The organism is Trichocoleus sp. FACHB-46 (assembly GCF_014695385.1).
In the GTDB taxonomy this organism is placed as follows: domain Bacteria; phylum Cyanobacteriota; class Cyanobacteriia; order FACHB-46; family FACHB-46; genus Trichocoleus.
Genome location: NZ_JACJOD010000008.1, coordinates 1 through 230686, shown reverse-complemented (window position 1 = coordinate 230686; position 230686 = coordinate 1). Strand labels below are relative to the sequence as shown.

199 protein-coding genes, 2 tRNA genes, 1 rRNA gene and 1 riboswitch (1 of these 203 cut by a window edge) are annotated in these 230686 nt (G+C 49.9%); of the genes, 97 read left to right on the top strand and 105 right to left on the bottom strand.

The annotated features are described in order from the left end of the window. Window positions 1-106: the final stretch of a chloride channel protein gene (locus tag H6F72_RS05770; protein WP_370527452.1), read on the top strand. The gene continues 1196 nt to the left of window position 1, outside the view; 106 of the gene's 1302 nt are visible here — the last part of the coding sequence; its start codon lies off the left edge, out of view; its stop codon occupies window positions 104-106. 38 nt (window positions 107-144) lie between these two features. Here H6F72_RS05770 and H6F72_RS05765 read toward each other — a convergent pair whose 3' ends face one another. Together H6F72_RS05765 and H6F72_RS05760 are read right to left on the bottom strand one after the other, a co-directional pair. Further along, a complete protein-coding gene (locus tag H6F72_RS05765) occupies window positions 145-348 on the bottom strand; it encodes a chlorophyll a/b-binding protein (RefSeq protein WP_190432646.1) in 204 nt (67 codons plus the stop codon). Window positions 349-373: 25 nt separating this feature from the next. Further along, window positions 374-1411 (bottom strand): succinate dehydrogenase/fumarate reductase iron-sulfur subunit, encoded by a 1038-nt coding sequence (locus H6F72_RS05760; protein WP_190432644.1) that lies wholly within the window; start codon window positions 1409-1411, stop codon window positions 374-376. A 644-nt stretch (window positions 1412-2055) separates the two neighbouring features. Between H6F72_RS05760 and H6F72_RS05755 the strand changes: the two genes are divergently transcribed. Then, window positions 2056-2478 (top strand): AbrB family transcriptional regulator, encoded by a 423-nt coding sequence (locus H6F72_RS05755; protein ID WP_190432641.1) that lies wholly within the window; start codon window positions 2056-2058, stop codon window positions 2476-2478. Window positions 2479-2804: 326 nt separating this feature from the next. Then, on the top strand, window positions 2805-3707 hold the full coding sequence (locus H6F72_RS05750) for a CPBP family intramembrane glutamic endopeptidase (RefSeq protein WP_190432639.1): 903 nt from the start codon (window positions 2805-2807) through the stop codon (window positions 3705-3707). Here the strand turns inward: H6F72_RS05750 and cbiE are convergent. Genes cbiE through H6F72_RS05735 form a run of 3 tightly spaced genes read right to left on the bottom strand, consistent with a single transcriptional unit; the run spans window position 3704 to window position 6536 of the window. Beyond that, the gene (gene cbiE, locus H6F72_RS05745) at window positions 3704-4987 is read right to left on the bottom strand and encodes a precorrin-6y C5,15-methyltransferase (decarboxylating) subunit CbiE (protein ID WP_190432637.1); all 1284 of its coding nucleotides are present in this window, start codon (window positions 4985-4987) and stop codon (window positions 3704-3706) included. The genes H6F72_RS05750 and cbiE overlap by 4 nt on opposite strands. An 11-nt stretch (window positions 4988-4998) precedes the next feature. Continuing rightward, window positions 4999-5715 carry a cobalt-precorrin-8X methylmutase gene (locus tag H6F72_RS05740; RefSeq protein WP_190432635.1) on the bottom strand — a complete coding sequence of 239 codons (717 nt, stop codon included), beginning with the start codon at window positions 5713-5715 and terminating at the stop codon, window positions 4999-5001. Window positions 5716-5747: 32 nt separating this feature from the next. Further along, on the bottom strand, window positions 5748-6536 hold the full coding sequence (locus tag H6F72_RS05735) for a DUF1868 domain-containing protein (RefSeq protein WP_190432633.1): 789 nt from the start codon (window positions 6534-6536) through the stop codon (window positions 5748-5750). A 33-nt stretch (window positions 6537-6569) separates the two neighbouring features. Between H6F72_RS05735 and holA the strand changes: the two genes are divergently transcribed. The 6 genes from holA (at window position 6570) to H6F72_RS05705 (ending at window position 12925) form a co-directional block, all read left to right on the top strand. Continuing rightward, window positions 6570-7553 (top strand): DNA polymerase III subunit delta, encoded by a 984-nt coding sequence (holA, locus tag H6F72_RS05730; protein WP_190432631.1) that lies wholly within the window; start codon window positions 6570-6572, stop codon window positions 7551-7553. Between the two features lie 150 nt (window positions 7554-7703). Then, on the top strand, window positions 7704-8243 hold the full coding sequence (locus H6F72_RS05725; RefSeq protein WP_199298898.1) for a DUF4168 domain-containing protein: 540 nt from the start codon (window positions 7704-7706) through the stop codon (window positions 8241-8243). A gap of 401 nt (window positions 8244-8644) precedes the next feature. Continuing rightward, window positions 8645-9097, top strand: coding sequence for an urease accessory protein UreE (ureE, locus tag H6F72_RS05720; RefSeq protein WP_190432629.1), 453 nt, complete (start codon window positions 8645-8647; stop codon window positions 9095-9097). Further along, window positions 9066-9773, top strand: a complete 708-nt coding sequence (locus H6F72_RS05715) for an urease accessory protein UreF (RefSeq protein ID WP_242016799.1) — start codon at window positions 9066-9068, stop codon at window positions 9771-9773. Before ureE ends, H6F72_RS05715 begins: the two co-directional genes overlap by 32 nt. A 186-nt stretch (window positions 9774-9959) precedes the next feature. Continuing rightward, window positions 9960-12461, top strand: a complete 2502-nt coding sequence (locus H6F72_RS05710; RefSeq protein ID WP_190432627.1) for an ATP-binding protein — start codon at window positions 9960-9962, stop codon at window positions 12459-12461. Then, a complete protein-coding gene (locus tag H6F72_RS05705; RefSeq protein ID WP_199296007.1) occupies window positions 12458-12925 on the top strand; it encodes a response regulator in 468 nt (155 codons plus the stop codon). The genes H6F72_RS05710 and H6F72_RS05705 overlap by 4 nt, the downstream gene beginning before the upstream one ends. A 29-nt stretch (window positions 12926-12954) precedes the next feature. Here the strand turns inward: H6F72_RS05705 and H6F72_RS05700 are convergent, their stop codons facing one another. Further along, window positions 12955-15978 (bottom strand): EAL domain-containing protein, encoded by a 3024-nt coding sequence (locus H6F72_RS05700; protein WP_190432625.1) that lies wholly within the window; start codon window positions 15976-15978, stop codon window positions 12955-12957. Window positions 15979-16257: 279 nt separating this feature from the next. On the opposite strand from H6F72_RS05700, the gene ureG reads away from it, so the two are divergent. The 15 genes from ureG (at window position 16258) to H6F72_RS05625 (ending at window position 32859) form a co-directional block, all read left to right on the top strand. After that, window positions 16258-16851, top strand: a complete 594-nt coding sequence (gene ureG / locus H6F72_RS05695) for an urease accessory protein UreG (protein WP_190432623.1) — start codon at window positions 16258-16260, stop codon at window positions 16849-16851. A 219-nt stretch (window positions 16852-17070) separates the two neighbouring features. Further along, window positions 17071-18393, top strand: a complete 1323-nt coding sequence (urtA, locus tag H6F72_RS05690; RefSeq protein ID WP_190432620.1) for an urea ABC transporter substrate-binding protein — start codon at window positions 17071-17073, stop codon at window positions 18391-18393. Between the two features lie 59 nt (window positions 18394-18452). Continuing rightward, window positions 18453-19658, top strand: a complete 1206-nt coding sequence (locus tag H6F72_RS05685) for a branched-chain amino acid ABC transporter permease (RefSeq protein WP_370527451.1) — start codon at window positions 18453-18455, stop codon at window positions 19656-19658. 67 nt (window positions 19659-19725) lie between these two features. Next, window positions 19726-20901, top strand: a complete 1176-nt coding sequence (gene urtC / locus H6F72_RS05680; protein ID WP_370527450.1) for an urea ABC transporter permease subunit UrtC — start codon at window positions 19726-19728, stop codon at window positions 20899-20901. 59 nt (window positions 20902-20960) lie between these two features. After that, window positions 20961-21746 (top strand): urea ABC transporter ATP-binding protein UrtD, encoded by a 786-nt coding sequence (gene urtD / locus H6F72_RS05675; RefSeq protein ID WP_190432618.1) that lies wholly within the window; start codon window positions 20961-20963, stop codon window positions 21744-21746. Continuing rightward, window positions 21743-22504, top strand: a complete 762-nt coding sequence (gene urtE / locus H6F72_RS05670; protein WP_370527449.1) for an urea ABC transporter ATP-binding subunit UrtE — start codon at window positions 21743-21745, stop codon at window positions 22502-22504. Before urtD ends, urtE begins: the two co-directional genes overlap by 4 nt. Window positions 22505-22595: 91 nt before the next feature. Beyond that, window positions 22596-22853, top strand: coding sequence for a SemiSWEET transporter (locus tag H6F72_RS05665; protein WP_190432616.1), 258 nt, complete (start codon window positions 22596-22598; stop codon window positions 22851-22853). Window positions 22854-23136: 283 nt separating this feature from the next. Next, window positions 23137-25287 (top strand): ATP-binding protein, encoded by a 2151-nt coding sequence (locus H6F72_RS05660; RefSeq protein ID WP_199298897.1) that lies wholly within the window; start codon window positions 23137-23139, stop codon window positions 25285-25287. A gap of 31 nt (window positions 25288-25318) precedes the next feature. Beyond that, window positions 25319-26182 (top strand): urease accessory protein UreD, encoded by an 864-nt coding sequence (locus tag H6F72_RS05655; RefSeq protein ID WP_190432614.1) that lies wholly within the window; start codon window positions 25319-25321, stop codon window positions 26180-26182. A gap of 12 nt (window positions 26183-26194) precedes the next feature. Continuing rightward, window positions 26195-26497, top strand: a complete 303-nt coding sequence (ureA, locus tag H6F72_RS05650; protein ID WP_190432612.1) for an urease subunit gamma — start codon at window positions 26195-26197, stop codon at window positions 26495-26497. Window positions 26498-26528: 31 nt separating this feature from the next. Then, window positions 26529-26843, top strand: a complete 315-nt coding sequence (locus tag H6F72_RS05645) for an urease subunit beta (RefSeq protein WP_190432611.1) — start codon at window positions 26529-26531, stop codon at window positions 26841-26843. A gap of 126 nt (window positions 26844-26969) precedes the next feature. Further along, window positions 26970-28067 carry a glycosyltransferase family 4 protein gene (locus H6F72_RS05640; RefSeq protein WP_190432609.1) on the top strand — a complete coding sequence of 366 codons (1098 nt, stop codon included), beginning with the start codon at window positions 26970-26972 and terminating at the stop codon, window positions 28065-28067. Between the two features lie 90 nt (window positions 28068-28157). Further along, window positions 28158-29867, top strand: a complete 1710-nt coding sequence (ureC, locus tag H6F72_RS05635) for an urease subunit alpha (protein ID WP_190432606.1) — start codon at window positions 28158-28160, stop codon at window positions 29865-29867. Window positions 29868-30325: 458 nt separating this feature from the next. Then, window positions 30326-31471, top strand: a complete 1146-nt coding sequence (locus tag H6F72_RS05630) for a HAMP domain-containing sensor histidine kinase (protein ID WP_190432604.1) — start codon at window positions 30326-30328, stop codon at window positions 31469-31471. A 23-nt stretch (window positions 31472-31494) separates the two neighbouring features. Further along, window positions 31495-32859 carry an aldehyde dehydrogenase gene (locus tag H6F72_RS05625; protein WP_190432602.1) on the top strand — a complete coding sequence of 455 codons (1365 nt, stop codon included), beginning with the start codon at window positions 31495-31497 and terminating at the stop codon, window positions 32857-32859. 124 nt (window positions 32860-32983) lie between these two features. On the opposite strand, the gene H6F72_RS05620 is transcribed toward H6F72_RS05625, so the two are convergent. The 3 genes from H6F72_RS05620 to H6F72_RS05610 form a co-directional block, all read right to left on the bottom strand. Further along, entirely contained in the window at window positions 32984-33580 is a 597-nt protein-coding gene (locus tag H6F72_RS05620; protein WP_190432600.1) for a sulfite oxidase-like oxidoreductase, read from the bottom strand. A 175-nt stretch (window positions 33581-33755) separates the two neighbouring features. Then, window positions 33756-33935: a 50S ribosomal protein L32 gene (rpmF, locus tag H6F72_RS05615; protein ID WP_190432598.1), complete on the bottom strand. Its 180-nt coding sequence runs from the start codon at window positions 33933-33935 to the stop codon at window positions 33756-33758. A 121-nt stretch (window positions 33936-34056) separates the two neighbouring features. After that, window positions 34057-35616, bottom strand: coding sequence for a hypothetical protein (locus tag H6F72_RS05610; protein WP_190432596.1), 1560 nt, complete (start codon window positions 35614-35616; stop codon window positions 34057-34059). Between the two features lie 474 nt (window positions 35617-36090). Here H6F72_RS05610 and H6F72_RS05605 point away from each other — a divergent pair, with 474 nt between their 5' ends. Continuing rightward, window positions 36091-38181 (top strand): caspase family protein, encoded by a 2091-nt coding sequence (locus H6F72_RS05605; RefSeq protein ID WP_190432595.1) that lies wholly within the window; start codon window positions 36091-36093, stop codon window positions 38179-38181. 30 nt (window positions 38182-38211) lie between these two features. Here H6F72_RS05605 and H6F72_RS05600 read toward each other — a convergent pair whose 3' ends face one another. Next, window positions 38212-41520 carry a GAF domain-containing protein gene (locus H6F72_RS05600; protein ID WP_190432593.1) on the bottom strand — a complete coding sequence of 1103 codons (3309 nt, stop codon included), beginning with the start codon at window positions 41518-41520 and terminating at the stop codon, window positions 38212-38214. A 224-nt stretch (window positions 41521-41744) separates the two neighbouring features. Further along, window positions 41745-42200, bottom strand: a complete 456-nt coding sequence (locus tag H6F72_RS05595) for an NADAR family protein (RefSeq protein WP_190432591.1) — start codon at window positions 42198-42200, stop codon at window positions 41745-41747. Window positions 42201-42372: 172 nt separating this feature from the next. Between H6F72_RS05595 and H6F72_RS05590 the strand changes: the two genes are divergently transcribed. Genes H6F72_RS05590 through H6F72_RS05575 form a run of 5 tightly spaced genes read left to right on the top strand, consistent with a single transcriptional unit; the run spans window position 42373 to window position 46457 of the window. Continuing rightward, entirely contained in the window at window positions 42373-43032 is a 660-nt protein-coding gene (locus tag H6F72_RS05590; RefSeq protein WP_190432589.1) for a DUF4129 domain-containing protein, read from the top strand. Beyond that, complete coding sequence (locus H6F72_RS05585; protein ID WP_199298896.1) at window positions 43032-43931, top strand: DUF4350 domain-containing protein; 900 nt, start codon at window positions 43032-43034, stop codon at window positions 43929-43931. Before H6F72_RS05590 ends, H6F72_RS05585 begins: the two co-directional genes overlap by 1 nt. Window positions 43932-43943: 12 nt before the next feature. After that, window positions 43944-44183, top strand: coding sequence for a hypothetical protein (locus H6F72_RS29620; RefSeq protein ID WP_199298895.1), 240 nt, complete (start codon window positions 43944-43946; stop codon window positions 44181-44183). A gap of 7 nt (window positions 44184-44190) precedes the next feature. After that, on the top strand, window positions 44191-45141 hold the full coding sequence (locus H6F72_RS05580; protein WP_190432588.1) for a MoxR family ATPase: 951 nt from the start codon (window positions 44191-44193) through the stop codon (window positions 45139-45141). Beyond that, a complete protein-coding gene (locus H6F72_RS05575; RefSeq protein ID WP_190432586.1) occupies window positions 45138-46457 on the top strand; it encodes a DUF58 domain-containing protein in 1320 nt (439 codons plus the stop codon). Before H6F72_RS05580 ends, H6F72_RS05575 begins: the two co-directional genes overlap by 4 nt. Here the strand turns inward: H6F72_RS05575 and H6F72_RS05570 are convergent. Then, complete coding sequence (locus tag H6F72_RS05570; protein ID WP_190432585.1) at window positions 46454-47422, bottom strand: stage II sporulation protein M; 969 nt, start codon at window positions 47420-47422, stop codon at window positions 46454-46456. The two genes, H6F72_RS05575 and H6F72_RS05570, sit on opposite strands and share 4 nt — an antisense overlap. An 88-nt stretch (window positions 47423-47510) precedes the next feature. On the opposite strand from H6F72_RS05570, the gene H6F72_RS05565 reads away from it, so the two are divergent. After that, the gene (locus H6F72_RS05565) at window positions 47511-48356 is read left to right on the top strand and encodes a DUF975 domain-containing protein (RefSeq protein ID WP_199298894.1); all 846 of its coding nucleotides are present in this window, start codon (window positions 47511-47513) and stop codon (window positions 48354-48356) included. A gap of 109 nt (window positions 48357-48465) precedes the next feature. Further along, window positions 48466-49254: an RDD family protein gene (locus tag H6F72_RS05560; protein WP_190432583.1), complete on the top strand. Its 789-nt coding sequence runs from the start codon at window positions 48466-48468 to the stop codon at window positions 49252-49254. 48 nt (window positions 49255-49302) lie between these two features. Here the strand turns inward: H6F72_RS05560 and H6F72_RS05555 are convergent, their stop codons facing one another. After that, window positions 49303-50439, bottom strand: a complete 1137-nt coding sequence (locus tag H6F72_RS05555; protein WP_370527448.1) for a geranylgeranyl reductase family protein — start codon at window positions 50437-50439, stop codon at window positions 49303-49305. A 434-nt stretch (window positions 50440-50873) separates the two neighbouring features. On the opposite strand from H6F72_RS05555, the gene H6F72_RS05550 reads away from it, so the two are divergent. Further along, on the top strand, window positions 50874-51050 hold the full coding sequence (locus H6F72_RS05550; RefSeq protein WP_190432581.1) for a family 2 glycosyl transferase: 177 nt from the start codon (window positions 50874-50876) through the stop codon (window positions 51048-51050). A 109-nt stretch (window positions 51051-51159) separates the two neighbouring features. On the opposite strand, the gene frr is transcribed toward H6F72_RS05550, so the two are convergent. The 4 genes from frr to H6F72_RS05530 form a co-directional block, all read right to left on the bottom strand. After that, window positions 51160-51681: a ribosome recycling factor gene (frr, locus tag H6F72_RS05545; protein ID WP_199298916.1), complete on the bottom strand. Its 522-nt coding sequence runs from the start codon at window positions 51679-51681 to the stop codon at window positions 51160-51162. Between the two features lie 13 nt (window positions 51682-51694). Then, window positions 51695-52423, bottom strand: a complete 729-nt coding sequence (pyrH, locus tag H6F72_RS05540; protein ID WP_190432577.1) for a UMP kinase — start codon at window positions 52421-52423, stop codon at window positions 51695-51697. A gap of 87 nt (window positions 52424-52510) precedes the next feature. Then, window positions 52511-53056 carry a thioredoxin family protein gene (locus H6F72_RS05535; protein ID WP_190432575.1) on the bottom strand — a complete coding sequence of 182 codons (546 nt, stop codon included), beginning with the start codon at window positions 53054-53056 and terminating at the stop codon, window positions 52511-52513. Between the two features lie 94 nt (window positions 53057-53150). After that, window positions 53151-53567, bottom strand: a complete 417-nt coding sequence (locus tag H6F72_RS05530; protein ID WP_190432573.1) for a response regulator transcription factor — start codon at window positions 53565-53567, stop codon at window positions 53151-53153. 225 nt (window positions 53568-53792) lie between these two features. On the opposite strand from H6F72_RS05530, the gene H6F72_RS05525 reads away from it, so the two are divergent. Continuing rightward, window positions 53793-54512 (top strand): M15 family metallopeptidase, encoded by a 720-nt coding sequence (locus tag H6F72_RS05525; RefSeq protein ID WP_190432571.1) that lies wholly within the window; start codon window positions 53793-53795, stop codon window positions 54510-54512. A 26-nt stretch (window positions 54513-54538) separates the two neighbouring features. On the opposite strand, the gene H6F72_RS05520 is transcribed toward H6F72_RS05525, so the two are convergent. Beyond that, on the bottom strand, window positions 54539-56254 hold the full coding sequence (locus H6F72_RS05520; protein ID WP_190432569.1) for a hypothetical protein: 1716 nt from the start codon (window positions 56252-56254) through the stop codon (window positions 54539-54541). Window positions 56255-56367: 113 nt separating this feature from the next. Between H6F72_RS05520 and H6F72_RS05515 the strand changes: the two genes are divergently transcribed. From H6F72_RS05515 to H6F72_RS05490, 6 genes are all read left to right on the top strand, one after another. Then, window positions 56368-57990: a glycosyltransferase family 39 protein gene (locus H6F72_RS05515; protein WP_190432567.1), complete on the top strand. Its 1623-nt coding sequence runs from the start codon at window positions 56368-56370 to the stop codon at window positions 57988-57990. Between the two features lie 36 nt (window positions 57991-58026). After that, on the top strand, window positions 58027-58950 hold the full coding sequence (locus H6F72_RS05510; protein WP_190432565.1) for a glycosyltransferase family 2 protein: 924 nt from the start codon (window positions 58027-58029) through the stop codon (window positions 58948-58950). A 132-nt stretch (window positions 58951-59082) separates the two neighbouring features. Next, entirely contained in the window at window positions 59083-62352 is a 3270-nt protein-coding gene (locus H6F72_RS05505) for a CHAT domain-containing protein (protein ID WP_190432563.1), read from the top strand. A gap of 3 nt (window positions 62353-62355) precedes the next feature. Next, entirely contained in the window at window positions 62356-63426 is a 1071-nt protein-coding gene (locus tag H6F72_RS05500; RefSeq protein ID WP_190432561.1) for a WD40 repeat domain-containing protein, read from the top strand. 341 nt (window positions 63427-63767) lie between these two features. Further along, on the top strand, window positions 63768-67769 hold the full coding sequence (locus tag H6F72_RS05495) for a CHAT domain-containing protein (protein ID WP_190432559.1): 4002 nt from the start codon (window positions 63768-63770) through the stop codon (window positions 67767-67769). A 292-nt stretch (window positions 67770-68061) separates the two neighbouring features. After that, window positions 68062-70920, top strand: coding sequence for a CHAT domain-containing tetratricopeptide repeat protein (locus H6F72_RS05490; protein WP_190432557.1), 2859 nt, complete (start codon window positions 68062-68064; stop codon window positions 70918-70920). Window positions 70921-70929: 9 nt separating this feature from the next. Here H6F72_RS05490 and H6F72_RS05485 read toward each other — a convergent pair whose 3' ends face one another. The 4 genes from H6F72_RS05485 to H6F72_RS05470 form a co-directional block, all read right to left on the bottom strand. After that, on the bottom strand, window positions 70930-71832 hold the full coding sequence (locus H6F72_RS05485) for an inositol monophosphatase family protein (protein ID WP_348252171.1): 903 nt from the start codon (window positions 71830-71832) through the stop codon (window positions 70930-70932). Continuing rightward, window positions 71833-72312 (bottom strand): hypothetical protein, encoded by a 480-nt coding sequence (locus tag H6F72_RS05480; RefSeq protein ID WP_190432556.1) that lies wholly within the window; start codon window positions 72310-72312, stop codon window positions 71833-71835. It abuts the gene before it with no gap. A 256-nt stretch (window positions 72313-72568) separates the two neighbouring features. Further along, a complete protein-coding gene (locus H6F72_RS05475) occupies window positions 72569-73399 on the bottom strand; it encodes a hypothetical protein (RefSeq protein WP_190432553.1) in 831 nt (276 codons plus the stop codon). A 132-nt stretch (window positions 73400-73531) separates the two neighbouring features. Further along, window positions 73532-73783: a hypothetical protein gene (locus tag H6F72_RS05470; RefSeq protein ID WP_190432552.1), complete on the bottom strand. Its 252-nt coding sequence runs from the start codon at window positions 73781-73783 to the stop codon at window positions 73532-73534. Between H6F72_RS05470 and H6F72_RS05465 the strand changes: the two genes are divergently transcribed. From H6F72_RS05465 to H6F72_RS05440, 6 genes are all read left to right on the top strand, one after another. Beyond that, complete coding sequence (locus tag H6F72_RS05465; RefSeq protein ID WP_370527447.1) at window positions 73775-74548, top strand: glutathione S-transferase family protein; 774 nt, start codon at window positions 73775-73777, stop codon at window positions 74546-74548. The two genes, H6F72_RS05470 and H6F72_RS05465, sit on opposite strands and share 9 nt — an antisense overlap. Window positions 74549-74862: 314 nt before the next feature. Beyond that, entirely contained in the window at window positions 74863-75300 is a 438-nt protein-coding gene (locus tag H6F72_RS05460; RefSeq protein ID WP_190432548.1) for a hypothetical protein, read from the top strand. Between the two features lie 446 nt (window positions 75301-75746). Further along, window positions 75747-77522: an ATP-binding protein gene (locus tag H6F72_RS05455; RefSeq protein ID WP_190432546.1), complete on the top strand. Its 1776-nt coding sequence runs from the start codon at window positions 75747-75749 to the stop codon at window positions 77520-77522. 632 nt (window positions 77523-78154) lie between these two features. Continuing rightward, window positions 78155-79138 (top strand): RNA polymerase sigma factor, RpoD/SigA family, encoded by a 984-nt coding sequence (locus tag H6F72_RS05450; protein ID WP_190432542.1) that lies wholly within the window; start codon window positions 78155-78157, stop codon window positions 79136-79138. A 290-nt stretch (window positions 79139-79428) separates the two neighbouring features. After that, window positions 79429-80067 carry a hypothetical protein gene (locus tag H6F72_RS05445; protein WP_190432540.1) on the top strand — a complete coding sequence of 213 codons (639 nt, stop codon included), beginning with the start codon at window positions 79429-79431 and terminating at the stop codon, window positions 80065-80067. A 65-nt stretch (window positions 80068-80132) separates the two neighbouring features. After that, the gene (locus H6F72_RS05440; RefSeq protein ID WP_190432539.1) at window positions 80133-81410 is read left to right on the top strand and encodes a DNA repair exonuclease; all 1278 of its coding nucleotides are present in this window, start codon (window positions 80133-80135) and stop codon (window positions 81408-81410) included. Here the strand turns inward: H6F72_RS05440 and H6F72_RS05435 are convergent. The 3 genes from H6F72_RS05435 to H6F72_RS05425 all read right to left on the bottom strand — a co-directional run bounded on the left by H6F72_RS05435 (window position 81407) and on the right by H6F72_RS05425 (window position 85399). Beyond that, window positions 81407-84163 carry an AAA family ATPase gene (locus tag H6F72_RS05435; protein ID WP_190432537.1) on the bottom strand — a complete coding sequence of 919 codons (2757 nt, stop codon included), beginning with the start codon at window positions 84161-84163 and terminating at the stop codon, window positions 81407-81409. The genes H6F72_RS05440 and H6F72_RS05435 overlap by 4 nt on opposite strands. Window positions 84164-84346: 183 nt before the next feature. After that, window positions 84347-85009, bottom strand: coding sequence for a cob(I)yrinic acid a,c-diamide adenosyltransferase (cobO, locus tag H6F72_RS05430; RefSeq protein WP_190432536.1), 663 nt, complete (start codon window positions 85007-85009; stop codon window positions 84347-84349). An 81-nt stretch (window positions 85010-85090) separates the two neighbouring features. Continuing rightward, window positions 85091-85399: a hypothetical protein gene (locus tag H6F72_RS05425; RefSeq protein WP_190432534.1), complete on the bottom strand. Its 309-nt coding sequence runs from the start codon at window positions 85397-85399 to the stop codon at window positions 85091-85093. A 1009-nt stretch (window positions 85400-86408) separates the two neighbouring features. On the opposite strand from H6F72_RS05425, the gene speY reads away from it, so the two are divergent. The 3 genes from speY (at window position 86409) to acs (ending at window position 90470) form a co-directional block, all read left to right on the top strand. Further along, a complete protein-coding gene (gene speY / locus H6F72_RS05420; RefSeq protein WP_190432532.1) occupies window positions 86409-87614 on the top strand; it encodes a deoxyhypusine synthase in 1206 nt (401 codons plus the stop codon). Window positions 87615-87782: 168 nt separating this feature from the next. After that, complete coding sequence (locus H6F72_RS05415; protein ID WP_242016798.1) at window positions 87783-88385, top strand: GAF domain-containing protein; 603 nt, start codon at window positions 87783-87785, stop codon at window positions 88383-88385. A 111-nt stretch (window positions 88386-88496) separates the two neighbouring features. Then, window positions 88497-90470 (top strand): acetate--CoA ligase, encoded by a 1974-nt coding sequence (gene acs, locus H6F72_RS05410; protein WP_190432531.1) that lies wholly within the window; start codon window positions 88497-88499, stop codon window positions 90468-90470. Window positions 90471-90570: 100 nt separating this feature from the next. Here the strand turns inward: acs and H6F72_RS05405 are convergent, their stop codons facing one another. The 6 genes from H6F72_RS05405 to H6F72_RS05380 all read right to left on the bottom strand — a co-directional run bounded on the left by H6F72_RS05405 (window position 90571) and on the right by H6F72_RS05380 (window position 95950). Beyond that, window positions 90571-91215, bottom strand: coding sequence for a class I SAM-dependent methyltransferase (locus tag H6F72_RS05405; RefSeq protein WP_190432530.1), 645 nt, complete (start codon window positions 91213-91215; stop codon window positions 90571-90573). Window positions 91216-91262: 47 nt separating this feature from the next. Next, window positions 91263-91949, bottom strand: coding sequence for a tetratricopeptide repeat protein (locus H6F72_RS05400; RefSeq protein ID WP_348252168.1), 687 nt, complete (start codon window positions 91947-91949; stop codon window positions 91263-91265). A gap of 92 nt (window positions 91950-92041) precedes the next feature. Next, window positions 92042-93901: a TaqI-like C-terminal specificity domain-containing protein gene (locus tag H6F72_RS05395; RefSeq protein ID WP_190432528.1), complete on the bottom strand. Its 1860-nt coding sequence runs from the start codon at window positions 93899-93901 to the stop codon at window positions 92042-92044. Next, the gene (locus H6F72_RS05390) at window positions 93864-94637 is read right to left on the bottom strand and encodes an SRPBCC family protein (RefSeq protein ID WP_242016797.1); all 774 of its coding nucleotides are present in this window, start codon (window positions 94635-94637) and stop codon (window positions 93864-93866) included. The genes H6F72_RS05395 and H6F72_RS05390 overlap by 38 nt, the downstream gene beginning before the upstream one ends. A 42-nt stretch (window positions 94638-94679) precedes the next feature. After that, window positions 94680-95492: a PD-(D/E)XK nuclease family protein gene (locus H6F72_RS05385; RefSeq protein ID WP_190432527.1), complete on the bottom strand. Its 813-nt coding sequence runs from the start codon at window positions 95490-95492 to the stop codon at window positions 94680-94682. A 44-nt stretch (window positions 95493-95536) separates the two neighbouring features. Beyond that, entirely contained in the window at window positions 95537-95950 is a 414-nt protein-coding gene (locus H6F72_RS05380; protein WP_190432526.1) for an EVE domain-containing protein, read from the bottom strand. 140 nt (window positions 95951-96090) lie between these two features. Here H6F72_RS05380 and H6F72_RS05375 point away from each other — a divergent pair, with 140 nt between their 5' ends. Then, a complete protein-coding gene (locus tag H6F72_RS05375) occupies window positions 96091-96858 on the top strand; it encodes an SIMPL domain-containing protein (RefSeq protein WP_242016796.1) in 768 nt (255 codons plus the stop codon). Window positions 96859-96993: 135 nt separating this feature from the next. On the opposite strand, the gene H6F72_RS05370 is transcribed toward H6F72_RS05375, so the two are convergent. Beyond that, on the bottom strand, window positions 96994-97362 hold the full coding sequence (locus H6F72_RS05370) for a single-stranded DNA-binding protein (RefSeq protein ID WP_190432524.1): 369 nt from the start codon (window positions 97360-97362) through the stop codon (window positions 96994-96996). Between the two features lie 483 nt (window positions 97363-97845). Between H6F72_RS05370 and H6F72_RS05365 the strand changes: the two genes are divergently transcribed. The 3 genes from H6F72_RS05365 (at window position 97846) to mreD (ending at window position 100562) form a co-directional block, all read left to right on the top strand. Next, window positions 97846-98853 carry a rod shape-determining protein gene (locus H6F72_RS05365; protein WP_190432522.1) on the top strand — a complete coding sequence of 336 codons (1008 nt, stop codon included), beginning with the start codon at window positions 97846-97848 and terminating at the stop codon, window positions 98851-98853. A gap of 342 nt (window positions 98854-99195) precedes the next feature. Then, complete coding sequence (mreC, locus tag H6F72_RS05360) at window positions 99196-99981, top strand: rod shape-determining protein MreC (RefSeq protein WP_190432520.1); 786 nt, start codon at window positions 99196-99198, stop codon at window positions 99979-99981. After that, complete coding sequence (gene mreD, locus H6F72_RS05355) at window positions 99978-100562, top strand: rod shape-determining protein MreD (protein ID WP_190432518.1); 585 nt, start codon at window positions 99978-99980, stop codon at window positions 100560-100562. Before mreC ends, mreD begins: the two co-directional genes overlap by 4 nt. A 26-nt stretch (window positions 100563-100588) precedes the next feature. On the opposite strand, the gene H6F72_RS05350 is transcribed toward mreD, so the two are convergent. Continuing rightward, window positions 100589-101398 carry an HAD family hydrolase gene (locus tag H6F72_RS05350; protein ID WP_190432517.1) on the bottom strand — a complete coding sequence of 270 codons (810 nt, stop codon included), beginning with the start codon at window positions 101396-101398 and terminating at the stop codon, window positions 100589-100591. 431 nt (window positions 101399-101829) lie between these two features. Next, entirely contained in the window at window positions 101830-103011 is a 1182-nt protein-coding gene (locus H6F72_RS05345; RefSeq protein WP_190432515.1) for a carboxylesterase, read from the bottom strand. A gap of 413 nt (window positions 103012-103424) precedes the next feature. Between H6F72_RS05345 and H6F72_RS05340 the strand changes: the two genes are divergently transcribed. Continuing rightward, window positions 103425-104435 carry a hypothetical protein gene (locus H6F72_RS05340; RefSeq protein WP_190432514.1) on the top strand — a complete coding sequence of 337 codons (1011 nt, stop codon included), beginning with the start codon at window positions 103425-103427 and terminating at the stop codon, window positions 104433-104435. Window positions 104436-104504: 69 nt separating this feature from the next. Here H6F72_RS05340 and H6F72_RS05335 read toward each other — a convergent pair whose 3' ends face one another. From H6F72_RS05335 to H6F72_RS05325, 3 genes are all read right to left on the bottom strand, one after another. Next, window positions 104505-104843, bottom strand: coding sequence for an STAS domain-containing protein (locus H6F72_RS05335; protein WP_242016795.1), 339 nt, complete (start codon window positions 104841-104843; stop codon window positions 104505-104507). 234 nt (window positions 104844-105077) lie between these two features. Beyond that, window positions 105078-106181 (bottom strand): phospho-N-acetylmuramoyl-pentapeptide-transferase, encoded by a 1104-nt coding sequence (gene mraY / locus H6F72_RS05330; RefSeq protein WP_190432512.1) that lies wholly within the window; start codon window positions 106179-106181, stop codon window positions 105078-105080. A gap of 119 nt (window positions 106182-106300) precedes the next feature. After that, the gene (locus H6F72_RS05325) at window positions 106301-106537 is read right to left on the bottom strand and encodes a DUF3134 domain-containing protein (protein ID WP_190432510.1); all 237 of its coding nucleotides are present in this window, start codon (window positions 106535-106537) and stop codon (window positions 106301-106303) included. A gap of 212 nt (window positions 106538-106749) precedes the next feature. Here H6F72_RS05325 and H6F72_RS05320 point away from each other — a divergent pair, with 212 nt between their 5' ends. From H6F72_RS05320 to H6F72_RS05305, 4 genes are all read left to right on the top strand, one after another. Further along, the gene (locus tag H6F72_RS05320; RefSeq protein ID WP_190432508.1) at window positions 106750-107340 is read left to right on the top strand and encodes a PAP/fibrillin family protein; all 591 of its coding nucleotides are present in this window, start codon (window positions 106750-106752) and stop codon (window positions 107338-107340) included. Between the two features lie 2 nt (window positions 107341-107342). Continuing rightward, complete coding sequence (locus H6F72_RS05315; protein WP_190432506.1) at window positions 107343-108254, top strand: PD-(D/E)XK nuclease family protein; 912 nt, start codon at window positions 107343-107345, stop codon at window positions 108252-108254. A 147-nt stretch (window positions 108255-108401) separates the two neighbouring features. Beyond that, complete coding sequence (locus H6F72_RS05310; RefSeq protein ID WP_190432505.1) at window positions 108402-109634, top strand: HAMP domain-containing sensor histidine kinase; 1233 nt, start codon at window positions 108402-108404, stop codon at window positions 109632-109634. A 130-nt stretch (window positions 109635-109764) separates the two neighbouring features. After that, window positions 109765-111000: a HAMP domain-containing sensor histidine kinase gene (locus H6F72_RS05305; protein WP_190432504.1), complete on the top strand. Its 1236-nt coding sequence runs from the start codon at window positions 109765-109767 to the stop codon at window positions 110998-111000. On the opposite strand, the gene H6F72_RS05300 is transcribed toward H6F72_RS05305, so the two are convergent. The 4 genes from H6F72_RS05300 to ntrB form a co-directional block, all read right to left on the bottom strand. Beyond that, window positions 110948-111193, bottom strand: coding sequence for a hypothetical protein (locus H6F72_RS05300; protein ID WP_190432503.1), 246 nt, complete (start codon window positions 111191-111193; stop codon window positions 110948-110950). The genes H6F72_RS05305 and H6F72_RS05300 overlap by 53 nt on opposite strands. A 19-nt stretch (window positions 111194-111212) precedes the next feature. Next, a complete protein-coding gene (locus tag H6F72_RS05295; protein ID WP_190432502.1) occupies window positions 111213-112052 on the bottom strand; it encodes an ABC transporter ATP-binding protein in 840 nt (279 codons plus the stop codon). Window positions 112053-112091: 39 nt separating this feature from the next. Continuing rightward, on the bottom strand, window positions 112092-113516 hold the full coding sequence (locus tag H6F72_RS05290; RefSeq protein ID WP_190432501.1) for an ABC transporter substrate-binding protein: 1425 nt from the start codon (window positions 113514-113516) through the stop codon (window positions 112092-112094). A 104-nt stretch (window positions 113517-113620) separates the two neighbouring features. Then, complete coding sequence (gene ntrB, locus H6F72_RS05285; protein ID WP_190432500.1) at window positions 113621-114472, bottom strand: nitrate ABC transporter permease; 852 nt, start codon at window positions 114470-114472, stop codon at window positions 113621-113623. 90 nt (window positions 114473-114562) lie between these two features. Further along, a riboswitch (cyclic di-AMP (ydaO/yuaA leader) is annotated at window positions 114563-114721 on the bottom strand. A gap of 414 nt (window positions 114722-115135) precedes the next feature. Between ntrB and bchD the strand changes: the two genes are divergently transcribed. Next, window positions 115136-117196 (top strand): magnesium chelatase ATPase subunit D, encoded by a 2061-nt coding sequence (gene bchD / locus H6F72_RS05275; RefSeq protein ID WP_190432498.1) that lies wholly within the window; start codon window positions 115136-115138, stop codon window positions 117194-117196. A gap of 123 nt (window positions 117197-117319) precedes the next feature. Here the strand turns inward: bchD and H6F72_RS05270 are convergent, their stop codons facing one another. Continuing rightward, window positions 117320-118102, bottom strand: a complete 783-nt coding sequence (locus H6F72_RS05270) for an RNA polymerase sigma factor SigF (protein WP_190432496.1) — start codon at window positions 118100-118102, stop codon at window positions 117320-117322. 426 nt (window positions 118103-118528) lie between these two features. Here H6F72_RS05270 and H6F72_RS05265 point away from each other — a divergent pair, with 426 nt between their 5' ends. Then, the gene (locus H6F72_RS05265; protein WP_190432494.1) at window positions 118529-119035 is read left to right on the top strand and encodes a hypothetical protein; all 507 of its coding nucleotides are present in this window, start codon (window positions 118529-118531) and stop codon (window positions 119033-119035) included. A 70-nt stretch (window positions 119036-119105) separates the two neighbouring features. Here H6F72_RS05265 and H6F72_RS05260 read toward each other — a convergent pair whose 3' ends face one another. The 4 genes from H6F72_RS05260 to H6F72_RS05245 form a co-directional block, all read right to left on the bottom strand. After that, complete coding sequence (locus H6F72_RS05260; protein ID WP_190432492.1) at window positions 119106-121172, bottom strand: response regulator; 2067 nt, start codon at window positions 121170-121172, stop codon at window positions 119106-119108. Between the two features lie 4 nt (window positions 121173-121176). After that, window positions 121177-121800 (bottom strand): chemotaxis protein CheB, encoded by a 624-nt coding sequence (locus H6F72_RS05255; RefSeq protein WP_348252164.1) that lies wholly within the window; start codon window positions 121798-121800, stop codon window positions 121177-121179. Next, the gene (locus H6F72_RS05250) at window positions 121772-122590 is read right to left on the bottom strand and encodes a protein-glutamate O-methyltransferase CheR (protein ID WP_190432489.1); all 819 of its coding nucleotides are present in this window, start codon (window positions 122588-122590) and stop codon (window positions 121772-121774) included. The genes H6F72_RS05255 and H6F72_RS05250 overlap by 29 nt, the downstream gene beginning before the upstream one ends. Window positions 122591-122662: 72 nt before the next feature. Further along, the gene (locus H6F72_RS05245) at window positions 122663-129352 is read right to left on the bottom strand and encodes a HAMP domain-containing protein (protein ID WP_190432488.1); all 6690 of its coding nucleotides are present in this window, start codon (window positions 129350-129352) and stop codon (window positions 122663-122665) included. A 797-nt stretch (window positions 129353-130149) separates the two neighbouring features. On the opposite strand from H6F72_RS05245, the gene H6F72_RS05240 reads away from it, so the two are divergent. The 4 genes from H6F72_RS05240 (at window position 130150) to H6F72_RS05225 (ending at window position 135031) form a co-directional block, all read left to right on the top strand. After that, window positions 130150-130656, top strand: coding sequence for a hypothetical protein (locus H6F72_RS05240; protein WP_190432487.1), 507 nt, complete (start codon window positions 130150-130152; stop codon window positions 130654-130656). Window positions 130657-130681: 25 nt separating this feature from the next. After that, entirely contained in the window at window positions 130682-131737 is a 1056-nt protein-coding gene (locus tag H6F72_RS05235; RefSeq protein WP_190432486.1) for a folate-binding protein YgfZ, read from the top strand. A gap of 77 nt (window positions 131738-131814) precedes the next feature. Beyond that, the gene (locus tag H6F72_RS05230; protein ID WP_190432485.1) at window positions 131815-134133 is read left to right on the top strand and encodes a CHASE2 domain-containing protein; all 2319 of its coding nucleotides are present in this window, start codon (window positions 131815-131817) and stop codon (window positions 134131-134133) included. A gap of 106 nt (window positions 134134-134239) precedes the next feature. Continuing rightward, a complete protein-coding gene (locus tag H6F72_RS05225; protein WP_190432484.1) occupies window positions 134240-135031 on the top strand; it encodes an ion transporter in 792 nt (263 codons plus the stop codon). Between the two features lie 63 nt (window positions 135032-135094). Here the strand turns inward: H6F72_RS05225 and tkt are convergent, their stop codons facing one another. From tkt to acpP, 3 genes are all read right to left on the bottom strand, one after another. Next, window positions 135095-137104, bottom strand: a complete 2010-nt coding sequence (tkt, locus tag H6F72_RS05220) for a transketolase (protein WP_190432483.1) — start codon at window positions 137102-137104, stop codon at window positions 135095-135097. A gap of 213 nt (window positions 137105-137317) precedes the next feature. Continuing rightward, window positions 137318-138571, bottom strand: a complete 1254-nt coding sequence (gene fabF / locus H6F72_RS05215) for a beta-ketoacyl-ACP synthase II (protein WP_190432481.1) — start codon at window positions 138569-138571, stop codon at window positions 137318-137320. 110 nt (window positions 138572-138681) lie between these two features. Then, window positions 138682-138927: an acyl carrier protein gene (acpP, locus tag H6F72_RS05210; protein ID WP_190432479.1), complete on the bottom strand. Its 246-nt coding sequence runs from the start codon at window positions 138925-138927 to the stop codon at window positions 138682-138684. 393 nt (window positions 138928-139320) lie between these two features. On the opposite strand from acpP, the gene H6F72_RS05205 reads away from it, so the two are divergent. From H6F72_RS05205 to H6F72_RS05185, 5 genes are all read left to right on the top strand, one after another. Beyond that, window positions 139321-140226, top strand: coding sequence for a CoB--CoM heterodisulfide reductase iron-sulfur subunit B family protein (locus H6F72_RS05205; RefSeq protein WP_190432477.1), 906 nt, complete (start codon window positions 139321-139323; stop codon window positions 140224-140226). 305 nt (window positions 140227-140531) lie between these two features. Then, window positions 140532-140780, top strand: coding sequence for a photosystem I iron-sulfur center protein PsaC (psaC, locus tag H6F72_RS05200; RefSeq protein ID WP_190432475.1), 249 nt, complete (start codon window positions 140532-140534; stop codon window positions 140778-140780). A 320-nt stretch (window positions 140781-141100) separates the two neighbouring features. Then, on the top strand, window positions 141101-143011 hold the full coding sequence (gene glmS / locus H6F72_RS05195; protein ID WP_190432473.1) for a glutamine--fructose-6-phosphate transaminase (isomerizing): 1911 nt from the start codon (window positions 141101-141103) through the stop codon (window positions 143009-143011). Between the two features lie 74 nt (window positions 143012-143085). Then, window positions 143086-144345 (top strand): FtsX-like permease family protein, encoded by a 1260-nt coding sequence (locus H6F72_RS05190; protein WP_190432471.1) that lies wholly within the window; start codon window positions 143086-143088, stop codon window positions 144343-144345. A gap of 182 nt (window positions 144346-144527) precedes the next feature. Then, window positions 144528-145301 (top strand): ABC transporter ATP-binding protein, encoded by a 774-nt coding sequence (locus H6F72_RS05185; protein ID WP_190432470.1) that lies wholly within the window; start codon window positions 144528-144530, stop codon window positions 145299-145301. Between the two features lie 331 nt (window positions 145302-145632). On the opposite strand, the gene H6F72_RS05180 is transcribed toward H6F72_RS05185, so the two are convergent. From H6F72_RS05180 to radC, 9 genes are all read right to left on the bottom strand, one after another. Then, window positions 145633-146604 carry an NAD-dependent epimerase/dehydratase family protein gene (locus H6F72_RS05180; protein ID WP_190432468.1) on the bottom strand — a complete coding sequence of 324 codons (972 nt, stop codon included), beginning with the start codon at window positions 146602-146604 and terminating at the stop codon, window positions 145633-145635. Continuing rightward, entirely contained in the window at window positions 146601-147752 is a 1152-nt protein-coding gene (locus tag H6F72_RS05175) for a hypothetical protein (RefSeq protein ID WP_190432466.1), read from the bottom strand. Before H6F72_RS05175 ends, H6F72_RS05180 begins: the two co-directional genes overlap by 4 nt. A gap of 73 nt (window positions 147753-147825) precedes the next feature. Continuing rightward, entirely contained in the window at window positions 147826-149106 is a 1281-nt protein-coding gene (locus tag H6F72_RS05170; RefSeq protein WP_190432464.1) for an aminotransferase class I/II-fold pyridoxal phosphate-dependent enzyme, read from the bottom strand. A gap of 229 nt (window positions 149107-149335) precedes the next feature. After that, a complete protein-coding gene (locus tag H6F72_RS05165) occupies window positions 149336-150490 on the bottom strand; it encodes an aromatic ring-hydroxylating dioxygenase subunit alpha (RefSeq protein ID WP_190432461.1) in 1155 nt (384 codons plus the stop codon). 253 nt (window positions 150491-150743) lie between these two features. Further along, the gene (locus H6F72_RS05160) at window positions 150744-151688 is read right to left on the bottom strand and encodes a DUF1350 family protein (protein WP_190432459.1); all 945 of its coding nucleotides are present in this window, start codon (window positions 151686-151688) and stop codon (window positions 150744-150746) included. A 182-nt stretch (window positions 151689-151870) separates the two neighbouring features. Continuing rightward, entirely contained in the window at window positions 151871-152506 is a 636-nt protein-coding gene (locus H6F72_RS05155; RefSeq protein ID WP_190432458.1) for a hypothetical protein, read from the bottom strand. A gap of 546 nt (window positions 152507-153052) precedes the next feature. After that, window positions 153053-153217: a hypothetical protein gene (locus tag H6F72_RS30090; RefSeq protein WP_242016794.1), complete on the bottom strand. Its 165-nt coding sequence runs from the start codon at window positions 153215-153217 to the stop codon at window positions 153053-153055. Window positions 153218-153281: 64 nt separating this feature from the next. After that, a tRNA-Val gene (locus H6F72_RS05145) sits at window positions 153282-153353 on the bottom strand. A 54-nt stretch (window positions 153354-153407) separates the two neighbouring features. Beyond that, entirely contained in the window at window positions 153408-154139 is a 732-nt protein-coding gene (gene radC, locus H6F72_RS05140) for a DNA repair protein RadC (protein ID WP_190432456.1), read from the bottom strand. A 318-nt stretch (window positions 154140-154457) separates the two neighbouring features. On the opposite strand from radC, the gene H6F72_RS05135 reads away from it, so the two are divergent. Next, window positions 154458-154988, top strand: a complete 531-nt coding sequence (locus tag H6F72_RS05135) for a nucleoside deaminase (protein ID WP_199298893.1) — start codon at window positions 154458-154460, stop codon at window positions 154986-154988. Between the two features lie 130 nt (window positions 154989-155118). Beyond that, the gene (locus H6F72_RS05130) at window positions 155119-155271 is read left to right on the top strand and encodes a hypothetical protein (protein ID WP_190432454.1); all 153 of its coding nucleotides are present in this window, start codon (window positions 155119-155121) and stop codon (window positions 155269-155271) included. Window positions 155272-155288: 17 nt separating this feature from the next. Here the strand turns inward: H6F72_RS05130 and H6F72_RS05125 are convergent, their stop codons facing one another. Both H6F72_RS05125 and H6F72_RS05120 read right to left on the bottom strand, forming a co-directional pair. After that, window positions 155289-155507 (bottom strand): hypothetical protein, encoded by a 219-nt coding sequence (locus tag H6F72_RS05125; RefSeq protein WP_190432452.1) that lies wholly within the window; start codon window positions 155505-155507, stop codon window positions 155289-155291. Window positions 155508-155576: 69 nt separating this feature from the next. After that, a complete protein-coding gene (locus H6F72_RS05120) occupies window positions 155577-155738 on the bottom strand; it encodes a hypothetical protein (RefSeq protein ID WP_190432450.1) in 162 nt (53 codons plus the stop codon). A gap of 83 nt (window positions 155739-155821) precedes the next feature. Here H6F72_RS05120 and H6F72_RS05115 point away from each other — a divergent pair, with 83 nt between their 5' ends. Next, window positions 155822-156706, top strand: coding sequence for a M48 family metalloprotease (locus H6F72_RS05115; protein WP_190432449.1), 885 nt, complete (start codon window positions 155822-155824; stop codon window positions 156704-156706). A gap of 267 nt (window positions 156707-156973) precedes the next feature. Here H6F72_RS05115 and H6F72_RS29950 read toward each other — a convergent pair whose 3' ends face one another. After that, window positions 156974-157186 (bottom strand): hypothetical protein, encoded by a 213-nt coding sequence (locus H6F72_RS29950; protein WP_190557375.1) that lies wholly within the window; start codon window positions 157184-157186, stop codon window positions 156974-156976. 207 nt (window positions 157187-157393) lie between these two features. On the opposite strand from H6F72_RS29950, the gene rbsK reads away from it, so the two are divergent. Together rbsK and H6F72_RS05105 are read left to right on the top strand one after the other, a co-directional pair. Then, window positions 157394-158326 carry a ribokinase gene (gene rbsK, locus H6F72_RS05110; RefSeq protein WP_190432448.1) on the top strand — a complete coding sequence of 311 codons (933 nt, stop codon included), beginning with the start codon at window positions 157394-157396 and terminating at the stop codon, window positions 158324-158326. 146 nt (window positions 158327-158472) lie between these two features. Continuing rightward, the gene (locus H6F72_RS05105; protein ID WP_242016793.1) at window positions 158473-159117 is read left to right on the top strand and encodes a CAP domain-containing protein; all 645 of its coding nucleotides are present in this window, start codon (window positions 158473-158475) and stop codon (window positions 159115-159117) included. Window positions 159118-159125: 8 nt separating this feature from the next. On the opposite strand, the gene H6F72_RS05100 is transcribed toward H6F72_RS05105, so the two are convergent. From H6F72_RS05100 to H6F72_RS05090, 3 genes are all read right to left on the bottom strand, one after another. Then, a complete protein-coding gene (locus tag H6F72_RS05100) occupies window positions 159126-159413 on the bottom strand; it encodes a DUF1816 domain-containing protein (RefSeq protein ID WP_190432447.1) in 288 nt (95 codons plus the stop codon). A 532-nt stretch (window positions 159414-159945) separates the two neighbouring features. Further along, complete coding sequence (locus tag H6F72_RS05095) at window positions 159946-162678, bottom strand: EAL domain-containing protein (RefSeq protein WP_190432446.1); 2733 nt, start codon at window positions 162676-162678, stop codon at window positions 159946-159948. A 332-nt stretch (window positions 162679-163010) separates the two neighbouring features. Next, on the bottom strand, window positions 163011-165107 hold the full coding sequence (locus H6F72_RS05090; protein WP_190432445.1) for a M3 family metallopeptidase: 2097 nt from the start codon (window positions 165105-165107) through the stop codon (window positions 163011-163013). 303 nt (window positions 165108-165410) lie between these two features. On the opposite strand from H6F72_RS05090, the gene H6F72_RS05085 reads away from it, so the two are divergent. Next, window positions 165411-166160, top strand: a complete 750-nt coding sequence (locus tag H6F72_RS05085; RefSeq protein ID WP_190432443.1) for a hypothetical protein — start codon at window positions 165411-165413, stop codon at window positions 166158-166160. Here the strand turns inward: H6F72_RS05085 and H6F72_RS30700 are convergent. The 3 genes from H6F72_RS30700 to H6F72_RS05075 are packed head-to-tail and all read right to left on the bottom strand — an operon-like array spanning window position 166153 to window position 168262. After that, entirely contained in the window at window positions 166153-166275 is a 123-nt protein-coding gene (locus H6F72_RS30700) for a hypothetical protein (protein WP_255527297.1), read from the bottom strand. The genes H6F72_RS05085 and H6F72_RS30700 overlap by 8 nt on opposite strands. Next, entirely contained in the window at window positions 166244-167629 is a 1386-nt protein-coding gene (locus tag H6F72_RS05080; RefSeq protein ID WP_190432441.1) for an aminopeptidase P family protein, read from the bottom strand. Before H6F72_RS05080 ends, H6F72_RS30700 begins: the two co-directional genes overlap by 32 nt. A gap of 18 nt (window positions 167630-167647) precedes the next feature. After that, on the bottom strand, window positions 167648-168262 hold the full coding sequence (locus tag H6F72_RS05075) for a TetR/AcrR family transcriptional regulator (RefSeq protein ID WP_190432438.1): 615 nt from the start codon (window positions 168260-168262) through the stop codon (window positions 167648-167650). Window positions 168263-168728: 466 nt separating this feature from the next. Between H6F72_RS05075 and H6F72_RS05070 the strand changes: the two genes are divergently transcribed. The 3 genes from H6F72_RS05070 (at window position 168729) to H6F72_RS05060 (ending at window position 171231) form a co-directional block, all read left to right on the top strand. Continuing rightward, window positions 168729-169175 carry an Hsp20/alpha crystallin family protein gene (locus H6F72_RS05070; RefSeq protein ID WP_190432436.1) on the top strand — a complete coding sequence of 149 codons (447 nt, stop codon included), beginning with the start codon at window positions 168729-168731 and terminating at the stop codon, window positions 169173-169175. 408 nt (window positions 169176-169583) lie between these two features. Continuing rightward, entirely contained in the window at window positions 169584-170120 is a 537-nt protein-coding gene (locus H6F72_RS05065) for a phycobiliprotein lyase (RefSeq protein WP_190432434.1), read from the top strand. 370 nt (window positions 170121-170490) lie between these two features. Beyond that, window positions 170491-171231: a hypothetical protein gene (locus H6F72_RS05060; protein WP_190432433.1), complete on the top strand. Its 741-nt coding sequence runs from the start codon at window positions 170491-170493 to the stop codon at window positions 171229-171231. Window positions 171232-171356: 125 nt separating this feature from the next. Here H6F72_RS05060 and H6F72_RS05055 read toward each other — a convergent pair whose 3' ends face one another. The 4 genes from H6F72_RS05055 to H6F72_RS05040 form a co-directional block, all read right to left on the bottom strand. Beyond that, window positions 171357-173072 carry a diflavin flavoprotein gene (locus H6F72_RS05055; protein WP_190432431.1) on the bottom strand — a complete coding sequence of 572 codons (1716 nt, stop codon included), beginning with the start codon at window positions 173070-173072 and terminating at the stop codon, window positions 171357-171359. Further along, a complete protein-coding gene (locus H6F72_RS05050; protein WP_206755418.1) occupies window positions 173059-173736 on the bottom strand; it encodes a hypothetical protein in 678 nt (225 codons plus the stop codon). The genes H6F72_RS05055 and H6F72_RS05050 overlap by 14 nt, the downstream gene beginning before the upstream one ends. Before the next feature lie 8 nt (window positions 173737-173744). Beyond that, window positions 173745-174068, bottom strand: coding sequence for a hypothetical protein (locus tag H6F72_RS05045; protein WP_190432428.1), 324 nt, complete (start codon window positions 174066-174068; stop codon window positions 173745-173747). 195 nt (window positions 174069-174263) lie between these two features. Then, entirely contained in the window at window positions 174264-175991 is a 1728-nt protein-coding gene (locus tag H6F72_RS05040) for a diflavin flavoprotein (RefSeq protein ID WP_190432426.1), read from the bottom strand. Between the two features lie 131 nt (window positions 175992-176122). Here H6F72_RS05040 and H6F72_RS05035 point away from each other — a divergent pair, with 131 nt between their 5' ends. Continuing rightward, window positions 176123-176923: a pantothenate kinase gene (locus H6F72_RS05035; RefSeq protein ID WP_190432424.1), complete on the top strand. Its 801-nt coding sequence runs from the start codon at window positions 176123-176125 to the stop codon at window positions 176921-176923. On the opposite strand, the gene H6F72_RS05030 is transcribed toward H6F72_RS05035, so the two are convergent. The 11 genes from H6F72_RS05030 to H6F72_RS04980 all read right to left on the bottom strand — a co-directional run bounded on the left by H6F72_RS05030 (window position 176915) and on the right by H6F72_RS04980 (window position 188307). Beyond that, on the bottom strand, window positions 176915-177733 hold the full coding sequence (locus tag H6F72_RS05030) for an alpha/beta fold hydrolase (protein ID WP_190432422.1): 819 nt from the start codon (window positions 177731-177733) through the stop codon (window positions 176915-176917). The two genes, H6F72_RS05035 and H6F72_RS05030, sit on opposite strands and share 9 nt — an antisense overlap. A 198-nt stretch (window positions 177734-177931) precedes the next feature. Then, window positions 177932-178387, bottom strand: coding sequence for an NUDIX domain-containing protein (locus H6F72_RS05025; protein WP_190432419.1), 456 nt, complete (start codon window positions 178385-178387; stop codon window positions 177932-177934). 79 nt (window positions 178388-178466) lie between these two features. Beyond that, complete coding sequence (bcp, locus tag H6F72_RS05020; protein WP_190432418.1) at window positions 178467-178928, bottom strand: thioredoxin-dependent thiol peroxidase; 462 nt, start codon at window positions 178926-178928, stop codon at window positions 178467-178469. A 40-nt stretch (window positions 178929-178968) separates the two neighbouring features. Next, window positions 178969-180384: an argininosuccinate lyase gene (gene argH / locus H6F72_RS05015; RefSeq protein ID WP_370527446.1), complete on the bottom strand. Its 1416-nt coding sequence runs from the start codon at window positions 180382-180384 to the stop codon at window positions 178969-178971. Window positions 180385-180526: 142 nt separating this feature from the next. Further along, on the bottom strand, window positions 180527-180775 hold the full coding sequence (locus tag H6F72_RS05010; RefSeq protein WP_199295893.1) for a hypothetical protein: 249 nt from the start codon (window positions 180773-180775) through the stop codon (window positions 180527-180529). Between the two features lie 170 nt (window positions 180776-180945). Then, window positions 180946-182370, bottom strand: a complete 1425-nt coding sequence (locus H6F72_RS05005; RefSeq protein ID WP_190432416.1) for a GAF domain-containing SpoIIE family protein phosphatase — start codon at window positions 182368-182370, stop codon at window positions 180946-180948. 389 nt (window positions 182371-182759) lie between these two features. Next, window positions 182760-184532: a signal recognition particle-docking protein FtsY gene (gene ftsY / locus H6F72_RS05000; protein ID WP_190432415.1), complete on the bottom strand. Its 1773-nt coding sequence runs from the start codon at window positions 184530-184532 to the stop codon at window positions 182760-182762. A gap of 158 nt (window positions 184533-184690) precedes the next feature. Next, a complete protein-coding gene (nusB, locus tag H6F72_RS04995; protein ID WP_190432414.1) occupies window positions 184691-185314 on the bottom strand; it encodes a transcription antitermination factor NusB in 624 nt (207 codons plus the stop codon). A gap of 60 nt (window positions 185315-185374) precedes the next feature. Further along, window positions 185375-186103, bottom strand: a complete 729-nt coding sequence (locus H6F72_RS04990) for a DUF502 domain-containing protein (RefSeq protein ID WP_190432413.1) — start codon at window positions 186101-186103, stop codon at window positions 185375-185377. A 388-nt stretch (window positions 186104-186491) separates the two neighbouring features. Then, a complete protein-coding gene (locus tag H6F72_RS04985) occupies window positions 186492-187379 on the bottom strand; it encodes a glycosyltransferase family 2 protein (protein WP_190432412.1) in 888 nt (295 codons plus the stop codon). Window positions 187380-187518: 139 nt separating this feature from the next. Next, window positions 187519-188307, bottom strand: coding sequence for an HpsJ family protein (locus H6F72_RS04980; protein ID WP_190432411.1), 789 nt, complete (start codon window positions 188305-188307; stop codon window positions 187519-187521). A gap of 725 nt (window positions 188308-189032) precedes the next feature. Here H6F72_RS04980 and pgl point away from each other — a divergent pair. From pgl to H6F72_RS04960, 4 genes are all read left to right on the top strand, one after another. Next, on the top strand, window positions 189033-189749 hold the full coding sequence (pgl, locus tag H6F72_RS04975) for a 6-phosphogluconolactonase (protein WP_190432409.1): 717 nt from the start codon (window positions 189033-189035) through the stop codon (window positions 189747-189749). Between the two features lie 59 nt (window positions 189750-189808). Further along, window positions 189809-190573 carry an FHA domain-containing protein gene (locus H6F72_RS04970; RefSeq protein ID WP_190432407.1) on the top strand — a complete coding sequence of 255 codons (765 nt, stop codon included), beginning with the start codon at window positions 189809-189811 and terminating at the stop codon, window positions 190571-190573. A 253-nt stretch (window positions 190574-190826) separates the two neighbouring features. Further along, entirely contained in the window at window positions 190827-192248 is a 1422-nt protein-coding gene (locus H6F72_RS04965; protein ID WP_190432406.1) for an FHA domain-containing protein, read from the top strand. A 44-nt stretch (window positions 192249-192292) separates the two neighbouring features. Further along, complete coding sequence (locus H6F72_RS04960; protein WP_190432404.1) at window positions 192293-192991, top strand: lecithin retinol acyltransferase family protein; 699 nt, start codon at window positions 192293-192295, stop codon at window positions 192989-192991. A 22-nt stretch (window positions 192992-193013) separates the two neighbouring features. On the opposite strand, the gene H6F72_RS04955 is transcribed toward H6F72_RS04960, so the two are convergent. The 3 genes from H6F72_RS04955 to bchB all read right to left on the bottom strand — a co-directional run bounded on the left by H6F72_RS04955 (window position 193014) and on the right by bchB (window position 195196). Next, window positions 193014-193355: a type II toxin-antitoxin system PemK/MazF family toxin gene (locus H6F72_RS04955; protein ID WP_190432402.1), complete on the bottom strand. Its 342-nt coding sequence runs from the start codon at window positions 193353-193355 to the stop codon at window positions 193014-193016. After that, window positions 193352-193585, bottom strand: a complete 234-nt coding sequence (locus H6F72_RS04950; protein ID WP_190432400.1) for a hypothetical protein — start codon at window positions 193583-193585, stop codon at window positions 193352-193354. Before H6F72_RS04950 ends, H6F72_RS04955 begins: the two co-directional genes overlap by 4 nt. Window positions 193586-193669: 84 nt before the next feature. Continuing rightward, window positions 193670-195196 (bottom strand): ferredoxin:protochlorophyllide reductase (ATP-dependent) subunit B, encoded by a 1527-nt coding sequence (gene bchB, locus H6F72_RS04945; protein ID WP_190432398.1) that lies wholly within the window; start codon window positions 195194-195196, stop codon window positions 193670-193672. Window positions 195197-195837: 641 nt separating this feature from the next. Between bchB and H6F72_RS04940 the strand changes: the two genes are divergently transcribed. After that, the gene (locus H6F72_RS04940; protein WP_190432396.1) at window positions 195838-196053 is read left to right on the top strand and encodes a hypothetical protein; all 216 of its coding nucleotides are present in this window, start codon (window positions 195838-195840) and stop codon (window positions 196051-196053) included. A gap of 177 nt (window positions 196054-196230) precedes the next feature. Here H6F72_RS04940 and rph read toward each other — a convergent pair whose 3' ends face one another. Then, window positions 196231-196950, bottom strand: coding sequence for a ribonuclease PH (gene rph, locus H6F72_RS04935; RefSeq protein WP_190432395.1), 720 nt, complete (start codon window positions 196948-196950; stop codon window positions 196231-196233). A gap of 87 nt (window positions 196951-197037) precedes the next feature. Then, on the bottom strand, window positions 197038-197586 hold the full coding sequence (locus tag H6F72_RS04930) for an adenylate kinase (RefSeq protein WP_190432394.1): 549 nt from the start codon (window positions 197584-197586) through the stop codon (window positions 197038-197040). Window positions 197587-197899: 313 nt separating this feature from the next. Between H6F72_RS04930 and H6F72_RS04925 the strand changes: the two genes are divergently transcribed. Beyond that, complete coding sequence (locus H6F72_RS04925; protein WP_190432392.1) at window positions 197900-198481, top strand: P-loop NTPase family protein; 582 nt, start codon at window positions 197900-197902, stop codon at window positions 198479-198481. 128 nt (window positions 198482-198609) lie between these two features. After that, window positions 198610-199209 carry a dCTP deaminase gene (gene dcd / locus H6F72_RS04920; protein WP_190432390.1) on the top strand — a complete coding sequence of 200 codons (600 nt, stop codon included), beginning with the start codon at window positions 198610-198612 and terminating at the stop codon, window positions 199207-199209. Window positions 199210-199228: 19 nt separating this feature from the next. On the opposite strand, the gene H6F72_RS04915 is transcribed toward dcd, so the two are convergent. From H6F72_RS04915 to pilM, 8 genes are all read right to left on the bottom strand, one after another. Continuing rightward, window positions 199229-200695, bottom strand: a complete 1467-nt coding sequence (locus H6F72_RS04915) for an NAD(P)/FAD-dependent oxidoreductase (protein ID WP_190432388.1) — start codon at window positions 200693-200695, stop codon at window positions 199229-199231. A 66-nt stretch (window positions 200696-200761) separates the two neighbouring features. Then, window positions 200762-201841 carry a threonine-phosphate decarboxylase CobD gene (gene cobD / locus H6F72_RS04910; RefSeq protein ID WP_190432386.1) on the bottom strand — a complete coding sequence of 360 codons (1080 nt, stop codon included), beginning with the start codon at window positions 201839-201841 and terminating at the stop codon, window positions 200762-200764. A 26-nt stretch (window positions 201842-201867) separates the two neighbouring features. Then, on the bottom strand, window positions 201868-202152 hold the full coding sequence (locus tag H6F72_RS04905; protein ID WP_190432385.1) for an HU family DNA-binding protein: 285 nt from the start codon (window positions 202150-202152) through the stop codon (window positions 201868-201870). Between the two features lie 281 nt (window positions 202153-202433). After that, complete coding sequence (locus H6F72_RS04900) at window positions 202434-203198, bottom strand: pentapeptide repeat-containing protein (RefSeq protein ID WP_255527303.1); 765 nt, start codon at window positions 203196-203198, stop codon at window positions 202434-202436. Window positions 203199-203278: 80 nt separating this feature from the next. Continuing rightward, a complete protein-coding gene (locus H6F72_RS04895) occupies window positions 203279-205720 on the bottom strand; it encodes an AMIN domain-containing protein (RefSeq protein ID WP_370527445.1) in 2442 nt (813 codons plus the stop codon). Window positions 205721-205787: 67 nt separating this feature from the next. Then, window positions 205788-206528, bottom strand: coding sequence for a pilus assembly protein (locus H6F72_RS04890; protein ID WP_190432383.1), 741 nt, complete (start codon window positions 206526-206528; stop codon window positions 205788-205790). Further along, window positions 206525-207310, bottom strand: coding sequence for a PilN domain-containing protein (locus tag H6F72_RS04885; RefSeq protein WP_190432382.1), 786 nt, complete (start codon window positions 207308-207310; stop codon window positions 206525-206527). Before H6F72_RS04885 ends, H6F72_RS04890 begins: the two co-directional genes overlap by 4 nt. Window positions 207311-207314: 4 nt before the next feature. After that, window positions 207315-208424, bottom strand: coding sequence for a type IV pilus assembly protein PilM (gene pilM / locus H6F72_RS04880; protein WP_190432381.1), 1110 nt, complete (start codon window positions 208422-208424; stop codon window positions 207315-207317). 695 nt (window positions 208425-209119) lie between these two features. Between pilM and purT the strand changes: the two genes are divergently transcribed. Both purT and H6F72_RS04870 read left to right on the top strand, forming a co-directional pair. Next, on the top strand, window positions 209120-210343 hold the full coding sequence (gene purT, locus H6F72_RS04875) for a formate-dependent phosphoribosylglycinamide formyltransferase (protein ID WP_190432379.1): 1224 nt from the start codon (window positions 209120-209122) through the stop codon (window positions 210341-210343). A 58-nt stretch (window positions 210344-210401) separates the two neighbouring features. Continuing rightward, on the top strand, window positions 210402-211700 hold the full coding sequence (locus tag H6F72_RS04870; protein ID WP_242016790.1) for a sugar ABC transporter substrate-binding protein: 1299 nt from the start codon (window positions 210402-210404) through the stop codon (window positions 211698-211700). Here H6F72_RS04870 and H6F72_RS04865 read toward each other — a convergent pair. Continuing rightward, window positions 211697-213124, bottom strand: coding sequence for a folylpolyglutamate synthase/dihydrofolate synthase family protein (locus H6F72_RS04865; protein WP_190432377.1), 1428 nt, complete (start codon window positions 213122-213124; stop codon window positions 211697-211699). The genes H6F72_RS04870 and H6F72_RS04865 overlap by 4 nt on opposite strands. Before the next feature lie 209 nt (window positions 213125-213333). Here H6F72_RS04865 and H6F72_RS04860 point away from each other — a divergent pair, with 209 nt between their 5' ends. Together H6F72_RS04860 and H6F72_RS04855 are read left to right on the top strand one after the other, a co-directional pair. Beyond that, window positions 213334-213849, top strand: coding sequence for a hypothetical protein (locus H6F72_RS04860; RefSeq protein ID WP_190432375.1), 516 nt, complete (start codon window positions 213334-213336; stop codon window positions 213847-213849). 68 nt (window positions 213850-213917) lie between these two features. Further along, window positions 213918-214676, top strand: coding sequence for a queuosine precursor transporter (locus tag H6F72_RS04855; RefSeq protein WP_190432373.1), 759 nt, complete (start codon window positions 213918-213920; stop codon window positions 214674-214676). 155 nt (window positions 214677-214831) lie between these two features. Here the strand turns inward: H6F72_RS04855 and H6F72_RS04850 are convergent, their stop codons facing one another. Next, window positions 214832-214951, bottom strand: a complete 120-nt coding sequence (locus tag H6F72_RS04850) for a photosystem II protein Y (protein ID WP_190432371.1) — start codon at window positions 214949-214951, stop codon at window positions 214832-214834. A gap of 154 nt (window positions 214952-215105) precedes the next feature. Continuing rightward, window positions 215106-215663, bottom strand: a complete 558-nt coding sequence (locus H6F72_RS04845; protein ID WP_190432370.1) for a gamma carbonic anhydrase family protein — start codon at window positions 215661-215663, stop codon at window positions 215106-215108. Window positions 215664-215779: 116 nt separating this feature from the next. Here H6F72_RS04845 and H6F72_RS04840 point away from each other — a divergent pair, with 116 nt between their 5' ends. The 3 genes from H6F72_RS04840 (at window position 215780) to H6F72_RS04830 (ending at window position 218322) form a co-directional block, all read left to right on the top strand. Beyond that, window positions 215780-216289, top strand: coding sequence for a TIGR02652 family protein (locus H6F72_RS04840; protein ID WP_190432368.1), 510 nt, complete (start codon window positions 215780-215782; stop codon window positions 216287-216289). A gap of 61 nt (window positions 216290-216350) precedes the next feature. Continuing rightward, window positions 216351-216791: a VOC family protein gene (locus H6F72_RS04835; protein ID WP_190432366.1), complete on the top strand. Its 441-nt coding sequence runs from the start codon at window positions 216351-216353 to the stop codon at window positions 216789-216791. Beyond that, the gene (locus H6F72_RS04830; RefSeq protein WP_190432364.1) at window positions 216784-218322 is read left to right on the top strand and encodes an AAA family ATPase; all 1539 of its coding nucleotides are present in this window, start codon (window positions 216784-216786) and stop codon (window positions 218320-218322) included. Before H6F72_RS04835 ends, H6F72_RS04830 begins: the two co-directional genes overlap by 8 nt. Before the next feature lie 237 nt (window positions 218323-218559). Here H6F72_RS04830 and H6F72_RS04825 read toward each other — a convergent pair whose 3' ends face one another. Next, window positions 218560-218784, bottom strand: a complete 225-nt coding sequence (locus H6F72_RS04825) for a hypothetical protein (protein ID WP_190432362.1) — start codon at window positions 218782-218784, stop codon at window positions 218560-218562. 346 nt (window positions 218785-219130) lie between these two features. Here H6F72_RS04825 and H6F72_RS04820 point away from each other — a divergent pair, with 346 nt between their 5' ends. From H6F72_RS04820 to fba, 4 genes are all read left to right on the top strand, one after another. After that, window positions 219131-222016, top strand: a complete 2886-nt coding sequence (locus H6F72_RS04820) for a CapA family protein (RefSeq protein WP_190432360.1) — start codon at window positions 219131-219133, stop codon at window positions 222014-222016. A 49-nt stretch (window positions 222017-222065) separates the two neighbouring features. Then, window positions 222066-222935, top strand: coding sequence for an aldose epimerase (locus H6F72_RS04815; RefSeq protein WP_190432358.1), 870 nt, complete (start codon window positions 222066-222068; stop codon window positions 222933-222935). 138 nt (window positions 222936-223073) lie between these two features. Further along, window positions 223074-223145 (top strand) — tRNA-Lys (locus H6F72_RS04810). A 164-nt stretch (window positions 223146-223309) separates the two neighbouring features. After that, complete coding sequence (fba, locus tag H6F72_RS04805; RefSeq protein ID WP_190432357.1) at window positions 223310-224389, top strand: class II fructose-bisphosphate aldolase; 1080 nt, start codon at window positions 223310-223312, stop codon at window positions 224387-224389. A 99-nt stretch (window positions 224390-224488) separates the two neighbouring features. On the opposite strand, the gene H6F72_RS04800 is transcribed toward fba, so the two are convergent. The 6 genes from H6F72_RS04800 to rrf form a co-directional block, all read right to left on the bottom strand. Beyond that, window positions 224489-226348: a polysaccharide deacetylase family protein gene (locus H6F72_RS04800; RefSeq protein ID WP_190432356.1), complete on the bottom strand. Its 1860-nt coding sequence runs from the start codon at window positions 226346-226348 to the stop codon at window positions 224489-224491. 244 nt (window positions 226349-226592) lie between these two features. Further along, on the bottom strand, window positions 226593-226982 hold the full coding sequence (locus H6F72_RS04795) for a DUF2358 domain-containing protein (protein WP_190432355.1): 390 nt from the start codon (window positions 226980-226982) through the stop codon (window positions 226593-226595). Then, a complete protein-coding gene (locus H6F72_RS04790) occupies window positions 226982-227548 on the bottom strand; it encodes a hypothetical protein (RefSeq protein ID WP_190432354.1) in 567 nt (188 codons plus the stop codon). Before H6F72_RS04790 ends, H6F72_RS04795 begins: the two co-directional genes overlap by 1 nt. A gap of 98 nt (window positions 227549-227646) precedes the next feature. After that, window positions 227647-229512 (bottom strand): molybdate ABC transporter permease subunit, encoded by a 1866-nt coding sequence (modB, locus tag H6F72_RS04785; RefSeq protein WP_190432353.1) that lies wholly within the window; start codon window positions 229510-229512, stop codon window positions 227647-227649. A 33-nt stretch (window positions 229513-229545) separates the two neighbouring features. After that, complete coding sequence (gene modA / locus H6F72_RS04780) at window positions 229546-230361, bottom strand: molybdate ABC transporter substrate-binding protein (RefSeq protein WP_190432351.1); 816 nt, start codon at window positions 230359-230361, stop codon at window positions 229546-229548. A gap of 212 nt (window positions 230362-230573) precedes the next feature. Next, window positions 230574-230686: ribosomal RNA gene (gene rrf / locus H6F72_RS04775) — 5S ribosomal RNA — on the bottom strand; the annotation flags it as partial.

Below are 230686 nucleotides of genomic sequence, written 5' to 3'. Positions count from 1 at the left end.
GACCCCGGTGTTATTTGCTAGTCTGATCGGCTTTTTCTTAGCTCCTAAGGTTCCTTTGATTGCCTCACAACTCAAAACCAATCGTGAGGAGTTAGCCCATCCCTAAGCTATTCCTCAAAGCAGCCAGAGGTAAGCGAGCCCCGCTCATCGCAAGCCCAACCAAGTCCAAAAATCTTGATGCGTAAAGAATTCCAGAATTAGCAAGGCGACAAAGCCGATCATGGCAAATCGCCCGTTGATTTGCTCCGCATAGAAGGTCCAGCCGAAGGCAGGCTCAAAGCGGTTGTCAGCGCCTAGGGTGGCTTGGGGGGCCGTAGGCTGGGGGGGAGTAGAAGTTGTTTCGTTCATAGCAAGAATGTGATGAATCAGCAGATTAAGGCTGGGAATTAACCTGCTTTGACTCTACCGCTAAATTTTGCACTGACTCAATCAGCGATCGCACTTGGGGAGCCCCAGCAGAAGCGTGGAACGTAAAGGGGAACTTGCCTCGCTGCACCATCCGCAAACCCAGTTTCCCCATCGTGACTAAACCTCGGAGATCCCGGAAGGAGTTGGTTACGACCCGCAGACCAAATTGGCGCTCATCTACCCAGCCTCCTTGCTTCACCAAATCAACCAAGGTGCGACGGTGCCGAATTGGGCGGCTATCTTCTACAGAAGGGTTGGCTAGAATCTCTCGCTTGATGTTCCCAATCTGGTCCATTGGAGCCACGTCCATCGGGCAAACCGAGTTGCAGAAAAAGCAGCGAGTACAGCCCCACACGCCCTCTGTCCCCTGATTGTATTGTTCAAGGCGCTCAGCGGTCTTGACGTCGCGAGAGTCTGCCAGGGTGCGGTAAGCCTTGGCTAAGGCGTGGGGGCCGACAAAATCAGGATTGACGGTGCGGGCATTGCATTCGGAATAACAAGCGCCACAGAGAATGCAGTTGCCCGTTTGGTTGAGGCGCGATCGCTCAGCCGGGGTCTGCAAAAACTCCCGTTCTGGGACTTGCCGAGCCGCAGTACTGACGTAGGGATCGACAGCTTTCAAATTGCTCCAAAAGCTCTGCATATCGACCACTAAATCTTTCACCACAGGCATGTTGCCCATCGGCGCGATCGTAATTTCTGGCAAACTCTCAGCAGGCTGGGAGTTTAATGCTGCTGTACTGGCAATTTGTTGCAGTCGAGCTAATTCATGACCCACATTTTCTTTACAAGCCAATGCGGAACGGCCATTAATTCGCATTGAGCAACTGCCACAAATTGTATTGCGACAGTTTTTCCGAAAAGCTAAACTACCGTCTTGCTCCCATTTGATGCGATTTAAGCAATCAAGAATTGTCATGCCAGGATCAACATCAAGAGTGTAAGTCTGCACCCAAGCTGGAGCATTTTGGCTCTGTCGGTCTACTTTAAAGAGAACTTGCATGCTTAAAACCGAAGCCTTGAAATTTGCAGGGTAAAGTAAGAAATCACTGAAATTTAGAGTTTGGGCAAGAAGATTTCCGCCTGCTTCGTCACTTGCAGTTCACTACTTTGTTGATGAGTAGCTTTCCTGCCCTAACTCTAGTTTAATCCTGAACTTCTCTAACCTAGGCGACCCCAACAGTGCTTTACCGGCATCACGATCCGTAGAGCACCCTTACCTTTGCAATTTCTGCTCTAGGCGATGTGCATTCGACATTGCAAAGATGAAATTTTCCTGAGAAAACATAGTTTAGAAGTTTGTGACGAACTGTCCTTTCCTGCTAATTAGAGCGACTAGTGAGTTTTCCAGAGGAGAAGCAGGAGTCGGGATCATAACTTGTATAAACACTTCTCAGGTTGACAGCTCATTGAAATCGTGCATCCAATTATAAAATCTTCTAAAATACTCGTCATCGGAAATTTTGGCTGAGCAAAGGTTAAGCATTGACACAAAAATCTGTAAAGCGAACCTCCAAATATTAGTGATAAAACTAATTAGTAAAAGTCTTGTCAAAACATATAGATTAGAGGATATATTTTTTATAAAGCCACACACTGGCATTTCTTATTTACCCTCCTAGAGAGCAAAGGATATTTTGCAAAGTGATGACTGAAACTGAAACGCCAACAGCCCCATTGACGGGCAAAGCGCTACTGCAAAAAGTAAAAGAACTTTCTCACTTACCTCGGCGGGAAACGGCAAAGCGCTGCGGTTACTACACGGTCACAAAAAATGACCAGACTCGGGTTAATTTGACTGATTTCTATGATGCACTTCTGGCTGCTAGGGGTATTCCTTTAAGCCCTGAAGGTTCGAAGGATGGCCGTGGTAGAGAACCGACCTATCGCGTTAGTGTGCACAAAAATGGCCAAATTGTCATTGGTGCAACTTACACCCAGGCAATGGGATTAAAGCCAGGTGATGAGTTTGAAATCAAACTTGGTTACAAACACATTCATCTGATTCAGGTAGATGCCGATCGCAATGGTGGTAGGGCAGTCGATGATGATGAGCTAGACGAGGAATAAATACTTCTTCTAGTTTGCTTCAGGCATGAAGACAATTAATAGAGCGATCGCGGGAGTTAACAGGTAAATTTCTGCTTAACCCTGTCTGAGGTGTCAATTAATCAATGACATGAAGCCACTCAGGCTTGGGGTTGCGGATCGAGAAACGTCAGGATTGGTAGTGCACAAGTCATTAAATTTAAGATTTCTGCCAATCTGTTAGCTTCATGAGCTTAAAAAATACATCTTTTTAACGATGGATTGAGACATTTACCTGTCATGCCCTTGCTCCTCACTAACGCTGAACTCCCAAGTTCTATTGTTTCTCTTCGTCGTGCCCTCTAGTTATGTTAGATCAAGCAACTCACCTGATGATTTCGTCTTTTATAGAAGCATCAGCAATCATTAAGGCAGTTGTTTTTTTTATCGTTTGGGTCGTGGTTTGGTTGCCCTTGGGAATTCCGCTAGCGATCGCGCTCAAGTGGCAACCTCCTCAACCCATTACTCCCTCACAAAAATTACCTTTACTTGCTCCCCTTTATTTAATTGCCCCTCTAATTCTCTGGGGGTTTGCTCGAATTCAAGGGGTGCCTTTCTCAGGTTATGGCTTAACTAGAACGGCTGCTTTCTTCGGCTCTTCAGGATTAGGGCTGATTTTAGGTATTTTAGGCTTAGCAGTTTTGTTCGGGTTCCAAGTAGCTTTAGGTTGGATTCAGTGGCCGCTATCCTCTCAAATTTCACGACAAAATTCTGTTTCTGAAGCTGGCAAAACTAGCAGCTGGAGTTGGCGCATCTGGCTACCAACGCTGGTATTAGGGCTTTGGGTGAGTGTGACTGAAGAACTAATTTTTCGCGGGTTTCTTCTGAATCAATTGCAGCAAGACTACTCGCTTTGGCTGGCAGGCGCGATCGCTAGTGGAATTTTTGCGGTATTGCACTTGGTTTGGGAAGGGCCTGAGAATATTCCCCAATTACCCGGACTTTGGCTCATGGGCATGGTGCTGGTGCTGGCCCGCCAAGTGGATGGTGGTAGTTTGGGACTCGCTTGTGGCTTACATGCTGGGTGGATTTGGGGCATTGCCAGCTTAGATGCGGCTCAGGCAATCGCTTATACGGGTAAGGGGCCAACTTGGATGACTGGGTTAGGCCAGCAGCCACTGGCAGGAGTGATGGGTCTATTGTTTCTGGTTGGAACTGGGGTGGGGCTTTGGTGGTTGGGTGCTGGGGGCTTCATTGCCAACCGCTACTAAGCAATGCGACTGACAGTGATTAAGGTGACTGGGTTGAGAGGGGCGAAGCGGGTGAGAGGACCGACGGGGACTGACCGCGAGAGTTGAACTTGTAGTAGGTGATGCTGCCAAGCTGGCGGTTGAGCTGGGGCGTTTTGCTGCTCTAGCCAAGCCAGGGCTTGAGTCAAGTGCTCCAGGGTGGCTAAGGCTAGAACCAAGACACCTTGAGGCGCTAAATGGGCTGCACAGACATCCAGAATCTGGCTCAGGTTGCCGCCACTGCCACCGATAAAGATGCGATCGGGAGCCGGAAGTGAATGCAATGCTTCGGGCGCAGTGCCATGAACACCGACGATGTTTGCTACTTGAAAGCGATCGCGGTTTTGTTGCACTAGGCTAACTCCGATCGCAGTTTTTTCGATGGCGTAAATTTGGGCATCTGGGATGAGACGGGCGATCTCAATGGAGACAGAGCCTGTGCCTGCCCCAATATCCCAAATTACCTGTCCGGGTTGGAGTGCCAGTTCGGCGAGCACTAAAGTCCGCACCTCACGCTTGGTCATGAGGTTGGGGCGATCGCTAAAGCTGATAAATGCTGAATCTGGCAGGCCGAGCAGGGGTAAAGTTTTGAGGTCTAAAGGTTCTGTATGGCTTCCGGAGCGCAGTAGAATCACGACATTCAGGGGAGCAAAGGCTTCCAATCGCAACGCTTCTGGAGACCAGGCTTGCACTCGTTCTTCAGGGCTACCTAAGTTCTCACACACCCAAACTTGATAGCGCTGGGGCAGGTCGAGGCTTTGCAGCAGCTGGGCGATCGCGGCGGGTGAATGAGTGTTGTCTGTTAAGACAGCAATTTTGGCTACACCTTGTTGAATGGCTTGAGTTAGCTCCTCTAAGGAACGTCCGTGGGCGCTAATAATGCGAGCATCTTGCCAGGGAATTTTGACGCGATTAAAGGCAAGTTGGACAGAGCTGAGATGCGGATAAAACGTTAATTGTTCGGTTGGCAGTTCGGCTAGCAGCAACCGTCCCAAGCCAAAAAAGAGGGGATCACCTGAAGCCAAGACCACAATTCTAGGAAGAGGCGTTGCGGTTGCAGTTGCGGCTAAATGTTGGCGGATTGTCGCGATCGCTTGGGTGAAATCTCCCAGCTTCAGTTTTTCGCCTGAGTGTTCTGGAAAATAGCTTAAATGGCGATCGCTTCCGACCAGCAGCGTCGCTTCAGCCACTATTTTCTGAACGGCAGGACTAAGACCAGCGGCTCCATCTAAGCCGATTCCGACTACATGGATGGGAGTCATTGGCTCGTTAATTAATGAGATTGATTAGTCGAATGAGTCGGCAAGAGGGCGCGATCGCAGTTTGGTTCTAGTGCCTCCAGAACGTGGCTTGGTTCTAGCGGTTTAGGCTGTTGCTCCCAAGCCAACACTAGCAAGGCATTTAAGATCGCTGCTGCGACCGGGGAACCACCTTTGCGCCCCTCGACGCGAATCTGCGGGATGGAGGTAGCGGCTAGCGCTGCTTTCGACTCCACGACAGAAATAAACCCAACGGGGGCTCCAATCACTAAAGCAGGCACTAAATCAGCAGTACTTGGGTGTGCCTGTAGCTGCTGACAGAGGGCTAGCAAGGCGGTGGGGGCATTCCCAATCACCACGATCGCCTGGGGAAACCGCTGCAAACATTCAAGCAATCCAGTTTCGGTGCGAGTTTTCCCAGGGAGAGCTTCTGTCACTTGCTCCACCGCACTGATCAATGGATTGCCGAAGGTTTGCGCCACCATATTAGCGACACCCTGTTTCACCATGCCGACATCAGTAATGATCGGGCAGCCCTGTTGAAGAGCCGCGATCGCAGTGGCAATGGCTCCGGGGCTAAACCGGAGCAGTTGCTTGAAGTCGAAGTCAGCCGTACTATGAATCACCCGTCGCACGATCGCATATTCAGCCGCGCTAAAGCTGTGATCCCCGATTTCCTGGTCAATCACCGCAAAGCTCTGCTGCATGATGGGATGCATGGGCAAATTCATAGGTAGCTCAGTAAGAGGGCTAAATTACAAGGCTAAATTTCGAGGCTGGGCCAATCCGGTTCTCGATAATAGCGTGTCATGTTATCAAATTTTCGGAGTTCGGCGCGGTAGGCCCACATCTCCTGAGGCACACCTGTGATCCACTGCTGATTCAACTGGGTGAATTGCTCGCTGAGGCGATCGCGGTCTAGCTCAGGCGGAATGCTACCGAAGTAGCCTAGAGTCACATGGGCCGTGAAGTGATATTGCTGCTCGATTCCTAAAGCCATCAAGCCAGGATTTTGGTAGATCGCTCGGCGGAGTTGCAGTAGTTGCTCGTAGGCGACTTCTTCCTTGGGAACCAAGCCAACTCCAATCGCTCGTGGCATCACAATTAAGCCCACCGCTTGTAAGCGTACAGGGTGGGATTGCGGGTGCATCCGTTGGTACTGCTGAAAACTCTGAGCCATGCGATCGCAGAGTTGCTGCTCAAAGTCTGGGTTTTTGGCTGCATCACGATAGGCATGATCCCAAATCAGGTCTGCCACGGTGAGGTGGAAGCTGTCCGGCGGTAGAGGCACGAATAGATTAGGATCAAGCTGCTGCTGGAGTTGCGCTTGGAGCGCCTGCAAATTAGCGTAGAAAGCCTGATTTTCAGTTTCTTCGCCCTCTGGTGGGGTGACTATGGTGTAACCCGGAAACGCTACTGCCTGCCGCTCGCCTCCCACTTCTTGCAGTTGGAACTTGGGAGACTCTTGAATATTTTGCAATTGAGATTTATAAGTCTCTGGCAGAGGTAGCCGTAGCACTCGATTCACATAAGTTTGATAATTATCGTCCAACTCTCGATCGCCTCGCGCGTTCAGGTGCTCTGTATGCCAATTTACCTCTATTGGGGAGAAGATGACTTTGCGATCGCAAAAGCTGTTACAACCCTGCGCGATCGCACCCTCGATCCAGATTGGACCAGCTTTAACTTCGACAAGATTTCAGCAGAGCAGAGCAATGCCGTTCTTCAGGCGCTCACGCAAGCAATGACACCCCCGTTTGGGATGGGGAAACGATTAGTTTGGCTCGAAAACACTACCCTGGGACAGCAATGTCCAGAAACCGTTTTAGCAGAGCTAGAGCGCACTTTGCCTGCCATCCCGGATGCCTCAGTTTTGCTGCTGACAGCCCGCAACAAACCAGACGGACGGCTCAAGTCCACCAAATTGCTCCAGAAATATGCCGAGATCAAGGAATTCTCGCCAATTCCGCCTTGGAAAACAGATCAACTGCTCCAGCAGGTGCGCCAAGTGGCTCAAACAGTAGGGGTGGCGCTAACGCAGCCCAGCATGGAGCTCTTGGCAGAGTCGGTTGGCAACAACTCCCGACAACTCTATAGTGAATTAGAAAAATTACGGCTCTATGCGGGCGATCGCTCTCAACCCCTAGAGGCAGAAGTCGTAGCCAGATTGGTTGTGGTTAATACTCAAAACAGTCTGCAATTGGCCGCTGCGATCCGCCAAGGCCAAGTCGGTGAAGCGTTGGAACTCGTGGCAGGTCTCCTCAGTCACAATGAACCAGCGCTGCGGGTTGTAGCGACTTTGATCGGCCAGTTTCGCACTTGGTTGTGGGTCAAATTGATGCAGGAAGCTGGGGAACGCGATGAGCGGGCGATCGCTCAAGCCGCCGAAGTCAGCAATCCCAAACGGATTTATTTTCTCCAACAAGAAGTGCGCGGGCTGTCCTCTCAGCAACTCCAGCAAACATTGCCCCTGTTGTTGGAACTAGAACTGAGCCTTAAGCAAGGCGCAGAAGAGCTTGCCACTCTACAAACTAAAGTGGTTGAACTTTGTCAAATCTACCAGCGCTAAGCGATGCCATCCATTGGGTTTAATTGTCTGGTTTGTGAGGAGGCAACATTGCTCAAATGTCTATCCCACACCTGGAACTTAGTCTATATAAAATAGTTCAACAAGAATAGATTCGGGATTGTTCTAGTTTTTGTTCTGTCACATCGGATTATGATGAACTCTTGCCGTTCCCTCGTGCCATTTCACCCTCAAATGCTTCGTACCTTGACTGCTAAACTGCAACAGCCTCGGATGCAACTGGTTTCACAGTCCTTCGCGATTGGCTTCTTAGCCGCTGTTGGCCTTGCTTCTGGCTGGGTTCCTAGCTTATCAGAGCGCTCTCCAGAGCAAATGTTTAGTACGGCTGCTGTGGCTCAAGCGGCACCCAGTGCAGCAGAACTCAAAAGTTACGCTCGCGCTGTGTTGGCGGTAGAAGAAGTGCGCCAAGTCTCTTACAGAGACATTAAAAAACTTGTCGGCTCTAGCGGCATTCCGGCGATCGCTTGTCATAGACCCAAGAGCTTACAAGGATTGCCCCAAAACGTTCGCGGAATTGCAGTTGAGTACTGCAACAAATCTAAAAAAATTGTTGAGGGCAACGGCCTGACGATTGACAAATTCAACGCCATTACCGTGAATGTTCAGAGTGATCCAAATCTAGAGAAGCGAGTTCAAGCGGAGTTATTGGAGCTACAAAAGCCATCTAGATAAATTTTGAGCAGCAACAAAACTCACCTCTGCTGCATGACTTCAGAACGGCAAATGTTCACCCAGTTGATGGTTTAGATGTAGCGCCGAAGATGAACAATCTTTAGAGAGGGGATCGAGGCTGGCCTGAAGTCTTAATCCCTTCCCAGCCAAAATTTAGCCCTTCCACCTGCTTCAGAAATCCTTAAGATAAACCTGGTTGATAACTGCATCAATTTAAGACTTAAAATGCTGTTCTCTGTCATAGAGGCGGCATTTTCTGATCAGCCAGGATTCCAATTGGCAGGATTTCGGTTGACTTTGTACCACCCCGAAAAAATGAGGGCAACGGCTCAAAGCAATTAACGTAGAGGTTTATAGTAAGCAGGAGTGAGGTTGATCTCCTGGAAACACTGTTCTGAGTCATGCTGACGTTGACCCACCGTTTATCTGCTGATGTTGCGATCGCCGTTGATCTCACCCTAGCCCTCACCGCAGAGGAGCGTGCCCGCAGCCGCTATCAACTTGCTACAGAAGCGGGGCAGAGCGTGCGATTGCAGTTGCCGCGCGGCACAGTGCTACATCATGGAGATTTGCTGCAAGCCGAAACTGGGGATGTCTTGGTGCGGATTGCCGCTAAGCCTGAACCCGTCTTGACCGTGAAAGCGCAGACTTCTCTGGAGCTTCTGCGAGCAGCCTACCACCTAGGAAATCGTCATGTTGCTTTAGAAATCACGGCGGATTATCTGCGTCTCTCTCCCGATCCAGTCCTCCAATCGATGCTGGAGCATCTGGGACTACAGGTGAGCGCAGAAATCGCAGCCTTTCAACCAGAAGTTGGCGCTTATGGGCACAGTGGACCTAGCCATGCCCATTAGTCTGCAACCTCAAGCACTACTGAGTTTGCTCCAACTAGCTAGTTCTGCTTTACCTGTAGGAGCCTACAGTTACTCAGAAGGTCTGGAAGCACTCGTAGAGGCAGGCATCATTAAAGACAAACTGAGTCTAGAACACTGGCTACAACAGGAGTTGCAAGTGGGTGCCATTCGCCTCGAAGCAGCGCTCATGATCCGCGCCTATCAGGCCACCCAAGCTGGCGATCGCCCTGCCCTGCGTCATTGGAACGCTTGGCTCTCAGCCAGCAGAGAAACAGAAGAACTGCGCCAACAAAGCTGGCAGATGGGCTACTCTTTAGGCCGCTTACTTCAAGAACTCCAGCCAAACTTAGCACCTGTAATTCAGACCTGTGGGGAACCTTGTAATTTCGCGATCGCCTTTGGCATTGCCGCTGCCAGTTGGCAGATTGACCCCGAAGCAGCAGTTTTAGGCTATCTCCACAGTTGGGCCACCAACCTGATGAATGCAGGCGTCAAACTAATTCCCTTAGGACAAACGGCGGGTCAGCGACTTTTAGTGGAACTACAGAGTTGTTTGAGTGATGCCACAGGGGCAATTTTAGTCTTGAAGGATGAAGATTTATGCAGTTGTGGCTGGGGCCTAGCGATCGCCAGCATGGCGCATGAAGTGCAGTACAGCCGTCTCTTTCGCAGCTAGAAGTTCTTCCAAGTCACAACTTTGTGTAACCAGTAATTCATAGTGATCACTAGTAACGATTAGCTAAGACTAGGTACAAATTCAACAAGATTAGGAATTACTAAGTGGATATGAGCTGATGTAGCTGTCTGCTGGGGCTAACGCTGCCGACTCTCCTCAACTCTGTAGGACGACAAGGTAGGAGCTATGGATCTGCACAAACTTTCCTATTTGAAACAATGGGCGATCCGTTATCGAGGCATCCTGGGACTCCTCTTTTTGGTGATTGCTGGCTACCTCGGCAACTATTGGCGGTGGTCTTTTTTCTTCAATATCGACTTTTTGTTTGGCAGCATTGCCACTTGGATGGTGGTTTGTCTATATGGCACCATCTGGGGCACTGTTGCCGCTTTTGTGGCTAGTCTTTGCACCTATATCCTTTGGCACCATCCCTATTCCATCGTCACGTTTACTGCTGAAGCTTTATTTGTAGGCATCTTCTTTCATCGACGGCGGCAAAACATCGTCTTACTGGACGCTCTCTTCTGGATACTGATTGGCATGCCGTTGGTTTGGTTGTTTTACGGCAACCTCTTACAGTTGGATGCCATTCAAACCACCATCATTCTGCTGAAGCAGCCCGCCAATGGTATTTTCAATGCCTTAATTGCCAACTTGATACTGACTCACTTACCAATTCATCGCTGGGTCGGTCGCCCCCAAGCCATTAGCACCCTCTCTCTCCAGCAAACCCTCCTCAACTTATTAGTTGCCTTTGTTTTCTTCCCCACCCTGATGCTGATGGTTCTAGATGGCCGTCAAGTCATGGATAACATCAGAACCTCATCTGCTGCGGAATTAAGCGTTGCTTCTACTAATTTGGTGGTTGAGGTCCGAGCTTGGTACAACCAACGCCTCACAGCGGTGACACAGCTAGCCCAACTGGCTGCCCGCACTCCCCTTGAGACTACTCCAGCTTTGCGGCAAAGCTTGGAACTCACGCAAGATATTTTCCCTGACTTTGTTAATTTGTCGGTAGTAGATCGGGCAGGCATACCGATTCTGAGCACGCTCAGCGCTACGGCTCAAGTAGACACTACCCATTCTGCTCTGCCCTCCACGCTGCGGCTCAGCCAGCTTCAGGCTACATCTCAGCCTCAGCTTTTCACCCTTGGCGCTCAGCAGCAAACCCCTGGCAGCATTCATCTTTGGCTCTGTGCTCCCATTCAGCAGCGTGGGGTTCTCTCTGGGTTTGTTTTGGGTGAAATTGATGCTGACACTGGGGTGGGTGCCATGATTCGATCGCATGTGACCGAGCAAGGACTCCAGGTGACCTTAGTGGATGCGGCTCAGAGCGTGGTTGCTAGCACGGATGCCAGTCGAGTCGCCACACCACAGTTCAATCGGAAGCAGCAAGGAGAAGTGCAAGCGATTGGGCCTAGAACTTACCAGTGGTTTCCTGTCCTTGGCAGTCCTTTAGTCATGGTGCGGTGGAGCAATTCATTCTTTGTGCAAGAAACTCCGATCGCCCCCCAACTGCCTTGGACCTTGATTGTAGAACTACCTGCCAAACCTCAAGTTCACCGGATTGAGCAAGTCCATACCCAAAATTTGACCATCTTATTACTCATTTCCGGAACAGGCTTAATCTTTGCCACCTTGATCAGTCAGAGCTTAATCAATCCCCTCTCAAAACTTGCTGACGTTACAACCAATTTGCCTTACAGATTGCTGGAGAGTGAGTTGACTCGGTGGCCGCGTAGCTCTGTAACCGAGTTAGATTCGCTGGTGCAAAATTTTCAGTCGATGGCCGCGAGCCTCACTCAGAAGTTTTGGGAAATCAAAAGCGCCAATGAACTGCTAGAGCAGCGAGTGCAGGAGCGTACCCAGCAACTCGTCGCCATTAACACTGAACTGGCGGAAGAAATTAGTGAACGCCGCAAAGCTGAAAAGGAACTGGGAACACTGGTAGCTAAGTTGGAGCAAAGCAACCGAGAGCTGCAAGATTTTGCCTCTGTCGCTTCCCACGACCTCCAAGAGCCACTCCGCAAAATCCAGGCGTTTGGCGATCGCTTGAAGCTGAAATGTGCTGATTCTCTGCCTCCCGAAGGTAAAGACTATCTAGAGCGAATGCAAAATGCCGCTCAGCGGATGCAAACGCTGATCAACGACTTGTTAGCCTTCTCACGAGTGACGACTAAAGCCCAGCCCTTCATTCCTGTAGACCTCGGCACCATCGTCCAAGAAGTTTTATCGGATATCGAAGTGCAGATCCAGCGAGTTGGCGGATGTATCGAAGCTGACTATTTACCGACGATAGAAGCTGATCCCTTGCAGATGCGGCAACTATTCCAAAATCTGATTAGTAACGCCCTAAAGTTTCATCAAAGCGATCGCCGTCCGATTGTCAGCATTTCAGCTCAGCTCCTAGAGGCTGCCGACTCACCAACCCCGCTTCAGGCTCCTGATAGTCGGTTCTGTCAAATTTTCGTCACAGATAATGGCATTGGGTTTGATGAAAAGTACCTCGATCGCATCTTTACTGTGTTTCAGCGACTGCATAGCCGCAGCGACTATGAAGGTACCGGGGTAGGACTCGCCATTTGTCGCAAAATTGCTGAACGCCACCGAGGTAGTATCACAGCTAAAAGTAGCCTGGGCCAAGGCACCACCTTTATTGTCACGCTCCCGATTCAACAAACTCTATGAAGCAAGGCGCTAGCAACCTCCCTGGTAAACCCATCACCATTTTGATGGCCGACGATGATGAAGACGATCGCATGCTGGCGCGTGAAGCCCTAGAAGAATGTCGCCTCGCAAATAATCTCCATTTTGTTCAAGACGGAGAGGAACTGCTGGACTATCTTTACCATCGGGGTAAGTTTGACTCCCAAACTCAGTCGCCGCGTCCGGGTTTAATTTTGCTAGACCTCAATATGCCGCGCAAAGATGGTCGAGAAGCGTTGCAAGAGATTAAAGCTGATCCAGAACTGCGCCAAATCCCCGTTGTAGTTCTCACGACCTCTCAAGCCGAGGAGGATATTTATCGCACCTACGATTTAGGAGCCAACTCTTACATTACTAAGCCTGTTACTTTTGAGTCATTGGTAGAAGTGATGAAAATTTTGGGCCGATATTGGTTTGAAATTGTCGAGTTGCCCTCAGAAGACTAAGCTGCACCAGCTAGGATTGGCCAGCAGCGTTAGCTAGAGGGCTTTGGCACTGCTTCCGGGATGACTCGTAGCGCTTCTGGATTGATTCCAGGCAACGCTAAATTTACCGATCGGCACAAGGCTGGATCGCTGTGGGTGGTTTGTCCCAACTCAGAAGTTAGACATTCACAACTTTCAGACCACTGCTGCTCTGTCAAAATCAGTTTCTCGACGACTGCCTCTGTAAGGGGTTGGAAGAAGAAATAACCTTGGCCGTATTCACATTCCAAAGCCCGCAGTTGCGTCAGTTGTTCGGCGGTTTCCACTCCTTCTGCCGTCACATGGATACCCAGGTTATGCGCCAGGGTCACGATCGCCCGCACAATTTCGGCACTTTCATCATCGGCTCCCAGGCGCTTCACAAACGAGCGATCGATTTTGAGTTGATCAATGGGAAAGCGATGCAGATAGCTCAGCGATGAGTAGCCAGTGCCAAAGTCATCAATGTGTAGTTGCACACCCAAGGCTTTGAGCCTCAGCAGCATTTTAGTGGCAGATTCAGCGTTCTCCATCATCACGCTTTCCGTAATTTCCAGCTTCAAGCTCCGCGCATCCAAAGCGGTGGCTTGCAAAATCTGCTCAATTTGCCCAATCAAGTCGGGCTGCGAAAATTGCTTGCCAGACAAATTCACGCTCATGGTGAGAGGGAAACTGGTAGAGAACTGTTTTTGCCACTTTTGCGCTTGCTGACAAGCTTCGCGCAACACCCAAAGCCCCACGGGAACAATCAACCCTGTTTCTTCAGCTACCGGAATAAATTCGGCGGGCGACATTAAACCGCGCTCTGGATGCTGCCAGCGAATCAAGGCTTCAAAGCCATGAATTCTACCCGTGGTGAGCGACACAATGGGTTGGTAATGCAGCCGCAATTCTTGCCGCTCGATCGCCCGCCGCAAATCGGTTTCTAGATGGAGCAACTCTACAGCTCGCAAGTGCATGGTGCGATCGAACACTTTGTGGCAGGCGCGGCCCAGAGATTTGGCTCGATACATGGCAGTGTCGGCATCTCGCAGCAAATCTTCCGGCCAGTCATACCCAGTTTCACTTAAAGCAATGCCAATACTGACCGAGGTGAAAACTTCCTGGCCTTGCAGATTGAAGGGAGACTGGAGGGCGTGATGAATGCGGTTGGCAATCCGAGTCGCGTCATCGAGATCGCTAATATCGTCTAGCAGAATGGTGAACTCGTCTCCACCCAAGCGAGCCACGGTATCTCCTCCCCGCAAACAAGCCTCCAGACGACGAGCGATCGAAATCAACAGTTGGTCGCCAATCATGTGGCCCAAGCTGTCATTAATTACCTTAAAGCGGTCTAGATCTAGGAAGAGGACGGCAAACAAGTTATTGCCTGGTCGCTTCGAGCGCTCGATTGACAGCCCCAAGCGATCCATAAATAGGGCGCGGTTGGGAAGCCCTGTCAAAACATCATGGAAGGCGTCATGCAGAAGTTGTTTTTCAACTTGCTTGCGACTGGTGACATCGGTTTGAGACCCCGCCATGCGCGAAATCTTGCCATCGGCATCCCGCACAGCTAGTCCTCGGCTCAGCATCCAACGATAGGAACCATCTTGATGCTGCATCCGATGCTCGCTTTCAAAGTGGGGTGACAGCCCTTCTAGGTGCAGATCGATCTGAGCCTTCAAGCGCTCTACATCCTCGGGATGAACTCGATGCAGCCACTCTTCCGGGCAACTGCCAATTTCATCTTCTTGATGACCCAACATCGATTTCCACCGAGGGGAAAAGTAAATTTCATTGGTTTTCAGATTCCAATCCCACAAGCCATCGTTGGCCCCCTGAACTGCCAAGGCGTAGCGCTCTTGGCTTTCTCGCAAGGCTGCTTCGGCTTGCTTGCGGCCAGTGACATCATTTTGCAAGCCAATGAAGTTGATCAGTTTGCCATCAGCATCAAACACGGGGTTGATGGTGAGTTCGTTCCAGAAGGGGGTGCCATCTTTGCGATAGTTCAGCAACACCTGCGTAATGGAGCGATGGGTCGCGATCGCATGCCGCATCTCATCGACATGAACTGGATTGGTGTCAGCGCCTTGCAAGAACCGACAATTACGGCCCAAGACTTCCTCAGGGGTGTAGCCCGTCATCTTGGTAAATCCGGGATTGGCAAAAATAATTGGGTTTTCGGGCAGGTTGGGGTCTGTAATCACCACCCCAATCGTCATATTGGCGATCGCAGAAGCCAACTGGCTGTTTTCGCGGACAATTGCCTTGAGGGAAGCTTCAGCTTGCTTGGCCTCGGTAATGTCAATGGCCATGCCATCAATGCGATCGCCTTGGCTGCCTCCGTCGTAGACTACATGCGCCCGGTCATGAATCCAGCGCACTCCGCCTGTAGGCTGGAGAATTCGGTACTCTAAATTCTTGAAACCCACTTTGAGCAGATGCTCTGATGCGGCTTTGACCTGCTCCAAATCCTCTGGATGCACCACTTCCAGCCACAGCCGGGGATTTTGGTAAAACTCCGCTACAGGACGACCGTAGAGCGCGGCAGCCGCAGGACTAATATAGATGGTTTCAAAGGTTGTAGCCGAAACCGACCAAACTACATCTTCGAGGGAAGCTAAAATTCCTTCCAGACGCGACTCGCTGGCTCGGAGGGCTTCTAGGGTGCGCTTCCGTTCAATCGCGTAACGAATGGCTCGCTCTAATAAAGCAGCATCAATTCGACCTTTAACTAGATAGTCCGCCGCACCCGCTTGCATCGCCGCTAGATCAATTTCTTGATCACCTTGTCCGGTGAGCAGGATAATGGGAGCGCGGCAACCTTGAGCGATCGCCGCCTGCAACAGCTCTAGGCCATCATGAAGCCCTAAGCGGTAGTCAATTAAATAAATACTATGCCGATGCTGCCCCATCACAGTCAGCGCCGCTTCATAGGTCTGGACCCATTCCAGGGTAAACTTATCACCCTCAATTTCTGAGAGGAGCGATCGCGTGAGCACGTAGTCGTCCTCGTCATCTTCAACCAACAGCACTTTGATGGGGTACTGATACATATGGTTATCTAATATACAAATTAACCTTATCTTAAAGTTTTGGTCGGTTACCGACATTGGCCAAATTTTGCTCTCATACACATAAATGTGCCCTGATCTTAAATTTTTGATGCCGGAGGATTGAGATTAGAATTCGTGCTGCAAAATTTAATGCTCCTCAGAAGTTTTTCAGCCATTTCTGACTGGGTGCAGTCACAATTCGCAACGACAGAAAATACTTAGACCAAATATTTAATTTATCTAGAGAATATAATTTTAATCTGGCTAGGAGAATTCCAGATGAGTACACTACGGGTTGGGATCGCAGGTCCAGTAGGCTCTGGCAAAACTGCTTTGGTAGAGACGCTATGTAAAGCTCTACGTCAGCAATACAATATTGCGGTAGTCACCAATGACATTTACACCCAAGAAGATGCGCAGTTTTTGGTCAAGCATCAGGCATTGGAGCAAGAGCGCATCATTGGGGTAGAAACCGGAGGGTGCCCTCACACCGCAATTCGCGAAGATGCCTCGATCAACTTAGCCGCGATCGCTCAACTAGAGCAGCGCTTCCAGAGCTTAGATTTACTGTTCGTGGAGAGCGGGGGTGATAATCTCGCGTCTACCTTCAGCCCCGAATTAGTTGATCTCACCATTTACGTAATCGATGTGGCTGCAGGAGACAAGATTCCTCGCAAGGGAGGACCAGGAATCACCAAATCAGATTTATTGGTGATTAACAAAATTGATTTGGCTCCCTTCGTCGGGGCTGACCTAGGCGTCATGGAGCGAGACGCCACAAAAATGCGAGGTCAGAAGCCATTTGTTTTCACCAATCTAAAAACTCAGACGGGGTTAGAGCAGGTGATTAATTTTATTACAGAGAATATGTAGAAGTATGTAGAGTTTGGCGATCGCTTTGAACTTTCAATCATGGGGTTATTTTGACTTAACCCACGCAAAGCTCAGGGTTTGAGACTAAGAACATTTATTGCTATCGGAATTTTGTATAAGCTAATACAATTAGCCTCAGAAGCTCCGCCATAATATCTCACTTTAATCATGTAACTTCCGACACCGGTTAGCAGATTGAGTGAGGAGAATAATAACAACATGGCAAGGCAGTTTGGGCGGCGCAAGTTTCTGATTTACGGCTCAGCCACTTTTGGTACTAGCATTCTGCTAAAAGCTTGCGCCAACAATCCCACCCCTCAAGCAGGCGAGAGTGCTTCCCCTACGACAGCAGCATCCCCTGCCGCCGCTGGTAGCGGCAACACCATCAAGGTTGGGATTCTCCATTCGCTAAGCGGCACCATGGCCATTAGTGAAAAGAGCGTGGTAGATGCTGAACAATTAGCGATCACAGAAATTAATCAAGCAGGTGGTGTTTTAGGCAAACAAATTGAAGCGATCGTCGAAGATGGTGCTTCTGATTGGCCTACCTTCGCTGAGAAAGCAACTAAACTAATTGACCAAGATAAGGTCGCGACTATCTTTGGCTGCTGGACCTCTGCCAGCCGCAAAGCAGTTTTGCCTGTCTTTGAGCAGAAGAATCATATGCTCTGGTATCCAGTGCAGTATGAAGGGCAAGAATGTTCCAAAAACATTTTTTACACCGGAGCGGCTCCCAACCAACAGATTGAACCCTCGGTCGATTGGCTGCTGGAAAACAAAGGCAAAGAATTCTTCTTGGTGGGATCTGACTATGTTTTCCCTCGCACCGCCAACACAATTATCAAAGCGCAGCTAGAAGCCAAAGGTGCCAAGGTTGTCGGAGAAGACTACCTGCCTCTAGGCAGTACAGAAGTCACGCCGATCATTGCCAAAATCAAGCAAGCTTTACCTAACGGCGGCGTGATCTACAACACGCTGAACGGAGACAGCAACGTGGCCTTCTTCAAGCAGTTGCAGGGCGCTGGGATGGGGCCAGATAAATATCCCTCTATGTCCGTCAGTATTGCGGAAGAAGAAGTCAAGGCGATCGGACCGGAATATCTCAAGGGTCATTATGCCGCTTGGAACTATTTCCAAACCGTAGACACTCCTGCCAACAAGAAGTTTGTAGAGGCGTTCAAAGCCAAGTATGGCAGCGATCGCGTCACCAACGACCCGATGGAAGCAGCATACATCATGGTTTACATCTGGAAGCAAGCGGTTGAGAAGGCCGCTACAGCAGATGACATGGAGAAGGTACGGGTTGCTGCGGTTGGCCAAACCTTTGATGCTCCACAAGGACAGGTCAGCTTGGCTGCCAACCATCACTTGTCTAAAGTGGTGCGGATTGGTGAGGTGCGGGACGATGGTCTGTTTGAGATTGTCTCCTCTACCGACAAAGCCGTAGCTCCTGTGCCTTGGAACCAGTATGTAGCTGAAACCAAGGGCTTCGCTTGTGATTGGTCTGACCCAGCCAAGGGTGGCAAGTACAAGACCACTTAGAGATTTGGGATTTTAGATAGCACTACGTGCCGCTTTGCTAAAGGATTCTGGAAAAGAATTTGGTTAATTCTTTTCCAGAATCCCAGCTCGCAGGAGGGAGAGATTTGCTGACGGGATTGGTAGATGGGATTTTGGGTGGCATTGGCATCGGTTCGGTGTTGTTGCTAGCAGCACTGGGACTCGCCATTGTGTTCGGCCTCATGGGCGTGATCAACATGGCCCACGGGGAATTGATGATGTTGGGGGCTTACACCACCTTTGTGGTTCAGAATGTGTTCAAGAGCCTGGGGGGTGACTGGCTAGAAACTTACATTCTCTTTGCTCTCCCTTTAGCCTTTTTGGTCGCGGCTTTAATGGGGCTAATTTTGGAACGAGGGGTGGTGCGGTATTTATATGGCCGTCCTCTAGAAACTTTGCTAGCCACCTGGGGCGTGAGCCTGATCTTGCAGCAGTTTGTGCGGAGCGTGAATTGGGTGCTGGTGATTGGTCTAGCCCTCTTTTGCCTCTTCTTTTTCGGTGGAATGTGGCTGCTGTCTCGTCGTGCGGATTGGCACCGTCTACGGGGTTGGGCGATCGCGCTACTGTTGCCGATCTCGTTTGGTATTTCTGCGGTCACAGGCAATATCCTCAGCCAAACTTATAAGCTGGCTGTAACTAAACCTTGGTTTGGGGCACAAAACGTAGATGTCACCGCGCCTAAGTGGCTTCGCAGTGGTTTCTCGTTGGGGAGCTTTCAAGTGTCCTCGGTGCGCCTCTTTATTGTGGCCTTGACTATTTTCTGCGTCGTTGCCATTTATCTGTTCTTGCAGCGATCGCCTTGGGGGCTGCGAATTCGAGCTGTGACGCAGAACCGTAGCATGAGTGCTTGCTTGGGCATTCCCACTCAGAAGGTAGATGCGCTCACCTTTGCGCTGGGGTCTGGGCTGGCGGGTGTGGCGGGCTGTGCCCTGAGCTTACTTGGTTCCGTGGGCCCTAACACTGGACAGAATTACATTGTGGATACGTTCATGGTGGTCGTTGTGGGTGGTGTTGGTAAGTTGGTCGGCAGCATTGTGGCCGCAATGGCGATCGGCACCTTAACTTATCTGATCGGCTCCGATGCGTTTCGTCCTTTGTTGACGGCGGTGCCCCCATTGGCTGACTTTTTCACATTCTTCTCTAGCACCAGCATGGCCAAGGTAATGGTTTTTGCATTGATTGTGGTGTTTCTGCAAGTGCGCCCGGCAGGTCTGTTTCCGCCGAAGGGACGAACGGTGGACGCATAGCAGCTTTGGATTGCCGATTTTAGATTCTGGATTGAGTTTGGCTGGGTGACGTGAGAGGCTTGGGGTTGTGGAGACAGCAATTGGGAATCGAGGGATAGATTGGCGCAGGCATCGCAAACTGCTGATGGAAATTGGCATTGTGGGCGCGATCGCGCTGGGCCTCATTTTAGTGATGCCGCTTTTACTGACTGGTTTTCGGTTGAATTTGTTAGGGCGATTTTTAGCGCTGGCGATCGCAGCCTTAGGGATTGACTTAATCTGGGGCTACACAGGTTTACTGAGCTTGGGGCATGGTGTATTTTTTGCCTTAGGCGGTTATGCCTTAGCTATGCACTTGAAGTTGCAGATTCCACCGGATGCCAGCATCCAGTTACCAGAGTTCATGAGCTTGTATGGCGTCACCAAGCTTCCTGTGTTTTGGCAACCCTTTTATTCATTTCCCTTTACAGCATTCGCGATCGTGCTGATTCCGGGGTTGCTGGCAGCCGTACTGGGATATTTAGTTTTCCGCAATCGCATTCGCGGTGTGTATTTCTCGATCCTCACTCAAGCCGCCACAATCATCTTTTTCAATCTCTTCAACGGTCAACAGAAGTTCATCAACGGCACCAACGGCCTCACAGACTTCCGCACTTTGTTTGGAGCTACAGTCAGCGCTCCCCAAACCCAATTTATCTTCTATGTCGTCACTGTTTTACTGTTGGTCGCCGCTTACGCCCTTTGCCGTTGGCTGACCACGGGGCGCTTTGGTAACTTGTTGGTGGCGATTCGAGATGACGAGAGCCGGGTGCGCTTCTCTGGCTATGATCCCACCGGATTCAAGGTTTTGGTTTTTGCAGTTTCCGCAGGTCTGGCAGGCTTGGCGGGAGCTATGTTTACCCTGCAAACGGGCATCATCTCACCCAAAGCAATGGATATTGCCTTCTCGATTGAGATGGTGATTTGGGTTGCCGTAGGAGGACGCGCTTCTCTAGTCGGTGCTGTACTGGGTGCTCTCCTCGTTAACTATGGCAAAAGCTTATTGAGCGAACGCTTTCCGGATATTTGGCTCTTTTTTCAAGGAGCTTTGTTTCTCCTGGTAGTGATGGTGCTGCCCAACGGTTTGGTCGGTTGGTTGCGCCACCAAGGGATGCAACAACTGCGATCGCTCTTAGGCCGCCGCCCCGCTGTCATGACCTATCCCAGTCTCGAAACCGATCCCGACGTTGAGCAAGAACGTCAAAAGCTTAGCAAACATGATTAGGCGCTATCCATCTAGACCTACCCCCCAACCCCCTTCCCTATCTCCCACCCAACCCTTCCATGAACAGCAAAATTCTGGAAATTGAGAATCTTACCGTTAGCTTCGATGGCTTCAAAGCTCTGAAGCAGCTTAACTTCAGCATGGACACTGGCGAACTCCGAGTGGTGATTGGCCCCAACGGTGCAGGTAAAACCACCTTTCTGGATGTGATCACAGGTAAAGTCAAGCCTACTGAAGGGCGAGTACTATTTAAGGGCCGCAACTTGCGATCGCTCTCGGAGCATCAGATTGCCCGTTTCGGTGTGGGTCGCAAGTTCCAAACTCCCCGCATCTATCTCAACCTCTCGGTGCGAGATAACTTAGCGATCGCGGGCAGTCGGGCCAAATCTGTCTTCTCGACTTTGTGGGGGCGAGCCTCTACGGCAGAGCGGCGTAGAATTGGCGGATTGCTAGAAACCATTGGCTTAGCGACCAAGGCCGATGGCTTAGCGGGGTTGCTCTCCCACGGTGAAAAGCAGCGTCTAGAAATTGGCATGCTCGTGGCGCAATCGCCAGATTTGTTGTTAGTAGACGAGCCTGTGGCAGGTCTGACCGATGAAGAAACTGCCAATATTGGGGATCTACTGTTGGCATTGGCTGAAAGTCATTCGATTTTGGTGATCGAGCACGACATGGAATTTGTGCGCCAGATTGCTCGGCAGGTCACCGTTCTGCACGAGGGGTCGGTGCTCTGCGAAGGTACCATCGAAGAAGTACAAAGCGATCCGCGTGTGATTGAAGTGTATCTAGGTCAACAGTCAGAGATGCCTGCTGCAGCGGTTAAAGAGGAGATCAGCGCCACATGATGAATTCAGCTAACACCGCGATCGCCCCAGAAATCGCCACAACTCCGTCTCCCATGCTTCAGGTTGCGGGCCTTAACGTCTACTACGGCGAGAGCCACATTCTGCGCCAGGTTGATCTTAGTGTTCCAGTGGGCAAGATGGTTTGCTTGATTGGGCGCAATGGTGTGGGCAAAACCACCCTGCTCAAGACCGTAATGGGTTTGCTGCAACCCCGGAGCGGCAACATTTATTTAGCGGGAAATGTGATTAACTCCAAATCCCCCGACCAAAGAGCTAGGCTCGGTATTGGTTATGTGCCGCAAGGTCGAGAGATCATTCCTCGCTTGACCGTGAAAGAGAACTTGTTGTTAGGTCTGGAAGCTTGTAGCGATCGCAAAACTCGGCAGCAGGCAGAAATCCCTGCCGAAATCTTTGAGCTGTTTCCGGTACTGAAGACCATGCTCTCCCGACAAGGAGGAGACTTAAGTGGTGGTCAACAACAACAACTGGCGATCGCCCGTGCCTTGATGGGCAAACCCCGCTTACTCGTTTTAGATGAACCCACTGAAGGCATTCAACCCTCCATCATTTTGGAAATCGAAGCGGCAGTACGGCGGATCATTGCGGAAACGGGGATCTCGGTGCTGCTAGTTGAGCAACATCTCCACTTTGTCCGTCAAGCCGATTGGTACTACGCCATGCAAAAAGGTGGCATTGTCGCGTCTGGCTCCACCCAAGAACTCAGCAACGACGTAATTCAACAATTTTTGGCCGTGTAAGCCAAGCTGCTTAATCTGGAAGACGCAGATCCTCCTCAGGCTGGCATGATCAGGCATGGGAAGAATTCATGTGTTTGAGGGAAAAAGCTAGATGGATGCTGTGACATTGCTGGGTCTCGTAGCTGCCGCCTTAACGACTACCGCTTTTCTGCCACAACTGCTCAAAACTTGGCGCTCTAAATCCGCCAAAGATGTTTCGCTATGGATGCTGATTACGTTTTCCACCGGAGTTTTTCTTTGGTTGATCTATGGTCTCTACATTCAGTCTTTGCCTGTGATTATTGCTAACTCGGTTACTTTTGTTTTGTCATCAATTAATTTGATTTTGAAAATTCGCTACGAATCCTAAAAGCCATCAACTTACCGAATTGGCCTTGACTCATTCCAAGATTTGACTTTAGGCTTGGCTTAGCTTTCACCCTTTTTCGTGAGTTGCGGGCTGATCAGTAGGAGTACAGTGTGGACGGAAAGTTCTGAAACATCAAGGACTTACGTGGTCAGATGCTCCATAGGGTGAAGCGTAGGTACAGGGTGTGAGTCGTGGAATTTTATTAACAATTTGTCAGCCGTATTCTTCAACACATTTAAGTAAATTGCTATTTTCTCGACTCAAACAAGCTGAATCCAAATGGGTGGAGAGACTGCATCACCTCCAACCCAAAATTTTGGTGTTTACCTTTGGCGCCTCGCTAGTTCCCGTCATTTTTCTGGTGGGTGCTGCTTGGCAATTTGGGCATCAGCCACTCAAGGATTTAGAGAAAGTGCGGTTGAATGATCAAGTCCAAGCCTTTCGAGGTTATACGGCTGCTAGCGAAAAAGGATTACAAGATTTAGCCGCAGGTTATGCCTTCTGGACTGACTTGTACGATGCGGTACAACAGCGCAACCGAGCTTGGATCACTAAGGAAGTCAGCGATCAATTGGTTTTCTCCACGGACGTAGATGCGGTAAAAGTTACAAGTCAAGCTGGAGATGTTTTAGGCAGTCGGGGGGCAGAGTTACAGTTGCCTGCGGTGCAAGAGCGCATCAGTCGTTTGGTTAAAACTGGAAAAACTACCCAAGACTTAATTCAGACTGATGTAGCGCCTCAAGCTCAGAGCAATTCTGCTGCAAAGCTAGGCCCGCAACGTCAAGTGTTGATGCTGTCTGTCGCGCCTATTTATCAAAGTGATGGCAAGGGAGCTTCACCTGGCACGCTCATTGTGGGACAAGTTCTGGATGCAGTTTGGTTACAGAAATTTCTCACGTTTTCTCAACCAACCACCAAGCTGAAGATTTTCTCGCTGCAAGGTCAGCCTATCGTCGCGAGTCATAGCGATCTGAAGCTAGATGTTTGGGAAGCCAATCATTTCAGCACCGAAGTTTTGCCCAAAATTCGCCAAGGTCAATCTGTCTATCGCATCGAGCCTCAATCAGGACTCAACACAGTTTATGCACCACTGATGTCGAGCAATCGGCCTGTGGCGATCGCCAAAATTCAGATTGTTTCTGGTTACTTTAGCCAAGCCCTTACGGCCCTCAGCCAATTGCTTTGGGGTGGGTTAGGGTTGGCAACATTGCTCTCGATCGCGATCGCTCATTTTCTGGCCAAACAAATCAGCCAACCGATCAAGCAACTAGCAGAACGCAGCCAAACTTTAGCCGCTGGAGACTTAAGCAGTCCCATTCCAGGCATGACCGCAGGCGGTGAAATCGGCCAACTTGCCTGTTCTTATCAGGAGATGGCTGGCTCGCTCAAAACCTTGATTAATGACCTAGAGCACAGGGTAGCCGAACGCACCGAAGAATTGGAACTGGCGCGGCAAACTCTCGAAGAACGAGTACAAGAGCGCACCGAAGAAGTGCGACAACAACATCAACAGTTGCAGCAAGCCCATGATGAATTGCAGCGGTTGAACACCGAAGTCACCGCCAAAGCTGAGCAACTCAGCATCGCGTTACGCAATTTGCAAAAAGCCCAAGCCCAGTTAATTCAAACGGAGAAGATGTCTAGTTTGGGGCAGTTGGTGGCAGGAGTCGCCCACGAAATCAACAACCCGATCAATTTCATCTACGGCAACTTGCCTTACATCAGCCGTTACAGCCGCGATTTACTCGATCTGGTGCAACAATATACCCAGCGCTACGGCCACGATCCAGAAATTCAACAACGCAAAGACGCGATCGAGTTTAATTTCATCACCACGGATCTGCCCAAGATTCTCACTTCAATGGAAACGGGAGCCGATCGCATTCGCCAAATTATTCTGTCTTTACGCAACTTCTCGCGGCTGGACGAAGCGGAGATGAAACCAGCCAATCTTCACGAAGGCATTGATAGCACCTTGCTGATTTTGCAGCATCGCCTGAATGAGGAAGCGCATAACTTTAGCTCGATTCAAGTGATTAAGCAATACGGCCCGCTACCGCCAGTGGAGTGCTATCCCCGACAGCTTAACCAAGTTTTTATGAATCTCTTGAGCAATGCGATCGATGCCCTGGAAAGCTGCTCTCGCCCAGACAAGCAAATTCTGATTCAGACACAAATGTGTCCCGATAATCAGGTACAGGTGAGCATCCGCGACAATGGCCCTGGTATTCCGTCAGAAATCCAAGAGAAGCTATTTGACCCCTTTTTTACCACCAAACCTGTGGGCAAAGGTACAGGTCTGGGCTTGACGGTGGCTTATCAAATTTTGGAGCGGCACCAAGGCCAAATTCACGTCATCTCGACTCCTGGAGCAGGTACAGAAGTGACGATTGATCTACCCCAGGCAGCCACATCCTTGCCGATAGCGGTATGATTTTCGCTAAGCCGTTTCGATTTGGCCCCTCATGACTGCTGATGCTGCCACAGGACAATTGAATTTGAGTGCAGGATGGCAGGGCAGCCTGGAGCTAGAATTTGCCTTTCGCGATCGCGCTACCCATCTCAGCTATAGCCGCAGTCAAGCCCCCTTGAAGCTGCAACGCCCCTTCTATCCGGAAGGGCCAGAGGTTTGTCATTGCATCCTGTTGCACACAGCCGGAGGTGTCGTGGGGGACGATCGCCTCAGCTTAAATCTCCGCCTGCAACCCCAAGCCCATGCCTTAATCACCAGTGCCGCTGCCACCAAGGTTTATCGAAGTAATGGCTTAGTCGCGCAACAAACGGCTCAAGTCCAAATTGCCGAGGGCGCTTGCTGTGAATGGCTGCCGCAAGAAACGATCGTGTTTGATGGCGCAAACTACCAACAAAATCTCCGAGTGGAACTGGCACCCAACGCCACCTGGATTGGCTGGGAAATTACCCGCCTAGGCCGCAGCGCTAGGGGCGAACAATTTCTCAGCGGCAACTGGCGATCGCGCACCGAAGTTTGGCGGCAAGACCAGCCCTTATGGATTGACCCCCAATGGATTCCAGGCAGTCCAGTGATCGTGAACAGTCCGCATGGCCTAGCAGGACATCCGGTGATTGCCAGTTTTGCTTTAGTAGGAAAAGCGGTAGAACTAGAGCTAATTACCCAGGCGCGATCGCTGTGGCAAGCAGGTGCGTACCCTGGCGAAGCAGGAGTCACCAGCCTTACCGAAGGCTTACTCTGCCGTTATCGCGGGCCTTCTAGCCAAGCTGCCCGTAGCTGGTTTATGCAAGTCTGGCAACTTCTACGCCAACTTTACTTAGGCCGTTCCGCTTGTCCACCGCGAGTTTGGCAAATCTGAAAAGGAAAGCGCATGCAACTGTCACCACAGGAAAAAGATAAATTACTGATTTTTACTGCTGCTTTGCTCGCAGAACGCCGCAAAGCCAGAGGCTTAAAGCTAAACCACCCGGAAGCAGTTGCCTACATCTCAGCCGCCATCTTAGAAGGAGCGCGTGATGGTCGCAGCGTGGCTGATCTAATGAGCTACGGGGCCACCCTCCTGACTACAGAAGAGGTCATGGAAGGCGTACCCGAAATGATTCACGAAGTGCAAGTAGAAGCGACCTTCCCCGACGGCACCAAACTCGTCACGGTCCACAATCCCATTCGCTAAATCGGGTTCGCTGAAACAAAAGGAGAGCAAGATGATTCCAGGAGAACTGTTTGTAGAAGACGGAGACATCGAGCTGAACGCGGGTCGTCCTACCATTAAGCTTAAAGTCGCCAACACAGGCGATCGCCCCATCCAAGTGGGGTCTCACTTCCACTTTTATGAAGTCAATCCTGCCCTGAGTTGCGATCGCGAACAGGCCAGAGGGATGCGCTTAAATATTCCCGCCGGAACCGCTGTGCGCTTTGAACCCGGAGATGAGCGAGAAGTAGAGCTTGTCCCTTTCGTGGGCAGTCGCCAAGTCTACGGCTTTAACGCCAAAATTAACGGCCAGCTAGATAGAACCTGACTCCCAGCCCTTTTCTTTCACGGAGGGGAGAGATAGGCAAAAGCTTAACTTTTCCTCTTTAGACAGGATGTATATCAAACCAGCAACGATTCCCCTGCTTAATCATCACCATGTAAGAGCATTGCTATGAAATGGCCAGACAATTCGCTTGTAATTTATTCCAACTTGCCAATTCGCATTGAGAGTTGGGCTCCTCCCTCTGTGAAGACCGGGGTTGGCGGTAGTGAGGAAGCAGTCATTTATCTAGGGCAAGAACTTGCAAAATTAGGATATCAAGTAACTGTTTTCAACTCCTGCGGTGATATGGAGGGAGAGCATAATGGTGTGCTCTACCAAGCAGTTGAAAAATTTAATCCTCACGATCACTTTAACGTCTTAATTTTTCATCGAAATTGGCTCCAGCCCATGCTGATGAAAGCTCAGGCAAATAAAACCGCCGTTTGGATGCATGATAATCCTCACATTCTGCCTCAGGTGGATGAGATAAAGCATAGTGAGTTCTTAGCTAGCTTCGATAAATTATTTGTGTTGTCTCATTTTCATCAGTCTCTTCTACCAGATTGGATTCCTAAAGATAAGATTTTTATTACCAAGAATGGCATTAATCTACCTGATTTTAATGTTGATCAGCCCCCCAGAAACCCTAAGCGATTGATCTATATCAGTGATTATTTGCGCGGCATTGAGCATCTTTTAAATCAGTGGCCAGATATTCTAAAGGAAGTTCCTGACGCGGAACTACATCTCTTTTATGGCTGGCAAACCTATGATGCCTTAGTTCAATCACCACTAATCGAGAGATTCCCACAATTAAAAGGTAAAAAAGAGCAAATACTTCCACTGCTACAACAAGAAAATGTGTATGAGCATGGCAGGATAGGACATACTCAACTAATCTCGGAGCTGTACAAATCAGGAATTTATGTTTATCCCTGTCATTTTCCTGAAGTTTTCTGTATTTCAGGGTTGAAAGCACAAGCCTGTGGTTGTGTTCCGGTTGTTACCAATTATGCAGCTCTTGCTGAAACAATCCAGTCGGGAATTAAGATTGATGGCTGTGGCGGGGAGCCAGATGTTGACAAAGCCTTTGCAGCAGCAGTAATTGATTTACTCAAACATCCTGAGAAGCAAGAGTCAATGCGCCAAAATGTTATGGCATTAAAACCATTTTGGGGTTGGGATCAAGTCGCTCAACAGTGGCATGACGAGTTTTTGAAAAATTAGTTATGGCAAAGTATTTTGACTATCTTTGAAATTCTCAAAAGCTAGAATTAGCTTGCTTAAATTTCATGTTTAACTTCAAGGATTAGAATTATGAGCTATCGCATGAATCGTCGGGCTTATGCCGAAACCTTTGGGCCTACAGTGGGCGATCGCGTGCGATTGGCGGACACAGAGCTGATCATTGAAGTAGAGCGAGACTTTACCAACTACGGAGACGAAGTTAAGTTTGGAGGTGGCAAAGTCATTCGGGATGGCATGGGGCAATCTCCCATTACTAATGCTGATGGAGCCGTGGATTTAGTCATTACCAACGCACTAATTCTGGACTGGTGGGGCATTGTCAAAGCCGATGTGGGCATCAAAGATGGGCGTATCGCCAAAATTGGCAAAGCAGGCAACCCCTACATCCAAGACCACGTAGACATCATCATCGGCCCCGGAACCGAGGTGCTCGCGGGAGAAGGCATGATCCTAACCGCAGGCGGCATCGACAGCCACATTCATTTCATTTGTCCCCAACAAATTGAAACCGCGATCGCCTCTGGTATCACAACCATGATTGGCGGCGGCACTGGACCTGCGACAGGAACCAACGCCACCACCTGCACCCCTGGCCCTTGGAACATCTATCGCATGTTGCAAGCTGCTGATGCGTTCCCGATGAATTTGGGCTTTCTGGGCAAAGGTAACAGCAGCAAACCGGAAGGCTTGCGGGAACAGGTGGAAGCGGGGGTGATGGGACTAAAGCTGCACGAAGACTGGGGCACCACCCCTGCCACCATCGACACTTGCCTGAGCGTAGCGGATGAATATGATGTGCAAGTCGCCATCCATACAGACACGCTCAACGAAGCGGGCTGCGTTGAAGACACGATCGCTGCCTTTCAAAATCGGGTGATTCACACCTACCACACCGAGGGCGCAGGGGGTGGGCACGCTCCAGACATCATTAAAGTGTGTGGTGAAGCCAATGTGCTACCGTCTTCCACCAATCCCACTCGTCCCTACACGCTCAATACCTTAGACGAGCATTTGGATATGTTGATGGTCTGTCATCACCTCGACCCCAGCATTCCCGAAGACGTTGCTTTTGCTGAATCGCGGATTCGCCGAGAAACGATCGCGGCTGAAGATATTTTGCATGACTTGGGAGCCTTTAGCATGATTTCCTCCGACTCCCAGGCAATGGGTCGCGTGGGGGAAGTAATCATTCGCACTTGGCAAACGGCGCACAAGATGAAAGTGCAGCGGGGACCCCTGGATGGCGACAGCGATCGCAACGATAATTTGCGGGCGAAGCGTTACATTGCCAAGTACACGATCAATCCCGCTATTACTCACGGCGTTGCGGCTCATGTTGGGTCAATTGAGGCAGGCAAGCTAGCCGATCTTTGTCTCTGGCGGCCCGCTTTCTTCGGCGTCAAACCAGAAGTCGTGGTTAAAGGTGGCCTGATTGCCTGGGCTCAAATGGGCGATGCCAATGCCAGCATCCCGACTCCACAACCTGTCCACATGCGTCCGATGTTTGGCAGCTTTGGCGGGGCGATCGCAGCGACTTCACTCACCTTTGTCTCTCAAGCCGCTCTCGCGCAAGGCATTCCCGCTCAGCTCAAGCTGCAAAAACCCGCTGTAGCAGTTTCTAATACCCGTCAACTCAGCAAGCGTGACCTCAAGCTCAATGACCTGTTGCCGCACATGGAAGTTGATCCAGAAACCTACGAAGTCCGAGCCGATGGTGAGTTGCTAACTTGTGAACCTGCGACGGTCCTGCCAATGGCTCAGCGCTACTTTTTGTTCTAAGCCAGTTTGTTCTAAGCCAGCTTATTGACTCAGGGCAAGCGGCGATCGCGATAGCCTCAGTCGGCAGCATCAAACTTGTTTTGCGTTAGAATTGGCCCTCGATTGCTTAGGGATCGCTCAGAGCACTCGTTGCCGTAGGATAACAACAAGGAGCCTGCTGCTACTTCTGTCCATGACTCCTGTGCAACTGCGATCGCTGTCAGTAAAGCAGGATAGGGTGAGGCGTCAGGATCTAACTTAAGTTAGATCTTAATAGTTTGCTCCTGATGAGAAGACTTTGCGGTTGAATCGAATTGGTTCAAGCGTCAGAGTCAAGTTCTCTACTTGGATAGACGTTATTCTCTTGCATTTGTGGCTAAATTAAACAGAATCCCCCTCTCGAAAGAGGTGTTTCTCTAGCCAATTGAGAGAATTTAACTAATTTTTAATAACTCTCATTATTTGCATTTCTACACTTCATGAACAATTCGCCTTTTGCCCAGTCTCCAAGAGTTGATCGAATTCTTGTTGTAGATGATTCCGCTGACAACTCATTTCTAATCCAGGCAATTTTAGAGGAAGAGGATTACAAGGTTGACATTGCCGATAGCGGTATGGCAGCTTTAGCCAAAATTGATGAATTTCCTCCCGACTTGATTTTGCTGGATGTCATGATGCCCGGAATGGATGGCTATGAAGTGACACGGCGGGTTCGAGACAACCAGAAATTACCTTTTATTCCTATCTTGCTGATCACAGCCTACGATCAGCCCAGCGTGGCCAAAGGCTTGGACACAGGAGCTGATGATTTTATTCGCAAACCTGTAGAGTTTGACGAACTGCTGGCTCGGGTGCGATCGCTGCTCCGCCTAAAACACAGCGTAGACGAGCGCGATCACATTGCCCGCCAGCGCGAAGACTTTGTTTCCCGCTTAGCCCACGACCTCCGCACTCCTCTTGTCGCCGCCGATCGCATGATGGGCTTGTTTCGCCAAGGCGCTTTAGGAGAACTCTCTCCAGACATGAACGACGCGATCGTGACGATGGCTCGGAGCAATCAAAACCTACTGCAAATGGTCAACACACTCTTAGAGGTGTACCGATTAGAAGCAGGGCGGAAAAGCTTTTCGTTTAGCCCCGTAGATTTACGAGACCTAGTTACAGAAGTTGCTCAAGAACTGGCACCGCTAGCTGCTGACAAAAACATCGCGTTGAAAGTGGATGTAGGTGACCACCTAGGCTATCCTGTTGCCTCCCATGTTTCGGGCGATCGCTTGGAGATCCATCGGGTCTTGACCAACTTGGTAGGCAACGCCATTAAGTTCACAGACAGTGGATTTATCACTATCGGATTGTCTTCTACCCCAGCACCCGGAACGGCTACTGCCTCGGCTCCAACTTGGGCGGTGATTACAGTCAAGGACACAGGTACTGGGATTTCGCCAGAAGACCAAGCGATGCTGTTTGAGCGTTTTCGCCAAGGTCAGCATCGACGTTCTGGCAGCGGCTTGGGTCTTTACTTGTCACGCCGCATTATTGAGACTCATCAAGGTACTGTTGACCTAGAATCGGAGTTAGGCAAAGGTAGTACCTTTATCGTCCGTCTGCCAGCCAAACAACCTTAATCCTGTTATGCAGGCAATTCCTGATGCTAATTCCTGACGCTTTAGAAAAGCAGCGCACTTTTTTCAGGTCTGGCCAAACCCAGTCGGTTGATTTCCGGTTGGAGCAACTCAAGCGGCTGAAGCAAGCGATTCTGGAAGCGCAAACCAGCATTGTGGATGCATTAAACGCAGACTTACACAAACCCGTCTTTGAAGCCTATCTCACCGAAATCGGCATCCTAGATGAGCTGAACTACGCGATCAAAAATTTGCGCGCTTGGACGAAACCGCGCAAAGTGGCAACCCCCGTCACAGTTTTGCCCGCTACCGCTCAAATTTGCCCGCAACCTTTGGGCGTGGTTTTGATTATTGCCCCTTGGAACTACCCATTTCAGTTATGCATCGCTCCTTTAATCGGGGCGATCGCAGCGGGAAACTGCACCATCCTCAAGCCCTCGGAGCTAACTCCTCATACTTCTCAAGTCATCGCTAACTTAATTCGCCAACACTTTGATCCAGCTTTCATTACGGTGATTGAAGGTGGCGTAGAAACCAGTCAGCAACTGTTAGCCGAAAGATTTGACCACATCTTCTTTACGGGCGGCACTGCGATTGGCAAGCGGGTGATGGCAGCAGCAGCAGAACACCTCACCCCCGTTACCCTGGAATTAGGCGGCAAAAGTCCTTGCTTGGTAGATGCCGACGTGCCGATTGATGTGGCCGCTCGCAGAATTACCTGGGGCAAGTTCACAAACGCGGGCCAAACTTGTATTGCTCCCGACTATTTGTTAGTCCATCGCTCAATCAAGCCTCAGCTCTTGCAGGCGATCGCTCAAAATATCCAAGCGTTTTACGGCGACAACCCAGCTAGCAGCCCCGACTACGGCAGAATCGTCAATCAAAAGCACTTTGAGCGCCTAGCCCCACTCCTACAATCGGGGCAAGTTGTCGTTGGCGGAGACAGTAACCCCACCGAGCACTACATTGCCCCTACTGTGATTGATGGCGTCAGTTGGCAAGACCCTGTGATGCAGGAGGAAATTTTTGGTCCCATCCTGCCCGTTCTAGAATATGAAGACTTGAATGAGGCGATCGCGCAGATCAATCAGCGTCCCAAACCCTTAGCCCTATACTTTTTCTCCCAAAACCAACAACGCCAAGCTCAAGTTTTGCAAGCTACCAGTTCCGGAGGGGTTTGCATCAATGACACCATCTTGCAAGTTGGCATCCCAAATTTACCCTTTGGCGGAGTTGGCCCTAGCGGTATGGGCCGCTATCACGGTAAGGCTAGCTTCGACACCTTCTCCCATGAGCGCAGCATTTTGAAAAAGCCTTTCTTCCTAGACTTGAAGTTACGCTACGCCCCCTACAAAGATAAGCTGCGCTGGATCAAGCAGATCATTCGATAACTCACCGTATTCTTTCCAGCAAAACGTTGGATAGCAATTTGGTTGAGGGGCAGTGGGAAAACCTTGCCCCAGTTTACTTAGGCTAAAGGCAGTGCTCAAGTTCCTGTCGTTGCAAAAGCTACAACTAGCGATCGCTATAACGCTCCACTGCCCAAGGTTCGCCGCGCCTATGGTAGCCGTTGCGTTCCCAGAAGCCCAACTCCTCTTTGTCTAGGAACTCTAGACCATTAATCCATTTAGCACTCTTCCAGGCATAGAGGTGAGGCACGACCAAGCGTAATGGCCCCCCATGATCAGCAGGCAAGGGTTCACCAAACAAGGTGTGGGCAAAGAAGTTTTCTTCTCGCAGAAAGTCTTCTATTGCAATGTTCGTCGTGTAGCCGCCATAGCAATGCTCCATAATGTGAGCGGCTTTGGGGTCTACCTCTACCTGTTTCATGAAGTCCAACACCTTCACCCCTGTCCACTGCACATCCAACTTTGACCAAGTGGTGACACAGTGGAAGTCAGCCGTGAAGTTACTTTGGGGCATGGCCATAAAGTCTTCCCAAGTGAAAGTCACTTCTTGGGCACTGCCCCACACCCGAAACTGCCATGTCTCTCGATGTACTTCCGGTGTTTGGCCATAGGTCAATACTGGAAAGCCATTGGTGAGGTGCTGACCGGGAGGAACGCGATCGCTATACTCTGAGCCTGGTTTTTGAAAAAATTTTCCTAACATAAGGCGAAATCCTCAAGAACAGCATCAGAGGAGTTGGGTTGCTATGCCCTACCTCTTTATTACGGTGTAGCAGATTTCTAGCGATCTCCCCAGTCAGAAGCCATAAAAACAAGTCCAATAAAAAAGGGGCAACCGCTTGCCCCCATCACGAATCTGTCTGCAATCAAAATGCAGCTTAAGACTCTTCATCTTCCCCTTCTTCGTCATTGGGATAGACAAAGCCCTTAGAACGTCCGGTCAAAATGGATTTGCCAAGAGAGAGAGCTTTTTGCGCCTGCAACGCGGCTTTGCGCTTCCAGGTCGCTTTACGCATATCTCGCTTAGACTTGGATGTTTTCTTCTTAGGAACAGCCATGCTCGTCCGTGCGGCGATCGCAATTTTTAGACAACCCTCCTATTCTAGGGCATGATGCCTCCATTTAAACCAAGCTTTTTGCCGCTCATTAAGCAATTTTCATTTATCAGCTAGCTGCAAACTAACGATTTACCCCATCAGTTGACTGATTGGGAGTTGTGGTTCGATTAGGCTGTGTAGCTGGTGTAATGACTTGCCCATTGGGAGTCGTAATAGTGAAAGAGCCGTTGTTGGGCGTGTTGTTGGGCGTTGTGGTTGTACCAGTGCCTGGTGCTGTCGTTCTGTTTATTCCTGGTGTTCCGATCCCAGACGGTTGAGCGCCAGGCGCAACAGTTTGACCATTCGGAGTCGTAATCACTGGCCCTTGATTTCCAGGCGTTGTGGATGCTCCAGGGGAAAGAGTACCAGGTCCAGTCGGAGTTATTTGAGTGCCGCTACCTGGTCCCGTTCCGGTTCCAGTAGTGCCCCCCTGTCCTGCACCTGTTCCAACACCTGTGCCAGTTCCGGTAGTAGGTGCAACAGTGCCTGCACCCGCACCCGTCCCAGTACCTGTGCCCGTATTAACTCCAGTGCCAGTTCCGGGGACAGTTCCAGGAACGGTTGTGTCGGTTCCAGTTCCTGCGCCCGTTCCAACACCTGTGCCAGTCCCAGTCACACCACCCGGAATAGTAGTGCTAGGCCCAGTTCTGTTGCCTGTATTAGCTCCAGTTCCAGTGCCCGGAACAGTTCCAGGAACGGTTGTGTCAGTTCCAGTTCCTGCGCCCGTTCCAACACCTGTGCCAGTCCCAGTCACACCACCAGGAACGGTTGTGTCGGTTCCAGTTCCTGCTCCTGTTCCAACACCTGTGCCAGTTCCGGTAGTAGGTGCAACAGTGCCTGCACCTACGCCCGCTCCGGTACCTGTGCCAGTCGTGCCGCCAGGTGCAGTCGTGCCTGTTCCACCTGTAGTCCCAGTTCCAGTACCTGTGCCACCAGTAGGTGCAGTCGTGCCTGCACCCGAGCCCGCTCCGGTACCTGTAGCGCCAGGAGCGGCAGTACCTGTGCCTGTACCCGTTCCAGTACCTGTGCCTGTACCCGTTCCAGTGCCCGCGCCCGTTCCGGTTCCACCATTTGGTGCGGCTGGTGTACCAGGCGCTCGGCTACCTGCTGGGTTGTTGGTTCCTGGCGCTCCTGGTGTGGGTGCTACTGGTACGGTAGCAGGTTGCGAGGGTACAGCCGGAGGTGGCGGTGGAGCGGCTTGAGCGGGTGCGGTCTCTTCAGCTACGCCTTGATTTAGCCGTAACAAGGCTTGCGAAGTGCGAAAGTAGGTTGCCCAACGTTGTGGATCAGGACGGCTGCGCCATTGAGTACGACTGACATCTAGATTTAGTACGGGCACAACTGAGCCTTCACTTTGAGCTGAGACGATGACAGACACTTGACTGGTCAAAATGTCGCGATCGAAACTGCGCTGAGCCGCGGCTCTAGCGGCAATTTCCGCTCGGCGCAAAAGCGTTTCATAACTCTCCCCGGTGCGGCGATCCAGGGCCACATCTACTCTGGCAGTATAAGCTTGAGCCGCTTGAGGAGCGATCGCAGCTTGGGTGAGCCAAACGCTACCCCCTAATCCTAAGCAGGTTGCCAAGCTCAGAAGTTGCGGGAGTGGTAAAAAACGAAGGTGGGAAGGGGAAAACTCTCGCATGTTTGCTGCTAGCTCCTTACGCGATCACTCAGCAAGACCACTCAATATATTAATGACTCAGACTTGGTTAAACTGGACACCATCTTAAGCGGGGCCAGGTTTAAGCAGTTTAAATGAGTTAGTTATTAGAAATTTAATTCATAATGAAGCAGAATTAACTTAGACTATAGACGGAATTTTAGACGTTGCGTTTTTATCTTGAGGTTTGCAGTTTCTGACCTGAATTTAATGCCTCACGAAGGCAGTCAGATATTACTGTTTTTCACCTCTCTAGGGTTGTGCGCTGGGTCAGCCCAACAAACTTGTCAGATAACTTAGTTTTCAATAAAAGTTTTCAATAAAAAAGTTATCGTACTTCTTGTCTTTTTAACCAACAACATGCCACTTGAGCTGAGTAAAAACAGAGCGTAAGGTTCCTATTTACTTGAACTGCCTTCTGGGCACACTATCTAGTAAGAATCTAGGGCATTCAGCATGGTGAAACACTGGGCGATCGCAATTGGTATCAATCAATATCAGTTCTTGCAGCCTCTAAGGTATGCCCAGCAGGACGCCCAGGCTTTGCATGATTTTTTAGTGGAGGAAGCAGGCTTCCCAGCCGAACAGTGCCTATTGCTAACCGATGCTTCGTTACCCGTTGCAGATCGCTCCACTTATCCCACTGGAGGTTTGTTACAAGCTTGGATTGATCAGTTTTGCCAACAGTGGGTGCACCCCGGTGACTTGGTTTGGTGTTTCTTTAGCGGCTATGGGGTTTGTTACCAAGGACAAGACTACTTAATGCCGATTGATGGTGATCCAGCCGATATTCCTGGTACTGCCATCTCAGTGCGATCGCTACTGGGGCAATTGGACGCCATTGCCGCCGAGACAGCCTTGTTATGCTTGGATATGAATCGGAGCCAAGGCCTGCCATCGGATCAACCGCTGGGCACTCAGACCTTGGAATGTGCCCGTCAACTCAGCGTCGCCACAATCCTGGCTTGCGAACCGGGTGAGTTCTCGTACGAGACTGCCAGCTTGCATCATGGGTGCTTTACGGCTGCCTTGTTGGAGGGGCTGCGGTTTGGTAAATGTGACACCCTCGCCGATCTAGATTATTTTTTGCGCGATCGCCTCCCAGAACTGACTGAGCACTATTGGCAACCCGCTCAGCATGCGGTAGTGCTAGTGCCTCTAGGGAAAGGGCAGCAGGGCATCTTGCCTCACTCAATGGTGGCTGCAAGCACCTGGAATACCCTCGATCGCCCATCTGACTCGGCTAACACAATCGCTGCGCTCGACTCAGATGCATCTCGTGGCTATTTATCCTTGCAAGCACCACCCCAAGCGGGAATTGGTCTCTCTACTCTCCCTATTACGGGTGATTCTGGCACGGCTGATTCTGGCACGGCTGATTCTGGCAAGGCTGACCCCTCTTCTCGTTCCTCGCCCTACCAGATTTTAGAACGGTTGACTCGTAGGCCAGCTAGTTCTACTACACAACCCGCCCCATCTAGTCCTCTATCCCCTCAATCCCCTATGCGAGATCCCGAAGCAGAACCAGAAATGGCAGATAGCGTATTTTGGCGACGGTTGCTGGTTTGGGGCGGTTTGATTGCATTTGTTTTGTGCTCAGGTGTGATCATTCGCAATAAAGCAGCCTTTACAGGTCAGCCCATCGACAATGCTGTTGTCTCCACAGCCACCCAATCGTCGAAGTCCACTCCTACGCCTGTGGCAACGGTGGCGACTTCAACCACAGGTGCGACAGCAACGGCTCCGGTGGCGAGCCCCACCCCCGTCCCAGACAAGGCTGCGCCTAGTCCTCCTGCTACAGTTGCCGCCTCGGATGTGCCACCCACACAACTGCTGCCTGCCGCTCAGACAGCGCTGCAACAAAATAAATCTCAAGAAGCCTTGCGCCTGCTTAATCAGGTACCTGCCAATCAGCAAACCGAACAGTACCGTAATCTGAAAACTCAGGCAGAACAGCAGGTTAATCAAGATTTATTGGAAAAAGCCAGGGTAACGATTCGACCGAATCAAGCCTCTCGGTTTAATCAAGCGATCGCTCAAGCCAGCAAAATCAAGCCAGGTCAACCGCTCTATGACCAAGCCCAACAAGATATTCAACGCTGGAGTCAAGTGATTTTAGACTTAGCGGAGGGTCGAGCCAAGCAAGGTCAGTTTGGCGAGGCGATACAAACCGCTCGTTTGGTGCCTAAGAATAATGCTGCCGTTTATGGTCAAGCTCAGCAAGCGATCTCGGGATGGCAACAAAGCTCTCAGCAGCAAAAGACTAACCAAGCTCTAATTGACCAAGCTCAGGGTTCGTTGCGGCGGGGGGAAGCGTCTTCTTACAGTCGCGCGATCGCATTGGTCAGACGCATCCCCGCAGGCCAACCAGGGTATTTGGAAGCCCAACGACTCACGGGCGAATGGAGCAATATCATCTTAGGAATGGCGGAACTGCGAGCGTCACGGGGGCGGATTCAGGCAGCCTTGCAAACTGCGACTCTCGTTCCATCAGGCACACCTGCTTATGCTCAAGCTCAGAAATCTATTGCTACGTGGAAGCGTTGATTTCGCCTTATTTCTTGCTTCAATCAGCAATTACGGTTGAATGGTCCAGCCTGAGCGAATTGGAATCTCAATTAAAAACTCAGTTCCTTGGCCGACTTGGGACGTGCATTTGAGCATGCCGCCATGTTTTTCTACCACGATCTGATAACTGATCGATAGGCCTAGCCCTGTACCTTGGCCTACAGCCTTGGTGGTGAAGAATGGATCAAAAATTCGCGATCGTACCGCTTCTGACATGCCAGGGCCATTGTCACTAATTCGGATCAGCATTTGAGAAGCATAAGACGCAGACTGTATCAGTTCTGTCTCAATTTTGATTAACCCTGGATTGAACGGCAGACCTTGAGCTAGACGTTGCTGGTTGTCATTCTCGATCGCATCAATAGCATTGCTGATGATATTCATGAAGACTTGGTTGAGTTGGCCCGCGTAGCACTCCGCTAGGGGCAACAACCCATATTGCTTCACGACTCTAATTGCCGTTGGATCATTCGCCAACTTGAGGCGATGTTGCAGAATCATCAAGGTGCTATCAATGCCTTCATGGACATCGACAGGTTTTTTCTCAGCCTGATCTAGGCGGGAAAAATTCCGCAGTGACAACACGATCTGACGAATGCGATCGGTTCCCACTTTCATCGAAGCCAACATTTTAGGCAAGTCTGTGGCTAAGAAGTCTAGCTCGATTGATTCAGCATATTCTTGGATGGGCCGCTCAGGGCTGGGGTAGTGTTGCTGATAAAGATGGAGCAGCGTCAGCAATTCTTTGGTGTATTCGCTGACATAGTTGACATTGCCATAAATAAAATTGACGGGATTGTTGATTTCGTGCGCCACTCCAGCCACGAGTTGCCCCAAACTCGACATTTTCTCAGTCTGGATCAGTTGCGTCTGGGTTTGTTGCAGTTCGTTCAGGGTTTGAGCGAGTTGCACCGTCTGGTGTTGGGTTTGAGTCAGCAATTCGGCTTGTTGAATTGCCACTCCCAACTGCGCGGCAATTTGAGTTACAAACTCAATCTCAGACGTTGTCCATGCATGAGGCTGAGAGCATTGATGTACACACAACAAGCCCCAGAGTTCATCACTTTGAATCAGCGGCACCACCAAATTCGCTCTGACCTGAAACTGCTCCAAAATCTTCAGGTGGCAATCGCTCAAGTTGGCAGCGTATAGATCAGCCACCGCTTGAATTCGACCGAGCCGATAGTAGGGGGCATACTGTTCGCCAAAACAGTGGTCATGCACTTTTCGGTCTAGTACGGAGGTAAAACCAGGCAGCACACTTTCGGAAACGAAGACACCATCTTGGTAACTAGACTCTGGCTCAAACCGAAACACCCCCACGCGATCGACGTTAAGCAGTTGGCGCACTTCTCGGGCTGTTGCCTGAAAAATCGTTTGCAAATCCAACGATTCACGAATCTTGGTGATCACCTCGAACAACGTTTTTTGTTGCTCAGCCGCTTGTTCAATCTGTTTAGCTTGTGCGGTTGCCATCGCCGCTGTCGCACAGCTTTGCTCATATAATTCTGCTTGCTGAATCGCGATCGCCACTTGGTCGGCCAACTGTTCTAGCAGCTCCATTTCAAAGGCTTGCCACTGGCGCGGCCCTCGGCACTCATGGGCAATCAGCAAGCCCCACAGTTGCTCACCCATACGAATTGGCACTACCAAGTTGGCTTGGACCTGTAGATTGTCTAAAAATTCGATATGACAAGGATGCAAATTAGATTGCTTGACATGATCGATCGCGCGAATCCGACCGCGCTGGTACAAGCTGGCATGCTCGGTCGGGAAACATTCGTCTGCATATTTTTCATGCAAAATTGACTGCCACCCCGATGCCACCTCTTCCACCACAATCTCCCCTTGCCAACCCCGCACGAATTGATAAATCACCACGCGATCGGTATCGAGCAGGCCGCGGACTTCTCGCACAATCGTTTGCAGGATGGTCGGCAAATTTAGTGTGCTACGAATTTGGTCACTCACCTGCCTCAGGAGACGAGCAGACTCTAAGGCTTGCTCTAGCTCTTGGGTGCGCTGCTGAACTTGCAACTCCAGGCTGACATTCAACCCGTGTATTTGTTGGTAAAGCTGCTGCTGCTGGATGGCCATTGAGAAGTGCTCCCCTAAGGCAGCAGCCAGTTCCCAATCTTCTGGCGTCCAAGGCAAGGCTTGGCCTTGCTTGAGTTCTTGCCAAGCCTCAAAAGAGTTGCGGGGTTGAAATTGTCGCTGATCCGAGTCAAACTGCCCTGCCCACAGGGTTGCGGTATCGATCGCATCTCGAAAAACCGTGAGGTAACCCAAAAATTGTTGGCGATATTGCAGCGGCACCACCAAGATGCCACGAATGAGCGTACCCCGAAATGCTGGCGCTAAAACTCGCAGTTCTGGTTCCTTATAAAGGTCAGTAATCGACTGCTGCCAAGACTCGGCCTTTGATTCGGCAGGTCTAAAGTACTGCTGCCAGAGGGGGCTTTGTTCGATCATCCAGGTCTGGTCTTGTCCTGGCATCTGCGGTTGAACTCCACAGGTTGCGATCGTGGCTTGGGTGGGATCGAGTGCGAAGGTGTAGAGTCTGCCACCAGATCCTTGAAGTATGGCTACCGTGCGCTCTAAAGCTGCTTGTAGCTGTAGAGTTGGCAGGGTATGGAGTAGAGTCGCGATTTGGTTGATACTGAATTCTTTTGCCGCTTGAGCCCTGGCTTGCCGCAGCAATTCTGCTTGGGCGATCGCAATCGAAACTTGGTCAGCCACTTGCTGTACTACCTGAAGCTCCGACTCAGCAATAATTCGGGGTTGGGCATGATGAGATACCAATAACCCCCAAAGCATCGGTTCGCCAGTCTGGGTCCGGGCATCTTGATGCAAAATCGGCACGACCAAGGAAGATTTCACGCCCATTGCCGTTAGGTAAGCGATGTGGCAAGGGTCTACAGGACGATAACGAATATCTTCTGCCTGGAGAGGCAACCCTGTCTCTGGGTTATCTAAAGGGCTTGAACCAATTTGTTCGGAAGCGAGGTCTACGATAGAGCGCTGGCGAGCCTTGAGGAATAACTCGCGGGCTCGTGGCGGAATATCATCAGCCGGAAAGTTGAGACCTAACAGTGAAGGCAAGCGATCGCGCTCAATAGATTCAGCAATAACTTCACCACTTTCATCGGGATGAAAGCGATAGATCATGACGCGATCGGTGTTTAAGAAAGACCGCATTTCTTTAACGGTCGCAGTCAAAATTTCTGATAATTCGAGAGATTGCCGAATGCAGGTGGTAATTTTGTGGAGTAAAACCTCTTGACCTGAACGATCTACCGTGGGTCGTAAATCCTGCATTTCCTGTATGTTCTCTAGTGAATTACTTAAAAGCTGAGTAGGCCTAAAAAGCCAAAAAGGCCTATAACATTTTGCCTGTTTCTAATTGATATTGGAATCAGTAAAAGTATCTAGAAGTCAATTAGAAAAAATCAACTAATTGCCTGGAGGCTTTCACGTCTAGAGAGATTTAATTGAGACTTTTAGGGAAGCAATTTATTTCTTGTCATTAAGCTTGAAGTTAGTTATTCAGCCAATTGCTGTCGAACTTCTTGGCGCACTTGCATCAAAATCTTGCCGAGCTGATTCTGCCCAGTCCGCTCTGAGCCGCAGCCCCAATAGTAATCTGTGGGTGAGTCTTCTACGATTAGTAATTCATTAGTGGAGAGCAAAACAGATTGAATATCTAAATGCGTCAAAAATTTAGTTAAAACTGCTTGATACATAATTTCTGCTTTTACTTGCTCCCAATCCTCCCGGAATACTCGGCAGCGATCGCGACCTAAAGCAGCGGCTTCTTCAGGCGTTTTCACGGCCCGAATGGTCATGATCAGAGCTTCGTGTTCAGTTCCAAAAAACTTCTGGGATTGGTAATAATGCTCAACAGTGGACCAGCTTTGATCATCAATAAAAATGGGATGGGCAGAAAAATTAGAAAAACAGCCGTAGGGGTCGCCAACCTTGTAAAAATAAATGGTCATTTTACGCTTACAGATCTACTTAAACAGGGTCCGGGGCATCGCAAGAATTTGTATCAGTCGCAAGCACGATTGAGCGATTGCCCCACAGCACTACGGTACCCATAGGCCAAAGCTCAGGAATCGTTGATAATAGGGCAAAACCGTACCCTTTCTTCCCAGATGGTATGCATTCATGCCAACAGGTTCCTTTGAGAAGACTAACATTGGCTGGCAGACCCAGCAGTTGTTGCGGCAGCCGGGAGAGTGGATTGAGCTGCAACTGAATAAACTCTTCAGTAGCTCCAATGACCAAACGCCGCAGACTTTACCCAGTTGGCTAACGGATGCGATCGAATTCCTTGTCCGGGTCGTCTTTTGGCTGCTAGTGGGATTTTGTTTGCTTTGGCTAACTTGGCAGCTGTTACAAACATTTTTGCCATCCCTACGTAGCTTAAAGTTGCTTTTCTGGTTACAGCGACCAGAAGCCCACTCAAACATCAACGCCCAAGTTAGCCAACTTGATGCCGCCGGATGGTTTCAGCGATCGCAGGATTCGCATCGTCGAGGCAACTACCCGGAAGCCTTCCAAGACTTGTATTTTGCGCTGCTGCAACACTTGAGTGAATCCAACTTAGTGCCCTTGGAGGCTAGCCGCACCGATGGGGAGTATTGGCAGTTGGTGCAGCATTTTCCCCAAGCGCCGCTTTACCAGCTATTGATTACGACGCACGAACAAATGCGGTTTAACAATATGGCGATTTCGCTCGAGACGTTAAATCGTTGCCAAACAGCCTACCAAGAAATTGAGAGGCGAGAAATCGAGAACCGCATGCCTGCTGGGAGACGCTCTTGATGAATCCTGCGCAAAATCTCTCTCGACGACAAATGTGGTTTGGGGCTTTGGTCATTGGAGCGATCGCTCTACTCACCTTGCTGAGTGCTCCGACTCAAAGTGCTTCCCGTAGTGGTTCAACTTATAGCCGCGCTCCCGATGGTTACGGTGCTTGGTACAGTTTCATGAGCGATCGCGGCACTCCCATCCAGCGTTGGCAGCAACCGTTTGAGCAATTAGCTCAAAAGCAACCCAGCTCAGCGAACCAGGGCAAGATCACGCTGTTACAAATTAACAGCAGGCTGAAGGTAGCGTCCCTCGACGAGAACCAAAAAGCTTGGGTAGAGGCAGGCAATACGCTAGTCGTTTTAGGTGCCCATGCTCCTGTCACCGAGGCAACTTTCCGCACCTGGCAAACCAGTGAAGTCGGCAACGTGCGAGTGGAAACTCGACGACGGCATTACTTACCGAAGCAGGGCACCACCAGCCTAGTCCTGGGCGATCGCTTTGGGGCCGTGGTTTGGCAAGAATCTTTGGGTCAAGGTCGAGTCGTTTGGGCCACTACACCCCATCTTGCAGCCAACGCCTATCAAGACGATCGCGGCAACTATGAATTTCTAGCTCAACTGGTGACTCAGCCCAAACAGTCAATTTGGGTCGATGAATATCTGCACGGCTATCGTGACCCTGCTGATGCTACAGGTTCAGGTTCAGGTTCAGAAAAGCGATCGCGCAGCTTTCTAGCTTATTTAGCCAACACTGCTCTCTTGCCTGGATTCATTCAAGTGGGAGTATTGCTGCTCTTAGGCATTTGGGCACACAATCGCCGCTTTGGTCAGCCGATTCCAGTCACGACTCCCGCTGTGGATAACAGCAAGGCCTATATCGAAGCTTTGGCAGGAGCCCTCTACAAGGCGTAATCCAGCGAGTTTGTGATTGACACGATTCGTAAAGAAGAGCAATTACAAGTGCAACGAGCTTTAGGGTTGGGCAACCAATTATTAGACCCGGAAACTCTGCTCACCGCCTGGACCCAACAAACCGGACGACCTGCCACAGAACTAGCAGACATGCTACAACTGCGATCGCGCGGTCAACGAGTCAGCGATCGCGACTTGCTGACTTGGTTAGAAAAAATTCAGACTGTTCGCCATCATCTGCCTCGCTATTAAATCACCTATGACAGAAACGCATGCGGTAATCACTCGCCTAGGTCAGGCTCTGAGCCAAGTTATTGTGGGTCAGCCTGCTCTGGTGCGACAACTGCTCATCGCTTTACTCGCCAACGGCCATGTAATCCTAGAAGGCGTACCCGGTACAGGCAAAACCCTTTTAGTCAAAGTGTTGGCCCAACTGGTCCAAGCCGATTTCCGCCGCATTCAGCTCACCCCCGACATTTTGCCGTCCGACATCTTGGGGACGAATATTTTCGACCTGAACACGCGCAGTTTTGTGCTGAAGAAGGGGCCAGTTTTTACCGAAATCTTGCTGGCAGACGAAGTCAACCGTACGCCACCCAAAACTCAAGCCGCTCTGCTAGAAGCGATGGAAGAACAACAGGTGACCCTAGATGGCGAAAGCATGCCGTTACCGTCGTTGTTCTGGGTGATTGCAACGCAAAACTCGCTGGAATTTGAAGGCACCTATCCGCTTCCAGAAGCGCAGCTAGACCGCTTTTTATTCAAACTCTTAGTTGACTACCCAGACGTTAAAGCCGAAAAACAAATGCTGCTGAACAGCCAAGCAGGTTTCCAATCTCGCCGTTTGGATTTGGCTCGGCTCAAAGCGATCGCCTCAGTTGAGCAAATTCTGCAAGCTCGCCAAGCGGCTCAAGCGGTCAAAGTCGAGGAGCCTGTATTGGATTATTTGCTGGCTGTAGTACAACGTACCCGACAACATCCCGATTTAGCTTTAGGCGCTTCCCCTCGTGCTGCTGTCGCCTGGTTGCAAGTGAGCAAAGCCCAAGCGTGGCTTTCTGGGCGAGATTTCGTCACCCCCGACGACATCAAAGCGATCGCACCTCCCCTTCTCCGCCATCGCCTCATCCTCCGCCCCGAAGCCCAACTCGACGGCCTCAAAATCGACAGCGTCATTGGCTCAGTCCTCAATCAAGTTCCAGTACCAAGATGATTCCTTCGTGGCGAGTTTACGGTTTACTCCTCCTTGGCATGGCGATCGCGACTGTCTTTGCGGTGGTTTTGCCTGGAGAGGTGCAGCTTAGGATAGCTGTGTTGGCGTTGCTGCTGTTTGATGCTGTGGTTCTGGGGTTGGCCTTTTGGGATGCTCGGCAGGTGCGATCGCACCAAGTCAAAATTGAGCGACAACCGCTGCATCGTCTCTCGATTGGTCGAGATAATCCGGTGGTGTTGGCTGTGCAAACAGGAGATCAACCTGCCAGGATTCAAGTCCGAGATGCTTATCCAGTAGCATTTAACGTTTCAGCCTCTAGCCTCCAAGCCACCTTGCTCGCCAATAGTAGCCAGGAGCTAACTTATACCATTCACCCCACGCAACGGGGGCAGTTTCAATGGGGCGATTTGCAGGTGCGGCAACTAGGAGCTTGGGGGTTGGCATGGCGAGATTGGCAAGTGCCGCAAACCCAGACCGTGGATATTTATCCAGACTTGTTGGGGTTGCGATCGCTCTCAATCCGCCTGACTTTGCAATCCACCGGAGCCATTCGCCAAGCCCGACGTTTAGGCATGGGCACTGAATTTGCCGAGTTACGAGAATATGGCTTAGGAGATGATCCGCGTTTGATTGACTGGAAAGCTACCGCTCGTCGCAGCCGTCCCTTGGTGCGGGTGTTGGAGCCAGAGCAAGAGCAAACCCTGATTGTCTTGCTGGATCGAGGCCGCTTGATGACCGCGCGAGTTCATGGCTTAACTCGATTTGACTGGGGTTTGAACGCCACATTGTCTCTAGCTTTGGCAGGTCTGAATCGGGGCGACCGCGTGGGGGTAGGAGTGTTCGATCGCCAGCTTCACACCTGGATTCCGCCAGAGCGAGGTCAGCACCATCTCACCAAGCTGATTGAGCGTTTAACGCCGATGCAACCAGAGTTATTGGAACCAGACTATTTGGGAGCTGTGACTCGCATGGTCAATCAGCAAACTCGCCGCGCCCTAGTCGTAGTGATTACAGACGTCATTGATACAACTGCTTCTGCTGAGTTATTAGCCGCTCTCGCCCGCCTCAAACCTCGTTATTTACCTTTTTGCGTCACGCTGCGCGACCCCCAAGTTGATCAACAAGCCCACCAGCTAACTGAGGATGTTACCTCTGCTTATAGCCGTGCTGTGGCTTTAGATCTATTGGCCCAACGTCAAGTCGCTTTCGCCGAGCTACGTCAAAAAGGCGTGCTAGTTCTAGACGCACCTGCGAATCAAATTACTGAGCAATTGGTCGATCGCTACCTGCAACTAAAAGCCCGTAATCAGCTTTAGCCTGTCTGCCCTGTTGGCTTTCTACGGCTGCAATATATTAATAGAAGTGTAAAAAGACCCATACCAACCAAATATTTGAAAGGGGATGGAATGACAGGGCTAGGAGAGAAAAAGCCTTCAATCGTTCCTGCAATGATTAGCATAGGCACAATGCCATAGGTTAACTGAGCTGCCTTAAGGCCATACAGCCGCAGAGCATCCGCACGGCGGTACTTACCGGGAAACAACAGCCCTCTAGCAATCAATAACCCTGCGCCTCCAGCCAAAAAGATGGCGGGTAACTCGAGTGAGCCGTGGGGGAAAACAAAGGCCCAAAACGGATAAGCTAAATTATTTTGGCCGACCAAAGTAGCGATCGCCCCAATACTTAATCCGTTGAAAACTAGGAGAAACAGGGTATAAAGACCTGCGGTCATGCCGCCCGCGATCGCCCCAAAAGAAACCGAAAGATTGTTGGTCATAATTCGGGTAGAAGCGAGAGGTTCAATGCCTACAATTGACCCCATCCATAGTTCGCCTTTGTCTCGCACTTTGGTAATTAGCTCACTCGGTACCAACAACGACAAAAAGGTAGGGTCTTGCCAAGCGAACCACCAAGCCACTAAAGATCCAGCCAGAAAACACGTGGTTGCCAAAGCAATGTAGGCCCAAGTTTCTTGAACCAAAGCTGGAAAGCCCCAACGGTAAAAGTCTAGAGCCGCTTGCCATTCCTGTCGTCTGGAGCCTTGATAAATCTGCGTATAGCCGCGAGAAGCCAGGGTTTGCAAGTCTTGCACGAGAGCGGCCCCAACTTGATTAGTGCGGGCGCGGGCCAAATCTGCGGATACGGAGCGATATAAACTGGCTAATTCTTTGATTTCAGCGGCTGGGATTGACTTCAAACTCCGTTTTTCTACTTGCTTCAGTAGCGCATCCAAGCGTTTCCAATTGGGTTCACGCCGTGCAATCCAGCGCTGAATATTCATACTTTATAAATTTTCACTCCGCTCTAAGCTAAGCGTAGCCTAAGATAGCGTCAATCTGGTTCCATTCATTCCCAGGAGAACTTGGCTAGTGTCGTCTCCAAATTTGAACCCCGGTGGCCCCATGCGACCGCTCAGCATCGGTAATGTAGTGAGTGCGAGTTTTCGGCTCTACAGCTCCCACCTGAAGCAATATTTTGGCATTGCCTGCAAAGCGTATCTCTGGGTGCTCGTGCCTGTTTACGGTTGGGCTAAGTACTCAGCTTTATCGGCGTCGATCTCACGATTAGCTTTTGGGGAATTGGTCAACCAACCGGAGAGCACCAATACCGCTGAACAGAGAACGAATGCTCGGAAGTGGAGTTTTTTGTTAGCTGGGCTGTTCGTTGGGCTACTTGCCCTCGGTATTGTTCTGGCCTGTTCTATCGTTTTAGGAGTAGCAGTTGGAATTTTGGCATTTGTAATTGGCGCTGCCCTGGGAAACAGTGTTCTAGCCGCCGTGGTTGGTGGCATTTTTGTGGTCATCGCCGTCCTTGCTTTTACTGTGGGGCTGCTTTGGATTTCCGCCCGCTTTTTGGTGGTCGAAGTTCCTTTAGCCCTTGAGGACAACATGACTGCCAGCAAAGCGATTAGCCGCAGTTGGGACTTATCTCAGGGGTTGATTTGGCAATTGGTAGGTGTAGTTTCAGTCGCATTTCTCATCACTATTCCTATCCAACTTTTGTTCCAGGTGGTGATTAGTGTCTTACAAGCGGCGCTAGGACAAGATTCTGTCGCTGATTCCGCCTTGTCAGTTATCTTTTCTGTGCTGATTTTGAGCTTGAGCTTGTTGAGTGGCATGATTATCATGCCGTTCTGGCAAGCCCTTAAAGCTGTGGTTTATTACGATCTCCGCAGCCGCCGAGAGGGATTAGGGCTGAAATTGCGCGATCGCTAACCTTCCCCATTGCATCTCTAACCAATCTCTCAACCTCTTTATATTTCTCCCCAGCGGCCACACCGAATCCCTGATCTCTCCCTACCCCGAGCTATGCAGACGAAAGACCATGCGCTTCTTTAATCGAATTATTCTACAGACACCAGAAAGCGTAGAGTTGGAATTTACCCTAGCTGGAATTGGGAATCGGGCCTTCGCGTTGCTGATTGATTACACCTGCCTAGGTGGTTTTCTAATTGCCTTCTTAGTTGTTTGGTTATTTGTTTCTAAGCAAGTTCTAGATTTGGTAGTACAAATAACCGGGAGCGCCAACGGAGTTGATCTTTGGTTGACGGCGATTACTATTCTGGGTGGCTTTGTGATCTATGTGGGCTACTTTGTCTTCTTTGAAAGCCTTTGGCGTGGGCAGACGCCTGGGAAGCGTTACACCAAAATTCGGGTGATTCGCGATGACGGACGGCCCATTGGCTTAGCTCAAGCTACCTTACGAGCTTTACTTCGACCTTTCGATGACACTTTATTCTTAGGCGTATTCTTGATTGCTTTAGGTCGCCAAGAAAAACGTTTAGGAGACTGGGCAGCAGGCACGGTGGTGATTCAAGAAGAGCAAACGATTGCTGCTGCCACTTTTCCTATTTCTCCAGCAGCCGAGGCATTAGCGGCCCAATTACCCGAAATTGCAGATTTATCCCATTTGCTGCCCGACGACTTCGCTGTGATTCGAGACTACTTGCAGCGCCGGGGTGCCATGTCATCCAAAGCCCAGTCAGAAGTCAATTTACAGTTAGCTCGTCAAGTAAAAGAAATAATTTTGCTGGAAAAAGTACCGTCGAACACAACCCCCGATTTGTTTTTAGAGGCAGTTTATCTCGCTTATCAACAGCAATCTACTAAATAAATGTAGGGCGCACCACGTACGCCCTAGTGATGAATGAGTTATAGCTTTTTAACCACCCATGCCAGGAATCAAGCTGCTAGTCAGCCGCTTAATTGCTCGGTTGGCGACATCAGCGTAGCGCAGTTCACCGCAGAGAATTTTGCCCATACGTTCTGTAGCGGAAGGACGCTTGATGCCGACTTTGTAGCCAATGCCAGGTACCCGATAGAAGACACCCGCAATACGCTGCGCCCAAGCCATGTCTTCGCCCCATTCTTGGTTGATGATTTGGGTATAGCGCTCTAGAGCACTGCGATCGCCTGTCAGAGCTTGGTTAATCGCTTCAGCCGCCTTCATACCACTAAAAATAGAAGGCCGAATCCCTTCTGCGGTAAAGGGATCAACCACACAAGCAGCTTCTCCCGCTAGCACCGCATTTTGGGTGTGCAGTTTTTGATTACCGTCCCACAAGCAGAGCGGATGTCCATATTGTTGACTGGACTTGACATCCACGCCAAACAGCGTGGCATACTCAGCCAGCAAAGCTTTCATATCCTGGGGTTCACCCCCTCGGAAGGTACCAATACCCAACGAATAGCCATCGGCTTTAGGGAAGTTCCAGATGTAGCCATTCTTCACCATGCCAAACTCAAAGTGAATGGGGTTGCCGCTTTCTACTTGAGCGGGCACCTCTGCTTCCAAAGCTCCGGCTAAGCGGCGCTTCCGCTCTTTGAACCCTAGCCACTTCGCCATTGGACCTTTAGCACCGTCCGCAGCAATGAGATAGCGCCCAGTGACTGGACCATCGGCTGTATTGACTTGCCAGTGGTCGCTCTTAAACTGAATCCCTGTAACTTCCGTGTTGTCTCGCAGCTCTGCGCCTTGCTTCTGGGCTTGCTGTACCAAGAAGTGATCGAACACATCTCGCCGCACCATCCACATCGGCTCTGGAGTTTTTAGCTCAACTTCCACTGGGTCTTCCATTTTCCAAGTGAAGCGCACGGAGTTGACCTTGAGTGAAATCGCTGGCGTGAAGTCGAAGTCAAACCACTGCGCAACTTGAGGCGAGACTCCGCCTCCACAAGGTTTGTAGCGGGGTAGGGGTTCTTTTTCTAGCACTAGAACAGAACGGCCTTGCTTGGCTAAATGGTAAGCGGAAGTTCCTCCCGCTGGCCCCGCACCGACAATAATGCAGTCAAACATCATGCTCGCATCTCACTCTTGAATATCAGTTCACAACTCCAGCCTGGCCGATCGATTAGAACTTTGGGTAGTAGCTTTGCCAAACACTTGCAGTTTGTAGTGCTTTACTAGTCATCCTGACCCAATGGCATCCAGAGCTGACAGACAGGGGTAACTCAGTGAATGTTTCCGTGTTGATTCCAAATCTAAAGCAGCATACGAATAACCCTGCTGTTTCTCAGGGAAAAACAACAGGGATTTCACACGTGTGCTTGGCAATTCAAGTTTCAAAGTAGAGGAATTGGTTCAGTTCCAACAACAATCAATCCGTGAAATCACTACAGTTATATAGTTCATTGAATGCACTGAGTACAAAGCCCTGATGTGGCCCCTAGGATAGTTCATGAAGGCTTGATAAAGTTCTGAGCCACAAGACACTCCGAAATGAGGCTAAGCCAATGAACTGGGAAGTATGTGTGCAGTACGCCAACGGCAGTAAGCGAGTTCTGCGTTCTTATAAGAATCGCGAGACTGCCTTGAAGTGCATCGACATAATCTACTCCATTCAGGGGTACCCCATGCACTTAGCTTACGTGGTTCGTCAGACACCCATGCCAGCACTTCAATATGCCTAAACCCGAAAGACGAACTTCAATGTTGCTCGCTAGAATGCTTAGTTCTAGAACAATTTAGCTCTATGGCTCTATAGGATTTAGCTCCAAACCTGGGGTTGAGCAGAACACTCTAGACGGTGGTGATATCTTTCTCCTTCTCTGCCAAAACTTCTTCAATTCTGGCAATGTACTTGTCCGTCAGCTTTTGAATTTTATCCTGCAAGTCCCGTGCTTCATCTTCGGACACTTCGCCCGCTTTTTCTTGTTTGCGGACGCTATCGACCGCATCGCGACGCACATTGCGAACTGATACTTTGCCTTCTTCGGCAAACTTGGCCGCTAGCTTCACGAGTTCTTTCCGGCGATCGCTAGTGAGCGGTGGAATATTTAGGCGAATGGTGGACCCGTCGTTGCTAGGAGTTAAGCCAATGTCGGATAGGGAAATGGCTTTTTCAATCAAGTTTAAGCTACCGCGATCGAAGGGTTGAACCGTAATCGTGCTGGCATCTGGCGTATTGATAGTTGCTAGAGACTTGAGAGAAGTTGGGGCTCCGTAATACTCCACCATGACTCGATCGAGCAGAGATGTGTTGGCTCGTCCAGTCCGAATTGTATTGAAAGACCGTTGAGTTGATTCAACGGCTTTTTGCATCGAATTTTCAGCGTCAGCTAATTTCACAAGAACCTCCCACGATCGTTCCAATTGTTTCTCCCGTCACGGCCCGCAGAATGTTACCGCGTACCGAGAGGTCAAACACAATGATAGGAATGTTGTTATCTTTGCACAGTGCGATCGCAGTACTATCCATCACGCGCAAATCTTGCTGCAAAACATGGGCGTAGGTGAGGCTTTGGTACCTACGCGCGTTGGGGTTCTGGTGCGGATCGGAGTCGTAAACACCATCTACCTTAGTAGCCTTAAACAAAACATCGGCGCTAATTTCCGCTGCTCGCAGCGCTGCTGTGGTGTCGGTCGTGAAGAAGGGATTGCCGGAGCCTGCCCCAAAGATCACAACTCGCCCTTTTTCGAGATGACGAATGGCTCGCCGCCGAATGTAAGGTTCTGCCACTTCTTGCATGGCGATCGCAGTTTGCACTCTTGTGGGCACGCCCATTTGTTCAAGAGAGTCTTGCAAGGTCATGGCATTCATGACGGTGGCAATCATGCCAATGTAATCGGCGGTTGCCCGGTCCATCCCAGCCGCAGCTCCCTTAACGCCGCGAAAGATGTTGCCGCCACCCACGACAATGGCAACTTGGACTCCAGTTGCTACAACATCTGACACTTCTTGGGCAATAGCTTGAACCACCGCTGGGTCAATGCCATAAGCTAGATCGCCCATTAAGGCTTCACCGCTTAGTTTGAACAAAACCCGCTGATAAACAATCCCCATGTAGCGACTACTTTTTAACTCAAATTGCCTCCAACTAAAGATAACACTAAGCTGTCGGAGGTCAGCTTTTAGGAGCCGCAAGCATTGCTAAATACGCCATTTAACAGAGCAACCTACGGGTTCAGTTTCTGCTACAGGTATTGCATTGCCCTCTAGGACACGAGCGATCGCGATTTGAAAGTTGGGCGATCGCACAGCACTGACATCTTCTGGGTTGTCGTCAATGCGTCCGTGATAGCGCACAATGCCCGCTTGGTCTAGCAAGAAAACTTCTGGCGTTATTTTGACTCCAAAGCTACGCCCTACATCTTGGGTCACGTCTCGCAAATAGGGGAAGTTCAATTGTTGCTCAACCGCGAAGTGCTTCATATTCTCGAAGCTATCATCCGGGTATTGCGTGGCATCGTTGGGATTAATCCCAATTAAGGTAAACTTTTGAGCCTGAAAGGTAGCTTGAATTTGTTTGAGGCGGTTTAGGTAGAGCCGTACGTAAGGGCAATGGTTACACATAAACACTACCCCTACTGCTTTCGACCTTTCTAGATAACGAGCAAGATGGTGCACCGCATTATCTATTCCTGGGAGTTCAAAGTCTGGAGCGTAGCTGCCTATTGTTGTACCTACTGTTTCCATGAAACTGAATCCGCTGAATGTTCAGAAGAGTTTAACGGGCAGCAGAGGCTTCCCATCTAGCTCTCCATCATAGTCCGCTCGTTGCAAGAATGGTCTAAGGTTGAGAATAAGAGGGCGATTGCGGCAAGGTGCTACCCAACAGTTGCCTTACTTTTGCCAAAATCACGTCTAAACCCGCATCTTTTGCCGCTAGGTCATCGGCCATAAAATAAGGTCGTTGGCTGATGGATGCTAAATCATTTCTGTCAATCCAGCCGGAGACTAACAGGCAGAGAGGAGGGCGCTCTAAGGATGATTTTAAGCGATGAATAATACCATAGCCATCTAGCTTGTTTTCTGATTCAGGCAAAGGGTCAAGAACAAAATCAACAATCACCAAATCGTACTGAGCTGCCACCGCAAAAAAGTGATTAGAATCTGTAAAAACAGTTACCAAAAACTCTTTTCTCAAGAACCTTTGAACTGACAAACTCCAGTTAATGTCGTCATCTAAGACCGCAATCTTATGCATTTTAGCTAGGAGTTAACACTCCTCTTCTAGGGAGCTTGTTGCTTTTCTGGAGCAATTGAATTTTGGTGCGTCCCATAGCAATAGCAACAATTTAATATCCTCATAATTTCATCCTATCAGTTCAGTAAAAACCGCTGAGCAAAGTTAGGATTACTTAGGAATCAAATTTTTATTTCACAATCTTTGTAACTATTTTTAAATTACTAAAACGATAGATTTAGTTGTATGAAACCTTATCAGCAAATTGCGATCGCGGAATGTAGAGAACCATTAGTACCCATTCCACTAGATATATTTGCCACCGAACATCTCCATGCTTATCAAAAGTTAGGGGCTCCTTATGGTGACAAATCGCCCTACTATTTGCGGGAACAAGTGGTGGCTCGCTTGCTCCAGGCTCAGCAACAACTGCAAGCATGTTGTCCTAGTTGGCAGATTCAAGTTTTTGATGCTCACCGTCCGATCGCGGTGCAGCAGTATATGGTGGACTACACCTTTGCCGAACTGGTGCAAGCGAAAGGGTTACAACTTCAGGAACTCACGGACGCTCAGAAACAAAGCATTTGGGAGCAAGTGCATCAGTTTTGGGCGGTACCGAATGTGAACCCTGCTACGCCACCTCCTCACAGCACTGGTGCTGCGGTAGACGTAACGCTGGTAGATGCATCCGGTGCTCCTGTAAATATGGGTTCACCCATTGATGAGATCTCTCCCCGCTCTTTTCCAGATTTCTTTGCCGATCAGCCAGAACTGGAAGCACAGCAATATCATCAAAATCGCCAGTTGCTTAAGCAAGTGATGGTCAGTGCGGGTTTTCTGCAACACATGAATGAATGGTGGCACTTCTCCTGGGGCGACCAATTGTGGGCCTGGTTGAGCACTGGAGCCAACCCAAACCCTGACCCTCATGCCGTCGCTGCTCGTTATGGTCGCGCTGAGCTTTAGCTAGGATGGCAACATTGTCACTAGGCTTATCTTGCAGAAATGCAGGCAGCATCCAGCAAGATCAAGCGCTCTGTACTAAAGACAGTACAACGGGGAACTGTTGGAGCGATCGCAGGTGTAATCCCTTGCTCTAATCGAGTTTGAGCTTCACGAGCTGCGGGCTGGAACTGCTGAAACCAACGGTTGCTCGCCAAGTAGTGGGGGGTAAATGCTTCTTGATCTAGCAACCAAAAGTTAATGCCGTACTGCTGGATAAACTGCTCAACAGCTTCTTGGTTGGGGTTGTACTGCGCTTGCAACAAATCTGTGACTCTTTGGCGAAACTGACTGTAATACCCTTGGTGGAACGGCAGCGCATACTCACGCCCCACTAAAACGGGCCGCTGACCAAAATAAGGTACAAAGTTAGCTTCTTCTGACAGTGAAGCCACTAAGCTTGCTTTGGGCGTTTTTTGCAAAAACTGATAGAGAGCAGGGGCTTGTCCTTCTTTATATTTTGTGTCAGGAAAACGCTGGTCGTAACTGGGATAGAGTAACAAAGCTGCGCTCACCAGAACTATAATTCCAATCGCTAAGTACTGTTTTGGGGCTGACTGAGACTGAGTAGCCCATCGCCATAAAGCATCGAATAACGTAATCAGGACAATCCCAGTGGCGATCGCAGTAATCACCCGAAAACTGTGGTGAGTATAACGACTGGGTAATTGCAACTTAAATAGCAGCAAGTGAGCCAGAGTAAACAGCCCTACCGAAGCGGCGAAAATCTGCACCAATAAACGGATCTGCGGTTGTACTTGCTGGAGTAGCGGCAAGCGATCGCGATATCGCCAGAGCAAGGGTAGCAGCACACCCACAGTCAGCAATGGAGGCAACCACAGGGCAGGAAAAAAGCCACTCCGCTCAGCCGTGAGCCAAAAGTCCCAAGGATCATTTACATAGAACCGACTGCGGCCTTTTTCACCAAACTCTGGCATTCGCCTCGCCATATCTGGCGTAATCACAGAGCCGTACTCAGAGGTTTGTAAGACAAAGGGCAACAACACCACAAACGCCACGGCTAAGCCTGTTACACAGAAGAGATAGTCTTGGCGATCGCAGGAGAAACACAGCCGCCCATTTTCCCAGCGAACTAAGGTGAGCACTAGGGTTCCAGCACTAATCAACAAAATTTGCGGGTAAAACAGTCCTTGCAATGCGATCGCCGCCAGGCAAGGCAGGAGCGATCGCCGCACCAAGTAGTAGAGAAACGCCACAAACAGCGGATACAAAAAGGCTCTGGGGGTGGCAGTCACCAAGTCATCCTTCATCCAAATTGTTTGGTTCAGCAGCAGAGTTGCTAGAAAACCCGCCGCAGGTACCGGAAACAGTTGTAAGCTGACGCCAAAGCAATAGCCTGTCATCACCAAACCTAAGGCGATCGGCAAGAGCTTGTTCAACAAAAAAGGATGAACCCCGATCGCCGCAAACAGTTGGTAAAACTTGGTGTAGCCCCAAGGCGCTACAGATTGGAAATAGTTGGCAATAAAATCGTTGGGCAGTAATTCTTGATCGAGGAATCGCTGCATCCAAAACACATGCTGCCGCGCGTCATCTTGGACCACGTATTCACCGCTAAAGGCTTGCTGTAGTGCCATGCAGCCATAGATCGCGGCAAAAGTTAGGCTCAAACTGAACCAAAAGGCTAACTGGGCTTTGGAAGGTTTCGCCGTCGTCAGCCCGTGATGCAAATGCGTAATCAGCATAGGGGTGGAGATGCAGTGTGCTGAGAAAGCGCAGCCAATTGAAATTACTGTAAACTTCTGGCAAGGATTTAATATTCTTGCAATCCTACTACATCTGGATTAAGGGAGTTGGCATGGCATCCAGGGCTGCATCCGCCACTTCCCTCAGGGGCGCTACCGAGGTTAAGGTCCGCAAGCAGTTTCGACTAGTTGGGAAACGGTATCCTACCTGGCTGAAGCTTTTGCTACTCACATCGCTCCTGTTGGGTCTCTGCTTTCGCTTCGTTAACTTAGACCGCAAACTCTACTGGCATGATGAAGCGCTGACTTCGCTGCGAGTGTTTGGCTACACCCAAACAGAACTAGTACAGCAAGCCTTTAATGGCCAGGTCGTTGAGGTAGCAACGCTGCAAAAATATCAACACCCCAGCCCGGATAAAGGTTGGGGCGACACGCTCACGGCACTAGCTGGCAATGCGGAGCACCCACCGCTTTATTACTTGTTGGCCCGCCTCTGGAGTGACGGGTTTGGCAGCTCGGTTGCAGCGATGCGGAGTTTACCCGTTGTGATCAGCCTGTTTGCCTTTCCCTGCATCTATTGGCTTTGCTTAGAACTCTTCGAGTCTTCCTTAACCGCCGCGATCGCCTGCGCTCTGATTGCGATCGCCCCTTTTCATGTAATTTATGCCCAAGAAGCGAGAGAGTACAGCCTTTGGGCGGTCACGGTTTTATTTTCTAGCGCTAGTTTCTTGCGGGCGTTACGACTTCAAACCAAGCAGGCATGGGGATTGTATGCGATCGCAGTTAGTTTGAGTCTGTACACCCATGCCTTAGCAGGTTTAGTTCCGATCGCTCACGGGGTTTACCTGCTAGCGACTCAACGCGATCGCCTATTTAAAACTTTCAAATCTTTTGCTTTAGCCGCGATCGCAGGACTGGCAACATTTTTGCCTTGGATCATTCTGGTGGTGCAGAATTGGGCGCAAGTTCACGCCGCTACCGAGGGAGTTAGGCGCGCTCAAACTTTGCATACCATCATTGGCAAATGGTTTATTAACCTGAATCGAGTTTTTGTCGATATTGAACTTGGTTCTGCGAATATTATTTTTGTTCTGTTAGCAGCGGTTGTCTTCTATTGGCTTTGTCACCATACCGCTCAGCGCATCTGGCTATTTATTGTCAGCTTGATTGTGGTTACAGCTTTTCCCTTAGTCATTGCTGATTTAATTCTACAAAGCCGATATTCCACCAATCTTCGCTACCTAACTCCCTGTTATATCGCGATCGAATTAGCCGTTGCTTACTATCTCGCCACTCATTTGCGATCGCGTCAACTGCGCCAACACAAAGTTGCGAGAACGGCATTAGTGACTTTAGTTGCTGCTGGAAGTTTAAGCTGTTTAATTAGTTCTCAATCTGAGGTTTGGTGGCATAAGAGTATTCAGAAAACTGGGTTTTATCCTGAGTTTTCTCGTATTGTGGATCGCACTACTAATCCTTTAATTATTAGTGACAGCAGCAATGCGATCGACGTTCTATCATTGAGCCATTCTCTAGATTCTAAGGTTCATCTACAGTTATTACCTGCAACAGTAGTTCCGCAAGTTCCTGGCCAGTTTAGTGATGTGTTTTTATTCAGCGCCTCTATTCCACTACGAGAGAATTTGGAAAAGACGCAAAACTTTCAAGCTCAACCGCTCAGTAAAACTCGTAATGTCTTTCATCTAACGAAACTTCCTGCCTCGCTGAGGAAATAACACTCATTGTATTGCTCCACCATCCAGGCCTGAATCATGCCAGAACGTTTATCCCTAGGCAAAGAAATCTCTACGGCCACATCCAATCCACAAAACCTTTATCCTGCCTTTTCTCTGATTCTTCCGGTCTACAACGAAGAACAGCACGTCGCCATCACGCTAGAACATTTGCATCAACAGTTTCAAGCGGCTGATTGTCATTACGAAATTATTGTAGTCAACGACGGTTCCACAGATAGAACCAGTCAGATTCTGCAAGAACTATCCGGGATTCGCTTGATTCAGCACAGTCAAAATCGAGGTTATGGTGCGGCTCTCAAAACCGGAATTCGCCATGCTAAATATTCCCTAATTGTGATTACGGATGCTGATGGCACCTATCCAAATGAGCGAATTCCAGAGTTAGTGGGTCTGGCTCAGCAGGCAGATATGGTGGTGGGTGCGAGAATTGGTGAAAACGTCAAATATTCTAAGCTTCGCAAAATTCCCAAGTGGTTTCTGTTGCACTTCGCCCAATGGATTACTAACTGCCGCATCCCTGATATCAACAGTGGAATGCGAGTGTTTCACAAAGATATTGCAGAACGTTTTCTTAATATCTTACCTAATACTTTTAGTTTTACAACTACCATTACGCTGGCCATGCTAACAAACAACTATGTAGTTCAGTATGTACCAATTGATTATTACCATCGAGTTGGCAAAAGTAAAATTAAACCGATTCGAGATACCCTGAGATTTCTCCAATTAATCTTAAGAACTGGAGTTTATTTCGCTCCACTAAGAATTTTTCTTCCTGTTGCAAGTATCTTCTTTCTAGGATTTTTAGTTACCTTAATTCAAGACATCTTTGTGCGAGAAGATCTCACCGAGCGAACGATGATTTTGTTTATTGCAGCAACCCAAATTGGCATGTTTGCCCTGTTAGCAGACATGATCGATAAGCGCAGTCAACGTTAAGTGCTGCCTTCAACTCACTTACTTGCTATCTAAAAATTCATCTAGATAGCTTCAGAAATTCAACATCAGTACTCTGTAGTTAATGCAGTTCTAGGTCTTAACTAACAGTTTCTGACGCTTGTCTCGATCGCTATGCTCTCTGCCAAACTCTTTGCTGCGCTGTTATTTGCTTTAGTCTTGCCTGCTGGGATGATTTTGCCGATTCCTGAGGCGATCGCTCAACCTACCGCCACACAAAAACCTGCAACCCCAAATTCGGCTCAGAAAATCGAAGCGGATCAACTGCAAAAGCAAGGCTTTGCTCAACTTGAAGCCAGAGAGTTTGCCGCTGCCGAAACATCTTGGCAACGGGCGCTCCAGATTTATCGGAGTCTAGGCGATCGCGAAGGTGAGTTTCTAATTCTCTACTGCCTGGGCTTGCTGCACTACAGCCAGCAAGAAATTCCCCCTGCTGCCAGCTACTACGAACAAGGGCTGAAACTAGCACGACAGTGGGGCGATGCCGAGAAAGAATGGCAAATGCTGAATACTCTCGGCACCATTTATGCGTCCGTTGGCGAGAACAAGCAAGCGCTGAGCTACCAGGAACCTGCCCTTGCCTTGGCCCAAAAGCTTAAAGATGTGCCCAAGCAAGCGCAAGCATTGGAAAGCTTGATCAAAACTTCGCAAGAGTTAGGAGATTTTGACCAGGTCAAGACTTATCAGCAACAGCAAGCCGTGATTGCGGCCCAACTTCCCTCATCAAACAATACCCTAGACCCCACCATGCAAGCCCTGAAGGAAGGGCAGGCATTACTGAGCCAAGGCTCTAGAGCTTCGGTGCAGCAAGCGATCGCGAAGTTTGAGCAAGCGAGAACCAGTGCCAAAAAGAACGGTGAACGACAGCAGGAAATCTTGGCTTTGCTAGCTTTGGGAGCCGCGCACGACAGCTTGGGCCAAAAGCAACCCGCGCTAGAGGCTTACAAACAAGCATTGCCATTGGCGCAACAATTAGGCGATCGCTACAGCCAAGCGACTATTCTTGTGGGCATGGGTCAGGTCTACAATTCCACAGGCCAACTTGAACTCGCCTTAGCTGCCTTCAACCAAGCACTCCCTCTCTTGAAAGAGATCAAAAACCGGGCTGGAGAGGGCACGGTGCTCAACAACATGGGCAGTATATCCAGCAAGCTCGGCGACTATGCCCAAGCGCTGAACTATCACCGCCAATCGTTGGCGATCTCGAAATCCACCGGAGACCACACCCGCCAAAATCGCACGCTCAACAACATGGGCTTGGTGTACGCCAAACTGGGCCAATACCAAACCGCCTTTGATGCCTTCAATCAAGCACTCGCCAGCCTGAAAGCTGATAGCGATCGCTTTGACCGCGCTACCACCTTGGCCAATCTGGGGACCGTCTATTCTTATGTGGGCCAATTAGACCAAGCCTTAGAAATTTTTCAGCAAGCGCTAGCGGTCCTCAAAGAAGCCGATGACCCCGGACGCGAAGCTTATGCTTTAGCCAATATTGGCAGCGTGTATTACGACCGCCGCGATTACGAGCCAGCCCTAGATTATTACCAGCGATCCCTGAAGCTACTCCGCCAAGTCCAAGACGCCGAAGGAGAATCCACGGTTCTCAACAACATTGGCTTGATCTATGACGACCTGAAACAACCCCAACTCGCCTTAACTTATTACAACCAAGCGCTAGCGATCGCCCAAAAGACTAAGGACCCCGCCGGAGAAGCGACCACGCTGATCAATCTGGGACGGACTCATTACACACGCCAGGATTACGCCCAAGCCGCTAGCTACCAAGCTAAAGCCGCCGCTCTAGCGCAGAAAATTGGCAATCAACGCGTTGCAGGCTATGCCCTCGGCAACCTCGGTCGCGCTCAATTGGCTGCCAAGCAATTAACCGCCGCAGAAACCAGTCTGCTCGCCAGCGCTCAAGCATGGGAATCTTTGCGAGCCAGTCTAGGAGATGATGACCGCAATAAAATTTCCCTTTTTGAAGAGCAAACCAGCACCTATCGCCTCTTACAAAAGGCCTTAGTTGCCCAAAACAAACCAGAAGCTGCTCTGGAAGCGGCTGAGCGCGGTCGGGCCAGAGCGTTTGTGGAACTTTTAGCCGAACGCTTGCCCACTCAAGCTGACGCCGTCGCCAAAATCCAGCCGCCTAATTTGGCTCAAACTCGAGCGATCGCCAAGCAGCACAACACTACGCTGGTCGAGTACTCCGTCATCGACGACGATGAGCGGAATGTCAACGGTGAACCTCTGCGCGAGTCAGAATTATTCATCTGGGTGATTCAACCCAACGGCAAAGTGGACTTTCGCCGAGTGGACTTGAAACCGCTGTGGCAAAAGGGAGTGACTCCCACTCCAACCACCCAACCCCTCAAGGAGTTAGTCACTCGCAGCCGCAGTTCCATCGGGGTCAGAGGATTAGTGTTTCAGGAAGATGCCGAGGCGATCGCCCGTGCTACTGCCGATGCCAATGCTGCTGAAGCTGAAAACAAGCGCTTGCAACAACTGCATCAACTGCTGATCGACCCGATCGCCGATTTGCTGCCCAAAGACCCTAATGCTCACGTCACCTTCATTCCCCAGCAGTTTCTCTTTCTCGTCCCTTTTGTCGCCCTACAGGATGCCGACGGCAAATACCTGATCGAAAAACATACTGTTTTGATCGCTCCCTCAATTCAAGTCCTAGACCTCACCCACCAACAACGCCAACGATTACAGGAGGCAAGGGATAAGAAAGCAGATCCACTTTCATCCTTTCTCCCTTCTCCTTCATCCTTAATTGTCGGCAATCCCACTATGCCCAGCATTCGTCCCAAGTTGGGCGAACCTGCCGAGCAACTGGCCAGCCTACCAGGAGCCGAAAAGGAAGCCAAAGCGATCGCCACGCTTCTCCGCACCCAAGCTCTCATCGGAGATCAAGCCACCAAAGCCAAAATTTTGCAGCAACTTCCGCAAGCTCAGATTGTTCACTTAGCGACACACGGCTTGTTAGATGATTTCAAAGGCTTAGGTGTACCGGGAGCGATCGCCTTAGCGCCTTCTGGCCAAGATGACGGCCTCCTCACTGCCAGCGAAATTCTCAATTTGCAGCTCAATGCAGAACTGGTAGTTTTAAGTGCCTGCGACACTGGGCAGGGAAGAATTACAGGCGATGGCGTGGTGGGGTTGTCCCGCTCCTTAATTTCTGCTGGCGTACCGAGTGTGATCGTGTCGCTGTGGAAGGTGCCTGACGAACCCACTGCTGCCTTGATGACCGAGTTTTATCGGCAACTGCAACGCCAACCTGATAAAGCCCAAGCGTTACGGCAAGCCATGCTAGTAACCAAAGCCAGCTACCCTGACCCGCTGGATTGGGCCGCTTTTACGCTGATGGGTGAGGCTGAATAAATCATGCTGAACCCACTCATGATTCGCCTTTCTAGCATGAGTCTTAGTGCGATCGCTGCCACTTGTTGCTTCGCCTACCCCATACTTGCTGCCCCATCTGCAATTGCCCAACCTCAAAGTCAACTGCCCAAAGCGATCGCCCGGATTCTCTCAGGTCATGCAGCCGTAGCCATTAGTTCCGATGGCAAAGTAGTGGCAGGGGTAAGCCATGACAAGCAAATCAAGTTGTGGAACTCGCAAACTCAAGCAGAAATCCGCACCTTAGCAGGGCATCCGTTACCGATTTTAGCGATCGCCTTCAGTCCCAATGGTCAAATTCTCGCTAGTACCAGTCACGACAAAACCATCAAACTTTGGAGCGTACCCACTGGACAACTGTTGCAAACTCTCACGGGGCATACCGATTGGGTAGAAGCGATCGCCTTCAGTCCCAATGGTCAAGCTTTGTTCAGCGGCGGTGGCGACAAAACGATTCGGGTCTGGCGCTTAGCGGCTGTCGGGCAGAAGTTCAAGTTGGAGCGAACTTTGACTGGACACCAGGACTCAATTTACGCCTTAGCGATTAGTGCTGACGGACAAACTTTAGCCAGCAGCAGTTGGAATGTAATCAAGCTGTGGCAACTGAGTAACGGCGAAGTGCTGCGGACTTTTTCAGATAACGCTTTTGGCATTAATGCCTTAGCCATTAGCGCCGATGGTCAAACCTTAATCAGTGGCAATGGCGATCGCACCATCAAAGTCTGGGATTTATCAGCAGGTCAAGTAAGACAAACTTTAATGGGTCATCAAGCCGCCATTAGCGCTTTGACGCTGAGCCGCAATGGCCAAACGCTGATCAGTGGCAGCAGCGATAACACGATTAAGTTGTGGCAGTTAACAACCGGACAACTCACCCAAACTCTGCCTCGTCAATCCAGTAGTATCGAGGCGATCGCCCTCAGCTCCAATGGTCAAGCATTAGTCAGTGGCGGCTGGGGCGACATCATCAAACTTTGGGATCTCCGAACAGGCCGTGACGTCACTCTCAGCGCCCCCACCTCTAAGGAGCAACGACAGGCTCTGACCATTTCATAATTACGACTTGAAAAGCGATTGGACATGCGATGAAGAGGGCTGAGATCTAGCAGCGTTCACCCTAATAGGCGAAGCGGAATTTGCCCGAAACAGACCCTAATACTTTAGGAGTAGGGTTTTGATTCCCCAATTAGGCTGTCTATATTTGGGGTATCTTCCGCTTCCATCTGGGTGTAGTAGATCAGTTAAGGTTTTACCAGTTCTTCGGTTCTGCTTTGTACAGCGTTCTAGCGACTGCTCTTGAATGACTGCGTTTTGCCCACAACCTGCAGCCTGGGTTGAGCGAATGCAGTTAGATACGTGTTCAGCGATCCCATTCATCAGCCGCCTTTCCTCAGCCCATGACCTTGAAAAATCGTTTACGATCGCCCCACCTCGGGGTGAGCTTGTTGCTAGTCGCATTAGTTTTGGCCGCAGTTTTTCCGCCCCAATCTAGCCATGCTGGTGGGATTCCAGACGGCAAAGCCTTACCAATCCTTCCTGCCCCAGATGATACAGGGACGCTCGTCACCCCGGACGGTAGCCGCTTTGATATTACAGGGGGCCAGCGATCGCAAGACGGAGCGAACCTGTTTCACAGCTTTACTCAGTTCATTCTCGAAACAGGCTACACGGCCAATTTCCTCGCTGATCCCGCCACGCAAAACATTTTGGCACGGGTGGTAGGCGGCAACTTGTCGGCGATCGATGGCTTAATTCAAGTTACAGGTGGCAGTCCCAATTTATTTCTCATCAATCCTGCGGGGATCGTCTTTGGTGCCAATGCCAGTCTCAACATTCCTGGCTCTTTCACCGCTACCACTGCCAACGGAATTGGCTTTGGTAAAGAGTGGCTGAACGCTTCTGGCCCTAACAGCTATGAAGGCTTAGTCGGCACACCAGATTTATTCGCCTTCAGCATGAGCCAACCCGCCGGGATCATCAATACCGGGAATCTAGAAGTTGCCGCTGGACAGAATTTAACGTTGCTCGGTGGCACTGTGATTAGCACAGGTCAACTCACCGCTCCCGAAGGACACATCACCGTCGCGGCGGTTCCAGGTAACAGTTTGGTACGGCTGAGCCAAGCCGAAAGTTTGCTGACTCTAGATATTCAGGCGATCGCTCCTGACACCTATCAACCCAACCCCTGGGACTTCCCGATTGTGGATCTCCCCGATCTCCTTACAGGCGGTCTCGGCAAAAATGCTACGAATATCACCACCAACCGAGACGGGCAGCTAGTTTTATCTGGCTCTGGCCTCACCGTTTTGCCAGGAGATGTAGTGGTGCAAAATGCTACGGCTCGGAGTGCCACGCTTGTGGCTGCTGGCAAAGTCACGCTGGGCAATACACCTCTCCCGCTACCTGACAAAGGTGTGCACGACAGTATCGGCAATCCTTTAAGCATTCAGCCTGATGGCAATACCTATCTCGTTACTAGCCCCACTGGCAGCACCTTCTACATTAGAGGCAACATCGAAGTTCTCATTGACCCTGGTGATAGAGTCAGCAACCCTGGAACTGGTGGCAAAATTTCTCCTAACCCTCTTCCAGATATAGACATTCCCTTTCCGATTGATAAAGAGATGGGCATTACATTCCCCCCATCCATCCCAGAAGTTGACCTGCCACCCATTCCAGAAGACCCAGGAGCTAGCCTACCAGCTATTCCAGAAGTTCCAGGGGACCTTCCACTTATCCCCTCCGAGAAACCCACTCAACAAGCTGGGCCAGTACCCCCTGATATTCCGATTAATCCTGAACCAGGCTCACCTGAAGGTATAGGTACACCAGCATTAGGGGTTTCTCCCGATCCTTTACCTGAACCATCAAGTGGAATTCCGCCCTCGCCTCAGCCTGAAACAGGCATTGGAGCCACTACAGGAGTACCACCTTCACCTCCCCCGGAAGTTCCCAGCGCAACGCTTGGAGCTGCACCGCAACCCAAACCAGGCACGATTCGGCGGCAAGAAATTGCTCTGAGTAACGATCGCCCTCGCTCCAATCCCACTCTGGGAACTACTGTTCAAGGGCAACAAATTGCGATCGCAACGAGTACCCAGGATTGTTTGCGAGTTGGACAGATTGTAGAAAATCAGGGAACGACTTACCGAGTCATTACTGACCAAGGGCGAGTGATTCAGTGCTACCAGCAGCAACTCGCTTTAGCTCAGCAGCAAAACCAACCGCAGCAGCAACGACAAACCCTGCATAACTTAGGCAGCATCCATTTTGTCGTAGGCAACTACGCCCAGTCAATTCAGCGCTACCAGCAGAGTTTGGCGCTCGCTCAGCAACTGCAAAACCGAGCAGGCGAAGCGGAAGCGTTAAGTGGATTAGGAGCTGCTTACAGTGCTGTGGGTAACTACACAAAGGCGATTCAGTACTACGAGCAAAGTTTAGCCATCAGCCGCACGCTGCCAGTTCCCGAATTGCAAGGCATGACCCTACGCAACTTGGGGATCGCGTATCTGGCTCAAGACAATCTTGCTAAGGCACTGGAATATCCACAGGAAAGTTTAGCGATCGCGGAGAAAGCTCAGGACCGCCGAGGCATTGGGCAGTCGTTAGGCAATTTAGGTTTGGTTTACTTCACCAAAGGGGATCACGCCAAAGCGATTAAGCATCTGGAGCAACAATTAGCGATCGCGCGTGAGTTGAACGATCGCCTAGCCGAAGGGCGAGCGTTGGGTAACTTAGGGCTGGCTTACTATGGCCTGGAAAACTACCAGCAAGCAGCTAACTATCAACAGCAAAGTTTGGCGCTCGCGCAACAATTGCAGGACCGCCCTGGTGAAGGCCATGCCTTGAATAATTTAGGAGATGCTTGGTTACGTTTGGGTAAATTGGCTGAAGCAGAGCAAGCGCTTTTTGCAGGGATCAAAGTTTGGGAGTCGCTACGGGCACAGCTTGATCAAAATGATGATGCGACGAAGATCTCAATCTTTGAGACTCAAGCAACGACTTACAGCACGCTTCAAGAAGTCTTGATTGCCCAGAATAAGGCGCAGGCAGCGCTAGAAGTGGCAGAACGCGGTCGAGCCCGTGCTTTTGTGGAATTGTTGGCAAAGCAGTTGCCCACTCAGGGCAGCAAAAGTTTGGCAGGCGCTGCTAATCTAGAACCTCCCAGCATTGCCCAAATTCAACAAATTGCCCGCGCTCAGAATGCCACCTTGGTTGAGTATTCGATTATTCAAGAAGCCTTTCAGGTCGAGGGGCAGCGGCAGATTCAGGACAAAGCGCTCTATATCTGGGTGGTACAGCCCAATGGAGAAGTAGCATTCCGCCAAGTAGACCTCAAACCGCTGTGGCAGGAGCAAAAGACCTCTTTAGATGATTTGGTTGCTAGTACCAGAGCCTCGATTGGGATTGAAGGGCGGGGGCTGGCATTTAACCAAACCACTCAGGTTGTCGCCAGTGCCTTGGAGAGGCTCCAACGTTACCAGACGCAACAGTCACAACTGAAGCAACTGCATCAACTGTTGATTCAGCCGATCGCGGATCTGTTGCCAAGCGACCCAACTGCTCGTGTGGTCTTCATTCCTCAAGGTTCTCTCTTTTTGGCTCCTTTCCCCGCTTTGCAAGATGCCGCCGGAAAGTATCTGATCGAAAAACATACGATGCTGACGGCCCCAGCAATCGAGGTTTTGGCACTCACCTACCAACAAAGGCAACGCCAAGGCATAGCGCAGCAGTCTCAGCCTACGCAGATTGCCGCCACAACACTACCGCGATCGCCCCAGAAGTCTCTAATTGTGGGCAACCCCACGATGCCTAACGTGCCGAGCGAAAATGGTGAGCGATCGCAACCACTTTACAGCTTGCCTGGAGCTGAGCGGGAAGCCAAGATGATTGCCTCGCTCCTCAACACAGAGGCGATTACGGGCAGCGCGGCAACGAAAGCAACGGTGATGGCAAAGATGGGTGATGCTCAGATTATTCACCTAGCAACTCATGGTTTGTTGGATGATTTCCGAGGGCTAGGCATTCCAGGTGCGATCGCCTTAGCGCCTTCGGGTCAGGATGATGGTTTGCTGACGGCGAATGACATTCTCGGATTGAAGCTGAATGCTGAGTTGGTGGTGCTGAGTGCTTGTGGCACAGGACGCGGCAAGATTACGGGCGATGGGGTAGTAGGGCTATCGCGATCGCTGATTTCAGCGGGTGCCCCAAGTGTGGTGGTGTCGCTGTGGCAGGTGCCCGATCACCCAACGGCAGCTCTGATGACTGAGTTTTACCAAAATCTGCAACGGCAACCGGATAAGGCGCAAGCGCTACGGCAGGCAATGTTGGCGATGTTGAAGCAGCACCCAGATCCTAGAGATTGGGCGGCGTTTACTTTGATTGGTGAGGCGGAGTGACAAATTTGTTACTTATGGGTTGAAGTTCTACGGAGTAGGGCAGGATCGAGGTGAAGTTTTTTGGGGTGTTCTTCGTTATTTCTAGCTTGGTTTAGGCTTTGAGAACCGAGCCATTGGGGGCGCTTCCCCCAAACTCCCGCTGAGGGACGGTTGCGTCCCCCAGACCCCCTCCAAAAGTGCTTGTTTCTCCCAGTTTTCATCTTGCTTTCCTTTCATCTTGCTCCCCTCGCTCAGTATTGGAAGAGGGGCTGGGGGAGAGGGCTGACTCTACTCACTATCTGAAATTCTCACCATGTCCTATCACCGCCGATCGCTGAGCTTTGTAGTTGCTGCTTTATTACTGGCAGGTGGCACACCGTTGGATCACTTCAATCCTTTAGGGGCTTCGGTGGTGTTGGCGCAGTCGGAGACAGAGCAGGCGCAGATTACTGAGGCGGTTTATCTGAATCAGCAAGGGTATGACCAGTTTCGCCAGGGGCAGCCGCGAGAGGCGTTAGCAACGTTGCAAAAGGCGATCGCGATTTTTAAGGCGACGGGGGCTAAGGCGGGGGAGGCGCAAAGTCTGAATCACATTGCCAATGTCTACCACTACAGTTTGGGGCAGTACCCGAAGGCGTTGGAGTTCTATCAGCAGGCGCTGAAGTTGCGGCAGAAGATTGGCGATCGCGAGGGGGAATGGGCAACGCTGGCTGATATGGGGGTGGCTTATGGGGAGCAAGGACAATACACCAAGGCGCTGGAGTTTTACCAGAAGGCATTAGGGATCATTCGGCAGTTGGGCGATCGCAACAGTGAGAAGCTACGGCTGAATGAGGTTGCTAGTGTTTACTTCCGGTTGGGGCAATATCCGCAAGCGTTGGAAGCGTATCAGCAGGTGCTCAAACTTCAGCGGGAGGGGCGCGATCGCGAGGGCGAAGCCACGACGCTGGGTAATGTGGGCGTGGTGTATGTGAATCTGGGGCAGTACGCCAAGGCGCTGGAAAGTTATCGCCAAGCCTTAGCCATTTTTGATTCACTGCCCGCTTATCAAGGCACGAAGGCAACGATTCTCAATAATATGGGTGGGCTGTTTTTCAGCATTGGGCAGTACAAGGAAGCGCTGGATTCGACTCAGCAAGCTCTGGCGATTTTTAACAAGTTTAGCGATCGCCCGGATGCAGCCACGGCGTTTACTGAGTTGGGGTTGCTATACGAGATTGTGGGGCAATATTCCCAACCGTTGGAGTTTCAGCAGTCGGGCTTGGCGATGCGGCGGGATATTGGCAATGCCTTGAATCAGGAATCGATTACCAAGGTAGGTCAAGCCGCGACACTGAACAATATTGGGCGGGTCTATGCCAGGGTGGGCAAATACGACCAAGCACTGAAGCTGCATCAACAAGCGTTAGCGATTTACCAGGAACTCAGCGATCGCGCTGGGGAAGCCACCACGCAAAACAATTTGGGGCAGGTCTACGACAACCAGAAGCAAACGGATCAAGCGCTGAAGTTTTACCAGCAGGCGTTGCAACTCTACAAGCAGGTAGGCGATCGCACGGGGGAAGGGGTGGCGCTGAGCAACTTGGGCCACTCCTATGAGCAACAGGGACAGAATGCCCAAGCTTTGAAGTTCTATCAGCAAGCGCTCACGGTGCATCGGGAGGTGGGCGATCGCGTCAATGAGGGGGTGACGCTGAGCAGTATTGGTCGGATTTTGCATCGTTCCGGGCAACAATCGGAGGCGGAGAAAACGCTACGACAGGCGATCGCAATTTTGGAATCTTTGCGCCCAGGGCTGACGGATGCGGAGAAAGTCTCTATCTTTGAGACACAACAGAAAACCTATGGCACGTTGCAGCAAACGCTGATTGCCCATAAGCAGACCAATCCCGCTTTAGAAATTGCTGAACGCAGTCGTGCCCGTGCCTTTGTTGAGTTGCTCGCTCAACGCCTCAGCACCAACTCAACCACAGCTCCTGCTCTCAATCCTCCAACTCTGGCCCAAATCAAGCAGATTGCTAAAACTCAAAATTCAACGCTGGTAGAATATGCGATCGTGCAGGATATCGCTCCTTCGCAAGCTCCACAGCTATTCATTTGGGTGATTCAGCCCACAGGAAATATCAGTTTTCGCCAAGTCGAGTTAAAAGGTTTGCCTCAATCAGGAATTAATGCAGCGGATACTGCTTCCGTCTTGGAAAGTTTAGTCACGCAGGCAAGAGAAGCGATCGGCATCAAGGGTCGAGGATTGACGTTCCAAGAAGACACGACGACGGTGGCGAGAGCGATCGCCAAGGTAAACAACCAAACCAACCAACCACTGCAACAACTCCACCAATTACTGATTCAGCCGATCGCAGATCTCCTGCCTACTGACCCTAACGCCCACGTTACCTTTCTACCCCAAGAAGCCCTGTTTTTGGTCCCTTTTCCTGCCTTGCAAGCCAGCAATGGTCGCTACTTGATCGAGCAACACACTGTTCTCACCGCGCCTTCGATTCAAGTCCTAGACCTGACGCGTCAGAAACGCCAACAGCAATCAGGCAAAGCCAAAAATTTGCTTGTAGTGGGCAACCCCACCATGCCCAAAGTCAGCCTACCTCTCGGTGCCACCCCTCAACCACTCCCCAGCCTCCCTGGTGCGGAGCAAGAAGCTAAGGCGATCGCGGCCCTGCTAAAAACCCAAGCTTTAACTGGTAGCCAAGCGACTAAAACTACTATCTTGCAGCAGATGACCCAAACACGACTTGTCCATTTAGCTACCCACGGGCTATTGGATGACTTCAAAGGTTTGGGAGTACCAGGGGCGATCGCCTTAGCTCCTTCTGGTCGAGATAACGGCCTCCTGACAGCTAGCGAAATTCTTGACCTGAAGCTCAACACTGATTTAGTGGTTCTCAGTGCTTGCGATACTGGGCGTGGTCGCATTACTGGAGATGGTGTGGTAGGTCTCTCGCGCTCCTTTATTGCCGCTGGTGCCCCCAGCGTCATGGTCTCCCTCTGGCAAGTACCTGATGCGCCTACAGCAACTCTGATGACGCAGTTCTACCAGACACTGCAACAGCAACCAGATAAAGCCCAAGCTCTTCGCCAAGCCATGTTAGCCACGATGAAACAACATCCTGACCCGAAAGATTGGGCAGCCTTTACCTTAATTGGTGAAGCTCAATAGCTCCAATCGTTAACTAGAAGTGTCGATCACGGCGAGTAGGGTTTCGGCTTGAGCGCAAATTTGAGTGTGGCAAGTACCATTGCTGGCGAGGATACCACCCCACTGGCTGACATCTGCCTGGTTATACTGCAACAAACTGCCATCAAAGCGGGTCACTTTGCCACCTGCCTCGGTCAAAATCAGTTCTGGAGCTGCTAGATCCCAATCCTTCGGCGCTGATTTTCCTGACAAGGAGATATATAAATCTGCCTGTTGCTCCACGATCGCGGCAATTTTGCAACCAACACTGCCGATCGCCCGTTGATTTTGGCAAGGCAGTTGGCTCAAAAGCTGGACTAGCCTTTCCCCGCGATGGCTCCCGCTGACAACGACTGACAGATCTTCGATGCGATCGCGATCAGCCACTCGTAATTGAGTTACAGCACTGTCGCGTGTCTCTACAAACGTGCCATCACCCAAAGTTGCGTAGTAAAGTTTGCCGAGTTCTGGACAAACTACCACTGCTAATACGGGTCGTCCTGCATGAGCTAAAGCAATGTGAACCGCGTATTCTCCGGTGCGCTTGATAAAATCTTTCGTGCCATCCAGCGGGTCTACAATCCAGACCCAGGTATGCTGCAACCGCTCGGAGGGATTCTGCGCTTTGAAGGTTTCCTCCGTCAGGTAGCCAAACTCCACCGTGCCAAACGCAGCGTGGAGATTATTCAGAATGTAGTGGTTGGTGGCGACATCCGCAGCGGTGACAGGTCCATCCCCCTGGTCTTGGATATTTAAGTCTAGAGCTGACTCCCCTGCAACTGGATGGGGGTGGTAATAGGATTGCAAGATCTCAGCAGCGCCCCAGCCAATAGAGCGGGCGATCGCTAAAACAGATTCGACCGGAAATCCAGCGATTGATTGCAAGTTTGCCACTTAGGATTCCTTCGCTCCACTAATGGCTGCATCCTGACCCGAAGCGACCCAATAGCGACGACAGCTCCACATCAGAGCAGCACCGACAGCAATGTAAATCAGACCCCGAATTTCAAAACTGACTCCCGCCAGGCGTAAGCCTACCCCAATTCCCATCATGGCCAGAATCAGCGCGATCGTCTTAGCGCCAAACATCTGGAAGATGCTTTTAAAGGGGTTCGGCTCCTGTAACGTATCCACGCGATCGATCACCCGATTTGCAGTTCGATCGAGAATAATTTTTCCTTTCAACAAACCGATACTCAACGCAGCCGCTCCCCAGCCTAAATGCTTGGTATCCAGAAAGCCCAGATAAGGTAGATGAAACCAGAACACCAAACCCATCGTAAACAGACCAATCCCTACCAAAGTCCAGATACTAGCTGCAATCCAGAGGTGTTGCCTGCGAGTAAGACCGCCAGTCGTTTCAGTGCTTTCCATAACCTAGATGGGAGTCGCGCAATATCAGCATCATTATAGGACGGAGACAAAGTCGCAACGGATCTCTGGTAATGCCTCGTAGCAATTGCGGCATTTGCCCCAAATAGCACAGCGCCAGAGCTTAGGAATCAGCCTCCTGTAAACTCTGGCGCTGGTGTTTGTGATTGAGCGTTTCAGGGGCTAGGTAAAGCTACTGGCTAGAGTCACTGCTCGAACTGTAGCTGCACCAAGAACTTAACCCGCTCAAAGGTCGAATTTAGCAGCCGCCGATGGCGCTACCGCTGTTGTACTGGCTGCTGGAGCTAGAACTGCTGGGGCCAACTCGATAGATAGAGTTGCTCTGGTTGTCGAGGCTCTGGCTAACTTCTGCGGTCATCTCGCCAGCAGGACGGTTGCGATCGGAACTCATGGAACCAGGCATGGGACGCATGGTATTGCTGCCACTGTACTGGTTCTCACCAGATTGGTTCATTGCCATACTGTTATTCATCGGCATGTTGTTGTTATTCAAGCTGTTTGCTGTATAACCACCTGCAGGGCCTGCCGTCGCACCTGCACTAGGAGTAAAGCGGTTAGCTTGATAGTTAGATTGGTAAGACGAGTTGAAGGACTGAGTTGTATTACGCATGTCAGCGCTAGCAACACGCTCGCCATCTAATTCCCGCAAACGCTCCATTGTGTATCCACCTGCGGGGCCATAGGTTGGAGCCACCTCAGCGCTTCTATAAGACATGCCTGCAGCAGAGGAGTTACCACTCATGTTTGACTGATTTGCTTGCAGATTCTGCGAACCCAGGTAGCTGGAGTTAGCTTGCTCAGACCCACTGTAAGGTGAGCTCATGTTGATGTTGGACTGATCCATCGATTGAGTGCCATTTGCTTGCATTTGCTCCATCGTGGCTCCACCCGTGGGGCTATCGCTAGGAGTAACTTGGCCCGTGCTGGGTACACACTGAGTGGGGCTGTTGGAGTTAGCAGGGCTAGATTGCATTTGGGCTACTGCGGGCAATCCCAACAAAGCACTGACGCCAGCCACACCAGCTAGACTAACTACTTTCTTAAATGAGAAAAAATTCTGAGCGCTCATAAATACCTCGGGTTCCCGTAAAGAGATTAGTGATTTCAAAAACTTGGGCTAAAAATGTCAGCTCCTATACAAATTTGAGTGTAGAAGTCTGAGTGGTTTTAATTCTCTGCCACGAGTGGGATCTAACCCGAGCTAAGAGTAAGAGATAGATGGTGAGAAGCCACCAAAGAGCTGCTGAGCGATCGCTCTTAGGCGAGACACACCACAAAACCAACCTGCCCAAAGGTAGAACTCCCAGGTAAAACTTCTAGACCAGAAATCCTCACCCTCGCCAGAAGTGCCTTTTCTGAAGGAGCCTGCTACCTTGGAAGGCGGATGGGTCGTCGCTGTAAACAGCACAGGAGAATGATCATGCTGGAGTTGTACCAATTTGAGATGTCGCATTATTGCGAGAAGGTGCGGCTAATCCTGGATTACAAGGGATTGGCCTATCGCAAGATTGAAGTCACCCCTGGCATTGGGCAGTTAGACCTCTACCGAATGTCCGGGCAACGCCAAGTCCCGGTTCTAAAAGATGGCAACGAAGTGATTGCAGATTCAACGGCGATCGGTAAATATCTCGATCGCCAATATCCCGATCGCCCCGTTATCCCCACAGACCCCAAACAAAAAGGGCTGTGCTTCATGCTCGAAGATTGGGCCGACGAAGTCTTAGGTCTGAACGCCCGCAAAGCCATGCTCGCCGCCTTTAGCCAAAGTCCCGACTTTCGCACTGCTGCTCTACCCACTTCTACGCCTGCCTTATTGAAAAACTTGATCGGCTCAGTTCCTAGCGAAGTGTTAGACGTGCTGAGCTTTGGAGTTGGCATGGGACCCGATGCTTTGCATAGCGCCAAAGCCTCACTCAGACAAAACCTAGAAGCCCTAACCTTTATCCTGCTCGATCACCCGTATCTAATTTCCGATCAGCCTACCCTAGCTGATTTTGCTGTAGCAGGGCTGAGCATGTACATCAAATTCCCCTCTGGCCCTTACCTCGACATCCCTGAAGGACTCAAAGGCAAAGGAGTCCCTGGAGTTGCAGATATCGGCACCTTCGAGCCTTTCTTTAACTGGCGCGATCGCCTTTACACTGAATACCGCAAATCCTTCACTCCCGCTACCAGCCCCTCCAGTAGCACCAGACCCACCTCGATTGACATCGAGTAGCCCCCACCCTCTTACACGTAGAGAAAAACTCAGCACCCCAAACCCCTCTGGAGGAGGTCTGGAGGACGCAGCCGTCCTTCAGCGGAGGTTTGGGGCGGGTGCCCCCAAGCTCTTAATTCCACCAGTAGACAAACTCCGCCCAAACTTAAAAATCGTTTTTACACCAAGCAACCCCGTACAATCACCCTTCTGAAATAGATAGACTTAGCCTTCAGACAGAGCGATCTGCGCCAATCCAGTCGTTAATCTCGGAATGTTAAAACTTCAGTTTTGTTACCTGATTTTTTTACTAATACCGAGTTCTGCAAAAAACCATGACAAACTTGCGCGATCGAGATAGGGAAATTTACAACCAAGAATTACGCCGAGAAAATCAAATCGCTCGTGAGAATAATAGTGCTGCTAGCGGTTTGATGACAGGAATCCTCTTAACCTCCCTGCTTGGCTTGGGACTCGGTGCTTTCTTCCTATTTAACCGCGGAGCAGACAACTCAGCTCCTGCGGGCAACCAAACTATTATTGAGCGCACCCAAGAAATTCCAGTTCCTCAGCCTCAAGCTCCAGATGTGAAACCACCAGACGTTAATATCACATTGCCTAAAGTAGAAGCGCCCCCAGCTCCGGATGTGAACGTCAGCATTCCGAGCCCTGCGGCACCACAAGCTCCTGCTGCGGAAACCACTCCCGCTGATAGTGCTGCTCCTACAGGAGATGCCACTTCTACAGGAGAGACCGCTCCCGCTCAACCGTAGCTCAGCTAATGAAGTCCTAAGTAGTTTATGAGATTGGTGGATTAGCGAGGCACATCCCTCCAGAGCGTGCCTCGCTAATCCATTTAGGATGGCTATATAATCTTTTGGTTTTAGTAAAGGTGAAGGGTTTCGTTAGAGATCCTTCACCTTTTTTCATGGATGAAACCAATGCCAATCAAAATTTTTCTGAAAAGAGATTTTCTGAGGAGCAACGCAAGATTAAGTGCAGCGATCGCTTAACTGACAAATCTTCCCTATAAAAACATTTAAGTATTAGAACCAGAAGCATTGCTATATAACTTTTAAGCCCTAAAATAACTAGAATTAGTATTACTTGAATGAATTAGACCTAAGATAATTCAAAAGGTTGAGGAATTATTGGTCTAAAATCATCTGCCTCCATTAACCCGTCCAGGTGTGAGCAAGGGAGACTAGCGAGTTTATAAATGGATTTAGATAAACCCTTAGGTTCAGTCATTCAAGGCTCCCTTAGCCAAGGACTCGAAGTTCGCTTACACCCAGATGTCTCTGTAGAAGACATGCGAGTGGGCAAATTCTTGGTTGTTCAAGGAGCGCGATCGCGGTTCTTCTGCATGTTGACCGACGTAACCTTAGGAACCGCCAGCACCCGGATTTTCGCTAATCCTCCTGATCCAGGTAATACGTTTCTCCAAGAAGTTCTTGCAGGAACGGGCACGTTCGGCACCATCGACTTAACTCCAATGTTGATGTTTACACCCGAACCAGAAGAGCCTATTAGTTACTCGGCCAACAGTAAGGCCAAGAAAACCAAAGGTGGCAAAAATGCCCGTGCCGCTGAAGATAAAAGTGACTCTACAGCCAGCTTGCCACTGCTCGCTTCCCTCACACCTCAAAGCAGCAGCACGATCGAGTTAATGCCCGTTAAGACCATCCCTAGCCACTTTAGCCAGGTGCATGAAGCCAGCGAGCGGGATTTCCGAGCCGTTTTTGGTTGGGAAGATGACCCCCATCGTCGCAACTTTGCGATCGGGCAACCGATTGATATGGACGTGCCTATCTGCGTCGATTTAGATCGCTTCGTCGAACGTAGTAATGGAGTATTTGGAAAATCAGGGACCGGGAAGTCTTTCCTAACTCGGTTGTTGCTGTCAGGAATTATCCGCAAACAAGCGGGAGTCAACCTGATTTTTGATATGCACTCGGAGTATGGCTGGGAAGCCGTCCGCGAAGGCAAGCAGTTCAGCACAGTGAAGGGGCTCAGGCAACTCTTTCCCGGTCAGGTGCAGATCTACACCCTCGACACCGAATCCACTAAGCGCCGCGGAGTCCGAGACGCTCAAGATCTCTTTATCAGCTTTGACCAGATTGATGTGGAAGACCTAATGCTGGTACGCGGAGAACTCAACCTATCTGAAGCCAGCCTAGAAAACGCCATTATTCTCCGCAATGAGTTTGGCAAATCTTGGATTACTCGCCTGCTCTCTATGAGCAACATGGAAATTCAGGAGTTTTGCGAAACCAAGATGGGCAGCAAGTCTTCCATCATGGCATTGCAGCGCAAACTCAACCGCCTAGAAGAACTGAAATATATTCGTAATACTTGCCCTCACAACTACGTGGGTCAAATTCTCGATTCCATTGATGCGGGCAAGCACGTGGTGATTGAGTTTGGCTCGCAGTCCAACATGCTCTCTTATATGTTGGCGACGAATGTGATTGCGCGTCGGATTCACGCTGCTTATGTGCAAAAAGCCGAGAAGTTTTTACAAAGCAAGAACCCCAGCGATCGTCCCCAGCAACTCGTCATCACAATTGAAGAAGCCCACCGCTTTCTCGACCCTAGCACCGTCAGCCAAACCATCTTCGGCACGATTGCCCGTGAGATGCGGAAATACTTCGTCACCTTATTGGTAGTAGACCAACGACCTTCAGGGATCGACAACGAAGTCATGTCTCAGATTGGCACCCGCATCACCGCGCTCCTCAACGACGAGAAGGATATTGATGCCATCTTTACCGGAGTGTCGGGGGCGCAAAGCCTCCGTTCCGTATTATCTAAGCTAGACTCAAAACAGCAAGCTCTAATTCTAGGCCATGCAGTGCCGATGCCTGTGGTCATTCGCACTCGCCCTTACGACGAAACCTTTTATGCCGAGATTGGGGATGTACCCTGGGAAGAGATGCCTACAGCGGCAGTCTTCAAAGCCGCAGAGTCTGCTAAAGCGGACTTAGGTTTCTAGTCCTGTGAGATTTTTCGAGACCAATGGGCAAAAGACCCGGATAGAGGCTACGTCTTTGCATTAATCAATGAGGCTTTCTCCCTAAAAAGCCTCTGAATCAGTTCGGTTTTCCCTATGCTAAATGGCCCTTCGGTCAGGGAAAACTGCGCCATTATAGTAGAAGAACTGCTTAGAGCACAGCTACAGAAATGTCACTTCGCTAAAGTTAGAGCTAGAATAGAAAATTTTCCAGTAGATTCTTCGGTTTTGCCTAACGGGATCATACTCTAGGATGAATCTTTTTTGCTTTCCTGGAGTCTAAACTTATAGCACAATCGAGTAAAGTAAACTCATACTGAGTACGACCTTTTAGAGTTTCTTGCCACTACTTAGGTCAAATAATATGGAATCGGGTCCACCTGCATCCTGAAAGTTACGGGCACGAAGTTTTAAGCTAATTCATCACCTGTAGACAGAGGTTAGCTTTATCCTCTGCATTTGGACTTCTCTGACCTAGGCGATTTGAGGTTGGTTAGGGAAGAGCTTGCTTATTGTGTCTGGTTGGCTGCCCGTTCCCACTTCAAGCTTTCAATCGCTCTCTATTTCGCCCCCACTTCTCTTTAATCTACTTTTACTGAGTTCATCACAGATCCATGCCTACTGCCAATTCTAAAACAAAGACTGCTAATCCCATGTTCACCGTTGACATGGTACGCACCTACCTCCATGAAATTGGACGAGTGCCTCTGCTAACCCATGAACAAGAAATTGTGTTTGGGAAGCAGGTCCAGCAGATGATGTCTCTATTAGAAGCCAAGGAAAAGCTGGCGAAAAAGTTGCGTCATGAGCCAACTCAAGCGGAGTGGGCAGCGCAAGCTAAGCTCAGCGAAGAAGAGTTGACAAAAACTCTGCGTCAGGGCCACCGAGCCAAGCAAAAGATGATTGAAGCGAACCTGCGCTTGGTCGTGGCGATCGCGAAGAAATACCAGAAGCGCAACCTGGAGTTCCTGGACTTGATCCAAGAAGGCACCCTAGGACTGGAGCGCGGTGTAGAGAAGTTTGACCCGACTCGTGGTTATAAGTTCTCGACCTACGCCTACTGGTGGATTCGCCAAGCCATTACTCGCGCGATCGCTCAGCAAGCTCGGACTATCCGTTTGCCCATCCACATCACCGAGAAGCTGAATAAGATCAAGAAGGTGCAGCGTGAGCTAGCCCAGAAATTAGGTCGGGCTGCTAGCCCTGCTGAGATTGGAGAAGCTCTAGAACTAGAGCCTGCGCAAATTCGGGAATACCTGACGATGTCTCGTCAACCCGTTTCTTTAGATCTTCGTGTCGGTGACAACCAAGACACCGAACTGCAAGACCTCTTGGAAGACGAAGGGCCTTCGCCTGAGCACAATATGACTCAGGAGTTGCTCCGCCAAGACTTGCAAGACTTGTTGGCAGAACTCACCCCGCAACAGCGAGAAGTTTTGACCCTCCGCTTCGGCCTGAATGATGGCAAAGAGTTGTCTCTAGCCAAAGTCGGTGAACGCCTCAATATTAGTCGTGAGCGTGTGCGCCAACTAGAGCACCAAGCCCTCAATCACTTGCGCCGTCGTCAGGAGAGCGTACGTGAGTACTTGGCCAGCTAACCACTTTAAACAGGGATGCTCAAGCGTGTCCCTGTTTTTTATCTACTTATTTTTATCTATTTAAAGTTCTGAACAAGATATTGAACTTGTGGTCAGGAATCGGGAACTAAACTCTTGTAGAACTGAACAGTAACCTTAGCAACACCCTTTTGGGTGTGTCCTCACAACTCCCGGAAACCTACCTCTAGATAGCAACTAACTCTCTCATTTGATTGAACAGTTGTACAGGTATTCTGGGTTACGGTGTGAGTGTTGAGGTTTGTCGTTGAGTCTTGATGGAGGAAACTACGGTGACCAATCCATGCATCCGTTCTCTCTCGCCGTGGCGTACTCTGCAACGCATTACCCAGCCAGCTTTGGGCATTTTGCTGCTAACGAGTCTCTCTGGTGTTGCGCTACAAGCTGTGAACGCAGCTGAGTCTACCTCTGCGGTTGTGTCGGTACGCCAGCTGGAGCGGCAACCCTTAACGCCAGCACCAACCGCCAAGGCGATCGCCAAGCAAGCAGCTCCTAGCAAAAATTCTGTTAAAAGCTCTGCGAATAGCAAGAATAGTCCTCTGGCTGACGGTACCTATCTATATGGTGAGGCAGCCGAGCCAGAGCAAGTTGGTAGTGCTTACATGGTGTTTCAGGTAACTAAAGGCAAAGTCGTTGGCGCATTCTACATGCCACGATCGTCCTTCGATTGTTTCTCTGGCAGTTTTGAGCCAGGCAAATTAGCGTTGAACGTGGTTGATACCTACGAGAAAACCACACATCCCTTCGCGATCGCCTTGGAGCAAAACAGCACCATCGCCTCGAATAGCAATAAGCCTGCTGTGGCCGAAATTGGCTTGCAAGGCTTCCAGCGCCTAGCTAAGGTCAGCGCCAACGACCAGCGCATCTTGGGTATGTGTCAGACCAACTCCCAAAAAAATCAAGCTAAATAGAACATTTGCTCGCTAGCTCAGCTAAGGCTCGGTAGACTGGGGAAAGCCACGCTATCAATCTGGTTATGCCTCGCTTTCTCCACGTTGCTGATGTGCACTTAGGGCTCGATCGCTACGACACTCCCCAGCGCACCAAGGATTTCTTCTTAGCTTTTCGGGATGTACTGGAGCGTTACGCCATTGATGAGCAAGTTGACTTTGTCTTAATTGCGGGTGACTTGTTTGAGCATCGGCAAGTGTTGCCCGCAGTGCTGAACCAGGCCCAGGTTTGCTTTGAGATGCTGCGAGAAGCCGGTATTCCAGTATTGGCAATTGAGGGCAACCATGACAACCGCCCCTACGCCACCAAAACCAGTTGGCTGCGCTACATGGCTGACTGGGAATATGTGATTCTGCTAGAGCCTAAAGAAGACACGGAAGATGGAGCTAGCCTCTTTGATCCTTGGACACCAGAAGCCAAAGCAGGTGGCTATATCGACTTACCCTGTGGGGTGCGGGTCTTAGGCTCCCGTTGGTATGGCGCGTCCGCTCCCCAAATGATTGAGAAGTTGGCCCATAGTATTCAGCAACTGCCACCAGGACCACCACACACCGTCATGATGTTTCATCACGGCATGGATGGCCAGATTGCTCGTTATACTGGGGCGCTGAGGCTAGAAGCTGTAAATCCTTTGCGGGAAGCAGGAGTGGAGTATCTAGCTTTAGGTCATATCCACAAGAACTACGAACTAGAAGGCTGGATTTTTAACCCTGGCTCGATTGAAGCCAATAGCATCGCTGAAAATCTCCAGCAAACCCCTCGTGGTGCCTATCTAGTCGAGATCAACGGGACGGGAATCCGAGCTGAGCTAAAGCAAGATTATTATCAGCGCCGGATGATCCGTCTCAATCTGGAGGCAAATAAGCAGCAAACGCAAGCAGAACTGGAACAAGCAGCGATCGCCTACATCCAATCCGCAGCGAAATCTGGCAAAACCCCAGACGCCATTGTAGAGCTACGAATTCACGGTCAGGTCGGCTTCAACCGCTTGGATCTCAATGTGCGCGATTTACGAGACGAGCTGCATCAACTCAGTGAAGCGCTGATCTTTTTGCTAAAATACGACGCGATCGGCACCGAATACGAAACACCAATGATTGGCAATGGTGAGGAACCACCACCCCGCACCGCAATCGAGCTACAAGCCTATACCGATTTGTTAGCTGCCAATAATGCCTATCAAGATCAAGCAGGAGCGATTGCGAAAGGCTTAGTAGAACTGAAGGACTTAGTGCTCGACAACCGCCCCGAAGCTGAACTCTACGAACTCGCCCAACAACTGCTGAAAGACCCTACAACTTAGAGGGCTTCTCGTTCGACGCGGATTAAGTTTTCGGTGACGTTTTCGAAGGTGTCATCGTGGCTGATGATGAAAAGTTGCCGGAAGGATTTGATGTTGGCGATCGCTTCAGCTAACTGTTCTCGCCGTGCCCGATCCATATTGGTAGTGGGTTCATCAAAGAAGGCAACATCAATATCTGCCAAAACTTTGAGTAGAGCTAGACGCACTGCCAGAGCCGCACACATTTGCTCACCCCCTGACAGACTCCTGAACGTGCGCCAGTAACCGCCTTCTTGAATGCGGATTTCGTAATCACCCGTCCACTCCAGGGCCACATTTTGGCGGTTGATTAGTTCGCGGAAGAGTTTGTCAGCTTCGCGAGAAATTTCCTCAATGTAGAACTTGGTAATGCGTGGGCCTGCTTGGTTGTAGACTTGGCGGGCATCACTGATAAACTGCTGCACTCGTTGCCGTTCTAGCAAATTAGCTTGAGCTTTTGTGCGTTGGTCGGCGATCGCTTGTAGCTCTGCTAGTTGGTGCTCAATTTGATAGAGGAATTTCTGCTTTTGGGGCAACCCTCCCTCAATTTGGTCTTTTTGGCTGCGAATCGCGTTGTAAGTGGCTTCCACTTCTTGCAGATGCTGCGGGTCGTAAGTTTCTGCTAGTTGCGCTAATTGGGCCTGCACGATCGCTTGGTTAGTAGTTAAGGTGCTGAGTTGGGCGATCGCGGCCTCAAAATTTGCTTCTAGAGTCGGCAATTGCTCTGCATCTTTTTGGTTTTGCAGATACAGGTCGCGTGCGTTTTGGTGTCTTGCTTTCTGGTTTTTTTGTGTTTCTATCTGGTCGGGCAAATCCGCAAATTCTGCCAACTGAGCTTCTAGGTGAGTGACTGCTTGAGCAACTTCCATCTGAGCTTGCTGAGCTTGGTTATATTGCATCTGCAATTGGGCTTGTTGCTGTAATTCTTGCTGGCGAAGTTGACTCCGACCTCTAGGATTTCCTAGGGCAGCTATCTCAGTGGCAATTTGTGTCTTTTGTTGTTGCAACGTCGCTTGACTGACGAGTTGAGTCTGAAGGTATTGGAGCTTAGCTTGCAGTTCTGCTGTGTCTTGTTGCAAGGCAGTTTGCTTATTGAGCAAAGATTCTAGCCCAGCAAAGTGAGTACGCTGTTGATAGGCTGTTTCCAGTTGGCGCTTTACTTCGCCTAGCTGTTGCTCTAGTTTGCTGGCAGAAACCTGCTCCGATAAATCGCCTAGGATTTGCTGCAAGTTTTCGAGAATTTCGTTGTTCAGGTCTACTCCCGCCTGAAGCGTGTCTAAAGCTGAGTCTACTGAAGCAGCCAGCAATGGTACCGATCGCTGAAGTTCCTGCAAACCTGCGATCGCAGTTTCCGCATCCCTTAAGTAGCGATCGCGTTGAGTTTGGCCATGAGAGACGATCTGGCTGAGGTCAGCTTCAAATTGTTTAGCAGCGGCAATGCGGCTGAGCTGTGCTTGCAGGCGATCGCGTTGTTGCTCCCAGGTGGGAATTTGTTCCAAAACAGCCTCAAAGCTACGAATCCGCTCAATTTCTGCGTTGAGATGTTCCAGTTCACCTTTTAACTTGGCTAATTGCTTAGTGACGTTCTGCCGCTCTAACTCGGCGCTAAACAGTTGTTGGAGTTGTTGGGCGATCGCTTCCTGATTTTGCTCTAGCTCAGTCTGTTGTTGAATCAGGGGTTGCAGTTGTTCAATTTCTTGCTGGGCTGCGGTTAGGCTTTCGAGTTGTAGAGTCAGTTTAGTGAGCTTGGCTTGCGAGTTCTCCCAAGTCATTTGATAGCCTTGGCGCTGTTTCAGCAGAGCTTGCTGCTGTTTGCTTTGGCGATCTAGGGCTTGCAAGGCAGATTCTGCTTGTAAAAAGGTTTGATAACCCGCTCGATTGGCTTCGCAGGTGGCTACTGCTTGCTTCGCTCTCTGGAGCGACTGTTCTAGCAACACATTGGTTTGGCGCTGTCCAGTCAGTTGCGCCTGCAAAGTCGAGAACTGAACTTCGAGTTGCTGGATTTGGTGCGATTGAGCGGTGAGCCGATCTTTTTGATGCTGAAGTTGCTCCAGTTGGATTTGAAGTTGCTGTAAAGCAGTCTTATCCTTGGTTACTTCTTGCTGCAAATCCGCCCGCTGAGTGTGCAGCAGATCCCAATCGCGCAGGTTCTCGGTATAGTACGCGATCGCCCGCTCTAGTTCCTGAACTTGCTGCTGAGCATACTTTTCTAAATCTCTCGATTTCTCAAAAGCTTGTTTGTACTCATCCACGCGCAGGATGCGATCGAAGACTTTGCGCCGCTCGTCTGCTGCTTTCTTAAAGTCTTCAGTAAAGGTGCCTTGCGGAATGCCAATGGTATCAGCAAACAATTTGGGCAAGTCAGTTTCTTTGGCAACGCCCAAATGTTCTTTCAGCCAAGGCAAAACATCACTGACATTCTTCAGGTCTAGTCGTTGACGAATTTGTGGGTCAAAAATCTCATAGCCCTTGCTGGTACAACGCTGCACACGATACGTGCGCCCATCCCCTCTGGAAGTAAAGGTGACACTGACTTGAGCGCTGGCTGCACCCCGACGGATTAATTCTTCTTTGGTATAGCTGGAGTAATTAAACAGCGCCCAAGCGATCGCCTCTAAAATGCTGGTTTTGCCTGCCCCATTTTCTCCACAAATCGCGTTGGTTCCGGGCTGAAACTCAAAGTAGCGATCGCTGTGAACCTTAAAGTTTTTGAGACTAATCGAAAGAATTTCCATAAACTCAATTCTAGAGTTTGGATTTCGGCTTGGAGGGGCTGCTCAGTTATTCGAGGATCCATCCATCAAAACCTAACCCCTAGCCCCTTCCCTAGTAGGGAAGGGGAACTAGATTCAAAGTCCCTCTCCGCTCCGGAGAGGGGTTTGGGGAGAGGTCAGTTTTACTCTGCATGGTGATAGCACCTAAAATTCGATTCCAGGCTGAGCCTTGATGCCTTGTTCCTTGAAAGGGTGCTTGACTAAGGTCATTTCGGTCACTAGATCGGCCCGCTCAATCAAAGCCGCAGGTGCTCCACGGCCAGTCAAAATGACGTGAGAATCCTCTGGTTTCTGCTCTAGACCTGCCAACACGTCCTCAACCGCTAAGTAGCCCAGCTTTAAGGCAATATTCACTTCATCTAGCAGCACCAAGCGAAATTCTGGATTACGGATATAGGTTAAAGCGGTATTCCAAGCTTCCTGAGCTTTTTGGATGTCGCGATCGCGGTCTTGAGTTTCCCAGGTAAAGCCCTCACCCATCGCATGAAATTCCAGTTGCTCACCCCAATGGCTAAAGGCTGCTTTCTCCGCTGGCTCCCAAGCGCCCTTAATGAATTGCACGATCGCCACTTTGTAACCGTGACCGAGCGATCGCAGCACCATCCCCAAAGCAGCGGTAGTTTTACCTTTACCGTTGCCCGTATTGACCACAATCAAGCCTTTTTCCAGCGATCGCTCAGCTAGGCGTTGTTCTTGCACTTCTTTGCGCCGCTGCATCTTTTGCCGATACTGCTCATCCGTCAGACCCACTGCTGCTTCGGGTGAAGCTGAGTCTGTAGCCGCTGAGGTGTCAAGATTTGGATTCATTGAACTAGTTATCCGAAAGGCTCTGTAGCGATCTTAAAGTCTAAGTCGAAGCTCGGTGGAACGGCGGCTAATTTAACCAACTTAATCGAAATCCCCCAAGCAGTCATCCCAAGGCTGCTCTTCTGAGTCTTCTGCCAAAGCTGCCATATCGCCGTTGTAGTGAGCATTGATCGACATTGCTTTCTGTTGCAGTCGCTCTGGGACATAACGTAGATCTACAGGCAAGCCGTGGACTACCAAAAACTCAGCCAATTGCTGAGGATGTAGATAAACTCCCTCGGCATGTAGTCGTTTCAGCATGTGACTAAAGCTATGCCAATGCTGCTGAGATGATGAATGAGAAGTGGTGTGGTGCAACGCAGAAGAAGGCAAGGCTGGAGGTTTAGGCATGGCATGACCTCAGAAACAGGCTGAGCAGTTAAATATGCCGTATTAGCTTTTTGATGAAGTTTTTTATGGCGTTGTCTCCAGTTTATCTTGTTTCTTCGCCTACATAGGTTGACTAAAACGGAGCAGATATTGTAATGCTTAAGACGAAAAACTGCAAAGGAATGCCCTTAGGCGCGGCATACTCACCCAAGCGATAGAGAAAGCCGTAAGAACCCTTACTTTGAGGAGGTTTGCTTGGAGAATCCCAGCAGTTTCCGTAGTTTTATTGAGCTGATTTCAGACGTGGGTGTTAAACTGTAGCAGTTGGTGTTTGAGGTCGCGTATAAAGCCTTGAAACTCCTTTCCTTGGTCGGGTACCCGTGGAGACCACTTTGGTACCTGGAAATGAAATTGAAACGGAAACGGCAGTGCGATCCCGCACTGTCTTGGGCTGACCGTTGTGAAGCACCCAGTATGAGCTGATCGGCCTGTAACTACCAGGTTCGCGATTGCTAGTAGATACTCTTGCTGAGTCAGAGGATAAGCAACCCTATCTCTAGAAATAGTGGCGAACTGGGTCGATCGCGCTCCTTAGGTGGAGTCTTTTTTGAATTAAATAGCTGGATTAATGGTTCTGATGTTTTTCAGATTTATCAGAGCTTTTAGTCAAGGGATATTGACCTGTACGATGTCCTTTTTCATCTGGCCTAGGGAATTCTGTGCCTAGGTTTAGTTGATGCAGCAAACATAAGTTTTGAGTCTGTGGAGTTCTGCCACTACTGGACAGAACGACAGAATCGAATCTCTTGGCTGCTTGGGTACCTACTCACCTAAGCGTTGCCAACTTCGTTGACCAATCGGATCACATGACTTTGAAAGTTTCTTTCAAGGTTGCAGATAAGAAAACCTAGTAGCGTTTGAGTTGATTGAACTGGGCTTCCTAGCTCGTTTGTCAATCGCGATCGCATTAGGTAGCTGCGTGTCCATTTCTCCTCTTCTTTATGCTTTTTGTTCTTTTTGGAGCGTACAAATGTCGAAATTGCTCAGCCACAAAATCGCACCCGCCCCCATGCCTGCTGAAATCAGCGTCGTTGATTTAATCGACGGCTATTTCACAGCTTACAACTCCGCTCGCCTGCGCGAGATTTGTCACTTACTGAGCCAAGAAGTGATGCAGGAGGGCGTGACTGTTGGGGTGAGTTTGTCTGGCGCGATGACTCCGGCGGGCTTTGGAGTTTCAGTCCTAGCTCCCCTAATTCGGAATGGCTTTATTGACTGGATGATCAGCACGGGCGCTAATCTCTACCATGACATGCACTATGGTTTGGGGTTGAGCCTCTATTCCAGCAATCCCTTTTTGGATGACGTGAAACTACGTCAAGAAGGCCGCATCCGAATCTACGATATTGTGTTCCACTACGATGTGCTACTGGAAACCGACGCCTTCATTCGCGAGATTTTGCGGGCGGAACCGTTCCAGAAGCGGATGGGTACGGCGGAATTTCACCATTTGCTCGGCAAGTATGTCCGAGAAGTAGAGAAGCAACTCGGTGTGCAGAATTCTTGCCTGTTGGCAACAGCCTATGAGTGCGGCGTTCCCATCTATACCTCTTCTCCCGGAGACAGCTCGATTGGCATGAACGTAGCTGCTTTGGCGCTAGAAGGCTCTGAGTTGGTGATTGATCCTTCCTTGGATGTGAATGAAACCGCAGCGATCGCCTATGCAGCGCGCGAGTCTGGTGTCGCTGGTGAAGAAGGTAAGAGTGCCGCGCTAATCATCGGCGGTGGCAGTCCTAAGAACTTCCTATTGCAAACGCAACCCCAACTGCATGAAGTATTGGGGCTAGAGGAACGAGGTCACGACTACTTTATCCAAGTCACTGATGCTCGCCCAGATACAGGTGGTCTTTCCGGGGCTACTCCTAGCGAAGCTGTGAGTTGGGGCAAGGTTGACCCGGATGAACTGCCTAGCACGATTGTTTGCTACACCGACAGCACGATCGCGCTACCCATCATGACCGCTTATGTGATCAACCAATGTGCGCCTCGTTCCCTGAAGCGGCTCTACGATCGCCGGGAAGAAATGCTGGCGAAACTGAAGGCTGACTACTTGGCAGCAAAAGCGGAATCGGCAACAGAGCGATCGCTGGTGGCTGTGGCTGAGACTATCAAGAGCGAAGCAGCCAAGCGCGAACCTGTGGCAACTTATCCCTGCGGCACTCCGATTCGCAAATAAACGTCACTTCTGAGTGAACGTCTTCACTCAAATTAGCTCCCCCTGACTTCGGTGAGGGGGATTTTTGTTGTCAGGGGAAAAGAGCGATCGCCAACTTCGAAAAACTTTGATCAAAATTCCGTAAATTATCCCTTCTAAATAGAACCAGAAACCGCTAATCTCTCCAGGTTGAATCAGCGCAGTGCACTGGCTGATCGCTACCAACTTATTGAACTTCGTACCCCTCCTCAACCTGTGCGTAGTAATTTTGATGAACTGAATTCTCACTCCTTAGACCAGCAGGACAGAGGATTGAGCCGCGTTGCCAAACGTCTAGCCCAAAGTCTAGAAAGAGATACCTTGGTCCAAAAAACGACCGATGAGCTGAAACAGATGCTCCAAGCTGATCGCGTGGTCTTGTACTACTTTTATCAACGATGGAAAGGCCAAGTTACCTTCGAGTCCTTGAGCGCTGAGCAGTTGTCGATTTTGGGATCAACTGGCGCTGATGATTGCTTCAACGACGAGTATGCAGCTTTGTACTTAGATGGACGGGTTCGAGCGATCGCCGACATCGAGACAGAACCCATTCAAGAGTGCCACCGGGATTTTCTGCGGAGTCTCCAGGTGCGGGCCAATCTTGTTGTGCCTGTCCTTACCAGTAAAGGCTTGTGGGGCTTGCTGATCGCGCATCATTGCCAAGCGCCCCATCAGTGGTCTGCAGAAGAAATTAAACGGATGCAGCAAAGCGCCACTCGCTTAGCGACGGCTCCAGCCATTCGGGACACTTAGATGGGCAACGGTTCAGTCAACACTTAAACAAAATCAAGATATAGTTCTGCCCAACTGACCCAAGAACGAAGTATCGTTTTTGGAGGAGCCGTCCTGGTGATAGAAAGAGCTATGTCAGAATCCACGATTGAATCCATTCTTCAAGAAAAGCGCTTATTTCAGCCTGCGGCTGAGTTCTCTCAAAAAGCTCAGATCAAGAGTCTGGAAGACTACCAGCAACTCTACGATCGCGCCAAGGCTGACCCAGAAAAGTTTTGGGCCGAGCTAGCCGAACAAGAGTTGCACTGGTTTCAGAAGTGGGATCAAGTGCTGGATTGGCAGCCACCCTTTGCCAAGTGGTTTGTCGGTGGTAAGATCAACATCTCTTACAACTGCCTCGATCGCCACTTGACCACCTGGCGACGCAACAAAGCGGCTTTGATTTGGGAAGGAGAACCGGGAGATTCGCGGACGCTCACCTATGCCCAACTGCATCGTGAGGTGTGCCAGTTTGCTAATGCCTTGAAGCATTTGGGTGTGGAGAAGGGCGATCGTGTGGGCATCTACATGCCGATGATCCCGGAAGCTGCGATCGCGATGCTAGCTTGTGCGCGGATTGGGGCAGCGCATACGGTCGTGTTTGGCGGCTTTAGTGCTGAGGCGTTGCGCGATCGCTTGGTCGATGGTCAAGTCAAGGTCGTGGTCACAGCCGATGGTGGCTGGCGCAAAGACGCGATCGTGCCGCTGAAAACCCAAGTGGATAAAGCTTTAGCCGATGGTGCGGCTCCTAGTGTCGAGAATGTGCTGGTGGTACGGCGGACGGGACAAGAGATCCCCATGCAACTCGGCGGTCGGGATCATTGGTGGCACGAGTTGCAGCCGCAGATGTCGGCGGATTGTCCTGCTGAACCGATGGATAGCGAAGATTTGCTGTTTGTCCTCTACACCTCAGGTAGTACAGGCAAACCCAAAGGCGTGGTGCACACCACAGGTGGCTACAACCTCTACACCCACATGACAACCAAGTGGATCTTTGATCTGCAAGACACAGATGTGTATTGGTGTACCGCTGATGTAGGTTGGATTACGGGACACAGCTATATTGTCTACGGCCCACTTTCCAACGGTGCGACCACACTAATGTACGAAGGGGCACCCCGCGCCTCGAATCCTGGCTGCTTCTGGGATGTGATTCAAAAGCATGGGGTCAATGTTTTTTACACCGCACCTACGGCCATTCGCGCCTTTATCAAAATGGGCGAAGACATACCGAAAGCGCGAGATCTCTCCTCTCTACGCTTGTTAGGTACCGTAGGCGAACCCATCAACCCTGAAGCTTGGATGTGGTACCACCGTGTGATTGGTGGTGAGCGCTGCCCGATTGTGGATACTTGGTGGCAAACCGAAACTGGGGGCATTATGATTACGCCTCTACCGGGTGCGATCGCCACCAAACCAGGCTCAGCGACCCTGCCTTTCCCTGGCATCTTGGCTGATGTGGTGAATCTAGAAGGAGAATCCGTCGGCACCAACCAAGGCGGCTACTTGGCCGTACGGCATCCTTGGCCCGGAATGATGCGAACGGTGTATGGCGATCCCGATCGCTTCCGCAAAACCTACTGGGAGCACATTCCACCCAAAGATGGCAAATATATCTACTTTGCAGGCGATGGCGCCCGACGCGATGAAGATGGCTACTACTGGGTGATGGGTCGTGTGGATGATGTGATCAACGTAGCAGGGCACCGTCTAGGCACGATGGAAATTGAGTCGGCGTTGGTCTCGCACCCTGCCGTAGCTGAGGCTGCGGTGGTCGGCAAACCCGATGAACTCAAAGGGCAAGACATTGTGGCTTTCGTCACCCTAGAAGGGGGACACACGGGCAGTGATGCTCTGAAAGCAGAACTAAAGCAACACGTGGGCCAAGAAATCGGCGCGATCGCCCGTCCCGGAGATATTCGATTTGCCGATGCCCTCCCCAAGACGCGATCGGGCAAAATTATGCGCCGATTGCTGCGAGATCTCGCCAGTGGCAATGCCGTGTCCGGAGATACTTCCACTTTGGAAGATCGCAACGTCCTAGAGGCTCTCCGCGACGAAGGTTAACTAAACTAACCTCTCCCCAAACCCCTCTCCGACGCGGAAAAGAACTTTAGAATCTAGCTCCCTTCCCTACGAGGGAGGGGACTGGGGTTAGGTTCCTGCTTTAAACCCGCTGGGCAATTACGGCATAAAAGGGATCACCCCCTGCAACGCCAAGCATTTGCAGGAAACTGGGTACTTGCGCCCGCCGAGCGATCGCTTCAGGTGCAGAAAATCCAGGTGCAGATGTGAAGTAACGGTTGACCAGTTCTACTCGGTATTCCTCCGAGCTGTCTCGCCAAGCCTGAATCGCCTTTTGGTAGAACATACGATTCGAAAAACTAACGATCGCAATGCCTCCGGGCTTGAGAACACGATGAATCTCACTGAAGATCGCTTCGGGGTACTGCAAATACTGCACGGAAACGGTATTGAGCACTGCATCAAACGATTGGTCGGGTAGCGGTAGTTTCGGCTCCTGGTTGAGGTCTTGGGTAAAGTAGTGATTCAGGCGTGGATTGCGGGCTAACTCTTCCGCATTGAGTCCATGCCCCTCGACATGAGCAAATTCGATCCCATCTGGTAGATGGGAAACCCAACTGCTCATCAAGTCCAAGATGCGTGTCTGAGGCTTCAACCGTTCGCGATACAAATCAGTGAGCTGCTGGATGAATCCTTCGTCTACGTGAGTGACAAAACGAGGCAATCCATAAAATACTGTGTCTTCGGTGGGGTCTAGCTTGGTGCGATCGCTGGGTTGTAGGGGCATGATGTCAGCGGGAATAGTCTCTACTTCCCAAATTTTAATGAAGAAACTTAACGTGAGACGGTCGCTGACAAAACTTGCTCCGCCACTTGGATTTGAGCCGCACTAAATCCAGCTTCTTGGAGATAGCTCAGAAAGGCGCGATCGCCATAGTTTCCATTTAGCGCCAAGGCTTGCTCGTAAGCTTTGGTCGCTGCTGCGCGATCGCCGCCATCCCAGTTAATGATTGCCAATGCCACCCAAGGGTGAGAATTGTCTGGCTCCAAAGCAGCGGCTCGATGTGCGGCTAAGCTGGCCCAGCCATACTCTCGCAAACGGTGAGTCGCCAAGCTGAGGTTGTAGTAAGGAATTTCGTTATCAGGTTCTAGCCAAGCGGCCCAAGTGTGAGTGAGGACAGCAGAGTTCAAGTCACCCTGCACCAAATAGACGATGCCTAACGCATTCAACGCTGGAACTGACTGAGGATCGCGATACAGCACCTGAAACAGCGATTCCATTGCCGCAGTTTCTTGGCCTGCCAGATGTTGCGTCCATCCTAGGGTAATGCGTCCAGACAAATTGTTGGGTTCTAGTTCTACCGCTTGCTGAAGTGCGGCGATCGCTTCTGAATAACGTGCTTGGGTTCGATAAGCGAGACCTAGTTGACGATATTCGCTTGCCGATGGAGCGGCTGCTACTGATGTTGCTAACCACAAGCTACTGCTAATGACCAACCCAGAAATCAAACTATTTCGCACTATTACCAGCCACAACAATTAAGCAAGTTTTGATGATTTTGGGTCACAAAAACTAAGTAGAAGTAATTTTTTAGCACTTATATTTTAGTGACCTAACTAATGAGCCGCTGCTCCTCCGCCGTGAGTCCATAAAGGTCGTAGACGAATTGGTCGATTTGGCGTTCCAAAGTGTAGATACCCTCCTGCAAATTGTGGCGATATTCAGCAGCTTCGGCTGTGACTAACTGTTGCTGAAGAGATAACAAATGCTGCGCTAGCAAGACTAAATGTTGATTGGGTTGCGTGAATAGTGAGTCGTGAGCAAGGCAAATAGGCAACGATCGCAACTGTTGCGGCCCGATTCGCAAATAGCCTCCTTTGAGGCAGTCTCCCCCATATAAGTTGCGGTAGTAAAAGCTGATTAATTTGCTGTTTAACAGCGCTAAGAGGTAATGCAAATTCAGTGAGGTGAGGATAATCACAGTCGATTTTCCTGCTACGAAATCTCCTGCGACATCCACTACACATTCCAAAACTTGAGTCATGCTAGCCACAATAATTTTGGGTTGGCGAGCTTGCCGTTGTCGCTTGGACGGCAGGTGAGAGTGCTGCGTCGCTGGGATGATGGGATAGCGATAAGCATGGCCCAAATAGCGCAAGCACTTCTGCCCCCAGAGGTCGCAGTAACGGTCAATCGTGCCGCTGTTAATCAGCTTCAAATCGGTCGCTTGGGGGCAAGCTTCATCGGCAATCAAAGACTGCATGGCATAGGCTTCTCCTACGGTTGCGGCTCCCAAAACTTCTGCCACCGTTGAGAGGGGTGGAAACTGGGATTGCAAGCGATCGCACAACTCAGTTTGATGCAAACTAGAACCGAGCCGCCAAGGTTTGCCTGCGGGCATAAAGTAGCGCTGGTAATCCAACCATTGCTGAGTTGAACCAGCGATCGCACTATTAGCGGCTACTTCCATGCGTTCGTATTGCACCTGTGAAGTTAATTCCGGCAGTCGTTTGCAGGCCGTATAAACAATGGGATAAACCGCGACCGGGAAAATTGCCACCCTGGAATAGTCGCGAATGGTCAACAGTTGATTCTGCACGGTTAAAATTTGCCGAGCTTGGGCCGCGTATCTGGCAGAACCCAGTTTATTCGGCACAATCAAACTGGTTAAACCGTGGGGCTTGCAGAGGGCGATCGCCTGCTCAATAAATACGCAGAACAAGTCCCAATTGCCAGCAGCGGCTTGATAATGTTGCGTACAGTAATGCCGCCACTGGGGCAGGTGCTCGGTCATCCACTCCGAGCCAACATAGGGAGGGTTGCCAATCACCACATCAAACCCTCCTGCCTGCATCACCTCCGGAAACTCTTCTTGCCAGTTAAAAGCCTGGTTGGAGTTGATTGGAAATGATGCAGGGGAGCGATCGCCCAATTCCTCGCCAATTATGGCGTTGCCACACTTAAGGTTGTTCTCCAAGTCAATTAGAACTCTTGTTCCCCCCAAGTTTGGGGGGCTAGGGGGGCCAGCTATTTTCAATAAACACCGCCGAGCCTGCTCAACCGCTTGGGCATCAATATCCACCCCATAAATGTGCTCCCCGAGAATCCGCCACCGTTCTGCGATCGCCAGATTCCAAGTGCCATCACTGGCTTGTTGCAGTGGCAGTTCTGCGATCAGTGCTTCGCCTTGTATGTATGCCGTGATGTAGCGATCGCGGTACCAAGCCAACAAGTAAGCGTAAGCTCGCAACAAGAAAATGCCTTCACCGCAGGCTAGGTCGAGAATCCGGAGCTTGCCCAACAATTGTTGAGGCGTTTTAACCGCTAACAGCCGTCCAACTGTGTTTTCCACCATGTAATCCACTACTGCCGTGGGTGTGTAGCAAACCCCAATCGGCAGTGGTGATGCCCTAATGCTGTCCGGGAAAATAGAGTCAGAAGGAACTGGTGGGGGAGGTTTGCGGTTGAGCATGGTGGGCTGTTGCCTGCAAGGTTCGCCGACCGATTTCTTGGCTAATCGCGGTTAAAGATTCATTCAAGCCATTCCGAAACAAGTTGTAGAACAGTCCCTTCGGGGTGCCTGTACCAGGTTCAGCCGTAATGTCTTGCGTCAGCAAAACTTGAGTGACAGGAGCCCCTGGATAGGTAGCAACGGGATCAATTTGCCAATATCCTTGGAGCGTTTTCATATCTCCTTCGAGCAACCGAAAATCAATTCGTTTTTTTGCGGTCTCAATATTCTCAGTGCGGAAGCGCGATCGCCTACTGACCAGAAACACTTGACGCACATCCACTTGCTCCACCACTTTGCGGTTGCCCTGCGCCTCGATCAGACGACTAGAAACCACGTTGGGAAGAAATTTGGACAAATTGGTATAGTCGGTCAACACTGACCAAACTACATCTGGAGAGGCTTTGACCAGAACTTTAGCCACATAGCGACCGCGATCGCCTGTTACTACTACCTTGCCGCTGCGTAACGCCACTCGTTCTGCCACGGGCAGCCGCTCCAGGGGACTATTAAATAGCTCGGCCCTAGCTGCTAAGGGAGATGTAACAGTCAGCAACAGGGCCGTTGTCAGCCCGCCGAACCGCAGCAAAGTTTTAGTTCGTACAGATACCCACCGAGTACGAGCATTCGCTAAAACACGATTTGTAGAGAGGGCAGGCATAGAGCAGAAGGCAATTGGCAATTTGTCTTTGACCATAGCCTGTTAACCCGCTGAATGCCACCAGCACCCCGAAAGTCTTTAGCTTGCCGAATCCAGTGCTAAGCTCAGGGCCAACTGTAGTTCTGGTCGGGGTTTGGCATCCATCGGCAATAGTTCTGGTTCCGCTTGCACCCCTGGGCAATAGCGAGCATAGGTGCAGCGATCGCAGTGCCCGCCAGTTGTAGGTTCCCAGGCTGCATCTGTTCGCAAGCGTAGCGCTAAATCACCAATGGCAGATTCTACTCGTTGCTTATGTTCTGGAGTCACTTCAAAGCTAATGTTCTCGCCTGTGCGGAGATAAATTAAGCTCAAGCGGCGTAGGGTTTGCGGATAAGTTTGCTCTAAAGCCAAGTAGTACAGCCCAATTTGCAGATTCATCTCTGCTGGGTCTAACAGCTTAGTGTCTTTGTTGGATTTGTAGTCGATCAGTTCCAATCCATCCGCTAAATAATCGAGGCGATCGTAGCGTCCTGCCAAAGTAAATTCTAGATTTTCGACTTGGAGCGATCCTTGAATTTTGCCTTCCACAGCTACTGGACGCGCGATCGCAGTTTGGCTAGCCATAAAGCGCTCGTGATAGCGCTGCAACATCACCTGCCCATCTGTCACCTGAGTAGGGCTGAGTCCTTGAGTGTGCTGGCTCCAGCAGTATTCCACCCAATCGAGTCCGGGAATCGGGTCTTGATAGTGCCAATCGCGGTAGATCTGCGCTAAAGCCTCGTGTAGCGCTGTACCGAGAGACGCAGACCCAAAAAAAGCAGCCGTTTTAATCCCTCGTTCGTAGCGGAAATAGTAGGACTGGGCACAGCGATGGTAGGTTTGCAGCTTCGCAGCAGAAAGGTGGTAAGCCATGAATGACAGAAATGCGAGTGAGGATGGAGCGCCTACAGATGATTCTAGGAGGACTCCCCTGCCAGTTGCAGAATTCGTTGCCAATGTTCAGGCGAAACGGGCACCACTGAAAGCCGACTAATCCGCAATAGATCAAAGCCTTCAAAGCTGCTGTCTTGCTTAATTTGCGCCAAAGTCACAGGTTGCGGCAGCGATCGCACGGCTTTCACATCCACCACGGCTCGTTTCGGGTCAGCTAAGGCGGGGTCTGCATAAGGCTCACTCACCACCTCAGCAATGCCCGCTGCGCTGCGCTCGTCGCCTGTGTGGTAAATCAGCGCTAAGTCTCCCGGCTGCATGGTGCGGATGTGCTTCAACGCTAGATTATTGTTCACCCCATCCCAAATCGTGCGGCCATCTCGCTCCAAGTCTGCATAGCTATAAACTGGGGGTTCACTCTTCAACAACCAATAAGCCATCGCGATCGCTTTCCTCTGTTACCAAGTCTGTAAGTTTCTAAAAATGTAACCAATCAGACTTTGTACCACTGGGGATGACAGATTAGGAACATCAAAGCCATTTATTCCCCATACTTGCGATCGTGAGGAGAAACCATTTTATGTACCAAGCCCAGATGTCCCATCGCCCATCGCGCTCTTGGCCATCCCGTTCCTGGCAGCGCTGGACAGCCTTACCAATCGCCCTAGGAATACTGAGCCTCACTTTTGCCAATCCTGTTCTCGCTCAAGAGAGAGCCGCAGAGAGAATGCTAAGAACCCTTACCGTCACTGGCCGTGGCATCGAAACAATTCCTACCACCTTGACTCAAGTTGAGCTAGGCGTAGAAGTGCAAGGCAAAACCGCAGAAGCTGTGCAGCAGGAAGCCGCCAAGCGCTCTTCGGCAGTCGTGGCATTGCTCAAGGCACGCAATGTGGAGAAACTGCAAACTACAGGCATCACCCTCAACCCCAACTACAGTTACGAGAACAACACGCAACGCTTAGTCGGCTACATTGCTACCAATACCGTCAGCTTTCGGGTTGATACACAACGAGCAGGCACCATTATTGATGACGCAGTCAAAGCAGGAGCGACGCGAGTCAACGGTGTGAGTTTTGTGGCTCCAGACCCCGCGATCGCCGCTGCCCAAAAACAAGCGCTACGCGAAGCCACCCAGGATGCCCAACAGCAAGCCAACGCTGTTTTGGAAGCGCTCAACTTCACGGCCCAGGAAATCGTCAGTATCCAGGTCAACGGAGCCAGCACTCCCCCCCCTCGCCCCGTCATGGCCTTCTCTAAATTGCAGCGAGCTGAAATGGCTGATACGCCTGTAGTGGGTGGCGAGCAAGAAATTGATGCCAGCGTCACCCTAGAGATTCGGTATTAAGGGCACCTCTCGTGGGTGACTTCCTAGGGGCTTCTGAGCAGCTGCCCCAACATAAAAGGGCAGGTACAAGACCTGCCCCTACCCATCACAGTTACACACAATCAAAAGCTCAGGTGCAAGACTCTGGCAACTCCGCTAAAACTCGTCATCGCCGCCGTAATTGTTCATAGAACCAGCGTCATTGTCTCGCTTGGAACCTAGCAGTTCTAGGCGATCGACGCGAATTACAGGCTTAGAACGTGTTGCACCTGTATTGCGATCTTGCCAAGACTCAAACTTGAGCGCCCCGCTCACGCCGATCAAGCTGCCTTTACGCACATAGTCAGCCGCTACTTGTGCTGTTTTGCCCCACAACTCCAAATTGAACCAGTCTGGCTGGTCATTATTACGGGTCCGTCGGTCCACTGCTAGGGTCAAATTACAAACTACGCTACCCGATTCAAAAAATTTGACATCTGGATCTCCGCCTACCCGACCGACCAAAGTGACAACGTTAAGACTCATAGGATTATGATTACAACAGTTAGTACAAGCGTACCTATAGTATATCGAATGTTTTCTAGTCGCGATCGCCGCTTCATGGTTGATGACTGGTTTTGAGATCGCGCTCTTTCTAGTAGCTGAACAAGTGGTTCAAAAATTTTAGCGCTTTTACTAATCTTGAGCCTCATGAGCCTCAATTTATCACCCAATAAAGGTTGTAGATTTGTTAGTGAGAGCACAAATAGTCGTTAAGATAAAAGTTATCAAGATCAGATAAATTCAAAATTCATCCTGATTTCAGCCTCCACTCCTAGGAATGTGACTAAAGATTCGTCAAACTTAGCGTAATTAATGGGATTTACAGTTAACCTGAATCTAACTAGACTCAGGATAAAAAACGTAATAAAATCCACCTCGGCTACATTGTATTCAGGCGCAGCAGCATTTCGTTTAGGGGCGTAGAAACTAGTGGGTCTTTTCAGTCGTTTTTCCTTATCTCGGGACATGGGTATCGACCTCGGTACCGCGAACACACTAGTTTATGTATCAGGTAAAGGCATCGTTCTCCAAGAACCTTCGGTGGTGGCGATTGACCAAGATGACCGGATTCCTTTGGCGGTCGGAGAAGATGCCAAAAAAATGCTGGGACGGACCCCTGGGAATGTAGTTGCTCTGCGTCCCCTGCGGGATGGTGTGATTGCCGACTTCGACACCGCAGAACTGATGTTGAAGCATTTTATTCGGCGGGTGCATGAAGGCCGCACGCTGGTTTCACCCCGGATCGTCATTGGCATTCCTAGTGGGGTTACAGGGGTAGAACGTCGGGCGGTCATGGAAGCAGCTTCTCAAGCGGGTGCCCGTGAAGTTTACCTGATTGATGAGCCAGTTGCCGCCGCGATCGGAGCGGGACTGCCTGTGGCAGAACCTACCGGTAACATGATTATCGATATTGGTGGCGGCACCACTGAAGTCGCAGTTTTAAGCTTACAAGGAACAGTTCTGAGTGAATCTGTTCGAGTCGCGGGTGATGAGCTGAGTGAATCAATCACTCAGTACATGAAGAAAGTTCATAACTTGGTAATTGGGGAACGCACAGCGGAGGAAATTAAGATCCGCATCGGTTCCGCTTACCCCACCAACGAAGTTGATGAAGCCATGATGGAAGTTCGGGGTCTGCATTTACTCTCTGGATTGCCTCGCACCGTTACGATCAAGGGGCCAGAAATTCGCGAAAGTATGTCTGAGCCTCTATTAGTGATTGTTGAGGCTGTTAAGCGTACCTTAGAGCGCACTCCCCCTGAACTGGCAGCGGATATTATTGACCGCGGGATCATGTTGGCTGGAGGAGGTGCCCTATTAAAAGGCATTGATACCCTGATTAGTCACGAAACTGGCATTGTAGTTCACGTTGCTGCCGATCCCCTGAGCTGTGTTGTATTAGGCACAGGTCGGGTGTTAGAGAACTTCAAGCAGCTAGAACGAGTATTCAGCGGTCGCTCTCGCCATATGTAACAACATCAAATTGATGTGTTTCAGGGCTGGCGATCGCCTAAGTCCGGTGGCCTTAGACGATCGCGCACTTCCCTAGTTTGGAGAGCGGTATTGCTCTGCCTTAGTCTACTTGGGTCTCCTGGGATTGAGTTCTTCAGGCCCTAGACTCAATTTGAGCAACCCCCTAGGCCCAGCGTTGCCCTGCAAATCTTACGAGGCCCTTAAATCTGCTATCACTGCTGGGCGATCGCATTTGTTAGCCTTCCTTTGCCTTAAGCACTAACCTGCCTTCAGCCAAGGAAACCATTTCAGCAAGCTAAGGATTCCTAGAAAGTAAGTTCAAACCAAGATAGTTTAGATTGCATGTATACACTGCGTCGCTGGTGGGATCGATATGGCGTAAGAATGTTGCTGGTGGGTCTTACCCTCAGTACAGCTTGGGTAGTGCGAGAAACCCAGGGAGCGGCAATTCTAGAAGTTTATCAAGGTCTGACTCGCCCTTTCCAAGGCGCTCCGAACCCCGAAGAGCAAATTGCCAACGCGCGGGTTCTAGAACTCCAGCAGCGCTTAGTGGAGCTAGAAAGCCAAAATCAAAAGCTTCAAGATTTACTCGGTTATGCCTCTGCTACACCTCAAAAGGGAATTGCTGCTCCGGTAATTGGGCGTAGCGCCGACCATTGGTGGCAACAAGTTACCTTGGGTCGGGGTAGCAAAGATGGCCTACAGGTAGGTCATGTGGTCGCTGGGCCTGGAGGCTTGGTCGGGCGGATTGTCAGCAGCACTCCTCATACTAGTCGCGTTCTGCTCATTAGTGATCCCACTAGCCGAGTCGGCGTGGTTGTAAGTCGCAGCCGCTACACGGGTTTCATGCGAGGCCAAGCAGGTAACCGAGCAGTGATGGAATTCTTTGATAAAGTTCCAGATGTGCGGCGTGGCGATGTGATTTCTACTTCCACATTCAGTCAGCTTTTTCCATCCGGTATGCCAGTGGGGCGAGTTGAGTCAGTCAACCTGAATAAAAGCCCTGCGCCTGAAGCAGTGATTGAGCTATCTGCCCCTATCAGTTACTTGGAATGGGTAATCGTTTATCCTACCCAAGCCGAACTTCAAAATTCTACGCCCGCAACTCCAAAGTCGAATATCCCATGAGGAATGATTCCTTCAAAAACCTGCTGAAAGGTTCTGCTTATCATCGCTCGCTTTTAAATTGGACTGTAACAGTCGTCTCTGTGCTTTTATGCCTACTGGCTCTGCCTCTACGCTTTCCAGGTCTGGAACTAGCAGGCATTGGTCCTAATTGGCTGCTAATCTGGGTCGTGGCTTGGAGCGTTAAGCGGACTGTGTTTCAAGGAGCGATCGCTGGATTAGTCTTAGGGCTCCTGCAAGATGGTATGACGGCTCCTCATCCCACTCATGTTTTAAGTTTGATAGTAGTGGGTGTGTTAACGGCTCGTCTACAGAAGCAGCGATACATCGAAGAAGACTTTATCTCTGTGGCACTGATTGTTTTTGGTATGGCTGTCTTAGCAGAAACTGTGATTGCCATTCAATTTAGTCTGCAAAAGTTTGATGGCGCATCGGTTCAAGCCATGCGGACACTGGCCGAAATCTGGACATACCACCAGCGCACTGCTTTGAGTTCAGCAATTTTGAGTAGTCTTTGGGCTCCCGTCGTTTACTTCCCTCTCAACCGCTGGTGGGAGCATATGGGTCTGCTAGAACAACCTTAAACCTACAATTCTCAGCTTGTATGATTTCAGGCTTGGACTAGATGGTAGCAAGTTACGACATGCTGCACTGCAGATACGAGATCGCTGAGGATACAGGTGGGTTGCAATCGCTCTACATAACGTCTGCTGCGAATCCCACAAGTCAAGGCGATCGTGGGAATCTTTAACGCTTGTCCAGCCAAAATATCGGCCTCGGTATCTCCAATCATCCAGGATGACTGAGCCAAGTCACCGCGCAACCCTTGCTCCAGCGCAGCTTTAACTAACAACTGAGTTTTGTAGTCAGCGTAGTTTTGGTAAGCCGCTTGGTCGTTATCAGCGCCATAAATACCGCTAAACAAATCTGCCAAACCATATTCTTGCAAGATCTGAGTCGCTTGCTGTTGGCATCGTAGCGTCACTAAAACCAGCCTAATACCTTTTGTATGCAGTAATTTGAGTGCCCAGCGCACTCCCGGCTGCAGCCGATCCTTTTGAAGCAGGGTCGGCTGATTTACGATTTGGCCAACTCGCTGTAAAAACACATCAATTTGTGATTGCTGAACGAGTCCAGAGCGCATTGCGATCTCTACATCTGGCACGCGATCTTGTTTCATCTGCCAGAACTGTTCTTTACTGAGTAGCTGAATGGGTAAGGTAGTTCCTTGAGCTTGGTAAGTCGCTTGAGTGTCGGCGAGTCCTAGTTGATAGGTACTGTAGTAGCGCTCTGAAACATCAATAATGGGACCATCAAAGTCGCAAAATACTGTCAGCCCTGATGAAGATGGAACGGAAAGCCCTGTTTGACTCCGATATAACTCGTAGAGATGCAAACTTGCGGGTACAACACCTGTCATAAAGGTTACCTGAGGGCTACAAGCCGATACACTTCTTCACTTTAGTTGATTAAAACATAAGTTGTCATGCCTTTTAGGCTGCTTCTGCTATCAAAAAATTTTATACATCGAATAACAAGACAACGAAAGGTTAGCAAAATTAACCTTCGTCTATTTTTGTTGATACGCGCAATTATTTTGTATCCTACTATACTTTTCGTCAATGAGCTGAGTTTTCAATTTAGGGCGATCGCGTTTCCTATCAGCTCAGGTATAGCTTTTCGACCTTAATCACCTTGTTATCTACTAAATAATTCAGGTACCTCAAGCTAAAACCATAAGCCCAATCAACAAAACTTCCTCAGCTATTTAGCCAAGGAAGTATGCCATCAAAATAGAGTTAGTCAAGTAGGTGCTGTGTGGCCCTATGTAGTTACGCAGATTAATCCAGTCTATTGAACAGCGGGTACGAGAGGCAGATCAGACGCTTGTTCTAGATTACTCATATTATCTAAGTTCACCTTACCCTGCGTCAGGAAACGGAATGTCTCCTGGTAAAGACTTTGCCAGAAACGATTACTCATATTCTGGCTTACCTCAGTAGGGTCCACCATTGGGTGAGGCACTAAGTCTTGAGCTGGGTATAGGTAAGAGTAATGCCCTTGGTGATTACCACCGATTTCCTGAAAGAAAGTTTGGTTCGTCTCCACATCAGCCGCATCCTCGTTCTCAGTCAGCACTAAGAAGGTGGGGATATTTTGTAAGGTACGAGTTTGCTTGGAGTTCAGGACAAAGGAGCTGCCAAAGCGATCGGCTGCCGTTAGCGCTCCCACAGGGAATTGCAGATTAGGGTCCCAACCTAGTTCTTTGATATCCAGCGGACCTGCCATATTCACATACTGCCGATGTTCTTCTCCATCAACTTTGAGGAGAGGAGCATAAGCCACAACGCGATCGATGCGATCGGGACGAGTCGCAGCAAGACCTAGAGCGACAGCACCCCCAACTGACAAACCCACCGTATAAACTGGGCCTGGGAGCGCATCCAATTCAGCCAATCGAGCTTTTGCTTCGCTCAGGTAATCGAGGTGAGAGGAGATAAAGTAGCGCTCAAAGTCAGGATCATCTGGCCGAGTAATAGCTTGCATAATATCTAGCAGGCGAGGCTCAATGGCTAGCAGCCTTGCTAGTAAAGCGATACGTTGGGTTGCACTGGGGCGGCGATCGCTGGGGTTAGCCGATAGATTAGCAAAATAGTTTTGTAAAACGGGGTCTTGCTGAACTTTCCGGCGTAAAGGCTCGGCAAGCTCAGGCTTGAGATCAACTTGGGGCCAATATTTGTTGGGCAGTGCAAAGGCGTGACCCGCTAGGGTTGCTTGATAAACATTGAACCCATTCCGGAATAAGTAATCAGCCAAGCGCCACATTTGATGGGGTTTTGCACTGAAACCATGAAACATCAGGATAGTGCCATGAACAGTTTGCCCAGGTTCATGAAAGAGGTAGTAGGGGTAGGCACCTGAACGACGATCTGGGTTGGCATCAATAGTGGCAATGTAAGCGGCGATCGCTTGCTTCGTTTGGGCTAGTTGTTCAGCAGTGGGGGTGGTACTGGTCTGTAAAGCGGGATTCATAAGGGTGATCCTAGAGGGTAGAACAGGGTCATTGACTAAGCCTTGTTTAAGGCTCAAACATAGACCTTTACACCGAGACAAAAGCTTGAGTGGTCAGGATAGCGTTGTTGAATACCACATAACTCTATTGAGTCATTCCGCATCTAATATTCTTTATAAAAAACTTTTCCAGTGACTGGGGCGGTCTAGTTAGGCATCTAGTTAGACGATCGATCTTGGCGATTTATGGGGCAATCTTATGGAGCCATTTATAGGGGCGATCGCGGCTTCTGTTACAAATTCTTCTACTTGCAAATTCTCCCACCCACTTTTAAACCCAAGCACTAGAATCGATCTACTGACGTGCTGCTCGCATGTAGCACTGTTTCTATTCAGGCAAGCTTGAAACTTGGCTCTGACAGAGCCCCCTCTTTATGAAACGGTCAATTCAATGCCCATCGTGTCTGACACCCCTGGGTACTCTCAACTATGACAGCATTCCTCAGTTGAGATGCACCTCCTGCCAACGCAAATATGGTGTGGTTTACGGCAAGCTCTCTCAACGGAGTTCTATGCGAGAGGTGCTGCTTTACCTCACTGCTAAGCTGCCTAGGTTCTATAAACGGCACTATGAATTCCGCATTATTACGCCAAGCAGAAGTCTTCAAGTCTTGAAGTTTTCCGTTCCAGGAGCAGAGGATGGGATTCCGGTGCGTCGTGGCGATATGATTTCGCTGCTGTATACCACCCAAGGCTATGTCTTGAAAAAGTTAATCGCAATTACCAACCATACGACAGGTAGCGATTATCTTTTACCTTCACCTGTACCCAGCCCTGGTTATTTAGTGGCCACTCGTGGCACCGTCTCCGCCACTGTGTTTTTGTCTTTGCTGTTGACTGGGGCCAATATCTTCCTGCTATCAATGCTGAGTGCAGCTAGTCTTTTACTCTACGCGAAGCTTGCTCATACAGCTCAGCTCACAAGTCCTCCGCTGCAAATGAATGTGCAGGAGGAGTCACGCTTACTCGCCGATCAGAAACTCCTTACTCAGAAATACAGCTTAGAGCAGCGTTTGGGCGAACTAAAGCATGAGTCTGCTGCGAACCAGGCGCTGATCAGCCAACTGGACTCGCTCAAACGTAAAATGTTGCAGTTTGATGACAAGCTTTATGCCAACCGGATTCGTCGCACTACGAGTGCTGTAGGCATCTTGAGTAAGCAGATGAGTAATAACCAACGGCTGGTTAGTGAGTACTCACGCATGATCAAGATGATTGAGATTGAAGTGGAGACGGCGCAAATTGCCGACCAGCTCCCCGACGCCGAGAACTTTACTAAAACGATTTTGCGTAAGTTAGCAGAACTGAAGCACGTCGAAGAATACAACCAAAACTTAAGATTTCAGCTAGAAGCCAATGAAGAAGTTAGACGGATGCAAGCTTAAGCTGTGACTGACTCAGATAAGTCACGCCATAGGCCACAACTAACTGCGTGAGGCAAATGCACCCTAAATTTAGATCAAAGTCGTTTCAAAGGCAGCTTGATTATCAAAAATTGGAAAAACTTTGTCGAGCTGAGTCAGCTCAAAAATGATGCGGACCGAAGGTGAAATTGAGCATAGAACTAGCTGACGGCCCAAACGCTGGGCAAAGCTAAGCGCTCCAACCAACACCATTAGTCCAGAACTATCTAGAGAATCTACTTGAGCCATGTCCACTAATATGTCCTGTGCGGGGGTCGAAGCAACTTTATGCTTCAACTGGTTCTGCAAATCAGTGGCATTGATTCCATTGAGATGACCAGAAACTTGAAAAACTTCAAATTGGGGGCGGGAAGGTGCGTATTGCATCATAAACCCTAAGTGCAGGGGAAATTGCTTAGATGCTCCCAACCATAAACGCTATGGGCTTTAGAGTAGCTAGATATAACCAGCGGTTTACCTAATCTTTAGGTTACTAGCTCGAATGGTTTAACTCCTCTTCGTACTATCTCTCACTCGTTTTAAGGAATCGAGCTGGTACTAAAAAAATTCGAACCCCTGGCAAGGAGTCCGAACTTTTAGATTTAATCCAGTTTTAGAAGACGCTTAAACAAAGAGGTGAAGCAGTAGACACACTAGAACCAAACATCCCCCTGTTAGGTAAAACCGTGACACAATTTGGTTTTCTGACCAACCGGAGAGCTCTAGATGGTGATGGAGAGGGGCCATTTTGAATAGGCGCTTGCCGACTCCGTCAGGGCCTTTAGTCGCCTTGAAATAGCTGACTTGCGCGATTACTGATAGGGTTTCCGCTAGGAAGAGGCCCCCGAGAATTAGCAATGCCCACAGAGTATTGGTGATTAGAGCGATCGCAGCTAAGGCTCCCCCTAAGGCCAAGGAACCCGTGTCTCCCATGAAGACGCGAGCGGGGTTCCGGTTATGCATTAAGAAGCCCAGACAGCCACCACTGAGGCAACCACAAAACAGCATTAATTCAGGATGAGTCGGTGCAACCAAAGCACCTAACCCTAAGAGAGCGATCGCTCCGGTGCCGCCTGCCAGGCCATCAAGACCATCGGTGAGGTTGGTGGCATTACTCTCCGACACCAACACAAACCAAGCCAAGGGCCAAAACAGCAATCCTAAAGGCAGTGCCAGTCCAAAGGGGAGAGCCACCGTGGTAATGCTTTCGCCTTGAGTCAGCATCAGCCAAAGACAGAATAGCCCGCCAAACATGACTTGCAGGGCGAGCTTCATTCGGGGCGAGATGCCTTTATTGGACTTGCGGCGTAATACTTGCCAGTCGTCTAGCCAACCGATGAAACCGTAGCCGAGTGTCAGGGCTGAGACTGCTACTACATTGGCATTAAATCCAGACCAGAGCAGCGCGATCGCTACCGCCGCAGGCACAAAGAAAATGCCACCCATCGTTGGGGTGCCTGCTTTCTTTAAGTGGCCTTGGGGTCCGTCTTCCCGAATAAATTGCCCGGTTTTCAGCGCCCGGAGCAAGGGTACAGCCCAGTAACCTAATGCGGCGGTTACTAGGCCACAAATCCACAATGGCAAAGTCAACGAAAGCCCTTGCCAGAGGGGGCGGTTGGCAAACCAATCTAGCGCTGAGGCGGCAAAGCTTAGTCCTGTCCACAGCGCTAGCAGCAGCATCGTCCCAGTCAGCTTGATGGATCGGTCAGAAAATAGTTTTGCGTCCACTGGATTGTCATCTCACTTCACACCACACATGCCAAAGATTTCGAGCTGATCTTTGGAAATTCAGGACAAAATTTTACCCATTTGGGCGATTGCCAAACTTAGAGCGATACCAACTCGCTCTATTCATCGAGATCGAGGGCATCGTCGTCATCGTCATCGGTGTCATAGGTGCCATCATCAACCGCCATAAGCTCGGCGATTTCTTCCTCATTATCGGAGTAGTCGAAATCTTGACTATCGCGAGCCAACAGACGACCATTTGCCTCCAGCCAGTCTAAAATTGAAGACTCTTGCTGTAATGGAATGATGGGAGCGCGTTCGCTACGAGCGTGCTGCCGCAAAGAAGGGTTGTACATGCTAAGGTTCGGCCTAGAGTAGCTACTTTTTTATTCTGACGAACGGAGATGCCCAGAGTCTACCACCGAGTGGTGAATTTCGTGAAGACATCTCTAGCGGATATTTGGGTTGAAGTCAAGAAAGGCCTCAAAAGATTTGTAAAGTTGCTCTAACACTTATCAAGTTGCTGTAACACGATCAAGATCAGACCAGCTAGTAGAGGTCAGCTCCGATGTTAGGCAAGGCAGAGTTATTAGAAGCGATCGCAGGGAAGAATCGAGGTTTGCTCGCCACAGAGCGCGATCAACTGGCTATATTAGCAGCGATCGCTCAATTGGAAGACCGCAATCCTACCCCACGGCCGACGGAAGCCAGTGATCTTTTAGACGGTAATTGGCGTTTACTCTACACAACCAGTCGTGGTCTACTCAATATTGATCAATTTCCTTTGCTGAAGTTGGGGCAGATTTACCAATACATTCGGGCTGCCGAAGCCAAGATCTATAACTTAGCGGAAGTGCATGGCTTGCCCTACTTAGAAGGCTTGGTCAGTGTTGCGGCCCGCTTCCAAGCAGTTTCAGAGCGACGGGTTGAGGTAAAGTTTGAGCGCTCTGTGTTGGGGTTACAGCGGCTGCTTGGCTATCAGTGGCCATCTCAATTTGTGCAACGGCTGGAGTCTGGGGAAAAATTCTTCGCGATCGACTTTAGTATTGCCGACCGCGATCAGAAAGGCTGGCTAGATATTACTTATCTCGATGCCGACTTACGCATCGGGCGGGGCAATGAAGGCAGCGTTTTCGTCTTGACCAAAGTGCGAGAGTAATCATGCAGAGCCATTGGGAGACTAACTTCGATGTTGCTAATAATGTTGTGAGTAACATTGCCAGTAACGCTGCGGTCAATGGGGCGATCGCTGACAGCGCCGAGCCTAGGTTGCGGCTGTCTCAGGGGCAATTGAACCTGCTAGAGAGTTGTCCCCGGAAGTTTCAACATATTTATCTAGAGCAACTTGGCTCACCCTCCACCCCAGAACAACAAGCCCATCAGGCATGGGGCAGCCGCTTCCACTTATTGATGCAGCAACGGGAACTGGGACTACCCATCGACGCCCTCATGGCAGAAGATGCTCAGATGCAGCACTGTGTCAGTACCTTGCTAGCCGCAGTTCCAGAAATTGTCGGGCTGGCTACTCCTTCAGATGCTACTTGGCGACAAAGCGAGCACCGTCGGACTTGCAGTGTACAAGGCTATCCAATCACGGTGATTTATGACTTGGTCATGTTGGAGGAGCAACAAGCCAGAATTCTAGACTGGAAAACTTACCCTCGTCCGCCGCAGCAAAATTGGCTGGCGCACAATTGGCAAACTCGTCTATATCCATTTGTGCTGGCAGAAACTAGTGCCTATTTACCAGAACAAATTTCTTTGACTTACTGGTTCGTGCAAGCTCAGGATGACCCAACGAAGGCTCCGTTACCCCAAAGCCTCACCTTCCCCTACAGTTCCACCTGGCATGAGCAGACACGGCAAGAGTTGACGCAACTGCTACAGCAACTCACAGACTGGCTTGAACAATATCAGCAGGGTGAACCGTTTCCCCAAGTGAACATAGCCATAGAACGCTGTGACGATTGCCAGTTTTCGGGCCGCTGTCAGCGTCACTCTAGTGATTTAGCAGTCGCTCCGGTAGCAGATTGGTTAGTAAACCTCGATCGCATTGATGAAGTGATGCTCTGAAGCGACAAATATCAACAATATCGCCGCCATGCAGCAATACTGCACTCCCACTCCGGTTTCTACGACTAGCGGAATAGATGGGTAATCGTTAGACTGGCTTCATACCAGAGAGAGAAGATTTTTCTACCACTCCTCCGGATTCTAACGATGAAAGATTTTGGGCGAATCCTGGTTGAGAAGACTGAGGCCATAGTTGAGCAGTGGGTAGAAGCAGTGCATCAAGATCAGCACATTGAAAGTGCAGATGACCTCTCTCCGACAGCGATTCGCAATCATATTCCTCACGTCTTGGCCGCAATGGCTACTGTACTTTGTGAATCTCAGGACAGTAATGTGCAGGAGCTAGTAGCTGCCAGTCTTAATCATGGGATTTGGCGGGCGGAGCAAGGATTTGACCCCAGAGAAATTGCGCGGGAATATCGCCTGTTGCGCTCAGAAATTTTCACAGCTTTACAGACTGAGTTACTACAGGCAGAGCCCGCCGCCATCATTCGAGCGTTCCGGCTGATTGACGTGGTGGTGGATGAGGCGATCGCTCAATGCTTCAAGAGTTATGTAGAAGAGCGACTCCGAGAACTGGACCAACTCCAAAGCCAGCTTGCCCTCACCAATCAAGAGTTAACCCGTTTAGTCCGCACCAGCCAAGAGAATCTTTCTTTATTAGCCCACGAACTCAAAACGCCACTCAATTCCATCATTGGCTACTCAGAACTCTTTTTGCGTCAGCAGCAGCGGCAACAATTTGAGGTAAAAGATAACTTCCCGAGTATCGAGAATATTGAGCGGGTGCTCCGGCATGGCCGCGGCCTATTGCGCTTGATCAATAATGTTTTAGAGCTGTCGCGTTACGAAGCAGGCAACATGCAGCTTCAGCTGACTGAAATTGATGTGCGCTTAGTCGTCAATAGCGTGATGGAAATGCTAGAACCCGTAGCACTAGCAAAAGGACTGATCCTAGACATTGATTACGATGCGGCTCCTGCCAAGATCGCAACCGATCCTCTCCGCTTGCAGCAGGTCATTACTAACCTGATTAGCAATGCGATTCGTTATACGGATACAGGGACAGTTCATGTCCAGTGTCACAGCCTACCCGATCAACATTGGTCGATCGCGATCGCTGATACAGGGCTGGGCATTAGTTCTGAAGATCAAGTACGAGTCTTTGATCCTTACTTTCGAGTCAACGATCACTCCCCCTCGGTATTGCCCGAGAGTACTGGCCTAGGCTTAGCGATCGTGGCGCGATTGGTGCAGTTGTTGCAGGGTCAAATTCAACTGGTGTCGGAGTTGCATGTAGGCTCTACCTTCACCGTCGTTTTTCCGCAACATATTTCAGCCGCCAATCCGTCTATCGGCCTTACCAGCTTGGTCAGGTAAGCTTTAATGCTGAAGAGGTAGCCAATCAAAGACAGCAAAATTCTTTCCCTCGTACGAGGCGAGAGTCAAGGCGGGCTGGTTAAGCTACTTCTAATCAGCAGGCGATCGCAGCCAAACGGCAAGCAGCAATATGGTGGACTTTGGGCAACTACTGACCGACAAGATAGAGATCATTGAGCAAAATTGGGTGAGTGCTGTACGGCAGGATAGCCAAATCGAAATTGCTCAGGAGCTGACTTACAAAGCCCTGCGCAATAGCTTCCCCAAAGTTTTGCAGGCAATGGCTAGCATTTTGTCGAATGACGGAGAAGGAGACCTACAAAAGCTAGTCGAAAGCAGTTTAGAACATGGCATCGTCCGCGCCGAGCAAGGATTTGACCCAGCCGAAATCGCCCGTGAGTACCGTCTACTACGCGCCGTGATCTTTGAAACTTTAGAGACAGGATTGCTGCAAAGCTCCCCCAAAGAACTACTGCGAGCTGTGCGCTTGATTGACACGGTAATTGATGAAGCGATCGCTCGTTGTTTTAAGAGCTATACCCACGGACGGCTGAAAGAACTAGAGCAGCTACAGACGCAACTGAAACTCACCAATCAAGAGTTAACTCGTTTAGTGCGGGCCAGCAAAGAGAATTTGTCGCACCTAGCCCATGAACTCAAAACTCCCTTAACTTCCATCATTGGCTACTCGGATCTGTTTTTACGTAAACACCGACAGCCCGAGGAAGATAAAGATAACTATCAAGAGTTGGAGCACATTGAGCGCATTCTCCGCAGCGGTCGGCAGTTGCTCCACTTGATCAACGATGCTTTAGAAATTTCTCGGTACGATGCTGGCAGGATGAAGCTGCACCTAGCACCGATTCAAATACGAGGGATTATTCAGCAGACTTTAGAAATTGTTGAACCTTTAGCCCGCAGCAAAGAGTTGCAGTTGGTAGTTGACTGCGATCGCGCTCCTGAAGAAGTCGTCACTGACGCTTTACGCTTGCAGCAGGTGTTGATGAATCTGCTTAGTAACGCCATTCGCTACACCGAAACAGGCTCGATTCATATCACCTGTGAAACCCAACCCAACCAAACTTGGGCGATCGCGATTAGCGATACAGGAGTTGGGATTGAGCCTGACAACCAAACTCAGATTTTTGATCCCTATTTTCGAGTCATGCCCAATAACCAGTCCTATCTGTCGAATAGTACAGGCTTAGGACTGGCGATCGTGGCGCGATTAGTTAAACTGCTGCAAGGTGAGGTCGAGTTGGCCTCTCAAGTGGGAGTTGGCTCTACCTTCACGGTGACTTTGCCACTGGAGGTTAAACCTGCTGAAGGGATGCTGCCCCAGGAATTGTCTCTCCAGAGCGAGTAAGTGGCTGAACTACCCAGGCGGAGGTGAGGTCTTCGAGGACTTCGTGGTGATGGGTTAGCGCCAGTTCATCAGTCGTTAGGACTTGTAACGTGGGTAGATAAGCGCCTTGCTCCGAGATTTGATGACCATAGCCCACTAATTTGCCTAACTGCCCAGTCATTTGATGTTGTACGGAATCGCCAATCGTAAACATAGCTAATTCAACTCCTGCTCTAATCTTGAGTGAAGTAGTGATCGAGGAAGTTCAACACATAATTCCGGAGGTCAAAATACTCGCGAGAGTTACGCATTGAAGCGCGATCGCGGGGATGAGGAAAGGGGACATCTAAAATTTCACCAATCTTGGCCGCAGGGCCATTGGTCATCATGACGATGCGATCAGACATATAAAGCGCCTCATCGACATCGTGGGTAATCATCATTACGGCCTGCCGTTGGTTCTCCCAAATATCCAGCACTTGCCGTTGCAACTTGCCTCGCGTCAAGGCATCCAGCGCCCCAAACGGTTCATCCATCAGCAGCATCTTGGGCCGAATCGCGATCGCCCGCGCAATCCCGACTCGTTGTTTCATCCCACCCGAAATTTCGTCTGGATATTTGTCGGCGGCAGCAGTAAGATTCACCATCGCCAAATGTTCATTGACGATCTGCTGTTTCTCACGAGCAGGGACGCGCTTTAGCACCTCATCTACTGCTAAGCGAATGTTTTCCCGGACTGTCAGCCACGGCAACAAAGAGTAGTGTTGGAATACCATCATCCGCTCGGCTCCTGGCTTGCGGATTTCTCTGCCTTCTAGCCTAACAGACCCACCACTGGCCGTTTCTAAACCCGCAACAATCTTCAACAAGGTTGATTTACCGCAACCCGAGTGACCAATGACAGAGATGAATTCATTTTCACCAATGGTCAAGTCAATACCATCTAAAACGACAGACTCGCCCCCACCCGCTGTGGGATAAGCTTTGACCAAGTTCTCAATTACCAAGAAACCACCCGGATGAGTTGGGGTGCGACTATCAGACTCAGCAAACTGGCTAGTGGATTTGACCATGATTAACTCCGAAGCGGCTACGAGGTAAGGAACAAAACCTTAAGAGAGGAAAAATCGTTGGGGTGCGTTAGCGCGAATAGCAAAACTGTTGAGATAACCCACGGGATCGCTGGGGTCAAATCCCTTCTTATCAATAAATACTTCCGGTGACTCGACTTTGTAATCTTCTTGGGGAGAGGCGATCCCCATTTCAGCAGCAATCTCACGATATAAATCAGCTCGCCAACCTTGGGTGGCCAGTTCTTCGGCGTTCTTAGGAAATTCTTTGATTTGTCCCCAACGCGCTGCCTGTGTCATCAGCCAAATACTACGCGATCGCCACGGGAAGGTAGAGTGTTCGTTGGGTTGCTTGGGGATATTGTCAGGGATATCAAAGAAAATCGTGGTATCGAGTGAACGATCAATCCGCTCTTTGCCGTCAAAACCACCATAGTTATACTCCCCGATGATTGCAGGGCGGGTGAATTTGGGTTTCGCTCCCGTAAACGATCGCTCGGAAATGAGTTGAGCAACTTCAGCCCGATTTTCCGGTTTGCTGCAATACTGGCAAGCCTCAATCATGGCTTTGACTAAAGATCTGTAAGTTTTGGGATTTTCGTTGATGAACGATTCCATCACACCCAACAAGCGATCGGGGTGTCCCAACCAGATCTCCTTTCCCTGAGCAAAGGTAAATCCAACGCCCTCCTTTCCTTTACCCAAGGGGCTAATGGCACGGCTATTCCACGGCTCCGCCACCATGTATGCTTGCATTGCCCCAATCCGCACATTGCTCACCATCTGCGGTGGTGGAATAATGATGACGCGAAATTCCTTTAGCGGGTCTATTCCTGCGGCGGCGGCCAGATAGCGGACAAAGTATTCATAAATGGCAGAACTGAGCACCACTGCCCAAACCCGCTGCTCGGAGGGTTGATTCTCAAAATAGTTTCTGAAGTCGCGGCCAAAGGCTTCTAGGTCACCGTTGTAGTCTCGCCAGGGCCGAATGCCTGCATCCCACATTTTGCGATTCATGGTCATGGCGTTTCCGTGGCGATGAATCGTCATCGCGGCACAAAGCGGCGCATGTCTGGCTCCCTCAGCGCCAATCCGGGCGTTAGTTACGGCTCCAGAAACCACGGGAGCGGCATCGGTACGGCCAAAGATGATGCCATCGCGAGAAGTTGCCCAACTGGCTTCTCGGTTGAGTTTTACATTGAGACCATACTTCCGAAAAAAGCCTTTTTTCCAGGCGATCGCAAACGGCGCGCAGTCATTCACGGGCACATAGCCCACCGTGAGATCCGGTTTCTCTAGATCTTCTGGCCTGACTACCTGTTTGATAGCTAAAGCTTCTTCGGTTAAACCTTTAGCACTGCGATCGCCACTAATGCTACAGGAGGCAAGAGTCGTGCCTACCGCAGCAGATCCCATCCCCTTAAGAAAATCTCGTCGGGTCCATTGATGCTCAAATGTATCGCTCATAGTCGAAAAAGTTTTTAGCAATTAGGTCAGAGGCTATTTGACGACTGCTGTTCACTATTCAAATCGCCTCCTAGCCCCCCAATTCTGGGGGAATTGGTGAGGGTCTAGAAATTAGTGCCCGGTGTAGTGCGATGGGTGACCAGCTGTTCTACCTTGCTAACGGCGTAGTCGAGCAACAATCCTGTGACACCAATGACCAAAATCGCGAGGAATACTGAGTTCAAGTTCAAGCGGTTCCACTCATCCCAGACAAAAAAGCCAATCCCAATACCACCTGTGAGCATTTCTACAGCCACAATCACCAGCCAGGCGATACCCAAACTGATCCGTAGGCCAGTAAAAATATAGGGTAGGCTCGCAGGCCAAATGATTTTAGTAATGCGCCGCCAACGAGGCATCTCTAAGACTCGTGCCACATCAATGTAGTCTTGGGACACGCTAGAAACACCCAACGCAGTGTTAATAATGGTTGGCCATAAAGAGGTAATAAAAATGACGAAAATGGCCGAAGGATCAGCCAAGTTAAAGATAGCCAAGGCGATCGGCAACCAAGCAAGCGGTGAGACAGGTTTAAAGATTTGAATCACCGGATTGAGCGCCATCATAGCGGGCTTAGACATGCCCACCAAAAAACCAATTGGGATCGCTACGATCGCTGCCAAGAAAAACCCTAGGATCACTCGGCGTAGGCTAGCTAGGAGTAACCAACCAATGCCCAAGTCACCTGGGCCGCGCCGATAAAATGGATGCAAAATGTAATCCAAATTAGCGACTAAAGCTTCTGGCGGGGTCGGCATTAAGTCAGGATTAAAGATGGCTGCCAACCACCACAGCAAGATAATGCCTAAAAACCCGAGTGCGGGCAGTAGAACTGTATCTCGAATTAAAAGTGGTTTAGCTCGTCGCCAAGCTACCTGTCCTGCAACCGCGATTGCAGCAAGATTGAGTTGAAGCATGAATTTATCTCAGAGTCGAGGCAGGTACAAGTAAGTCGTCGCTATACCAACCAAGGACACTGAAAAGACCAGATTAAAAAATGCTGATCTTCAGTCTCCTCCCAATGCCGACGGAGTTAGCTGACGGGCTAGGACTGAGAGATGTCCCCCCTGGCTGCTTTTTAGAAATAAAGCTTGCTCAAGATAAGCCCCAAATTTTGGTTCCTCCGCTCCAGTTCTTAACTCTAAAGCTTCCGGCTTTAAATAAAGCGATCGCACTTTTAGACGCTGGATTAGGCTAACTTACTTATTGAATTCCCCGCAGTCTATCACTAGTTTTTGCGATCGGCAATCATTCTTGAGATGGAAGCAAAAAATTGTTACTAAATCATTGAATTCCAGGGCTAAGAGCGACTTTCAGGAGTCAGTTAGAGGTTAATTAAGATAGTAGTAAAAGCTACAGTCAACTAAATATAAAACTAATTTTCCTACCATTAAGAACGAGTAATTCTATTAAGAATTAACTCCCTAACTCTAGGTTTAGTAACTCCTACCACGCTTTTTATTTATAGTAATTTGAGAGCATTTAGACAAAATTTCCGTTGAGGATCAAGAGCGATCGCGTGAGTTCTGGCCCCGGTTCCTTGTTATGCTGAAACACTGGACTCGCTATTGATCGAAACCATGCCTGCGCTGACTAACCCGTCGATTACTGCTTTTCCTCTCGCCGCTGTTGTGGGCCAAGAAGCCATCAAGATGGCGTTGTTACTAGCTGCCATTGACCCTGGCTTGGGTGGCGTAGTGATTGCAGGTCGTCGAGGCACCGCCAAGTCAGTCATGGCGCGGGCAATTCACGCCCTGTTACCCCCCATTGAAATCGTCAAAGGCTCCGCTTGCAACTGCGACCCCAACAATCCCCGCGAGTGGGATGACCAACTACTGCTTGAAGCCGCCAATGGTCAGATGCCTGTAATCGGGGGTCAGCCGCTTCCCTTCACCGAAGTCGTTCCTTCACCCTTTATCCAGATTCCGCTAGGTGTGACTGAAGACCGCTTGCTCGGTTCGGTTGATGTCAGCCAGTCAATCAAGCGTGGGGAAACCGTTTTTCAGCCCGGATTGTTGGCTGAAGCGCATCGTGGCGTGATGTATGTCGATGAAATTAATCTCCTAGACGACCAAATTGCCAATCTCCTGTTAGGCACCCTGACCGAAGGACGCAACCAAGTGGAGCGGGAAGGTATTAGTTTCCAGCACCCTTGCAAGCCGTTGCTGATTGCTACCTACAACCCCGAAGAAGGTTCGCTACGAGAGCACTTGCTAGATAGAATTGCGATCGCCCTCTCTGCGGATGCCGTTTTAGGGATTGATGAGCGGGTGCAAGCGGTAGACCAAGCCACTCAGTACGCTAACTCTCCCCAATCTTTCTTAGAGCAGTACGACGAAGATTTAGATGGCCTGAGAACGCAAATTGTCTTAGCTCGCGAGTGGCTAAAAGATGTCCAAATTCAGTCAGAGCAAGTTGCCTACCTCGTCAATGAAGCCCTACGGGGCGGGGTGCAAGGCCACCGGGCGGAACTGTTTGCCGTGCGAGTCGCCAAGGCTCATGCCGCATTAGAAGGTCGAGCCAGCGTCAATGCCGAGGATTTGCGGCGAGCTGTAGAACTGGTGATTGTGCCCCGATCCACAGTCGTTCAAACCCCGCCCGAAGAGCCCCCTGCGCCCCCACCGCCACCGCCCCAACAAAATCAAGACGAACCGCAGGACGAATCTGAGCAAGACCAGGACGAGCAGGAAGAAAAAGACGAGCAGGACGAACCAGAGCAAGAGCAAGAACCGCCCAACGTCCCGGAAGAGTTTATCTTTGACCCCGAAGGTGTGATTCTTGACCCATCTGTGCTGTACTTTGCCCAGATGGCGGCTAATCGGCAGGGTAAGTCAGGCGCTCGGACAATTATCTTCTCGGAAGATCGGGGCCGCTACATCAAACCGATGTTGCCGAGAGGCCAAGTCCGACGGATTGCAGTAGATGCCACGCTACGCGCTGCCGCCCCTTACCAGAAAGCCCGTCGTCAACGTCAACCCGACCGTCGGGTAATTGTGGAGCAACCGGATATTCGGGCTAAGCGCTTAGCCCGGAAGGCTGGAGCCTTAGTTGTGTTCGTGGTTGATGCTTCTGGCTCAATGGCGCTGAACCGGATGCAGTCGGCTAAAGGTGCTGTCTTGCAGTTGTTGACCGAAGCCTACCAAAACCGTGATCAAATTGCCCTGATCCCCTTCCGAGGCGAACAGGCAGAAGTGCTCCTACCTCCTACTCGCTCGATCGCGGCTGCCAGAAAACGGCTCGATCGCATGCCTTGCGGGGGCGGTTCTCCTTTAGCGCATGGTTTAACCCAAGCAGTCCGGGTGGGCATGAATGCTCAGCAGTCAGGAGATATTGGTCAAGTGGTGATTGTGGCGATTACCGATGGTCGCGGCAATGTATCGCTGGCGCGATCGCTGGGTGAACCGATTCAAGAGGGCGAAAAGCCCGATATTAAAGGAGAATTGCTAGAAATCGCTGGAAAGATTCGCGGCCTGCGAATTCAACTGCTGGTGATCGACACAGAAAGCAAGTTCATCTCCACAGGTTTCGCCAAAGAGCTAGCCAAGCACGCAGGCGGCAAATACTACCATCTCCCCAAAGCGACCGATCGCGCCATTGCCTCGATGGCCAGAAATGCGATCGCCGATGTCAGAACCCGCTAAGCCAGAAAACCAAGCAGCAACAAAAATGCCAGATTGATTAAGTTCAATCTGGCAGATGCAGGAGGATCTGATGTAGGAAAATCTATGGCTAACTTAGATGGCTAATCTGAGATTAGCTAAATTCTAGGGGTCAGTTTGCAATTCTTGAGGCTGGAGATAGGCCACCATCTGCTGGATGCCTCTCTGAATGCGGCGGGTCACTGTCATCGGGCTGACTTCAATTCGCTCTGCTACTTCTTTGCGGGACAAGTCGCTGAAGTAAACAAGCTCGATCGCGGCTCTTGTCTTGTCCTCTAGTTGGCTCAGCGCTCTCTGCAACTGCTGACGGTCTTCTTCGAGTAACTGCAAGGTTTGGTAGTGGGCATCGGGGAGCATGTCGCCCAATGTCACGGTTGAGTCTACTTGCTGTGAGACTGTGGCGTCTAAACTCAACAAGGAGCGATTCTTGCCCGCGAGTTTGATTTCTCTCCATTCGTTGACCGAGACGCCTAGCTCAGTGGCAACTTCTGCGTCCTGGGGTTGCCGTCCCAAGTCTTTCATCAACGCTTCGCGCACCTTTTGGCCTTCCTTCTGCAAATCTTGCCAGCGACGAGGAATCTTGACCGTGTTGCCGCGATCGCGGAGGAAGTGGAGCATTTCACCGCGAATGTAGGGAACGGCGAAAGAGCTGAAGGCACAACCTTGGGACGGGTTGAAGCGCTCGATAGCGCGGATGAGACCGAGGTGGCCGATTTGCTCGAGGTCTTCGTAGGGTTCTGCACACTGATGGCTGACTTGGTGAGCAATCTTCCGTACCAGTCCAGCGTTGAGGCGGACGAGTTGGTTGCGACGCGAGACGGAGGGATTCTGGTGGTAAGCAACCAGGAGTTCCATGACTTGAGAGCGGGGGGAAGATTGGGTAGTCATCACACAGAGCCTTGCATCAGAGTTGAACTCATTCTCGCGATCGCGCTCCATAAAGAGGATCGTTGTTTTACGGGAATATTCTGCACCCCAGTAAGTACGATCAGGGGAAACACGGACCTATCTTTTCTGGCTCAGGCTGAGTCAAACCTCTAAAATGTTGCTTTTTCTGCTGGAAAAGCCGTGAACTACGGCGATCGCTTCAGCAGTCAAGCCGCGAAAATATCCGTCTAGCAAGAGCTGTGGTCAACTCAGAACCTATCCTGAAGATTTCATAAAGCTCATTTTGACGCCTGAATGCAACGTTACACAGATTTACAGATGGGTAAACCCGAAGGTCATCACCAAGCGCCAAACTGCCCGGAACCTCAGTCAGAAAAATTGTAGTTATCAGTACTAGAGCTTTTACAACTTGCTCTGCTCTATGTCATGCCACTTATGCTTACTTCGTTCCGAGTCACGCACCTAGCTTTATTTGCAGGCGTTCTTGTAGGGCTGACAGGCGTTGCGACCCAGTTTAGGCACCCTCAGCAGCCTTTGATTAGCCAAGCGATCGCTCAGCCTCAACCAGCCGCTCCAGATTCTAGAACTGATTACAGTCCTGTCGTGCTGACTCAGCTCACCGAAAATGGCAAAAATCTAACGGGACAGCGGCCCAGCGCGATCGTGGCTCAGTTATTTGGGGCTACGGAACCATTATCTAAGTTTGGCTTGGAGCAACTTGAGATTAGTTATTCCCCATCTGGAGAAGCGATCGCGCTACTAACCCAAACAGGATGGCAAGACGATTCGGTTAATGGTGTGAGATACCGAGTGGAATTACAGCCGCAACCCAGCGACATCGGTAGCCAATGGCAAGTGGTTTGGGTTGGCAAACAGTCTAAGTGCCAACCAGGACGGGGCCACCAAAATTGGTCTACGGCTTTGTGCTCTTAATTCGGAATTTCAGAGCTCAGAGCTAAGGTTTAGGCCCAAAAGTTCAAACCCAAAAGTTCAAACCCGAAAATTAAGCTTGAAGCTGCGAGGCTGGTTGCACCAACTTAGCGACAGCGGCGACCAACTCTCCTGGCTCTATAGGTTTCGCTAAGTGCATCTGAAACCCTGCTTCGATCGCGCGCTTACGTTCCTCCACGCGGGTATAAGCAGTAAGGGCGATCGCGGGAATATTACCTCCTTGCTCTGCCCCTAGTCTGCGAATTTGGCGAATGAGCTGGTAGCCATCCGCATCTGGCATGCCAATATCGCTCACCAGCACATTGGGCTTGAAATCGCCGAGGGCTGTCACCGCATCTGCCACGCAGGAGACAATGTTCACCTCCGCGCCGTATTGCGCCAAGGCCGTCGATAAAAACTCTCTGGTGTCTGGATCATCATCGACTACCAGCACCCGGAAACTAGATAGCGAAGGTACCTCTGTATTCACAGCCGCAAGATGCGTCATTGGATAGCCTTCCTCCGCATCTTGTGGGTCGATTAAGGTAGCTGCTTGCGGCAATTTAACAATAAACCGCGCCCCCGGACCGTCTGGGTTGCTAGCTGCCTCCACCGTACCGCCATGCAGTTCGACCAAATGCCGCACGATCGCCAGCCCTAAGCCTAAACCACCGTAAGGCCGAGTCGTGGTGCTATCGGCTTGACGGAAGCGGTCAAACACATAGGGTAAAAACTCTGGACTAATCCCGATTCCTGTATCAGTCACTTGGATTTGAGCATAGCGTTGCGGTTGGCCTTGACCATTGTCGCTGGCAACATCCTCTTGACCAAAGGATAAGCTCACCTCCACCTTGCCTTCCTCGGGGGTGAACTTAATCGCGTTTGATAGCAGATTCCAAACCACCTGCTGGAGACGGTCGGGGTCCCCTAAAATTAGCTCTCCTGGTGGGTCAAATTTAGTTTCAACCTGAATAGACTTGCTGTCAGCCATCGGACGCAGGGTATCCATTGCGGCTTCAATCACCCCAATGGGATTAACGGAACGAATTACCAGTCGCAGCTTGCCGCGAATAATCCGCGAGACATCCAGAATGTCTTCAATTAACTGCGCTTGGACTTTGGCATTCCGCTCAATCGTTTCTAGGGCTTTTGTTGTGGTCGCCTCATCAAATTTACGAGTGCGGAGGAGGCGAGCCCAGCCCAGCATGGCATTGAGAGGAGTCCGCAGTTCGTGAGAGAGGATAGCGAGAAATTCATCTTTAATCCGATTGGCAGCCTCAGCTTCTTGTCTAGCGATTTGTTCGCGCATGAACTGGGCTCTGGCTTCTTCTGCCTGTTTGCGCTCTGTCACGTCTTCAATGGTGCCGACGTGGCCCAGCAGCTTGCCGTGGTCTGAAACCATTGGAGACGATCGCACATGGGTCCAGCGAATCGTGCCATCGGGGGCCTGAAAGCGAAATTCATCAGAATATTCTCGGCCCTTCTTGGTGTAGGCCAACCATTCTTGGGCAGCACGAGGTCGATCTTCTAGATAAACCGATCGCAACCAGCCTTCGCCTAAACTAGCTGCTTCATCCAAACCACAAATCACTTGATAGCGGGGGTTAGTGTAAGTGCAGCATCCTGCCATGTCCGTCAGAAAAATACCTACAGGCGAGCAGGCACTGAGGGAGCGAAAGCGTTCTTCACTTTGCTTCAGCTCAGCATTGATGGCACTGAGTTGGGCTGCTTGCCGCTTCACCTCTTCTGTTTTCTTGAACAAATCAACGAAAACGGAAACTTTCGAGAGCAGAATTTCGGGCTTAACTGGCTTGAGGAGGTAGTCTACCGCGCCTAAAGAGTAGCCCTTGAACACCAGGGAATCGCTACTGCTAAAGGCGGTCATGAAAATGATCGGGGTATGCTGCGATCGCGTCCGTTCTCGAATTAAAGTGGCAGTTTCAAAGCCATCAATCCCTGGCATCTGCACATCTAGCAGAATCACCGCAAAATCTTGATGGAGCAGGCAGCGTAAGGCTTCTTCGCCGGAACTCGCCCTGACTAAGTTTTGGCCCAAGCTTTCTAAAATTGCCTCTAAAGCCAACAGGTTTTCCGGATAATCGTCAACCAGGAGAACATTAACTTTGGGTTCAGACGACATGGGCTCACCTTATGACAGGCTGACAAAGATGGATCAAACGAGGAGCAATATCTGCCAGGGGTAAAATCCAGTCTACGGCAGTTGTTGCGATCGCTGCTTCGGGCATCATCCGACTTTCGGAAGTTTTGGGGTCTTGAACGATGGCTAAGCCACCACGGGCCTTGATTCTAGCCAGACCTTGCGCTCCATCCCGACCTGACCCAGTTAAAATCACGCCGATCCCCCGCGCCCCATAAGCATCAGCGGCTGACTCAAACAACACATCAATAGACGGGCGGGCATAAGACACAGGCATCTCTGTAGACAAAGCAAACCGACCCACATCCTCTACTAATAAATGATAATCAGCGGGAGCCAGATACACTTGGCCCGGAACAATGGCTTCTTTGTCTTCTGCGTCTTTCAGGGGTAACACACTACAAGATTGCAAAAATTGACTGAGGCTGGTGTCGGAGTCTTTATGTCGATGTTGCACGATCGCGATGGCAGCAGGAAAGGTAACAGGTAGTTTTTTAAGTAGAAGTTCTAGGGCACTTAGCCCTCCTAAAGAAGTCCCAACGACCACCAACTCGAAGTACGGTTGGGTGCGCGGGGGCCGACTATTTAATCCGTCGGTAAAGCTTTTCACGGCTTTCCAACTCCTCATAACAATCTTCGTATTTCGTCAGTCTTAGAGATTCTTGATGGCCCACTCCTAAAATGCCAAACCTGCCCAAACTTTCGTATAACAGCTTATGCACCCGCTCCTGTAAGGTGTTGTTGAAATAAATCAAGACGTTACGACATAGGATGACGTTGAATTCATTAAAGGAAGCGTCGGTGGCTAGATTGTGCTGGGAGAAAATCAAATTCTCTTTGAGCGTCGCGCGAAAAATTGCATTGTCATAAGCAGCCGTATAGTACTCAGAGAACGATCGCTTCCCCCCTGCCTTGAGATAGAGCTGGGTGTATTCTTGCATCAGGTGTAGTGGAAAAATGCCTACCTTGGCTTGACGCAGAACCGATTCATTCATATCTGTGGCATAGATGCGGCAACGGTGATACAGACCTTCTTCCTGCAACAAGATTGCCATTGAATAGACTTCTTCTCCAGTCGAGCAACCAGCATGCCAAATCCGAATAAAGGGATAGGTGCGTAAGAGGGGCACCACCTTTTGCCGAAAAGCTAGATAGAAGCTGGGGTCTCGAAACATCGAGGTGACATTCACCGAAAGCCCCAGCAGGAAGCGCTCTAAGCATTCAGGTTCGTGTAGGATTTTCTCTTGCAGACCAGAGATACTTTTTAGGTGTTCGGCGCGAATAGTATTCCAAATCCTCCTTTTGATAGAAGCCAAGGCATAGTTACGAAAATCGAACCCGTAGTGGCGGAATACTCCTTCCAGCAGTAAGTGAATTTCTAGTTCCTCAAGGTTGTTCATTTGCTATAGAAGTTATTAAAAGTGTAAGAACTCCAGGATTTTCGTTTTTACACTTTTAATTTTGCCTTCTACCTATTGATACAACCAGACACGTAGGAGAGAGAGTAACTGCTCTGTATCTACCGGTTTGGTGATGTAATCTGAAGCGCCCGCCTCTAAACACTTCTCGCGATCGCCCTGCATGGCCTTGGCAGTGAGGGCCACCATCGGCAATGCATCGAAGACACTCAACTGGCGAATCGTTTGCATGGTTTCGTAACCATCCATTTCTGGCATCATCACATCCACCAAGACGATGTCTACATCTGGGTTGTTTTGCAACACAGTAATGCCATCGCGCCCATTTTCTGCGTACAACACCTGCATCTGATACCGCTCTAGCAGGCTGGTGAGGGCAAAGATATTGCGGACATCATCATCCACAATCAGCACCTTTTTGCCTTCGAGTATCGGGTCATTTTGCCGCAGTTGCTCTAGCATCTGGCGCTTGGGTTGTGGCAAGTCGGATTGCACCCGATGTAAGAATAGCGCCGTTTCATCTAGGAGGCGTTCGGGCGATCGCACATCCTTGATGATGATGGTTTCGGCCATCCGTTTCAGCTCAGTTTCTTCTTGCTGGCTCAGCTCCTTGCCTGTGTAAACAATAATCGGCAATTTCGCTAGCCCCACTTCCTGTTTTAAGGCTTCAATCAGCTCTAAACCTGTCATGTCAGGCAGGCCGAGATCGAGCACGATACAGTCAAAGTGGTTGTCTCTCAACATTTCTAGAGCTTCCGCCCCTGAGCCAACGGCTGTAGTTTCAACATCACCATTGCCGATCAGTTCGACAATGCTTTGACGTTGGATTTGGTCGTCTTCTACCACCAGAAGGTTCTTGACTCGACGCTCGACAAATTCTTTGATTTGAGTCAAGGCGTTGGTCAAGTTTTCGCTGGAGATCGGCTTCTGCATGTAGGCGATCGCCCCCAATTGCAAGCCGCGTTGCCGCCCTTCTTCCACCGTCAAAATATGAACTGGAATATGGCGGGTGTCTGGGTTGTGCTTTAGGCGGTCTAGCACCGTCCAGCCATCCATATCGGGCAAGCGAATATCCAACATCACCGCATCGGGCTTGAAGTCGCGCGCCATAGAGAGGCCCATGCTGCCGCGTAAAGCAACTAGCACCTTAAAGCCTTCGTTACGCGCCATGTCAATTAGCACGCGGTTGAAGTTGAGGTCGTCCTCAACGATCAGCAAGACGCGATCGCCCGGTTCAATATTGCTGCGGTCATCACTGAGTTCGGGCAAGGGCAGCATCATTGAGCTAGGAGGTGACTCAGTCAAATTCAGCGCGGCAATATTGGCCGCCAATGTCGTGGCAGCGAAATCTGGGCCATCTCCGTTGGGTGCTTCCCGCCGTCCCAGTTCTACCCGAATGGGCATCTGAGGTGCTGGAGCGGCAGTGGGTGGGGCTTGGTAAGCCTGCGGTAGGTATAGCGTAAACGTGCTTCCTTGTCCCGGAGCGCTGGTCAGCCTAATTTCACCGCCCAAGAGACGGGCAATTTCTCGGCTGATCGAGAGGCCCAATCCGGTGCCGCCATACTTGCGGCTGGTCGTGCCATCTGCCTGCTGGAATGCTTCAAAGATAATCTTCTGCTTGTCCGCTGGAATGCCAATGCCCGTATCGGTCACAGAGAAGGCAATCACCGTATTAGCACGGCTCAAGCTTTCTTTCTCTGGGTTCCAACCTTGGGCTGCCGCCGTCATGCTGAGGGTAACAGAGCCGCGCTCGGTAAACTTGAAGGCGTTGGCCAGCAAATTCTTCAGCACTTGTTGTAAACGCTTGGAATCGGTATAGATGGCGCGGGGGAGGCGCTCATCCAGCTCGATGTTGAACTGCAAGCTCTTATCCTGAGCCACTTGGCCAAAGGTGCGATCGATGTAACCGCGTAGATCGGTGAACAACATCTGGTCAATATCGACCGACATAGTGCCCGATTCGATTTTGGCTAAGTCCAAAATGTCGTTGATTAGCTCTAGGAGGTCGGTACCCGCTGAGTGGATGGTTTGGATATACTCCACTTGCTTTTGGGTCAAGTTGCCGTCGCTGTTGTCGGTTAACAGTCGAGCCAGAATCAGCAAGCTGTTGAGTGGAGTCCGGAGTTCGTGGGACATATTTGCCAAGAACTCAGACTTGTACTTGGAACTGAGGGCCAATTGCTCGGCTTTTTCCTCCAGCGATCGCCGCGCTTGTTCGATTTCGCGGTTCTTGCGCTCCACCTCTTTGTTTTGCAGCGACAGCAACTCGGCTTTTTCTTCCAGTTCTTCGTTGGTCTGCTGCAATTGCTCTTGCTGGTTCTTCAGCAACTCTTCCGAAGCCTTCAGCGATTGCGCTTGTTGCTCTAGGCGCTTGTTGGTGTCGGTGAGTTCCTTCTGCTGGACTTGCAGTTCTTCGGCCAAGGATTGAGACTGCTTCAGCAGTTCTTCCGTCCGCATACTGGCCGCGATCGTGTTTAAGACGATGGCGATACTTTCAGTCAGTTGGTCGAAGAAGGTGAGGTGAATATCACTAAACTGCCGGAAGGACGCCAGCTCGATCACAGCAGTCACTTGGCCTTCAAACAACACGGGTAAGACAACCACATTGCGAGGTGTGGCTTCTCCCAGGCCAGAACTAATCTTGATGTAGTCGTCTGGGACTTCGCTGAGCAGAATCCGTTCTTTCTCTAGAGCACATTGACCCACTAGACCTTCACCGATGCCAAAGCGGTTTGCCAAGTGCTTGCGCTCACGGTAGGCATAGGTGCTGAGCAGCTTCAGGAAAGGAATATGCATTTCGCCCGGTTCCATCAGGTAGAAGACCCCATGCTGAGCCGAAACCAGCGGAGCCAACTCGGACAGAATCAGCTTGGAAACGGTTTCCAGGTCGCGCTGACCTTGCAGCATCCGGGTGAACTTGGCCAAGTTGGTCTTGAGCCAGTCTTGCTCGGTGTTCTTCTGCGTTGTTTCGCGCAGGTTGGCGATCATCTGGTTGATGTTGTCCTTCAGGACTGCCACCTCCCCTTGCGCCGCCACAGAAATCGAGCGGGTCAGGTCGCCCTTGGTTACCGCCGTTGCCACCTCGGCGATCGCTCGCAGCTGAGTAGTAAGAGTGGCCGCCAGTTCGTTTACGTTGTCGGTCAAGGCGCGCCAAGTTCCAGAAGCCCCCGGTACTTTCGCTTGACCGCCCAGCTTTCCTTCAATCCCTACCTCGCGGGCTACCGTCGTTACCTGGTCGGCGAAGGTGGCCAGCGTGTCGATCATCTCGTTGATCGTGTCGGCCAGGGTTTCGATTTCACCCTTGGCATCCAGCATCAACTTGCGCTTCAGGTCACCGTTCGCCACCGCCGTTACCACTCGCGCAATCCCCCGCACCTGCGCAGTGAGGTTGCCTGCCATCGAGTTCACGTTGTCGGTCAGGTCTTTCCAGGTGCCTGCAACTCCGGTGACTTGCGCTTGACCGCCCAGTTTTCCTTCGGTGCCTACTTCACGGGCGACCCGCGTTACCTCAGAGGCGAAGGAGCTGAGCTGGTCCACCATCGTGTTGATCGTGTTCTTCAAGTCGAGAATTTCACCCTTCACATCCACGGTGATTTTCTTGGACAAGTCGCCGTTCGCGATCGCCGTTGCCACCTCCGCAATGTTCCGCACCTGAGCGGTGAGGTTGCCTGCCATCAAGTTCACATTGTCCGTGAGGTCTTTCCAGGTTCCCGCGACCCCTCGGACGTAGGCTTGTACCCCCAGTTTTCCTTCGGTACCCACTTCGCGGGCAACTCTAGTTACCTCAGAGGCAAAGGAGTTGAGCTGGTCCACCATCGTATTGATCGTGTTCTTCAGCTCTAGAATCTCGCCTTTGACGTCTACCGTAATCTTCTTTGAGAGGTCACCGTTGGCCACCGCCGTCGTCACTTCCGCGATGTTCCGCACCTGCGCGGTTAGAGAACCCGCCATGAAGTTTACCGAGTCCGTCAGGTCTTTCCAGGTACCTGCAACCCCCGGCACGACCGCTTGTACACCCAGTTTTCCTTCGGAGCCTACCTCACGGGCAACTCTGGTTACTTCAGAAGCAAAGGAGTTGAGCTGGTCCACCATCGTGTTGACCGTATTTTTCAGCTCTAGAATCTCGCCTTTGACGTCTACCGTAATCTTCTTGGAGAGGTCACCGTTCGCCACCGCTGTCGTGACTGCGGCAATGTTCCGTACCTGCGCTGTCAGAGAACCCGCCATGAAGTTTACCGAGTCCGTCAGGTCTTTCCAGGTGCCTGCTACGCCTCGGACATCGGCTTGCACACCCAGTTTCCCTTCGGAACCCACCTCCCGGGCAACTCTAGTTACCTCAGAAGCAAAGGAGCTGAGCTGGTCCACCATGATGTTGATGGTATTTTTCAGCTCTAAGATTTCGCCCTTCACCTGCACGGTGATTTTCTTGGAGAGGTCACCGTTGGCGATCGCGGTCGCAACTTCGGCAATGTTTCGCACCTGGGCTGTCAGGTTGCCTGCCATCGAGTTCACGTTGTCAGTCAGGTCTTTCCAAACCCCCGCTACACCACGAACTTCGGCTTGTACCCCCAGTTTCCCTTCAGTACCCACTTCACGGGCGACTCTAGTTACCTCAGAAGCAAAGGAGCTGAGCTGGTCCACCATCGTGTTGATGGTGTTCTTCAGCTCTAAAATCTCACCCTTCACATCCACGGTGATTTTCTTGGACAAGTCACCGTTCGCTACCGCCGTCGTCACTTCCGCGATGTTCCGGACTTGCGCGGTGAGGTTGCCTGCCATCGAGTTTACCGAGTCGGTGAGGTCTTTCCAGGTGCCTGCCACCCCACGTACTTCCGCCTGCACACCGAGTTTTCCTTCGGTTCCCACCTCACGGGCGACTCTGGTTACCTCAGAAGCAAAGGAGTTGAGCTGATCCACCATGATATTGATGGTATTCTTCAGCTCTAGAATCTCGCCTTTTACGTCTACGGTAATTTTCTTGGAGAGGTCACCGTTCGCTACCGCCGTCGTCACTTCGGCAATATTCCGCACCTGCGCGGTCAGCGAACCCGCCATGAAGTTCACGGAGTCGGTCAGGTCTTTCCAGGTACCCGCCACCCCGCGCACATCGGCTTGACCACCGAGCTTCCCTTCCGAGCCTACTTCCCGTGCCACTCTGGTTACCTCAGAGGCGAAGGAGTTGAGCTGGTCCACCATCGTGTTGATCGTGTTCTTCAGGTCGAGAATTTCACCCTTCACATCTACGGTAATCTTCTTGGACAAGTCGCCATTCGCCACTGCGGTCGTCACTTCGGCGATGTTCCGCACTTGGGCTGTCAGGTTACCTGCCATCGAGTTCACGGAGTCGGTCAGGTCTTTCCAGGTACCTGCTACGCCTCGCACTTCAGCTTGTACGCCCAGTTTTCCTTCGGTACCTACTTCCCGCGCCACACGGGTTACCTCAGAAGCGAAGGAGTTGAGCTGGTCCACCATCGTGTTGATCGTGTTCTTCAGCTCTAGAATCTCGCCTTTGACATCTACGGTGATTTTCTTGGAGAGGTCGCCATTCGCTACTGCTGTCGTCACTTCCGCGATGTTCCGCACTTGGGCTGTCAGAGAGCCTGCCATGAAGTTTACCGAGTCGGTCAGGTCTTTCCAGGTGCCCGCGACGCCCCGAACTTCGGCTTGACCACCGAGTTTTCCTTCTGCACCTACTTCCCGCGCCACCCGCGTTACCTCAGAGGCAAAGGAGTTGAGCTGGTCCACCATGATGTTGACGGTGTTCTTCAGCTCCAGAATCTCGCCTTTCACGTCTACCGTAATCTTCTTCGAGAGGTCACCATTCGCCACTGCTGTCGTCACTTCGGCGATGTTCCGTACTTGCGCAGTCAGGTTGCCTGCCATCAAGTTCACGGAGTCGGTGAGGTCTTTCCAGGTGCCTGCTACGCCTTTCACCTCGGCTTGCACACCTAGTTTTCCTTCAGTTCCCACCTCACGGGCGACTCTGGTTACCTCAGAGGCAAAAGAGTTAAGCTGGTCTACCATCGTGTTGACGGTGTTTTTTAGCTCTAGAATTTCGCCTTTCACGTCTACCGTAATCTTCTTGGACAAGTCACCGTTGGCGATCGCCGTCGCAACCTCGGCAATATTCCGTACCTGTCCGGTCAGGTTGCCTGCCATCAAGTTGACGTTATCGGTCAAGTCTTTCCAGGTGCCTGCCACACCCTTGACTTCGGCTTGCACGCCCAACTTACCCTCGGTGCCTACCTCGCGAGCTACACGGGTTACCTCAGAGGCAAAGGAGCTAAGCTGCTCCACCATCGTGTTGACGACTTGAGCCGTTTGTAAAAACTCACCTTTGAGCTGGCGACCTTCAATTTCGGTCGGGATGGTTTGCGACAAGTCACCATGCGCTACGGCTCGGATGACCCGCGACGTTTCTACAGTAGGTTGCACCAAGTCGCTGATTAAGCTGTTGATCGACTCTAAGCAAGAGCCCCAAGAACCGCCCGCATTTCCAAGCGACGCTCGCTGAGTGATTTTGCCTTCTTTACCAACAACTTTGCCAATTCGTTCTAGCTCCTTGGTCATCCGCTCATTCAGCTCGATGACATCGTTAATCGCATCAGCAACCTTGCCTGCCATCCCGGTGTACTCATCAGCCATGCGAACTGAAAAGTTACCTTTCTTAACGGCACTGAGTATCTTTAGTAACTGTCTGAGGTCCAAGTTCTCGGTATCTTTGGTAACTTGTTCAGCGGGCATAGCCTGATCCTTTTAGAGCAATGAGGATACGAATAATTAGGGAGTTGCCGCCACCAGCCAAGATCTGTGCCGAACCAGACCTCCTGTAGTAGCAGTCAAGGACGAGAGAGCAGAGTTAACGAGTGCAACGACCAACAGAGATAGTTGTGATCAATTATCCGGTGCAAAGGCTGGCCACTGGCTTCTACCGAAAGATAGATGCTAAATCCAAAAATCAGCCCTCAGGTTAGCTGAGACGGGGAAGGTAAAACAACTTAACGGGTTTAACTCAATGACTGTTTCGGTGCAGCTAAATCATTGAACTCTCTGCTTGCTACAGACAGAGTTTGCAATCAAATATACTAAAACGTTATTTTCAGGCGCTGTACGCTACTGCACTTGAGGACGATATTCTGAGATTTCATGGCAGGCATCCCTGTTCATTTCTGAGGCCAACAGGCGGCTCTAGAAACCTCTGTTTGATTGCTCCTGCTTGTCTAAAAGTCAGTCAGCATCAGAGGATAGCGACATTAATAAGACTCCTTAGTAACGTCTATCCTGTAGATTCCTGAATTAAATTCACTCCCAACCCCATCAAACTTTAGATCAAAATTAGCCGATATGGAGTCAGTAGCGCCGGAAGCGATCGCTCAACTGAGTTGTCTCCCCCTGTAGCAATCAAACAATCAGCATCACAATCAGCGGATAGTTTGGATTACTGTGGTGATAAGGAGCACGGAAGCGATCGCTCTAAAAGCCCTCAAAGGTTTAGTGCTCACTGGTTTAACAGCTCTAAGGTTTAAGATTTCACTTTATTTATGAAGCCGCAATTTCAAGATCAAGTTGCTTGGGTCCAAGCTGAGCTGCTGATGCAGCCTGCTTTTATTCGTTTACTAGATAATATCCGCAAGCAGTTGGATCAATCGGACTGGAAAGGGACTTATCAAGATGTGCAAACTTGGCCAGAAGGTACACCAGAGGCGATTCAAGCTCAAGTCAAGCACCTGCAAGCAGAGCTAGCTACTGCTTCACCAGAACAAGCGGCTGAAATTGAACAAGCCTTGGCGCATCTACCTACACCTTTTCCTGGGTATCTCTTGTGCTTAGAAAAACAAGATCAGCAAGTCCAAATTGATCTCTGGGAGCTGTGTTACCAAGTTTGTTTTCGTAACTATCTGGTATTTCAAGATAGCTCTGACCCGCAAGCGGTTGAGATTGATACCAGCTTGATTGATGATGAAATGGGAGAGGTCGATTGGAACCGCTTGGACGACAAAGCTCGGCAGCTGATCGAGCAAGTTTTTACAAACCTTCCTGCACGCTAATTTCTAGAGGCATTGTTGAAATTCCATGACTCAAGACCTGCATCAACTTCAAGCGTCTGCTGGCGCTACGTTTGAAGAGATTGGTTCAGCCACTATCCCCGTGAGTTTTAGCAATGATAGCGCCGCTCTTGAGGCTGCTCGGACAGGAGTGGCGCTGTGCGATCGCTCCCATTGGGGTCGCATGCAAATCTCAGATGCCGATCGACAAAACTTCCTGCACAACCAAAGCACCAACGACATCAAGCGTTTGCAACCAGGTCAAGGCTGCGACACCGTATTTGTCACTTCAACGGCTCGCACCCTGGATCTCGCGAGTGTCTACGTCACAGAAGAAACGATTCTTTTACTGGTTTCCCCTAACCGCTGCCAGAGCTTATTGGATTTTCTCGATCGCTACATCTTTTTTGCCGATCGCGTCAAGCTCACCAATCTGACAAACACCACTGCAACCTTTAGTCTGCTTGGGCCTCAGAGCGATGCCCTACTCAATAAATTGGGGGCAAGCTCTCTAATCGGCCAACCCAATGGCAATCATGCTTTGTTTTCTCTAGGAGACAGTGAAGTTCGAGTCGCAGTTGGGAGTGGCTTAGCAATCCCTGGTTATACCTTGTTCTTAGCGGCTGAGTCAGCTGCGAGCTTGTGGCAGCAGTTGGTGGAAGGCGGGGCGGTTCCTTTGGGCGATCGCGTCTGGGAACAACTGCGCGTTCAGCAAGGCCGTCCGGTGCCAGAACACGAGCTCACAGAAGACTACAACCCACTAGAAGCAGGTTTGTGGCAAACTCTCTCCTTTAATAAAGGTTGTTACATCGGCCAAGAAACAATCGCGCGTCTAGATACCTATAAAGGAGTCAAACAACAACTTTGGGGCATCCGTCTCAGTGAACCTGTCGCGGCGGGAAGCACCATTACTTTAGGAGACGAAAAAGTCGGTGTTCTCACTAGTTCGACAACCATTGCTCAGGAAGCATTTGGGCTTGGCTACATTAGAACTAAAGCGGGAGGCGCGGGTTTACAAGTTCAAGTGGGTGCGGCTCAAGGGGAGGTAGTCCCTGTTCCCTTTTTGACTTATAACCGACAATAGAAATAACTTATTGCGGCCTTCACCTCAATCTCGGCCATTATTCATCCTATCCCTGGAGGAAAGCACACAGCAAAAGTATGAAGCGGCAGTTCCGGGAGTTAGGATGGCGACTGCTTCCAGGGGGAATCACAGCCTTAGTGATTGCCAGCTTGACTGCTTTAGAAGTTTGGCGGCCCTTGGAGCAAATTGCTTACAACACGCTGTTTCAACTGCGGGGCGCGATCGCTTGGGACCGAAGCGTGGTGATTGTCGGGATTGATGACCGAAGTTTACGAGACCTAGGACCCTTTCCCTGGTCTCGCCAGCAATATATTCAACTGCTCAGTGTTCTCACCAAAGCTGAGCCAAGTGTGATTGCCTTAAATGTAGTCTTGACGGATCAAGGCCCCCAAGATACTCGACTTGCGACAGCAGTGCAGCAACAAGGGCGTGTGGTTCTGGCCCAAGCTTGGGACGGCATCGGGGGGCCTCTACTCCCCAGTCCTCCCCTCGGCAAAGTTGCTTTCGCCGTTGGCCAAGTTTACAAGAAACAAGATTCTGACGGTCTCACACGAAAAATCGATTTGCAGTTACAGGGGGTGCCTGCCCTAGGCTTAGCCGCCGTTCAGGGGTATAGCTTAGTGCAAGCTCCCGTGGAGCTGCCCAACCTACAAACCCCTTTTTGGGTCAACTGGCCAGGGCCTGTGCGTCAGCTCCAGCACTATTCGTTTGTAGATGTAATCCACCAACAAATTTCCCCTCAAGCCTTCAAGGACAAAATTGTAGTCGTTGGAGTAACTGCGGCGGGGCTCGACTCACTGCCTACCCCCTTCGATCGCAATCCTCCTGCCAGTGGCACGCATCTCCATGCGGCGGTGATCAGCACTCTGCTCCAGCACAACTCTCTGCGGCTACCCCCCCAACCCTGGCTATTAGGGCTATTTCTGTTGGGTGGACCAGGATTAAGCTATGTGCTGAGTCGGTGGTCGACTGAACGCCAAATCACCCTAGGACTAGGTTTATGCGGCATTTGGAGCATTGCCAGCCTACTGTTGCTGCACGCTGGCTACTTAATGCCTGTGGTTCTGCCCATTATTCTATTTAGCACCACGACTGGCACCGTCCTGCTTGAGGAACGATTGCGCGAAAATGCCCTACTTCAGCATGAAGTGAAGCAGCTTTGGCAAGCGCACCACCAAGACCTCGTTGCTCGTAGCCACAGTATCCTGCGCTCTGAGCAAACCCACTGGCAAACAGGCCAACAGCCCGCCTCAATGCAGCCCGTAGCTCAGTTAGCTTTACTAGCTAAGCAATTCGGTCGCTCTCAATCGGCGCAAGCTGCGATCGCCCGGAGTCTTTCCATTGGCTTGTTAGCTGCTGACTTAGATGGTTTGGTGTGGTTTTGCAATCCGATGGCTGCTAAATGGTTGGAGATTAAGGTGGGCGATCGCCTCCATGCCCAACTGATTCCTCGCTGGTTGAGCCAAGGACAATGGCAGTCAGATTTACAGATGTTAAGGCAACAGCAGCCAGTCACTCCCCATGAATTGCACCAAGATGGCACCTGGTTTGAACTAAAGCTAGAACCTTTGCTTTATGGGAGTGTTGAGCCAGAAATTGCGAAACAATCTCCCCACCTGGATGGATTATTGCTGGTCTTGGAAGACATTACTGCCAGGAAGCAAATCGAAGAAAATTTGAGCCATCAAATGCAAGAGCTACAGCGCATGAATTTACTTAAGGATGATTTCTTAAGTACCGTTTCTCATGAACTACGTAGCCCAATGGCTAACATGAAAATGGCTATTTATATGCTCAAGATTGCTAAAACTCAAGAACAAGAAGATCATTACTTCAGAATTCTGCAAGCCGAGTGCGATCGCGAAATCAACTTAATTAATGATTTATTAGACCTGCAACGATTAGAAGCCGCCGCCAAGCCTTTTAATCCAGAGACGATTGATTTGAATGATTGGCTACCCCGACTTGTTGAGCCATTTAAAGAGCGAGCTAGCAATCGCCAGCAAAGTGTTCAAGTTCAAATTCTTTCGGAATTACCTTTGTTAGTTTCAGACCAACCCAGCTTGGAACGAGTTTTAGCAGAACTCCTTAACAATGCTTGCAAATACACCCCACCTGGTGGTGAAATTAAGGCGATCGCTGGTTTTAACTCTCCTTATATAGAATTAAGTGTGAGTAATTCTGGATCAGAAATTCCTGACATTGAGCTAACTCGCATCTTTGAAAAGTTTTACCGGATTCCTCGCAACGATCGCTGGAAGCAAGGAGGAACTGGATTAGGCTTAGCTTTAGTCAAGAAATTGGTCGAGCATTTAGGCGGGATGATTCAAGTAACGAGTGATTCAGAACACACAACATTTACTATTTCGTTGCCCACGCAGCTCTCACAGTCCTAGCTCCAGTGCTAGCTTCAGTGGGCGATCACAGCAAGTTAGATGAGAAGTTGCGATAATAAACTGTTTGTGTCAAGCAGCTTTAACGATCAATTGCTTTTAATTTTCAATGCTTTTGCGTCAAAAAGTTTCTTTTTATTTAGAAGACATTGAAACGCCAGTTGGCATCTTTATCAACTTAGCGATCGCCAGCTTAGTTTTATTGTCTTCAGGTATTTTTGTTGCAGAAACCTATCCAATTTCCGATCTGGTTCGAACAAGGCTAAACACAATTGACTCGGTTATTTTAGTTGTTTTTGCGGTCGAGTATGTTCTTAGGTTTTGGTGCTCTGAGCAAAAAGTTAAATACTTTTTCAGCCTCTACTCAGCCATAGATTTAGTCGCTATTCTGCCATTTTTTCTCGGCGTTACTGATATTAGCTTTATTCGATTACTGCGCTGGTTCCGAATTCTACGGTTGATTCGCTTTGTGGAAGGCACCGCTTTGTTTGGTCGAGTGAGCAGTGAAGATGGAGCTATTTTCACCCGCATTCTATTCACTTTATTTGCCATTATCTTTATCTATTCAGGCTTGATTTATCAAGTTGAGCACCCAATTAATGCAGCGGGATTTAAAACATTTCTAGATGCTTTTTATTTCTCCGTTGTCACCATGACCACTGTTGGTTTTGGCGATGTCACCCCTGTCTCAGAAACGGGTCGATTGCTCACCGTACTGATGATTTTGACAGGCATTGCTCTAATTCCCTGGCAAATTGGGGACTTAATCCGACGATTGGTCAAAACTTCCACACAAGTAGAAACGCAATGCTCTGGCTGTGGTTTGGCTTTGCATGACCCTGATGCCCAGTTCTGCAAAATCTGTGGAACTAGTCTGAAAAGACCATCAACAAAGACATAAAAATGACCCCCTATTTCTAGGGAGTCAATAAGTTCAATTTAAGTTTGCCAAACTGATGCCAACTTAACCCAACAGTGCTTTTGCTCTGGTCACTACGTTGTCCACAGTGTAGCCAAACTTCTCTAGCGCTACGTTACCAGGAGCCGACACACCAAAGCGCTCAACGCTGATCATGTCGCCTTCGCTGCCGATGTAGCGGCACCAGCCAAAGCTGGAGGCTGCTTCTACAGCTAAGCGCTTGGTCACGGCTTTAGGTAGCACTGACTCGCGATATGCGGCATCTTGCTCATCAAACAGTTCCCAGCAAGGCATAGAAACGACGCGGACGTTCTTGCCTTCTGCCCGGAGTTGCTCAGCGGCCTTGACACAAAGTTGCACTTCACTACCCGTAGCCAGCAAGATCAGGTCAGGGGTACCTTCGCCGCCAGACAGGATGTATGCACCCTTCGACACACCTTCAATGGAGGAACCATCTAACTGAGGTAGGGCTTGGCGTGACAGAGCCATCAGGGTAGGACGCTTACGCTCTTCTACCGCCACCTTGTAAGCCCCAGAGGTTTCGTTACCATCTGCAGGACGCATAACCAACAGGTTAGGAATCGCCCGTAAAGATGCGATCGTTTCAATCGGCTGGTGAGTAGGACCGTCCTCACCCAAGGCGATCGAGTCGTGGGTCATAACGTAAATTACGCCCGCTTGAGACAGCGCCGATAGACGAATCGCTGCCCGCATGTAGTCTGCGAAGACCAAGAAGGTGGCGCAATAAGGAATCAAGCCAGAGTTGTGCAGGGCAATCCCATTACAGATTGCGCCCATACCATGCTCACGCACGCCAAAGCGCAGGTTGCGATTTTCGTAAGCGCCTTTCTGGAAGTCACCCGACACTTTGATGTAGGTGAGGTTGGAGTGGGTGAGGTCAGCGGAACCACCAATCAACTCAGGCAGAGCAGGAGCGATCGCGTTCAGGGTTTTCTCAGAAGTTTGGCGAGTCGCGATCGCTTTGTCTTCGGGAGTGTAAACCGGTAGAGACTTTTCCCAACCTTCGGGGAGTTTGTTGCTAATAAAGCGCTCAAATTCCGCCGCTTCACCAGCGTATTTGGTTCTGTATTGAGCTAGAACTTGATTCCACTCATCTTCGAGTTGAGCACCCCGCTCTACGGCTTTACGCCAGTGGTTCAGAGCATCTTGAGGTACTTCAAAGGGTTCGTAGTTCCAACCCAAGTTCTCGCGGGTCAACTTGATTTCATCGCCACCTAGTGCCGCACCATGAACGCCAGCGGTGTTAGCTTTATTAGGAGAGCCGTAGCCAATGGTGGTAGTGACTTTGATGAAGGAAGGCTTATCGGTAACTTTCTTCGCTTCTTCAATGGCCTTGGCAATGCCGTCGAGGTCACTGTTGCCATCAGCTACGTGCAGCACATGCCAACCGTAAGCTTCAAAGCGCTTCGAGACATCTTCAGTAAAGGAAACGTCCGTAGAACCGTCGATTGAGATATGGTTGTCGTCGTAGAGAGCAATCAACTTACCGAGGCCGAGGTGTCCTGCCAAGGAGCAAGCTTCGCCAGAAATCCCTTCCATGTTGCAACCATCACCTAGGATGACATAGGTGTAGTGGTCAACCAGGGTGGCATCAGGCTTGTTGAACTTGCCTGCTAGATGAGCTTCGGCCATTGCTAAGCCCACACCATTACAAATCCCCTGACCTAGAGGACCCGTGGTGACTTCGACCCCAGGAGTCATGAAGTTTTCGGGGTGGCCTGGAGTCTTGGAGTCCAACTGACGGAATTGCTTAATGTCATCCAGCGTCACGCTGTCGTACCCAGCTAAATGGAGCAGGGCGTATTGCAGCATGGAACCGTGACCTGCCGACAACACAAAGCGATCGCGGTTGAACCAGTAAGGATTTTTGGGATTGAACCGCATAAAGCGATCCCAGAGCACGTATGCCATCGGAGCAGCGCCCATCGGCAACCCTGGGTGACCAGATTTTGCCTTTTCTACAGCGTCAATCGCCAGAAAGCGGATGGAATTAATACAAAGCTCGTCGAGTGATTGTTGGGTTGCGACAGCCATAATCTCTATCTAGTTGAACTACGAGTTAGCACTGGACTGGGTGAGCGATCGTGACGTTGCTCCGGGTCACCCTAAGCTTATATACCTACTGAATTACCAATTATGGTAGCTGATAATGGCATTGGATAGGTAATAACTACTAACGCAGAAACCCAGGTGTTTATAGACCTGAGTTACCCCGCGATCCCAAAGACTGGGTTAAATTTTACAAGCTCAGCCAACGTACTTTCTAAATGCTACCGTAACGTTGTGACCACCAAACCCAAATGAGTTGGATAAAGCTACATCAACTTTATGGGATCGGCTGTGATTTGGTACATAGTCCAGGTCACATGCAGGGTCAGGATTTTCCAAATTAATGGTTGGCGGCAGTTGGTCGTGAGCCACAGCCAGAGCGGTTGCCACGCCTTCAATCCCACCGGAGCCACCCAGTAAGTGTCCCGTCATCGACTTAGTGGAGCTGACCGCCACTTTGTAGGCATGTTCGCCCAAAGCAGTCTTAATCGCTGCCGTTTCATTGGGGTCGTTCATGGGAGTGCTAGTGCCATGAGCATTGATATAGCTCACTTGATCCGGCGTAATCCCAGCATCCTTCATCGCCAGTTGAATCGCTCTAGCTGCCCCTTCGCCACCTGGAACCGGAGAAGTCATGTGGTAGGCATCGCAGGTCATGCCATAACCAATCATTTCGGCGTAGATACGAGCGCCACGGCTGAGGGCATGCTCTAGTTCTTCGAGCAACAGAATTCCTGCCCCTTCACCCATGACAAAGCCGTTGCGATCGCGATCAAACGGACGACTGGCATGAGCAGGGTCGTCATTGCGAGTAGACAGCGTCCGAGCAGAAGCAAAACCAGCAACTGAAAGGGGAGTGATTGCTGCCTCCGCACCACCGCAGATCATCGCTTGGGCATAGCCACCTTGAATCAACCGGAAAGCATCCCCAATCCCATTAGAACCAGAAGCACAAGCAGTCACCGGGCAAGAGTTAGGGCCTTTGGCACCAATGTGAATTGCGGTTAAGCCCGCCGCCATATTGGCGATCATCATCGGCACCATGAAGGGGCTACAACGGTCTGGGCCTTTGGTCAGGTAAACTTCCTGCTGGTCTTCCAGAACCTTGATGCCACCGACCCCGGAACCGATGATCACACCCACCTGTTCTGCGTTCAGGTCGTTGATGACAAATTGAGCATCGGCGATCGCTTGTTTACTCGCTGCCACGGCAAACTGAGCAAACCGATCCATCCGCTTCGCATCCTTACGCTCTAAGTACTGGAAGGGATCAAATGCTTTAACTTCTCCCGCAATTCGGCAGTCGTGCCGAGCTGCATCAAACAGAGTGATTGGGCCAATGCCATTGCGTCCACTCACCAACCCTTCCCAATACTCTGACAAGGTGTTGCCAATGGGTGTAACCGCGCCGAGACCCGTTACAACAACGCGCTTACGGTCAGAATTTGTCATGATGTAAAATTCAAGGGCTTTCTAGCCCGGAACGCAGAATACAGGTTTCTGAGTTGGCATCTCCCCACCCCCAAGCTTGGTACGGTGCCGAGCTGCCAATGATTTAGAGTCTAAGCTGCTGCTTTGTTGCTGATGTAATCGACTGCGTTTTGCACAGTAGCGATTTCTTCGGCTGCTTCGTCGGGAATCTCAATATCAAATTCTTCTTCTAGGGCCATGACTAACTCCACCGTGTCGAGAGAGTCAGCACCGAGGTCATTGGCAAAGCTAGCAGCTGGCTTAACTTCGCTAGCTTCAACACCTAGTTGCTCGGAAACGATTTTTTGAACTTTAGCAAAGATTTCTTCTTGATTCATGACAACCCCTAGCTTCTTATTTTAGGACTTACTCAGTGGTTTCAGCTTTTGTCAGTGCGCTCTAGAAAAACTTACTCTAGAAAGGCTGTCAAAACATCTTACAGATGAATTTGCTGGAATTTGATCCCAGGCAGACATCAGCTCTGAGCATTTCCTATCTTATCTGAAAGCGTGACGGCGATCGCGTTAGATGGGCGCTTTCCCGAACTGACACATTCCGAGCCAAAACTCAACGAAAAGTTAACCTCTGTCCCCACAGTCCTCAGCCGAAAAAGCGATGATAGAAGGGTCAGTCGCGAGTTAGCTCCTCAATCCTAGGCAGATCTAGGCAGACCTAGCTAGACCTAAGTTGAAGTTTGCTGGAGCTGAACACCCACTCAGTCACGCTTAGCTATGCCATCTCCGTCTTTGAAGTACGCTTATTTCCCCGGCTGTGTGGCTCAAGGAGCCTGCCGAGAACTTTACCTCTCGACCGCAGCCTTAACTAGCGCTTTAGGAATTGAACTAGTCGAATTAAAAAAAGCTTCCTGCTGTGGTTCCGGTACGTTTAAGGAAGAATCTGCTCTCTTAGAAGACAGCGTTAATGCTCGCAATATTGCTCTAGCAGAAGAATTAAATCTACCGTTACTCACTCATTGCAGCACTTGCCAAGGCGTAATCGGTCATGTAGATGAACGGTTAAAAAAATCCCAACAAAACAATCCTGACTACATCGACCAAATCAACGGTTTACTGAAGCAAGAAGGCTGCTCACCTTACAAAGGCAGCACTGAAGTCAAGCATCTATTGTGGGCTTTGGTAGGAGACTACGGCCTAGAAGCACTGCAAGCCAAAGTGACCCGTAAGCTAGCAGGTCTGAAGTGCGCCGCCTTCTATGGCTGCTACCTCCTGCGTGCCCAAACTTCGATTCCCTTCGATGACCCCTTCCAACCAGAGTCGATGGAAAACGTGTTCCGGGCGATCGGCGCGACACCGATTTATTATCGAGGCCGCACTCAATGCTGCGGTTGGCCGCTCTCTAGTTACGCCACCGATCAGGCGTTTCAGATGGCAGGCAACCATATTCAGGACGCGATCGCCTCTGGAGCCGATTGTTTGGTCACGCCCTGCCCTTTGTGCCACCTCAACCTCGACTCTCGCCAACCAGAGGTCGAACAAGTAATTGGGCAGAAATTGGGCTTGCCTGTTTTACACCTTCCTCAACTGGTTGCCTTGGCTTTAGGAGTGGCCCCAGAAAAGTTGGGCTTAAACCATCACATTGTTTCCACTCGCTCAGTTTTGGAAAAGCTTGGTTTCTAGAGCAATAATTTCTAGCTAATTTCCTACGTTTTGTAACGAGCGTTTTACAAAAAGAGGAGATATTAACCCCCAAAAAGGCCATTGGGAGGCTCCCAAAACCTTACTCCATCAAGCTTTCTCCCAAAATATTTCCACTATTAGGGTGTGTATTAAATTCTTTGAATTTTTGCCGCCTTTCTCAGAAGCGATCTCTAGCACTGCGGTAAACTTGGCGTTGATTCTAGAGTCTTAGTTCTAAGACTTGCTGGTCTGCTTTACCGCAGATGTTGCAAGGCATTGAACACCTAGTTTGGAGTCTTTATTCAATGTCTCATTCTGTCAAAATTTATGACACCTGCATTGGGTGTACTCAATGCGTCCGGGCTTGCCCTACTGACGTTCTAGAGATGGTTCCCTGGGACGGCTGCAAGGCTGGTCAAATTGCTTCGTCTCCTCGTACCGAGGACTGTGTGGGTTGCAAGCGGTGCGAAACTGCTTGTCCTACTGACTTCCTCAGCATTAGAGTTTATCTCTCTAATGCTGAAACAACCCGGAGTATGGGTTTGGCCTACTAGAAACTGACATTAAACGCATCATTTTTTTATCCTGCGTTTATCGATATACTTGGGTTCAAAAAACAGGGGAGGTGTTCAGCCTCCCTATTTTTTTTGGTAACTTTACGTGCCTAGACGAGCTATCTATCCCGTTTTCAGCCCAACCAAGGCGTAGATCACTTTTTGGTTTCAGTACTTGATGAAGCACTGTTGATCGCTAAAGACTGTTATATTCGCGTTTTATCTGTCTCAAGAGGCGATCGCGCGATCGCACTACAGCCAGAGCGCTGAAAGGCAGATGGCACCTAAACCGTAATCGCTTGGCAGGAGTTGTGGGTTAAATGTGCGGAATTGTTGGCTATATCGGTACCCAAGCAGCAAGTGACATTTTGTTGGCAGGGTTACAGAAACTGGAGTATCGCGGCTACGATTCTGCGGGGATCGCAACCGTTTTGGAAGGCGAGATCCACTGCGTCCGCGCCAAGGGCAAGCTACACAACCTTCAAGAAAAACTCGAAGGCATTGAGAACCCAGCCCAGCTTGGCATCGGTCATACCCGTTGGGCAACTCATGGCAAGCCAGAAGAGTACAACGCTCACCCCCACATGGATACAGCCCATCGCCTAGCGGTGGTGCAAAACGGCATTATTGAGAATTATCGGGAATTGCGAGAAGGCTTAATTGCCAGAGGCCACACCTTCCGCTCTGAAACTGATACAGAAGTAATCCCGCATCTGATCGCTGAACTGCTTGAGAAGCTCAAAGCTGAGCCTAGTTCGATGCCTGCGTTGGCCCAGCACTCGCCTTTACTAGAGGCTGTGCGCCAAGCGGTCAACCACTTAGAAGGAGCCTTTGCGATCGCGGTAATTAGCGCTGACTTCCCAGATGAACTGATTGTGGCGCGGCAGCAAGCACCGCTATCCATCGGTTTCGGTCAAGGGGAATTCTTCTGCGCTTCTGATACTCCTGCTTTAGTGCCCCACACGCGCGCCGTCTTAACCCTGGAAAATGGCGAACTGGCACGTTTAACGCCCTTGGGAGTTGAGGTGTATAGCTTTGGGGGCGATCGCTTGCGGAAAACCCCTCGCACTCTCAACTGGAACCCTGTCATGGTAGAAAAGCAGGGCTTCAAGCACTTCATGCTCAAGGAAATCTACGAGCAACCAGGAGTGGTGCGGGCTTGCCTAGAAGCTTACCTCGATACTAGTTGGAGTCCTGAATCTGCCACTTCACCCATTAAACTCAACCTGGCACCCGAACTCTATAGCGATTTGAAACAGGTGCAAATTGTCGCTTGTGGCACCAGTTGGCACGCCAGCTTGGTGGGCAAATACCTGATCGAGCAGTTGGCTGGCATCCCAACAATGGTGCAGTATGCTTCAGAGTTTCGCTATGCTCCGTCGCCCTTGACTCCCAACACCCTCACCATTGGCGTGACTCAGTCGGGCGAAACAGCAGATACCCTAGCAGCACTGGAAATGGAAAAGCAGCGACGGGCTGGGCAATCCCCTCGGTTTGAGGCACGCTTGCTCGGTATCACCAACCGTCCCGAAAGCTCCTTGGGCCACATGGTGCCTCAGGTAATCGATACCCATGCAGGAATCGAAATTGGCGTGGCTGCCACCAAAACCTTTGTGGCGCAGTTGATGGCATTCTACGCTCTGGCTTTAGATCTGGCATACCACCAACAAACGCTATCAGCCACTCGTTTAGAACAAATCTTGCTAGGACTGCGGCAACTTCCGGCGCAAATCGAGCTAATTCTGGAAAGCCAAGAGCGCTATATCGAAGAACTGGCCCACGACTTCGCGGAAACTCAAGACTTTATTTTCTTAGGACGGGGGATCAACTTCCCGATCGCCCTAGAGGGAGCTTTGAAACTTAAGGAAATCAGCTACATTCACGCTGAGGGTTATCCTGCTGGAGAAATGAAGCACGGACCGATCGCACTACTAGATGCCAAAGTGCCTGTCGTCGCGATCGCCACACCAGGTTTGGTTTACGAAAAAGTGCTCTCCAATGCTCAAGAAGCGAAAGCCAGAGATGCCCGCCTCATCGGTGTGACTCCCTTAGAGGCCAGCGAATCTGCCGAAATTTTCGATGACTTGCTGCCTGTGCCAGTTGTGGAAGAGTTACTCTCGCCGATTTTGGCTGTGATTCCGCTACAGTTGCTGGCCTATCACATTGCGGCCCGTCGCGGCTTAGACGTAGACCAACCTAGAAACCTCGCCAAATCTGTGACGGTCGAGTAAGTGGTTGCTTGAGCAGAAGTTTGCCCTGCCATCTTTTAGGCTGATAATAAGGCACTCAACTGTTACTTTCCTTCATGGCTTCCATCGCCCGCAAAAACTTGTTTGAGGATATTCCTCGATTCCTGGTGGCTCAAGCTGGCATCATGTTTGCAGTCAGCCTTGTCACTATTCAGACTGGAATTCTCAGAGGGTTTACTCGTTCTACCACCCTCCTGATTGACCAATCTCAGGCTGATGTTTGGGTTGCTTCCAAAGACATGGTGCAGATTGAGCTGACGCTACCTCTGGCAGTGGATCAGCTTAGGGTCGCGCAACAAGTACCAGGCGTAGGGCGAGCGGAAGCCTTGATCTTTAGGCCAGGCATTTGGCGTAACTCTCAAGACGAGATTGCGCCAGTCCGAGTCGTCGGCTTTGATCCTCAAGGACAGTTATTTTCTCCCCAAAACATCACCCAAGGCAGCCTCAGTGCCCTCAAGCAGCCTTTTTCGGTGATGGTGGATGAAACCAATGCAGATTCACTGAATCTTAAAACCCTTAATGCTCAAGGCGCGATCGGCTCACTTCCAGCTCGACTCGTTGGTCTCACTCGCGGCACTCAGTCAATGGTGTCTAGTAGCTTCCTATTTACCTCTTTAGAAAATGCCAATGCCTATATAAACTCCCCCATCCGTTCTAACCTGCAATGCCGATCGCAGACTGGCTCCGAGGAGGTGCAATGCACCAACACCTATGAAACAGCGCCTGCTGGCACTGGCTCGGTCAATCCTGCGCCTGCGGCCCCCCGTCGCCTGAATTTAGGCGACCCCATCACTTATATTTTGATTCGGGCCCAACCCAACCAAGATCTAGCAATTCTTAAAAAACGGTTAGAAGCGACTCTGCCCAATACCCATGCCTATACACGAGCCGAAATGGTGGCAAAAACTCGTAATTATTGGCAAAAACGTACGGGCATTGGCTTTGTTCTCGGTCTAGGAGCTGCTGTTGGCATCATTGTGGGAATCGTGATTGTGGGCCAAATTCTGTACTCCTCTGTCTCGGATCACCTACGAGAGTTCGGAACTCTCAAAGCGATGGGCGCGTCAGATTGGGTAATCTACAGCGTGATTGTCGAGCAAGCCTTATGGATGGCCGTTTTGGGTTACCTGCCTAGCTTAGCCCTGTGTCTTGGAGTCGGCACATGGACATCGGCAACTCAGGGGATTCTGATTTTAATTACACCCGCAACAGCCTTCGGAGTTTTCGGCATCACGGTGGTGATGTGTGTCAGCTCTGCCTTGTTCGCGATTCAGAAGGTAACTCGAGTTGACCCCGCCATCGTGTTTAAGGCATAACCTTAAACTTCTCGAGGGGAATACGGAGAACTTAGAGAACCTGGATACACTAGATAGTATGGCTCTACAGCGATGAAATCTGGATTCGGCGTTTAAGCACCTGAATCTACCAGTGCATCGTTGTCCAAAGTTCGCACTCCACTCCTTTCCATTTAACCAATGTTGATTAGAAACCTAAGCGGATGACTGCTTCTCAAATTCGTTTTGCTGAATATGCCCAGCTTCAGAGTCAGGTTGCTTCTACCGCAATAGGCTCTACCCAAATTAAAACCAATGCCATTGCTGCCCGTGGGGTGGAAATGGTATTCCAATCCGGTGCTGAACGCTTCTACGCCCTGAAAGATATTGATCTCGATATCCAGAGAGGGGACATTTATTTGCTGATGGGTCCTTCTGGATCTGGAAAAACTACGCTGCTCTCTATCCTAGCGGGGATCTTAACACCTAGCCGCGGCAGTGTTCATTTGTTAGGGCAAGAAATTACAAGAATGTCTCGCACCCAACTATCCCAGTTCCGCTTGGAAAATATTGGTTTTATTTTTCAAGGATTTAATCTGTTTCCTGCCCTGACTGCCCTTGAAAATGTGGAATTAGCACTTAAGGTCAAAGGTCTTCGAGGGCGCAGTAACCGTCGCCAGCAGGCTCAAAGCTTGCTAGAACAGGTGGGGCTGCAAGATAAAGTAAAGTTACTACCTCGAGAGCTATCGGGTGGCCAACAACAACGAGTGGCGATCGCACGAGCTTTAGCAGGCGACCCACCCCTAATCATGGCGGATGAACCTACTGCGGCTCTGGACTCTCGTAGCGGCCATGCAGTGATTGAGTTGCTACGAAACCTTGCCAAAGAGGGGGGTCGTACAGTGTTGATGGTGACTCATGACCCACGCATTATGGATGTGGCAGACCGAGTGGTGAACTTGGAAGATGGCATGCTCGATCAGCGATATGCTGCCTAGCCCTTCGTTGTAGTTCAAGCTATTTAAAACTAGATAGGGGCACAGAATGCTGCGCCCCTACCCGTAATTTATTCCATAAAGTTTGTCGAGAACCTAGTGCCTGTTGCTGCTCCAGTTACGGAGATAGCAGATTGGCCTCGTCATATTTTCTGTCAGCCTCTATATATAAGTGAGGCTTGGTGTATTAAATGCCAATTGGCTGGTTTGCTATGTCTGTATTCTCCCTGGTAGGCAGGGCGATCGCATAGCGGCAATCTACCCAGTTACCCCTGGGGATCATCCCCAATAGGGTTTTACAGAAACTAGCGGTAGTTTCAAGGTGGAAGTCGTGCTAAAGCGTCTTCTGGACTGCTTGAGCGATTTCGGTCAAGGTGTCAGCAACGGAGCGGGGTTGCCAATTCAATTCGCGTCGGGCTTTAGCGGCATCAACCCGCACACAGCGATCGTAGACGTAGTGAACCCGCTCTCGGCTCAGAGGTGGTTGCCAGGAGAACAAGCGACCAAGGGGGTCTAAGATATTCCCCACTAACCTAACCAAAGCTTTGGGAGCCTCGGTGGGAGCAGCAATCCCAGCTTGCTGACCCACAATTTGGAACATTTCTCGTGTGGTCAAATCCCCAGCAGAAATAATGTAGTGCTCTCCGGTTGGCGCTCTCTCGGCAGCCAAGATCATGGCCATCGCCAGGTCATCAACGTGGACTACACCCGTGACGCGATCGCCCCCGGCCCAGAGCTTCAGTCCACCTTTGAGAAATTGCCGCAAGACCGGAATAAAGTGCGGATCATCCGCGCCAAAAATTCCAGAGGGCATCACACTCACGACGGGTAGCCCTTGCTGCGCCATCTGATCCACAAATACTTGCGCGTCATATTTAGTGCGATCGTAGGCGGAGGAAAAGTCTTTTTGAGTGCGCTGAAAGGTCTCATCCACCACTTGCCCTTGCGTGTCACCAAACACCCCAATGGTGCTGCAATAGACCACTTTGGCCACGTCCACTTCTTTGGCTACTTCCATCACGGCGCGAGTGCCTTCTACGTTCACACGCTCCATCTCAGCCGCATTCACCAAACCCAACTCCACATAGGCAGCGGTGTGAAATACTATGTCTACCCCTTGCATGGCGGTGCGTAAGGCTTCGCGATCGCTGAGGTCACCATAAACCAGGTGCACTTGAGTGTCAGCTAGGCGCGACAAATTGCTCGACTTACGGACCAGCCCTACTACCTGGTCACCCCGCTGTTCCAATAGACGAACCAGGTGAGATCCGGTAAAGCCGTTTGCTCCGGTGACTAGCGCCTTCATAATGCTTTTTCGTAGATGCGGTACGTCTTATAAATCTTGCCACCCGACGCTTCAATCAACTTGCACGACGGGAAGTTATCTTCGTAAACCCAAGAGAGTTCAGCTCGCTGATAAGGTTTCCCTTTTTGGATGCCACCGCTCATGCCCAAATAAATTAAGGCGAGAGGCACCATTTTGCGACGGTATTCAGGCAAAGAACAGATAGCAATGACTCGGCCTTGGTTAATCTGGCGACGATACCAGAGAAACTTAAGAATCCCTAGCCAATTGAGCTTGCCGCCCACCTGTTTGAGGGGAATATTGTAGTCGGGCAAGCCCATAAAGAACCCAATCATTTCGCCGTTATATTCCGCGATCGGGAATACGTCTGGATCAACTAAGCTTTGCAGCTCTTTAGCTTCTTCCAGAAATTCTTCTTGGGTGCGGGGTGTAGAACTCCAGTTGCCTGCAAAGGCGGTGGTGAACAAGCGGTAGAGGCTAAGGCAATCTTGCTCAAAACCTTCCCCTTTCGTTCGCAACGGTCGGAAGGTTACGCCGGATTTGCAAGCAATGCGATGGGCTTTCTCGAACTCGGTGGGTAAAGGCTTGTCTAAAGGAAAGTTGTAAGCGTAGGCATCTTTAGCCTTTTGCCAACCCAACCGCTCGGCAAATTCGGGATAGTAAGCGGGATTGTAAGGCATCATCACCATTGGCGGTGAGTCAAAGCCATCAACTAACCACAGGCAACTGTTATGGGTTGAAAGATCGATGGGACCACGCACTGCCGTCATGCCTTGCTGACGCAACCAGTCAGAGGCGGCATCGAGCAGTGCTTGAGCGATCGCAAAATCAGCAATACATTCAAAAAAACCAAACAACCCAATCTGCTGCCCTTCTCGCTCGATCAGGCGCTGGTTCACTGCTGCTACCACACGCCCTACCGCCTCTGGCCCTTTGGCTCCCTGAGTGACTGCGATAAACGGTTGCAGTTTACCGTATTGCAGGAAGGGATTGCTAGGTGAGAATTGCTTGGCAGTACTGCTGCGTAAAGGCGGTACCCAGTTCGGATCATTGGCATAAACTCGCGTTGGCACATCCAGAAACAGGTCTTGATCTGCTGGAGTTGTGACCGCCCGAATCTGATACGTCGAAGCCTGAGTAGCCACCATTTTTTAACTTTTGAAACTAAAGATTTTATGGCAAGGGCAGAGTATTTTTCTACCCTCGCAGCATTTTATCAAACTAAGCACTAATGGTGGGTTTATACAGCACATTTCGAGTTGCCACTAACCCTGCCACCAATCGATCCATTTCCTCTTTGGTATGGAGGGCGTTGACAGTCACCCGCAAACGGGGCTTGGCAATAAACCAGATCGGCGAAACCCAAATGCCGTAGTTTTCGAGCAGCAACCGACCAAACAGCTTGGGATTGATTTCGGACGGCAAAATAATGGGAACGACGTTGGTTTCGCCGATCGGCAGGAAGTCGTGCTCGGTCAAGCGCGATCGCAAGTAAGCTGTATTTTCCTGTAATTGACGTACCCGTTCTGGCTCCCGTCGCACTATTTTGATGCTCTCTAGCGCAGCAGCGGTGAGGGGTGCAGGTAGAGAAATAGTGCCGATTGAGGTGGGAGAGACATTCAGCAACGGCTTCAGCTCAGCTACATGGCTGCTAATCGCCGCACCAGCCGAGGCTGCAAACTTCGAGAAGGTGGTCATGATCAGCGGCACAACACCACGCTCGATCGCTTGCTGAGGAGTGAGGTTAAAGTGCTCGTAAATTCCTCTTCCAGTTGCTCCGATCGCACCACTGGCATGAGCTTCATCCATCATCAAGACGCTGCCTTCGTAATTCTGCATCACGTCGAGCATGTCGGGTAGGGGAGCAATGTCGCCATCCATCGAGAACACTGCATCCGAAACCACCATGATGCGGTCATCGGGTCTGGCATAGCGGCGCAGTTTGGTGGCCAAGTCGTTGACATCGCAGTGTCGGTAAGCACGAACCCGCACCCGGGGGCTATGACCAAAGAGCTTACCGGAGCGAGTTCCTGCATTGGCGATCGCAGAAACGATGCAACCGTGGTTCAGTACATCGGTGAGAATAAGCGTTTCCCGCGTATGCTGAAAACCAGGTACCGGAATTGCTAAATGGCAAAACGCATCCATTAAGGCTTGCATCGCCATCCAAGCATTCAGAAAGAGTTGGGTGTGAGGAAGATGTTTGAAGGCCGAAATTTCATCTTCGAGCTGACGATGTAAATCAATTCGACCACTCAAGACAGAGCAGGAACTATTGGAAGTGCCGTACTGCACAATGCTATCGATCGCCGCTTGTCTAACTGACTCGGATTGAACCAGCCCCAAGACGTCATTGGTACAGAAGGTTAAAGCTGTGCAGCGAACGCCTGTTTTAGCATCTTCCAGTTCAACTAAATTTCCTTGTTTGGCGTGGCAGATGTATTCATCTGGCTCAAGTTCGCTGTCATACCAGCGCTGGACGTATTCTTTAATAACTTGCACAGTAAACTCCCCTCACCTTATTCCCAGATAGTCTATCGTCTCTGGCATAACAGTGTATTTTCCTAGCAAAATGCCCATCATCCAGGTCTAATACAACACCAAACACCAGCAATCCAGAGGGTCTGGATTACTTTATACAACCAAATTGTTTGTGAACCAAAGTACTGGGTAGAGGCTGAAGTACGGTTCCGGATTACATCTGTTTGAGGAACGGCTGGTATAGTTGCCTTCATCCGACTGGGCTTTCTGTGGTTAGCTCGGCTGGGCTAGAAGCCATAGCCTTAGAGAAAGAAACAAAGTTATCTGAGTTCCCGCTTTGGGGATCTTCTGATTGACTAGATTTTTGCACAAATTGTTCGTACTGCCGGACAATTAATCGCTGCACTGCAATGATGGCTGGGTTTACTTCCACATACCGACGCTGCGGGTTGTCCAGGTAGCGACGCTGCTCACTTTCCATCATCTCAATGTCTTGATTGAGAAATTTCATGAACACGTGCTGCTCCAGCAAGGGTTGTAGCACAGGCTCTAGCGATCGCAAAAACCACTTGGGCAACTTCACACGCAGAAAGAACAAGGCAAAGGAAGCACTTTCTGTAGGACCCATCGGCAATCGCATCAGATAGAGGCTAGAAACGCCCTCCAACGAGCTTTGATAGTGCGGATAACGATATTCTACTGAAACGGTTTTGGTCGTCACCTGCTCAGCTTCCTCGGCTAAGCCCAAAAATTTCGCCAGCTTGCCTTTGTAAGACACCCGATAGTCCGCACAGACGCTATTCTCAGTTTCTCGCAAGCTGGTCAAGATGGGGTCGAACCAACCCTGCAAATTTTCATGTAAAAACCCATGAAATACATCCATTGAGTTTTCGTTGCAGATAGAGAAATGAGATTTAAAGTGTCCGGTGACTGGCACCATGAAAAAGTCGGGGTGATCAAACTCTGCAATATCCGGTAGAGAACACGTTTCAGCCAGCGCTGGATCACCCGGAAAAATCCAAATGATGTTGTACTTTTCTTGAATGGGGTAGCTGCGGGCTTGAGCACAGGGTAATTTTTGTTCAGGGGGGAAATAAGGTATTTTGACGCAGTCCCCTTGGCCATCAAACTCCCAGCCGTGATAGCGACAAGCCAAATTAGTGCCATGCACTTTACCTTTGTGCAGCGCTACACCTTTATGGGGGCAGGCATCTTCTAGGGCATGGAGTTGGCCTGTGGCATCTCGATAAACCGCGATCGCCTGCTGCCAAATCTTGACGGGCATCACCTCATTCGGCTTCAGCTTATTAGCCCAGCCGACCGCATACCAATAGTCAGGGTTGATGCCAACTTCTCGCACTGCATTCCGCACTGTCTGCCCTTTTAAGGCTGTCGTCAATTCCATTCACTGTGCCCCTCTGCCTGTACTGCCTAACCTCGGAACTTGTTGAGCTTTTGCATCCTTAGTTCGTCAATCTTTCGTCCATCCCTAGGTGAGTGACTGAATCTAAAGTAGCTTGCTAACGTTCCCCGATGGATTACGCCTATTTAGAGTTATAGCCGCAAAGATCGAATTATTTGTATCTTAGATTCTGCGGCTCAATAGCGCGATCCCAAGCTTCTGTGGCTTGTATGAGTAGGCTTGCTGGCATCCGTCTTTAAGGCAGGTTCTGCTCTCGTCGCCGCAACTCGCTGAGAAACTCGATCGCCACTCTCTCTAACCAACGTTGAGCGATCGGTTCGATAAATTTGTCTAAGGGATTCAAATCAACCACATACGGCCCTACTTGCACCCCTACCGGCTCTAAATGTTTGCCAGGTAACTCCTTGCACAGTAACGGCAGTGGGCGCTTCTGGAGCTGTCGAAAGAACCACAAGACATCGCTGTTTTTCTGGATTTCTTCGCTTCTGTCTTTATCTCCTAAATTTCCTGCAACCGTATCGTTTTGGAAAGAAATCAGAGCCGTCAGGTTAAACAGGCTGCTAGACGCAACGCAGCATTGAGTTTGTTCGCGAGTAGGCAGTACCCCCAACTTGAGCTTGTCTAGCCAACGAGCCACAGCCCGGATGGGAATGGCGCTTTCGGTATCGCTGATGTCAGGGGCTAGTAGCAAGGAAGGCTGACCTTTAATCGAAATCTTCTCTGGTGGCACAATCTCGGCGATCGCACGCTCAATCCGGGCCGCTTCTTTGGCATTGACACACTGCTGCACCACTTCTTGCCAGCGATCGCCGCTCAGAAACTCCAGCAGTGCCACATACTTGCAACCCAAGCTATGTCCTACCCAGGAATATTTAGAATTTTCTTGATAAATCTTGTGTTGATAGCCGTAGCGCTGAGCTAATGTTGTCAATTCGGTGCGTAAGGTGTTTTGTTCAGCAAATAAAGTAGCGGCGATCGACCAATGCCGAAAACTAAACCGAAAAGGCAAAGCCACAATCGTATAGCCTTCCTCAAATAATTTTCTTAAGAAGTAGCGATAGAAAATAGTTGGAAAGGTACCAAAGAAAGCGCCTCCAATAAACTGAACCACACCTTTTGGCTCAGGATGCAGTGCCACCCAACTAAAAGAAACAGGTTGAAACTTAAACTCAGCTTGCATCCAAACAACCTCTCATTTTAGAAGAAATCAAAACTCAAGCATGAAAATTTAGCCCCTTAATTAAGAGGCTTTTTAAGTAGAAGGCTACTGACTAGAAAGATGATAAAATCGGTTAGTCAGTAGCCAAATTCAAGCGTTACTCTGCTATTGACGAAATTCAGGAACTCTCAGCCGCGATCGCTCTATTTCTCAGTTTCTTTGGGCTTGTCTTTAGCATCTGCATACTCAATTGAGTTGAGAGCTTTGCCACTCGCGAGAGGCAGCGCATAAGCAATTTGATCAAAGTCCAAAGGCTTGCCAGGTTCAAGCGCATTGGGCAGGAAGGTGCCGCGAATTTCTGGGCTGAGTAGCACTTTTACAGGTGCTTTGTTCTTAGAAGGTGTGACATTAACCAAAGCGGCATAACCCCGGATTTCGAGTTGCGGATCAGGATTGCCAAGGATGCCATTAGCGAGATCTGGCAGAAGTTGCACCGAGGCAGTTTGACCCGCAGGCAAATCAAACTCACCGATATACTTTCCTACCTTCTTGTTGCCTGTATCAACACGCTTAACATCCAATTTGATATTGGGGTCAAAAGCGATGTCATAAACCAAAATGGTATTCGCTTCTAGCAGTCTGGGCTTGGGATTAGGATTCGCTTTGGTTGGCAAGCTGATGTAAAACTCAATCTGAAGCTTGAGATCTTCGCTTTCTAAGTTGGTTACTGTTAGGAAATAGCCCTGAACAACTCGACGCGCAACTTCATCTGTGACAGGGTTAGAAGGCTTGCGAGGGGCGATCGCTTTGACTAATAGTTCAAAAGTCGATACTTCCATGATTACTTCTCCTGATGTAGGCTTGATTTTTGTTTGGTCGCTCACATCATTAACCTACAAACAGGAATTAAGTTTTTCCGCCCAAGTATTTAGAAATGTGCAAAGAATTTCTATCAGCTTCACCTATAGAAGATTCGGGTATTAATTATTTGTTCAACATAGGTGAGTAATTAGATTGGATAACACCCAAATGAGTGATTTCTACTCTTTGGAAGTCTCTAATGGTGGGTGCTGAGATAAGTTGATGAGTAGCATCGCATATTTACCTGCTCGTTGAGGTTGCTGATTCAACCCTCAGTTACAATCGCGATCGCAAAGCCAAAGGTTATGCCCAAGCCAACATTTTGAGGTGTCGAGCTTGTTGAGTTGAAGTGCGATCGCCTTCTTAAACCGCAATCACTACGCTGCCAAAACCTGAGCAGCCGTTAGCTTTAAAGCAAGAAACGTTGGAAACTGAATGATAGATTCATCGGTAAAGACTGCCTCATCATAACGACCTTCATTCAACTGACAGATCGTTACCTTTGCCTCTAACAGATCAAAAATCTAATATTCAGAAATTTCTAAAACACTATACTCGCTGTACTTAGCCCGATAATCTGCCGACTTGGTAGAGCTTAACTCCCCTTCGACGAGGTCATAACGGGTTCCTGTACCATCGTCATAAATGAGATAGTCTGCAAAGCTAAACTTTTGGGTAGTCGTGGTCATGGCAGTTAACCTACGGTTCCCTTACCTTTTCTGAATGACTACACAGTGGGTTTAGAGAGACTGATGGGCGATACTGGATTCGAACCAGTGACCCCTTCCGTGTGAAGGAAGTGCGCTACCACTGTGCTAATCGCCCGCGGACTCCTAATTTAGCACAGGCCAGGGGTAGGAACAATAAGAGCGGCAAGAATTAAATGCCTTGCGGGTATTCGTCCCAAAGGGCTGTGGTCTGTCGAAGGCTACGGTGGTCGCCGTTGCCAATGATTAAGTGATCTAGCAAAGGAATCGCTAAGAACTGTGCTCCCATCAGCAGTTGGCGAGTCAAAGTAATATCCTCTGTGCTGGGTTCGGTGCTGCCCGAAGGATGGTTATGAGCCACAATTACGCGAGTTGCACCTTGGCGAATCACTTCGCGAAAAATATCCCTAGGGTGGGCTAAAGTTTCGGTGGCAGTGCCTATGGTGATTACCTGTGTCCCCAGTAAGCGATGCTTCACATCAAGGAGCAACACCGCAAAGCGTTCTTGGTGCTGCCACATCAATTCGTGGCTGAGGGCAGCGGCAGCAGATTCAGGACTGTCGATCACGGTGCGCTCTGCAGGGCGAGATTGAAAGGCTCGCTTGCCTAGCTCGATCGCGGCCAAAATTGTGGTTGCCTTGGCTGGACCAATGCCAGAGATTTTAGTTAGATCCAGCGCATTCACATCGCGCAGCACTTCCAGGGGGTCACGCTGATGCTGGCTGAGTTCTTGCAAAATGTATTGTCCTAGGCCGATCGCTGATAACTTTCCTGGCCCCTGCCCTGTCCCTAACAAAATGGCTAACAATTCCGCTGTAGATAAACCCTTAGCCCCTTGGATTAGGAGTCGCTCGCGCGGGCGTTCATTCGTGGGTAAATCGGCAACCCTGAGGCAGTAGGTCATAGAAACGTTTGCACCCTCAACCATTATCTTCCCAGTTATCCCGATTCAGGCAGCTCAACTTACATAGGCGGGTGACCGAGGAGAGGTCAAAAATACGCTAAGTGTTAGCTAGTGGCTACTCAGCCCTTGGTGCCTAATTAGCCTGTCTATCAATCTTGAGACTGAAACCACTCTGGTTAGGAACTTCCGCCTAGAGACCGAAGTGCTTTCATTGCAACTAGGTTTGAGTAAAAGAAGCGCGATCGCTACTTCATCACTATTTAGCTATCTAGCGCCGTTTTTATTTCTACTTGATTAAACCGACTCAGGAGCCTGTCAGTGACCACTCAATATTCGATGCCGCCAGAGGAGTTAAAGTCAGCCAATCTGCACGCTCCCACAGATCTAGATGAGCAGATGATCGATAAGGTCTTGGAAGAAGCCAACCGAGCGATCGATCAAGGCAAGGCAGGTGTAGGAGCCATGATTTTATGGCGAGGTGAGATTTTGGCTTTAGGACACAACACATTTGAAGAAACAGGCGACATGACCGCTCATGGTGAGATGACGGTGCTACGCCAAGCTGCTAGACGCTTAAGCCAAATGAGCGCAGAGGAAAAAGCAGACCTGAGCATCTACGTCACCTTAGAGCCTTGTTTGATGTGCTTGTCAGCTATTTCGTTTGTGGGTATTAAGCGCGTGGTTTATTCTGCTTTAGCGGAGGATGCTAATGAGGAACAGTGGGTAGCACATGGCATCAGCATTGATAAGCTCAACTCTTCGCTGGTCAGAGGTCCATTAGAGTTGGTGGCTGGAGTCAAGCGGGAAGCTGGCAAAGCTATATTGGCTCGAATGCACAAACGTTCTTAGAATATGTGGCTTCTACCTAAGACATAGCAACATAGATATAAAAAGAGTTTTATAACTTCCGCAATCTGACTCAGGCAACATCTGGTAAATTTGGGCATGCTAGGACAAGAAGCGATCGGGAGCTTTTAGCATGTCTATCGTGCCCAATAGTATTAGCCGCAAGGACCTACTACAGCTGTGGGTTGAGACGCTTTCTGGTTTAACTCCAGAGCAGAAAACGATTGTATTGGATGCTTTTACCCAACTCCATCGAGTGGCAGCCTTTGATAGCCAGCTCAATTGATGGAAGTATGTGATGGCTTAATACCCCTGAGCTGCAACCAGCATGTGATAAGCAATTAACAGTTGAGCTAGCGCTAAGGGGTTACTTTGTAAGATTTCTCCTGTTGTCCCTGCAATCTTGCCCAACTCAGGGTTAACGCCTCGATTGCAGACATGCCAAAAATGAGGCATTTCGTGACACAGAATTTTTTCTAAATCATAGACCTGTGCTTGCGTGGCCTGCGACTTGAAGCACATCAACTGGTCTTCCCATATCGCGATCGAGTTCTAAGCTGATCGCAGGGGTGGAATCAAGATTCCGTTGATTCAAAATCTGGTTTGGTCTTCTGTATAGCCACGCTTGTGGGTGCCGCAGTTAATCTTCCACTGCGATCGCAATGCCTCTGGTGGTGCTAGATAAACTTTGACATTGAAGCAATTGCGTAGTAGCGCAGTACCGTACTGCCGGAAGAGGCGAGTTTCTTTCACTTGATAGAGACTGAAAGGGACGAAAATTTGACACCTTAAAAACAACTCTCAAGCAATTTTTTCAAAACGATTGGTAGAAAACTATGGTTGGGGCGAATCAAATTAAGACAGCAGCTCTACTGGGGTTGCTGAGCGGACTGATTGTTTTAGGCGCTTATTATCTGGTGGGTGATGAGCAAGGACTTTATTTAGGCTTGGGCATTGCCGCCTTTACCAGTTTTAGCTCTTGGTACTATTCTGATAAAGCTGCTCTGGCTGCCTATCAAGCACAGCCCTTAGCCCGTGAGGAAGCTCCAGAACTGTTCGACATGGTGGCTTCGTTAAGCGATCGCGCCGAGATCCCCATGCCGAAGTTGTTTCTGGTGCCAACTCAATCACCCAACGCTTTTGCGACAGGCCGTGATCCAGAGCATTCGGCGATCGCGGTGACCCAGGGCATTATTGACTTGCTCTCACGCGAAGAACTCGAAGGCGTCATTGCCCACGAACTGACTCACGTGCGTAACCGAGACACCCTGACTCAAGCCGTAGCAGGTACTCTGGCTGGAGCCATTACCTTTCTGGGTCGCATTCTCACGTTTGGTGCTTTGTACGGCCCTGTGACTCGTGATACTCGCCGGGGTGGCAACCCATTTGCCATTTTGTTCTTGATTATTTTGGCTCCATTGGCCGCAGGTCTAATTCAGTTCGCTATTTCTCGAACTAGAGAATTTGCTGCCGACCAAGGTTCAGCGGAAATTACTGGTAACCCAACCGCTTTAGCTAGCGCCTTAGAAAAGCTAGAAAAGATCGGTTTACAAATTCCCATGAACGGCAATCCTGCCCTGTCTCCGCTACTTATTATCAATCCCCTTTCAGCTCAAGGGTTACAGTCGCTTTTCCGCACTCACCCTCCAACCGAGGAGCGCATTAAGCGCCTGCTAGAACTGGCCCAACAAAAACAGCAAGCTGCTCCAGCTCTGGTTTAGTTCTTTAGTCTGCGGTAACTTGACCTGCAATCTGGCAAGCTCCTAAAAAAGTTCCTAAGCCATAATTAAAGCCACCGTCTTCAGGCAAGCGGTGGCATTGTTTTTTGGTCTTTTGGCACTTTTCCAACTTGATTGAGTGGTTGATTCTATCTCTAGATAGATAGCTGCCTGATGCTGACAAAGATAAATTTTTTATTAAATTCAAAGAAAGACAATTAGAAAAGTGCCTGCTAACTAGAGCGATCGCCTAGTTAAACTCTGGATGAGTCAGTGGAGTGAGTGGGAAGAGTCGCTAGGATTGACCTCTGGGGGAAAGATGAATAGCTCTTTGCCCGATGATGAGGCTCTATGATGCAGTGCGATCGCCTCTGCCAAACGACAAAACATGATTGGAATCCATCTGCCGCTATAAAAGTAGACAACAACTTGACTGGCTGTGTACTCTTCCAACGGGAGCGGACTTCGCCAAGGGGAAATCACACTAAAAACCGCCTCCAAAGCGATAACGTTTTCATCTTGAACTAAAGAAATAATTTTTGTCGCCTATCCCAGGGACTACGTTGCTGGCTCCTAGAATTCAATTAGCAGTGGTTTATTGGGCATAGCTACGGCAGACCACAGCCGCAGTAGGCAGCGTTCATAGAATCATGACAATCGGGTTGATGGTTTGAGCACGAGGGAGCAACCATGACACAAACAACGACTTGGGACATTGTGGTTGTGGGGAGCGCCAACAGTGACTACTTGATTCGAGGCCCTAAACTCCCCTTACCTGGCGAAACCATTCAAGGCGAAACTTTTCTAGCTGCACCCGGCGGCAAGGGAGCCAATCAAGCCGTAGCGGCAGCACGTTTAGGCGCTCGTGTTGCTTTCGTGGCCCGCATTGGCAAGGATGAGCGGGGCCAGGCATTGATGGCTAATCTACAAGCTCAGGGCGTTGATACCAGCTATGTGGTGCAAGATGAGCAAGCTGCTACTGGAGTAGCGCTGATTATGGTGGGGCAGGGCGGCGAAAAGCAGATTTTAACCGCGCCTGGAGCGAATCATCAGTTGGCAGTTGTGGATGTCGAGGCAGCCCAAGCCGCGATCGCCTCGACTAAAGTTGTCCTGGCTCAGCTAGAAGCTCCTTTAGAGGTGGTGCAGGCAGCGTTTCGCTTAGGTCGGGAAGCAGGGGCACGGACAGTGCTTGATCCCGCTCCTGCGGTACCACTAGCCAACGAGCTGCTGCAAGAAGTTGATTTGATTCGCCCCAACTCCTCAGAAGCAGAAGTGATCACTGGCGTTAAAGTGACAGATCCAGATTCGGCACGTCAAGCGGCTGGTATCTTACTGCAACGAGGTGTGGGAGCCGTGGCAATGCAAGCGGGTGATGCGGGGAATTTGCTGATTTGGCCAGAAGGAGAATGTTGGTTGCCCAAAGTGCCTGTGCAGAGCATTGATGCGACGGGAGCAGGAGATGCTTTTGCAGCGGCGATCGCGGTTGCCCTAGCCGAGAATCAACCTTGGTCCGAGGCAGGGCGCTTTGCCAATGCCGCCGCAGCGATCGCCACGACAGGGTTTGGGGCGCAAACGGCTTTGCCGACTAGAAGCGCCATCATGAGCCTGCTGGCAACCACCTAGACCGAATCTCCTTCTGGGGATAGGTGAGCCGAAACGAAAACCTCAACAAATTTGAAGTTAGCCGCATTCCGCTCCCAGGCTGGGAGCCGCCTTACAGCAGGGGCAGGGATTGGCGCGTAATCTTTGCACTGTTTCTCTAAGAACTGATGAGTAAGCTGCTGGGACATACTGAATTGCATAGGCCAATGGTCATTAACAAATTACCTATCTGGCTCATGGGTGGAGCGATCGCCTTGAACTTGATGGGCTGCGAGTCGCTGAATCAAGTACTTCCCAACTTGCCATTGCCCTCTAGTTTTCCGACTCAGTTACCTACAGCTTCCTCTGCGTCTCCGTCTCCTGGGGACTTATCTGCTACGGTTCAATCACCCGCGATCGCGGAGATGGAGACAACAGTACGACAACGCATTAATGAAATTCGGCAGGAGCAAGGATTAAAACCGCTCCAAAACAATGACCGTTTGGCTCAGGTCGCTCGCGATTACAGTCGCCTCATGGCCGAGAAAAACTTTTTTAGCCACACTGGACCCGACGGCCGCAATGTTGGGCAACGAGTTCAAGCCGCAGGCATTATCTATTGGATCGTGGGTGAGAACTTATTTAAGAGCGTCAATATTCCCAACCCTGGACCTGTGGCTGTTAAAGGGTGGATGGAAAGCCCGGGCCATCGAGAAAACATCCTCACCGCCCCATATAGCGAGACAGGGGTGGGAGTTTGGCAGCAGGGAGAGAGCTACTACTTCACGCAATTGTTTTTGCGTCCACCCAGTCTGCCTGCGCTGTTCGAGTAGGCGATCGCCTAGCTATAAGTCAACTGTTCTTCTTCCACAATCGTCAGTTCTTTAGGCTGGCACCATTTCACCTGGACTGCAATGACCTTACTGCCTTCTCCCTCTAGATCTTCCACATACCCAGATTGAGCGTGATTGGCTTCTTCAACATTGCTGAAAGGACCAAAGTAATAGGTGCCTTTAGGCTGGGAGGTAACAATCTCGACCCACCAAGCAGAATCTTTCTGAACTTGCTTGCGACTAAGCAGCAAGAAGAGCGCCACGCAAAAAACGAAAAACACAAAGAATCCAAACATAATTTAAAGAGCTCAATAAAAACTTTTCAACAATCAAACAACTGATTTGTTACCACCCCATTGATTCTGAGACAGCTCAAAATTTGGGTCTGCAATTGATTGGAATAGAAAATCTTGCTTCAGTTAATGAATTCCATGATTCATTTACAACTGTTGTAGACTGGTCTGGGTTAAAGGCATGACTGCAAGCTGAATAGCATTGATGAGCATGGAATTCAGTTTCGGTTCAGGTCCTCAGGCCAGGAGTTGTTTTAGGATAGGCCGGGCTCTTGCTGACATTAATCATTCTTGAGGATGGATTTAACTCCAAACAGTCAACAACGTTACGTATTTCTCAGGACCGAATCTTAGCAGGCTACGATCGCTATTTAGTTCAAGTTCTAAGAGCTGCCTTTGTTGAATTAAGCATGTTTTTGGGTTTAATCTTCAAAATTTTAGATTGATTTTGATCCCATCTCAGTAGCAAGCAAAACAGTGACCTGTAAAATTTGATAGCCCATAGCGCCAGCGATCGCGAAATCCCGCTCATTGGTTATGCCTCAACGGAGGTGGGATCGGTAGAAAAAGGCCGAGGGTGGGCGATGCCGTAGCCTTGAGCGTAGTCCACTCCCAGCGCTTTAATCACCTCAAAGATGCGATCGTTCTCAACAAACTCAGCAATGGTTTGTAAGCCCATGACGTGTCCTACTTGGTTGATGGCTTCTGTCATAGCCATATCAGTAGGGTCTTCTAGAATATCTTTAATAAAGTTGCCATCAATCTTAAGGTAGTCTACGGGCAAGCTCTTCAGGTAGGCAAATGAAGACATACCAGAACCAAAATCATCAAGCGCAAAGCGGCATCCTAACTGCTTCAGTTCGCGCATCAGTTGGATTGCCTTGTTCAAGTTGGCGATCGCCACTGTTTCTGTAATTTCAAAACAGATGACTTGAGGTGGAACCTGATGCAGCGCAAATTGCTCATGGAGAAAATCAATGAATTGATCGTCATTGATACTCGCGCCTGAGAGGTTAATTGCATAAAGGCAGCGATCGGGAGCAGATTGGCAACGCTGCCAAGCGGCACGGTAATGTTGCCCTTGAGCCGCAAACAACGTGCGAATCACCCAGCGATCGATCAAGTGCATCAAGTTATAGCGTTCCGCAGCCGGAAGAAATGCCATTGGCGGCACTACTTTACCTGTCTCATCCCGGAGCCGCAGCAAAACCTCGTAGTGCTCTTCCTGAAGCTGGGCCTGTTGAGTCGCCACGATCGGCTGGTAATAAAGGCAGAAACGGTCTTCCTCTAAAGCCTGAGTAATGCGAACGGCCCACTGCATTTCCCCCTGTTGTTTTGCCAACTCCATATCGTCGGCTTGGTAAAGGTGAACACGGTTACGGCCTCGGCTTTTGGCAGCATAGCAAGCAGCATCAGCCGCGCTAAGAACGCTATTGAGGTCCGCTTCTTTCTGGTCGATCATGGTCAAACCGATGCTCACCCCCAAGCTAAAGGTTTGCCCTTGCCAGAGAAACCGGAACTCTTGCAAACTCCAACGCAAGGCATTGGCAATCTTGAGCGCTTGGTCGAGTTGACAGTTATACAGGAGCAGACCAAATTCATCTCCGCCTAACCGCGCTAAGATATCGGTCGATCGCACTTGAGCTTGTAGAGTCGCTGCAATCTGGCGCAGTAACTCATCTCCAGCTCGATGACCACAAGTATCATTAATGATTTTGAACTGATCCAAATCGAGATAACACAGGTAATGTTGTTGGCCTTGCGTCGAGACACTGGTAATGGCTTGCTCTAGACACCGCTCAAATTCTCGGCGGTTGGCGAGTCCAGTGAGGGCATCATGGCTGGCCTGCCAAGCTAGACGTTGTTCACTCTCGCGCAAGGCATCCTCAGCCTGCTTACGCTCAGTGATATCTCGCACCACCATACAAAAAGCTTCTCTACCCGCATAGGCAATCAAATTGGCATTCACCTCTACATGCACCAGACCACCCCAGCGATCGCAGTACTGTTGCTGGCTAGCGAGATGGGTTTCTCCTTGCAGCAAAGGCTGCATGGCTTGGTCTAGCGCCGCGCGCTCTAGAACAGCAACATCATAAAGGGTGAGTTCTAGGAGTTGCGAAACGCTGTAGCCTAACAGTTGCAAAAAGGACGCATTAGCTTCCAAAAACTGTTTTGTCTGAGCATCAATCAGAAAAATCCCTTCTGACGCTTGAGTCACCACCGCTCGATAGCGAGCCTCCCGTTCTTGGCACTCATGCTGAAACAGAATTAGCTTTTCTAACAAAAGTTGAGTAATAGCTCCGAAAACCAGACCAATCACCACCAAGAAGATAACTAAGTAAAACAGAGGCCGATGCCCCTGTTCATAAATGCTGCGAGTTAACTCAACTCGCACGAGTAAGGCAGGCTGGTCATAAATATCGTTTACCAACGCATAGCCCGCCACCTTTTCCTGGTTCAGAGGGCGCACTAGCGAGGGGTTCTTAATAGATAAAGCGGCTCGTGCCGAAGCAAAATCAGATGGGAGTTGGGCTGCGTCAATCCGATGAATCGTGATCGGATAGCCAGTGATCTGGGTGAATTGATTCACCTTGGTCAGATCTAAATAGCGCCCAAAGATGACCGTACCCCGTCTAGGCCCTTTTCCATTACTAGGCAAAATTGGTTGAGCCGTCACTAGCATCGGTCCATTGGGCAATAAGACCAGACCTTGACGATACTCGCCTGGTGGCAAAGCTTGTAGGAGTACACTCCCAGGAAATAGCTGTTGCTGTAGTGCGAGGGGGAGCAAGGTTTTTTGCTGCTTGCCTATGTCAAAGCCTGTCGCGTAAACAATGTGATTGGCTGTGTTGACGAAAGCAACTGCATTGACTTTCAAAGCTGAGAGCTGCTCTGCAATTAGATTGGCTTTGATGTATTGCGGATTAGCATCTTCTACAAACCTATAGGTGTCATCCCAAGCAGACCAATCTGTAAACCGACCGCTAAAGTCATTTTCAGTCCCAGCAATGGTATCGAGGACACCATGCAAAGCTAAGCGAGTATCTTGTTCTTCTGCTTTACGCAAGCTACTCATCAAGACAGTGGATGAGGCGGCATACAAGACAGTTAGCAAACTAGTGAGCGTCAAGCTAACCGCCAACAGAGTTTTTCGCCGCAAAGCCGCTGTTTGTTGCTTGGAAGCAGAAAGCTGGTGGCTCTCCTTCCACCATTTGGGCTGCATGTTTGACCAGAGGCTGGGCTTACCAGGGGAAGTTGGCAGGGCCATTTTAATACTTGGGGTTTTCGGAGATTGATTATCAAGAGCTTGACTTACCAAGGTTGCCCACCTTCTGCCACTGCTAAGTTTTGTCGCTCAGCCAGTCTGGATTACAGATCTCGCTTGCTTTAGCTCTAGTCTCATCTGAAAGATCGATGGCTGAGACGGTGAAATTAGCTGAATTTCGATCGGCTGTTTGACGGTTTTTCGATTAGATATTCCGGTAAATACGGAGAAGAGGGGCATCTAACCTATAGATACCCCTCTTCGATTCAAGAGAAACAATAGACTGCTGGCAGCATCAAAAAATCTGATTTGCCAGAAGTTTAACTAGATTTAGACTACGCTGCCACTAAACCACTATGACGGAGGAGTGGCTCGGTGCTGGGTTCTCGACCCCGGAAGGCTTTGAACACCTCCATCGGGTGTTGGCTGCCACCCAGGGCTAGGACAGTTTCCCGGAAGCGCTTGCCTGTATCTGCGATCGCCTCTGAGTTCTCTAAGCCTGCTTCTTCAAAAGCTGCAAAAGCATCCGCACTGAGGACTTCCGCCCACTTGTAGCTGTAGTATCCAGCCGCATATCCGCCTGCAAAGATGTGACCAAACGCGCAGAGGAAGTCATCTTCGGGGAGCGGTGGCATCACGGTTGTGGTTTCAGCGAGGCGTTGCCGCACATCTTGCACCGTTTCGCTGCCACCCGGTTGATAGTGGGCGTGGAGGACAAGGTCGAGCAAGCTGAAGTGTAACTGCCGCAACATGCCGCTACCGCTCATGTAGTTACGCGCTGACACAAGCTTGTCGTAGTAGTGCTCTGGCAGGGTTTCGCCCGTTTCGTAGTGCTTCGCCATGCTGAATAAAGTGGCGCGATCGTAGCACCAATTCTCCATGAACTGGCTGGGCAACTCCACAGCATCCCATTCGATGTTGCGAATGCCAGCGGCTCCAGAGTGATCGACTTTGGTCAGCATGTGCTGGAGACCGTGACCGAACTCGTGGAATAGCGTTTCCACTTCCCGGAAGTTCATCAAGCTGGGCTTGCCGTCAATGGGAGGCGTTTGGTTGCAGACCAAGTAAGCCACAGGCAGACGAGTACTAGCTTTCCCTTCCACCGTCAGCTTGGCCCGATTGACGCAATCATCCATCCAGGCACCGCCACGCTTCTCAGCAGGACGGCTGTAGGCATCGAGGTAGAAGTACGCGATCGCCTCTCCCGACTCATCGGAGATTTGAAAATAGCGCACATCTTCGTGCCACACCGGAGCCTGACCATCGGCAGCGGTGATGGTGACGCCGAATAGCCGCTTGGCGAGACCAAACAAACCGTCTAAAACTTGGGGCAAGGGGAAGTAGGGGCGCAGTTCTTCGTCGTTGAAGGCAAATTTTTCTTCCCGCTGACGCTCAGCCCAATAGCTGACATCCCAATGCTTCAGCTCGCCGGATTCTCCTTTGGAGGCGGCATAAGCTTTCAGGTCAGCCAAATCTTTAACTGCGGCATCGTAGCTCACTTGACGCAGTTCTTCCATCAACTGCTCCACCGCCGCCACGTTGGGAGCCATTTTGCTGGCTAAGCTGAGTTCGGCATAGTTATCAAAGCCGAGCAGTTGGGCTTGCTCTTTCCGTAAGGTCAGGATGCGATCGATCAGTGGTTTATTGTCGAGGTCACCCTCTGAAGCGCGGCTAACGAAGGCTTTATAGAGTTTTTCACGCAAATCGGAGCGAGTGCTGTGTTGCATGAAGGGGCCGTAGCTGGGGAAGTCGAGGGTGATCCGCCAAGGGCCATTTTCTGCGGTGGCATTTTCTTCTCCAGCGGCACGGGCAGCTTGGGCAGCCAGACTCAGCGAGCTAGGAGGTAACCCGTCCACTTCTTCCGGGGTGGTCAGCGTCATGCTGAAGGCTTTGGTGGCGTCCAACACGTGGTTAGAGAACTGAGTAGATAGCTCTGCCATTTCCATTTGAATGGCATTGAAGCGCTCTTTGGCTGCGCCTTCTAACCCAACACCAGACAGCTCCGCCTCCCGAATCGCAGCTTCGACGATCCGTTTTTGAGCAGGTTCTAAGTTAGTCCAAGCATCACTATCGCGCAGCGCTTTGAAGCCTTCATAGACAGGTTTGCTTTGACCAAGTTTGGTCCAGAACTGCACCACATGAGGCTGCATGGTTTCATGGGCTTCCCGCATTTCTGGGCTGTTTCTCACCCCCATCAGGTGCCCAACGATCCCCCAACTCCAACCCATGCGATCGCTCAGACGATCAAGGGGTTCGACCAAGCTGCTCCAAGTGGGCTGCACATTCGCTTCTAGAGTCACCAGTTCTTGCTCTAGCTCTTGCAGTAGTTGGGTAATGGCTGGAACCACATGCTCTGGCTTGATGGCATCAAAGGGGGGCAGTCCTTTACCAATCAGCAAGGGATTTTGGGTGAGGGTGGCACTTGCACTCATAAGTTATTTTTCTTCGGCATATCTATTACTCCTCACTGTAACGAATGCCTGACATAGACAACCAGTGCGGAAACCCCATCTGCGATCGCCCCTCCTCCAGTTAGAAAAGCGATCGCCTTCCAATCAGCAATCAAACTTTATGCTTGAAACCTTTATGCTTGAAACGTGCTTAGAAGCTTTTATACTTGTCCGAAATCACAGAAGTCAGTATAGAAGTTGTTTAGGGTTGAGATCGCCTTGCTCAGCCCTTGCTAAGGGGGAAGTTTAGGTATTCACCTCTCCACCCATTCCAGAAATTCAGTCATGCAATCTACTGTTACAAAAAACACCTTAACGGCATTGTTGTGTCGCCCCATTATTCCGAGTATCAAAACCCTAGTAGGTGCATTGATACTAGTTGCAACAACTGCCTTGCCCGTTTTAGCTTGTGGAGGTGGTTCTGAAGGCGCTGTGATTTTACTTGCATTTCCTCTAGGTGTTGCAGCAATTTTTTACGGGTTGCCTCTGCTGCTGAGCCTTCTGATTGAATCAGCAATCTTGCACTATCAGGAGTCAGTGGGGTGGCTCAAATCTTTTGGGTTATCTTTACTAGTCAATATTGGCGGGTTGGTTGCCGTTGTGTTTGGGACAGTAATATCCTTTGGTCTACCACCCTTCGGTTTTATAACTTTGGCATTTCAAGGTGTCATATTAGGACTAATGCTGACCACGTTTTGCCGCCGAACAGGATACTTTCTAGGGCTAACCAAAGGTTTAGGGCAAATAGGCGTTTATATCTTATTGCTTGGGATGAGCTACGGTAGTTTGGCTCTAGACCGCATTGTTGAGACTTCTCAAGAACCAGATGTGCTCTTACCACCCATTGCAGGTTTATTGCTGATTGGATTTTTGTTTAATCTGATTGTTGAAGGCTGGATTCTTTCGCTATTAATGCCAAAACTTCGTCCTCAACTCGCCTCTACGGTTGTTTCAATGAATGTCTGGTCCTACGGGATATTGCCTGCGTCAATGCTGCTCTCAAAATACCTTCAAGGAATGCCTCTGTTTAGCTAATTCCTTGATCCGAATCCCCACACATTTGATCATTGGGCGAACCGATCGCAGTTGATGACACTTCGATCGCCCGATCGCCGTATTTATTCGCCCGTGACCAATTGTTCGATCGCATCTGCTTTAGTCGGGAGCGCTGCGGTTAAGACCTCAGAGGCTGATTCCGTCACCAACACATCATCTTCAATCCGAATCCCGCGCACATCGGCAAACTGAGCTAACCGATCCCAATTCACCACATCCTTGTAGCGCGATCGCCGCTCTGGGTCATTCAAAATCGCAGGCACTTGATAGAAACCGGGTTCAATTGTTACCAGCATTCCTGGTCGTAACGGGCGATCGAGTCTTAAGTAACAGAGGCCAAAGCGATCGCTGCGGCTTCTCCCTGTTTCGTAGCCTGCTAAGTCTCCTAGATCTTCCATATCATGCACATCCATCCCCAAGATGTGACCCACACCGTGAGTGAAGAACAGCGCATGAGCATCCATCGCAACGAGATCTTCAGGTTTGCCCCGCAAAATACCTAAATCTAGTAGACCTGCGGCAATGATCAAGGCAGCGCTGAGGTGGATGTCGCGATACTCTACTCCGGGTTCTAGCTTGGCAATGCAAATATCATGGGCCGCTAGCACCACTTCATAGAGCACTCTTTGAGTGGGTGAGAACTTACCCGAAACGGGCCAAGTCCGGGTAACATCTGCGGCCCAACCGCTGGTTGTTTCTGCCCCTACATCAGCCAAAAGCAAATCTCCTGACTTCAGCGCGTGGTGATATTGCTCATTGTGCAGCACCTCACCCTGCACCGTGACAATGCTGTTGTAAGCACAGGTCATATTCTGCGCCACAAACACGCTTTCCATTGCAGCTCGGACTGCCGCTTCGGTTTTAGCACCGGGGGTGACTGCCATCCCCACACGATGGGCATTTACTGTTGCCACCGCTGCTTTCTTCAACTCCGCGATCGCCGCAGCATCATGAGTTAGCCGCAGAGTCACGATCGCCTGAGCTAGCGCCAAATCATTTCCGGTGAGCTGATTGGCAGGAGGAAGCGATCGCTCCAGAATTTGCGCCTGTTGCTGACGAGTGGCTGCATCTTGCACCGGAATTGTCGCCGCGCCAGTTGATCGCATCCCTAAATCGGTTAAGGGAAACGCAGCATCCGCACCAATGGCTGTAGCAATCTCGTCACGAGTCAGGGTGGAGCCGTGCCAGAGCGCGCTCGCAGGCGTACCTTCATCGATGAATAGTTCCAGCTTCCCTGCTTCTAGCCGAATCGCTGCGTTTTCCAGCGGTAAGCCTGCAAAGTAGAGAAAGTGGCTACTGGCCCGAAATGGATACACGTTGGCGGGAAAGTTACGAGAACTGCGGCCACCAGACCACAGGACCACAGGGCCATCCAACAAAGCGGCTAAGCGCTGACGGCGATCGCGCAAGGCATTGGCAAGCGCTTCAGAATTGCTAGGAATTTGCATAACTAGACCGTAGCAGCTCTACTCTTTAACCAAAACCCCGTTGAGGAAAATATCGGCTAAACCTTCGGCCATTTCCTGCATAGCTTTGGGTGAAGCCTTCTCACCCATCACAGTATCTTGACTAAAACCCGCGATCGTAAACATGCCCAAGAAGATACGAGCTACTATTCTGGGATTCATGGGGCGATAAACACCGCGATCCATTGCGGTCTGGAAGAAGGCTTCGGCCACATCCGTCATCTTATCGACCACTTCTAGTTGGATGCGATCGCGCAAATCGGGGTGGAACTGCGCTTCCATAAAGCAAACCCGCAGCATGTCCATATTCTGGTGCAGGTTCAGCATCCGTCGTCGCATCACCTGAGCCACGGCCTTATAGCTACCCATTTCACTCAGCTCGGTCAGCAAATCGGTGAGAATCTCTATCCATCCCTGCGTGGCAACTTCAATCAAAATTGCCTTCTTGTTAGAAAAATGCCGAAACAGCGTCCCCTCTGCCACACCCGCTGCTTGAGCTAAATCTCGCGTGGTCGTACCGTCGTAACCTTGGCGCGAGAATAATCGTTGGGCAGCTTGCAGAATCCGAGTTCGCGTTTCTGCTTCCGATTGAGGCGGTCGATTGCCAATTCGCATAAAGCTTAAAAAATGGGGATCATGCTGTTAAAGCAAGTATCGTTATTTTCTATCAAGTGAGCAATCAATCCGTAAAACTTTCACATAACCTTACATAAGTTGCAACTTCGTGATTTATCGTTTGAACATTAACTCAGGATTACTACTAAATGTCAGTAAGAAATTCCTAAAAACCAGCGAGCGCGAGTCACCCAAACACTCGCTTTTTTACGCATTTTTTCATTCGCCACAATACCTTTCGATTGACTACCAACAAAGTTGAAAGAATCTGCCTTTTACAGTACGGTAATTGCGATCGCTTCTTGAGAAAGAACCGAACAACTCAAACTTTTTAACTCGCTATTTTGATACTTAGAGAGAGTTAGATGAACTAGCTAGAACCTCTACAGAGCAGAGCTTAACAAGGTTGAATCAATGAGCTAGTTGCAGTCTCACTCCCCTGCATCAAGTATTGGAGGTAAAACATATGACACTCGTACGTTGGGAACCCTTCCGCGAAGTTAATAGCCTACAACGAGAAATGAATCGGCTCTTCGATCGCCTAGCTAATGGAGATGAAGGAGATTTAACTAATACTAGAACTCCTTTTATCCCAGCCGCAGAAATCTATGAAACAGGTGACGCAATTCAACTCAAAGTTGAAGTACCTGGGCTAGAAGCCCAAGACCTAGACGTACAAGTTTCTGCTGAGGCTGTTTCTATCCAAGGTGAGCGGAAATCTGAAACTAAAACGGAAGAAAAAGGCATGATTCGCTCGGAATTTCGTTATGGTCAATTCCAGCGTGTCATCCCCCTCCCCAACCGGGTTAAGAACGAGCAAGTAGAAGCAGAATTCAAGAATGGTGTTCTGACTTTAACCTTGCCCAAAGTTGATGGAGAGAAAAACAAAGTCGTTAAAATCAACCTAGGCTAAACCTAGTATGTCAGGGCGAGAGGTCATCAAATCCTCCATAGGCTACGGCATGACTTCACTCAGGCTCAATGCGATCGCCCTGACAACTCGATAAATTCGCCTCAATCTCGAGACCCAAAAATTTAATTTGTCAAGCCCGTCACAGTGGGCTTTCTTGTTGTGGAGATAGAGTAACCGGGCCTATTGCTCCATCAAGCAGTCTATCAAGAGCAGGTTTTGCGATCGCTCTCTCACTGGATGTAGAGCTTGTAATCTAGGTAAACTCTTGCTGCCAGCGGATGACAAGAACCGAAGTATCTTTCACCATAGGAGCATCAGTGACAAACTTGTTCACCTAGAATGGCTACGATAAGTAATATTAAGAACAGTAAATAAATTTTACCGTACTTCGTAAGGGGACTGATTCCGGTGGCACCACTTCTACAGTTTGCAAAAACGACAGAGGAAGCTTTGATCGCTGAGTTTTTCCGCAAATCGGAGGGTCAGTGGCGATCGGAACGGCGCTACTACACGCTTCCCGAAGGAGAGACGCAAGAAATGGTGAGCTTTATCACCATTCGCTTCTTAGAAGCAGGTTGTGATAAACTGGCACGCTTGGCAGCCTTGCATGAATTGAGTGATGCAGTCAGCCTTAGTTGCGGAGCCCACGTTACTTGGGAGAGCCGAGAGTCCGTCTCAGGCCGCAAGAAATCTAAAGGTTCAACGCTGTTTGGGGCCGCTGGCAATATTCTGTATCGCGATCGCGGTTTCGCTACAGTCAAACCTGTGAAAGCGGAATACCACTTCTCAACTCCTCAAACCCTTTGCCTCAAGACTGAATACGACGGTTCGATGTTTGAGGAAGAACTGAAGCTGGTGGGTGACAACTATCGCACTCGCCAAACCATCATCTCGCGCGCGGGTGAGCAGCAGATGATTGGTCAATATTTAGAAAAACGGATGTAGAATTTGCCGCTGAGCGTAAAAACCACGGCATAGAACAGTTAATCAACTCTTCTGCCGCTTTGTATCTAGAGATAGAAGTAGGGGTACCTCTTTTTGTATAGAGGTACCTCTTTTTGTATAGAAACAGACTCTTAACTTGCAGTTAAACTTGGTTTAATCAGAACTTAATTACTGTCGAGCTGGCTAATTCCCTTTGGAGCTGTACGGCAGGCTCAATCCAACGTCAAGGTGCCTCAGCTGATTGACTGTTGAATTTACTCATGGACTCTAGGGCAGTTGTTTAGCAATTTTCTGACCTCACTGGTGGCTGAGTCGGGAAATTTGCCTGCGCTCGCCTTCTGCAAGTTGTAGATCACATTATTAATTACTCATGTTCATTATTTCTCCCAAACGAGTTGCACTCCTTCTCACTGGTGTGATTGGGGTGTTGCTTTTAGCAAGTTTAGCGGGTAGCTTCTCTACTCACGTTTTAGGGCATGGCAATTTATTTGGAATTGTCCGACTATTTAATGTTGATAAAGAGGGAAATATTCCTACTTGGTATGCCTCAATTTCTCTCCTAGCCTGCTCAGTTTTGTTAGCAATTATTGCTCAAGCCCAGCCTAAAGAAACAACCCCTAATTCTAAAGATTGGAGGGCTCTATCTGCGGTTTTCTTATTTCTATCGATAGATGAAGCGGCGAGGCTACATGAACTTTTGATTCTCCCCCTGCGTACGAGTCTAGGCACACGAGGGATTCTTTATTTTGCCTGGGTGATTCCCTATGGACTGCTCGTCGCTTTTTTAGGGCTAAGATTTTTGAAGTTTTTGACCCAACTTCCTACTAAAACACGACGCTCTTTTTTCTTAGCAGCATTTCTCTATTTGAGCGGTGCATTAGGCATGGAAATGATTGCTGGCCAATACACCACTTTTCACGGGCAAGATAACTTTACCTATGCACTACTAACAACGATTGAAGAGGCTTTAGAAATGTCAGGTGTACTCGTCTTTATCTATGCGCTGTTAGTCTATTTAAGACGTTATATTCAAGCGATAGAAATTAATATTAGAAACACGCCTTTGGAGCCTGTAATAGATACTTCTCCACAAGAACCACACAGTATTTAGCATGAGAGCGATCGCTAATTACCAACATTTTAGAATCTGTTTAGCGATCGCTCAAATTCAATACTTTCTTTCAAACAAAATAAGGTGCGTGAATCACGCACCTTACGGTTCACCAGCAAGCGCGTTTAATAATGGGTGCCAGTTTTGCGGTGGTGGACGGCGGTGAGGGCATTAGACTGTTGCAGGACTTTACCGCTATCCGCGATCGCATACAGCAACCAATGATCGCCACATTCCATCCGGTTTTCGATACGGCATTCTATATAAGCCAGTGCATCTTTGAGGATAGGAGCACCATCACTGGTGAGTTCTGTCTCCACACCTTGGAAGCGGTCTTCCGCAGGACCAAACGGCTTCAGAAATTGCTTCATTAAACCAATATGGTTCCCTTCCGCCAGAACGTTGAGTACAAAGCGGCTACCAGGATACATCAAGGATTCGATTGCCCGCTCTTTTGCCACAGCCACAGTCAAACCTGGCGGGCTAAAGGTGGCTTGAGATACCCAGGAAGCCAACATCGCACTCGCCACCTCTTCTTGCTTAGAGGTAACGATGCAAAGCGAACCGACAATTCGGCCTACCGCTTGCTCCAATGAGGTCGCAGGTTGTCTCGGCTCTCGGACCTTCTTGGCTTTCTTCAGCGCTTGGGCAAAGTCAGTGCCCGCCTCCTCACACATTTTGATCGTGACTTCCGTGGGTTTGAACTTGACCCGAATCGTCTCAAAACCCAAGGTAAATCCAGCATCCTTAAACTTGCCTTCGATCAGGTCGATCGCCTCCCCACTCCAACCAAAAGAACCAAACACTCCGGCGAGTTTGTTCTTAGCTGCCGTAGAGAGCACAATTCCTAGTGCGGTTTGAATCGGGGTAGGAGCATGACCACCCAAGGTGGGCGAACCCATGATGAATCCGGCGCACTTCTCCACCGCTGCTTGGATTTCACCCGGTTCAGCAATTTCGCAGTTGATGGATTCTACGCCAACACCTGCTTTGGTAATGCCTCGCGCGATCGCCTGAGCCAGAGTTGCAGTGTTGCCATAAGCTGAGGCGTACAGCAGTGCCACTGAAAGTTCTTGCGACTTCTGCTGTTGGCTCCACTGCTGGTAGTTATGGGTTAGTTCTGTGAGGCCATAGCGTACCAAAGGCCCATGTCCCGGCGCGTAGAACTTCACTGTTAGATCAGCTAGCTTATCCAGCGCCGTCTCGACTTGACGAGCGTGAGGAGCCATCAAACAGTCGTAGTAGTAGCGGCGATCGTCACTAAAGACAGTCCAGCCTTCATCAAACACCTGGTCGCCACAGATATGCGCTCCAAAGAATTTATCGGTGTAGAGAATTTGGGTTTTGGGGTCGTAGGTGCAGAGGCTGTCGGGCCAGCGGGGGCTAGGCGTGGGGATAAATTGAAGATGGTGCCCCTGACCCAGATCTAAGGTTTCTTCTCCCCGCACCACCAGAATATTGAGGTCTTGTTCACCCAGCGCCTTGCGGAGAGCGATCGCCCCTGGATTGGAACAAACAAAGGTAATTTGGGGCGCAATGTCGAGCAAGGCTTGCAACGTGATCGCTCGGTTAGGGTTGACGTGCCCCAGAATTACATAATCCAGTTGCTTCAGATTCAGCCGCTTCTTTAATTCGGTGAGATAGGTTTCTGCAAACGATTCACCCGGCGGATCAATCAGAGCAGTTTGATCCCCACGAACCAGGAAGGAGTTGGCTGTGGTGCCTCGCTGTCGGGCGTACTCAATCTCAAAGCGGAGACGAGTCCAACTGCGCGATCGCAAAGCGGTTGTATCCAGGGCGATCGGTAAGATTTGTACGTCTCTGGGTTTAGTTTCCACCATAGATTCTCGCTTTGGGAAAATGTTGCTTGAGAAAATTGGGACTACAGCCAAAGCGCAGCAGCATGTTTGGCAAATCTGCGCGTCTAACATCCATCAGCGCCAGAATAGCTTCGGCTTGCGCCGCGCGGGAATTTTTCTTCAAAACTGCATCTAACTTTTCTTGGCGATTTGTCTTTTGCTCCGCGGTCAGTGACACATCGTTTCTAAAGTAATTTTCTAAGAAATCAACTCCATCGGTGAGATCGGGGCAAAGATTTAAGATCCGTTCCACATCGGTCCAAAAGGCGGCGGTGCGACCTGTTTCTTTGGAAGCAATCAAGGCGTAGGCGACGCGAATCAACCGGGCGTAGATAATCTTGATGTCTAACGTAAAAAAGCCCGTGTCAGTCCGAGCATTCATCAATGTGACAAATCCCACACCAAAACCTAGCGCTTGGCTCACCAAGGCCCAGTCGATTGTGGGTCGAGTTGACATCGAAGTGGTCATCCAAAACAGGAAACAAGGAACCAAAAACTGGGCGGCTGCCCACACCCAAACTCCCCCAGTTTTGAAAGGCTCAAAAAAAGGGAGGAATTTGCAGTCATCTGCTAGCTGTTTAAGTGCCACTGCAATATTGATCACCCCTGGAATTGCTAACACTGAGAGCCAGGGCAACCAATCCATCAATTCACTCACGCTTCCTGATTCAGAGACAAGATAGGGTGTAAATGTAAATGTCCTTTCGAGGTCAGGATGAAGTAGGTTTTAGAGTTAGAGTGAATTGCCACTGGAGCTTGCGGGTGTCCCCAAGGCAGCAACTGACTCATGAGCCACTGACCATGACCGTGATGGTTTTCAGCGGTCGCTCGGCTGGTGTCAATGTAGCCTTTCTGCCAGAGCTGCTGCACAACTTCGTGCATTTCGCTGATCGGGCAACCCAAGGCATGAGCTAAGTTTTCTACGGTGAGCGGTCTCCGTTCTAGCGCGCTCAAAACCCGCGTTTCATCGACGTTCATAGTCCACCTATCCGAGTGCTCTTATCGTAGCATCACTCTCTTTGCCTCACTTTAATGTCTTTGTCAACCTGGCGAAACCTCCTTTCGGGTCATTCGGGTTGACCTTCCCCCAACCCCTCTCCTATAGGCAAGGGGCTTTAAGTCGTTCTATCGTTCTCCCCTTCCCTGGCAGGGAAGGGGCTGGGGGTTAGGTCTTTAGTAGTGATTGCCCACTTTGCGATGGTGCACAGCTGTGAGGGCATCAGGATTAGAAACTCGTCCCTCCTGTACCGTGCTGTAAACGATCCAGTGGTCGTTGCACTCCATACGGCTGCTCACTTCGCACTCTAGATAAGCCAGCGCTTCAGTGAGAATGGGTGAACCGTTCTGAGCGGGTTGTGTTTTCACGCCAGCAAAACGATCGGCCCCTGGTGGGAATCGCTTCAGGAAGTGTTTCATCAAGCCCAAATGATTGCCTTCTTCTAGTACATTGAGGACAAAGCGATCGCCTACTTGCATCAGAGATTCGATCGCCCGATCTTTCGCAACTGCGATCGTGAAGCCCAGCGGAGTAAAGCTGGCCTGGGCTACCCAGGAGGCTAACATCGCCCCACCGACATTACCTTTTTTCGCGGTGATGATGTACAGACCGCCACTGATCCGCCCTAAAGCTTTGTCAAGGTCGCTGTTGAGCGACTTCATCTGTTGGATAGCGCGATCGCGAGTCAGCCACTGGCCTAAGTCAGTCCCTGCTTCTTCACAGAGCTGATAGACGGATTCGTTGGGCGTGTCTTTGATCCGCACCGCTGGGAAGGCTACGGTCAAGCCCGACTCTCTGAACCGTGTCAAGAGGGGATCAACAGGTTCATCTTCGCCGCCGTAGGATTCAAAAATCCCCACGGCTTGCTTGTCTTTCGCAGCGGCTAAGACTGTACCAAGAGCGGCTTGTGCAGTGGCTGCAGCTGGCCCCGATACAGGGGGAGTGGCGATCGCTAACCCTGCCGACCGACCCACCAGTTCTTGAACTTCCTGCGGGTCTGCCGATTTCAGATCCATCATCTCGACGGCGACACCTGTTTTGGTGATGCCTCTTGCTAAAGCTTGCGAGAGGCGATCGCTGTAGCCGTAGTCAGATACGTAGAACACCGCCACGGTTTTTTCTGACTTGGCTTTGGCTTGGCTCCAGTTGCGGTAGCGATCGACCCACTCCGCCACGTTGTAGTACAGCAGCGGCCCGTGTCCAGTGGCAATCTGCTTCACTTCTGGTAGTTCACCCATACGCTTCAGGGCAGACAGCACCGAACGAGCATTGGGAGCCATCAGACATTCGTAGTAGAAGCGAAAGTCCGCTTCAATTTCGCTCAAGTCTTCGTCAAAAGTGCGATCGTCGCAGAAGTGCATCCCGAACGCATCGCAGGTAAAGAGAATCTGCGTCTTGGTGTCGTAACTGAAGATGGTGTCAGGCCAGTGCAGATTGGGCGCGATCACAAACTCCAATTCGTGACCATTGCCCAAATCTAGGCGATCGCCATTTTTGACAATCTGCCGCTTAAACGGTTGATGTACCAAATCTTCAAGAAACTGAATCGCCACCTTAGAACCCACCACCGTCGCTTGGGGAGCCAAGGCCAAGACATCCCGTACTAAGCCGCTGTGGTCTGGCTCGGTATGGCTAATCACCAAATAATCAATTTTGGCTGGGTCTACGACCTGAGTCAGCGTCTCTAAGTAGAGTTGGCGAAACTTCTCGTGAGACGTATCGACCAGCGCAATCTTTTCGCCTTTAATGACAAAGGAGTTGTAGGTCGTGCCATTCTTTAGACCAAACTCGATGTCAAAGCGATCGCGGTCCCAATCTAATGAGCGAATCGTGGTGGTTTCCGCAGCAATTTCGCTCGTTTGTATCGTCAGTCTACGTTGAGCCCGGTCAGTCAGCACTACCATGTAAAATCTCCTCGTCAAACCTGGCTGAGGCGATCGCCTTTTCCTATTGTCACATGTGGATTTAAAAAGCTGGGTTGAAAGACCTGATAGGTAAGTTAAGCAATTCTATATGTATTTATACTTAATCGCTTGTGGATAAAAGCTGGCTCGCTTTAATGATTGGCAATTCCCGGCTGCATTGGGCTTGGTTTGTCGGCGACCAATTGCAATCAGCTTGGGATAGTGAGCATTTAACTAACTCTGGCCCCCCTAGCTCCCCAAATCTGGGGAAGATTTTAGAAAAAGCTTCACTTAGTAGGGAAAAGGTAGTCAGGCGATCGCAAGGAGAAAATTCTGACGAATTGCCAATTGTCTTAGCGTCTGTGGTTTCAGAGCAAACAGCTATTTGGCAAACCTATCGCCAGCTACAAACCCTCATGCTTGCCCAAATTCCCCTACAGCACAGCTACCCCACCTTAGGAATCGATCGCGCCTTAGCGTTATGGGGAGCAGGAGAAGTATATGGTTGGCCTGCCTTAGTAATTGATGCGGGCACAGCACTGACATTCACAGGCGGTAATGCTGAGCGACAACTCGTTGGGGGGGCGATTCTGCCAGGACTGAGTTTACAAGTGCAATCGCTGGCTCAGAAAACCGCTGCTCTCCCTGCGATCGCCTTACCCGAAACGTTACCAAAGCGCTGGGCCAATGATACGGAAGACGCGATCGCTAGCGGGATTATCTACACGGTTTTGGCGGGAGTGGTGGATTTTGTCCAAGCTTGGTGGCAAGAGTTTCCGCATTGTGCTGTGGTGATAACAGGGGGCGATCGCGCCCTACTACACCAGTATTTGCAAAGCCAGCATTCTGAATTAGCGGCCCAAGTCACCATTGACCCCAACTTGATCTTCTGGGGTATGAGAGCTTGTCGAGCTGAGTCAGCTTCAGCTTGAAGAAGATGAGATGAAATCTCGGATTTCCTGAGCGACGGCTGCTGAGGCTGTGAGTGGTAGTTCTGCACCACCTTGCGGCACAATTCGCCAGTTCGCAGTAGGTGTTAGCTCCGTATAAGTTTGGCTGAGTAGTTTGGCTGCAAACGTATCTTGTTCACTTTGCAATACTATGACCGGAACCTTGAGCCAATCAAGTCTCCCCTGTAACTGCTCTGCTTGGAGCTCACCTCGTCGGCGCTGAAATAGCAAGCGACAGGCAACAGGAGATTGCAGCAGTTGTTTTCGCCATTCGAGAGCACGTTCAACCCGTTTTTGCAGACCTAATAGAGGCGCAATGGGATGCAGCGATCGCAGCAACCAAAACGGCAGGGGGGGTTGAGAGATTAACCACCTAGCCCACCACCAACGCCGCCCCAGCTTTTGCACCTGAATCCCTTCCGGAGCCAACAGCACCAAGCCACGTACCTGCTCTAGATACTTCAGGGCATAACTCGCCGCCACCCACGCACCTAGAGAATGGCCGACTAGATACACTTGCCGCAAGCGCAAACTTTCTAGATACTCTGCCAGCATCTCTACTTGCAATTCAATCGAATAATGGACTTTTGGTCGCTCCGAATCACCAAATCCCAATAAGTCAGGCACAAAACAGTGGTACTCCCTTCCCAACTGCTCAATTACTGGCACCCATTGACTGCTATCACTCCAAGAGCCATGCAGAAATACCAGCGCTGCTCCCTGACCAATTTCACGCCAGAAAATTTGCCCTTGAGACAGCTTCAATCGAGAATTACGCAGCGGTAGAGACATCTTAATCAAGGAGGAAGGATGAGGGAAGAAGGATGAAACAGGAAGGATGAGGGATGAATGGGCCTAACGTTCATCCTTAGATTACGGCAGTGTCGTAAGTCAATTCAATTTCATTCTTCATGGCAATTGAGAGGAATAACAAAGGCGTTGCAAACAATTTCATCCTTCCTCCTTCCTCCCTCATCCCTCATCCTTGCATTAGGCCAGTGTTGTTAACCCATTCAAATAATCTTGAAGTTGGCGATCGTGATCGTGGGATAGGTTACCCAAGGGCAGAGCGTCGGTGGCAAAAGCCTGTACTTCCATCACTTCTAGAGTGTCTTGTGCCTGCATTGTTCCTTGCACTTCAGCTTCCACAACTACGCAGACTGAGTGGATTCTGGGATCGCGATCGGGTGCAGAATAAACTCCCACTAACCGTCGAATTTTGACTAGTTCCAGACCTGTTTCTTCCACCAACTCCCGCCCAACTGTAGTAGGGATATCTTCTCCCCAGTCCACCATGCCACCAGGTAATCCCCATTTCCCATTGTCCTGCCGTCGAATCAGGACAATTCGACCGTCAGGCAGGAGCGGAATGATACTCGTACCAATAATGGGGTGTCGGAAGATCAATCCCAGTACGGTTTGAATCAGATGCCAGAACCGACGCATAAAGCAGGGCTGTCATACGAGCAGAACAATGGAAGCCGAAAGCCGATGCAATTAAACCACGCACCCATTCTTGCAGTCTTCACCCAAGCAAGTGAGCCAGAATTTCTGTGGCATGAGATTCTGGTTTCACCTTGCGGTAAATTTTCTCAATCGTACCATCTGAGCCGATCACAAACGTGTGACGATGTACGCCCATAAATTCCTTGCCCATAAACTTTTTCAACCCATAGCTGCCGTACGCTTGGGCTACTGTGGCATCTTCATCGCACAGTAAAGGAAAGGGCAACTGATATTTCGTCGTAAATTTGGCGTGGGCCTTAGCATGATCGGTACTAATGCCCAAAATCACTACGCCTTGAGACTCGTAATCCAAGTAGGCATCCCGAAAGCCGCAAGCTTCCTTGGTGCAGCCAGGCGTGTTGTCTCGCGGGTAAAAGTACAACACAACTCGCTGGCCTCTCAAGTCTGACAAGCGGACTAAATTGCCGTGCGTATCCAGCAAACTGAAGTCTGGTGCAAGATCACCAACCTGGAGAGACATAGACACTATTTACGAGGTGAAACTGGATGAGGGGAGGGCATTAATCTTGACGCAGCCGTTGTCGGGCATTTTCGATCGCTTGCCTCACTTGTTCAAACCCAGTGCCGCCGTAGCTGTTACGGGCTGCGACGACTTGACGAGGTGCGATCGCCTGATAAATGTCTGCTTCAAAGGCAGGATGCAGAGTTTGCCACTCGTCCAAACTCAAGTCCTTGAGCAGCTTGTTGGCGGCTAAGCAAGTCCGTACCACTTTGCCGACTAAGTTGTAAGCTTCTCGGAAAGGCACGCCTTTGGTCGCCAGATAATCAGCGACATCCGTGGCATTAGAGAAATCTTCTGCCACTGCTTCGGCTAAGCGAGAAGTGCGGAATTCTATCCCTTCTTGCAGCAAAATGGTCATGGCTTCTAGACAGCCTCGGACAGTCTTGACCGCATCAAACAAAGCTTCTTTATCTTCTTGCAAGTCTTTGTTGTAGGCCAAAGGTAAGCCTTTCATCAGTACTAGCATGGCTTGTAAATGTCCAAATACTCGCCCCGTTTTGCCCCGCACTAGTTCTGGTACGTCGGGGTTCTTTTTCTGGGGCATAATGCTGGAGCCTGTAGCACAGCTATCTTTGAGGGTGACGAAGCTAAACTCTTGCGAAGCCCAAAGAATCACTTCTTCCGACAAGCGGCTGAGGTGCATCATGATCAAGCTGGCAGTCGAGAGAAATTCGATTGCAAAGTCGCGATCGCTGACGCCATCCAAACTATTCGCATAAACGCCATCGAAGTTGAGTAGTTCAGCGGTGTAGTGGCGATCGATCGGGAAGGTGGTTCCTGCTAATGCCCCACACCCCAAAGGCGACACATTCACCCGGCGATATACTTCTCCGAGCCGCTCCCAATCGCGCTGCGCCATTTCGAAGTACGCCATCAGGTGATGCGCCAAACTAATCGGTTGAGCCCGCTGCAAATGGGTGTAACCAGGAATCAAAGTTTCTACATGCTGCTCGGCTAGGTGAAACAAAGCCGTCTGGAACTCCCGCACTTGAGCGCGAATCTCCTGCATTTGGTCCCGCAAGTAAAGCCGAGTATCAGTGCCAACCTGGTCGTTTCGCGATCGCGCGGTGTGTAGCTTCTTGCCCAAATCCCCCAAAATTTGCGTCAGGCGACGTTCAACTGCAAAATGTACATCTTCGGCATCAACACCGGGGCTAAAGAAACCTTGGCGATACTCTTGCCGAATTTGATCCAGCCCTTTTACAAGTTGATCCCCTTCATCTGGGGTAATTATGCCTGTGTGAGCCAGCATTTGAGCGTGAGCCTGCGACCCAGTTAGGTCATACTCCACTAACTCGATATCAAAGCCAATGCTGGCATTGAATTGAGCGATCGCTGGGTGTAGCGCAGTTTCAAATCGCTGACTCCAAGTTTGGGAGCTAGCAGCAGGTTGGGGCGGCAGTTCCGTATCCAAGGTTGTTTTCCTGAATTCAATCAACAGCGTCGAAAACTCATCTTGACATGAGCGATGCCTCCTAAAATGCAGTCCGAGCTACCAGCATCGAAGGCCAATCTAGGAGGCGAAAATTTACCTAAATCACGACTTAGAGGTGAGTTTAATAGGAAGTCATACTGCGAATCATGTAGCCCAAAATGACTCCGATTAATAAGGCCCACACTTGGCCTGTTTTTACAAAGTTGTTAAATCCTTTCTGGATGTCTGCCAAAATGTCTTGGTTATATTGCTTGGCCAATATTGTCCAGTCATGAGGGACATGCCAAGCTAAGCCTTGCTGGAGCCAGTCGCCCCAATGTGTGGCGTGATTCAACCAAGTTGTCATGTCCTGCATTACGTGGATGACCATTGCTACCATCTCCTCATCAAATGTTGGGACTACTAAAAGGTTTAAGACTAAAAGGCTAATTCGTAGCAAGCGATCGCAGTCTTTTGGTGCATCCCAGCAGCTTTACTACTGCAATTAGCACGTAACAATAGAGTCGCAGATTTTTGGCACTTGTAAAGTAAAAATCGAGATTAATCTGGCGAGTTGATTTGCATGACAATCAAAGTCATGTCATCACCGTTGCGATTGCCTGCTCCAATAAACTGCTGCACTTGGGCAAACAAATGCTCCAGAATCTCTTGGGGGCTTTCGCAATGACGACAAGCCCAGTGGAAGGCGCGAGTTAGATTGTCTTCCTCGAAGCGATCGCCACTACGGTTAGCTGCGTCGGTAAAACCATCTGTGTAGTAAATCAGCGTATCCCCCGGCTGTAGCTGGATTTGACCATCTTGATAATGGGTATCCGCATCTAAGCCGATCAGCATGCCCAGAGTGTCTAAACGTTTAATCGAGTCCGTTGAAGCTTGCCAAAGCAACGGTGGGTTGTGCGCGGCATTACTGTAGGACAGCATCTGCGTCTGCGGATCGTACTCCGAGTAAAACAGAGTTACAAACCGATTGGAATTTTCCAAATCTGCATACATCACCTGGTTCAGGTGTTGCAGAATCCGAGCGGGGGAGTGCCTGTTCAATACTTCGGCCCGCAGCATGCCCCGTAACATGGTCATGATCAGACCAGCGGGCACACCCTTCCCCATGACATCGCCGATGGAGACGCTCCAACGCCCCGCTTCATTGCTGCTTGTTTTGGACGAGCGCAAACGAGCATGAGGAATGGGAATGAAATCGTAATAATCACCCCCAACTCGATTCGCCGTTTGACAACGAGCGGCCAGTTCTGCGCCTCGAATTTTGGGACACTGGCGCGGCAAGAGCTGTAATTGAATTTCTGCCCCAATTTCTAGTTCGCGATCGAGCCTTTCTTTTTTGCGTAGCTCTACCGTGAGTTCGTCATTTTCGATCGCCACAGCGGTTTGGTCAGCCACCAAGCGTACCAATTTTTGCCGCGTTTCTGTCCAGGCATAATCCACAGCTCGGCTAAACACGTAAAGTCTACCCCGCTCAGCATTTTTGACCAGAATCGCGGTGCCAAACAAATGCACATCTGGCCCTAAGTAATGACTGACCTGATGATCGAGAGCGGCAGTCATTTTAGCAGGGGCGATCGCGCCTCCAGGGGTGGCAGCGGCAGCGGCTAACTGACGGGTCGCGGTTTCTAGTGCTTTACGAATATCGTGGCACTGGCGGCTGTCCTGACAATGCAGCCGCTCTAGCCGCATCTGTCCATTGGGTTTGAACAGTACTAAAGCTCCACCATCCGCATCGGTCACCCGACTCGCCATCAGCGGAATCAGCTCTAGAAACTGGTTTAAGTTATTGAAGCTCCGCAGGGCAAAGCTGAGCGAGCTTAACAAGTCCTGAATTTTGTGCTGTTCCCGATGCAACCGCGCCACCAGTTCCTTCAGAGCGAAAACTGGCGTCATATCGGGGGAGGTGCCGCCACTGGTGCGGTCAGAGGGTTGGGAGGGCTGTCGAGGAACAGGCACAGCAGTCATTAGCGCAATGTTAAGTTGTCATTGAGAACCGAAAAGTTGAACGTCAACAGGTGAAAGAAGATAAATTCTCTACCTGCAATTTGAACAAATTACTGGAGAGACAGCTTATCACTATTTACAGAATTTGCGCTCTAGTTTTACTGGTTTAAAGTCAGCAAACTGATGAGAATTTGTAAAGCATCTAGTTCACTCCAAATCTGGTTCGCTACAAAATAGTGTGATGTTTAACCAAGGTTAAGGGCTTGGTACAAGAATCAACTCAATACCAGTAAGTTCCGCCAACAGGATTAAAGTTGGCGCAGAGTTGGCATAAATTCTAACGAATCTGTTGATACTAGCAGAATTGTTCCTGAGCAGCGCCAATCTCTTTGAGGTGACTTGCGAGTGAATCAACCTGCTAGAAGCGCTTCCACAAACTCATAGCTAGAGAACGGTCTGAGATCTTCAATCCCCTCACCAGCCCCAATAAAGCGAATGGGTAAGCCTAACTGCTGCACCACTGCCAGAGCGATTCCACCTTTAGCGGTGCCATCCAACTTGGTCAGAACAACCCCACTCAGTTGTGCAGCTTCTAGAAATACTTCGGCTTGGCGTAGCCCATTTTGGCCCAACGTAGCATCCAAGACCAACAAGGATTCAATCTTGGCATCGCCTGCTTTCTTGTCAATAATGCGCCGAACCTTGCTCAATTCATCCATCAAGTTTTTCTTGTTTTGCAAGCGTCCAGCCGTATCCACTAATAACAGCTCGGTCCCTCTAGATTGAGCCGAACCGATGGCATCGAAAACGACCGCTGCTGGGTCTGTATTTTGTCCAGGGTTGGAAATGACTTCGACACCGCTACGCTGTCCCCAGACCTTGACTTGTTCGACAGCGGCAGCCCGGAAAGTGTCGGCAGCGGCAATTAAGCAGTTGTACTCCGACTTCTGAGCTAAGTGGGCTAGCTTGCCAATGGTGGTCGTTTTACCAGCGCCATTCACGCCTGTAATTAACCAAATGTTTAAGGCATCTTTTTCGGGTGCAAAGGTAGGGTTATAGGACTGACCCAAAGGTCGATCCAGCATGTCGCGGAGGATCGACTTCAGGTAAGCGATCGCCTGATCTGGAGGTAACGCCTCTTCCCGCAGTTTCTTCTGGAGGGAGTCAATAATGCGGTCTGTGGCTGCTACGCCTACATCGGCTTGCAGTAGCAACGCCTCAATTTCTTCGACCGCGTCTTGGTTAAGCGGCCCTTGTCCGACGATCGCCTTGAGTTGGTTGACCAAGCTGCGGCGAGTCTTGTCTAGCCCTTGGCGTAATCGCTTCAGCCAAGTGATTTCTTCAATCGAAATTTGGTCTGGGCGACGACCTTGAGCAGCTAACACCTCAGCAGACCACAGGAATCCTTCGTCAAAGGCAATTTCAGGCAGTGCCTCTTGAACCGTGGCAGTTGGGTGAGCAACTTCTGGTTCGGATTCCTCGATGGCAGTGGCTTTGAGACGCTCCAATCTCGCTTGCCGATCTGCTTCCGCTTGTGCCCAGAAGGGCAACGGTGCTGCTTCGGTAGATTCTGATGCTTTTGTAGTTACTTCTAATGTTTCTACTGCTAGAGGTTCTACAGGGATGGTTTCTGGGGCGATCGCAGGGGCTTCTGCTTCTTCCGATGCCAGAGCTGCGGCTGGCTCCGCGATCGCTTCCTCAGGAGCTTCAGGTTGTTCAGTTGGTGTAAATTCGCTGACTTCGGCGGTCACTTCGGCAGTAGTTGGAGCGATCGCGGGTTCAACTATAGGATCTTCAGCAGTGGCTTCCTCTACGGTCTCTGCGACTTCTGGCACCTTTGGCTCTTCAGCTACAGGCTCTTCAGTAGCGAGTTCCTCGGGTGCTTCTGCTACAAGTTCTTCAGCTGCCGCAGGTTCCTCAGTGGCTGGTTCTTCGGTAGCGAGTTCCTCGGGTGCTGCTTCTGGCTCAACCTGCTGTCGCTTTTGAATATTTTGGTAAGCTGCTTTGGCCCAGTTTAGATAATCTTCCGCCACTTCTTCGGTGGCAGTTGCGGCTGCTTCTGGCTCACTTTGCTCTGGCTTAGACTGCTCCGCTTCAGATGGCTCTGATATTGTTTCTGTCTGGTCAACCTGAGAATTTTCCGAGCGATCGTCAAACTGCCGACGGAACCAATTGAAAACCATTGCAATTTACCTAAAACTGCTACCTAAGGAAATATCGAGATCTCGATAGATCTACTCAATACATCTAACTGTAAAGAAAAATGTTTGTGCTTAAAACTAATCTGAACGCTCAGTTGAGTTCGCAGCAACTCAATCTGACCAAGTTTTTGCTTTGGAGTTTAGACAGATTTGGTTTTGATTTGCTCTGTCACGCGCCGCAGCACACCATTGATAAAGCGGTGTCCTTCGCTCCCACTGTAGCGTTTTGCTAATTCTACAGCTTCGTTAATCGCAACTTTGTCTGGCACGCCCAAATACATGATTTCTGTGACAGCGATGCGAAGAATATCGCGATCGATCCGAGCTAAGCGATTGAGTTGCCAATCAACTAAAGACTGGGTTAGCAATTCATCAACTGCTGCCGTATTGGCATTTAAAGTGCTAATCACTTGCAAAGCATAAGCTCGAACTTCTTTCTGATTCGTCAACTGAATCAGTTCTGGCAACTCAACTGCCATTCCGACGCGATTAATTGCAGTTTGAGCTAAATCCAGCGCTTCTTGGACCATGGCTCTGGCACTCTGGACATCGCTCGCTCGCGTTTCGCTACTCAACAAGCGATCGCTGCCCCGCTTCACTTCTGCTGCTGCGGTTTCTAGGGTTTCCTGAACTTCAGTAGTTAGCGTACGAACAGCGGCCAGCATGATGTTTTGGAGTTGCTGGTCGTCCAGTCGGCTTTGGTTAGCAGGCAACTGGCTAATGCTGAGCAGGGAAAGTTCACGAGCGATTCGGCGAGCTTGCATGGAGAGTTAATTGTCCAGGTTCAGAAGCAGCTTGACTATCTTAGCGCTTTAACGCTTGCTTCACTCCTCTTCGAGCGGCAGCGTTAAGGCTTGCCATTGGGGTTCGGGCAGAGGCGTTTCTAGTTGGCGATCGCTGGTGGGTTTCAAGGCCAATGTCGCTTGGGATGTAGGACTGACAATGCCACCCGACACAATCACCTTAAAGGCATCTTCTACCGACATCGACAGGTTGACTACTTCGTTTTCTGGTACTACGGCATACCAACCCGTCGTCGGATTGGGAGTGGTGGGAATAAACACCCCTAGCATCGAGCCAGGCAAGTGCGCCTGAATGTCGCCACTGATCACTCCGGTGACAAAGGCGATCGCCCAGACTCCTCGACGGGGATACTCCACCAACACGACTCGACGGAAGCGATTGTTAGAATCTTTCAGCAACGTTTCTAGCAGTTGCTTCAGCGTTTTGTAAACTGCCCCCGCTAACGGAATCGCCTGCAACAACCGCTCTCCAAAATCTAGCAGCCACCGTCCTGCGATATTTCGAGCCATTAAGCCAATTACCAAAATCAAGAGCAATGGCACCGTTAGGCCCACAGCAAAATTGAGGAAGTTGACTAGGATGGGGTGAAAGCCGTCAAAAGGGTTGAGTTGCTTCGGGACGCGCGTCAAAAAGTTAATCACCCAATTAGCAACAGTAATCGTCAACCAGATGGTCGTGGCTAAGGGAATGACAACGAGCAGCCCCGCAATCAGATCATTTTTTAAGTCCTGCTTTAGGCGTTGGAACACAGACAACCCACTCTCCTTCAATCGGCTGGAAAATTTGGCTGCTATCACTAAAGTTGTGAATGAGACCGAGCGGCAAGGAGTTTAGACTGAAACCGTCTATTGAGCTTGGTTTCTCAGGAAGGATTACGTCCATTGTGCCCTGTCTATATGGAATCCCTGATTAGCTGCCTCAAAGGAATGGTGACAACTCAGCGTCTTCTCTTATTTGCAAACCCTGTAAAGATTTATTTCAATTTTAATGTTTATTCCAAAAATTACCGGAGCAGCAGGACTGCATCCGATAACCAAAGGCATATCTTAGAGCAATTATTACCTGTTTGCGGCCTGCTATGTATCCGAGAATACTGCTTTTATGGATTTGATATTTATGGAATCAAGAATACAGTTGTCAATTGACCGTCACAGAATCTATCTCAGTAGGTTCAGCGATCGCCAAAACCGAGTTTTCTGAGACCACGGGCGGCGGCAAGTGCTTGATTTCCCAAGCTTTGAGCAGAATTAGGTATTCATAAAAAGCTTGCAAGGTACACCAAGCAAACCCCGCTCGGCCATCCAGAAGGCCGCCCAGCAAGAAATACATGTAGAAAAAGCGAATCAGCGGCCTGAAGGGCAAGCGTAAAGATAGATCTTTCAGGGCTCGCCGTCGTTCTACTTCAGACGCACCAAAAAATAGATCCTGCCACTTGACGGTGCCCGTTTCTAGCTGCTTTAGGGTTTCTTGGGCTTCGTCGCTGGAGTAGCGGTTGTGCTTATCAATCCATCGACTCAAGCCTTTCCCACAGGTGTAGTGGGGATAGGTTTCTTTCAGAAATCCGGTGGGGCCATTACACACTTCGCGCTCGGTGTGGCCGTAGTCATCGAACCAAACCTGATCGCGGCGAAAGAGCCGCATTTGATAACGGGGGTACTGTGTGCTGCGCCGAATCCACTGCCCTAGGAACATCACTCGCTCAGCCACGTAGTAGCCGATGTAGTCCTGGCTTTGCATCGCTGTCAGGCATTCTTGAAACAGCTCTGGCGTCATCCGCTCATCTGCTTCTAGGATGTAAACCCACTCATGCTTGACCGGAACTGATTGGAGCATCCAAGTTCGTTGCTGTCCGTGGCTTTCGAACTGATGCTGCACAACTCGGACAGGATAGCGCTGGGCCACCTCTACTGTGCGATCGCTGCTCAAGGAATCAACCACAACCACATCATCTGAGAGCAAAGCTGACTCAATACAAGCCGCAATCTCAGTTTCTTCGTTGTAGGTGAGGATGTAAATCGAGAACATAGCTCAGTTTTTTGGGTGAGGGGGGTTAGTGCAGCAGAAGCATTGCGTTGGTAGAGATGCACCCCCCAGCCTTAGGCATATCAGCAGGCATGTCAGTGCTCATAGGCTCGTGCAGCCAGAGATACTCTTGAAGCTATAACTAGCGACCCGCTTTCCGAGACCCTGCTCCCAATTGCCGCAATCCAGTCCAACCAACCGTAATGTACCCAATTGCTAGGAGCAAACTGCTGAGTCCTACCCGCAATCCAGACTTGAGAAACTCAGCATTGGCACGTTTTTCTAAATCGAGGCGGCGAGTGCGGATTTGAGTTTGGGCATCTTTCGCTTTTTTATCGAGTGCTTGTGGATCAGATTGGAGTTGTTGCTGAATCTGGCTCTTGAGAGCTTGAACTTGGGCTAACTGTTCCCCTTTAATCTGTCCACTCTCGATCGCTTGATTCAGTTGTGAGTCGCTTTTGACCAAACTGTTAATTTGTTGCAGTTGTTGATTGAGCTGTCCCTCTGCTTGTCCCGCTTCTTGAGAAATCTGCGTCCGAGTTTGCTGGTTCGCTCGGTAGGTGTTGCTGAAATGCAAAGGAGACAACACTAAGAAGACAAAACCCAGCAGGCTGGCTAGCAAGAGAGAAGCAAAGCTGATGTTTTGCCAAGCTTTTTGTCGCTCTGGAGGTGCACCCGAAACACTATCAACCCAAACTCCAGTAAATAGGAGGACAAAACCCAGCAGTGGCACAACTCCGCGATCGACAAATTGGCTAAATAGGGCGATTTGCCATTTCAGTCCTTCTAAGCTGCTGAGTTTGGCGGGTACATCGGAGGGTACCAGCAACACGGCATAGTCAATCAGAGCAGCCAGAATCAAAATGATTCCCACGTATTTGAGCGTTTGGGAGGCGATCGCAGAGAGTTGACGGCTATCAGTTGCTTTCATTGGGCTTCAGAGTGGTTTAGTGATTGTCTGCTTCAAGCTGAGCTAGATTCAGCATACTCGTTTGTTATCCCTGTTCACTTGCGAGCAAACAGGACAATGTGTCAAGTACAACCGCTAGTAAATTCTTTCAGTCTAGACAAGTCAAGGTTAGCGGGTCAGAGGAAATTATAAATACGTAACAGGTTAAATTCCAAATCAATTTACTTCTTTCAGGTAACTTTTAGTTCCTCTTAAAATTGCCTTTAAGCAATCATTAATAATTCATTTTTTAATTTATCTAAGTATTGACAGGGGCGCGATCGTTGTTATAAATGCAACTAGGAAGTTTCTAGTTACAGTATTTCCCTCCTGCGATCGCGCCATAACTGGCAACCATTTATCTAAACTCAACCTAACTAGTCAGTGATAGATAGTGCCATATCACTGACTAGTTAGGTTGATCTAAGAGGTCAATATATTAGTTACACAGAAAATTAACTAGCAGTTTGTAAGTTAGGTAGATTTGGGAGCTGTTTAAAGAGTGATGCTTAATACTCGGATGGTCCCTAGCCTGCAAATCTGGAAAAACAGTTATGCAACTCTAAGCTGTGTATCTACCCAACAAGGCTGATTTAGGTTAAAGCTCAATTATTTATACATAAGGAATATTTGAGAAATCCTTGATGCCAGCATGATAGAACTGCATCACCTCTACCATGCCTATAGACCTGCCTCATCAAAAACCAATGAACAAAATTGTAGAAGTTTTGCCAGACACCACAGCTCTGATTCAGCGATCGCTGGAAGTGGTTGTAGAAAAAATTCAAGCGGCGATCGCAGAGCGAGGACGATGCACTATCGCTCTTTCTGGTGGCAGCACACCTAAGCCACTATACGAAGCTCTCGCGACTCAAGATTTGCCTTGGGGCCAAATCCATGTGTTTTGGGGCGATGAGCGCTACGTTCCTGCTGACCACCCGGACAGCAACCAGGGGATGGCTCGTAAAGCTTGGCTCGATCGCGTCCAGATTCCTGCCGAGAATATTCACCCAATGCCAACTGAAGCTGCCGATCCGGCGATCGCGGCTCAAGACTACGAATCTCACCTGCGAGAAGTGTTACAGGGTCAAGCCTTGCCTGCTTTGGATGTGATTCTCTTGGGCTTAGGAGATGATGGACATACGGCATCTTTGTTTCCGCATACAGCAGCCCTGCAAGTGCAAGATCGGCTGATTACTGTGGGAAATAAAGATGGTCAGCCACGCCTCACCTTTACTGCTCCCCTGATTAATGCCGCGAGATACGTTGTGTTTGTAGTGGCTGGTGCCAACAAGCAAGCTGCTCTCAAAGAAATTTTTGCCCCTACAGCCGATGCCATGACCTATCCGGCTCGCTTAGTCCAACCGCAAGGAGAACTTTGGTGGCTATTTGACGCTGCCGCTGGACAAGCCATAAATGGTTAAGATTGAGTACTAGCTGTCTGGTTATCCCCTGGCATGATTTCGGCAGAAGAGAAACTTTCATGATTGTCTGTCCCAATTGCAACCACCAAAATCCTGAAGGCGCAGTGCAGTGCGAGGCTTGCTACACCCCGTTACCTGCCACTACCAACTGCTCCAACTGTGGTGCAACTGTACAGACCGATGCTAATTTCTGCGGTCAATGTGGCTTTAACCTACGCACCAATACCCCACTACCGGGTGTTGAGGAAACCTCCATGCCCTCCTTTGTAGAATTTGTAGGAGCAGCGACACCCGGTAACTCTAGTTCAGCCAGTCAGTCAGATCTATTTACCACTAATTCTTTGGGGCCAGAGAGCAATGAATTAGGCAACAGTGTGCCTGATGTTGCGCCTCTCTCTGGATCACTAGGCAAGGAATTGCTCCCGCCACCCCTCGCAAGTGACTTTCCCGTGCCATCTCCCGTCGTCTCTAGCGACTCCCACACGCGGCTGCAACAACAGACAGCCAAACTACTGCATTTACGCACCGATACGCCTCTGGAATTGCCCCCCCAGTTGTCTCTCATCCACATCGGCAAGTGGAACGATCGCATTCCTCCAGATATTGATGTGTCTGGGTTTCCTGACTCAGAAATCGTCTCTCGTATCCATGCGGATATTCGGGTAGAGGGAGATGCGTTCTACATTGAGGATGTGGGTAGCTCTAATGGCACCTACATCAACAACATGCTGATCCCCTTGGGCAACCGTCATCGTTTGCGCTCAGGCGATCGCATTTCTTTGGGTAAGGGCGATCGAGTCACCTTTTTATTCCAGATTTCTTAATAACTTCTTAACAATTTTATCGAATTCAAATTATTAGAGAGCTAGCGACGTAAGCCCTCTAGCCTCTGGGCTGCGTTTGCAAATAAAAAACAAATAATTGCTCACTTTGCCAACTCTGAACTACCATCAATTGATGGAAAATTGCTCAACGAAATTGAGTTGAAGCCGCCTAGGATTAGGATATAGAAAAGCTCTAAAGTTATTGCTGCCTCGGCTGCGATACTTCTGTTATTTCAGACTTAGCATCGCCAGTGTGATTACTCTGACTCTCCTCCATCCTCTCCAGCATATTCCGGTGCAAACCTGGGTCTTCGATCAAGAGCCAGTGATTCGAATTGGGCGGTCAACGGACAATCATGTCGTGCTCTACAGTGCAGTAGTGTCGCGTCACCATGTTGAAGTGCGGCGTAATGGTTCTAGTTGGGAAATTGTCAGCATCGGAACCAATGGTACTTACTTAGAGGGCAAGCGCATCACGCACGCGCCTGTCATTGATGGGGTAATTATTCGGCTTGCCCGCTCTGGGCCGAATATTCAGATTCGCATTGGAGCGGAGGCAATGAAAGAACTGCCTAAAACGCTCTCTGGAGAGCGTACCTTGGCTCAACAAGCACGAACCAAACTAGACGAAGACGCTAGCGATGTTTTAGAGGAGACTAGCGCTCAAGTCAGCACGATTCCTGTGCCTCCGCATTTGCGGTTACCCGCTCCGTTGGAGGAGCCTGATTCTACTCAAACCACGGGCGCAAGAAAGGTTGTCACCGTTGATGGAGAGCGGCAACTTCAACCTACTAAAATCTCTCCAGTTCCAGCCACCAAGGTAAGTTGTCAGCATCAGCGGGCTAGCCCAGAACTACGCTTTTGCCTAGATTGTGGCGAACCGCTTCAGATTCAGCAGCTTTTGGGCAAGTACCAGGTCTTGCAGACGCTGAATCACGGCGAAATGGGCATTACTTACTGGGCTTGGCGAGACGGGCAGAGCGTCGTGCTCAAAACCTTAAATTCAGAATGGTCGGACCATCCGCAAGCTAAAGACTTATTGGCGCAAGAAGTCAATTTACTCAAGCAATTTGATCATCCTGGGTTGCCACGGCTAATCAATACTTTTGCCGTATCGGGGCAGCCGTATTTGGCGATGGAGTTGATCTACGGGCACAGCTTAGCCCAAGATGTCGCCGCGAGTGGTCCTATACCTCTGGCCCAGGCGATCGCTTGGATGACAGAAATTTGTGAAGCGCTCGACTATCTCCACAATCTCACGCCCCCAGTTCTGCATCGAGACATACAGCCACAGCACTTAATCAGACGAGCCATCCCAGTCAGCGGCCATGAAATTGCTTTAATTGGGTTTGGATCAGTTAAGGTTGCGGCAGTCGAACCTGGTAAACCCATTGGCACACCGGGGTATATGGCCCCTGAGCAAGAAGTAGGTGAAACATCGATCGCATCTGATTTATATCCTCTCGGCCCACTCCTGATTTATTTACTCACCGGGGAAGACCCTAGTTTGTTTTACGGCCATCGCGACCAAGGCGCGAGGCTCTACGCTGAGTATGTCCCTGACTTGCCGCCTGCCTTAATTCCCGTCATTCGCACGCTTACCCATCCTCAGCCAGAACAACGCTACACAACTGCGCGTGAGGTAGCAACGGCGATCGCAGAAATTGCAGTCTAGGATCGAGTTGGCAGATCAGCAGTTCTAGACAGGATATTTATTTCATGGCACGAGGAGATCAGATCTACGTGATGCGCGAGTTCATGGGGCTACCAGGTCTCTATGAGCATCACGGCATCGACTGTGGCGACGGCACAGTGATTCACTACCGCAAAACCGAAGTTGCCCGGATTTCGCGCACCTCAATGGCGGAGTTTGCGATGGGGCAACCCGTCTATGTGAAACGCTACACCACTTCCTATCTTCCCGATGTGGTAATACAACGAGCCGAGAGCCGCATTGGGGAATCAGCTTACAATCTCACGACCAACAATTGTGAGCACTTTACCACCTGGTGCAAAACCGGAGTGAATGAAAGTGCTCAACTTCGCAATTTTGGCTTAGATGCTGTCAGAATTAGCTTGCCTGGAACTGACAAGCTGATCAATGAGGCGATCGACAATTCATCTCCTGCTAAGTCGATGGAGTTGTACCACCAAGCTCTAGACAACATTGCTTCGGCAGAAAGTACCCTCCGACCGCAGTATCAACACGCCCAAAAAGAAGAGAACACTTGGCACCGTGTGGCTCTAGCGGCTCTGAAACAAGGCCGAGAAGAGTTAGCCCGCGCTGCGCTCCATCGTAAAGTCCAATGGAAGAAAACTGCCGCCGACTACAAATCCCAGCTCGATTACCTAGAAACTCTCAAGGCCCAACTAAAGCGTGATAGTTTGCCGTTGCGACAGACGATTAGTAGCAGTTAGGTGAGTTATGGGATGACTGAATTCAATACCCTAAAGTCATAAATACAACGCTTTCCAGAAGCGTTAATGTCTCTGGCACTAGCTCACCCAGTTTTCGTTGTAATCGAGTTTTATCTAGAACTCGCATTTGGTGGCATAAAGCAACTGAATCTTGAGCTAAACCTCCTTCACCCTGACTGATTAGCAAACAAGTTGGTAGAGAAGCATGGCGGAATTTGGTTGTTAATGGAATTGCGATCGCTGTAGTGCTAAATCTGGAAATCAAATCATTTTGAAAAACACTGACTGGCCGCATACCAGACTGCTCAGAACCTTGAGTTGGGTTTAAGTCCGCTAGCCAAACTTCGCCTCGCTTAACGTTCATCTGATGTCTTCTTGTTGCAGCATTTCTTCGTAACTGCTCATTCCAACTTCAGCGAGTTCTCGATCTTCTGCAGCGGATTCATTATACAAATCAGCAAGCTGGTTATCATTGAAAGTACTCATTGTTCGTCTATTTTGAAATTTAATAAAAGCAATAAAATCCTGTACTTGATTAAGCTGTTCTTCATTGAGGCGATCGATTTCTTGCTTAACTTGGTCGCGAGCGGTCATTTAAAAAACCTTATCAAAAATAAAAGGGATAACCTTAATGGCTACCCCCAGAATAACTAAAAGCTAATAGCTAACTACTAATTGCTAAGCACCAACCGCTTCTTTGGCTGCGTAGAGAACTTCAGCGGTGATTTCGCCGATGCCACGTTCGCGGGCAAATTTTTCGGTGTTCCGCTTCACCTTGCCACGGACAAAACCGGGAATTTTGTTCAGTTCAGCTAGGCCATCGCGGCTCCAACCGAGGTCAGAGTCGGCAGAGATGCCCTTGGTGATGACTTCCTTGGTGTCGTGACCGCCGAAGATTTCTAGCAAGTGGTCTTCCATGCCGAGGGTGAAGGAGTTGTAGACCAAATCGACGACTTGGTTAGTGCCTTCGTAGCCAAGGAAGGGCTTGTAGCCGATCGGGAAGTTTTGGATGTGGATGGGGGCCGCAATCACACCGCAGGGAATATCGAGGCGTTTGCCGACGTGGCGCTCCATTTGGGTGCCGAAGATGGCAGAAGGCTCCAAGCGGGCGATCGCATCTCCAATTGCGCCATTGTCATCACTAATCAAGATTTCGTCGCAGTACTCGCTAACCTGCTCACGGAACCAATCAGCATCGTACTTGCAATAGGTGCCTGCTAAGACTACCTGAATCCCCATCTCACGGGCCAAAATCTTGGTCATGGCGGCGGCGTGGGTGTTGTCGCCAAAGACTACGGCCTTTTTACCTGTGAGGTTTTGGCAGTCGATGGAGCGAGAGAACCAGGCCGCTTGCGAGACATGCAGGGTTTGCTCGTTGATAAAGTTTTCGTAGTCAACGTTTGCACCTTGGGCGTTGATGACTTGTTGAATCTTGCGAATACAACGCGCCGTCTCTACTACACCCATCGGCGTGATGTCTACATAAGGAGTGCCAAACTCTTTTTCGAGGTAGCGAGCTGTCATCAAGCCGAGTTCGCGATAAGGCACCAAGTTAAACCAAGCTTTGGGCAGGTTCTTGAGATTGAGAACAGATGCTCCTTCTGGAATAATCTCGTTGATCTCAATGCCCAAGTCAGCCATCAACCGCTTCAGCTCGGTGCAGTCGTGGTGGCTGTGGAACGCCAGGGTAGAGATGCCAATGATGTTAACGGAGGGCTTGGCGGTTTTGCCTTCCGGGAGGTCGCCTTTTTTGCGGGCCTTCGCGATGTAGTACTGCACGATTTGCTCTAAGGTGCGATCGGCAGCCTGCATTTCGTTGAAGCGGTAATGGTTCACGTCAGCTAGTAGAACATCCGCTACTGAGGCTTCTTGGGCGCGATCGACGAAGTTTTGCAGATCTTCTTGCAGAATGCTGGAGGTGCAGGTGGGAGTCAGCACGATCAGGTCAGGATGCTCTTCTGCGTCTTTGCGAGTGATATTATCTACTACTTTTTCTTGAGAGCCACGGGCCAAGACGTTGCGGTCTACGATGCTGGCGGTTACTGGGGTAAAGTCTCGCTCCCGCTCTAGCATCGATCGCATGACGTTGAAGTAGTCATCTCCTAGGGGAGCATGCATGATGCCATGCACATTTTTGAAAGAGCTGGCAATGCGGAGGGTGCCAATGTGGGCGGGGCCTGCATACATCCAGTAAGCCAATTTCATATCCGGTGTCCCTTAATCTCGGTTGTCATCGACCACTCCGCTGAGGGAAATTGCAGAAGTCAAAACCTTTGGCAAAAAGTTCTTACACCTTCTGGCACCAAGGAAGTAACGGCTCAGCGATCGCAATCGTGGGGTGTGATGGGTTTATAGTGTGAGTCGCTTTTGATTGTCTCAAAGATGGCGGGAAGGTGAGTGTAGGCACATTGGGGTTAAGGAGAGTGGGGCGATCGCGTCAAACCCTTATCTGTCTTGGGATGGAGGGGCTATTTGTGTGGCTTAATCGGTAGAGAAGCCGCAATGATTTTTAACTGTTTGTGATTTGGCTTAAAACGGTTGTATGCACAAATCAGCGTTGATGGGGCTATTAGTCCCTTCTACAAACTAGGATCTTTCTTAACTTTTAATCAAACCAATCGACCTAAGTATATTTACAGTTCGGTTTGTTTTATCACTTAAATTACTAAAAGCTCACAATTGTCAAGATGCTGTATACATTATTGGCGAAAGATTTAACCCTTCAGATAAATTCTAAGCACATTTTAATTTAATCAAAACTTCCTATTTCTCTATACTAGCTTCACCAAAATACAAACTATGAAAGCCATACTTTAAGAGTGGTATTCATTACAGGGATATTTCGGATGCCGATTGATCCAATCTTAGGTGCTTTTCTAACTGGCGCAAGTGGCAAAGCTGGCGAGTGGGCTATGGGAAAACTTATTGAGAATGAAGAGGAAGGCTGGGAAAGACATGATGCAGCCTGTGAGGCTGTCGGACAAACAATTGATGAAGGTTGGGGGAGACACGATTCAGCTATTGAAGCGACATCTAACTCCCTTGGTTGGAATAACGCCTAATCCGAGTCTCTCAAAATATCAAAAGGAAATTCTTCTCTAAGAAGAAGCGGAGTATAGATGCTGATGTACTCCGCTTCTTCTTTTTATTCTTCAAGGTTACCCTAGGGTGGTTACATGATGACTACCCCACCACTATGAAGCTGAAGAATCAAAAATAAAATTTGCGATTCGCCCTCCTCAATCCACTAAGGCTTGGCGTTGGGCTTCAAACAACTCTTGGATGCCTTTTTCGGCTAGGTCTAGCATTTGATTGAGGTGGGTGCGGCTGAAGGCTCCTTCTTCGGCGGTGCCTTGAACTTCGATGACGCCGAGCTGGTCGTTGAGGACGACGTTGAGGTCTACTTTGGCGGCTACGTCTTCTACATAGTTGAGGTCGAGGATGGGTTGGTCTTCTAGCCAACCGACGGAGACTGCGGCGATTTGGTGGCGGATGGGCGATCGCTCTAGGTCGCCTTTTTGGATTAGTTGGGCGATCGCGTCTTGGAGGGCGACAAAGCCTCCAGTGATGGCGGTGGTGCGGGTGCCAGCGTCGGCTTGCAAGACATCTGCATCAATCGTGATTGTGCGTTCGCCTAAGGCTTCCATATCGAGGGCAGCCCGTAAGCTACGGCCAACTAAGCGCTGAATTTCTTGAGTGCGCCCAGACAGCTTAAGAAATTCTCGTTCGTGACGTTGGGGAGTGGCACCGGGCAGCATGCGGTATTCTGCGGTCAGCCAACCTTGACCTTTGCCTTCCAAAAATCTGGGTACTTTGGGTTGAATGGTGACCGTACAAAGAACTTGGGTATCGCCACAACGGGTCAACACGGAGCCGGCAGCAAACCGGGTGAAGTGACGCTCGAAGCTGATGGGACGCAGTTGGTCAGGTTGGCGACCGTCGGTACGCTGGAATGCCATTTTTGTAAGGAGCCCTTCTGAATTCACGCCTTTGCCTCAAACGCATCAGTTAGGATACAGCAGTTGTGGTTTGCAGCATCCTGCCGATCATTGTAGGTGCTGCAAAATTTCCTGATGCACTTGTTCGATAGATTGGTTGCTGTTGATTTTGAGTAAGCGATCGCGGTGTTCGTAATAGTCCAACATCGGCATGGTGTAGTCTCGGAATGACTCAATTCGGTGCTGGATCACCTCTGGCGTATCGTCGCTGCGTTGTCGAGCGATCGAGCGGCGCATCAACACATTATCCGGCGCGTCTAGCCAGATTGCTTGGTTCAGGTGCTGATTTAAGTCTTCCAAAAGAAAATCTAGTTCCTCGGCTTGAAAAGCGGTGCGGGGATGCCCTTCTAAGAGCCAACCTCGGCTCGTATCGGCTTGCAGCAGTCGCTGCCGCATTAGTTGAATCATGGTTTCGTCAGGGACCAGTTCGCCTTTTTCAACAAAAGCTTGGACTTGCTGACCGAGGGGAGTCTGAGCCGCGATCGCCTGTCGCAACATCTCTCCTGTGGAAATTAAGGGAATCTCAAAATGACGGCAGAGGTGCTGAGCTTGAGTTCCTTTGCCTGCGCCTGGCCCACCCAGAATCACCAATCTCACGGCCCTATACTCCTACCTGCTGCCAGTTTTTCTCATTATTAGCTGAAGTTCGTGAGAAACGATAAATTTTGGCAGCAATCCCCAAGATTCATGGAGCTTCATTAAGCTTCTCTAGCTCTGTCCTGCTCTAGATGCTTTCTAAGCTTAGACTTGGCTTAATAGAAATGCACCCACAAACGACTATTGACGGACTCACACATCTAGTGTTTGATGAGGGGAGTTCGGAGCAATCTACGCTATATTTCGCTTTCTACGCTGCATCTACTGCCTGAACTGCTCGCTTTAAAGTCCTGACTGGATCGTGACCTGCCTTATGGTTTCCCAAATTGAAACCCCAGCCCTAAATTCCCTCAAAACGCAAGGTCTTGGAGAACGTCGAACTGTTGCAGAAGTCAGTCGCCGCTTCCCCCACGCGATCGAAGGATTGGTACAGGTTTTCACTTGTTCGCATCGCAGCTTTTTCACAAGTGTGATGGCACAAGCGCTCCGAATCGCTGGGCAAGGCACATCAGTTTTAGTGGTGCAGTTTCTCAAAGGTGGTATTGGCCAAGGGCATGAGCATCCGGTACGGCTAGGGCAAAACCTCGACTGGATTCGCTGCGATTTACCCCGCTGCATCGACACGCCTCATCTAGACGAAGCTGAAATGCGATCGCTTCTAGATTTGTGGCATCATACCCAATCAGTGGTGATGCAGGGCAACTACGATTTGGTTGTCTTGGATGAATTAAGTTTAGCGATCAACTTTGGCTTAATTCCAGAAACAGAAGTGCTGGCTTTCTTACAGAAGCGGCCTAGCCATGTAGATGTGATTTTGACGGGGCCAGAAATGCCTCCAGCCATCTTAGATGTTGCTGATCAAATCACAGAACTCCGCCGCAGCCACCAACCTTAGGCTCACAACTATTAGTTAGAAGTCAGTGAGAAGTCACAAATTAGCACAGAATATTGCCCTAGTGACTGCGATGGGTGTAATTTAACTCTGCTTTGGGAAACATGGGATTCGGATTTGGGGGAAGCGGGATGATTAAGAACGACACATGGATTACAGAAATGGCTGCAAAGGGCATGATTACGCCTTTTGAGCCGCAGTTGATTCGGGAAGTCTCTGGAGATGCCAACTTAGCAATTCGCCCTGTGATTAGCTATGGCCTCTCAAGCTACGGCTACGACATTCGCTTATCACCTGCTGAGTTTCGCATCTTCCGCCACATCCCGGGCACGGTGATTGATCCAAAGAATTTCAACCCAGAAAATTTAGAGCCAACTAAGCTCCATACAGACAATAATGGCAGCTATTTTGTGTTGCCTGCTCACTCCTATGCCTTGGGGGTAGCGCTAGAACGGCTGGAAGTTCCTACCAATGCCACGGTAATCTGCATTGGCAAGTCAACCTATGCCAGAGCAGGCATCATCGCTAACCTGACCCCTGCGGAAGCTGGCTGGCGTGGGCACCTGACTCTAGAGTTTTCTAACTCTTCCAGTGCTGACTGCCGCATTTACGCCAATGAAGGTGTGGTACAACTCCTATTTTTAGAAGGTGAGCCTTGCGCGGTTAACTACGAAACTCGTCGCGGTAAATATCAAGACCAACCAGAAGCCGTAACGCTGGCACGGGTCTAAAACATCGGTGAACGCAGCTCTAAGAAGACCACGATCGCCGGAAATTTAACCAAGCTTCCAAAAAGTTTTGCCACATGGAGTTGTGCTTAAAGCGGTGCAGTTGCCATGCCGTTGCCGTTTGGCTCAGGATTTCAGCAAACGTGGGAGAAGGAACGGCTAAGTCAGCGATCGCGTCAATCTTTAGATTCTGGCGCATGGCTAGAGCCATCACAGCAATCAGCTCACTCGCCTCTGATCCCAAAATATGGGCTCCCAGAATCGACCCATTGCGATGCACCACCAACTTACACAATCCGGTAGTTTCAGCCCGAATCTGCGCCAGCGCCAAACTTTTGAGGTCTTGCCGTAAAACCAAGACATCCTTGCCGTAACGTTGTCTAGCTTCTGGCTCTGTCAAACCCACTCGGGCCAAGGCTGGATCAGTAGCTAGCGTTGTGGGAATTCCTTGGTAGTTGGCGCTGTGGCGCGGGAAAAAGAGGGCATTTTTCAGGGCGATCGCTGCTTCATACTGGGCTACGTGAGGAGCCAGATAACCTGAGATCGAGTTGCCACAGACATAAACTCGTGGATTTGTAGTTTGCAGTTTTTGGTTGCACCAAACTCCCTGCGATGACCATTCGACTCCTGCCGCCTCTAAATTAAGCGACTCCACCTGCGGTTGCTGTCCCATTGCCACCACAATCTCATCTGCCGCGATCGCCTGATTGCCTGCTTGCACCCATTTTTTCTGCTCGATCTCTCTCACCTGAGCCACTAGCGTATTCGTCAAAATCCGAACGCCTATGGCTTCCAACTGCGCTTGCAACAAAAACGCCACTTCTGCATCTTCATGGGGCAAAATGCGATCGCTTCCCAGCACCAACGTCACCTGAATATTCAAGCGTGTTAGAGTTTGAGCCAATTCAATTCCGGTCGGATCACTGCCTAAAATCACCACTGTTTCGGGCATTGCTTGGTTAGCGATCGCCTGAGGAAAGCCAGTGGTAGTCAAAAATCCCACACTGCTCAGCCCCGGAATGTCTGGAATGAAGGGGTGGCTCTCTAAAGCCAATAGATAGGATCGAGCTCGGATCAAGCGATCGCTGACAGTGAAAGCAAACCGAGGCCGACGGCAAAACTGCCCCGCGCTAAAAATCATCTCAACTCCCAGCGCAGACAAAATTGTGGGTGAGTTTTGCTCTTCCCAGTTACTCGCAACCTGTTGCAGCCATTGCTCAACCCCAGACCACTGCACAGACCCAGGCGAAGCTCCAGCCTCGATTGTCTGCCCCAACCACCCTAATTGTCGGCTCTGGTAGACCTGCTCTGTCATCTCGCCTAAATGAGCTAGAGCAGCATGGGAAATCCACTCAGAGGCTAAGCCCTGATTTCCCCAGTCTTCCGGCACGACCCAAGCAACTCGCGCTTTGAACTCAGCAGCCATCCTTGCCGCATAGCCACCCGCAAGTGTGCCGCCAACCACCACCAAATCGTATTCAACTGACATGCTTTTAGTCGTTCACCAGATTGATTTGGATGAGGCGTTAGACACGCTGCCTAACACAAGCACTCTCTAAAGAATCTTAGCCAACCCTGTGATTAACCTTTGATTTTCAGCCTCCGTACGAACCGCAACTCGAAAGTAGCGATCGCCCAACTCAGGAAAACTGACACACTCCCGAATCAAAATCTGCTCACACAACAACAAATTCTTTTGCACTTCTACAGTGGACTGCTCCGACTTCACGAGTAAAAAGTTCGCAGCCCCCTGGTAAGGTTGCAATCCTGGTAACTGAGCCAAACCTTGGTAAAGATGCGATCGCGCTACTGGCAACCAAGCCCAAGTCTGTGCCTGAAACGTTATATCCTGAACCACCGCTGCCGCTGCTGCCGCCGCTAGTACATTCACAGGCCAAGGGTCTCGCCATTGCTGCCAGCGCCTTAAGCGCTCTGGGTGAGCAATGGCATAGCCTAAGCGCAAACCAGGCAAACTGTAGAACTTGGTGAGCGATCGCAAAATTACCAGATTGGGATATTTCTGCACCACCTCAATCAAGCTTTGCTGCTGCTCTGGCGGCAAGAAGTCCATAAAGGCTTCATCTACCACCACCAAAGCAAATTGCTCTAAATATGGCAGAATACTTTCTCTGGAAAATAGCTGTCCAGTCGGATTGTGAGGGTTATTAATCAACAAGCCCCTGGTCTGGGAAGCAATTTTGGATGTTAGGGGTTCAATGACTGACCCAACATCCAAAACTGGCAAACCAAAATTATCGAACGGGCACTCAAGCACAGAACTGTTAAATGCTTTTAGGGCTCGCCCATAGTCGCTAAACGCGGGGGTAATTAAGCCAGTCACCCCCAGCGCAGATAAATCTCTACAGGCCCAAGTCAACAACTCAGCAGCACCATTGCCTGGCAAGAGCCAGTCTACAGGTAAGCTATGAGCCTGACCCAGAACGGCTCGGAGTTGAGCGTAGTCTGGATCAGGATAAGCCGTCAGCTCAGATAAGTGAGCTTGAATTGCCGCGATCGCAGACTCAGGGGGGCCTAAAGGATTAATGCTGGCAGAGAAATCAAGAATAGCAGCAGGGGGACAGCCCGCCAGCGCTGCTGCCCAAGCTAAGTTCCCCCCGTGGATTGGACGGCTCAAAGAGCGGCCTCACTAGTGAAAAGTAGCTATTTTTCGGGAGGCGAGACCTTCTCCTTAAATAACTTACCTGCCGAGAAGGCAGGAACTTTGGTCGCTGGGATTTCCATTTTGTCACCCGTTTTGGGATTGCGTCCCTCACGAGCCTTGCGCTCCCGTGACTCAAAAGAGCCAAAGCCGACTAGCGTGACTTTATCGCCTGTAGAAACCGCTTCAACAATGGTTTCCAAAGCCGCAGTCAAGACCGCATCTGCTTGCTTTTTGGTCACACTCGCCTTATCGGCGATCGCGTCAACTAATTCACCTTTATTCATGCGTTTGAATCTCCTTTTTTAAGAAGATAGATATTACTGTCCTAATCTCCAGGTGAGATTGTAGAGTGATCATCCGAGAAGAACTCAGCCAAAATGGCTGAAAGTCCCGCAGACTCGAATTTTCAATGCCTTATTCTAAGGTGTACTCGCCTAATATGGATCGTTGAAACCTTTAAGATATATAGATCTCAGGATTTTTTAGGTAATTAGACTCACCAAGCTGGCTGAGTAAACACAACTTTGTACCCAAAAAAGGTCAAATCGAGTAGCCTAGCTTATTTTCAAAATAGAAAAAGTTGTAATACAGAACCTAGAATGCTAAGTAACCCTCCCCCTCCTCCACCTTGCTTCGCCGATTTAGGAGGAGTTTGTATCTCCTTAATCAAAGCTTGAGAAGTTTGAGAACCTTGCAGATTACCTTGATGCGTAAACAGTCGCTCAGCGTATTGCGCATCTTGAATACCGCCTGACCCATCACCTAAACGATACCGAGAAATTGCACGCCCTAAGTAGCCTGGAGCAAAGTCTGGCTTCAGAATCAAGGCTTGATTGTAGTAATCAACCGCTACTCCGTGGTTACTAACTTGAGCTTCTTCGAGCGCCCATTTATAGACCTCTTCAGCAGTCACAGCAGAGGCTGCCAGCCCAATAGATCCTTTGAGGAGTGTATTAATTAAATTAGCATTCTGCAGATCAGCATTCCACAAGTAAGCGGTTCTCAAATCAGCAGAACCCAAGTCAGCACCACGTAGATTAGCACCACCTAAATTGGCACCAAATAGGCTTGCCCCCAATAGTTTGGCACCGCTCAAGTTAGCATTCGTCAAGTTTGCTCGGCTTAGGTTGACGCCACTTAAGTCCGCCTCTCTAAGATCAGCATTAGATAAATCCGCCAATACTAAGCCAGCTCCACTCAAGTCACACTTTTGGCATTGCTTTGTTGATAACAGTTGCCTAAGGTGATCAGAATTCTCAGCCCTTGTTAGCAGAGTTCCGCTCCACACTGGAGTAGACAAGACGACCGTAACGAAGATCCAAGCCTTCATACACTTAATCATTGTGTTTTTATAAAACGAATGGCACCCAAAGTACTCTCATACTTGGGTGCCTGAATTATTGATTCAGTTTAGTTACGACGATTACCTCGTTCTAGAATCTGACGCACATCTGGGCTAGGAGTATAGTTATACCCGTAGGCGGAGCGATCAGAGTCATCCATAATTTGAGGTGTCAGCAGAACGATTACTTCAGCCCTTTGGTTCTGACGATTCGTGCTCCTAAATAAAGCACCAATAATTGGCAGATCTCCTAAAATTGGCAGCTTGCTAACGGTTGTCCTCTCTTGGTCTTGAATAATACCTGAGAGAATTAGAGTTTGGCCATCACGCAGACGGATAGTTCCCGAACTCAGTGAGCGTTCCGCAAGTAAAGCAATTTCCTGCTGACCAACTCTTGCCGTTCCACCAATGGCACTTACACGGGGAGAAACCGATAGAGAAACGAAGCCATTGTCATCAATTCGCTCAACATTAACCCCTAGAATAAGGCCCGCCTCTTGAATATCAGCAGTTGTAGTAATGAGTGGATTGTCACCTGTTGTTGTAGTTTGGGTGACATTACCAACTACCTGCTGCGTCAAATTCACGGTTGCTGTTTGTCCTTCCTGCACTACAAGAGTTGGATCAGTCAATATTTTGGCATTACCACTCGTTACCTGAGCTTGCAGTAGAGATAGAAATCTCCTCGGGAATCTAAATAAGCTGGGCAGTGCCGCAACTGCGGTTCCAAGAGTACCTTGCGTTACGCTAGCAGTCCCATCCGCAGCAATGGTAACGACATTGTCAGTTGCGGGAGTAATTTCGGAAAAGCCAGGTTGTAAAGGATCGGTAGAAACGGGTGGGATCGGTCTAAAGAAACCTGCTGCACCTCGACCTTGGACACGCCTTACACTACCGGTGCGCTGATCAATGATGATCGTGCCTGGGTCGGTTCCAGGAATTGGCACACTGCTATTTGGATCAAGGAAGGGCTGGCCGCTAAGCGGGTTTGCAACTACAGGTGGGCTCAGCGGGCTTCCTGTTGCTTGAGCTCTTGTGGGTGGATTAACTCCACCAAAATTCAGACTCGCAGCTCCATTATCGTTTGTAAAGAAGCTGTCATTAATTCCGAAGGAGAAGCTGCTGTTATAGCTATCAGTCCCTGCGAGATTAACATCAACAATTTTGACGTTGACGGCAACTTGCCGACGTCGTAAATCTAGCTGAACGAGTTGCGAGGATGCAACATCAACCAAACGACGAGCTCCAACTAAGGTGATTGTATTTAAGCGAGTATCGACTAATACCTGCAAACCTCGCAAAAGTGGGCTTGAGTCTTGTGGATCGATGCGCAACGTATTCACAACTGTTTGATTCGTTGTGCTCGTTTGAGTAATAGGTGGTGCCCCTTCTGCTCCCTGCACAGGAATGGCATTGACCGTAGTTACTGGCTGAGTCACAGTGACGGCACTTTCGGCTCCCATACTAACTAGAAAGCCAGAAGCCTGTTCTGCACTCACCTGATTTAAGCGGAAGGTCCGAATCGTGACATCACGAGCCTCATTAGGTAGTCTAGGACCCACAAAAATAGTGTTACCAGACCGATTCGCTTCTAATCCACTCAGCCGCAAAACATAGTTGAATACATTTTGGACTGGTTCGTTTTCAATATCCAACGAAATTGTTGGTCCTCCAGCTCCAGCAGCCGCTGTTCCTTGTTGTCCTTGGCCTTGAGTACCTGTACCTGTCCCAGCGCTCTCTCCTGTAAAAGCCAGGTTAAGCCCCGCTGCCCGGGACAACAAAGATAGTACTTCACGAACTGGCGCATCTCTGAGCACTAGGCGAGGCACTCTTTCTGCACTACCCAAATCAATTTCGGTAGCAGAGGCATCAATATTAGAAATAGAAATATCACCTACCGGAGGTGCTACGGCTCTAGGCAAGAATGGAGGCGCTACATTCGGACTTTGTGGTGGTACTGGCACCCCATCTACTGTAATTTTGGGGTTAGGAACGAGCACATCTGCAGCAGGGGCGGGGGGCACTGGGGCAGGGGCTGATTGGGTAGCTGTACCAGGCTGGGCTGTAGGAGCTGGAGCTGCTTGAGCTGTTTCGCTTCCGGCTGGGCGTGTAAGACTAAAGAGCAAGCCGCCGCGATCGCGCTGAGCTACTTGTCCTGCGGGAGCTGCGCCTTGACCCGCCACGATCACTCGCACACTATTGGTATCTAGGGGTAGCACTACGACAGAACTAATCCCAGGTGCAGGATTATCTTGACGAAAACTCTCACTTTGAGGCAAACGCAGTTGGGTGTTGATTACATCAGCAACCCAACTATTGCCTCGACTGACAGTAAAAACTTGTGGACGCGCGCCATTGCGAGTCTCTAATACAACCTCTACCCCACCGCTCGTGGGATTAACTTTTACACCAGTCACTTGCGTTGCTGGAGCAGCCCATACAGGCTGAGCAGCCATCACCATGACGGCCCCACCAATGTATAGACTGCTCAATCCGAGATGATGCTTCACAGTTCCCTCCTCTCAAAAAATGGAAATCTCAACCTTGTCTTGGCTCCACACTCAAAAGCCATCAACGTTACTGAGCAGGCGGTTTTGCCGCTGCTGCCGCTTCCTCTGAACTCAACGGCAATAATGCCTGTAGCTTAAAGGATGTTTTTAAGTTAGTCTCAGGCCGACCAACCGGAAGCAGACGACCCCGACGATCAACGGTAATTTTCTGGGTTGACTGATCTAGTTGAGAGTTAAAGCTCTTAACTAGCAAGAGCGGCTGTAATCGCTCCACACTTCGCATAATCGACTGAGTTTGTTCGTAGTTGCCTTCTAAGTTAACCGTGATCTCTTTGCGCTTAAGCTTGCCATTGACCGCAGGCCCTAAGGAACCATCACTGACTACAGTTGCAGGTTCTGGAGCAGGTGTGAAACTGCTTAACTTGGCTTTTCTGGCATTAACTAGACGATTGAGATCAAGCAGTAGAGTGTCTAACGTTCTCTCATCAGCGAACAAAGCATAAACTTCTGTCCTGCGCTGTTTCGCCTGCTCTAAATTTTTGTTTGCGGTATCAATTTTTTTCTGGATATTACCCCGTTGTTGAATTTGGTTTTCCTTTTGCTCAGCTTCAGCTTGAAGGGTTTGGTAGGTATTCCAAGCTGGCTGAACTTGATTGAGCAATAGATATGCAGATGCCCCAATGCCTAAAACCGCTACCAAAACACCACTAATGGTGGGAGTTAAGGCAATGCCGAAGATTGTAGGATAGGCAGGCTCGGAGCCAAAGTCTCTGCCGTCGGAAGGGACAAAATCTCCACTGATAGTCATGGTTGAATGACTCCTTTTTGTTGAAGCGTTCTGATCCGAGTGACTAACCCCACAGCACCCTTGCGATCCAGTTCTCGGAGCAATTCAGAAGCAGGGACATCACTTAAGCTAGTTTGAATTTTATAAACCACTACTTGTGGTAGCTTCACTTGAACGTCTGGTGTAGAAGATTGAGGTGTGCGATCTTGCCGAACCTCAATTTGAGTTGGGTTATCCCTTAAGTCAGCACCGACTAGCTGTGTTTCGCTGGCCTTGAGAAAAGGGGATTTCTGTAGGGTTAGCAAGAAATCATTAACATCATTAAAGGAGCGAGCTGCGCCTGAAATCTCAACTTTGGGAGCTGGATTTGGACTTTGAGGAGTCGCAGCAGGGGCATCAGTCTGCTGAATGTTGCTGACTTGTACACCGGCTGGAACGCGATCGCGGATATCCTGCAACATGGCAGACCAAGGCTTAATTTGATTGAAGACTGTAGCCAAGGCGTCAGTCTCAGCCTTAATTTGACCCGCTTGAGCATTAATTGCAGCTACCTTTTCATCCGCTCTTTGCAATTCGCCCAGTTGTACATTGAGCTGATCAATTCGAGTTTGTAGCTCTGCATTTTTGTTTTGCAGCACTAACCACAAAACGAGAACAACAGCAGGGAGAAAAACACCCGTTGCCACCCCTAGGAACAAGGGCACCAAGCTACCAGGAGCCGCTTTAGGCCGAGATGGCCCACCTCCTACATCTGGTCGATACTCCGGTCGGTCATTGAGAAAATTAACATCAAGACTATACATGAGTTCAGATCTCCCGCAATCCTAGGCCTAGCACCACCCCTAATCCAGGTCGCTGAACTAAGGGAATTTCCTGATCAACCTCTAGTGAAAGCGCTGCAATTGGATCAACCTGGCTTGCAGGCAAACTGAGTCGTTGAGTAAAAAATTCATCTAACTGACCAATTCCACCTCCTGGTCCTGCCAAGAGCAGTTGCGCCACTTCCAAGTTCTCACCTTGATTGAGATAGAAGTCAATAGAACGACGCAGCTCATCTGCTAGTTCTCCCAGAACTCTTAGCATGGCAGCCGTACCTGGATTGGTACCCCCCATTTTAGTCGTGCCACCAATAGTATCGGTGGGAGTAATTGGGATCGTCATGCCTTGCAACAAATCAGTATTGCGGCTAGGAGGCAGGTTCATCGCTCGACTCAATGCACTCTGAATTTGGAACGTGCCAATCGGGACGGTGCGGGAAAACTGGGGGACGCCATCCACCACAATAGAAATTTCTGTACTTTCAAACTGAACGTCGGCGATCGCCACTGCTTCTTGAGGGGCAAACTGCCGCAGTTGCTCTCGAATTGTCCGAATCAAAGCGAAGCTGCTGGTTTCTAAAACGTCCAGTTGCAAGCCCGCCTGCTCAAAAGTGCTGAGGTAAGTATCTGTCACTTCCTTGCGCGTGGCGACGAGCAAAACTTGAACCTTTTCAATGCCATCCTCATCTACAAAGAAGCCCAGCTTTTGGTAATCAACATCAGCCTCTTCTCTGGGGAAGGTCAGGTAAAGACCAGCCTCTTGATTCAAGACCATTTCCCGGAGTTCGCGATCATCCAGTTCCGCTGGAACTGGGATCAATCGGGTGACTGCTTCTCGCGCCGGGATCGCTGTTGCTGCACGCTTTACTTTAATTTTATTTTCAGCCAAGGCGGATTGAATCAAGCCAGCCATCGCAGTCGGGTCAGCAATTTGGCCCTCCTGAAATATACCCTCTGGCACCTCTACAGATGACAGCGTGACTAGTTTGAATGCCTGTCCCTGCTTCCGCACTTGGGCAATGTTAATTCGTTCGGGGGTGATCTCTATACCAACCCCTTTCGTACGCTTTGAAAATAGACCTTTCAATGTGTTAACCACAGCATTTATCCACTCAGTCGTATCAGTTTAGTTAGTTGGGTGAGGCCAGAGACAAGGGCTGTAGTGAGATGGATGCCGATGTATGGTAACCAATTTATTGCAGAATTACCATGCTGCTTAGAAGGATACAAACCTTAAAAAATATCATCAACAAAGAGTGAACTGCTCCTAGATTGCTGGTTGCGTCTTCGGGTGAAAACATCATTTACAGCAACACCATTCACTAAAGAAAAGAAAACGGCTGTTTTTTTCTCCTAATGTTTTTGGCTTTCATCCCCAATAAGCTCGTTTTGAACTTTCCAAAAGTTTGGTTTTTTTGGGGAACCAAGCAAGGGGACAGTTCGCTTGCGTTGATCTCAATCCAACTCAACTTACCAGCGATATTACACACAATTGTGAAAATTGCGTACACCTCTTCAAAAATTGAGTTAACTCGTACTGATGGAATAGGATTCATCCGGCTGATCAACCCATCACGATTTGAGGATAACCCATCAACCGAATAGGTATTTTCCTCTTTAGCAAACCACTAAGTGATGGCTGTCTTATGGTTAATTGTTCCCGCCAAGCTAGACAATGTCCTTTTGAGCTGTGTAAGCAGCGAAAAAGCGTAGAGCGACCCCTGAGCACCCGTCTGTTAGAACGGGATGCATGAAAGTATATATAAAAAAGAGAAAAATACAGACGGTTAAATTATGAATGCTGTGCCATCACGCCAGGAAAGCCAAGTTTGGGGAACTCCCTTAACCTCTAGTGGGCGACGCCTCATGCTGCTAGGCTCTGGAGAGTTGGGCAAGGAAGTTGCGATCGAAGCGATGCGGCTGGGGTTGGAAGTCATTGCAGTTGATTTCTATGCCCACGCTCCCGCGATGCAAGTAGCGCATCGATCCTATGAAGTGGATATGTTAGATGGCCCCAAGCTGCGGCACTTAATTGAGCGCGAAGAACCGGATTGGATTGTGCCAGAAGTGGAAGCGATCGCCACCGCTACCCTAGTAGAGCTAGAGCAAGAAGGCTGGCGGGTGATTCCTACCGCACGGGCAACCAACTTAACCATGAATCGCGAAGGCATTCGGCGGCTAGCAGCGGAAGAGTTAGGCTTGAAGACTTCGCCTTACCGTTTTGCCGATAGCGAGGCAGAATATCGGCAAGCGATCGCGGAACTGGGACTGCCTTGTGTCGTCAAGCCTGTCATGAGTTCTTCGGGAAAGGGGCAGAGTATTGTCCGAACTGAGGCTGAAATTGATGCTGCTTGGCAATACGCGCAGTCGGGGGGACGCGCCCAGAATCGCCGCATCATTGTCGAAGGGTTTGTCGAGTTTCATACGGAAATTACCTTGCTGACGGTGCGGGCTATAGATGGGACTCACTTTTGTCCTCCAATCGGACACATTCAAGTCGATGGTGATTACCGGGAATCTTGGCAACCTTGCCCGCTGAACCCAGACACGCTAGAGCAATGTCACGCCATCGGTCGTCAAATCACCGAAGCTTTAGGTGGTTGGGGCATTTTTGGTGTGGAGCTGTTTATTCAAGGTGATCCGGCAGGAGCGCAAACGGTTTACTTCAGTGAGGTCAGCCCTCGCCCCCACGACACAGGGATGGTGACGATGATTAGCCAAAATATGTCGGAGTTTGAGCTGCATGTGCGGGCGATCGCTGGGCTACCGATTGGTGAGATTGAGTTGATTCGGCCCGGAGCTTCGGCAGTGATTTTAGCGTCCGAGACGGGAGACAACCCCCGCTATGAAGGCATTGATCTTGCCTTGCAAGTCCCCACGAGCAAAGTTCGCATTTTTGGTAAACCTTCGTGTCACCAGAAACGACGCATGGGCGTTGCTTTGGCTTTAGGAGCCACAACCGACGAAGCCAGAGAACGAGCCAAAGCTTGTGCGGCTGCCGTCAAAGTTGTGGTGTAGTAGTGGCTACTTTGAAGCAGTAGATTGGGCAATACTCGACCGTTATGAAATTATGAGAATGAGACGCTGGAGACAATTTGGCATTTTTGCCTTGCTGGGCTTGCTTTTGAGTTGGCTAGTGAGTTGTGGCACAGGCCCTTCCAACTCTGGAAACAACCAAACTGCCGGGGTTAAGCAAGAAATTGAGTTCTGGACCATGCAGTTGCAGCCTCAATTTACCGACTATTTCAACCAACTGATTGGTAAGTTTGAAACGGAAAATCCTGATATCAAAGTGCGCTGGGTGGATGTGCCTTGGACGGCGATGGAGAGCAAGATTCTCACCGCTGTCTCCGCCAAAACTGCCCCCGATGTAGTCAACCTAAATCCGGGCTTTGCCTCTCAGCTTGCAGCTCGCGATGCCTGGTTAAACTTGGATGAAAAAATTCCCGCCGAAGTGCGCCAGCAGTACCTCCCCAATATTTGGAAAGCCAGCACGCTGAATAATCAAAGCTTTGGGATTCCTTGGTATTTAACGACGCGAGTTGCGATCTACAACACCGATTTGTTGAAGCAAGCAGGAGTGAGCCAGCCACCGACCACCTACGCTGAACTAGCTACAGTCGCTAAACAAATCAAAGACAAAACAGGCAAGTACGCCTTTTTTGCCACGGTGGTCCCAGAAGACTCTGGCGAGGTGATGGAGTCGTTTGTGCAGATGGGGGTTCAGTTAGTTGATGAGCAAGGTAAAGCCGCCTTTAATACGCCTCAAGGCAAGGCTGCTTTCCAATATTGGGTGGATCTGTACAAGAACGGGGCTTTGCCTCGTGAAGTGCTGACCCAAGGACACCGCCACGCGATCGACTTGTATCAGCAAGGTGAAACTGCCATCTTGGCTTCTGGTCCAGAATTCCTGAATACGATCGCTAAAAATGCTCCTGCTGTGGCTCAAGCTTCTGCCTCTGCTCCGCAAATCACCGGGGACACTGGCAAGAAAAATGTGGCTGTGATGAATTTAGTCGTTCCTCGCGATACTCAGCATCCTGACGCAGCCGTGAAGTTTGCGTTGTATGTCACCAACAATGACAATCAATTGGTTTTTGCGAAGGAAGCCAATGTGCTGCCTTCCACCGTACAGGCCCTAGAAGATAGCTACTTCAAAACTCTGCCCACCAACGCCACTCCGGTAGATAAAGCTCGCTCTATCAGTGCAGGCCAGCTAAAAGATGCAGAAGTGTTGGTTCCAGCTATGAAGGATGTGAAGCAACTGCAAAAAACCATTTACGACAATTTGCAGGCGGCGATGTTGGGTGAGAAAACCATCGATCAGGCGATCGCGGATGCCGAAACAAATTGGAATCAGCGGAGAGGAGCCTAAATAGCACCCAAATTAGAACCCAAATCAGCCTGGAATCGCTTAAAGAAGTCACCCAACAAATAAAGCGAACCAGCTAACACCACTAAAGCACCGGGGGTAGGTTGATTGCCTACCCCTTTGGCGTTTTGGGTAGCCGCTTGTAGCCCCAACTCCAGATCGGCATAAGTTTCGCAGGCGACTAACTGAGGACAAATCCGCTGCTGGGCCAAATCCGCTAACCGATCAAGATCCACAGGCTCATGGTCTGGAACTGGGACTAAATGGAGCTGGTCGTTAGGGCGCAGCAAAGCTTCGAGCACCTCTTCATGATCTTTAGTGCCGATCATGCCCACCACCCACACAACAGAGCGATCGCCATACACCTCTCCCGGTTGGTCGCCATGCCGATCGATATACTGCCGTAAAGCTTGGGCTCCTGCCGGATTATGTGCCCCATCTACCAGCAAACGGTGACCGCGCCAAGTTAGCCAGTGCAGCCGTCCAGGCCATTGCGTTTTAGCGATGCCATTCACAATCGCTGCATCGGAAATCTCCCAGCCTTGCTGCTGCAAAATTTGCAATGCAGCGATCGCTAAAGCGGAATTACTCAATTGCACCGCACCGGGGAGCGGCAACGAATATTCGATTTTGGCTTTTAGCTTTTGGCTTTTGGCTTTTGATTGGAACCAATTTGGGATGCTAGCGACTTCGGCCCAACCGGGTTGAGTTTCTATGGCAGGTTGCGGCCAAACAGCCGGACAGTTCAGTTCCGCAATTCGTTTTTCGACGACAGCCTGCGCCTCTGGGGGTAAGGGGCCAATTACCGCAGGGCAGCCAGCCTTAAGAATCCCTGCTTTCTCTCTGGCAATGTCGGCGAGAGTGGGGCCGAGGCGTTGCCAGTGCTCGCGGCTGAGCGAGGTGATGACGCTGACTAGGGGGCGATCGCAAACATTCGTGGCATCCAAGCGCCCTCCTAAGCCCACTTCAACCACGGCAATCTCCACTTGCTGTTGGGCAAAATACAACCACATGGCCGCAGTAATGACTTCAAATTGTGTGGGAGAAGGCTGGTCTGGGGCGATCGCTGCCTCGACTTGTCGCAAAACTTGCTCCAATGCTTCCGGTGCAATGGGTTGCTCATTCAAGCAAATTCGCTCGCACCAATCGACCAAATGCGGCGAGGTATAGCGCCCCACGCGATACCCAGCTTGGGTCAACACGGCTGACAGGTAAGCACAGACAGAGCCTTTCCCATTCGACCCCGCCACATGAATAATCGGAATCTGCTGGTGCGGATCACCCAATTCCGCCAAAAGTCGCTGGATGCGTTCTAAGCCCAAATGCACCCCAAAATAACCAAAACGGTTGAGCAGAGCCTCCACATTGACTGCCTGCCTTTTGTCATTAGGTTGACCTGCATCACTCGCTTGCTTAATCGGATTCATTGCCAAACCAGGAACCGTTACTTTACAGGATGACATTAGCTGCCCAACCATCATCCTGATTTTTGCAGCTCTGTTTCCTAGCTAGTTAAGACGTTGCTTTAAAGTTAATCGCTCCGGTTCGATGAATTTTTTTGGCCTCTATCTTGCTGTCTTCTAAACTTCTAGTTAAGAGGTGTGCACTAACAAAAAACGCGCAAGGACTATCGGCTATGCTGAGTCAGCCCTCCGAGCAGAGAAAATTGCAGGAAATTAACGCTATTTACGAACAGGCTGAATCTAAGCTACAAGATGCGATCGCGTTATTACAAGAGCAGATAGAGTCTCTAACACAACAACTAGAAAATTCGTATCAAGAAACTCAAGTGCTAGAGCAAGAGCTGAGCCATACTAACCAAGAGTTGTCCAACCTCAATCAGGAAAATCAAGAATTATATGCTGGGCAGCAAAAGCTGACGCTTAGTCAAGCCCGGATTCTGGCTCAGAGTTTATTAGACCAGGGAAAGCCAACTTCAGAAGCCTTAGCAAGATTATTAAGTGAAATTTATCAAGTTCAAGTTGCACCTGAGGAGTTCGCCCAGAAGGCTCGGTCCTCTAGTCTGCTGAACCCTTATAGAAGGGTTCAGCAGGCGCGAATTTTTGCGACGCAGCGTCAGCTCAAAACTCAATTTAACGAACTGAAAACCCTATTTTCCGAGCTTGGAGAAAAATTTGACGATCTCAGTTAACAGTTCATTCGTCATCCACTCAATTCAGTGCCACAATGCTTTGCAGGTAGAACCCTAGCAACAGCACTATGCCGAAGCGTTCTCGCAATTCCTCCTCAGCATCGCCCCCTCCCTCAGCATCGCCCCCTCCCTCAGCTCGCTACTCTGGATGGTTCTTGCTCGTGGTGGTTCTATTCGTAACCTGCCTAATTGTGTCCAACATTGTCGCGACCAAGCTGGTGAGCCTGCAAGGCCAGGTCGTAACTGCGGCGATCGTGATTTTTCCGATTAGCTACATCTGTGGGGATGTGCTCACTGAAGTGTATGGGTATCGGCAGGCTCGTCTAGCAATCTGGTTGGGGTTTCTGTGCAACTTAATTGCCGTGCTTGCCATTTGGCTTGGCCAACAGCTTCCCCCTGCGCCGTTTTGGGATGGACAAGCGGCTTACGAGCGCATTCTAGGCAATACCCCTCGGTTGCTGCTGGCTTCGTTTCTAGCCTATTTGGTGGGGGAATTTGTCAATTCCTTCGTGTTAGCCAAGTTGAAAGTGGCGACTCAGGGAAGATGGCTTTGGATGCGAACCATTGGTTCCACAATTGTTGGACAGGGGTTGGATTCGCTAATTTTCGTCACAGTAGCCTTTGTCGGCACGATCGCAGCTAGCCAGATAGTTTCAGCAATTGTGACGCAATGGCTGATCAAAACGGCTTACGAGGCGATCGCCACCCCTTTAACCTACATAGTGGTGAACTTCCTCAAGCAGACTGAGCACATTGATGTCTACGACTACGACACTTCCTTCAACCCGCTGGCATGGTCTGAAACAACCGAGCAAAAACTCGATTAAAGCCACAGCCCTACAAAAATCCAGCGATCGCATTGCTCGCACTCTTCGTACTCCTCAAACTCATAGCGCCAAAACAAAAACGACTGTGTTTCCGCAAAGGATTACAGTCGTTTGTTGCATCATGTGAACTGAAATAGTTCAGCCCTATAGTGTGGTTACTTGGCCAGAAACCCCTGAATTTGAGCCAAGGCAGCCTTGGCAATATTGAACGCTGCCCAGCTTCCAGCCAAAATGACTGGCAGCAAAACCACCACCACGCGATAATCCAAGTCCATATCCCGATCTCCTCTTCTAACCAGAGATTAAAGATTTTTGAATAGCTCTCATAATTGTATTATTTATCCAAACGGGCGCTTTTTCACAGCGATCGCAATTTCTCAGGCTTTCGGCTTATTTTTAGCGATCGATTGAGGGCATCTACAAGCCTGCTTAAGCGTGCGTCTGGGTAAAGCCAAGATCGGTGCCTTTGCCTGCATGCACCAAGGCTAACTTTTCGTAACGCCGGGCATGCTCAATTAAGTCTGCTACTTCTTCATCTGCGAGTTCGCGCAACCGTTTCGCCGGAACTCCCACCACAAGCGATCGCGGAGGTACATCTTTGGTTACGACCGAACCCGCCCCCACAATGCTGCCTGCCCCTACACGCACTCCATCCAGCACGATCGCCCCGATGCCAATTAAGCAACCTTGCTCAATATGAGCGCTATGGATTACAGCTCGATGTCCAATGGTGACGTAGTCTTCTAAGATGGTGAGCTTACCTGGATCACCGTGTAATATGGCTCCATCTTGAACATTGGTACAGAGGCCAATTTCAATGCGCTCGACATCAGCCCGCACCACAGCACCAAACCAAATGCTGGCACCAGCGGCGATCGCCACATTACCCATGACCGTCGCCCCCGGAGCCACAAATGCAGCTTGAGAGAGATCCGGTGCAGGCCAATAAGAAGCCGAAATTAGAGGAGATGGGTTGAAATCACTCAAAATTGTGCCCAGAGTATCAGCAGAATGCCCATAGAATTGACATCGAGGGCAGAACTTCCCTAGTTATAATAAAACAACTGGCACTGACACAGAAACACCATGCAGATCCGCACTTCATGATGACTCATGGCTTACAGTATCCAATTTTTGGTCCGGAGATTCAGTGCCCGCACTGCCGCCAAACCATTCCGGCTCTAACCCTGACAGATACTTATTTGTGTCAGAGGCACGGTGCCTTTGAATCAGATCCACAAACAGGCGAACTGGTTCACTTGCAGTCAGGACGTCACTGGAGGCAGTGGAACAACGAATGGTATCGTCAGCATACGCATCCAGACGGCATTCGGTTTGAAATCCACGAAGCGTTAGATCGGCTTTACACCCAAGGCTATCGGGCGACTCGCGTCATCATTGCCCAACGCTATAAAGATTTAATTAGCGCTTATTTAGAACGCAGCACTCCCTGGCGGGGTCAGACAGATTCAGCCAAACCTCGGCTTTACGGTCTGCCTGTAGAGTTTAGTCCTAGCCCAGAAGAAGACCCTTGCTGGGATGTGATTAATTTCGACTTAGAAAAAGAGCCAGGTGCTCCGGTTCGTTATCCTTATTTTCGTTTGTTTGAGTAATCCATCCTGAGCCGTGAGCCATTCGTTAGCTAACGGCCCGACGCGCTTAGCTTCATCACCTATGCATCACGCATCTATTCGGACTGCCAATATCCATCGGGCGATCGCGTTTTACGAGCAGTTAGGGTTTGTGGTCAATGAACGATTCACCACGGGCTACACGTTGGCTTGCTGGATGTCAGGCTTGAGTGGACGGATTGAATTGATCCAAATTCCAGAGCCGCGTCCCGTCGCTGATGCTTTTAACGACGAGCACTACACCGGGTACTATCACCTTTCCTTTGACCTCACCGATACCACTACGGATTTGCCCAAGTGGCTAGAAGATTTGCAAGCCAAATTTGCTGAGGCGGCTGAGTCGCAACCTGAGCAGATCTCACCCCTGAAGGTACTACTGGAACCCAACCAACAAATGATTGGCGATCGCGTTTATGAGGTTGCTTTCATTGCTGATGCCGATGGTTTACCCCTCGAATTCATCCGGGTGATGAATCATGAGTGATCCAGCAGAGGTATTTCAGAATAACTGGGCTTACCTGAAAGCAGAACTGACTTGGCTCGATCGCATCTTGAGTGTGGCGATCGCTCGACAGCGCCAAGAGCAAAAAACAGTAGACCGAGTGGCGCAGTCACGGGCTGATCGAGCCACAAGTCACTGGTGGAAAGGCTTAGTCGCCTTAGACGGTACGGCTGGTTATGATGAAACTCGTCCGCGCCCTACCAATCGCAGTGGTACTGCAACCAGCTATCAGCAGCAGATGGAGGCGCGAATTCAGGCTAGTTTGCAGCAGGGTGTGGCTCTAGGTTTACCGCAGTTGCGCGATCGCCTCAAGCTCACTGCCTTTGAAAAGAACTTGGTTCTGTTTAGCTTGGCTCCAGAAATTAATCGTCGCTACGCTAAGCTCTACAACTATCTCCAAAGCCACGAATCCAGCTCAGCAGCACGAGTTTCCGTTGAGGTTTCTAGTACCTGTGGCTGCCCTGATTTACCCACCGTCGATTTGGTGTTGCGGTTGCTGTGTCGTAATGACCAGGAATGGCAAACGGGTCGGGCTTACCTGACTGCCAACTCTAGCTTAATTCAGCAGGGTTTGCTGCAAATGGTGGCTTGTGGCGAGGAAACCTTACTTACTCGGCGGCTGAAGTTGAGTGACGACTTGGTGAATTATTTATTGGCTGAGCAACCCCAGCCGCAAACTTTAGAGGTTTTAGTTCAACCGGCTCAGCTTCCTCAGCTGCACCCTGTACCTCATACTCACCTTCCCCTGCCCCGCTACCTGCGTGAAGAAAAAGCCACACCTGACGGGACGCAACTGATTTTGCCGCGATCGCTTTTGGCAACCTTGCAGCATTTAGGGCAACGGGTAGAGCTGTGGTCCGAGGTGCAAGCAGTTTGGAGCGATTTACAACCTAGCTGCTCTACCCCTCCCCCGCTACCTGGAACCGTGGCGATTTTGGTAGGAGCGGCGGGCACAGGCAAAACAATGGCAGCAGCGGCGATCGCTCAACAATTAAAAACTTCTCTGTTCTGGACTGACCTAGCCTTGGTGCCGCCTGCCGAGTTTCGCAGGTTGCTTCAGGAAATTCATGAACACAGCCCAACAGTATTGCTAATCAAGTCGGCACCGCTCTGGCTGGGACGTTCTGCTGCATTAGCGACCGCAGACCTGCATCAACTGATTCATCAACGTCAGCAGCAGCGAGGCATCACCTTATTCAGCGTGCCGTTGTTGCAATCGGTGCGTTGGCACTGGCGACAGGAAATTGACCAAATTTTAGAATTCCCGCTCCCCACGCCAGGCGATCGCTTGAAGTTATGGCATCAAGTTTTTCCCAGTACGATCGGCCTCGACTCCAGCATTGATTGGGAGTTTCTAGCTCACAAGCTGCCTCTAAATGGAGGTGAAATTTGCGCGATCGCCCAAGCTGCAACTTTTTACGCAGCCGTAGATTCATTGGAGATTAAGGTAACGATGGCCCATATTCTACGAGCTTGGGAACAGAGGCAACAAAAACTGAAAACTCGTAACTAAAAAAATAAGCCCCTAAATCAGGGGCTTGGTGTCTGTTGGGTCATGGGAAAGATTATGGTCAAGATCGGATAGAAATCTGTTTTGATTTAGATCAAAATTAGAATTGCTTAGTTGTCCAATAGCAGTTTAATCCTATGAATTTTAGGTTTATGACTCCTTAAGCCAGAGCCTTTTTCACCCTAACTTTAGCCACAAATTAAAACTTTATTCCCTACTAGCTCGTCTCTCAGTCGAGAGTTATCTCCGTTGTGCCACAGATCGCAGACGTTGCAATGGCATCTCAACGGCTCCAGGAGCTTCTCGCTTAATGACTCCAGCATCCACGGCACTGTATAACTTTTCTAACACCTCTAAATCGGCAGCTTTATAGCCTCCAATTGACAATACTTGGCGGATTAACCCCTCAGATGCCACGCTGAGACAGCCTGTCTGGAAAGCAGATTGTACGAGCGTATGGATCATAGCTACGAATTATCCTGACTGTTTTACTGCCACCCTTACTATCAGGTACTTTCGAGTTCTAACAGTTGATTGAGATCGACTATAACCTGTGACCCTAAACGTTATAAGCTTGTGATTACTATCACTGACAACTAACATTAACTAGGAAGTGCGGGCTGCATCTATGAAGCCAAAATAGCGTGAACCATATGTTCTATGGGGGCTAACTATTCTGGATTAAAGCTATAAATAGGTTTCCCGTCCGAGTAATTAATGATTTAATGCCGATAAGATAGGGTCAATCATCTGCCAATTTGTGGGTGCAACGGGAAGTAACGGTGGCAGTTGATGTTGAGGAGTGAAGAGGATGGCTTATTCTAATCGTGTATCTCAACCTTCCGTGCTGGAGTTAGCACGAGAAGGTAATGTTCGAGCGATCGCCTATTGGCTGAATAGCTACTTAGTTCCTCAAGGGGTCTACGCCTCCATTCGACCCACTCGCTCTAATTGCCTACACATTACCGTCGAGTTCGATCGCATTCCAGAGCGCGATCGCTTAGTCCGCTTCATTTGCCATCGTCTTTGCCAGCTCAACTTAGACTTTATCGAAGGAGTCAGGATTGCGGCTCGCTTCGCAGATGAAAGTCAAACTCTCTGGCAGCAATCTGTTCGCTTAGCCACATCCAGCAGACGCCAAAAGCGCCCCCGTCAGCCCGCCAACCGCCCTCAAGCGACTCAATCCATATCTGTCAAACAACTGCTAGATCAGCGTGTTTATCTGAAGCTAGCTCGTTCTCTCTTGCTCAGTGGTTCTGCCGTAGCAGCGTTTGTCTTGGGTTGTCTGCTCAGCTACAACGAAACTCCTACAGAGCCAACGATCGCCTCTGCCAACGGTCGCACCCCCGAAACCACACTCACGAGGTCTGAACCCAACCGACCGAATGCGATCCGTGCTGCCTTAGAGACAGTTCCAGTGGTGCAGCACCAAAACCTACTCAATCCTGATGACCCAGCCGTCACCTTGATGTTTGGGGGGGATGTCACCCTATCTGATGCCTTCGAGGATTTAGTTGGTCAAGACTACAACTGGGCCTTCGCCGACATGAAGGAGTATCGCCAAGCAGACGTAGCGATGGTGAATCTCGAAAATCCTTTAACCCGCGCCACCTCACCACTGCCAGATAAGCAATTTAACTTCAAGGCTGACCCAGAGTCGGTAGAAGTATTAACGGATGGCGGCATCGACATTGTGACTCTGGCTAACAATCACGCGATGGACTACGAAGCATCCGGGTTGATAGAAACGCTAGAAACGCTAGAGCAGGCGGGCATTCATCACATTGGGGCGGGTCGAGACATTAAGGAAGCTCGTCGTCCAGAAATCTTAGAAGTGAAGGGACAGCGCATTGCTTATCTCGGCTATTACGATGCAGACCTTCATGCGGCAGATATAGATGTTGCTGGCACCAATCCCACTCGCAACGATCGCATCGCCGAGGATATTCGAGCTATTCGTAAGCAGGTTGATTGGATCGTTGTAAATTACCATTGGGGCGAGGAATTAGCTGAGTATCCCGTAGATATGCAGATTCAGCTAGCACACCACACCATTGATAAAGGAGCTGATCTGGTTGTGGGGCACCATCCCCATGTCCTGCAAGGAGCGGAAATTTATAAGGGACGACCAATTGTCTATTCTCTAGGCAACTTCATTTTTGGCGGCAATTCCCGCAGCGACTACGATACAGCGGTGCTAAAAGTTGCCTTGCGGGACAAGCAAATGAAGGTGGAATTTTTGCCAGTTGAGGTGACGCAGTATCAACCCCGCATTGTGTCTGGCGATCGCGGTGAGCAAATCCTCAATCAAATTCGTGAGCGATCGAGCCTCTTTGCTCAACCGATGCCATCCTCCGTTATTCTTGATGCCCGTAGTTCTGAAGTGGTTGAGCCAGGGGAGTCAGAGGTTTTCAGGGAACCATCTCTCAACCCAGATGCGACGAATGTTGCTCCGTCGCCACAATCTACACCTGAGACAACGTCACCTGACTCCTTTATTACTACACCAGACTCAGCTCCTGACGACCTACCTGCTTCACCAGATGAGCGATCCAACGACCCTGCTACTCCACTCAACTCACAACCTTTCGCACCCGATACTGCACCCAGTAATAGCGCTCCTGCTTTCCCCGATTCAGAGCCAAGCCCTAGCTTCTCTAACCCAGAACCCGCCGACAACTGGCAATCTTTACCCTCTCAACCGACTGCTGCCCCCTCTCCAGACCCAACCGATGCTTGGCCTGATGGCTCCACTACGCCTGAGCCTTTTGAGCCAGATGCTTTCGAGCCAGATGCTTTCAAGCCAGACAGGTCCAACCCATCCCTAGATTCGGAACCATCTGAATCTGCGCCAGCGGAGCTTGAACCGACCGAATCTGAGCCATCAGAGCTGAACTCTGAGCCTGAGAGTGGCTATACTTACCCACACCGTCAGGAACCAGATGATTATTGGCAACCGCTGACACCAGACCCATCAGAACCGCCTGACGAGCTTGTCCCTAGCGATGATACATCTCCTGACCCTGGTGCTCCTCTCAACTCTCAACCCGAGGCAGAACCCTTTACAAAGCCTGAAAACAGCACTGAACCCTTTGAGTCGTCGCCCCTAGAGGGTGATACTTCTCAACCATTAAACGGTGATACTTCTAGTCCTCTGAATCAGACACCCGCACCTAGTCCAACCCTAAACGAGGGTTTAGAACCCTTTACTGATCCTGTAGAGGCACCTGCGGACGATACCTCTATTCCTGAAAACGTGGAACCCAGACTTCCATCGGCTCCGCCTAATAACAATCTAGAGCCCTTCACCACCTCTCCAGAAGATTCCACACCCCTGGAAGCTGAGCCATCAATTGCGCCCACGACTGCACCCAGCGATCGCTTAGAGCCGTTCATTACCAATCCTGCTGAGACAGTTCCAACTGCTCCAACCGTAGCGCCAGATTCGCAGCAAGGAAATTCTTCCCCGGAACCTGTATTGCCTCAGGCTGAACCATCTGAGCCAAAACCATTCGAGCCACCCTCACATCCTAAACAGCATCCGCGCGAGCACATTGCTCTCCTAGAACATCAAGCTCCGCCGCTCGCCCTCTCTACTTCTACTGCTGCTCCATCTCCAGTTCTATCAACAGCAGCAAGTCGCCATCAGCAACCAGAAACGCCTCTAGCCACCCCATTTGCGGGGCGCTTAGAGTAGCTTTGCAGAGCTGAGCGAGATCTCATTCCAACCCAAGGAGTCAATCACTGTGTTTGCGATCGCAACTGAACAGCGGCAATACAAAACCTATCTACTCTCTGACCAAGCCACCAACTCTCGCTTAGAAATAGTGCCTGAGCGGGGCGGTATTGTTACCAGTTGGCAAGTGCAAGGCCAAGAGCTGCTGTATCTAGATGCTGAACGATTCGCCAATCCCGAACTAACTGTGCGGGGCGGCATCCCGATCTTGTTTCCGATTTGCGGCAATCTGCCCAACAATACTTACAACCACAACGGCCAAACCTACACTCTGAAGCAGCATGGCTTTGCCCGTGATTTACCTTGGCAAGTAACGGAACAGGAAACGCAAGATTTAGCCAGCCTGACTTTGGCGTTAGAGAGCAATGAGCAAACCTTGGCGGTGTATCCCTTCCAGTTTCGAGTCGCCTTCACCTACAAATTGCAAGGGCATACCTTAGAGATTCATCAGCGGTTTGAGAATCGCTCTAATGAGCCAATGCCTTTCTCGGTGGGGCTACATCCCTACTTTGTAACCTCAGATAAAACTCAGCTCCAGTTCGATATTCCTGCCACAGACTTACTCGATCAGCGATCGCAAGCCGTCGAATCTTTCAGTAACCAATTCGATTTTGAGCGCGATGAAATTGATGTGGCGTTCCGGGAGCTCTCGCGTCGCTCAGCCACCGTCAGCGATCGCAGCCAGGGGGTGCATTTGACGCTCAGCTATGAGTTACCCTACTCCACCGTGGTCTTTTGGACGGTGAAAGGTAAAGAGTTTTATTGCCTAGAACCTTGGACTGCGGGACGCAATGCCCTGAATACGGGCGATCGGCTGACCCACTTGGCCCCCGGCGCGAGTTTAGATACAGCGGTTCAACTCACGGCCAAATTTCTGTAGTTTCAGCGCTGAATCTCAAACTAGGCAGGCAATCTAAAAACAATCTGAAGAAATTTACGTTTTTCTTGATAAATATCTTCTAAATTTAGAAGGGGTGTGTTATTGTTGTAAACGGCGCTGAGACAGGCGCAACTGAACGGGTCGCTAACTCAATGGTAGAGTACTCGGCTTTTAACCGATTTGTTCCGGGTTCGAGTCCCGGGCGACCCATAAAAAGAAAAATAAACAAATCTTATAGACTTAGTAAAAAGGGTTCAAGCTGAATCTTGAAATACTTCCTCTATTTACAAGCACAAAGTATCTTAAGATTAACGTAAGAATTGAGCTCGTCTAAAACTAGCTAGCTAACGACGAAGTAATTAGGAGGACTCTCTATGGCGCTCGTACCCATGCGGCTGTTGTTGGATCATGCGGCTGAAAACGGTTACGGCATTCCCGCCTACAACGTTAACAACATGGAGCAGATTCAAGCCATCATGCAGGCTGCCCATGAAACCGATAGCCCTGTGATTTTGCAAGCCTCTCGTGGCGCTCGTAAATATGCTGGAGAAGCTTTCCTACGCCACCTGATTTTGGCTGCGGTAGAGACCTATCCTGATATTCCTATCGCAATGCACCAGGATCATGGCAATAGCCCTGCGACTTGCTACTCAGCCATGAGTCATGGTTTTACCAGCGTCATGATGGACGGCTCTCTGGAAGCGGATGCTAAAACCCCTTCCAGCTATGAGTACAACGTTGAAGTAACTCGCCGAGTGGTAGAAGTTGCTCACGCAATCGGCGTCAGCGTTGAAGGTGAATTGGGTTGCCTCGGCTCTCTGGAAACGGGCCAAGGTGACAAAGAGGATGGACACGGTTTTGAGGGCACCCTCTCCCATGACCAACTCTTGACCGACCCCGATGAAGCAGTAGACTTCGTGGAGCAAACTGGCGTTGATGCCCTCGCAGTTGCGATCGGGACCAGCCACGGTGCTTACAAATTCACCCGCAAGCCTACTGGTGAAATCCTCGCCATCAGCCGCATCGAAGAAATCCACCGTCGCTTGCCCAACACCCACTTGGTAATGCACGGTTCCTCCTCCGTACCTGAAGATCTGATTGCGCTAATCAACCAGTACGGCGGTAAAATTCCTGAAACTTACGGTGTACCCCTTGAAGAAATTCAAAAGGGTATCAAGAGCGGTGTGCGTAAAGTCAACATCGACACCGACAACCGTTTGGCGATCACTGCTGCGGTCCGTGAAGCACTAGCTTCTAAGCCTGAGGAATTCGATCCTCGCCACTTCCTCAAGCCTTCTATCAAGTACATGCAAAACGTTTGTGCTGAGCGCTATCAAGCCTTTAGTGCTGCGGGTCAAGCTAGCAAGATCAAGCCTGTTTCTCTGGATGATTTTGCGGCTAAGTATGCCAAAGGCGAACTGGGTGGCGCTACCAAGAAAGCTGTCACTGTTTAATTAACAGGTTCTGCTTCTAACTAAAAAAGCTGGGTAGCGTAAAAACTACTCAGCTTTCTTATTGGCTTTAACCCGGGAATCTCATCAACAGCGATCGCCCTATCGAGATGCCAGTGTACAAGCTGCTTTAGCTTCTGCGTCAGAGGGTACGAGTGCAACCACATGAGGCACAGGGCGAGGAATATACCCTACCAGTGATTCACCTTTGTAAGCTAGTGAAGTGCTAGCACCAGAGTCCAGCATCACTGCATCACGAAAACCCGCTTTCGCTAAAGCAATTCCCAAAGAAACCGAATCAATTGGCTCTACCGAAACCCCAATCGTAGGCTGCCCCGCTTGATTAATGCCCCAAAAAGCGCGATGACGTACGGCATCAAAATCAAACAAGCTACCGAAAGCACTGGCAGGTTGGGGTTGGCTATCCTTCACCAGCCAAGCCGCAGCTACAAAAGCATCGGTGACTCCTGGCAATTCCGCTTGCACACCCTCTAGGCTGTTGTGCTTGTCTGGGTTAAAAGGAATAAACTTAGTGGCTTGGGGACTCATTACCACTAGTGGTCGTCCCTTCAGCCTCGGATTGTCGCTGTGATTGCCTGGCACAAACCGCCCGCTGCTTTGACTCATGACAGGGCCAATCATCACGTTGGAGTCCAAGTACTTGAGCGAGAAGAAACCCCCATCCACCGCTGCGATCGCCTGAGTTCCTTCTAGAATTTCTTGAACCTGGTAACGACTCTTGGCATGAATCGTGATCGGTTTACCCCCGGAAATTAACCGGAAAGGTGTCTCGTCAATTGTTGTTTCGGTGAGTTGCACTGGCGCAGAAAAATCAAAGCCCAGATTCCAACTAGGCAAGGGAGATCCACCCCAAGCTTGATCTACGATATCAGGGAGCCGAGACTGTCCAAAGCGAGCGATCGCCAACAAGCTCTCCGACTCACCTGCAAAGCGCTCATCCACATCATCCATTGTGAATGCGGCTAAATAGCCCGCCTCCTGAACCACTTTAGCGACTCGGGCATTGTACTTTCCTTCTGGGTAGGTGAAGTACCGAATTGGCATGTCTAATTCAGCTTCTAAAAGCCGTTTCGACTCTGCTACCTCAGTGGCCAAATGATCATCTGTGAGTTTGGTGAGATCTGGCGGATGAGTCACACTATGAGCCGCGATCGTGACTAAGGGATCGGCAGCCATTTGTCGCAACTCTTCCCAATTCAGGCTAGAGCGCCCCAGCTTTTTACCAACCTTGGCAGTATAGATAGAGAATACTGCTGGGTAGCCGTATTTTTTGAGTAAGGGGTAAACGTGTTCATACTGTCCCTTGTAGCCATCATCGAAGGTTAATAAGATAGGCTTTTCTGGTAAAGGCAACCCAGTTCGTAGATGCGTGGTTAGCTGATCGAGACTAATCGGAGTTAGCCCACGCTCTTGAATCAGTTGCAGGTGTTGCTCAAACTCCTCAGGGGTGACATCAAAGAAAACTTGCTTTTCTAGCAGAATATCGTGATACATAATCACGGGGACTCTGGCCTGTTGAGCGCGATCGCTAATCTGTGGCCAAGGGCTAGGATTGAGATAGCTTACCAGTTGCGGTCCTAAGCCCTGAATTAAATGACTTAAACCAACTTCCGGATCACCAACCCAGGTGGAGGCCTTAACCAAATTCCCCATCCAAGTAGTTAGCTGAGTTGACGTTCTGAGATTGTCATCGGTTTGACAAACTGGCTCAGATGATTGTGCTTCTCTAGAGTTAAGCGCTAACAATCCTGCCCCAGACGCTAGCGATTGTGGAGAATGGCTCAAGTCCTGCGCGATCGCTGAATGGGACCACAGCAGCGCTATCAATCCTAAGGGCAGACCAACAGCGAAACCGAGGCGAAAGTTAATAATTCCGAGCCCGTGAGAGAAATTTTTGGCAGCTTGAGAGCCCAGGTGATGCTCCCGGCAAATCAACGTCATATTTTTGCAGGACAAAGGCACTGTGGCTAGATGTAACCGATACCAAAAGATTTGTCAGGTGTTACAAATCACACAAAAGGCAGATCCCAGCTCTGCCACTGCAATTCTTAGACCAACCGTTTCCAAGGTTGTTCCTAGCAGGTTGTGTTCGCTAAACCTTAATTAGACACTACTCTGCCTGCCCCAAAAATCCGGGTAAAACCCTAACTTCACGCTGCTCTATCGAGGTGCTAAAAGCACATATTCATCCTTCATCTCTTGTCCAGAAATGCTGCCTTAAAACATCCCAGCGGGAGCAATGCCAATGATCCACATGGGACCCAATTAACCCGGTGGCATCAAGTTGCAACTCACTCCAACCTGTAATGGCAATCCTGGGTTGCCAAGGTAGGGGCGATCGCCACTTCAGCGTCCACTCGGTTCTAATCGAGTTGCCGTTCTGCTGAATATCATGCAGATCCATTTTGAGGTCCGCAAACCATCGCTCTAGAAAAGCAATCATTTGCTTGTAGCGTTCTACCCCTTGAAAACGATTGAGCGGATCTTGAAAAAAGACTTTTTCTGCATAGATGCTATAGGTTTGGTTCACAGGAAACCGCTCATAGTCCTCACGTAGAACCTGCACAATATCCATTAAGACTCGACCTCAGGCCACAAACGCTCTAATTGACGCTTCCAAGCTGCGAGTACTTCTTCGCGGCTACTAGCTCCCTGCTCCAAATCTCCCATTAATCCTTCCTCATAGAAACGATTTAACGTTTGCAGAGTCGCTTCTAATGACTGTCCTTGGAGTTTGGCGACATGAATAATTTGGCGAATTTGGACTTCTACTAGGTCATTGAAAGGTTTGGCTAAACCTTGTTCATGTAGGGACTGCAAACGCTGAATCGCTGCTGTTAGGTCTGCGATCGCTAAACTTTCTAGACGATGCTGAAACACCCCCCACAAAACATCTTGGTGCAGGGCATAACGGGTTTCTTGAGTGGCATCAAAATTAGCTTCTAGCAGTTGTGGCATAAAAGCTTGCGCTTCTTGAGCAGGGGCGATCGGCAAGAGCACTCTTAACCAAGTGTGGTCTTCGGACAGCAAAACTAGGAGGCGGAAGTTTGTGGTTTCGACTTGCCAGGCTTCTGGCTCTAACCTTTGAGCTAAAGCGCCAAACAAGTTCGTTAAGGCATTGGTTATTTCGTCAGGAGTCATTGTAGAGCGCGGAATTTAGGGCTGTAGCATCATCATGACGCTCCAATTAGCGATGGCACAACCGTTACACATTGCCTCCATGTTGTAACTAATGCGGCTTACCCCGTCATTAAAAATAGTCGCAAAGGGTCTAAATGGATGTACCAAGGCAAGGGTTGCTCTTTAAGTAAAGACCATTTTTCTTTGAACACCTCTGCTTGTAAATGATAGTCCTGGTCATCGCTGGGAGCGGCATGCAGCTTCAAGTAGAGCGTCGTTCGGTGTAGCGTTTCACTGGTTTGAACTAACCAACAAGGGAAAGTGTTACTGCTGCCCGGAGCGATCGCGGAATTGTTCCGCTCGGGAGCGCTGGTAAATATAATGTGATGAGCTCGGATACCAACCAGAGATAAGTCAGCGGGAATCGGCTCCACAACCCTCAGGAGGCAATTCCAATCGACGGCTCGAATCAGTTGTGTCTCAACTATTTCTGCCTGGGAAAAGTTTTTGCAACCCGTTAGCTGAGCCACCACAAATTCAGTTGGCCGTTCCACGACTTCTGCTTTAGGGCCAGAAGCTACAACCTGCCCAGCAGCCAGGATCATTAGGTTTTGGCAAATCCGGTAAGCTTCTTCTAAGTTGTGGGTTACAAACAAAGTAATCCCTGGATAACTCGCTAAAATCTCCTGCAAGTGCTTCTCTAGTTGACTGCGCAGGTGAGTATCCAACGCCGAGAAAGGCTCATCTAAAAGCAAAATTTGCGGTTCGATTGCCAAGGCTCTAGCCAAGGCGACTCGCTGCTGCTGACCTCCCGACAGTTGCTGCGGATATCGGCGTTCTAACCCTTGTAGTTGCATCACACTGAGCAGCCGAGCCACTCTATCCGCACGTTCGCTTGCAGGCAACGTATAGAGCCCAAAGGCGATATTTTGTTGAACTGTCAGGTGAGGAAAAAGCGCGTAATTTTGGAATAGAAAGCCAACCTGCCGCTGCCGACTAGGAAGATTAATGCCCCGCTCTAAGTCAAATAACACTCGGCCATTCAATACAATACGCCCACTCGATGGCGTCTCTAGCCCAGCAATACAGCGCAGAGTCAAGCTCTTGCCAGAACCTGAAGCTCCTAAGAGTCCTAGTGGTTTTTGATCAGCTGTACAGCTAACTTTGAGCGAGAAGTTAGCTAACTGCTTGGAGATAGCGATCGCTAGTTCCGGTTTCAAGGATGCAGTTTTTGCTTCTACAGTGGGTCGTGTAGCACCCCTGACCAAATGAGTAGTTATGTTGGCGGAATGCCCTTGCGGTTGGACTGTTTGCTGTTGCCTGAACCGATGCCGATAGTGAGACCAGTAATTTAGGTTAGCAATGGTCACTAGCGCGATCGCTACCACCACTACTACCCAAACTAGAGCCTGAGACCTGTTCCCTTGCTCGACTGCAAAGAAAATAGCGGTAGGAATCGTTTGAGTTTCTCCAGGAATGTTGCCTGCCAACATCAAAGTGGCACCGAACTCTCCTAGCGCGCGTGCAAAGGTCAAAATGCTGCCCGCTATCATGCCTGGCCAAGCCAAAGGCAATAGTACCCGCCAAAAGATCCTCCACTCTGAAGCCCCAAGAGTTTGCGCTGCTTGAATCAGATCAGAATCAATTTGCTCGAAAGCCCCCAGTGCGGTTCGGTACATCAAAGGAAACGAGACCACAGTAGCCGCAATTACAGTGGCAGACCAGGAAAAAATCACGTTCAAACCCAGAGGTTGCAGAACTTGCCCTATCGGCCCATGCTTACCAAATAGCAACAGCAACAAGAAACCAACGACAGTAGGTGGTAAAACCAAAGGCAGCGTCAGTACACCATCAAACCAGGGTTTTGCCCTGCCTGGGTAACTAAACATCCAACGGGCTACTACTGTCCCCAAGCAACCAGCAATCATAGTAGCCGCAGCAGCAGTCTTTAGAGAAATCTCCAGAGGAGACCAGTCAAACGCCATGTCATGATGCCTTTATCTCCTGCAATAAAAACATCAATTGCTGGCAATGCCAAATCCATGCTTTTGAAATACAGCTTTAGCCTGTGGACTGGATAAAAACTGTACAAATTCTTGAGCAGCAGTTACATTTTTGCTATCTTCTAGCACTGCTACAGAATAACTAACGGCAGAATGAGACTGTTCAGGCGCGATCGCTACGATCCTAACTTGTCTCGACGTTTTAGCATCTGTCAAGTAAACTATTCCAGCATCTACATTCGCCGTTTCTACATAGCTCAAAACTTGTCTTACATCTTTCGCTAAAACTAATTTTGGTTTAACTAATTCAAGAATCCCCAGCCAGGTCAAAACTTCTTGGGCATACATGCCAGCTGGTACACTCTCCGGATCTGCGATCGCTAAACGTTTAACACTTCTATTTTTGAGGTCGCTGAAATCTTTCAAAACCGACACATTTTTCGGCTCAATCAAGACCACTTGATTCGTTAAAAATTTTTTTCGAGTACTGGTTAGTAGCAATCCTTGCTTCTGCAAAACATCCATCTGCTTGGTTGCAGCAGATACAAAAATATCGACAGGAGCACCTTGCTCAATCTGAGCCTGCAAGGCTCCGGAGGAGCCGAAGTTAAAAGTTAAAAAACTTTCCGAGTTTTCTTGCTGCCAAAGCGACCTTACTTCTTCCATTACATTAGTAAGGCTAGCCGCCGCTGATATTGTCAAAGTAGCTGATTGCTTTCTAACTGTTGAGGTTGAAGACTCAGAGCTTGAGTTAACAAAATTACAACCAGCGATCGTTAAAGCAAATCCAGCGATCAAAAGACCTACTCTGGCAAGAGCAAAAAATCTCATGCAACTTATGAAAAGCTTTTAATTGAAGCACCATATCACAATTGCAGTATTTATCTCGGTACTGGAAAACAAATAGTTCGAACTAGGAGATTCGAAATAACCGTCTACAGAGAGAAAAAACGTGCAAATCAGGGATAATATGCCCGAAAAACACAGAAAAGAGAGAGGAGTGCCTAGGCACTCCTCTCTCTCTTTTCTGTTTTTGATTATTGCCCTGGCATCGAGCTATTGTCCCGTGGGGCTGCCCCCAAAGTATCGTCGCCGCTACAGCGTTTCACCTCTGAGTTCGGGATGGGTCAGTGTGGTTCCACCGTGCCATGAACAC

Excerpts from the sequence above, each read along its gene's own strand:
- H6F72_RS05765 (WP_190432646.1), bottom strand. The coding sequence starts at position 348 with ATGAACGAAACAACTTCTACTCCCCCCCAGCCTACGGCCCCCCAAGCC.
- H6F72_RS05760 (WP_190432644.1), bottom strand. The coding sequence starts at position 1,411 with ATGCAAGTTCTCTTTAAAGTAGACCGACAGAGCCAAAATGCTCCAGCT.
- H6F72_RS05755 (WP_190432641.1), top strand. The coding sequence starts at position 2,056 with ATGACTGAAACTGAAACGCCAACAGCCCCATTGACGGGCAAAGCGCTA.
- H6F72_RS05750 (WP_190432639.1), top strand. The coding sequence starts at position 2,805 with ATGTTAGATCAAGCAACTCACCTGATGATTTCGTCTTTTATAGAAGCA.
- cbiE (WP_190432637.1), bottom strand. The coding sequence starts at position 4,987 with ATGACTCCCATCCATGTAGTCGGAATCGGCTTAGATGGAGCCGCTGGT.
- H6F72_RS05740 (WP_190432635.1), bottom strand. The coding sequence starts at position 5,715 with ATGAATTTGCCCATGCATCCCATCATGCAGCAGAGCTTTGCGGTGATT.
- holA (WP_190432631.1), top strand. The coding sequence starts at position 6,570 with ATGCCAATTTACCTCTATTGGGGAGAAGATGACTTTGCGATCGCAAAA.
- H6F72_RS05725 (WP_199298898.1), top strand. The coding sequence starts at position 7,704 with ATGATGAACTCTTGCCGTTCCCTCGTGCCATTTCACCCTCAAATGCTT.
- ureE (WP_190432629.1), top strand. The coding sequence starts at position 8,645 with ATGCTGACGTTGACCCACCGTTTATCTGCTGATGTTGCGATCGCCGTT.
- H6F72_RS05715 (WP_242016799.1), top strand. The coding sequence starts at position 9,066 with ATGGGCACAGTGGACCTAGCCATGCCCATTAGTCTGCAACCTCAAGCA.
- H6F72_RS05710 (WP_190432627.1), top strand. The coding sequence starts at position 9,960 with ATGGATCTGCACAAACTTTCCTATTTGAAACAATGGGCGATCCGTTAT.
- H6F72_RS05705 (WP_199296007.1), top strand. The coding sequence starts at position 12,458 with ATGAAGCAAGGCGCTAGCAACCTCCCTGGTAAACCCATCACCATTTTG.
- H6F72_RS05700 (WP_190432625.1), bottom strand. The coding sequence starts at position 15,978 with ATGTATCAGTACCCCATCAAAGTGCTGTTGGTTGAAGATGACGAGGAC.
- ureG (WP_190432623.1), top strand. The coding sequence starts at position 16,258 with ATGAGTACACTACGGGTTGGGATCGCAGGTCCAGTAGGCTCTGGCAAA.
- urtA (WP_190432620.1), top strand. The coding sequence starts at position 17,071 with ATGGCAAGGCAGTTTGGGCGGCGCAAGTTTCTGATTTACGGCTCAGCC.
- urtD (WP_190432618.1), top strand. The coding sequence starts at position 20,961 with ATGAACAGCAAAATTCTGGAAATTGAGAATCTTACCGTTAGCTTCGAT.
- urtE (WP_370527449.1), top strand. The coding sequence starts at position 21,743 with ATGATGAATTCAGCTAACACCGCGATCGCCCCAGAAATCGCCACAACT.
- H6F72_RS05665 (WP_190432616.1), top strand. The coding sequence starts at position 22,596 with ATGGATGCTGTGACATTGCTGGGTCTCGTAGCTGCCGCCTTAACGACT.
- H6F72_RS05655 (WP_190432614.1), top strand. The coding sequence starts at position 25,319 with ATGACTGCTGATGCTGCCACAGGACAATTGAATTTGAGTGCAGGATGG.
- ureA (WP_190432612.1), top strand. The coding sequence starts at position 26,195 with ATGCAACTGTCACCACAGGAAAAAGATAAATTACTGATTTTTACTGCT.
- H6F72_RS05645 (WP_190432611.1), top strand. The coding sequence starts at position 26,529 with ATGATTCCAGGAGAACTGTTTGTAGAAGACGGAGACATCGAGCTGAAC.
- H6F72_RS05640 (WP_190432609.1), top strand. The coding sequence starts at position 26,970 with ATGAAATGGCCAGACAATTCGCTTGTAATTTATTCCAACTTGCCAATT.
- ureC (WP_190432606.1), top strand. The coding sequence starts at position 28,158 with ATGAGCTATCGCATGAATCGTCGGGCTTATGCCGAAACCTTTGGGCCT.
- H6F72_RS05630 (WP_190432604.1), top strand. The coding sequence starts at position 30,326 with ATGAACAATTCGCCTTTTGCCCAGTCTCCAAGAGTTGATCGAATTCTT.
- H6F72_RS05625 (WP_190432602.1), top strand. The coding sequence starts at position 31,495 with ATGCTAATTCCTGACGCTTTAGAAAAGCAGCGCACTTTTTTCAGGTCT.
- H6F72_RS05620 (WP_190432600.1), bottom strand. The coding sequence starts at position 33,580 with ATGTTAGGAAAATTTTTTCAAAAACCAGGCTCAGAGTATAGCGATCGC.
- rpmF (WP_190432598.1), bottom strand. The coding sequence starts at position 33,935 with ATGGCTGTTCCTAAGAAGAAAACATCCAAGTCTAAGCGAGATATGCGT.
- H6F72_RS05610 (WP_190432596.1), bottom strand. The coding sequence starts at position 35,616 with ATGCGAGAGTTTTCCCCTTCCCACCTTCGTTTTTTACCACTCCCGCAA.
- H6F72_RS05605 (WP_190432595.1), top strand. The coding sequence starts at position 36,091 with ATGGTGAAACACTGGGCGATCGCAATTGGTATCAATCAATATCAGTTC.
- H6F72_RS05600 (WP_190432593.1), bottom strand. The coding sequence starts at position 41,520 with ATGCAGGATTTACGACCCACGGTAGATCGTTCAGGTCAAGAGGTTTTA.
- H6F72_RS05595 (WP_190432591.1), bottom strand. The coding sequence starts at position 42,200 with ATGACCATTTATTTTTACAAGGTTGGCGACCCCTACGGCTGTTTTTCT.
- H6F72_RS05590 (WP_190432589.1), top strand. The coding sequence starts at position 42,373 with ATGCCAACAGGTTCCTTTGAGAAGACTAACATTGGCTGGCAGACCCAG.
- H6F72_RS05585 (WP_199298896.1), top strand. The coding sequence starts at position 43,032 with ATGAATCCTGCGCAAAATCTCTCTCGACGACAAATGTGGTTTGGGGCT.
- H6F72_RS05580 (WP_190432588.1), top strand. The coding sequence starts at position 44,191 with ATGACAGAAACGCATGCGGTAATCACTCGCCTAGGTCAGGCTCTGAGC.
- H6F72_RS05575 (WP_190432586.1), top strand. The coding sequence starts at position 45,138 with ATGATTCCTTCGTGGCGAGTTTACGGTTTACTCCTCCTTGGCATGGCG.
- H6F72_RS05570 (WP_190432585.1), bottom strand. The coding sequence starts at position 47,422 with ATGAATATTCAGCGCTGGATTGCACGGCGTGAACCCAATTGGAAACGC.
- H6F72_RS05560 (WP_190432583.1), top strand. The coding sequence starts at position 48,466 with ATGCGCTTCTTTAATCGAATTATTCTACAGACACCAGAAAGCGTAGAG.
- H6F72_RS05555 (WP_370527448.1), bottom strand. The coding sequence starts at position 50,439 with ATGATGTTTGACTGCATTATTGTCGGTGCGGGGCCAGCGGGAGGAACT.
- H6F72_RS05550 (WP_190432581.1), top strand. The coding sequence starts at position 50,874 with ATGAACTGGGAAGTATGTGTGCAGTACGCCAACGGCAGTAAGCGAGTT.
- frr (WP_199298916.1), bottom strand. The coding sequence starts at position 51,681 with ATGCAAAAAGCCGTTGAATCAACTCAACGGTCTTTCAATACAATTCGG.
- pyrH (WP_190432577.1), bottom strand. The coding sequence starts at position 52,423 with ATGGGGATTGTTTATCAGCGGGTTTTGTTCAAACTAAGCGGTGAAGCC.
- H6F72_RS05535 (WP_190432575.1), bottom strand. The coding sequence starts at position 53,056 with ATGGAAACAGTAGGTACAACAATAGGCAGCTACGCTCCAGACTTTGAA.
- H6F72_RS05530 (WP_190432573.1), bottom strand. The coding sequence starts at position 53,567 with ATGCATAAGATTGCGGTCTTAGATGACGACATTAACTGGAGTTTGTCA.
- H6F72_RS05525 (WP_190432571.1), top strand. The coding sequence starts at position 53,793 with ATGAAACCTTATCAGCAAATTGCGATCGCGGAATGTAGAGAACCATTA.
- H6F72_RS05520 (WP_190432569.1), bottom strand. The coding sequence starts at position 56,254 with ATGCTGATTACGCATTTGCATCACGGGCTGACGACGGCGAAACCTTCC.
- H6F72_RS05515 (WP_190432567.1), top strand. The coding sequence starts at position 56,368 with ATGGCATCCAGGGCTGCATCCGCCACTTCCCTCAGGGGCGCTACCGAG.
- H6F72_RS05510 (WP_190432565.1), top strand. The coding sequence starts at position 58,027 with ATGCCAGAACGTTTATCCCTAGGCAAAGAAATCTCTACGGCCACATCC.
- H6F72_RS05505 (WP_190432563.1), top strand. The coding sequence starts at position 59,083 with ATGCTCTCTGCCAAACTCTTTGCTGCGCTGTTATTTGCTTTAGTCTTG.
- H6F72_RS05500 (WP_190432561.1), top strand. The coding sequence starts at position 62,356 with ATGCTGAACCCACTCATGATTCGCCTTTCTAGCATGAGTCTTAGTGCG.
- H6F72_RS05495 (WP_190432559.1), top strand. The coding sequence starts at position 63,768 with ATGACCTTGAAAAATCGTTTACGATCGCCCCACCTCGGGGTGAGCTTG.
- H6F72_RS05490 (WP_190432557.1), top strand. The coding sequence starts at position 68,062 with ATGTCCTATCACCGCCGATCGCTGAGCTTTGTAGTTGCTGCTTTATTA.
- H6F72_RS05480 (WP_190432556.1), bottom strand. The coding sequence starts at position 72,312 with ATGGAAAGCACTGAAACGACTGGCGGTCTTACTCGCAGGCAACACCTC.
- H6F72_RS05475 (WP_190432553.1), bottom strand. The coding sequence starts at position 73,399 with ATGAGCGCTCAGAATTTTTTCTCATTTAAGAAAGTAGTTAGTCTAGCT.
- H6F72_RS05465 (WP_370527447.1), top strand. The coding sequence starts at position 73,775 with ATGTCGCATTATTGCGAGAAGGTGCGGCTAATCCTGGATTACAAGGGA.
- H6F72_RS05470 (WP_190432552.1), bottom strand. The coding sequence starts at position 73,783 with ATGCGACATCTCAAATTGGTACAACTCCAGCATGATCATTCTCCTGTG.
- H6F72_RS05460 (WP_190432548.1), top strand. The coding sequence starts at position 74,863 with ATGACAAACTTGCGCGATCGAGATAGGGAAATTTACAACCAAGAATTA.
- H6F72_RS05455 (WP_190432546.1), top strand. The coding sequence starts at position 75,747 with ATGGATTTAGATAAACCCTTAGGTTCAGTCATTCAAGGCTCCCTTAGC.
- H6F72_RS05450 (WP_190432542.1), top strand. The coding sequence starts at position 78,155 with ATGCCTACTGCCAATTCTAAAACAAAGACTGCTAATCCCATGTTCACC.
- H6F72_RS05440 (WP_190432539.1), top strand. The coding sequence starts at position 80,133 with ATGCCTCGCTTTCTCCACGTTGCTGATGTGCACTTAGGGCTCGATCGC.
- H6F72_RS05435 (WP_190432537.1), bottom strand. The coding sequence starts at position 84,163 with ATGGAAATTCTTTCGATTAGTCTCAAAAACTTTAAGGTTCACAGCGAT.
- cobO (WP_190432536.1), bottom strand. The coding sequence starts at position 85,009 with ATGAATCCAAATCTTGACACCTCAGCGGCTACAGACTCAGCTTCACCC.
- H6F72_RS05425 (WP_190432534.1), bottom strand. The coding sequence starts at position 85,399 with ATGCCTAAACCTCCAGCCTTGCCTTCTTCTGCGTTGCACCACACCACT.
- speY (WP_190432532.1), top strand. The coding sequence starts at position 86,409 with ATGTCGAAATTGCTCAGCCACAAAATCGCACCCGCCCCCATGCCTGCT.
- acs (WP_190432531.1), top strand. The coding sequence starts at position 88,497 with ATGTCAGAATCCACGATTGAATCCATTCTTCAAGAAAAGCGCTTATTT.
- H6F72_RS05405 (WP_190432530.1), bottom strand. The coding sequence starts at position 91,215 with ATGCCCCTACAACCCAGCGATCGCACCAAGCTAGACCCCACCGAAGAC.
- H6F72_RS05395 (WP_190432528.1), bottom strand. The coding sequence starts at position 93,901 with ATGCTCAACCGCAAACCTCCCCCACCAGTTCCTTCTGACTCTATTTTC.
- H6F72_RS05390 (WP_242016797.1), bottom strand. The coding sequence starts at position 94,637 with ATGGTCAAAGACAAATTGCCAATTGCCTTCTGCTCTATGCCTGCCCTC.
- H6F72_RS05385 (WP_190432527.1), bottom strand. The coding sequence starts at position 95,492 with ATGGCTTACCACCTTTCTGCTGCGAAGCTGCAAACCTACCATCGCTGT.
- H6F72_RS05380 (WP_190432526.1), bottom strand. The coding sequence starts at position 95,950 with ATGGCTTATTGGTTGTTGAAGAGTGAACCCCCAGTTTATAGCTATGCA.
- H6F72_RS05375 (WP_242016796.1), top strand. The coding sequence starts at position 96,091 with ATGTACCAAGCCCAGATGTCCCATCGCCCATCGCGCTCTTGGCCATCC.
- H6F72_RS05370 (WP_190432524.1), bottom strand. The coding sequence starts at position 97,362 with ATGAGTCTTAACGTTGTCACTTTGGTCGGTCGGGTAGGCGGAGATCCA.
- H6F72_RS05365 (WP_190432522.1), top strand. The coding sequence starts at position 97,846 with ATGGGTATCGACCTCGGTACCGCGAACACACTAGTTTATGTATCAGGT.
- mreC (WP_190432520.1), top strand. The coding sequence starts at position 99,196 with ATGTATACACTGCGTCGCTGGTGGGATCGATATGGCGTAAGAATGTTG.
- mreD (WP_190432518.1), top strand. The coding sequence starts at position 99,978 with ATGAGGAATGATTCCTTCAAAAACCTGCTGAAAGGTTCTGCTTATCAT.
- H6F72_RS05350 (WP_190432517.1), bottom strand. The coding sequence starts at position 101,398 with ATGACAGGTGTTGTACCCGCAAGTTTGCATCTCTACGAGTTATATCGG.
- H6F72_RS05345 (WP_190432515.1), bottom strand. The coding sequence starts at position 103,011 with ATGAATCCCGCTTTACAGACCAGTACCACCCCCACTGCTGAACAACTA.
- H6F72_RS05340 (WP_190432514.1), top strand. The coding sequence starts at position 103,425 with ATGAAACGGTCAATTCAATGCCCATCGTGTCTGACACCCCTGGGTACT.
- H6F72_RS05335 (WP_242016795.1), bottom strand. The coding sequence starts at position 104,843 with ATGATGCAATACGCACCTTCCCGCCCCCAATTTGAAGTTTTTCAAGTT.
- H6F72_RS05325 (WP_190432510.1), bottom strand. The coding sequence starts at position 106,537 with ATGTACAACCCTTCTTTGCGGCAGCACGCTCGTAGCGAACGCGCTCCC.
- H6F72_RS05320 (WP_190432508.1), top strand. The coding sequence starts at position 106,750 with ATGTTAGGCAAGGCAGAGTTATTAGAAGCGATCGCAGGGAAGAATCGA.
- H6F72_RS05315 (WP_190432506.1), top strand. The coding sequence starts at position 107,343 with ATGCAGAGCCATTGGGAGACTAACTTCGATGTTGCTAATAATGTTGTG.
- H6F72_RS05310 (WP_190432505.1), top strand. The coding sequence starts at position 108,402 with ATGAAAGATTTTGGGCGAATCCTGGTTGAGAAGACTGAGGCCATAGTT.
- H6F72_RS05305 (WP_190432504.1), top strand. The coding sequence starts at position 109,765 with ATGGTGGACTTTGGGCAACTACTGACCGACAAGATAGAGATCATTGAG.
- H6F72_RS05300 (WP_190432503.1), bottom strand. The coding sequence starts at position 111,193 with ATGTTTACGATTGGCGATTCCGTACAACATCAAATGACTGGGCAGTTA.
- H6F72_RS05295 (WP_190432502.1), bottom strand. The coding sequence starts at position 112,052 with ATGGTCAAATCCACTAGCCAGTTTGCTGAGTCTGATAGTCGCACCCCA.
- H6F72_RS05290 (WP_190432501.1), bottom strand. The coding sequence starts at position 113,516 with ATGAGCGATACATTTGAGCATCAATGGACCCGACGAGATTTTCTTAAG.
- ntrB (WP_190432500.1), bottom strand. The coding sequence starts at position 114,472 with ATGCTTCAACTCAATCTTGCTGCAATCGCGGTTGCAGGACAGGTAGCT.
- bchD (WP_190432498.1), top strand. The coding sequence starts at position 115,136 with ATGCCTGCGCTGACTAACCCGTCGATTACTGCTTTTCCTCTCGCCGCT.
- H6F72_RS05270 (WP_190432496.1), bottom strand. The coding sequence starts at position 118,102 with ATGACTACCCAATCTTCCCCCCGCTCTCAAGTCATGGAACTCCTGGTT.
- H6F72_RS05265 (WP_190432494.1), top strand. The coding sequence starts at position 118,529 with ATGCCACTTATGCTTACTTCGTTCCGAGTCACGCACCTAGCTTTATTT.
- H6F72_RS05260 (WP_190432492.1), bottom strand. The coding sequence starts at position 121,172 with ATGTCGTCTGAACCCAAAGTTAATGTTCTCCTGGTTGACGATTATCCG.
- H6F72_RS05250 (WP_190432489.1), bottom strand. The coding sequence starts at position 122,590 with ATGAACAACCTTGAGGAACTAGAAATTCACTTACTGCTGGAAGGAGTA.
- H6F72_RS05245 (WP_190432488.1), bottom strand. The coding sequence starts at position 129,352 with ATGCCCGCTGAACAAGTTACCAAAGATACCGAGAACTTGGACCTCAGA.
- H6F72_RS05240 (WP_190432487.1), top strand. The coding sequence starts at position 130,150 with ATGAAGCCGCAATTTCAAGATCAAGTTGCTTGGGTCCAAGCTGAGCTG.
- H6F72_RS05235 (WP_190432486.1), top strand. The coding sequence starts at position 130,682 with ATGACTCAAGACCTGCATCAACTTCAAGCGTCTGCTGGCGCTACGTTT.
- H6F72_RS05230 (WP_190432485.1), top strand. The coding sequence starts at position 131,815 with ATGAAGCGGCAGTTCCGGGAGTTAGGATGGCGACTGCTTCCAGGGGGA.
- H6F72_RS05225 (WP_190432484.1), top strand. The coding sequence starts at position 134,240 with ATGCTTTTGCGTCAAAAAGTTTCTTTTTATTTAGAAGACATTGAAACG.
- tkt (WP_190432483.1), bottom strand. The coding sequence starts at position 137,104 with ATGGCTGTCGCAACCCAACAATCACTCGACGAGCTTTGTATTAATTCC.
- fabF (WP_190432481.1), bottom strand. The coding sequence starts at position 138,571 with ATGACAAATTCTGACCGTAAGCGCGTTGTTGTAACGGGTCTCGGCGCG.
- acpP (WP_190432479.1), bottom strand. The coding sequence starts at position 138,927 with ATGAATCAAGAAGAAATCTTTGCTAAAGTTCAAAAAATCGTTTCCGAG.
- H6F72_RS05205 (WP_190432477.1), top strand. The coding sequence starts at position 139,321 with ATGCCATCTCCGTCTTTGAAGTACGCTTATTTCCCCGGCTGTGTGGCT.
- psaC (WP_190432475.1), top strand. The coding sequence starts at position 140,532 with ATGTCTCATTCTGTCAAAATTTATGACACCTGCATTGGGTGTACTCAA.
- glmS (WP_190432473.1), top strand. The coding sequence starts at position 141,101 with ATGTGCGGAATTGTTGGCTATATCGGTACCCAAGCAGCAAGTGACATT.
- H6F72_RS05190 (WP_190432471.1), top strand. The coding sequence starts at position 143,086 with ATGGCTTCCATCGCCCGCAAAAACTTGTTTGAGGATATTCCTCGATTC.
- H6F72_RS05185 (WP_190432470.1), top strand. The coding sequence starts at position 144,528 with ATGACTGCTTCTCAAATTCGTTTTGCTGAATATGCCCAGCTTCAGAGT.
- H6F72_RS05180 (WP_190432468.1), bottom strand. The coding sequence starts at position 146,604 with ATGAAGGCGCTAGTCACCGGAGCAAACGGCTTTACCGGATCTCACCTG.
- H6F72_RS05175 (WP_190432466.1), bottom strand. The coding sequence starts at position 147,752 with ATGGTGGCTACTCAGGCTTCGACGTATCAGATTCGGGCGGTCACAACT.
- H6F72_RS05165 (WP_190432461.1), bottom strand. The coding sequence starts at position 150,490 with ATGGAATTGACGACAGCCTTAAAAGGGCAGACAGTGCGGAATGCAGTG.
- H6F72_RS05160 (WP_190432459.1), bottom strand. The coding sequence starts at position 151,688 with ATGCAAGCTGAGTTTAAGTTTCAACCTGTTTCTTTTAGTTGGGTGGCA.
- H6F72_RS05155 (WP_190432458.1), bottom strand. The coding sequence starts at position 152,506 with ATGGAAGTATCGACTTTTGAACTATTAGTCAAAGCGATCGCCCCTCGC.
- H6F72_RS30090 (WP_242016794.1), bottom strand. The coding sequence starts at position 153,217 with ATGACCACGACTACCCAAAAGTTTAGCTTTGCAGACTATCTCATTTAT.
- radC (WP_190432456.1), bottom strand. The coding sequence starts at position 154,139 with ATGACCTACTGCCTCAGGGTTGCCGATTTACCCACGAATGAACGCCCG.
- H6F72_RS05130 (WP_190432454.1), top strand. The coding sequence starts at position 155,119 with ATGTCTATCGTGCCCAATAGTATTAGCCGCAAGGACCTACTACAGCTG.
- H6F72_RS05125 (WP_190432452.1), bottom strand. The coding sequence starts at position 155,507 with ATGTGCTTCAAGTCGCAGGCCACGCAAGCACAGGTCTATGATTTAGAA.
- H6F72_RS05115 (WP_190432449.1), top strand. The coding sequence starts at position 155,822 with ATGGTTGGGGCGAATCAAATTAAGACAGCAGCTCTACTGGGGTTGCTG.
- rbsK (WP_190432448.1), top strand. The coding sequence starts at position 157,394 with ATGACACAAACAACGACTTGGGACATTGTGGTTGTGGGGAGCGCCAAC.
- H6F72_RS05105 (WP_242016793.1), top strand. The coding sequence starts at position 158,473 with ATGAGTAAGCTGCTGGGACATACTGAATTGCATAGGCCAATGGTCATT.
- H6F72_RS05100 (WP_190432447.1), bottom strand. The coding sequence starts at position 159,413 with ATGTTTGGATTCTTTGTGTTTTTCGTTTTTTGCGTGGCGCTCTTCTTG.
- H6F72_RS05095 (WP_190432446.1), bottom strand. The coding sequence starts at position 162,678 with ATGGCCCTGCCAACTTCCCCTGGTAAGCCCAGCCTCTGGTCAAACATG.
- H6F72_RS05090 (WP_190432445.1), bottom strand. The coding sequence starts at position 165,107 with ATGAGTGCAAGTGCCACCCTCACCCAAAATCCCTTGCTGATTGGTAAA.
- H6F72_RS05085 (WP_190432443.1), top strand. The coding sequence starts at position 165,411 with ATGCAATCTACTGTTACAAAAAACACCTTAACGGCATTGTTGTGTCGC.
- H6F72_RS30700 (WP_255527297.1), bottom strand. The coding sequence starts at position 166,275 with ATGCGATCGAACAATTGGTCACGGGCGAATAAATACGGCGATCGGGCG.
- H6F72_RS05080 (WP_190432441.1), bottom strand. The coding sequence starts at position 167,629 with ATGCAAATTCCTAGCAATTCTGAAGCGCTTGCCAATGCCTTGCGCGAT.
- H6F72_RS05075 (WP_190432438.1), bottom strand. The coding sequence starts at position 168,262 with ATGCGAATTGGCAATCGACCGCCTCAATCGGAAGCAGAAACGCGAACT.
- H6F72_RS05070 (WP_190432436.1), top strand. The coding sequence starts at position 168,729 with ATGACACTCGTACGTTGGGAACCCTTCCGCGAAGTTAATAGCCTACAA.
- H6F72_RS05060 (WP_190432433.1), top strand. The coding sequence starts at position 170,491 with ATGTTCATTATTTCTCCCAAACGAGTTGCACTCCTTCTCACTGGTGTG.
- H6F72_RS05055 (WP_190432431.1), bottom strand. The coding sequence starts at position 173,072 with ATGGTGGAAACTAAACCCAGAGACGTACAAATCTTACCGATCGCCCTG.
- H6F72_RS05050 (WP_206755418.1), bottom strand. The coding sequence starts at position 173,736 with ATGGATTGGTTGCCCTGGCTCTCAGTGTTAGCAATTCCAGGGGTGATC.
- H6F72_RS05045 (WP_190432428.1), bottom strand. The coding sequence starts at position 174,068 with ATGAACGTCGATGAAACGCGGGTTTTGAGCGCGCTAGAACGGAGACCG.
- H6F72_RS05040 (WP_190432426.1), bottom strand. The coding sequence starts at position 175,991 with ATGGTAGTGCTGACTGACCGGGCTCAACGTAGACTGACGATACAAACG.
- H6F72_RS05030 (WP_190432422.1), bottom strand. The coding sequence starts at position 177,733 with ATGTCTCTACCGCTGCGTAATTCTCGATTGAAGCTGTCTCAAGGGCAA.
- H6F72_RS05025 (WP_190432419.1), bottom strand. The coding sequence starts at position 178,387 with ATGCGTCGGTTCTGGCATCTGATTCAAACCGTACTGGGATTGATCTTC.
- bcp (WP_190432418.1), bottom strand. The coding sequence starts at position 178,928 with ATGTCTCTCCAGGTTGGTGATCTTGCACCAGACTTCAGTTTGCTGGAT.
- H6F72_RS05010 (WP_199295893.1), bottom strand. The coding sequence starts at position 180,775 with ATGGTCATCCACGTAATGCAGGACATGACAACTTGGTTGAATCACGCC.
- H6F72_RS05005 (WP_190432416.1), bottom strand. The coding sequence starts at position 182,370 with ATGACTGCTGTGCCTGTTCCTCGACAGCCCTCCCAACCCTCTGACCGC.
- ftsY (WP_190432415.1), bottom strand. The coding sequence starts at position 184,532 with ATGGTTTTCAATTGGTTCCGTCGGCAGTTTGACGATCGCTCGGAAAAT.
- nusB (WP_190432414.1), bottom strand. The coding sequence starts at position 185,314 with ATGCAAGCTCGCCGAATCGCTCGTGAACTTTCCCTGCTCAGCATTAGC.
- H6F72_RS04985 (WP_190432412.1), bottom strand. The coding sequence starts at position 187,379 with ATGTTCTCGATTTACATCCTCACCTACAACGAAGAAACTGAGATTGCG.
- H6F72_RS04980 (WP_190432411.1), bottom strand. The coding sequence starts at position 188,307 with ATGAAAGCAACTGATAGCCGTCAACTCTCTGCGATCGCCTCCCAAACG.
- pgl (WP_190432409.1), top strand. The coding sequence starts at position 189,033 with ATGAACAAAATTGTAGAAGTTTTGCCAGACACCACAGCTCTGATTCAG.
- H6F72_RS04970 (WP_190432407.1), top strand. The coding sequence starts at position 189,809 with ATGATTGTCTGTCCCAATTGCAACCACCAAAATCCTGAAGGCGCAGTG.
- H6F72_RS04960 (WP_190432404.1), top strand. The coding sequence starts at position 192,293 with ATGGCACGAGGAGATCAGATCTACGTGATGCGCGAGTTCATGGGGCTA.
- H6F72_RS04955 (WP_190432402.1), bottom strand. The coding sequence starts at position 193,355 with ATGAACGTTAAGCGAGGCGAAGTTTGGCTAGCGGACTTAAACCCAACT.
- H6F72_RS04950 (WP_190432400.1), bottom strand. The coding sequence starts at position 193,585 with ATGACCGCTCGCGACCAAGTTAAGCAAGAAATCGATCGCCTCAATGAA.
- bchB (WP_190432398.1), bottom strand. The coding sequence starts at position 195,196 with ATGAAATTGGCTTACTGGATGTATGCAGGCCCCGCCCACATTGGCACC.
- H6F72_RS04940 (WP_190432396.1), top strand. The coding sequence starts at position 195,838 with ATGCCGATTGATCCAATCTTAGGTGCTTTTCTAACTGGCGCAAGTGGC.
- rph (WP_190432395.1), bottom strand. The coding sequence starts at position 196,950 with ATGGCATTCCAGCGTACCGACGGTCGCCAACCTGACCAACTGCGTCCC.
- H6F72_RS04925 (WP_190432392.1), top strand. The coding sequence starts at position 197,900 with ATGGTTTCCCAAATTGAAACCCCAGCCCTAAATTCCCTCAAAACGCAA.
- dcd (WP_190432390.1), top strand. The coding sequence starts at position 198,610 with ATGATTAAGAACGACACATGGATTACAGAAATGGCTGCAAAGGGCATG.
- H6F72_RS04915 (WP_190432388.1), bottom strand. The coding sequence starts at position 200,695 with ATGTCAGTTGAATACGATTTGGTGGTGGTTGGCGGCACACTTGCGGGT.
- H6F72_RS04905 (WP_190432385.1), bottom strand. The coding sequence starts at position 202,152 with ATGAATAAAGGTGAATTAGTTGACGCGATCGCCGATAAGGCGAGTGTG.
- H6F72_RS04900 (WP_255527303.1), bottom strand. The coding sequence starts at position 203,198 with ATGAAGGCTTGGATCTTCGTTACGGTCGTCTTGTCTACTCCAGTGTGG.
- H6F72_RS04890 (WP_190432383.1), bottom strand. The coding sequence starts at position 206,528 with ATGACTATCAGTGGAGATTTTGTCCCTTCCGACGGCAGAGACTTTGGC.
- H6F72_RS04885 (WP_190432382.1), bottom strand. The coding sequence starts at position 207,310 with ATGTATAGTCTTGATGTTAATTTTCTCAATGACCGACCGGAGTATCGA.
- purT (WP_190432379.1), top strand. The coding sequence starts at position 209,120 with ATGAATGCTGTGCCATCACGCCAGGAAAGCCAAGTTTGGGGAACTCCC.
- H6F72_RS04870 (WP_242016790.1), top strand. The coding sequence starts at position 210,402 with ATGAGACGCTGGAGACAATTTGGCATTTTTGCCTTGCTGGGCTTGCTT.
- H6F72_RS04865 (WP_190432377.1), bottom strand. The coding sequence starts at position 213,124 with ATGAATCCGATTAAGCAAGCGAGTGATGCAGGTCAACCTAATGACAAA.
- H6F72_RS04860 (WP_190432375.1), top strand. The coding sequence starts at position 213,334 with ATGCTGAGTCAGCCCTCCGAGCAGAGAAAATTGCAGGAAATTAACGCT.
- H6F72_RS04855 (WP_190432373.1), top strand. The coding sequence starts at position 213,918 with ATGCCGAAGCGTTCTCGCAATTCCTCCTCAGCATCGCCCCCTCCCTCA.
- H6F72_RS04850 (WP_190432371.1), bottom strand. The coding sequence starts at position 214,951 with ATGGACTTGGATTATCGCGTGGTGGTGGTTTTGCTGCCAGTCATTTTG.
- H6F72_RS04840 (WP_190432368.1), top strand. The coding sequence starts at position 215,780 with ATGATGACTCATGGCTTACAGTATCCAATTTTTGGTCCGGAGATTCAG.
- H6F72_RS04835 (WP_190432366.1), top strand. The coding sequence starts at position 216,351 with ATGCATCACGCATCTATTCGGACTGCCAATATCCATCGGGCGATCGCG.
- H6F72_RS04830 (WP_190432364.1), top strand. The coding sequence starts at position 216,784 with ATGAGTGATCCAGCAGAGGTATTTCAGAATAACTGGGCTTACCTGAAA.
- H6F72_RS04825 (WP_190432362.1), bottom strand. The coding sequence starts at position 218,784 with ATGATCCATACGCTCGTACAATCTGCTTTCCAGACAGGCTGTCTCAGC.
- H6F72_RS04820 (WP_190432360.1), top strand. The coding sequence starts at position 219,131 with ATGGCTTATTCTAATCGTGTATCTCAACCTTCCGTGCTGGAGTTAGCA.
- fba (WP_190432357.1), top strand. The coding sequence starts at position 223,310 with ATGGCGCTCGTACCCATGCGGCTGTTGTTGGATCATGCGGCTGAAAAC.
- H6F72_RS04800 (WP_190432356.1), bottom strand. The coding sequence starts at position 226,348 with ATGACGTTGATTTGCCGGGAGCATCACCTGGGCTCTCAAGCTGCCAAA.
- H6F72_RS04795 (WP_190432355.1), bottom strand. The coding sequence starts at position 226,982 with ATGGATATTGTGCAGGTTCTACGTGAGGACTATGAGCGGTTTCCTGTG.
- H6F72_RS04790 (WP_190432354.1), bottom strand. The coding sequence starts at position 227,548 with ATGACTCCTGACGAAATAACCAATGCCTTAACGAACTTGTTTGGCGCT.
- modB (WP_190432353.1), bottom strand. The coding sequence starts at position 229,512 with ATGGCGTTTGACTGGTCTCCTCTGGAGATTTCTCTAAAGACTGCTGCT.
- modA (WP_190432351.1), bottom strand. The coding sequence starts at position 230,361 with ATGAGATTTTTTGCTCTTGCCAGAGTAGGTCTTTTGATCGCTGGATTT.